The organism is Longispora urticae (assembly GCF_053902585.1).
In genome coordinates, this window is the sequence record NZ_JAQZSH010000021.1 from 1 (window position 1) to 230,686 (window position 230,686).

At 72.1% G+C, this 230,686-nt stretch carries 207 protein-coding genes, 1 tRNA gene, 2 pseudogenes and 1 riboswitch (1 of these 211 cut by a window edge); of the genes and pseudogenes, 87 read left to right on the forward strand and 123 right to left on the reverse strand.

Features of this window, described 5'->3' with window-relative positions:
* Positions 1-234: 234 nt before the first annotated feature.
* Both PT931_RS11180 and PT931_RS11185 read left to right on the forward strand, forming a co-directional pair.
* A complete protein-coding gene (locus PT931_RS11180) occupies positions 235-903 on the forward strand; it encodes a hypothetical protein (RefSeq protein WP_456245666.1) in 669 nt (222 codons plus the stop codon).
* Positions 904-1,246: 343 nt separating this feature from the next.
* Positions 1,247-2,650, forward strand: a pseudogene (locus tag PT931_RS11185) (DEAD/DEAH box helicase); the annotation flags it as partial.
* Between the two features lie 421 nt (positions 2,651-3,071).
* Here the strand turns inward: PT931_RS11185 and PT931_RS11190 are convergent.
* The gene (locus tag PT931_RS11190) at positions 3,072-3,473 is read right to left on the reverse strand and encodes a hypothetical protein (protein ID WP_456245667.1); all 402 of its coding nucleotides are present in this window, start codon (positions 3,471-3,473) and stop codon (positions 3,072-3,074) included.
* Complete coding sequence (locus PT931_RS11195; protein ID WP_456245668.1) at positions 3,473-4,204, reverse strand: SDR family oxidoreductase; 732 nt, start codon at positions 4,202-4,204, stop codon at positions 3,473-3,475. Before PT931_RS11195 ends, PT931_RS11190 begins: the two co-directional genes overlap by 1 nt.
* 90 nt (positions 4,205-4,294) lie before the next feature.
* Here PT931_RS11195 and PT931_RS11200 point away from each other — a divergent pair, with 90 nt between their 5' ends.
* From PT931_RS11200 to PT931_RS11225, 6 genes are all read left to right on the forward strand, one after another.
* Entirely contained in the window at positions 4,295-4,786 is a 492-nt protein-coding gene (locus tag PT931_RS11200; RefSeq protein ID WP_456245669.1) for an ACT domain-containing protein, read from the forward strand.
* Positions 4,787-4,964: 178 nt separating this feature from the next.
* A complete protein-coding gene (locus PT931_RS11205; protein WP_456245670.1) occupies positions 4,965-5,852 on the forward strand; it encodes a phosphotransferase enzyme family protein in 888 nt (295 codons plus the stop codon).
* Between the two features lie 11 nt (positions 5,853-5,863).
* A complete protein-coding gene (locus tag PT931_RS11210; RefSeq protein WP_363726267.1) occupies positions 5,864-6,595 on the forward strand; it encodes a DUF7873 family protein in 732 nt (243 codons plus the stop codon).
* Positions 6,596-6,713: 118 nt separating this feature from the next.
* Positions 6,714-6,857: transfer RNA gene (locus PT931_RS11215), tRNA-OTHER, on the forward strand.
* A gap of 151 nt (positions 6,858-7,008) precedes the next feature.
* Complete coding sequence (locus tag PT931_RS11220; RefSeq protein ID WP_456245671.1) at positions 7,009-7,953, forward strand: hypothetical protein; 945 nt, start codon at positions 7,009-7,011, stop codon at positions 7,951-7,953.
* Positions 7,954-7,957: 4 nt separating this feature from the next.
* Positions 7,958-9,622: a M16 family metallopeptidase gene (locus PT931_RS11225; RefSeq protein WP_456245672.1), complete on the forward strand. Its 1,665-nt coding sequence runs from the start codon at positions 7,958-7,960 to the stop codon at positions 9,620-9,622.
* Between the two features lie 49 nt (positions 9,623-9,671).
* On the opposite strand, the gene PT931_RS11230 is transcribed toward PT931_RS11225, so the two are convergent.
* Positions 9,672-10,748 carry a right-handed parallel beta-helix repeat-containing protein gene (locus PT931_RS11230; RefSeq protein WP_456245673.1) on the reverse strand — a complete coding sequence of 359 codons (1,077 nt, stop codon included), beginning with the start codon at positions 10,746-10,748 and terminating at the stop codon, positions 9,672-9,674.
* 76 nt (positions 10,749-10,824) lie between these two features.
* A complete protein-coding gene (gene cobN, locus PT931_RS11235) occupies positions 10,825-14,427 on the reverse strand; it encodes a cobaltochelatase subunit CobN (RefSeq protein ID WP_456245674.1) in 3,603 nt (1,200 codons plus the stop codon).
* A gap of 50 nt (positions 14,428-14,477) precedes the next feature.
* Positions 14,478-14,570: riboswitch (cobalamin riboswitch) on the reverse strand.
* A gap of 81 nt (positions 14,571-14,651) precedes the next feature.
* On the opposite strand from cobN, the gene cobG reads away from it, so the two are divergent.
* Genes cobG through PT931_RS11250 form a run of 3 tightly spaced genes read left to right on the forward strand, consistent with a single transcriptional unit; the run spans position 14,652 to position 18,114 of the window.
* A complete protein-coding gene (cobG, locus tag PT931_RS11240) occupies positions 14,652-15,881 on the forward strand; it encodes a precorrin-3B synthase (RefSeq protein ID WP_456245675.1) in 1,230 nt (409 codons plus the stop codon).
* Positions 15,878-16,510: a precorrin-8X methylmutase gene (locus PT931_RS11245; RefSeq protein ID WP_456245676.1), complete on the forward strand. Its 633-nt coding sequence runs from the start codon at positions 15,878-15,880 to the stop codon at positions 16,508-16,510. Before cobG ends, PT931_RS11245 begins: the two co-directional genes overlap by 4 nt.
* Complete coding sequence (locus tag PT931_RS11250) at positions 16,507-18,114, forward strand: precorrin-2 C(20)-methyltransferase (RefSeq protein WP_456245677.1); 1,608 nt, start codon at positions 16,507-16,509, stop codon at positions 18,112-18,114. Before PT931_RS11245 ends, PT931_RS11250 begins: the two co-directional genes overlap by 4 nt.
* Before the next feature lie 4 nt (positions 18,115-18,118).
* On the opposite strand, the gene PT931_RS11255 is transcribed toward PT931_RS11250, so the two are convergent.
* The 7 genes from PT931_RS11255 to PT931_RS11285 form a co-directional block, all read right to left on the reverse strand.
* Positions 18,119-18,520: a hypothetical protein gene (locus PT931_RS11255; RefSeq protein WP_456245678.1), complete on the reverse strand. Its 402-nt coding sequence runs from the start codon at positions 18,518-18,520 to the stop codon at positions 18,119-18,121.
* A 13-nt stretch (positions 18,521-18,533) separates the two neighbouring features.
* Positions 18,534-19,049, reverse strand: a complete 516-nt coding sequence (locus tag PT931_RS11260; protein WP_456245679.1) for an EndoU domain-containing protein — start codon at positions 19,047-19,049, stop codon at positions 18,534-18,536.
* A 3-nt stretch (positions 19,050-19,052) separates the two neighbouring features.
* Positions 19,053-19,547 carry a WXG100-like domain-containing protein gene (locus PT931_RS11265; RefSeq protein WP_456245680.1) on the reverse strand — a complete coding sequence of 165 codons (495 nt, stop codon included), beginning with the start codon at positions 19,545-19,547 and terminating at the stop codon, positions 19,053-19,055.
* A gap of 2 nt (positions 19,548-19,549) precedes the next feature.
* Positions 19,550-19,867, reverse strand: a complete 318-nt coding sequence (locus tag PT931_RS11270) for a hypothetical protein (protein WP_456245681.1) — start codon at positions 19,865-19,867, stop codon at positions 19,550-19,552.
* Entirely contained in the window at positions 19,867-20,289 is a 423-nt protein-coding gene (locus PT931_RS11275) for a YbaB/EbfC family nucleoid-associated protein (protein ID WP_456245682.1), read from the reverse strand. The genes PT931_RS11270 and PT931_RS11275 overlap by 1 nt, the downstream gene beginning before the upstream one ends.
* 74 nt (positions 20,290-20,363) lie before the next feature.
* Complete coding sequence (locus PT931_RS11280) at positions 20,364-20,891, reverse strand: orotate phosphoribosyltransferase (protein ID WP_456245683.1); 528 nt, start codon at positions 20,889-20,891, stop codon at positions 20,364-20,366.
* Between the two features lie 37 nt (positions 20,892-20,928).
* Positions 20,929-21,717 carry a cobalt-precorrin-6A reductase gene (locus PT931_RS11285; protein ID WP_456245684.1) on the reverse strand — a complete coding sequence of 263 codons (789 nt, stop codon included), beginning with the start codon at positions 21,715-21,717 and terminating at the stop codon, positions 20,929-20,931.
* 32 nt (positions 21,718-21,749) lie between these two features.
* On the opposite strand from PT931_RS11285, the gene PT931_RS11290 reads away from it, so the two are divergent.
* Entirely contained in the window at positions 21,750-22,820 is a 1,071-nt protein-coding gene (locus tag PT931_RS11290) for a cobalt-precorrin-5B (C(1))-methyltransferase (RefSeq protein WP_456245685.1), read from the forward strand.
* Between the two features lie 26 nt (positions 22,821-22,846).
* Here PT931_RS11290 and cobM read toward each other — a convergent pair whose 3' ends face one another.
* The 4 genes from cobM to PT931_RS11310 are packed head-to-tail and all read right to left on the reverse strand — an operon-like array spanning position 22,847 to position 26,725.
* Positions 22,847-23,590: a precorrin-4 C(11)-methyltransferase gene (cobM, locus tag PT931_RS11295; RefSeq protein ID WP_456245686.1), complete on the reverse strand. Its 744-nt coding sequence runs from the start codon at positions 23,588-23,590 to the stop codon at positions 22,847-22,849.
* The gene (cbiE, locus tag PT931_RS11300; RefSeq protein WP_456245687.1) at positions 23,587-25,044 is read right to left on the reverse strand and encodes a precorrin-6y C5,15-methyltransferase (decarboxylating) subunit CbiE; all 1,458 of its coding nucleotides are present in this window, start codon (positions 25,042-25,044) and stop codon (positions 23,587-23,589) included. Before cbiE ends, cobM begins: the two co-directional genes overlap by 4 nt.
* Complete coding sequence (locus tag PT931_RS11305; RefSeq protein ID WP_363726303.1) at positions 25,041-25,430, reverse strand: TIGR03618 family F420-dependent PPOX class oxidoreductase; 390 nt, start codon at positions 25,428-25,430, stop codon at positions 25,041-25,043. Before PT931_RS11305 ends, cbiE begins: the two co-directional genes overlap by 4 nt.
* A complete protein-coding gene (locus PT931_RS11310) occupies positions 25,421-26,725 on the reverse strand; it encodes an AMP-binding protein (RefSeq protein ID WP_456245688.1) in 1,305 nt (434 codons plus the stop codon). Before PT931_RS11310 ends, PT931_RS11305 begins: the two co-directional genes overlap by 10 nt.
* A 56-nt stretch (positions 26,726-26,781) precedes the next feature.
* On the opposite strand from PT931_RS11310, the gene PT931_RS11315 reads away from it, so the two are divergent.
* Positions 26,782-27,243 (forward strand): GNAT family N-acetyltransferase, encoded by a 462-nt coding sequence (locus tag PT931_RS11315; RefSeq protein WP_456245689.1) that lies wholly within the window; start codon positions 26,782-26,784, stop codon positions 27,241-27,243.
* 40 nt (positions 27,244-27,283) lie between these two features.
* Here the strand turns inward: PT931_RS11315 and hemQ are convergent, their stop codons facing one another.
* From hemQ to hemG, 3 genes are all read right to left on the reverse strand, one after another.
* Positions 27,284-27,982: a hydrogen peroxide-dependent heme synthase gene (gene hemQ, locus PT931_RS11320; RefSeq protein WP_363726309.1), complete on the reverse strand. Its 699-nt coding sequence runs from the start codon at positions 27,980-27,982 to the stop codon at positions 27,284-27,286.
* A 141-nt stretch (positions 27,983-28,123) separates the two neighbouring features.
* Positions 28,124-29,062 carry a helix-turn-helix domain-containing protein gene (locus PT931_RS11325; protein ID WP_456245690.1) on the reverse strand — a complete coding sequence of 313 codons (939 nt, stop codon included), beginning with the start codon at positions 29,060-29,062 and terminating at the stop codon, positions 28,124-28,126.
* Between the two features lie 23 nt (positions 29,063-29,085).
* The gene (gene hemG / locus PT931_RS11330) at positions 29,086-30,468 is read right to left on the reverse strand and encodes a protoporphyrinogen oxidase (protein WP_456245691.1); all 1,383 of its coding nucleotides are present in this window, start codon (positions 30,466-30,468) and stop codon (positions 29,086-29,088) included.
* 64 nt (positions 30,469-30,532) lie between these two features.
* On the opposite strand from hemG, the gene PT931_RS11335 reads away from it, so the two are divergent.
* Complete coding sequence (locus PT931_RS11335) at positions 30,533-31,333, forward strand: HEAT repeat domain-containing protein (RefSeq protein ID WP_456245692.1); 801 nt, start codon at positions 30,533-30,535, stop codon at positions 31,331-31,333.
* 379 nt (positions 31,334-31,712) lie between these two features.
* Here PT931_RS11335 and hemE read toward each other — a convergent pair whose 3' ends face one another.
* Positions 31,713-32,723 carry a uroporphyrinogen decarboxylase gene (gene hemE, locus PT931_RS11340; RefSeq protein WP_456245693.1) on the reverse strand — a complete coding sequence of 337 codons (1,011 nt, stop codon included), beginning with the start codon at positions 32,721-32,723 and terminating at the stop codon, positions 31,713-31,715.
* A gap of 59 nt (positions 32,724-32,782) precedes the next feature.
* On the opposite strand from hemE, the gene PT931_RS11345 reads away from it, so the two are divergent.
* Positions 32,783-33,343: a DUF3000 domain-containing protein gene (locus PT931_RS11345; RefSeq protein ID WP_456245694.1), complete on the forward strand. Its 561-nt coding sequence runs from the start codon at positions 32,783-32,785 to the stop codon at positions 33,341-33,343.
* A 282-nt stretch (positions 33,344-33,625) separates the two neighbouring features.
* Here the strand turns inward: PT931_RS11345 and PT931_RS11350 are convergent, their stop codons facing one another.
* From PT931_RS11350 to PT931_RS11360, 3 genes are all read right to left on the reverse strand, one after another.
* The gene (locus PT931_RS11350) at positions 33,626-34,417 is read right to left on the reverse strand and encodes a hypothetical protein (RefSeq protein ID WP_456245695.1); all 792 of its coding nucleotides are present in this window, start codon (positions 34,415-34,417) and stop codon (positions 33,626-33,628) included.
* Positions 34,418-34,446: 29 nt separating this feature from the next.
* Complete coding sequence (locus tag PT931_RS11355; protein ID WP_456245696.1) at positions 34,447-35,244, reverse strand: S1C family serine protease; 798 nt, start codon at positions 35,242-35,244, stop codon at positions 34,447-34,449.
* A gap of 80 nt (positions 35,245-35,324) precedes the next feature.
* Complete coding sequence (locus PT931_RS11360) at positions 35,325-36,134, reverse strand: hypothetical protein (protein ID WP_456245697.1); 810 nt, start codon at positions 36,132-36,134, stop codon at positions 35,325-35,327.
* A gap of 119 nt (positions 36,135-36,253) precedes the next feature.
* Here PT931_RS11360 and PT931_RS11365 point away from each other — a divergent pair, with 119 nt between their 5' ends.
* The 3 genes from PT931_RS11365 to PT931_RS11375 all read left to right on the forward strand — a co-directional run bounded on the left by PT931_RS11365 (position 36,254) and on the right by PT931_RS11375 (position 40,971).
* Entirely contained in the window at positions 36,254-37,522 is a 1,269-nt protein-coding gene (locus PT931_RS11365) for an HRDC domain-containing protein (RefSeq protein ID WP_456245698.1), read from the forward strand.
* A gap of 252 nt (positions 37,523-37,774) precedes the next feature.
* Entirely contained in the window at positions 37,775-38,968 is a 1,194-nt protein-coding gene (locus PT931_RS11370) for a thiolase family protein (protein WP_456245699.1), read from the forward strand.
* Positions 38,965-40,971, forward strand: a complete 2,007-nt coding sequence (locus PT931_RS11375; protein ID WP_456245700.1) for a 3-hydroxyacyl-CoA dehydrogenase NAD-binding domain-containing protein — start codon at positions 38,965-38,967, stop codon at positions 40,969-40,971. The genes PT931_RS11370 and PT931_RS11375 overlap by 4 nt, the downstream gene beginning before the upstream one ends.
* Positions 40,972-41,065: 94 nt before the next feature.
* Here the strand turns inward: PT931_RS11375 and PT931_RS11380 are convergent, their stop codons facing one another.
* The 10 genes from PT931_RS11380 to dxs all read right to left on the reverse strand — a co-directional run bounded on the left by PT931_RS11380 (position 41,066) and on the right by dxs (position 55,048).
* Positions 41,066-41,374 carry a hypothetical protein gene (locus tag PT931_RS11380; protein WP_363726332.1) on the reverse strand — a complete coding sequence of 103 codons (309 nt, stop codon included), beginning with the start codon at positions 41,372-41,374 and terminating at the stop codon, positions 41,066-41,068.
* Positions 41,375-41,439: 65 nt separating this feature from the next.
* A complete protein-coding gene (locus PT931_RS11385) occupies positions 41,440-41,811 on the reverse strand; it encodes a VOC family protein (RefSeq protein ID WP_456245701.1) in 372 nt (123 codons plus the stop codon).
* 191 nt (positions 41,812-42,002) lie between these two features.
* A complete protein-coding gene (locus PT931_RS11390; protein ID WP_456245702.1) occupies positions 42,003-43,088 on the reverse strand; it encodes a sensor histidine kinase in 1,086 nt (361 codons plus the stop codon).
* Positions 43,089-43,164: 76 nt separating this feature from the next.
* The gene (locus tag PT931_RS11395; protein ID WP_456245703.1) at positions 43,165-43,824 is read right to left on the reverse strand and encodes a response regulator transcription factor; all 660 of its coding nucleotides are present in this window, start codon (positions 43,822-43,824) and stop codon (positions 43,165-43,167) included.
* Between the two features lie 29 nt (positions 43,825-43,853).
* A complete protein-coding gene (locus PT931_RS11400; RefSeq protein WP_456245704.1) occupies positions 43,854-45,635 on the reverse strand; it encodes a hypothetical protein in 1,782 nt (593 codons plus the stop codon).
* Entirely contained in the window at positions 45,632-47,443 is a 1,812-nt protein-coding gene (locus PT931_RS11405) for a hypothetical protein (protein WP_456245705.1), read from the reverse strand. The genes PT931_RS11400 and PT931_RS11405 overlap by 4 nt, the downstream gene beginning before the upstream one ends.
* 1 nt (position 47,444) lies before the next feature.
* On the reverse strand, positions 47,445-49,235 hold the full coding sequence (locus PT931_RS11410; RefSeq protein WP_456245706.1) for a hypothetical protein: 1,791 nt from the start codon (positions 49,233-49,235) through the stop codon (positions 47,445-47,447).
* Positions 49,236-49,239: 4 nt separating this feature from the next.
* Positions 49,240-51,048 (reverse strand): hypothetical protein, encoded by a 1,809-nt coding sequence (locus PT931_RS11415; RefSeq protein WP_456245707.1) that lies wholly within the window; start codon positions 51,046-51,048, stop codon positions 49,240-49,242.
* Positions 51,049-51,056: 8 nt separating this feature from the next.
* Positions 51,057-52,856: a DUF6541 family protein gene (locus PT931_RS11420; protein ID WP_456245708.1), complete on the reverse strand. Its 1,800-nt coding sequence runs from the start codon at positions 52,854-52,856 to the stop codon at positions 51,057-51,059.
* Between the two features lie 260 nt (positions 52,857-53,116).
* Positions 53,117-55,048: a 1-deoxy-D-xylulose-5-phosphate synthase gene (dxs, locus tag PT931_RS11425; protein ID WP_456245709.1), complete on the reverse strand. Its 1,932-nt coding sequence runs from the start codon at positions 55,046-55,048 to the stop codon at positions 53,117-53,119.
* Positions 55,049-55,129: 81 nt separating this feature from the next.
* On the opposite strand from dxs, the gene PT931_RS11430 reads away from it, so the two are divergent.
* Positions 55,130-55,786 carry a class I SAM-dependent methyltransferase gene (locus PT931_RS11430; RefSeq protein ID WP_456245710.1) on the forward strand — a complete coding sequence of 219 codons (657 nt, stop codon included), beginning with the start codon at positions 55,130-55,132 and terminating at the stop codon, positions 55,784-55,786.
* Between the two features lie 61 nt (positions 55,787-55,847).
* Here the strand turns inward: PT931_RS11430 and PT931_RS11435 are convergent, their stop codons facing one another.
* On the reverse strand, positions 55,848-57,026 hold the full coding sequence (locus PT931_RS11435; RefSeq protein WP_456245711.1) for a class I SAM-dependent RNA methyltransferase: 1,179 nt from the start codon (positions 57,024-57,026) through the stop codon (positions 55,848-55,850).
* Positions 57,023-59,029, reverse strand: a complete 2,007-nt coding sequence (locus PT931_RS11440; protein ID WP_363726354.1) for an APC family permease — start codon at positions 59,027-59,029, stop codon at positions 57,023-57,025. The genes PT931_RS11435 and PT931_RS11440 overlap by 4 nt, the downstream gene beginning before the upstream one ends.
* 109 nt (positions 59,030-59,138) lie before the next feature.
* Between PT931_RS11440 and PT931_RS11445 the strand changes: the two genes are divergently transcribed.
* Positions 59,139-59,804, forward strand: a complete 666-nt coding sequence (locus PT931_RS11445; protein WP_456245712.1) for a potassium channel family protein — start codon at positions 59,139-59,141, stop codon at positions 59,802-59,804.
* On the forward strand, positions 59,804-60,466 hold the full coding sequence (locus PT931_RS11450; RefSeq protein ID WP_363726358.1) for a potassium channel family protein: 663 nt from the start codon (positions 59,804-59,806) through the stop codon (positions 60,464-60,466). Before PT931_RS11445 ends, PT931_RS11450 begins: the two co-directional genes overlap by 1 nt.
* 100 nt (positions 60,467-60,566) lie before the next feature.
* On the opposite strand, the gene PT931_RS11455 is transcribed toward PT931_RS11450, so the two are convergent.
* Genes PT931_RS11455 through dut form a run of 4 tightly spaced genes read right to left on the reverse strand, consistent with a single transcriptional unit; the run spans position 60,567 to position 62,831 of the window.
* Positions 60,567-61,259 (reverse strand): DUF3159 domain-containing protein, encoded by a 693-nt coding sequence (locus tag PT931_RS11455; RefSeq protein ID WP_456245713.1) that lies wholly within the window; start codon positions 61,257-61,259, stop codon positions 60,567-60,569.
* Positions 61,259-61,633 carry an OB-fold nucleic acid binding domain-containing protein gene (locus PT931_RS11460; RefSeq protein ID WP_456245714.1) on the reverse strand — a complete coding sequence of 125 codons (375 nt, stop codon included), beginning with the start codon at positions 61,631-61,633 and terminating at the stop codon, positions 61,259-61,261. Before PT931_RS11460 ends, PT931_RS11455 begins: the two co-directional genes overlap by 1 nt.
* A gap of 41 nt (positions 61,634-61,674) precedes the next feature.
* Complete coding sequence (locus PT931_RS11465) at positions 61,675-62,349, reverse strand: DUF3710 domain-containing protein (protein ID WP_456245715.1); 675 nt, start codon at positions 62,347-62,349, stop codon at positions 61,675-61,677.
* Positions 62,350-62,384: 35 nt separating this feature from the next.
* The gene (dut, locus tag PT931_RS11470) at positions 62,385-62,831 is read right to left on the reverse strand and encodes a dUTP diphosphatase (protein ID WP_456245895.1); all 447 of its coding nucleotides are present in this window, start codon (positions 62,829-62,831) and stop codon (positions 62,385-62,387) included.
* Here dut and PT931_RS11475 point away from each other — a divergent pair.
* The gene (locus tag PT931_RS11475; protein ID WP_456245716.1) at positions 62,830-63,327 is read left to right on the forward strand and encodes a DUF3093 domain-containing protein; all 498 of its coding nucleotides are present in this window, start codon (positions 62,830-62,832) and stop codon (positions 63,325-63,327) included. The genes dut and PT931_RS11475 overlap by 2 nt on opposite strands.
* A gap of 20 nt (positions 63,328-63,347) precedes the next feature.
* Here PT931_RS11475 and PT931_RS11480 read toward each other — a convergent pair whose 3' ends face one another.
* Together PT931_RS11480 and PT931_RS11485 are read right to left on the reverse strand one after the other, a co-directional pair.
* Positions 63,348-64,136, reverse strand: a complete 789-nt coding sequence (locus PT931_RS11480; protein ID WP_456245717.1) for a hypothetical protein — start codon at positions 64,134-64,136, stop codon at positions 63,348-63,350.
* A gap of 1 nt (position 64,137) precedes the next feature.
* A complete protein-coding gene (locus tag PT931_RS11485) occupies positions 64,138-64,440 on the reverse strand; it encodes a DUF4193 domain-containing protein (protein ID WP_197004826.1) in 303 nt (100 codons plus the stop codon).
* A gap of 290 nt (positions 64,441-64,730) precedes the next feature.
* Here PT931_RS11485 and PT931_RS11490 point away from each other — a divergent pair, with 290 nt between their 5' ends.
* On the forward strand, positions 64,731-65,267 hold the full coding sequence (locus PT931_RS11490; RefSeq protein ID WP_456245718.1) for a LytR C-terminal domain-containing protein: 537 nt from the start codon (positions 64,731-64,733) through the stop codon (positions 65,265-65,267).
* Between the two features lie 5 nt (positions 65,268-65,272).
* On the opposite strand, the gene PT931_RS11495 is transcribed toward PT931_RS11490, so the two are convergent.
* Positions 65,273-66,076, reverse strand: coding sequence for an inositol monophosphatase family protein (locus tag PT931_RS11495; RefSeq protein ID WP_456245896.1), 804 nt, complete (start codon positions 66,074-66,076; stop codon positions 65,273-65,275).
* Between the two features lie 196 nt (positions 66,077-66,272).
* On the opposite strand from PT931_RS11495, the gene PT931_RS11500 reads away from it, so the two are divergent.
* Together PT931_RS11500 and PT931_RS11505 are read left to right on the forward strand one after the other, a co-directional pair.
* Positions 66,273-67,799, forward strand: a complete 1,527-nt coding sequence (locus tag PT931_RS11500) for an RNA polymerase sigma factor (RefSeq protein ID WP_456245719.1) — start codon at positions 66,273-66,275, stop codon at positions 67,797-67,799.
* Positions 67,800-67,993: 194 nt separating this feature from the next.
* On the forward strand, positions 67,994-68,224 hold the full coding sequence (locus tag PT931_RS11505; RefSeq protein ID WP_197004828.1) for a DUF7455 domain-containing protein: 231 nt from the start codon (positions 67,994-67,996) through the stop codon (positions 68,222-68,224).
* 468 nt (positions 68,225-68,692) lie between these two features.
* Here the strand turns inward: PT931_RS11505 and PT931_RS11510 are convergent, their stop codons facing one another.
* From PT931_RS11510 to PT931_RS11540, 7 genes are all read right to left on the reverse strand, one after another.
* Positions 68,693-70,411 carry a DEAD/DEAH box helicase gene (locus tag PT931_RS11510; RefSeq protein ID WP_456245897.1) on the reverse strand — a complete coding sequence of 573 codons (1,719 nt, stop codon included), beginning with the start codon at positions 70,409-70,411 and terminating at the stop codon, positions 68,693-68,695.
* A 60-nt stretch (positions 70,412-70,471) separates the two neighbouring features.
* A complete protein-coding gene (locus PT931_RS11515; protein ID WP_456245720.1) occupies positions 70,472-71,143 on the reverse strand; it encodes a trimeric intracellular cation channel family protein in 672 nt (223 codons plus the stop codon).
* Positions 71,144-71,316: 173 nt separating this feature from the next.
* The gene (locus PT931_RS11520) at positions 71,317-71,535 is read right to left on the reverse strand and encodes a DUF3039 domain-containing protein (RefSeq protein WP_456245721.1); all 219 of its coding nucleotides are present in this window, start codon (positions 71,533-71,535) and stop codon (positions 71,317-71,319) included.
* 75 nt (positions 71,536-71,610) lie between these two features.
* Positions 71,611-72,240, reverse strand: a complete 630-nt coding sequence (locus PT931_RS11525) for a hypothetical protein (RefSeq protein ID WP_456245722.1) — start codon at positions 72,238-72,240, stop codon at positions 71,611-71,613.
* A gap of 93 nt (positions 72,241-72,333) precedes the next feature.
* Entirely contained in the window at positions 72,334-72,792 is a 459-nt protein-coding gene (locus tag PT931_RS11530; protein ID WP_456245723.1) for an SRPBCC family protein, read from the reverse strand.
* On the reverse strand, positions 72,785-73,147 hold the full coding sequence (locus tag PT931_RS11535; RefSeq protein ID WP_456245724.1) for an ArsR/SmtB family transcription factor: 363 nt from the start codon (positions 73,145-73,147) through the stop codon (positions 72,785-72,787). The genes PT931_RS11530 and PT931_RS11535 overlap by 8 nt, the downstream gene beginning before the upstream one ends.
* A gap of 80 nt (positions 73,148-73,227) precedes the next feature.
* Complete coding sequence (locus PT931_RS11540; protein WP_456245725.1) at positions 73,228-73,824, reverse strand: hypothetical protein; 597 nt, start codon at positions 73,822-73,824, stop codon at positions 73,228-73,230.
* A gap of 69 nt (positions 73,825-73,893) precedes the next feature.
* Here PT931_RS11540 and PT931_RS11545 point away from each other — a divergent pair, with 69 nt between their 5' ends.
* Both PT931_RS11545 and PT931_RS11550 read left to right on the forward strand, forming a co-directional pair.
* Entirely contained in the window at positions 73,894-74,808 is a 915-nt protein-coding gene (locus PT931_RS11545; protein ID WP_456245726.1) for a pseudouridine-5'-phosphate glycosidase, read from the forward strand.
* Positions 74,805-75,722: a carbohydrate kinase family protein gene (locus PT931_RS11550; protein WP_456245727.1), complete on the forward strand. Its 918-nt coding sequence runs from the start codon at positions 74,805-74,807 to the stop codon at positions 75,720-75,722. Before PT931_RS11545 ends, PT931_RS11550 begins: the two co-directional genes overlap by 4 nt.
* Before the next feature lie 57 nt (positions 75,723-75,779).
* On the opposite strand, the gene PT931_RS11555 is transcribed toward PT931_RS11550, so the two are convergent.
* The 3 genes from PT931_RS11555 to PT931_RS11565 form a co-directional block, all read right to left on the reverse strand.
* The gene (locus tag PT931_RS11555) at positions 75,780-76,166 is read right to left on the reverse strand and encodes a RidA family protein (protein ID WP_456245728.1); all 387 of its coding nucleotides are present in this window, start codon (positions 76,164-76,166) and stop codon (positions 75,780-75,782) included.
* A 129-nt stretch (positions 76,167-76,295) separates the two neighbouring features.
* On the reverse strand, positions 76,296-76,658 hold the full coding sequence (locus PT931_RS11560; protein WP_456245729.1) for a DUF3099 domain-containing protein: 363 nt from the start codon (positions 76,656-76,658) through the stop codon (positions 76,296-76,298).
* 85 nt (positions 76,659-76,743) lie between these two features.
* Positions 76,744-77,652, reverse strand: coding sequence for an alpha/beta fold hydrolase (locus PT931_RS11565; protein ID WP_456245730.1), 909 nt, complete (start codon positions 77,650-77,652; stop codon positions 76,744-76,746).
* Positions 77,653-77,706: 54 nt separating this feature from the next.
* Here PT931_RS11565 and PT931_RS11570 point away from each other — a divergent pair, with 54 nt between their 5' ends.
* Positions 77,707-78,255: a TetR/AcrR family transcriptional regulator gene (locus PT931_RS11570; RefSeq protein ID WP_456245731.1), complete on the forward strand. Its 549-nt coding sequence runs from the start codon at positions 77,707-77,709 to the stop codon at positions 78,253-78,255.
* A 49-nt stretch (positions 78,256-78,304) separates the two neighbouring features.
* Positions 78,305-79,792 (forward strand): DUF7782 domain-containing protein, encoded by a 1,488-nt coding sequence (locus PT931_RS11575; protein ID WP_456245732.1) that lies wholly within the window; start codon positions 78,305-78,307, stop codon positions 79,790-79,792.
* Here the strand turns inward: PT931_RS11575 and PT931_RS11580 are convergent.
* Complete coding sequence (locus PT931_RS11580; protein WP_456245733.1) at positions 79,782-80,669, reverse strand: GNAT family N-acetyltransferase; 888 nt, start codon at positions 80,667-80,669, stop codon at positions 79,782-79,784. The genes PT931_RS11575 and PT931_RS11580 overlap by 11 nt on opposite strands.
* Before the next feature lie 123 nt (positions 80,670-80,792).
* Here PT931_RS11580 and PT931_RS11585 point away from each other — a divergent pair, with 123 nt between their 5' ends.
* Positions 80,793-81,314, forward strand: a complete 522-nt coding sequence (locus PT931_RS11585; RefSeq protein ID WP_456245734.1) for a hypothetical protein — start codon at positions 80,793-80,795, stop codon at positions 81,312-81,314.
* Positions 81,315-81,328: 14 nt separating this feature from the next.
* On the opposite strand, the gene PT931_RS11590 is transcribed toward PT931_RS11585, so the two are convergent.
* Both PT931_RS11590 and PT931_RS11595 read right to left on the reverse strand, forming a co-directional pair.
* A complete protein-coding gene (locus tag PT931_RS11590) occupies positions 81,329-82,219 on the reverse strand; it encodes a M56 family metallopeptidase (RefSeq protein WP_456245735.1) in 891 nt (296 codons plus the stop codon).
* A gap of 58 nt (positions 82,220-82,277) precedes the next feature.
* Positions 82,278-82,649 (reverse strand): BlaI/MecI/CopY family transcriptional regulator, encoded by a 372-nt coding sequence (locus PT931_RS11595; protein WP_363726405.1) that lies wholly within the window; start codon positions 82,647-82,649, stop codon positions 82,278-82,280.
* A 230-nt stretch (positions 82,650-82,879) separates the two neighbouring features.
* Here PT931_RS11595 and PT931_RS11600 point away from each other — a divergent pair, with 230 nt between their 5' ends.
* Positions 82,880-83,797: a sigma-70 family RNA polymerase sigma factor gene (locus PT931_RS11600; RefSeq protein ID WP_456245736.1), complete on the forward strand. Its 918-nt coding sequence runs from the start codon at positions 82,880-82,882 to the stop codon at positions 83,795-83,797.
* A 137-nt stretch (positions 83,798-83,934) separates the two neighbouring features.
* On the opposite strand, the gene PT931_RS11605 is transcribed toward PT931_RS11600, so the two are convergent.
* The 3 genes from PT931_RS11605 to PT931_RS11615 all read right to left on the reverse strand — a co-directional run bounded on the left by PT931_RS11605 (position 83,935) and on the right by PT931_RS11615 (position 88,601).
* Complete coding sequence (locus tag PT931_RS11605; RefSeq protein ID WP_456245737.1) at positions 83,935-86,511, reverse strand: bifunctional acetate--CoA ligase family protein/GNAT family N-acetyltransferase; 2,577 nt, start codon at positions 86,509-86,511, stop codon at positions 83,935-83,937.
* A 166-nt stretch (positions 86,512-86,677) separates the two neighbouring features.
* Entirely contained in the window at positions 86,678-87,844 is a 1,167-nt protein-coding gene (locus PT931_RS11610; protein ID WP_363726409.1) for an acetoin utilization protein AcuC, read from the reverse strand.
* Positions 87,845-87,848: 4 nt separating this feature from the next.
* Positions 87,849-88,601: a sulfurtransferase gene (locus PT931_RS11615; RefSeq protein WP_456245738.1), complete on the reverse strand. Its 753-nt coding sequence runs from the start codon at positions 88,599-88,601 to the stop codon at positions 87,849-87,851.
* 56 nt (positions 88,602-88,657) lie between these two features.
* On the opposite strand from PT931_RS11615, the gene PT931_RS11620 reads away from it, so the two are divergent.
* Positions 88,658-89,323: an iron dependent repressor, metal binding and dimerization domain protein gene (locus PT931_RS11620; RefSeq protein ID WP_456245739.1), complete on the forward strand. Its 666-nt coding sequence runs from the start codon at positions 88,658-88,660 to the stop codon at positions 89,321-89,323.
* Between the two features lie 151 nt (positions 89,324-89,474).
* On the opposite strand, the gene PT931_RS11625 is transcribed toward PT931_RS11620, so the two are convergent.
* Positions 89,475-90,083, reverse strand: coding sequence for a hypothetical protein (locus tag PT931_RS11625; RefSeq protein WP_456245740.1), 609 nt, complete (start codon positions 90,081-90,083; stop codon positions 89,475-89,477).
* Positions 90,084-90,173: 90 nt separating this feature from the next.
* Positions 90,174-91,364 carry an L-2-hydroxyglutarate oxidase gene (gene lhgO / locus PT931_RS11630; RefSeq protein WP_456245741.1) on the reverse strand — a complete coding sequence of 397 codons (1,191 nt, stop codon included), beginning with the start codon at positions 91,362-91,364 and terminating at the stop codon, positions 90,174-90,176.
* 225 nt (positions 91,365-91,589) lie between these two features.
* On the opposite strand from lhgO, the gene PT931_RS11635 reads away from it, so the two are divergent.
* Genes PT931_RS11635 through PT931_RS11650 form a run of 4 tightly spaced genes read left to right on the forward strand, consistent with a single transcriptional unit; the run spans position 91,590 to position 95,374 of the window.
* Positions 91,590-92,732, forward strand: coding sequence for a DegT/DnrJ/EryC1/StrS family aminotransferase (locus PT931_RS11635; RefSeq protein WP_456245742.1), 1,143 nt, complete (start codon positions 91,590-91,592; stop codon positions 92,730-92,732).
* 1 nt (position 92,733) lies between these two features.
* Complete coding sequence (locus PT931_RS11640) at positions 92,734-93,669, forward strand: NAD-dependent epimerase/dehydratase family protein (protein ID WP_456245743.1); 936 nt, start codon at positions 92,734-92,736, stop codon at positions 93,667-93,669.
* Positions 93,666-94,196, forward strand: coding sequence for a DapH/DapD/GlmU-related protein (locus PT931_RS11645; protein WP_456245744.1), 531 nt, complete (start codon positions 93,666-93,668; stop codon positions 94,194-94,196). The genes PT931_RS11640 and PT931_RS11645 overlap by 4 nt, the downstream gene beginning before the upstream one ends.
* Positions 94,196-95,374, forward strand: coding sequence for a glycosyltransferase family 4 protein (locus PT931_RS11650; RefSeq protein WP_456245745.1), 1,179 nt, complete (start codon positions 94,196-94,198; stop codon positions 95,372-95,374). Before PT931_RS11645 ends, PT931_RS11650 begins: the two co-directional genes overlap by 1 nt.
* A 35-nt stretch (positions 95,375-95,409) precedes the next feature.
* Here PT931_RS11650 and PT931_RS11655 read toward each other — a convergent pair whose 3' ends face one another.
* Positions 95,410-96,354 carry a Gfo/Idh/MocA family protein gene (locus tag PT931_RS11655; RefSeq protein WP_456245746.1) on the reverse strand — a complete coding sequence of 315 codons (945 nt, stop codon included), beginning with the start codon at positions 96,352-96,354 and terminating at the stop codon, positions 95,410-95,412.
* Complete coding sequence (locus tag PT931_RS11660; RefSeq protein WP_456245747.1) at positions 96,351-97,451, reverse strand: DegT/DnrJ/EryC1/StrS family aminotransferase; 1,101 nt, start codon at positions 97,449-97,451, stop codon at positions 96,351-96,353. The genes PT931_RS11655 and PT931_RS11660 overlap by 4 nt, the downstream gene beginning before the upstream one ends.
* A 69-nt stretch (positions 97,452-97,520) precedes the next feature.
* On the opposite strand from PT931_RS11660, the gene PT931_RS11665 reads away from it, so the two are divergent.
* Positions 97,521-98,528, forward strand: a complete 1,008-nt coding sequence (locus PT931_RS11665) for a lysylphosphatidylglycerol synthase transmembrane domain-containing protein (RefSeq protein WP_456245748.1) — start codon at positions 97,521-97,523, stop codon at positions 98,526-98,528.
* A 77-nt stretch (positions 98,529-98,605) separates the two neighbouring features.
* On the opposite strand, the gene PT931_RS11670 is transcribed toward PT931_RS11665, so the two are convergent.
* The 9 genes from PT931_RS11670 to PT931_RS11710 all read right to left on the reverse strand — a co-directional run bounded on the left by PT931_RS11670 (position 98,606) and on the right by PT931_RS11710 (position 105,961).
* Positions 98,606-99,748 carry an acyl-CoA reductase gene (locus tag PT931_RS11670; protein ID WP_456245898.1) on the reverse strand — a complete coding sequence of 381 codons (1,143 nt, stop codon included), beginning with the start codon at positions 99,746-99,748 and terminating at the stop codon, positions 98,606-98,608.
* A gap of 62 nt (positions 99,749-99,810) precedes the next feature.
* The gene (locus tag PT931_RS11675; protein WP_456245749.1) at positions 99,811-100,845 is read right to left on the reverse strand and encodes a LuxE/PaaK family acyltransferase; all 1,035 of its coding nucleotides are present in this window, start codon (positions 100,843-100,845) and stop codon (positions 99,811-99,813) included.
* Positions 100,842-102,152 carry an AMP-binding protein gene (locus tag PT931_RS11680; RefSeq protein ID WP_456245750.1) on the reverse strand — a complete coding sequence of 437 codons (1,311 nt, stop codon included), beginning with the start codon at positions 102,150-102,152 and terminating at the stop codon, positions 100,842-100,844. The genes PT931_RS11675 and PT931_RS11680 overlap by 4 nt, the downstream gene beginning before the upstream one ends.
* Positions 102,149-102,883, reverse strand: coding sequence for an SDR family NAD(P)-dependent oxidoreductase (locus PT931_RS11685; RefSeq protein WP_456245899.1), 735 nt, complete (start codon positions 102,881-102,883; stop codon positions 102,149-102,151). Before PT931_RS11685 ends, PT931_RS11680 begins: the two co-directional genes overlap by 4 nt.
* 1 nt (position 102,884) lies before the next feature.
* Positions 102,885-103,121, reverse strand: a complete 237-nt coding sequence (locus PT931_RS11690) for an acyl carrier protein (protein WP_363726440.1) — start codon at positions 103,119-103,121, stop codon at positions 102,885-102,887.
* Entirely contained in the window at positions 103,108-103,809 is a 702-nt protein-coding gene (locus PT931_RS11695; protein ID WP_456245751.1) for a UDP-N-acetylglucosamine acyltransferase, read from the reverse strand. Before PT931_RS11695 ends, PT931_RS11690 begins: the two co-directional genes overlap by 14 nt.
* A 294-nt stretch (positions 103,810-104,103) precedes the next feature.
* Positions 104,104-104,304, reverse strand: a complete 201-nt coding sequence (locus PT931_RS11700; RefSeq protein WP_456245752.1) for a hypothetical protein — start codon at positions 104,302-104,304, stop codon at positions 104,104-104,106.
* Positions 104,305-104,551: 247 nt separating this feature from the next.
* Entirely contained in the window at positions 104,552-105,574 is a 1,023-nt protein-coding gene (locus tag PT931_RS11705; protein WP_363726446.1) for an aspartate-semialdehyde dehydrogenase, read from the reverse strand.
* Between the two features lie 249 nt (positions 105,575-105,823).
* Entirely contained in the window at positions 105,824-105,961 is a 138-nt protein-coding gene (locus PT931_RS11710) for a hypothetical protein (RefSeq protein WP_456245753.1), read from the reverse strand.
* A gap of 15 nt (positions 105,962-105,976) precedes the next feature.
* Between PT931_RS11710 and PT931_RS11715 the strand changes: the two genes are divergently transcribed.
* Both PT931_RS11715 and PT931_RS11720 read left to right on the forward strand, forming a co-directional pair.
* Positions 105,977-106,513: a CGNR zinc finger domain-containing protein gene (locus tag PT931_RS11715; RefSeq protein ID WP_456245754.1), complete on the forward strand. Its 537-nt coding sequence runs from the start codon at positions 105,977-105,979 to the stop codon at positions 106,511-106,513.
* 47 nt (positions 106,514-106,560) lie between these two features.
* The gene (locus tag PT931_RS11720) at positions 106,561-107,139 is read left to right on the forward strand and encodes a pyridoxamine 5'-phosphate oxidase family protein (protein WP_456245755.1); all 579 of its coding nucleotides are present in this window, start codon (positions 106,561-106,563) and stop codon (positions 107,137-107,139) included.
* A 174-nt stretch (positions 107,140-107,313) separates the two neighbouring features.
* Here the strand turns inward: PT931_RS11720 and PT931_RS11725 are convergent, their stop codons facing one another.
* The 3 genes from PT931_RS11725 to PT931_RS11735 all read right to left on the reverse strand — a co-directional run bounded on the left by PT931_RS11725 (position 107,314) and on the right by PT931_RS11735 (position 111,293).
* Entirely contained in the window at positions 107,314-110,142 is a 2,829-nt protein-coding gene (locus PT931_RS11725) for a vitamin B12-dependent ribonucleotide reductase (RefSeq protein WP_456245756.1), read from the reverse strand.
* Positions 110,139-110,696 (reverse strand): transcriptional regulator NrdR, encoded by a 558-nt coding sequence (gene nrdR, locus PT931_RS11730; protein ID WP_456245757.1) that lies wholly within the window; start codon positions 110,694-110,696, stop codon positions 110,139-110,141. The genes PT931_RS11725 and nrdR overlap by 4 nt, the downstream gene beginning before the upstream one ends.
* Positions 110,697-110,990: 294 nt before the next feature.
* Positions 110,991-111,293, reverse strand: a complete 303-nt coding sequence (locus PT931_RS11735) for a LysM peptidoglycan-binding domain-containing protein (RefSeq protein ID WP_456245758.1) — start codon at positions 111,291-111,293, stop codon at positions 110,991-110,993.
* 134 nt (positions 111,294-111,427) lie between these two features.
* On the opposite strand from PT931_RS11735, the gene lexA reads away from it, so the two are divergent.
* A complete protein-coding gene (lexA, locus tag PT931_RS11740; RefSeq protein ID WP_197004864.1) occupies positions 111,428-112,171 on the forward strand; it encodes a transcriptional repressor LexA in 744 nt (247 codons plus the stop codon).
* A gap of 351 nt (positions 112,172-112,522) precedes the next feature.
* Here lexA and PT931_RS11745 read toward each other — a convergent pair whose 3' ends face one another.
* Entirely contained in the window at positions 112,523-114,937 is a 2,415-nt protein-coding gene (locus PT931_RS11745) for a hypothetical protein (RefSeq protein WP_456245759.1), read from the reverse strand.
* 90 nt (positions 114,938-115,027) lie between these two features.
* Positions 115,028-116,422 carry a GTPase HflX gene (gene hflX, locus PT931_RS11750; RefSeq protein WP_456245760.1) on the reverse strand — a complete coding sequence of 465 codons (1,395 nt, stop codon included), beginning with the start codon at positions 116,420-116,422 and terminating at the stop codon, positions 115,028-115,030.
* 166 nt (positions 116,423-116,588) lie between these two features.
* Here hflX and PT931_RS11755 point away from each other — a divergent pair, with 166 nt between their 5' ends.
* Positions 116,589-118,016, forward strand: coding sequence for a malic enzyme-like NAD(P)-binding protein (locus tag PT931_RS11755; RefSeq protein ID WP_456245761.1), 1,428 nt, complete (start codon positions 116,589-116,591; stop codon positions 118,014-118,016).
* 408 nt (positions 118,017-118,424) lie between these two features.
* Positions 118,425-119,207 (forward strand): diaminopimelate epimerase, encoded by a 783-nt coding sequence (gene dapF, locus PT931_RS11760; RefSeq protein ID WP_456245762.1) that lies wholly within the window; start codon positions 118,425-118,427, stop codon positions 119,205-119,207.
* 339 nt (positions 119,208-119,546) lie between these two features.
* Here the strand turns inward: dapF and miaA are convergent, their stop codons facing one another.
* Complete coding sequence (miaA, locus tag PT931_RS11765; RefSeq protein ID WP_456245900.1) at positions 119,547-120,422, reverse strand: tRNA (adenosine(37)-N6)-dimethylallyltransferase MiaA; 876 nt, start codon at positions 120,420-120,422, stop codon at positions 119,547-119,549.
* A 186-nt stretch (positions 120,423-120,608) separates the two neighbouring features.
* Between miaA and PT931_RS11770 the strand changes: the two genes are divergently transcribed.
* Complete coding sequence (locus PT931_RS11770; RefSeq protein WP_456245763.1) at positions 120,609-121,820, forward strand: DUF349 domain-containing protein; 1,212 nt, start codon at positions 120,609-120,611, stop codon at positions 121,818-121,820.
* Positions 121,821-122,091: 271 nt separating this feature from the next.
* Here PT931_RS11770 and miaB read toward each other — a convergent pair whose 3' ends face one another.
* A complete protein-coding gene (gene miaB, locus PT931_RS11775) occupies positions 122,092-123,558 on the reverse strand; it encodes a tRNA (N6-isopentenyl adenosine(37)-C2)-methylthiotransferase MiaB (protein WP_456245764.1) in 1,467 nt (488 codons plus the stop codon).
* 79 nt (positions 123,559-123,637) lie between these two features.
* On the opposite strand from miaB, the gene PT931_RS11780 reads away from it, so the two are divergent.
* Genes PT931_RS11780 through PT931_RS11795 form a run of 4 tightly spaced genes read left to right on the forward strand, consistent with a single transcriptional unit; the run spans position 123,638 to position 126,843 of the window.
* Positions 123,638-124,378 carry an amino acid ABC transporter ATP-binding protein gene (locus PT931_RS11780; protein ID WP_456245765.1) on the forward strand — a complete coding sequence of 247 codons (741 nt, stop codon included), beginning with the start codon at positions 123,638-123,640 and terminating at the stop codon, positions 124,376-124,378.
* Positions 124,379-124,393: 15 nt separating this feature from the next.
* A complete protein-coding gene (locus PT931_RS11785; RefSeq protein WP_456245766.1) occupies positions 124,394-125,320 on the forward strand; it encodes a glutamate ABC transporter substrate-binding protein in 927 nt (308 codons plus the stop codon).
* Between the two features lie 54 nt (positions 125,321-125,374).
* Positions 125,375-126,031: an amino acid ABC transporter permease gene (locus tag PT931_RS11790; RefSeq protein ID WP_456245767.1), complete on the forward strand. Its 657-nt coding sequence runs from the start codon at positions 125,375-125,377 to the stop codon at positions 126,029-126,031.
* Positions 126,028-126,843, forward strand: coding sequence for an amino acid ABC transporter permease (locus PT931_RS11795; RefSeq protein WP_456245768.1), 816 nt, complete (start codon positions 126,028-126,030; stop codon positions 126,841-126,843). The genes PT931_RS11790 and PT931_RS11795 overlap by 4 nt, the downstream gene beginning before the upstream one ends.
* A 46-nt stretch (positions 126,844-126,889) precedes the next feature.
* On the opposite strand, the gene PT931_RS11800 is transcribed toward PT931_RS11795, so the two are convergent.
* Positions 126,890-127,885, reverse strand: coding sequence for a TAXI family TRAP transporter solute-binding subunit (locus tag PT931_RS11800; protein ID WP_456245769.1), 996 nt, complete (start codon positions 127,883-127,885; stop codon positions 126,890-126,892).
* On the reverse strand, positions 127,882-129,798 hold the full coding sequence (locus tag PT931_RS11805) for a TRAP transporter permease (RefSeq protein ID WP_456245770.1): 1,917 nt from the start codon (positions 129,796-129,798) through the stop codon (positions 127,882-127,884). Before PT931_RS11805 ends, PT931_RS11800 begins: the two co-directional genes overlap by 4 nt.
* Before the next feature lie 181 nt (positions 129,799-129,979).
* On the opposite strand from PT931_RS11805, the gene PT931_RS11810 reads away from it, so the two are divergent.
* From PT931_RS11810 to PT931_RS11820, 3 genes are read left to right on the forward strand one after another with little or no spacing between them, the layout of a single operon-like run.
* Complete coding sequence (locus tag PT931_RS11810; protein WP_456245771.1) at positions 129,980-132,088, forward strand: sensor histidine kinase; 2,109 nt, start codon at positions 129,980-129,982, stop codon at positions 132,086-132,088.
* Complete coding sequence (locus tag PT931_RS11815) at positions 132,081-132,467, forward strand: roadblock/LC7 domain-containing protein (RefSeq protein ID WP_363726484.1); 387 nt, start codon at positions 132,081-132,083, stop codon at positions 132,465-132,467. The genes PT931_RS11810 and PT931_RS11815 overlap by 8 nt, the downstream gene beginning before the upstream one ends.
* A complete protein-coding gene (locus PT931_RS11820) occupies positions 132,464-133,480 on the forward strand; it encodes a TAXI family TRAP transporter solute-binding subunit (protein ID WP_456245772.1) in 1,017 nt (338 codons plus the stop codon). Before PT931_RS11815 ends, PT931_RS11820 begins: the two co-directional genes overlap by 4 nt.
* Before the next feature lie 182 nt (positions 133,481-133,662).
* Here PT931_RS11820 and rny read toward each other — a convergent pair whose 3' ends face one another.
* From rny to PT931_RS11850, 6 genes and pseudogenes are all read right to left on the reverse strand, one after another.
* The gene (gene rny / locus PT931_RS11825) at positions 133,663-135,561 is read right to left on the reverse strand and encodes a ribonuclease Y (protein ID WP_456245773.1); all 1,899 of its coding nucleotides are present in this window, start codon (positions 135,559-135,561) and stop codon (positions 133,663-133,665) included.
* A gap of 898 nt (positions 135,562-136,459) precedes the next feature.
* Positions 136,460-137,092 (reverse strand): annotated as a pseudogene (locus PT931_RS11830) (regulatory protein RecX); the annotation flags it as partial.
* Positions 137,093-139,029: 1,937 nt separating this feature from the next.
* Positions 139,030-140,070 (reverse strand): recombinase RecA, encoded by a 1,041-nt coding sequence (gene recA, locus PT931_RS11835; protein WP_456245901.1) that lies wholly within the window; start codon positions 140,068-140,070, stop codon positions 139,030-139,032.
* A gap of 208 nt (positions 140,071-140,278) precedes the next feature.
* A complete protein-coding gene (locus PT931_RS11840) occupies positions 140,279-140,479 on the reverse strand; it encodes a DUF3046 domain-containing protein (protein WP_456245774.1) in 201 nt (66 codons plus the stop codon).
* Positions 140,476-141,897, reverse strand: coding sequence for an MFS transporter (locus tag PT931_RS11845; protein WP_456245902.1), 1,422 nt, complete (start codon positions 141,895-141,897; stop codon positions 140,476-140,478). The genes PT931_RS11840 and PT931_RS11845 overlap by 4 nt, the downstream gene beginning before the upstream one ends.
* Before the next feature lie 67 nt (positions 141,898-141,964).
* The gene (locus PT931_RS11850) at positions 141,965-143,290 is read right to left on the reverse strand and encodes an aminotransferase class I/II-fold pyridoxal phosphate-dependent enzyme (RefSeq protein WP_456245775.1); all 1,326 of its coding nucleotides are present in this window, start codon (positions 143,288-143,290) and stop codon (positions 141,965-141,967) included.
* A gap of 34 nt (positions 143,291-143,324) precedes the next feature.
* Between PT931_RS11850 and PT931_RS11855 the strand changes: the two genes are divergently transcribed.
* The 4 genes from PT931_RS11855 (at position 143,325) to PT931_RS11870 (ending at position 149,677) form a co-directional block, all read left to right on the forward strand.
* Entirely contained in the window at positions 143,325-144,506 is a 1,182-nt protein-coding gene (locus PT931_RS11855) for a bifunctional pyridoxamine 5'-phosphate oxidase family protein/GNAT family N-acetyltransferase (protein WP_456245776.1), read from the forward strand.
* Positions 144,507-145,238 carry a leucine efflux protein LeuE gene (gene leuE, locus PT931_RS11860; protein WP_456245777.1) on the forward strand — a complete coding sequence of 244 codons (732 nt, stop codon included), beginning with the start codon at positions 144,507-144,509 and terminating at the stop codon, positions 145,236-145,238.
* Between the two features lie 71 nt (positions 145,239-145,309).
* Complete coding sequence (locus PT931_RS11865; RefSeq protein ID WP_456245778.1) at positions 145,310-149,245, forward strand: Lhr family ATP-dependent helicase; 3,936 nt, start codon at positions 145,310-145,312, stop codon at positions 149,243-149,245.
* A gap of 81 nt (positions 149,246-149,326) precedes the next feature.
* Positions 149,327-149,677: a VOC family protein gene (locus PT931_RS11870; RefSeq protein WP_363726498.1), complete on the forward strand. Its 351-nt coding sequence runs from the start codon at positions 149,327-149,329 to the stop codon at positions 149,675-149,677.
* 67 nt (positions 149,678-149,744) lie between these two features.
* Here PT931_RS11870 and PT931_RS11875 read toward each other — a convergent pair whose 3' ends face one another.
* Positions 149,745-150,869 carry an acyltransferase family protein gene (locus PT931_RS11875; protein WP_456245779.1) on the reverse strand — a complete coding sequence of 375 codons (1,125 nt, stop codon included), beginning with the start codon at positions 150,867-150,869 and terminating at the stop codon, positions 149,745-149,747.
* A gap of 47 nt (positions 150,870-150,916) precedes the next feature.
* Between PT931_RS11875 and PT931_RS11880 the strand changes: the two genes are divergently transcribed.
* From PT931_RS11880 to PT931_RS11910, 7 genes are all read left to right on the forward strand, one after another.
* Positions 150,917-151,657 carry a CPBP family glutamic-type intramembrane protease gene (locus PT931_RS11880; RefSeq protein ID WP_456245780.1) on the forward strand — a complete coding sequence of 247 codons (741 nt, stop codon included), beginning with the start codon at positions 150,917-150,919 and terminating at the stop codon, positions 151,655-151,657.
* Positions 151,658-151,718: 61 nt separating this feature from the next.
* Positions 151,719-152,351 (forward strand): DUF4178 domain-containing protein, encoded by a 633-nt coding sequence (locus tag PT931_RS11885; RefSeq protein WP_456245781.1) that lies wholly within the window; start codon positions 151,719-151,721, stop codon positions 152,349-152,351.
* Positions 152,348-152,830: a DUF2617 family protein gene (locus PT931_RS11890; protein WP_456245782.1), complete on the forward strand. Its 483-nt coding sequence runs from the start codon at positions 152,348-152,350 to the stop codon at positions 152,828-152,830. The genes PT931_RS11885 and PT931_RS11890 overlap by 4 nt, the downstream gene beginning before the upstream one ends.
* Positions 152,827-153,249, forward strand: a complete 423-nt coding sequence (locus PT931_RS11895) for a DUF4247 domain-containing protein (protein WP_456245783.1) — start codon at positions 152,827-152,829, stop codon at positions 153,247-153,249. Before PT931_RS11890 ends, PT931_RS11895 begins: the two co-directional genes overlap by 4 nt.
* A 12-nt stretch (positions 153,250-153,261) precedes the next feature.
* Positions 153,262-153,675 (forward strand): DUF350 domain-containing protein, encoded by a 414-nt coding sequence (locus tag PT931_RS11900; protein WP_456245784.1) that lies wholly within the window; start codon positions 153,262-153,264, stop codon positions 153,673-153,675.
* A 2-nt stretch (positions 153,676-153,677) separates the two neighbouring features.
* On the forward strand, positions 153,678-154,691 hold the full coding sequence (locus tag PT931_RS11905; protein WP_456245785.1) for a hypothetical protein: 1,014 nt from the start codon (positions 153,678-153,680) through the stop codon (positions 154,689-154,691).
* A complete protein-coding gene (locus tag PT931_RS11910; RefSeq protein ID WP_456245786.1) occupies positions 154,688-156,262 on the forward strand; it encodes a polyamine aminopropyltransferase in 1,575 nt (524 codons plus the stop codon). The genes PT931_RS11905 and PT931_RS11910 overlap by 4 nt, the downstream gene beginning before the upstream one ends.
* 145 nt (positions 156,263-156,407) lie before the next feature.
* Here PT931_RS11910 and pspM read toward each other — a convergent pair whose 3' ends face one another.
* The 11 genes from pspM to thyX all read right to left on the reverse strand — a co-directional run bounded on the left by pspM (position 156,408) and on the right by thyX (position 170,192).
* The gene (gene pspM, locus PT931_RS11915; RefSeq protein WP_456245787.1) at positions 156,408-157,169 is read right to left on the reverse strand and encodes a phage shock envelope stress response protein PspM; all 762 of its coding nucleotides are present in this window, start codon (positions 157,167-157,169) and stop codon (positions 156,408-156,410) included.
* Between the two features lie 145 nt (positions 157,170-157,314).
* Positions 157,315-158,157, reverse strand: coding sequence for a PspA/IM30 family protein (locus PT931_RS11920; protein WP_456245788.1), 843 nt, complete (start codon positions 158,155-158,157; stop codon positions 157,315-157,317).
* 106 nt (positions 158,158-158,263) lie between these two features.
* A complete protein-coding gene (locus tag PT931_RS11925; RefSeq protein ID WP_456245789.1) occupies positions 158,264-159,082 on the reverse strand; it encodes a hypothetical protein in 819 nt (272 codons plus the stop codon).
* Positions 159,082-160,893, reverse strand: a complete 1,812-nt coding sequence (locus PT931_RS11930; protein WP_456245790.1) for a substrate-binding domain-containing protein — start codon at positions 160,891-160,893, stop codon at positions 159,082-159,084. Before PT931_RS11930 ends, PT931_RS11925 begins: the two co-directional genes overlap by 1 nt.
* Before the next feature lie 195 nt (positions 160,894-161,088).
* Positions 161,089-161,439 (reverse strand): helix-turn-helix domain-containing protein, encoded by a 351-nt coding sequence (locus PT931_RS11935; protein ID WP_363726523.1) that lies wholly within the window; start codon positions 161,437-161,439, stop codon positions 161,089-161,091.
* A gap of 121 nt (positions 161,440-161,560) precedes the next feature.
* The gene (gene pgsA, locus PT931_RS11940) at positions 161,561-162,133 is read right to left on the reverse strand and encodes a CDP-diacylglycerol--glycerol-3-phosphate 3-phosphatidyltransferase (protein ID WP_456245791.1); all 573 of its coding nucleotides are present in this window, start codon (positions 162,131-162,133) and stop codon (positions 161,561-161,563) included.
* Between the two features lie 16 nt (positions 162,134-162,149).
* Entirely contained in the window at positions 162,150-163,586 is a 1,437-nt protein-coding gene (gene rimO / locus PT931_RS11945; protein ID WP_456245903.1) for a 30S ribosomal protein S12 methylthiotransferase RimO, read from the reverse strand.
* Positions 163,587-163,888: 302 nt separating this feature from the next.
* On the reverse strand, positions 163,889-166,324 hold the full coding sequence (locus tag PT931_RS11950; protein WP_456245792.1) for a DNA translocase FtsK: 2,436 nt from the start codon (positions 166,322-166,324) through the stop codon (positions 163,889-163,891).
* Positions 166,325-166,555: 231 nt separating this feature from the next.
* Positions 166,556-168,244, reverse strand: coding sequence for a ribonuclease J (locus PT931_RS11955; protein WP_456245793.1), 1,689 nt, complete (start codon positions 168,242-168,244; stop codon positions 166,556-166,558).
* Positions 168,245-168,266: 22 nt separating this feature from the next.
* The gene (gene dapA / locus PT931_RS11960) at positions 168,267-169,163 is read right to left on the reverse strand and encodes a 4-hydroxy-tetrahydrodipicolinate synthase (protein ID WP_456245794.1); all 897 of its coding nucleotides are present in this window, start codon (positions 169,161-169,163) and stop codon (positions 168,267-168,269) included.
* A gap of 279 nt (positions 169,164-169,442) precedes the next feature.
* A complete protein-coding gene (gene thyX, locus PT931_RS11965; RefSeq protein WP_456245795.1) occupies positions 169,443-170,192 on the reverse strand; it encodes an FAD-dependent thymidylate synthase in 750 nt (249 codons plus the stop codon).
* A gap of 150 nt (positions 170,193-170,342) precedes the next feature.
* On the opposite strand from thyX, the gene PT931_RS11970 reads away from it, so the two are divergent.
* From PT931_RS11970 to PT931_RS11980, 3 genes are all read left to right on the forward strand, one after another.
* The gene (locus PT931_RS11970) at positions 170,343-170,855 is read left to right on the forward strand and encodes a toxin-antitoxin system HicB family antitoxin (RefSeq protein WP_456245796.1); all 513 of its coding nucleotides are present in this window, start codon (positions 170,343-170,345) and stop codon (positions 170,853-170,855) included.
* A gap of 22 nt (positions 170,856-170,877) precedes the next feature.
* Entirely contained in the window at positions 170,878-171,735 is an 858-nt protein-coding gene (locus PT931_RS11975) for a DUF4097 family beta strand repeat-containing protein (protein WP_456245797.1), read from the forward strand.
* Between the two features lie 154 nt (positions 171,736-171,889).
* On the forward strand, positions 171,890-174,934 hold the full coding sequence (locus PT931_RS11980; RefSeq protein ID WP_456245798.1) for a PQQ-dependent sugar dehydrogenase: 3,045 nt from the start codon (positions 171,890-171,892) through the stop codon (positions 174,932-174,934).
* Between the two features lie 49 nt (positions 174,935-174,983).
* Here PT931_RS11980 and PT931_RS11985 read toward each other — a convergent pair whose 3' ends face one another.
* A complete protein-coding gene (locus PT931_RS11985; protein ID WP_456245799.1) occupies positions 174,984-175,478 on the reverse strand; it encodes a DUF2752 domain-containing protein in 495 nt (164 codons plus the stop codon).
* 140 nt (positions 175,479-175,618) lie between these two features.
* On the opposite strand from PT931_RS11985, the gene PT931_RS11990 reads away from it, so the two are divergent.
* Together PT931_RS11990 and PT931_RS11995 are read left to right on the forward strand one after the other, a co-directional pair.
* On the forward strand, positions 175,619-178,645 hold the full coding sequence (locus tag PT931_RS11990) for a PQQ-dependent sugar dehydrogenase (protein WP_456245800.1): 3,027 nt from the start codon (positions 175,619-175,621) through the stop codon (positions 178,643-178,645).
* Between the two features lie 53 nt (positions 178,646-178,698).
* A complete protein-coding gene (locus PT931_RS11995) occupies positions 178,699-181,725 on the forward strand; it encodes a PQQ-dependent sugar dehydrogenase (RefSeq protein ID WP_456245801.1) in 3,027 nt (1,008 codons plus the stop codon).
* A gap of 253 nt (positions 181,726-181,978) precedes the next feature.
* Here the strand turns inward: PT931_RS11995 and PT931_RS12000 are convergent, their stop codons facing one another.
* Positions 181,979-183,190 (reverse strand): winged helix-turn-helix domain-containing protein, encoded by a 1,212-nt coding sequence (locus PT931_RS12000; RefSeq protein ID WP_456245802.1) that lies wholly within the window; start codon positions 183,188-183,190, stop codon positions 181,979-181,981.
* Positions 183,191-183,230: 40 nt separating this feature from the next.
* Between PT931_RS12000 and PT931_RS12005 the strand changes: the two genes are divergently transcribed.
* Positions 183,231-183,830 carry an N-acetyltransferase family protein gene (locus PT931_RS12005; RefSeq protein WP_456245803.1) on the forward strand — a complete coding sequence of 200 codons (600 nt, stop codon included), beginning with the start codon at positions 183,231-183,233 and terminating at the stop codon, positions 183,828-183,830.
* Between the two features lie 122 nt (positions 183,831-183,952).
* On the opposite strand, the gene PT931_RS12010 is transcribed toward PT931_RS12005, so the two are convergent.
* Positions 183,953-185,245 (reverse strand): glycosyltransferase family 87 protein, encoded by a 1,293-nt coding sequence (locus PT931_RS12010; protein ID WP_456245804.1) that lies wholly within the window; start codon positions 185,243-185,245, stop codon positions 183,953-183,955.
* Positions 185,246-185,314: 69 nt separating this feature from the next.
* Here PT931_RS12010 and PT931_RS12015 point away from each other — a divergent pair, with 69 nt between their 5' ends.
* Positions 185,315-185,875, forward strand: coding sequence for an N-acetyltransferase family protein (locus tag PT931_RS12015; protein ID WP_456245805.1), 561 nt, complete (start codon positions 185,315-185,317; stop codon positions 185,873-185,875).
* 15 nt (positions 185,876-185,890) lie between these two features.
* Here the strand turns inward: PT931_RS12015 and dapB are convergent, their stop codons facing one another.
* The 5 genes from dapB to PT931_RS12040 all read right to left on the reverse strand — a co-directional run bounded on the left by dapB (position 185,891) and on the right by PT931_RS12040 (position 191,885).
* Positions 185,891-186,649: a 4-hydroxy-tetrahydrodipicolinate reductase gene (gene dapB, locus PT931_RS12020; RefSeq protein ID WP_456245806.1), complete on the reverse strand. Its 759-nt coding sequence runs from the start codon at positions 186,647-186,649 to the stop codon at positions 185,891-185,893.
* Positions 186,646-187,989, reverse strand: a complete 1,344-nt coding sequence (locus PT931_RS12025; RefSeq protein WP_363726558.1) for a M16 family metallopeptidase — start codon at positions 187,987-187,989, stop codon at positions 186,646-186,648. The genes dapB and PT931_RS12025 overlap by 4 nt, the downstream gene beginning before the upstream one ends.
* A gap of 88 nt (positions 187,990-188,077) precedes the next feature.
* Complete coding sequence (locus PT931_RS12030) at positions 188,078-190,396, reverse strand: polyribonucleotide nucleotidyltransferase (RefSeq protein ID WP_456245807.1); 2,319 nt, start codon at positions 190,394-190,396, stop codon at positions 188,078-188,080.
* 169 nt (positions 190,397-190,565) lie between these two features.
* Positions 190,566-190,835 (reverse strand): 30S ribosomal protein S15, encoded by a 270-nt coding sequence (rpsO, locus tag PT931_RS12035; RefSeq protein WP_197004916.1) that lies wholly within the window; start codon positions 190,833-190,835, stop codon positions 190,566-190,568.
* 120 nt (positions 190,836-190,955) lie between these two features.
* Positions 190,956-191,885 carry a bifunctional riboflavin kinase/FAD synthetase gene (locus PT931_RS12040; RefSeq protein ID WP_456245808.1) on the reverse strand — a complete coding sequence of 310 codons (930 nt, stop codon included), beginning with the start codon at positions 191,883-191,885 and terminating at the stop codon, positions 190,956-190,958.
* A gap of 144 nt (positions 191,886-192,029) precedes the next feature.
* On the opposite strand from PT931_RS12040, the gene PT931_RS12045 reads away from it, so the two are divergent.
* On the forward strand, positions 192,030-195,308 hold the full coding sequence (locus PT931_RS12045) for an NACHT domain-containing protein (RefSeq protein ID WP_456245809.1): 3,279 nt from the start codon (positions 192,030-192,032) through the stop codon (positions 195,306-195,308).
* A gap of 36 nt (positions 195,309-195,344) precedes the next feature.
* Here the strand turns inward: PT931_RS12045 and truB are convergent, their stop codons facing one another.
* Complete coding sequence (gene truB, locus PT931_RS12050) at positions 195,345-196,181, reverse strand: tRNA pseudouridine(55) synthase TruB (RefSeq protein WP_456245904.1); 837 nt, start codon at positions 196,179-196,181, stop codon at positions 195,345-195,347.
* Between the two features lie 105 nt (positions 196,182-196,286).
* Positions 196,287-197,585, reverse strand: a complete 1,299-nt coding sequence (locus tag PT931_RS12055; protein WP_456245810.1) for an MATE family efflux transporter — start codon at positions 197,583-197,585, stop codon at positions 196,287-196,289.
* A 251-nt stretch (positions 197,586-197,836) separates the two neighbouring features.
* On the opposite strand from PT931_RS12055, the gene PT931_RS12060 reads away from it, so the two are divergent.
* Positions 197,837-199,798: a hypothetical protein gene (locus PT931_RS12060; RefSeq protein ID WP_456245811.1), complete on the forward strand. Its 1,962-nt coding sequence runs from the start codon at positions 197,837-197,839 to the stop codon at positions 199,796-199,798.
* Positions 199,799-199,969: 171 nt separating this feature from the next.
* Here PT931_RS12060 and PT931_RS12065 read toward each other — a convergent pair whose 3' ends face one another.
* Positions 199,970-200,572, reverse strand: a complete 603-nt coding sequence (locus tag PT931_RS12065; RefSeq protein ID WP_456245812.1) for a dTDP-4-dehydrorhamnose 3,5-epimerase family protein — start codon at positions 200,570-200,572, stop codon at positions 199,970-199,972.
* 33 nt (positions 200,573-200,605) lie between these two features.
* Complete coding sequence (gene rfbA, locus PT931_RS12070) at positions 200,606-201,463, reverse strand: glucose-1-phosphate thymidylyltransferase RfbA (RefSeq protein WP_456245813.1); 858 nt, start codon at positions 201,461-201,463, stop codon at positions 200,606-200,608.
* A gap of 50 nt (positions 201,464-201,513) precedes the next feature.
* Here rfbA and rfbB point away from each other — a divergent pair, with 50 nt between their 5' ends.
* The 6 genes from rfbB to PT931_RS12100 are packed head-to-tail and all read left to right on the forward strand — an operon-like array spanning position 201,514 to position 206,699.
* Positions 201,514-202,503 carry a dTDP-glucose 4,6-dehydratase gene (gene rfbB, locus PT931_RS12075; RefSeq protein WP_456245814.1) on the forward strand — a complete coding sequence of 330 codons (990 nt, stop codon included), beginning with the start codon at positions 201,514-201,516 and terminating at the stop codon, positions 202,501-202,503.
* Positions 202,500-203,357, forward strand: a complete 858-nt coding sequence (gene rfbD / locus PT931_RS12080) for a dTDP-4-dehydrorhamnose reductase (RefSeq protein ID WP_456245815.1) — start codon at positions 202,500-202,502, stop codon at positions 203,355-203,357. Before rfbB ends, rfbD begins: the two co-directional genes overlap by 4 nt.
* On the forward strand, positions 203,354-203,701 hold the full coding sequence (locus PT931_RS12085; RefSeq protein WP_363726578.1) for a DUF2304 domain-containing protein: 348 nt from the start codon (positions 203,354-203,356) through the stop codon (positions 203,699-203,701). The genes rfbD and PT931_RS12085 overlap by 4 nt, the downstream gene beginning before the upstream one ends.
* Complete coding sequence (locus tag PT931_RS12090; protein ID WP_456245816.1) at positions 203,685-204,392, forward strand: glycosyltransferase family 2 protein; 708 nt, start codon at positions 203,685-203,687, stop codon at positions 204,390-204,392. Before PT931_RS12085 ends, PT931_RS12090 begins: the two co-directional genes overlap by 17 nt.
* A 1-nt stretch (position 204,393) precedes the next feature.
* Positions 204,394-205,677 (forward strand): polysaccharide biosynthesis protein, encoded by a 1,284-nt coding sequence (locus PT931_RS12095; protein WP_456245817.1) that lies wholly within the window; start codon positions 204,394-204,396, stop codon positions 205,675-205,677.
* On the forward strand, positions 205,674-206,699 hold the full coding sequence (locus PT931_RS12100; RefSeq protein ID WP_456245818.1) for a glycosyltransferase family 2 protein: 1,026 nt from the start codon (positions 205,674-205,676) through the stop codon (positions 206,697-206,699). Before PT931_RS12095 ends, PT931_RS12100 begins: the two co-directional genes overlap by 4 nt.
* A 35-nt stretch (positions 206,700-206,734) precedes the next feature.
* Here the strand turns inward: PT931_RS12100 and PT931_RS12105 are convergent, their stop codons facing one another.
* Positions 206,735-207,655 carry a hypothetical protein gene (locus PT931_RS12105; protein WP_456245819.1) on the reverse strand — a complete coding sequence of 307 codons (921 nt, stop codon included), beginning with the start codon at positions 207,653-207,655 and terminating at the stop codon, positions 206,735-206,737.
* Between the two features lie 112 nt (positions 207,656-207,767).
* Positions 207,768-209,417 carry a DUF2142 domain-containing protein gene (locus PT931_RS12110; RefSeq protein WP_456245820.1) on the reverse strand — a complete coding sequence of 550 codons (1,650 nt, stop codon included), beginning with the start codon at positions 209,415-209,417 and terminating at the stop codon, positions 207,768-207,770.
* Between the two features lie 407 nt (positions 209,418-209,824).
* Here PT931_RS12110 and PT931_RS12115 point away from each other — a divergent pair, with 407 nt between their 5' ends.
* On the forward strand, positions 209,825-211,462 hold the full coding sequence (locus tag PT931_RS12115; protein ID WP_456245821.1) for a hypothetical protein: 1,638 nt from the start codon (positions 209,825-209,827) through the stop codon (positions 211,460-211,462).
* A gap of 399 nt (positions 211,463-211,861) precedes the next feature.
* Here PT931_RS12115 and PT931_RS12120 read toward each other — a convergent pair whose 3' ends face one another.
* The 8 genes from PT931_RS12120 to rimP all read right to left on the reverse strand — a co-directional run bounded on the left by PT931_RS12120 (position 211,862) and on the right by rimP (position 219,750).
* Positions 211,862-212,887 (reverse strand): DHH family phosphoesterase, encoded by a 1,026-nt coding sequence (locus PT931_RS12120; RefSeq protein ID WP_456245822.1) that lies wholly within the window; start codon positions 212,885-212,887, stop codon positions 211,862-211,864.
* Positions 212,884-213,309: a 30S ribosome-binding factor RbfA gene (rbfA, locus tag PT931_RS12125; RefSeq protein WP_363726590.1), complete on the reverse strand. Its 426-nt coding sequence runs from the start codon at positions 213,307-213,309 to the stop codon at positions 212,884-212,886. The genes PT931_RS12120 and rbfA overlap by 4 nt, the downstream gene beginning before the upstream one ends.
* Positions 213,310-213,414: 105 nt before the next feature.
* Positions 213,415-213,708, reverse strand: coding sequence for a DUF503 domain-containing protein (locus tag PT931_RS12130; RefSeq protein ID WP_363726592.1), 294 nt, complete (start codon positions 213,706-213,708; stop codon positions 213,415-213,417).
* Positions 213,709-213,718: 10 nt separating this feature from the next.
* A complete protein-coding gene (locus PT931_RS12135; RefSeq protein WP_456245823.1) occupies positions 213,719-214,702 on the reverse strand; it encodes a TRM11 family SAM-dependent methyltransferase in 984 nt (327 codons plus the stop codon).
* 60 nt (positions 214,703-214,762) lie between these two features.
* Positions 214,763-217,741, reverse strand: coding sequence for a translation initiation factor IF-2 (infB, locus tag PT931_RS12140; RefSeq protein ID WP_456245824.1), 2,979 nt, complete (start codon positions 217,739-217,741; stop codon positions 214,763-214,765).
* A gap of 97 nt (positions 217,742-217,838) precedes the next feature.
* A complete protein-coding gene (locus tag PT931_RS12145) occupies positions 217,839-218,267 on the reverse strand; it encodes a YlxR family protein (protein WP_456245825.1) in 429 nt (142 codons plus the stop codon).
* The gene (nusA, locus tag PT931_RS12150) at positions 218,180-219,208 is read right to left on the reverse strand and encodes a transcription termination factor NusA (RefSeq protein ID WP_456245826.1); all 1,029 of its coding nucleotides are present in this window, start codon (positions 219,206-219,208) and stop codon (positions 218,180-218,182) included. The genes PT931_RS12145 and nusA overlap by 88 nt, the downstream gene beginning before the upstream one ends.
* On the reverse strand, positions 219,205-219,750 hold the full coding sequence (rimP, locus tag PT931_RS12155; protein ID WP_456245827.1) for a ribosome maturation factor RimP: 546 nt from the start codon (positions 219,748-219,750) through the stop codon (positions 219,205-219,207). The genes nusA and rimP overlap by 4 nt, the downstream gene beginning before the upstream one ends.
* A gap of 144 nt (positions 219,751-219,894) precedes the next feature.
* On the opposite strand from rimP, the gene PT931_RS12160 reads away from it, so the two are divergent.
* Positions 219,895-220,350, forward strand: a complete 456-nt coding sequence (locus PT931_RS12160) for a hypothetical protein (RefSeq protein ID WP_456245828.1) — start codon at positions 219,895-219,897, stop codon at positions 220,348-220,350.
* The gene (locus PT931_RS12165; RefSeq protein ID WP_456245829.1) at positions 220,347-220,775 is read left to right on the forward strand and encodes a ferritin-like domain-containing protein; all 429 of its coding nucleotides are present in this window, start codon (positions 220,347-220,349) and stop codon (positions 220,773-220,775) included. The genes PT931_RS12160 and PT931_RS12165 overlap by 4 nt, the downstream gene beginning before the upstream one ends.
* Positions 220,776-220,814: 39 nt before the next feature.
* On the opposite strand, the gene PT931_RS12170 is transcribed toward PT931_RS12165, so the two are convergent.
* A complete protein-coding gene (locus PT931_RS12170; protein ID WP_456245830.1) occupies positions 220,815-221,087 on the reverse strand; it encodes a hypothetical protein in 273 nt (90 codons plus the stop codon).
* A 125-nt stretch (positions 221,088-221,212) separates the two neighbouring features.
* On the opposite strand from PT931_RS12170, the gene PT931_RS12175 reads away from it, so the two are divergent.
* Genes PT931_RS12175 through PT931_RS12195 form a run of 5 tightly spaced genes read left to right on the forward strand, consistent with a single transcriptional unit; the run spans position 221,213 to position 226,084 of the window.
* Positions 221,213-221,803 (forward strand): PadR family transcriptional regulator, encoded by a 591-nt coding sequence (locus tag PT931_RS12175; protein ID WP_456245831.1) that lies wholly within the window; start codon positions 221,213-221,215, stop codon positions 221,801-221,803.
* A complete protein-coding gene (locus PT931_RS12180; protein WP_363726611.1) occupies positions 221,800-222,525 on the forward strand; it encodes an ABC transporter ATP-binding protein in 726 nt (241 codons plus the stop codon). The genes PT931_RS12175 and PT931_RS12180 overlap by 4 nt, the downstream gene beginning before the upstream one ends.
* Entirely contained in the window at positions 222,522-225,305 is a 2,784-nt protein-coding gene (locus PT931_RS12185) for an FtsX-like permease family protein (protein WP_456245832.1), read from the forward strand. Before PT931_RS12180 ends, PT931_RS12185 begins: the two co-directional genes overlap by 4 nt.
* Positions 225,306-225,356: 51 nt before the next feature.
* A complete protein-coding gene (locus PT931_RS12190) occupies positions 225,357-225,827 on the forward strand; it encodes a nitroreductase family deazaflavin-dependent oxidoreductase (protein WP_363726615.1) in 471 nt (156 codons plus the stop codon).
* A 47-nt stretch (positions 225,828-225,874) separates the two neighbouring features.
* On the forward strand, positions 225,875-226,084 hold the full coding sequence (locus PT931_RS12195) for a dodecin family protein (protein WP_363726617.1): 210 nt from the start codon (positions 225,875-225,877) through the stop codon (positions 226,082-226,084).
* A 24-nt stretch (positions 226,085-226,108) separates the two neighbouring features.
* On the opposite strand, the gene PT931_RS12200 is transcribed toward PT931_RS12195, so the two are convergent.
* On the reverse strand, positions 226,109-226,855 hold the full coding sequence (locus PT931_RS12200; protein ID WP_363726619.1) for a GntR family transcriptional regulator: 747 nt from the start codon (positions 226,853-226,855) through the stop codon (positions 226,109-226,111).
* 199 nt (positions 226,856-227,054) lie between these two features.
* On the opposite strand from PT931_RS12200, the gene PT931_RS12205 reads away from it, so the two are divergent.
* Both PT931_RS12205 and PT931_RS12210 read left to right on the forward strand, forming a co-directional pair.
* On the forward strand, positions 227,055-227,303 hold the full coding sequence (locus tag PT931_RS12205) for a hypothetical protein (RefSeq protein WP_456245833.1): 249 nt from the start codon (positions 227,055-227,057) through the stop codon (positions 227,301-227,303).
* Between the two features lie 79 nt (positions 227,304-227,382).
* Positions 227,383-228,090, forward strand: a complete 708-nt coding sequence (locus tag PT931_RS12210; RefSeq protein ID WP_456245834.1) for a nucleotidyltransferase domain-containing protein — start codon at positions 227,383-227,385, stop codon at positions 228,088-228,090.
* Positions 228,091-228,301: 211 nt separating this feature from the next.
* Here the strand turns inward: PT931_RS12210 and PT931_RS12215 are convergent, their stop codons facing one another.
* Together PT931_RS12215 and map are read right to left on the reverse strand one after the other, a co-directional pair.
* The gene (locus PT931_RS12215; RefSeq protein WP_456245835.1) at positions 228,302-228,997 is read right to left on the reverse strand and encodes a VIT1/CCC1 transporter family protein; all 696 of its coding nucleotides are present in this window, start codon (positions 228,995-228,997) and stop codon (positions 228,302-228,304) included.
* Positions 228,998-229,052: 55 nt separating this feature from the next.
* Positions 229,053-229,907 carry a type I methionyl aminopeptidase gene (gene map, locus PT931_RS12220; protein WP_456245836.1) on the reverse strand — a complete coding sequence of 285 codons (855 nt, stop codon included), beginning with the start codon at positions 229,905-229,907 and terminating at the stop codon, positions 229,053-229,055.
* 224 nt (positions 229,908-230,131) lie between these two features.
* On the opposite strand from map, the gene purU reads away from it, so the two are divergent.
* A protein-coding gene (purU, locus tag PT931_RS12225; protein WP_456245837.1) for a formyltetrahydrofolate deformylase crosses the window boundary here: on the forward strand, positions 230,132-230,686 show its 5' portion. The gene runs 291 nt beyond the window's last position; 555 of the gene's 846 nt are visible here — the first part of the coding sequence; the start codon lies at positions 230,132-230,134; its stop codon lies off the right edge, out of view.

The following is a 230,686-nucleotide window of genomic DNA, read 5'->3' on the forward strand; positions in this document are numbered from 1 at the left end:
CCGTCAGCCACGACCTGCGTACCCGGGCGGCCTCGACCGCCTCGGTCGTGGTGGTGGCGATCGCGCGGGCCCGAGGGGGCAGGTGCTGCCAGGGCTTGTCCATCCGCCCAGGATCGCACGCGGCACCGACACGGCGCGTGATCGGCAGGGCCGCGCCCGGATGCGGGGACGGTGAACCCCGCGCGACCGCCCGGGACTGAGGCGACGGTGGCGGGGCCGCACTACCGTGGCGTCATGAAGCCGATAGTGGTCCTGGCGTGCTGCGGTGTCGGCGTGCTCGTCCTCGTCGGGGTCATCGTGGCGGTCGTGTTCCTGGCGCAGGCGTCGGCGAAGGCCGAGCGGGCCCGGCGGGAGAGCCTGCGGCAGTGGGCCGTCGGCAACGGGTGGACGTTCGCGCTGGCCCCGGCCACGGACTGGACCCCGAGGCTGCCGGGGCGCAACCGGCGCGGGGTGTCGCTGGCGCTGTTCGGCCGGTTCGGGGCGCGGCCGACCGCCGTCGGGGAGTACTCGTACACGGAGACCACCGGCAGCGGGGACAACACCTCGACGACCACGCACCGGTACGTCGTGGTGACCCTGATGCTGGACCAGGAGTTCCCGGCGGTGTCCGTGCAGCGGCGCGGGGTCGTCTCGCAGCTGGGGCGGCAGTTGTTCGGGGACCGGGGCGCGGCCACCGGGCACAAGCAGTTCGACGCGTTGTTCCAGGTGGTGGCGGAGGATCCGGGGTCCGCGCTCCGGCTCGTGGGGCCGGCCCTCATCCACGCGCACCTCGCCGGGGCGGTGCCGGTGTGGAGCCTGCGGGGGCGGGAGCTGCTGATGTGGGAGCAGGGGCGGATCGACCTGGCCCGGGTGCCGGGGATGGCGGCGCCGCTGGCCCAGGTGGCGGACCTGCTCGGGCGGTAGGCCCCGCGGACCTGGCCGGTAGCCCGCGTCCGCCGGGCGGGCAGGCCAACCGGTCGCACCCCTGCCCGCGTCAGCCGGGCCGGCCGGTCACCGGCCACCGGAGCCGCAGCCCACGGCCGGAACCGGCCTCCCCGGGTCATTCGCCCCAACGCCTACCGAACACCCATCTTCCCCGACACGTCCACCGTGACCAGGAACCCATCCCTCTGACCTGGGCGCATAGCGTAGACTGGATCGTGGTCCGCCCGGTTCTGCCGCGGACCGATTCTCATGTCGCCCACCACGCGCCGCGACCTACGAGGTCTGCGCCGGGCAGGACGACCCTTCGACGTTCGGAGTTCTCATGGCGGCTAGCCGCCCCATCACCACCTCTACCGACGCCACCTTCAGCGAGCTCGGCGTGCCCGCGCCGCTGGTCAAGGTGCTCGAGGACAACGGCATCCTGTCGCCGTTCCCCATCCAGGTCGCGACGCTGCCCGACTCCCTCGCCGGGCGCGACGTGCTCGGCCGGGGCCGGACCGGCTCCGGGAAGACGTACGCGTTCGCGCTGCCCCTGATGGCCCGCCTGGCCGCCAGTGGCACCCCGCGCCGCGCCGGCCGCCCGCGCGCGATGATCCTGGCCCCGACCCGCGAGCTCGCCACCCAGATCGAGGCCACGCTGGCCCCGCTGGCGAAGGCGATGGGCCTGCGGACCCTCACCGTCTTCGGCGGCGTCGGCGCGGGCCCGCAGATCAAGGCCCTCAAGGCCGGGGTGGACATCCTCGTCGCCTGCCCGGGCCGGCTCGCCGACCACCTGCAGACCGGCAACGTGTACCTCGACGCGGTCGAGATCACCGTGCTGGACGAGGCCGACCACATGGCCGAGCTGGGCTTCCTGCCGGTCGTCCGCCGGCTGATGGACCACACCCCCCGGGTGGGTCAGCGGCTGCTGTTCTCCGCGACCCTCGACGGCGGGATCGACGTCCTCGTCAAGCGGTTCCTCAGCAACCCGATCACGCACAGTGTCGACTCGGCGCAGTCGCCGGTCGTCGACATGGCGCACCACGTGCTGCACATCCGCAAGGAGGAGCGGCTGCCGATCCTCGCGGACCTGACCGCCGCCCCGGGCCGCACGATGGTGTTCACCCGGACGAAGCGCGGGGCGAAAACGCTGACCCGCCAGCTCAACGCGGCGGGCGTGCCGGCCGTGGAGCTGCACGGCAACCTGGGCCAGAACGCCCGGACCCGCAGCCTCGCGGCGTTCTCGGACGGTTCGGCGAAGACCCTGGTGGCCACGGACATCGCGGCGCGTGGCATCCACGTGGACGACGTGACCCTGGTGATCCACGCGGACCCGCCGGTCGAGCACAAGGCGTACCTGCACCGCTCCGGGCGCACCGCCCGGGCCGGCAACTCCGGCACCGTGATCACCCTGATGACGAACGAGCAGGTCAGCGACGTCCGTGACCTGACCCGCAAGGCCGGCATCTCGCCGACCACCACCAAGCTGAGTCCCGGGCACCCGTTGCTGCAGGAGCTGGCCCCGGGCGAGCGGGTGTTCGTCGCGCCGTCCCAGGCCACGATCGCGGCGGCGGCCACGGCCGAGGCCGCGGTGCGCGGTGGCGGCGGCGGTTCCGGTCGCGGGGGTCGCTCCGGCGGCTCCGGCCGGCCGGCCGCGGGTTCCGGGCGCGGTGACGGTCGGTCCGGTGCGGCTTCCGGTCGGGGCGAAGGTTCCGGTCGGGCGGCCACCGGCGGCGGGCGCGGGCGCGGTGGCTCCGGCCAGGGCGGTTCCGGCCAGGCCTCCGGCGCGGGTCGCGCGGCGGGTTCCGGTCGCGGTGACGGCGCGGGTCGGGCCGAGGGCGCCGGGCGCGCCGCCGGTTCCGGTCGGGGCCGGGCCTCGGGCGGGGCGGGCGGCAGTGTGCCGTCGCCGCGTCGGGGCGGTTCCACGGGGGCGTCCCCGGCCCGCAACGGCGGGATCGTGGCGTTCTCGACGCAGTCCCGCACGGGCGGTCGCCGCAGCGGCAGCTGATGTTCCACTGAGCCCCCGGCGAGGTCACCGACCTGTCGGGGGCTCTTTCACACCCGGGACCCTCGGATGGGTACGGTGCGCCCCGACCCGGTTCCCGCCGGTCGTCCGGGGTGCCCGTGCGGGGTCGGCCGGAGAAGCGGCACGCCGGCTCGCCGCCCGGTCAGGCCGGGTGCGGGACCCCGGTCGGGAAGCGCGTGCCGTCGGGCTGGACCCGTTCGATCCGGTCGAGATCGCCGCGCAACAGGTCGTCGTACCCGATGGTGAAGTCGCCGTTGGCCAGGTCGTCCGCCCCGAACTCCCGGCCGATCACCGTCCCCGGTAGGAACTCCCGCAGCTTGTGCCGCAGGTCCGCCGGGTAGTCCACGGGGCAGCCGACGTGCAGGAACTGTTCGCGGGTCACCCTGCCGGGGACGTGCGGGAGCATCGCGTTCGGGCCGCCCGCCAGGTTCACGGCCGTGTTCTGGTAGCCGAGCACCTCGATCGGGCCGTGCTCGGGGTGGTGGCGCCGGCCGGCGTACAGGATGGTGCCCGTGAACTCGGCCGGCCCGGCGGAGACGCACATCAGCGGCCGCCTGCGACGCGGAGGACCGTGCCCGTGGCGTACGACGCGTCCGGGCCCAGCAGCCACGCGATGGCCGCCGCGATCTCCTCCGGCTGGCCGGACCTGCCCAGCGGGGTGGTCGCGCCGATCCGGTCGGGCCGGCCCGGGTCGCCCATCGTCGCGTGCATGTCCGTGTAGATCGTGCCGGGGGCCACGGCGTTGACCCGGAGGCCGGCGGGGCCCAGTTCCTTGGCGAGCCCGACGGTCATCGCGTCGACGGCGGCCTTGGTGGCGGCGTAGTGCACGTACTCCCCCGGGCTGCCCAGGGTCGCCGCCGCCGAGGACACGTTCACGATCGCGCCGCCGGCCGCCATGGTCCGGGCCGCGTACCGGCAGCACAGCAGGTAGCCGACGACGTTGACGTCCACGACCCGGCGCAGGTTCTCCGTGGTCTGGTCGGCGAGCGGGCCGAGCGGGCCGGTGACGCCCGCGTTGTTGACCAGCCCGGTGACCGGCCCGAACTCCGCGGCGGCCCCGAACAGCCGGGCCACGTCGGCCTCGTCCACGGTGTCCCCCGCGACCGCGACGCACCGGCCGCCGGCGGCCCGGACCTCCGCCACCAGCGCGGACGCCGCCCCCTCGTCGGAGTGGTAGCCGATCACCACGGCGTGTCCCTCGGCCGCGAGCCGGCGGACGGTGGCCGCCCCGATCCCCCGGCTGCCACCGGTCACCACAGTCACAAGTTCCGTCATGTCCCGACCGTACCGGGAAGTAGGAATCGGCTACACGAACGTCACAGCGGAACAGCACAGCCGTAACGGATGGTGACCAGGCTGTGGCGTATGAAGACTCTGTCGAAGGACCTGATCGAGCTCGCTGCCCTGTTCACGGCCGTCGCCGTGGCCGAGTTGTTCGCCGGGGCCCTCGGACACGGCCAGGGCGGCCCGTGGATCCTGGTCGGCCTGGCCGCCGCGCTCGTCGGGTGCTCCGGCGCGCACCGCTGGTGGGCGCACCGGCACGTCCGCGCGCCCCGGACCCCGGCCGCGACCGGGGACACCCTGTGGCGGATCCGGACCACGGTCGCCGACTCCCCGGGGCGGCTCGCCGCGCTGTGCACGGGACTGGCCGAGTTGGACGTCAACATCCTGACCATCCAGGTGCATCCGTTGGGGGACAAGGTGATCGACGAGTTCCTGGTCGTGGCGCCGGGGGCGGTGACCGGGCCGGCGCTGGTCGGGATGGTGACGGCGCGCGGCGGGATGGGGACGCACGTGGAGCCGGCGTTGGCGGGGTTGTTCGAGGCGCCGGGGGTTCGGGAGTCACCGGCCGGGTAGGGGCTTGGCGGGCCGCTTGCGGCCCGCGTCTGGGCGGGGCCGAACGGAATGGATGCGCCGGGGGCGGGGTCGGCATCGGGGGTGCTGGCAGCTCGCGTCGGGAATGCCCGGGCTCGGGGTAGATGGACCGGGGCGGAATCGGGGTGCGGGGCCGGGGGCGGCCGCCTAGCCTGGCGGGATGGATCCGGTGGGGCTCGCGCGGGGCTGGGGCGTGCGCGCCCGGTCGGTCCGGCGCCCCGGGCAGGGCACCAACAACTCCGTGTGGACCCTGGACGACACGTACGTGCTGCGGGTCTACCGCAATCTCGGCCTCGACCGGGTGCTCGCCGAACACCGGCTGCTCGCGGCGCTGGGCTCGGCGGGGCTGTCCTTCCGGGTGCCCACCCCGGTCGGGCCGGTCCGGGAGACGGCGGACGGGCCTGCGGCGCTGTTCGAGTACCTGCCGGGGACGGCCGGGAGGCGCGGCGCGGACGGGGAGGCGCTCGGGGCCGCGCTCGGGGAGCTGGACGTCGCCCTGGGCACGCTGGACCCCGGGCTGGCCCCGACCGACTGGCGGGTGTCCCTGGACGAGGTGCACCCGGCCGTGCCCGAACTCGACGCGCTCCTCGGGGACCTGCGGGCCGCCTGCGGGCCGCACCCCGGGCTGGACAGGATGGACCGATGCGCGCGGGAGACTGACGCGGCGTACCGGAAAATGCTCGTTGATCTTCCGGTGTCGATCTGCCATCTGGACTTCGCGCCCGGCAACGCGCTGCTCGACGGGGGCCGGGTCACGGCCGTGCTGGACTTCGAGATCGCGGGCCTGGACCTGCGGGTCAACGACCTGGTCGCCGGCCTGGTGCAGAGCACGGACCCGGCCGGCGAGGCGGCTTTCCTGCGCGGCTACCGGTCCCGGGTCGACCTCACCGACGCCGAGCTCGCGGCGGTCCCGCTGCTGGCCGACCTGCGGGCCATGGGCAGCCTGGTCTGGCGGGCCGGCCGCTGGCGCACCGGTTTGTCCACCCTGGACGAGGTGGTCGAACGGTTGGACGAAATCGCTTTGCGGCGGGAGTTCGCGGTCGCCTAGGCTCTGCGACCATGGCAAAGCTGAACCAGATCATCGCCGTCGAGAAGGGCGTCAAGAGCAAGTCCTTCCACGAACTCACCGAGGCGCACCACGCGGTGCAGAAGCCGGCCCTGCTGTCCGGCATCTCCCGCAGCTACCAGCCGAAGGATGAGGAGGGCGAGCAGCTGCCGCCGGAGTCCACGAAGGTCCAGACCCGGGCCGAGGACGTGCTCCGCCAGGTCGGCGTCGGGCTCACCAAGCTGTTCGACGTGACCGCCTCGAAGGACGCCACGAACTGCGTGGCCCGCGCCGACGTCGTCGTCGACGAGCGGGTGCTGCTCTCCGACGTGCCGGTGACCTACCTGCTGTTCCTCGAGAAGCAGCTGACCGACCTGCACACCTTCGTCAAGAAGCTGCCGGTGCTCGACGCCGCCGAGTCCTGGGTGTTCAACGACTCGGCCGACTGCTGGTCCACCGAGCCGGTCCGCACCATCCGGACGAAGAAGGTGCCCCGCAACCACGTGAAGGCCGAGGCCACCGAGAAGCACCCGGCGCAGGTCGAGGTCTACTACGAGGACATCGCCATCGGGTACTGGACCACGGTCAAGTTCTCCGGCGCCCTGCCCGCCAAGCGGGTCGCCGAACTCCTCGAGCGGGTCGAGAAGCTCCAGCAGGCGGTCAAGTTCGCCCGCGAGGAGGCCAACAACACCGAGGTGACCGACCGCGCCACGGGCGACAAGGTTTTCGGCTACCTGTTCCGGTAGCCGAATCAAGACACCTCCGGGGAGCCGGGGGTGCGCGGAAGCGCAAACTGAAACTGAGACGTTCAGACTGACGGGGCAAGGTACAGGTGGAGGTTCGAGTCCTCCCTCCCGCACTCGCGCGGGGGTAGCCCAAACACGGCAGAGGCAGCCGCCCCTCAACTTCAGACTCTCGCTCCAGCTTCAGTATTCGCCGCCGAACACCAGATCAACCGGTCACGGACTGACCGCAGTCGAGATACGAGTTCAACTCTCGTTGCCCGCTCTTCCTGCGGGCGTGGTCTAACGGCATGACGCGACTGCTTCAACGTGATCTGTGACCTTAAACGTGCTGGTGTGAGCAATTGGGCGGCAACGCGAGGCCCGGGGGTTGGATACACCCCCGGGCTTCACCAACTACCCCTATGATCTTGCCGGTGACCGACCTTCCCTCCGTGAGTACGGACCCCGCGGCGACCCGACCCGAACTCGCGGCGCTCCGTGCGGCCGTACAACGTGGGGACTGGGCCGCCGTGTCGGGATTCCTCGCGGGCCTGACAGATCCGGACGACCACAGCTTCGCGGTCAGGTTCGCCGGCGCGGTCCCCGGGGCCGAGACCTTCCTCCGCGAGGTGGTGGCCGGGCACCCGGGTGCGACCCTGCCGATGACGCTGCTCGCCGCCCACCTCAACGAGCTGGGCTGGACGGCCCGGTCCGCGTACTCGTCGAGTCAGGTCAGCGTGGCGCAGTTCCGGGCCTTTCACGGGTACCTCCGGCAGGCCGAACCGCTCCTGGTCGAGGTGACCGCCCGGGAACCGGAGAACGTCAGCGCCTGGACCCTCCGGTTGCACACCGCCCGGGGCCTGGAACTGGGCCAGTCCGAGGCCCGCCGCAGGTTCGACAGGAGTGCGCGGTACGCGCAGCACAGCCTGGGCACCTCCACCCAGCTCCTGCAACAACTGTGCCCCAAATGGGGTGGTTCCTGGGAGGACGCGCACGCCTTCGCGTGGGAACGCACGCTCGCGGCCCCCGAGGGCGCCCCCAGCGGTGCCCTGGTGGCGGCGATGCATGTCGAACGTTGGGTGAACGCCCCTCGGGAGAACCGGCTCCACCAGTACTTCCAACGGCCCGCCGTGCACGCCGAGCTCGTCGAGGCCGCCGGCCGGTCCGTCGACCACCCAGCCTTCCGACGAGCCGGGTACCGGGCCGCCTACGCGCTCAACATGTTCGCGATGACGATGAGTCTCTGCGGGGACCACTCCTCGGCCGCGCGCCACTTCCGCGCGATCGGCGCGGAGGCCACGGAGCAGCCATGGATGTACGCGCCCTACGGCCTCCACTCGTTCAGGAAGTTCCGTTCCACCGCGCTGCGGAAGGGCTGATCCGATGATCCACGAGACCGAAGTGGACGGGGTGCCGACCCTGCTCGCCCCGACGTCCGGCCCGATGCGGGCCGGCCTGCTCTTCCGGGTCGGCACGGCCGACGAGACGCTCGCCCGGTCAGGTGTCACCCACCTGGTGGAACATCTCGCCCTGCACCGGCACGGCCAGACGGATTACCACTTCAACGGCACGACCAGCACGGTCGTCACCCACTTCCACATGCACGGCTCCGAATCCGACATCGTGGCCTACCTGACCGGCGTGTGCGAGTCGCTCACCGACCTGCCGGTGGAACGCCTGGAGACGGAGAAGGCGATCCTGCGCACCGAGGCAGCGGGGCGCACCAGTGCCGCGAACGAGTCGATGGGTCTGTGGCGGTACGGGGCCCGCGACTTCGGCCTGGGCAGCTACCAGGAGCTGGGACTGCACGCGCTCGGGCCGGACGACGTGCGCGAATGGGCGGACACGTGGTTCACCCGGGAGAACGCCGTGCTGTGGATCGCCGGGGACGCCGTGCCCCCGGGCCTGAAGCTCCGGCTCCGCGACGGCACCCGCCGCCCGCCGCCCGCCGCGTCCGAGGTCCTGCCACACACCCCCGCCTACTTCGCGGGTCCGGACAACCTGGTCGTTTTCGACGCGGTCGTGCCCCGCTCTACGGCGGCGTCCGTGTACGCCGGGGTGCTCGAACGCGAGCTGTACCGCAGTCTGCGGCAGGAGGGCGGCTACTCGTACACGGCCAGCGCCTCCTGCGACCCGCGCGGCGACGGTCTCTCGGTCGTCACCGCCGTGGCTGACGCGTTGCCGGCGCAGCAGGACGCCATGCTCGGCGGTTTCCTCGACGTGCTGTGGAAACTCAAGGTGGGCCGGATCGAAGACGAGGACCTGGCCGTGACCCGGACCAGGGCCGAGGAGTTGTTCCAACATCCTGATTCGGTGCGACTCCCCGCCCACGCGTGGAACCTGATCACGGGTCAGTCGAACCACACCACGGAGGAACTCCGCGCGGAACTGCGGGCGGTCACCGTCGCCGATGTGCACGCCGTCGCCGAGCAGGCCATGGGTTCCGGGCTGATCATGGTGCCAGGGGGACGCGGTGCCGACACAGCCGGCTTCACCGAGGCACCTCGGCATTCGACGGCCGCCGTCACCGGCGTCGCCCACCGGTCACGGGGAGCCTCCAAGGCGCGACTCGTCCTCGGGCCGGAGGGCGTGAGCGTGGTCGACCAGGGTGCCACCGCGACCGTGCGGTACGACGAGTGCGCCGCCCTCCTGACCTATCCCGACGGCGCGCGCCGCCTGTTAGGGCACGACGGCGTCGGGGTCGCGATCGAACCCACCCTGTTCAGGGTCCCGCGCGGCGCGGTCGACGCGGTCGATGCCGCTGTGCCCCCGGGCGTGGTGGTCCGGATGCCTGCCCGGACAGCCCAGAACATCCCCCGGGCCCCGAGACGGCGGCCGAAGCCCTTGAGGGCGATGTCGACAGCCGAGGCGCTGTTCTTCCTCGCGCTCGTGTTGGGAAGCGGGTTCTGCGGACTCTTGACCCTGGTGGCGGCCGGAACCCTCATGCAGGACGGCTCCACGTTCGAGAACTGGAGCTTTCTCGTCGTGATGGGCGGACTCACTCTCGGCATGATCCACCGGTGTTTCCTGCTCTACCGGACCGGCTGACGCCCCCGGCACGCGCCGTGCCCGGCCGGCCCGGTAGGGCACGGGCGACCTACAGCACGATCGGCGTCTTCTTCGCGTCGAACCAGTAGTTGTCTTTCCACTCGTTGCCGTTGCCGTGCTCGTAGGAGACCACGGGCCCGAACCGCCCGCACTTGGGGAACTCCCCCGTGCCGGTCCGGGCGAACGCGTTGCGGAAGAACTTGGTGTTCAGGGCGAGCGGGAAGGGTTTGCTCTTCAGGCTGCCGGCGTAGACGCAGTACCCGCCGCCGCTGAAGTAGTTGTCCTCGACGGTGACGTTGGCGACCTGTTCGAAGTTGCCGTACAGCGACAGGGCCGCCGAGCAGCCGCTCACCGAGCACTCGACCCGGTTGTGCCGCAGCACCATGCCCGAGCCGCCGTGGAAGCCGATCCCGGACAGGTGCCGGCCCTCGGAGGAGCCGCCCTCGATCACGGTGTTGATGTAGGAGTCCTCGATCACCGTGTTGGAGCGGGGGTGCGCGCCGCTGAACGCGTTGTGCAGGTAGCAGCGGCGGCAGGTGAAGCCGGTCCAGCCCAGGATGATGACCTTCAGGTCGCCCTGGCCGTCGATCTCCACGTCCTCGATGAGGATGTTCTTGTACGTGCCCTCGAGGTCCGTCTTCACCCCGCAGCCCTTGGCCTTGATCCGGGACTTGCGGATGGTCACGTTGCTGGTCTTGATCACGATGCAGCCGACGACCTCGACGCCCTCGATCACGGTGCCGGACTTGGTGACCGTGATGTCGCCGGACGCCCGGAGCTTGGTGCCCTTGGGCACGCCGGTGTTGGCCTCGGACGGCCAGTAGCCCAGGCCGTCGGGCTTGACGGCCGGGCCGCTGGGCGAGGCCTTGGCGGACGGCGAGGGCGAGGCGGTGGCCATCGCGCCGGTGTCCCCCGGGTCCTCGGTGTCGGGACCCGGGGTCGTCGAGCCCTCGGTGATCGGGAAGCTGACCGGCTTCTCGGTGCCGGTCGCGTACACCACCACCCCGGCCATGACGCCGACCGCGGTGACGACGGCCAGGGCGATCAGGCCGATCCGAACGAGCCGGTTCTTCCGCGCATGGTGCGGGATCTCCGGGGTTTCCGGGTCGATGGGCTGGTCTTCCATGGTGCGTGGCTCCTCAGGTGACCCCGATGTGGACGCGTCTCCGCGGCCGAGCCTACGACAGAACCGCAAGAGACCACTACTCTTCCAGGTCACCCTCCGTGCGCAGGTACAGCTCCTGGAGGGCCGCCAGGGTCGCGGGGTCCGGGTGCTCCCACATCTTCCGGTTCGCGGCCTCCAGCAGCCTTTCGGTGATTCCGTGCAGGGCCCACGGGTTGGACTCGGCGAAGAACTTCTGGTTCTCCTCGTCCAGCGCGTAGGTCGCGGCGAGCTTCTCGTACATCCAGTCGGCGACCACGCCGGCCGTCGCGTCGTACCCGAAGAGGTAGTCCACGGTCGCGGCCAGCTCGAACGCGCCCTTGTAGCCGTGCCGGCGCATCGCGGCCAGCCAGCGCGGGTTGACCACCCGGGCCCGGAAGATCCGCGCGGTCTCCTCCGACAGGGTGCGGGTGCGCACCGCGTCGGGCCGGGTGCTGTCGCCGATGTACGCGGCGGGGGCCTTACCGGTCAGCGCGCGCACCGCGGCGATCATGCCGCCGTGGTACTGGAAGTAGTCGTCGGAGTCCGCGATGTCGTGTTCGCGGGTGTCGATGTTCTTGGCGGCCACCGCGATCCGCCGGTACGAGGTCTCCATGTCGCCGCGCGCCGGTACGCCGTCGAGGTCGCGGCCGTAGGCGTAGCCGCCCCAGACGGCGTACACCTCGGCGAGGTCGGCGTCGTCGCGCCAGTTCCGGCTGTCGATCAGCTGGAGGAGGCCCGCGCCGTACGCGCCGGGCTTGGAGCCGAAGATCCGGGTGGTGGCGCGCCGGTGGTCGCCGTGCGTGCCCAGGTCGGCCCGCACGTGCGCCCGGACGTAGTTGTCCTCCGGGGCCTCGTCCAGGCCGGCGACGAGCTGCACCGCGTCGTCGAGCATGGCCACGACGTGCGGGAACGCGTCCCGGAAGAAGCCGGAGATCCGGACGGTCACGTCGATCCGGGGCCGGCCCAGCTCGGCGAGGTCGACCGGTTCGAGGCCGTTGACCCGCCGCGACGCCTCGTCCCAGGTGGGCCGGACGCCCAGCAGGGCGAGGATCTCGGCGATGTCGTCGCCGGAGGTGCGCATGGCGCTCGTGCCCCACACGGACAGGCCCACCGAGGACGGCCACTCGCCGTGGTCGGCCCGGTACCGGGCCAGCAGGGACTCGGCCATCGCCTGCCCGGTCTCCCAGGCCAGCCGGCTCGGGACGGCCTTCGGGTCGACGGAGTAGAAGTTGCGGCCGGTCGGCAGCACGTTGATCAGGCCGCGGAGCGGCGACCCGCTCGGCCCGGCGGGCACGTAGCCGCCGTCGAGGGCGTGCAGGACCATCGCCATCTCGTCGGTCGTCCGGTCGAGCCGGGGCACGACCTCCTCGGCGGCGAACCGGAGCACGCTGGCCACCAGGTCGTCGGTGACGCCGAGGATCTCCGCGCAGACCTCCTCGGCGGCTTCCACGGACCAGCCCCGGGCCTCCATGGCCGCGACCAGGGCCTTCGCCGTCTCCTCGACGTCGTCGACCTCCAGGCGCCCGGCGGAGCCGTCCTCGGTCAGCCCGAGGGCCTCGCGCAGGCCCGGCAGCGCCGCGACCTGCCCGCCCCACATCTGCTTGGCCCGCAGCATCGCGAGCACCAGGTTGACCCTGGCCTCGCCGGCCGGGGCCTCGCCGAGGATGTGCAGGCCGTCGCGGATCTGGACGTCCTTGATCTCGCACAGCCAGCCGTCGACGTGCAGGATGAACTCGTCGAACTCGGCGTCGTGCGGCCGGTCCTCCATGCCCAGGTCGTGGTCGAGCTTGGCCGCCTGGATCAGGGTCCAGATCTGGGCCCGGATCGCCGGCAGTTTCGCCGGGTCCAGGGTCGCGATGTTGGAGTGCTCGTCGAGGAGCTGCTCCAGGCGGGAGATGTCGCCGTAGGACTCGGCGCGGGCCATCGGCGGGACCAGGTGGTCGACCAGGGTGGCGTGCGCGCGGCGCTTGGCCTGGGTGCCCTCGCCCGGGTCGTTGACCAGGAACGGGTAGATCAGCGGCAGGTCGCCCAGGGCCGCGTCCGGTCCGCAGGAGGCGGACATGCCGACCGTCTTGCCGGGCAGCCACTCGAGGTTGCCGTGCTTGCCGACGTGCACGACCGCGTCGGCGCCGAAGGAGTCGGCCAGCCAGCGGTACGCGGCCAGGTAGTGGTGGCTCGGCGGCAGGTCCGGGTCGTGGTAGATCGCGACCGGGTTCTCGCCGAAGCCGCGCGGGGGCTGCACGATGACGACGACGTTCTCGGAGCGCAGGGCGGCGAGCACGATGTCGCCGTTGTCCACGTAGAGCGTGCCCGGGGCGGGGCCCCACGCGCCCTCGACGCCCTCGCGGAGGTCATCGGGGAGCTTCGCGAAAAACCGCTCATACTGTACGCCGGGGATGCGCACCGGGTTGCCCGCCAGCTGCTCGGCCGTCAGCCAGTCCGGGTCCTGGCCACCGGCCGCGATCAGCGCGTGGATCAGCGCGTCGCCGTCCAGGTTGGCCACGCCGGGCAGGTCCTCGCCGATCCGGTAGCCGCGCTCGCCCAGGGCCTTGAGGAGCCGCACGACACTGGCCGGGGTGTCCAGGCCGACCGCGTTGCCGATCCGGGAGTGCTTCGTCGGGTACGCCGACAGCATGATCGCGATCTTCTTGTCCGCGTTCGGGATGTGCCGCAGCGCCGCGTGCCGCACGGCGGTGCCCGCGACCCGGGCCGCCCGCTCGGGGTCGGCGACGTACACGGTCAGCCCGTCGGGGTCGACCTCCTTGAAGGAGAACGGCACCGTGATGATCCGGCCGTCGAACTCGGGCACCGCGACCTGGGTGGCGGCGTCCAGCGGGGACAGGCCGTCGTCGTTGGCCTCCCAGTCGGCGCGCGAACTGGTCAGGCACAGGCCCTGCAGGATCGGCACGTCGAGGGCGGCGAGCTCGCTCACGTCCCAGGCTCCGTCGTCCTCGCCCGCGCCCGCCGTGGCCGGCTTGGTGCCACCGGCCGCGAGCACGGTCACGACCAGGGCGTCGGCCCGCTTCAGGGTCTCCAGCAGCGCGGGCTCGGCGGCGCGCAGCGAGGCGCAGTACACCGGCAGGGCGGTGCCGCCCGCGTTCTCGATCGCGTCACACAACGTGTGCACGAAGGCGGTGTTCCCGGCGACGTGGTGCGCCCGGTAGTAGAGCACCGCGACGGTCGGCCGGGCGTCCCGCCCAGCACCGGCCTGCTCGGCACCGCTCAGATCGGCACCGACCCGGTCGAGAATCCCCCACGCGGGAGTGGCCACCGGCAGCTCGAACCCGAACCCGGTGAGCAGCACCGTGTCGGACAGGAAGTTGTACAACGCGCCGAGGTTGGCGCCCCCGCCGTGCGCCAGGTACGCGTGCGCCTCGGTCGCGACCCCCACCGGCACCGTCGACCACTTCATCAGCTCCGCGTCGGGCGCCTGCTCCCCGCCGAGCACCACGACCGGCAGCCCGCTGGCGAGCACCGCGTCGAGCCCCTCGTCGAAGTACCGCTTCCCGCCGAGGATCCGCACCACGACCAGCGCGACACCGTCCAGCAGGGCGGGCAGGTCCTCCACGGACGTCCGAGACGGGTTGGCCAGCCGGTACGCGGCGGCGCTCGCACGAGCGCTCAGCAGGTCCGTGTCCGAGGTCGACAACAGCAGGATCATCGGGCGCTCCCCCTCGGGGTCCGCGCCCCGGGTAGTCGTTCGGCGACAGGAGTTCCTGGCTTCCCGGGACCCCTGGGCGGCGCGTCGGCACCACCCACCCGGGTGACAGTGGCGGGACCGCGCCGGACTCGCACCGGCTTCCTCCACACGTCGCCCCATATGGCGTGCCCACTCTCCCGACTCATGCGAGGTCGCGTCAAGTCACCCGCCGTAGGATCGCCGGCATGAACGAGCCCCTCCGGCCCCGGCCCGACCTGTGCCCGGGCGCGATCCAGGTGCACCGGGCGGCCGACGGCGGTCTGGCCCGGGTCCGGGTGCCGGGCGGGCACCTCGACACCGGCCAGTGGACCGCCCTCGCGAGCGCCGCCACCGACCTGGGCAACAACCTCCTGGAGCTGACCTCCCGGGGCAACGTGCAGGTCAGGGGGTTACCAGCCGGAGCGGAGGCCGAGCTGGGTGCCCGCCTGACCGAGGTCGGGCTGCTGCCCTCGACGAGCCACGAGCGGGTCCGCAACATCCTGGCGTCGCCGCTGTCCGGGCGGGACGGCCGGGGGCTGGTCGATGTCCGGCCGCTCGTCGCGGAGCTGGACCGGCGGCTGTGCGGCACCCCGTACCTGTCGGAATTGTCTGGAAGGTTCTTGTTCACGCTCGACGACGGCCGGGGCGACATCGTCGGACTGCGCGGCGACGTGGGCGTGATCCCTGTCACCGCCGACCAGGTGCTGCTGCCCCTCGCCGGCGTCGACCACAGCCTGTGCACGACGCCCGACGCCGCCGTGGACGGCCTGCTCGCGGTCGCGACGGCGTTCCTCGACGAGCGGGCGGCCCAGGGCTCGACGGCCTGGCGGCTGACAGACCTGAAGGACGGACCACGACGGGTACTCGCGCGGCTGCGCCATCCGGCACTGCGGTGGAGCGAACCGGGCGGCGAGCCGTTCCCGCTGCTCACCGACCATCCGATCGGCGTGGTCCCGCAGGCGGAGGGGCTGGCCTCGGTGGCCGTCGCCGCCCCGCTCGGCCGGCTCACCCGGGCCCAGTCCGACGCCCTGGCCGCCGCCTCCCGGGGCACCCTGGTGATCACCCCGTGGCGGGGCGTGATCGTCCCGGACGTTCCCGGGGCCGAGGCACCCGGCGTCCTGGCCACGCTAAGCTCCCACGGCCTGATCGTCGACCCGGCCTCCCCGTGGCTCGGCGTGACGGCGTGCACCGGCCTGCCGGGCTGCGCGAAGTCCCTCGCCGACGTGCGGGCGGACGCGGCGTCGACGCTGGTCGGAGCCACCCTGGGCGGCCTGCCCGTGCACTGGGTCGGCTGCGGGCGGCGGTGCGGGATGCCCGGCGGCGCGCACGTCGAGGTGCTGGCCACCGACGACGGGTACCGGGTGACGGCCGGTGCGCACACCTGGTCCACCGTGGACCCGGGGGATGTGATCGAGAAGGCGCGGAGGACGGCGTGACGGAGTACGAGCGCGACGGTGCGGAGATCTACCGCCAGTCGTTCGCGACGATTCGCGCCGAGGCGGCCCTCGACGGCTTCCCCGAGGACGTGGCCACCACGGCCGTCCGCATGATCCACGCGTGCGGGATGGTCGACCTGGCCGCCGACATCGCGTACTCCCCCGGGGTCGTCGCCGCCGGCCGGGCCGCGCTGGAGGCCGGCGCGCCGATCCTGTGCGACGCGACGATGGTCGCCTCCGGGGTGACCCGCAAGCGGCTGCCCGCCGACAACGACGTGCTGTGCCTGCTGTCCGACCCCCGGGTCCCCGGGCTGGCCGCCGACCTGGGCACCACCCGCAGCGCCGCCGCCGTCGAGCTGTGGGCCGACCGGCTCGCGGGCTCCGTCGTCGCGATCGGCAACGCGCCCACGGCCCTGTTCCACCTGCTCGACCTGCTGGACCGGGGCGCGCCGAAGCCGGCCGCGATCCTGGGCATCCCGGTCGGGTTCATCGGGGCGGCGGAGTCCAAGGAGGCTCTCGCGGCGTACCCGGGAATCGAGTTCCTGATCGTGCGGGGCCGGCGGGGCGGCAGCGCGATCACGGCGGCGGCGATCAACGCCATCGCGCACGAGAGGGAGATCCAGGCATGACCGGCAGGCTGTACGGCGTGGGGCTCGGCCCCGGCGACCCCGAACTGGTGACCGTGAAGGCCGCCCGGCTGATCGGGGCCGCGGACGTCATCGCCTACCACGCCGCCCGGCACGGCCGGAGCATCGCCCGCTCGGTGGCGGCCCCCTACCTGCGCGAGGGCCAGATCGAAGAGCTGCTGGTGTACCCGCTGACCACGGAGACCACCGACCACCCCGGCGGCTACCAGGGCGCGATGGACGAGTTCTACGCCGGTGCGGCCGACCGGCTCGCCGCGCACCTCGACGCCGGCCGCGACGTGGTCGTCCTGGCCGAGGGCGACCCGCTGTTCTACGGCTCCTACATGCACATGCACAAGCGGCTCGCGGGCCGCTACGTCGCCGAGGTCGTGCCCGGGGTGACCTCCGTCAGCGGGGCGTCCGCCGCGCTGGGCCGGCCGCTCGTCGAGCGCGACGAGGTGCTCACGATCCTGCCCGGGACGCTGGACGCCGACACCCTGGCCGCGCAGCTCGCGGGCACCGACGCGGCGGCTGTCATGAAGCTCGGCCGGACGTTCGGCAAGGTGCGCGACGCGTTCGAGCGGGCCGGCAAGCTGGGCGACGCCTGGTACGTGGAGCGGGCCAGCACGGGGCAGCAGCGGATCGCGCCGCTCGCGGACGTGGACCCGACGACGGTGCCGTACTTCTCGTTGGCGCTGCTGCCGTCGCCGGCCACCTCGGAGGCGGAGTGCCGGGTGGCGGACGCGGCCCGGCCACGGACGGGTGCGCCGTCGGTGGTCGCGGGGGCCGGCACGAACGCCGCGCGCACCGTGGGCCTCCCGACGGACGCGGCGACGGCGGTGGTCGACGGGTCGGCTCGGACCGTCCCCCGGCAGCGGGGCGAGGTCGTCGTCGTCGGGCTCGGGCCCGCCGGGCGCGACTGGCTCACCCCCGAGGCGTCCGCCGCGCTCGCCGAGGCCGACGACCTGGTCGGGTACGCGCCGTACGTCGCCAAGGTGCCCGTCAACCCCCGGCAGCGCCGGCACGCCTCGGACAACCGGGTCGAGGCCGAGCGCGCCGAGTTCGCCCTGGACCTGGCGCTGTCCGGCCGCCGGGTGGCCGTGGTGTCCTCCGGCGACCCTGGCGTGTTCGCGATGGCGAGCGCCGTGCTGGAGGTGGCGACCGGGGAGCGCTGGCGGGACGTACCCGTCAGGGTCCTGCCGGGGTTGACCGCCGCCCAGGCCGTCGCCAGCCGGGCCGGGGCGCCCCTGGGGCACGACTTCTGCGTGCTGTCCCTGTCGGACTACCTGAAGCCGTGGGAGGTCATCGAGGGCCGCCTGGAGGCCGCCGCGCGGGCCGACCTGGTGCTCGCGATCTACAACCCGGCGTCGAAGACCCGCACCTGGCAGGTCGAACGGGCCCGCGACCTGCTCCTGGAGCACCGGTCCCCGGACACCCCGGTCGTGATCGGCCGGGACGTGGGCGGGGCGCAGGAGTCCGTCCGGGTGGTCCGGCTGGCGGACCTGGACCCGGCGACGATCGACATGCGCTGCCTGCTGATCATCGGCTCCTCGCAGACCCGGGCCCGGGACGGGGTCGTCTTCACGCCCCGGCACTACCCGGGCTGAACCCCTAGAACAGCCTGCCCCGGTACGGGTGCGCCCGGCCCCACGTCCTCTCCCAGTCCGCGAGGTCCGCGGCGACCTCCGGACGGGTCGACAGGTAACGCCAGTAGTCCTCGGCGGCCCGGCGCACCTCGTCCAGCGGGAACGTGCCCGCCTGGCCGTCCAGGACCGTGTTGCGCACCGACACCCCCGACGGGGCGACGCGCACCTGGAACGCCTCGCCGTCCCAGTCCTCGGCCGCCGAGCGCCCGCTGACCACCTCGTCGACGATGCCCAGCAGGTCCAGCGCCTGGTACGGCGAGTTGCGCAGCTCCATCACGAACCACACGCCCAGCGGGACGTACCTGTCGTCACTCGCCCGGTACCTCGGGAAGCCGTCCCCGTCCGTGTAGAAACTGAGGAAGCTCACAGGTGTCTCCTTGTCACAGGAACGGGAATCCGTGCTTGAGCGCGCCCGTCGCACTATCGTAGTAGCCCATGATCGGGACGCCGTTGTGTGAGCCCGTCCAGGTGCCGTCCGCGTGCTTGACCGCGTTCGTGCCGTTGAACGCGTTCGTGACCGCGTTGTCGCACTGCTGCGGGGTCCAGTCGTCGGGGAAGAACGTGCTCCGGCCCTGACCGACCTTGGGCTGCCATTGGCCCGGGGTGGGCGGCGGGCCGGGGGACGGCGGCTTCCAGAACTCGACCTTCGCCTCGTAGACCCCGGTGGTGGGGTCGCGGCGCAGCACCTGGCCGACCCGGCGGTCGGGGAAGTCCTCGCCGCCGGGGCGGTAGTGGTAGCCCCTGCGGTTCTCGCCCTCGAACGTGTGCCGCAGCCGTTCGGGGGACATCCGGTCGGGCCGGGCGCGCTTGGCGGCGCGGCCGTCCTGCTTCTTGAGGTAGCGCAGCGCGGCCCGGAGCAGCTTGCCGGACTTCTTGCGCTGGCTGTGGGTGGCCACCGGCTACCCCTCGATCAGGGTGAAGAGGACCTCTTGGACGAGGTTGCCGACGATGGTGCGGCACAGCTGCTGGAAGATCGGGATCTCCAGCAGGGTCGCGCCGAACGTCACGAACGCCGTCGCGATGGCCTGGGCGATCTGGATGGCCAGGATCACCAGCTGCACGATCACCATGATCTTCAGGGCGAGCACGATCATGCCGCAGATGATCAGCCCGGTACCGGTCAGGACGGCGGCCGTGGCCCCGTTCGACAGGTTCTTCGCGGGGCTCTCCCCGTCCGCCCACCAGTCGCGGAACGCCTCGATGTCCCCGCCCTCGTGCTCGGCCCAGACCGAGCCCGCGCCCGCGTGCGCGTCGGCGACCACGCCGTGGATGGTGCCGGAGAAGCCGATCCAGGTCTTGCCCATCTCGAACAGCTTGGTCTCGTCGGCCTCGGGCCAGGAGTAGCCGATGACGTTGAGCAGGGAGCGCAGCTCGCCCGGAATCTGGAGGCCCACGATCAGACCATTCCCTTGTGGACGCCGGTGAAGTGGTCGTCGATGCCCTTGTCGGTGGTGCGGTGCTGGCCGGCCATGCCGACCAGGTCCTCGCCCGCCACGCCGATCTCCTCCAGGGCCGCCTGGTAGCACTCGAACGCGAACGAGGACACCTCGTCGTGCGCGGCGCCGATCAGCCCGCCGATGTCGTCGGCGCCCCACGGCTGGCCGTAGGCGGCGATCTCCGTCCGGAACGCGGCGAGCGCGGTGGTGAACCGGGTCGCGACGGCCCCCAGACCCTGACCCGACGCCGAGAGCTTGTCCGGATCGATGTCCACCATCACCGGCCGCCCTGGGCCGCGATCCGGGCCTGCGCGTCGACGAGGGCGTCGGCGAACGAGGTCATCTGCCGGGTCGCGTCCTCCTGGATCGCGCGCAGGTCCTCGGCGAGGGTGCCGAAGTCCGCCGGGCCGGCGGGCTGCGGGCTCCGGGCGCGCAGGTCCGCCAGCGCCGCGTTGACCGCCGCCAGGGTCTCCTCGGCCAGGGTCTGCGAGTCCATCCGCATCACCCGCGGGTTGAGGACCAGCTCCGACAGCTGGCCGGGCGCGACGGCCTTCGCGGTGATCAGCCCGTTGGCCGCCTCGCCGACGCCCTCCGCGGCGTCGTCTCCGGCGGCGGGTCCCATGGCCTGGAACCGGTCGAGCATCGAGGTGGCCTCAGCGAGCATCCGGCCGAGGCCGGCCGGGTCTGCGAGCGGATCCATACACGTCCCCCAGGGAGAAGTCGGACTGCCGGTCGCCATCATAGAAGGGGCCGGCAACCCCGAACCGGGGCGAACTACCCGCGGGACGCCTCCAGTTCGGCGCGGGTCAGCAGGCTGGCCAGGACGATGCCGGCGTCCGCGAGGGCCGCCGCGCCGCCCTCCTGCCGATCGATCACGCACAATGCGTGGTCGACGGTCGCGCCGAGCGCGCGCAGTTGGCCGGTGGACAGCGCGATCTGGCCGCCGGAGGTGACCACGTCCTCGACGACGAGTACCCGGCGGTCGGCCAGCGGTGCGCCCTCGGCGAGCCGGGCGGTGCCGTACGGCTTGGCCTCCTTGCGGACGAACGCGCACGGCAGCCCCGTGTGCCGACCCAGGGCGGTCACCACCGCGATGCCGCCCATCTCCAGGCCGGCGAGGACCTCGGTGCCGGCGGGGACCAGGGGGACCATCGCGGCGGCGAGGGCGTCGAGGAGCACCGGGTCGGCCTCGAACTGGTACTTGTCGAAGTACTCGTCGGCGAGCCGGCCCGACCGGAGGGTGAACTGGCCACGGATCCGGCACGTGGCGTCGACCTGGCGGGCGAGATCAAGAGTTGTCACAAGGCCCGATCCTGTCATGCACCGTTTCCGGGCTGAATCATTCCCCCTCCGAACGTTCCCCATCATTCCCCGCCGAACGTTCCGCGCTGTTCCCCGCCGCACGTTCCACCCAGGCGACCGCCTCGGCGACGGTGCCGACGGCCGCCGTCCCCGGGGCGGCCGGCCGGTCCACCATCAGGACGGGTATCCCCAGCTCCCGGGCCGCCGTGAGCTTGGCGGCCGTCTGGTCCCCGCCGCTGTCCTTGGTGACGAGCAGGTCGACGGCGTACCCACGGAGCAGCGCCAGCTCCCCGGCGACGGTGAACGGCCCCCGGTCCAGGACGACCGTCAGCCGGGCCGGGACCGGGTCCTCGGGCGGGTCGACGGAGCGGAGCAGGAACCGGTGCGGCAGGTCCGCGAAGGCGGCGAGGTCCTTGCGCCCGGTGGTGAGGAACACCCGGACGTCCGGGGTCGCGCGCAGGGCGTCGGCGGCGGCGGCCAGCGACGGCACCCGGCGCCAGTCGTCACCGGGCCCCTCGGTCCAGCCGGGGCGGCGCAGCGCCAGCAGCGGCACGCCCACCTCGGCGGTCGCGGTCGCCGCCGACCGGCTGATCACCGCCGCGAAGGGATGGGTCGCGTCCACCACCGCGTCGATCCGGGCCCCGCGGAGCCAGGCGGCCAGGCCCTCCGGTCCGCCGAACCCGCCGATCCGGACCTCGCCCGGGGGCAGCCGCGGCTCGCTGACCCGGCCGGCGAGGGAGGACACGACGTGTACCCGGCCGACCAGCGCCTCCGCGAGCCGGCGGGCCTCGCCGGTGCCGCCGAGGACGAGTACCCGCGCCGTCATGCCCCTGACCTCCTGCTGGAATGCTGAAAGCGATGAGCACCAGTCTGCGGTACGGCTGGACCACGGGGGCGTGCGCCACCGCCGGGACCACCGCCGCGTACACGGCCCTGTTGACCGGGGAGTTTCCCGACCCGGTCGAGATCACGCTGCCCAAGGGGCAGACCCCGGCGTTCGCGCTGGCCCGCGAGGAGCTCCGGTCGGACCGGGCCACGGTGGGCGTCGTGAAGGACGCGGGGGACGATCCGGACGTCACGCACGGGGCGCTGGTGTCGGCGACGGTCACGCACGGCGCGCCGGGCAGCGGGGTCACGTTCCGGGCCGGCCCCGGCGTCGGCACCGTGACGAAGGCCGGCCTGCCCCTGGCGGTGGGCGAGCCCGCGATCAACCCGGTGCCCCGGAAGATGATGACCGAGCACGTCCTCGCGGTCGCGGCGGCGCACGGCGGCACGGGCGACGTGGTCGTGGAGATCTCCGTCGAGCACGGCGAGGAGCTGGCGAAGAAGACCTGGAACCCCCGGCTGGGTATCCTCGGCGGCCTGTCGATCCTCGGTACCACCGGGATCGTCGTGCCCTACTCGTGCTCCGCGTGGATCGACAGCATCCGCCGGGGCATCGACGTGGCCCGGGCCGCCGGTCGCACGCACGTCGCCGGGTGCACGGGCAGCACCTCGGAGCGGGTGGCCGCCGAGGTGTACGGGCTGCCCGAGGAAGCGCTGCTGGACATGGGGGACTTCGCGGGCGCGGTGCTGAAGTACCTGCGCCGGCACCCGGTGCCCCGGCTGACCGTCTCGGGCGGGATCGGCAAGCTGTGCAAACTCGCCAACGGGCACCTGGACCTGCACTCGGGCCGCTCGCAGGTGGACTTCGCCGTCCTGGCGGAGACGGTGCGCGCCGCGGGCGGCGCTCCGGACCTGGTGGCGGCGGTGCACGGCGCGAACACGGCCCTGGAGGCGCTCCGGCTGTGCCAGGCCGAGGGACTGCCGCTGGGTGACGTGATCGCGGCGCAGGCCCGGGTGGTGGCCCTGGAGACGCTCCGCGGGGCTCCCGTCGAGGTGGACGTGATCGTGATCGACCGGGCGGGCGTGATCGTGGGCAGGGCCTAGGGCGGCGCTCCGCACCGCCCCGCCTCTCAGTCCCGGCAGCGCGCCACCGAGTACAGGTGGCTGTCGGGGAACTCCCCGGCGGTCAGCACCCGCCCCACCACGATCACGGCCGTCCGCACGATCCCGGCCTCCTCGACCCGCCCGGCGATGTCCGCGAGGGTCCCCCGCACGATCAGCTCGTCGGCCCGCGAGGCCCGCGCGACGACCGCCACCGGGCAGTCCGCCCCGTAGTTGGGCACCAGCTCGGCCACGAGTTCCCGCAGCCGCTGCACGGCCAGGTGCAGGACCAGGGTGGACGCCGACCGGCCCAGCGAGGGCAGGTCCTCGCCGGGCGGCATGGGGGTGGCGCGCGCCGAGGTCCGGGTCAGGATGACGGTCTGCCCGACCCCGGGCACCGTGAACTCGCGCCCCAGCGCGGCCGCCGCCGCCGCGAACGCCGGCACCCCGGGGGTCACGTCGTACGGCACGCCGGCGGCGTCGAGCCGGCGGAGCTGTTCGGCCATCGCGGAGAACACCGACGGGTCGCCGGAGTGCAGCCGGGCGACGTCCAGGCCGGCGGCGTGCGCGCCGACCAGTTCCCCGATGATCTGGTCGAGGTTCAGATTGGCCGTGTCGACGAGGCGCGCGCCGGGCGGGCAGTGCGCCAGGAGCTCGACGGGGACCAGGCTGCCGGCGTACAGGCAGACGGGTGAGGCGGCGATCAGGTCCCGGCCCCGGACGGTGATCAGGTCCGCCGCGCCGGGCCCGGCCCCGATGAAGTGCACTGTCATTGCTTGTCCACCGTCCACTGTGTGACGGGCATGGCGGGGCGCCAGCCCGTGAATCCGCCGACCGGGGCGGCCCGCGACACCGCGATCCGGGTCAGGTCCCCGCCGAGCGCGCCGAACCAGTGCGCCACGGCGGCCTCGGTCTCCAGGGTGACCGCGTTGGCGATCAGCCGGCCGCCGGGTCGCAGCGCCGCCCAGCATGCCTCGACCACGCCGGGCACGGTGAGGCCGCCGCCGACGAACACCGCGTCGGGGGCGTCGAGGCCGGCGAGCGCTTCGGGGGCCCGGCCGGCAATGGTCCGCAGGCCGGGCACGCCCAGCCGGGCGGCGTTGGCGCTGATCCGGGTCAGCCGTTCGGGGTGCGACTCGACGGCGAGGGCCCGGCACGACGGGTGGCTGCGCATCCACTCGACGGCGATGCTGCCGTTGCCCGCGCCGACGTCCCAGAGGAGTTCGCCGGGGCGGGGGGCGAGCCGGGCCAGGGTGACGGCCCGGATCTCGCGCTTGGTGAGCTGGCCGTCGTGTTCGTAGGACCCGTCGGGCAGGCCGGGCACCCGGGACGCGGGCGGTCGCTGGCACTCGACGGCGATCACGTTCAGCGGATCGAGATCTTCGAAGGACCAGCTCTCGGCGGTACCGGTGAGCCGCCGTTCCACCGGGCCCCCGAGCTGTTCGAGCACGGTGAGCCGGCTGTCCCCGTACCCGTGAGAGGTCAGGAACTCCGCCACGGCGGCGGGTGAGCGGCCGTCGGCGCTGAGCACCAGGAAGCGTCCGCCGGGCTGGACGGCCTCGACGGGTCGGCCGACGACGGAGTAGACGGGGGTGTCCTGCACGGCCCAGCCCATCCGGGCGCAGGCCAGCGCGGCCGAGGAGGGGTGCGGCAGGACCTGGACCGCGTCGGCCCCGAGCAGCCGGACCAGCGTCGAGCCGATGCCGTAGAACAGCGGGTCGCCGCTGGCCAGGACGCAGACGTTCCGGCCGGCGAGGCGGTCGAGGAGGGCGGGGAGGCCGGGCAGCAGGGGGCTGGGCAGCACGATCCGCTCGGCGACGGGCGCACCCGTGCCGGCGATCACGCCCCGGCACGGGGCCGGGTCACCGTCCGGGGCGGAGCCGGAGCCCCGGGTCGGGACCGCTCCACCGTCCGCGCCGCGCGGGGCCGGACCCACCCCCGGGCACGGGGACGCGCTGTCGTCGGGAGCCCGGTCCGCCGGCCCGTCGCCCCGCACGATCGGCGGCTGGCCTTCGGGGAAAACGTCGTCGCCCGGGGTCCACCCGTTGTCGTCGGACAGCGGCTCGACGCCCGAGACCGAGCCGTCGGGGGCCACCTCGGCGGTCGGGGGCAACAGGTCCAGTTGGCGGGGGCTGCCGACCAGCACGTCCGCCGCCCCGATCGCCGCCCGGGACCCCGGAGCCAGCCCGGCCCAGCCGTCGGCCCCGATCCCCACGACCGTGATCACCGGACGTTCCCGAGGATCCGGGTCACCGCGATCTCCAGGACCACCCGCTCGGGGTTGACCCGGGGCTGCTTGTACCGCGCCGCGTACCGCCGGACCGCGTCGGCGACCGACTCCGGGTCGTCCCGCAGCACCGCGACACCCTCCAGGGTGGACCACCGCGCGCCGTCGACCTGGCACACCGCGACCCGGACCCCCTCGGCCCCGGCCTGCCGGACCCGGCGCGCCTTGAACGACGTGCCCGACGAGATGACCCGCGCGACGCCCGACTCCACGTCGAGGGTCACCCCGACCGGGGCGACGTGCGGGCTGCCGTCGCGGCGGAGCGTGGTCAGCGTGCACAGGTGCCGCTCGGTCCAGAACTCGCGAAAAGCGTCACTCACCTGCATAGCAGCTTCTTCTGTACCTTCCCCATGGCGTTGCGCGGCAGCTCCCCCACGAAGACGACCCGCCGGGGCCGCTTGTGCACCGACAGCTCCTTCGCGACGAACTCGATCAGTTCGCGGGCCTGCACCCCGGAGGCGACCACGAACGCCACCACCTCCTGGCCCAGGTCGTCGTCGGGCAGCCCGACCACGGCGGCCTCGCGGACGGCCGGGTGCGCGAGCAGCGCGTTCTCGACCTCGCCGGCGCCGATCCGGTACCCGCCGGACTTGATCAGGTCGGTGGAGGCCCGCCCGACGATCCGGTACTGCCCGTCGACCAGCTCCGCGATGTCCCCGGTCGGGAACCAGCCGTCGTCGGTGAACGGGGAGGGCCGGTGCAGGTACCCGTCGAACAGGGTCGCGCCCCGGACCTGGAGTTCGCCGTCCTCGCCGGCGAGCCGGGCCACGACCCCCGCGACGGGCGCGCCGACGTGGCCGGGGCGGCGTTCGCCGTCGGCCCGGGCGCTGACCGTGATCAGGGTCTCCGTCATGCCGTACCGCTCGACCGGCCGGTGACCGGTCAGCTCCTCGAGCGCGCCGAACACGGGCACCGGGAGGGCCGCGCTGCCGGACACCAGCAGCCGGGCCTTCCGCAGCTCGCGGGCCGCGTCGGGCTCGGCGACGATCCGGGACCACACGGTGGGTACTCCGAAGTAGAGGGTGCCGCCCGCCGCCGCGTACGCCGCCGGGGTCGGCCGGCCGGTGTGCACGAGCCGGGAGCCGGTGCGCAGCGCGCCGAGGACGCCGAGCACCAGGCCGTGCACGTGGAACAGCGGCAGGCCGTGCACGAGGGTGTCCTCGGGGGTCCAGGCCCAGGCGTCGGCGAGCGCGTCGAGGTCGGCGGCCAGCGCGGCGGCGGAGAGCAGGACGCCCTTGGGGGCGCCGGTGGTGCCGCTGGTGTAGAGGACCAGGGCTGCGTCGGGGCCCGCCGGGTCGCCGGAGGCGGTCCGGGAACCGGAGAGCAGGTCCGCGACCGGCACCGCGCCCGAGTCACCCAGGATGTGGTCGCGCTCCAGCGGGCCGGCGTCGGGGGCGACCGGCACCACCGGTACCCCCGAGAGAAGCCCCGCCACGATGGCCACCACCGTGTCCAGGGACGCCGTCGCGTGCACCGCCAGCGCCGGTGCGCCCTTGGCCGCGTCGGCGAGCCGCTGGGCCCGGTCGCGCAGGTTCTCCCAGCTCGTGGCCTCGCCGTCGATGACGACCGCGTCGGGCCGGTCGCCGAACGCCCCGCTCAGGGCGGGCAGCAGGTCGGTCACGGGTCCTCCTCGCTGGTTCGTGGGTCGTGCTCCCGCCGCCAGACTAGGCTGCGGCCATGATCCTCAGAACGGCCGGCTTCGCCGAGATCTCGAACACCATCCTGTACTCGCTGCTCAAGCTCCGCGCCGAGGTCTTCGTCGTCGAGCAGAACTGCGTGTACCCGGATCTCGACGGCCGCGACCTGGAACCCGGCACGCTGCACGTCTGGCTGGCCGAGGGCGAACAGGTGACGGCGTACCTGCGGGTCCTGACCGAGCCCGACGGCGCCGCCCGGATCGGCCGGGTCGTGGTGGCCCCGGCCTGGCGCGGCACGGGGCTCGCCGACCAGCTGGTGGCCGCCGCGCTGACCGCGATCGGGGACCGGCCGGCGCGCCTGGAGTCGCAGAGCGCCGTGACCGCGCTGTACGCGCGGCACGGCTTCACCGTCTGCGGCCCGGACTACGTCGAGGACGGCATCCCGCACACCCCGATGTCCCGGCCGGCCCCGTCGGGCACGGGACAGGCCGTCCGGGACTAGGCCGGAACCGCCGCGACCCGCCTGGAGCCGCCCACCGGGCCTACGGCAGCGCCGCGAGGATCTCGCTCAGCTCCCGCTTGCGCCCCGTGTAGAACGGGACCTCCTCGCGCACGTGCCGCCGGGCCCCCGACGCGCGCAGGATGCGCATCAGGTCCACGATCCGGTACAGCTCGTCGGCCTCGAACGCGAGCATCCACTCGTAGTCGCCGAGCCCGAAGCTGGCCACGGTGTTGGACCGCACGTCCGGGTACTCCCGGGCCATCTTCCCGTGCTCGGCGAGCATCCCGCGCCGCTCCTCGTCGGGCAGCAGGTACCACTCGTAGGACCGGACGAACGGGTACACGCAGATGTACTTGCGCGCCTCCTCGCCCGACAGGAACGCCGGGATGTGGCTCCGGTTGAACTCGGCCGGCCGGTGCAGCGCGAACTGCGACCACACCGGTTCGAGCACCCGGCCCAGCTTGGTGTGCCGCAGCGCCGCCCAGGCGTCCTGGAGGATGTCACTGTCGGGGGCGTGCCACCAGATCATCAGGTCGGCGTCGGCGCGCAGGCCCGACACCTCGTACGTGCCGCGGACGACCAGGTCCTTCGCCCCGAACTGGGCGAACACGTCCTCGACCTCGGCGGCGATGTCGCCCCGCATCGCGGGCAGCTTCTCGGCCGCGCGGAACACCGACCACGCGGTGTACCGGATGGTGTCGTTGAGTTCGTTGATCCGGGCGGCGTTCGGGTTGCTCATACCCCCATCTTGCCGTCGGGTCGCGGCCGGGCGGGAGCCGCCCCCGGGAGTCGGGGACGGCTCACACCCGCGGCCGGACCTCACCCGCCGGGCCACCCCCGCAGGCCCCGCCGGTCGGGTGGGCCGCGACTCCGGGCCCGGTCAGGCCCGCAGCGCCGCCGCCAGCCACGCGAACCCGTGCATCCGGCTCGGCCAGGCCGGCCAGCCGTTGACCGCGCCGATCAGCTGCCAGTACCGCTCGACCCGGACGTCGGAGCCGACCTCGATCTGCTCGACCAGCCAGGCCCGGAACTCGGGCGTGTCCGGCCCGCCGTGCCCGGCGACGAACAGCCCGACCAGCTCGTCGATGATCGCCCGGCCCTCGGGGGACACCGGGTCGACCCCGGCCTCGGCGGCGGCCACGCCCCGGTTGCTGAACTCCATCCCGGCCTGCTCCCAGCCGGCGTAGGACCGGGCGTGGTCCTGGGAGGCCCGGTCGGCCGCGTGCGCCTCGGCCATCCGGCGGGTCCGGGCCCGGAAGTCCGGGTCCTGGACCAGTTCGGCCAGCTCGATCCAGGCCTCCACCTGCGCGGTGGTCGGGTCGTCGGGCAGTTCGGGCATCGCGCACCGCATCTTGGCGGCGAACTCGGGGTTGATGTCGAGGTCCGCGAACACCTCGTCGTGGAAGTCGGACAGGATCTGCCGGCGTTCGGCGTCGGACAGGCGGGCGAGCTTGTGCATGAGGCTCATCTCCTTCGGGTCAGAGCCCCTCCGGGCCACCGCGCGCAGGACGGCCCGGCGCAGGCGCAGCGTGGCGATCTGCGCGTCCAGGGCGTCGACGTGCATCTCCGCGACCTCGGCGATCCCCAACTCACGGTCGAGGACCCGCCGGATGGTGGCGAGGTCCACGCCCAGGTCGCGCAGGGTGCGCACCAGGTCGAGGCGGGCGAGCGCGTCGAGGTCGTACAGGCGGTAGCCGGTGGGGCTGCGGTCGGTCGGCGGCACGAGCCCGGCGTCGGAGTAGTACCGGATCGTCTTGACCGTCAGTCCGGTCCGTCGGGCCAGGTCTCCGATGCCGTACAGCGGGTGTCCGTCGTCCATGTCCGTAACCCTCGGGTCTCCCGCTACTGGAGAGTCAAGTGTTCCGCCGCGGCCGTCCCGGAGCGCACGCACGCCGGGATGCCGACCCCGTCGTAGCCGGCCCCGGCCAGGGCGATCGTCGGGTCGCCGTCGAGTGCCGCCCGCGCGCGCCGCACCCGGTCGAGATGCCCCGGGGTGTACTGCGGCAGCGCCCCGCCCCACCGCCGCACGTACGCGTCCACGGGTACGGGCAGGTCGTGGCCGAGCAGGGCCGCCAGCTCGCCCCGGACGAGGTCGACCAGCTCGCCGTCGGGGCGCTGCAGGACCCGCTCGTCCCCGTACCGGCCGAGGGAGGCGCGGACCAGGCTCAGGTCCGGCGCGGCCAGGTGCGGCCACTTCCGGTCGATGAAGGTGACGGCCTTGGTGGCGTACCCCTCCGACGCCGGCACCAGGAAACCCGACATCTCGGGCATCCGGATGCCGGGGAACGCCAGGGAGACCAACGCCACGCTCGCGTAGTCCAGGACACCGATCTCGTTCGCCGCCGCCGGGGCGTACTCGTGCAGCAGCCGCGCGGCGGGCCGGGCCGGCAGCGCGAGCACCACCCCGTCGGCCTCGATCACCTCGGGCGAACGGGTCGACCCGATCACCAGCCGCCAGCCGGTCGGCGTCCGGAACAGCTCGCGGACGGGCAGCCCGAGCCTCAGCTCCGCCCCCGAGGCCTTGGCCAGGGCGTTGACCAGCGCGGTCATCCCGCCGACGATGGTGCCGAACACGGGGCGGGGGTCCGCCGGAGCGCCCGCGCCCGCCGCCAGACCGGTCGCCGGCCCGCTCGCCCCGCCCAGGGCCGCGCGGACCGCGCCGACCAGGGTGTCGAACCGGCGGGCGGCGGCGGCCAGGGTGGGCAGGGTGGCGGCGAGGGAGAGCTGGTCGGCGCGCCCGGCGTACACGCCGCCGAGCATCGGATCCACGAGCCGGTCGACGACCTCCGCGCCGAACCGGGCCCTGACCAGCTCGCCGACCGAAATGTCCGCTCCGGGGCCGAGCAGCGGGCCGTGGGTGGCCGGTTCGACGGTGACCGCCGCGAGCCCGGCGAGGGCCGCCAGGTCCCCCGGCACGCCCACCAGGGTGCCTCGCGGAATCGGGTGCAACCGGCCGCCGAGGGCGATCGCGGCGGGCGCCCCCGACGGGTGCACCACCTGAAGTCCCAGCTCAGCGGCCAGTTGGGGCACCGTGGGGTCCCGGGACAGGAACGCCTCGGCCCCCGCCTCCACCGGCAGGTCCGCGAGCGTCGCGGGCCGGAGTTTGCCACCGAGCTCGGGTGCCTGCTCCACGACGGTGAGCCGGATCTCCGGCTGGCGCCGCCGGAGCCGGTACGCCGCGGTCAGCCCGGCCACTCCCCCGCCGACGATCACGATATGTGCCACGCCCACATCCTCCCGTAACGAAAAGCCACTAGCAGAGTGCGCCCCGACAAGTCAGACTCAAAACGTGAACATCGCAGCTCTTGCCCATGATCCATTGACGCCGGCCGCCGAACTGGCCGCCGCCGTCTACTCGTGCGAGGACCCACTCGAGCTGCCCGTGATCCTCGCACTCGCCGACCACGACGACCCTCAGGTCCGCCAGGCGGTGGCCGCACAACTGCCACTGCTGGCCGACCCGAAACCGGAGGCGGTGATCGCCGCGCTGCTGCGCCTCACGTGCGACCCGTTCCCGGACGTGCGCGACTGGGCGTGTTTCGCCCTCGGCACCCAGTGCCCCGACATCGACACCCCCGAGTTACGGGACGCGCTGGCCGCCCGGCTGGCCGACCCGGACAACGAGACCCGGTGCGAGGCGCTGTTCGGACTGGCCCAACGGCGCGACCCCCGGGCCCTGCCCGCCGTCGCCCGCGCCCTGGCCCACGAGAACGTCTGGCTGATGGAGATCGAGGCCGCCGGCGCGCTCGGCGACCCCAGTCTGCACACCCTGGTCAGGGGCCATCTCGACGGTTGGCAGGCCGCCGACGTGCCCCGGGTGTGCGCCGCGCTCCGGCTCACGGACCCCGACGGGCTCGGCGAGGACCTGATCGAGGGCCTCTGCGACTGGTTCCGGCACGGCGGCCCGAGCGCCAAGGACCCCAAGCCCTACTGGTGGGGCGTCGCCCTCACCATGCTGAACCTGGCGGCCCACAGATCCGTCGACCTGGCCTCCGCGGTGCGGGACCGGCTGGTCGGCGACGAGTCCGCGCTGGCGGCGCTGTACGGCTCGGGCCTCGCCCAGGACGCCCGGGAACACGGCTGGACCTAGCACCACCCCCGCGCGGAACCACCCGCGACGGGACCAGGAGGGACGTGCCCCGCGCTGACGGGCCGCCCCCCGATGACGTACTGCCCGCGGACGGTGTGGTTCGCGGAGGACCTTCCCGGCCGTGGACGACCTCCACGCGGCACAGACCATGCCGGGACAGCGGACCCGAGCCGTGACGACAGCCGGCCTCGACGCCCCGCGAAGACCATCATCTGGGTACGCGGTGCCGCGTCGCCGGCAACGTCAGGTGTGACATGTCTCCGGCGACGTGCGGCTCCCGCTGTCCGGGCCCGGGGCGCCAGCTGTGGCAGGTCGCTGGCCGGCAACGTCAGGTCCGGCATGTCCCGGCGCCCGACCGGATCGCCGCCGCCGCCGAGGGTCAGCCCTCGTGGACGAGGTCCACGATGCGCTTGAGGGCGTCCGGGTCGGTCTCCGGCATGACACCGTGCCCGAGGTTGAACACGTGTCCGGGGGCCTTCGCGCCCTCGGCGAGCACCCGGCGCACCTCCCGTTCGATGACCTCGACGGGGGCGAACGGCACGGTCGAGTCCAGGTTGCCCTGCACCGCGTACCCGGCGCCGAGCCGGGCGGAGGCGACGTCCAGCGGGGTACGCCAGTCGACGCCCACCACGTCCGCGCCGGCCTCCGCGATGGCCTCGAGCATGTGGCCGGTACCGACGCCGAAGTGGATCCGGGGCACGGTCAGGCCGGTGAGCACGGCGGTGGAGTGCGGCATCGCGTACCGCCGGTAGTCCGCCTCCGACAGCGCGCCCGCCCACGAGTCGAACAGCTGCACCGTGCGCGCCCCGGCCGCGATCTGCACCTCAAGGAACACCCGGGCGATCCCGGCGAGCTTCGCGCACAGGGCGTGCCAGACGTCCGGCGCGCCGTACATCAGGGCCTTGGTGTTCGTGTAGCTGCGCGACGGCCCGCCCTCGACCAGGTAGCTGGCGAGGGTGAACGGCGCGCCCGCGAACCCGATCAGCGGGGTGTCGCCGAGCTCGCCGACGAGCTGGCGCACGGCCTCCGTGATGTACGGGACGTCGGCGGGCGTCAGGTCCCGGATCGCGGCCACGTCGGCGGCGGTGCGCACCGGCGTGTCCAGCACCGGGCCGACCCCGGCCTTGATGTCGATCGGCACGCCCACGGCCGCGACCGGCACCACGATGTCGCTGAAGAAGATGGCCGCGTCGACCCCGTACCGCCGGACGGGCTGGAGAGTGATCTCGGTCACCAGATCGGGTGTCCGGCACGATTCCAGCATGCCGATCCCGGCACGGATTTTCCGGTACTCCGGGAGCGAACGGCCAGCTTGGCGCATGAACCAGACCGGGGTGTGGGGGGCGGGTTCACGGCGCACGGCGGCGAGGAAAGCACTCATCCCGCCCATCGTCGCATGTCGGCGCGGCGCGCCCGTGCGCGGCCGTCCCCGGTCCTATGCTGCGACTCATGGGGCCAACGAGTGTGCCCCCCGATCCGTTCCGCAGAGCGGTCGAGGGGCTGAGATCGGTCCACCCTCGTGCCGAGATCCTGCTCGAGGAGATCACCGCGCCCAAACGCCTGGCGCCCTACGCGTTCGCGCTCGGGGCCACGGTGCTGCGCCACGACGACGAGGTCGCCACGGGCCGCCTGGTCCTGCTGCACGACCCGGCGGGCCACGACGCCTGGGAGGGCACCCTCCGCCTCGTCACCTACGTCACGGCCGACGTCGAACCGGAGATCGCCGCCGACCAGATGCTCCCCGAGGTGAGCTGGAGCTGGCTGATCGACGCCCTCACCGCGGCCGGCGCGGGCCACTGCGCCGCCGGCGGCACCGTCACCCAGACCCTCTCCACCCGCTTCGGCGGCCTCGCGGGCGAACCCGCCGCCGCCGACGTCGAACTCCGCGCCTCCTGGACCCCCCTGGACCCCGACGAGTTGGCCGCCCACCTGGAAGCCTGGTGCGTCCTCCTGGCCTCCACCGCGGGCCTCCCACCCCCCGGCGTGGCCCTCCTCCCCACCTCGGCCTGAGGCCCCACAGAATTTCCTGGCACACAAAAAACGCCGCCGGCGACCTTCCCGCCGAAGTGCCGATGCGCGCCGCAAAAGAAACGCGGCGTAACCAACAAATGCATGTGATCTGTCTTTTGATCGAGCTTTTGAACTAACGCACTGGGTCCAACGCTCTTGATCTAACGCGAAGTGGCCCGTTGAGGGCGGGGCTGGCAAGCGAATGGCCCGACCGCTAGGGCAGCGCCCTGCGGTCGGGCCATTCGCGCAGTCCAGCGCCGTCCTCAACGGGTCCAAACGGCCTTAGTAGTAGTTGTCGGCTTCGTCGCAGGGCTTGTCCATGTCCTTGGCGATCTGGGTCGCCTTGGCCGAGTCCTTGGCCCCCACCGCGTCGAAGAACTCGTCCACCAGCTTCAGGCAGGTCGCCAGCGCCTGCTGCGCCTTCTCGGCTTCCTTGGTCTTGTTCTGGGAGCCGGTGAGCTGCTGCTTGACGCCGTCGAGCTCGGTCTTCAGCGAGGAGGCCTTGGTGTTGGCCTCGCTGAGCGACTTCTCCTTGGCGGCGACCTCGCGCTGGGACTTGCTGTAGTCGCCGCTCTTGGAGACGAACAGGACGGTCATGACGGCGGCGAGGATGACGACGACGACGAGGAGGCTGGCGAGTACGGGGACCGCCTTGCTCTTCTTCGGGGCGCCGAGGAGGACGTCGGGCGCGCCGTAGGGGGCGGGGAAGCCGGGGGCGCCGGAGGTCGGGAACTGGGAGGTCGGCGCGGCCGGGGCCTCCATGTGGACGGGCGGGTCGACGTGCGCCGGGGGCTCGAAGGCCGCGGGGACGCCGGAGGTCGGGGCCTCGTGGCCGGTCGGGGCGGCGTACGCCGGGGCGGGCTGGCCGTAGCCGGGCTGCGCCGGGGCGTAGCCGTCGTGGGCCTGGGCGGCGGGGTCGAATCCGGCCGGGGCGGGGGCCGTGTGCGCCGGGGTGCCGTCGTGGCCGGGGGCCGCGTAGGGCTGGCCGTAGGGCCCGCCGGCCTGGAGCGCCTCGGTGGGGGCGTCCGCGGGGCGCTGGGGGTCGTGGGGGTACGGGGAATTGGGGTGGGACATGTGCTGCTCCAACGTGTTGTTCAGGGGTTTCAGCAGAGGGAGAAGGCGGTGCACGCCTCCGCGATCGCGACGGCGAATCCAATGCCCTCGGCGTTGGTCACCTTGGCCGTGGCCACCCCGATCACCCGGGCGTCCTTGTCGACGACCGGTCCGCCGGAGTTGCCGGGGTTGATGGGCGCGTCGAACTGGATGATCTTCCGGCTCTCGCCGGGGAACTCCCTGATCGCGCTGACCACGCCCGAGGTGACGCTGTCCATCAGGCCCTTGGGCGCGCCGACCACCACCACCGGGGATCCCGGGGTGACGTCCACGCCGAGGATCTCCAGTTTCGGGAAGACCTGGGTGGCGAGGAGCACCGCCAGGTCGCGTTCCTTGTCCTTGTGGACGATCGTCGCCGGGTACAGCTCGCTCTCGCGTTCGAGCTTGACCTCGGAGCCGCCCTTGTCGACGACGTCGGCCACGACGTGGTAGTTCGTCATCAGGTAGGTGCCGCCGCCGGGCGCGGGCTTGCCGAACGCGAAGGCGGTGCCCTGGGAGCGGCCGGCGACGACGGTGAACACGCTGGGGCGGACCTTCTTGGCGACCGCCGCGGTGTCGATGGTGTTGCCGGCCCGGCGTTCGAGTTCCACCAGCCGCTGGTCGAGCGCTGACGCCCTGTCCCCGGCGGTGGCGACCTTGCGGTTGAGGGTGTGGATCTGGAACGCCTGGAGGCTCAGGAGAACGGTGAGTCCGACGACCAGTACGAGGGCCAGGACGGCCGGCCAGTTGCGCCGGTCCCGGGTCAGCGGAACCTGGACGCGCGCAGACTCGTCGTGTACCACCGACATTGTTGTGACTCCCCCGTAACGCAACTGCGAGTGCTCACCATACAGATCTGGGCGCGATTCGCCCTAGCTGATATCCGTCTCTATTTGATATACGGCTCCGCCTGGTTGCACGGTGTCCGCATCTGTCCCAGGATCTCCTGCGCCTTGGCCTTACTGGCCTCGTCGCCGGCCGACAACGTGTTGAGGAAATCGAACGTGAGTCGCAGGCAGGTGGCGACGACCTTCTTCTGTTCCTCGAGGTCCTTGCCCGTGCTCTGTGAGCCCGCGAGTTGCTGCTTCGTCTTCTCCAACTCGGACTTCTGCGAGGCGACCGTGGCGGTGAGTTCGGAGATCTTCTGGTCCTTGCCGGCGACCGAGTCGGCCTTCTTCCGGACCGCGTCGGACTCGGAGGTGCCGGACACGTACAGCCCGGTCATGACGGCGGCGGCGAGGAAGAGGAGCACCGAGAGGGCCGCGAGGAGCGGGACGGCCTTCGAGCGGCCGGACGGCCGGGGGCGTTCGAGGCCGTAGCCGGTGACGGGGGTGCCGGAGATGGGCGGGCCCGAGTAGACCGGGGCCGGGTCGTGCCGGGGGGTGACCGGGAAGACGCCGGGCGGGTCGGCCGAATAGGGGCCCGGCGGGTCCGGCGGGAACTCGACCTGCGGGAACACCACCCGGGTGGGGGCCGGCGGGGACACGACCGGCCGCGCGGGGACCGCCCGGGGCAGGGTCTGCTGGGTGGCCTGTTCCGAGGAGAGGAACTGCGGCTGGAACAGCGTGGGCTGGTCGACGTTGAGTGTGGGCTGGTCGGAGTCGTCGGGCCGGTAGACCGGCGGCGGCTCCTGGCCGTATTCTCCTGGGCCCTGGGGGTTCGACATCATGCTCTCCAGACACACATCGCGGACCCTCACCGTAGCGACGATGCGCAAGCCGCTGAAACCATCAGGAAACCGTCACGCGGCGAGGAGGCGGGCAACACGCCCGCCGGGGGGCTCGACGGGCAGCGGGTCGCGCCCCGTACGGTGGTCGGATGGCCGATGATCGCCCGTCCCCCACGTACCCGCACGACGCCGAACCCCCGCAGCACACCGCCCTGCTCGTAGAGCCCAGGGACGGCACGCCGGCGCCGATCGTGGACACGGACGGCCTGCGCGCGTACTCCGACCGGCTCGCCTCCGGCACCGGCCCGATCGCGGTGGACGCCGAACGCGCGTCCGGTTACCGCTACGGGCAGCGGGCGTACCTGATCCAGCTGCGCCGGGTGGGCGCGGGGACGGCGCTGGTGGACCCCGTACCCCTCGAGGATTTCTCCTCGCTCGCCGAGGCTCTCACGGGCCCGGAATGGGTGCTGCACGCGGCGAGCCAGGACCTGCCGTGCCTCGCGGAGATCGGGCTGCGGCCGACGCTGCTGTTCGACACGGAGCTGGGCGCCCGGCTCGCCGGCTTCGAGCGGGTGGGCCTGGCGGCGCTGACCGAGAGCCTGCTCGGTTTCACGCTGGAGAAGCACCACTCGGCGGCCGACTGGAGCAGCCGGCCCCTGCCGGAGTCCTGGCTGACCTACGCCGCCCTGGACGTGGAACTGCTGATCGAACTGCGCTACGCCCTCGGCACGGAACTGGAGCGGCAGGGCAAGCTCGGCTGGGCCGAGGAGGAGTTCGCCGCGCTGGTCAACGCCGCGCCGCCGGCTCCCCGGGTCGACCCGTGGCGGCGCACGTCCGGCATGCACAAGGTGCGCGGCTCGCGCGCCCTGGCCCGGGTGCGCGCACTGTGGACGGTGCGCGACGGCCTGGCCTCGAAGCGGGACACCGCCCCGGGCCGGATCCTGCCGGACACCGCGATCGTGGCGGCGGCCCAGGCCGACCCGAAGGACGAGGCGGAGCTGTTCGTGCTGCCGATGTTCGGCGGCCGGTCGACGCGGCGGCTGTCGAAGCTGTGGCTGGACGCCCTCGCCGAGGTCCGGGCGCTGTCGGAGAAGGAGCTGCCGACGTCCTCGGCGCCGAGCGACGCCCCGCCGCCCCCGCACCGGTGGGCGGAGAAGGAGCCGGAGGCGGCGGCGCGGCTGGCCCGGTCCCGGGAGGCGGTGACGGCGCTGGCGACGGAGTTCGGGCTGCCGCAGGAGAACCTGCTGACCCCGGACACCGTGCGGCGGCTGTGCTGGGCGCCGCCGGAGGACGGGGACGTCGCCGGGTTCCTGCGCCGGCACGGTGCCCGGGAGTGGCAGATCTCGATCACCGCGTCGGCGCTGCTGGGGGCCTTGTCGGAGCCGGGCGCGCCGGAGGGTGGACCGGAGCCGGAGTGACACCCGGGGCCCGGGCGAGCACCGCCCGAGGCCCCGGCGAGCACCGCCCGGGGCCCCGGCGAGCACCGCCCGGGGCCCGGGCCGAGCACCGCCCGGGGCCCGGCCCGACCACCCCCGGAACCTGGGCCGATCGCCGCCCGGGGCGCCGGGGGTGCCGCGCGCCGGGGTCCCGGGGAGTGACGAAGACCCCCGGGACAAGTCAGGTTACTGGCGGGTAGCATAGGGCGCGTAGGCCGATCCAAGGAGGCTCGCGTGCCCCGTTCTGTCCGGGATGTCGTCTTCGTCGACGGTGTCCGTACCCCTTTCGGCAAAGCCGGTGGGATGTACGCGGAGACCCGCGCCGATGACCTGGTCATCCGCTGCATCCGCGAACTGTTGCACCGCAATCCCGAGCTGCCCCCGGAGCGGGTCGAGGAGGTCGCCATCGCCGCGACCACCCAGATCGGCGACCAGGGCCTGACCCTCGGCCGGACGGCCGCCCTGCTGTCGGGGCTGCCCAAGACCGTGCCCGGCTTCTCCCTCGACCGGATGTGCGCCGGCGCCATGACCGCCGTGACCTCGGTCGCCGGTGGCATCGCCATGGGCTCGTACGACATCGCCATCGCCGGCGGCGTCGAGCACATGGGCCGGCACCCCATGGGTGAGGGCGTCGACCCGAACCCGCGGATCCTCGCCGAGAAGCTCGTCGACCCGTCCGCCCTGGTGATGGGCGCGACCGCCGAGAACCTGCACGACCGGGTGCCGGGCGTGACCAAGGAGCGCTGCGACGCGTTCGCGCTGGCCAGCCAGGAGAAGGTCGCCAAGGCGTACGCCGACGGCAAGCTCCAGCCCGACCTGGTCAGCATGGCCACCCGCGACGACGAGGGCGGCTGGGGCCTGGCGACCGTGGACGAGGCTCCCCGGAGCACCTCCATGGCGAAGCTGGCGACCCTGCGGACCCCGTTCCGGCCGCACGGCAAGGTGTCCGCCGGCAACGCCGCGGGCATCAACGACGGCGCGACGGCCGCGATCATCGCCGACGAGGAGACCGCCCGCGAGCTGGGCCTGCCCGTCGCGATGCGCCTCGTCGGGTACGCCTACGTCGGCGTCGAGCCGGAGATCATGGGCTACGGCCCGGTGCCGGCCGCCGAGAAGGCGCTGAAGAAGGCCGGCCTGACGATCGCCGACATCGGCCTGTTCGAGCTGAACGAGGCGTTCGCCGTGCAGGTGCTGGCGTTCCTCGACCACTTCGGGATCGCCGACGACGACCCGCGGGTCAACCCGTGGGGCGGCGCGATCGCGATCGGGCACCCGCTGGCGAGTTCCGGGATCCGGCTGATGACCCAGCTGGCCCGGCAGTTCGCCGAGCGCCCCGACGTGCGGTACGGCATGAACGCGATGTGTATCGGGATCGGCATGGGCGCGGCTGTGATCTGGGAGAACCCGCACTGGGAGGGAAACAAGTGAGCGAAGTTGTGACGAAGGCGCTGCTGCGCTTCGTTTCCGTCCCCGGTCAGGCCGGCAAGGCCGCCCTGATCACGCTCGACAACGGCTTGGACTACAAGAAGCCGAACACGTTCGGCCCCGAGGGTCTGGCGTCGCTGTCGGAGGCCTTCGACGCGGCGGTCGCCGAGAACCCGGCGTTCATCGCCGTCACCGGCAAGCCGTACATCTTCTCCGTCGGCGCGGACATCACCGGCATCCCGCAGGTGACGAGCCGCGAGCAGGCGCTGGAGATCGGCCGGCTCGGCCACGCCGTTTTCGCGAAGTTCAAGAACTCGACGGTCCCCACCTTCGCGTTCGTCAACGGCGCGGCCATGGGCGGCGGCCTCGAACTCTCCCTGCACTGCCACTACCGGGCCATCTCGACCGGGGCCGCGGCCCTGGCCCTGCCGGAGTGCTTCCTGGGCCTGGTCCCGGGCTGGGGCGGCACCCAGCTGCTCCCGAACCTGATCGGCCCGGCCAACGCGGCCAAGGTCATCATCGAGAACCCGCTCAGCCAGAACCGGATGCTCAAGCCGGCCGACGCCCTCAAGCTGGGCATCGCCGACACCCTGTTCGAGCCGGCGGACTTCCTGGAGCGGTCCCTGGGCTGGGCGGCGGCCGTGGTCGCCGGCACGACCGAGGTGGAGCGGGCCGAGATCGACCGGGGCCCCGCGTGGTCCGCCGTGATCGGGTACGCGAAGAAGCTGCTCGACGAGAAGCTGCACGGCGCGGCCCCGGCCCCCTACCGGGCGCTGGAGCTGATGGAGCTGGCCCGCACGGCGAGCTTCGAGGACGGCACGGCGGCCGAGGACGAGGCCCTGGCCGACATGATCTTCTCGCCGGAGCTGCGGGCCGGCCTGTACTCGTTCGACCTGGTCCAGCGGCGCGCCAAGCGCCCGGCCGGCGCGCCCGACCCGGACGACGGCCGCGACGTGAACAAGGTCGGCGTCGTGGGCGCCGGTCTGATGGCCAGCCAGCTCGCGCTGCTGTTCGCCAACCGCCTCGAGGTGCCGGTCGTGCTGACCGACCTCGACCAGGAGCGGGTCGACAAGGGCGTGGCGTACGTCAACGCCGAGATCGACAAGCTGGTCGCGAAGAAGAAGATGCTGCCGGGCAAGGCCGCCAAGCTGCGCGGCCTGGTCAGCGGCTCGGTGACCAAGGAGGCGTTCGCGGACGCCGACCTGGTGATCGAGGCCGTGTTCGAGAACCTGGCCGTGAAGAAGCAGGTGTTCGCCGAGGTCGAGGCCGTGGTGAGCGAGTCGTGCGTGCTCGCCACGAACACGTCCTCGCTGTCGATCACGGAGATGGCCGCGGACCTCGCGCACCCGGAGCGGGTCGTCGGCCTGCACTTCTTCAACCCGGTCGCGGCCATGCCGCTGCTGGAGATCGTCCGGGCCGAGAAGACCGACGAGGAGACGCTGGCCACCGCGTTCGGGGTGGGCAAGGCGCTGCGCAAGTCGTGCGTGCTGGTCGCCGACCGGCCGGCGTTCGTGGTCAACCGGCTGCTGACCCGGTTCCTCGGCGAGATCCTCGGCGCGGTCGAGGAGGGTACCGACTTCACGGTCGCCGACCGGGCGGTGGACTCCCTCGGCATGCCGATGCGCCCGCTGACCCTGGTCGGGCTCGTCGGCCCGGCCGTCGCGCTGCACGTGGCGGAGACCCTGCACGAGGCGTTCCCGGACCGGTTCGCCGTCTCGGAGAAGCTCGGCAAGCTCGTGGCGGCCGGCCTGACCAGCTTCCACACGGCCGACGGCGAGCTGGACCCCCGGGTCGTCGAGATCTACGGCCCCCGCGAGGGCGGCCCGACCGGCGAGGAGCTGAAGGAGCGCGCTCTGACGGCCGTCGCCGAGGAGATCCGGCTGATGCTGGAGGAGGGTGTCGTGGCGGACGCCAAGGACATCGACCTGTGCATGATCCTGGGCGCGGGGTGGCCGTTCCACCTGGGCGGGATCACCCCGTACCTGCGGAGCGTCGGCAAGCTGTAGCGAGCGTCGGGGAGGTGCCCGGTCCCGGCAGACCGGCGGCCCTCTGACGCGAAAGGGGCGGCTCCCGGAGGAGCCGCCCCTTTTCATGCCTTCTCTACTCGTCGTCCTCGTCGTCGAACGGCTCGTACTCGTCGTCCTCTTCCGCGGACCAGGTCGCCTCGACGATCTCCAGCCCGGAGACCCCTTCGAGCAGGCCCTCCAGGTTGACGACCAGGGCCACCGCGTCGGCGATGTCCTCGTCGGCGATCCGCTCCAGGGCCTCGGCCCGCTCGTCGGCCGGCATGTCCTCGGCGGCGTCCACCGCAGCCCGGGCGGCGGCCCGAACGGCGGCCTCGTCGGTTACCTCGACCACGATCTCGGCCGGAATACGGACGTATCGGGTTTGCGTCGTTTCAGCAGTCATGGCGAAAGCCTACCGAGCGTTTCCCGCCCACGCCCCGGCAGCCCGGCCGAGTGTGAAATACCTGGTCAGGCCTTCTCGGCCTGGCTGCGCTCGACGCAGAACTCGTTGCCCTCGGGGTCGGCCACGACCACCCAGCCGGAGCCGTCCGGGCGGCGGCAGTCATTGACCTGCGTCGCGCCGAGGCCGAGCAGCCGGACGACCTCCTCGTCCCGGGTCCGGTCGGTGGGCTGGATGTCGAAGTGGATCCGGTTCTTGATCGACTTGGCCTCGGGCACGGTGACGAACAGGATCATCCGGTGCTCGTCGAGCCGGATCACGGCCTCCGGGTCACCGGGCTGGTCGTCGTCGAGGGGCAGGCCGAGGACCTGGCTCCAGAACGTACCCAGCTCATAGGGGTCGGCACTGTCGATCGTGATGTGGGCCAACGCGGAAACCACAGGTGGAACTCCGTTCGCAAAAAGGATGTGTCGCGGCCAGTCTGTGACCAAGGTCGGAACCCCGCAACCGGAATACCCTTTTCCGGGTACGCGTCCGCGCCGCCCGACCTCGCCATCCGCCGCACGACTCGGCCCGCGGCTGCCCCCGGTACGCCCGTCAGATCGGCCCGCGGCTGCCCCCGGTGCGCCCGTCAGAGGCGCTGGGGCACGCTCGCCGCGCCCCGGTTGACCGGCGTGGTCGCCGCCGCCGGGAGGAGCACGGTGACCTCCAGCCCGCCGCCGGCCCGCGCCGCCGCCCGCACGCTCCCGCCGTGCGCGTCGCACACCGCCCGCACGATCGACAGGCCCAGTCCGGCGCCCCGGGACCCGGTCCGTTCCAGTCCGCCGCGCCGGAACGGCTCGAACAGGGCCGGCACCTCCGACGGGTCCAGCTCGGCCCCCGTGTTGGCCACCACCAGCCACGCCTGCTCGGCGGTCATGCCGGTGTTGACCCACAGGTGCCCGTTGGGCTCGTTGTACCGGACGGCGTTCTCCACCAGGTTGCCGGCGAGCCGGTCCAGCAGGCTCGGGTCGCCGACGACGGGCGCGGGCCGCAGGTCGGTGTTCACCACGATGCCCATCCGGGCCACGTCGCGCCCCACCGGCGACAGGGCGGTGCTGCACGCCACGGCGAGGTCCACGGGGGCCTTGCGGGCGAGCCTGCGGCCGGCCTGGGCCTCGGTCCGGGCCAGGAGCAGCAGCGCGTCCACGAGGCTGTTGGCGCGCACGGAGGCGTCCCGCAGCACCCGGGCCATCCGCTGGTACTCGGCGAGGTCCGCCTCCGGGTCGGTCAGCGTCACGTCGACCTCGGTGCGCATCACGGCGAGCGGGGTGCGCAGCTCGTGCGAAGCGTTGGCCACGAACCGCTTCTGGCTGTCGAACGCCCCGGCCAGCCGGTCGAGCATCGCGTCGAACGTGGCGGCCAGCTCGGCGATCTCGTCGTCGGGCCCCGAGTACCGCAGCCGCTGGTCGAGGGTCTCCGTGGACAGCCGGCGGGCCGTGGTGGTGACCTGCTGCAGGGGGCGCAGGGCCCGGGCGGTGATCCAGTACCCGCCGATGACGCCGAGGGTGCTCAGGACGGCCAGGGCGGCCAGCCCGGCGACCAGCGCCTCGGTCGAGGAGGCGCCCGCCTGGACCATCAGCCAGATGACGAGGAGGACGCCGGTGCCGGAGGCGATCAGCAGTACGCCGTTGAGGAGGGTGATCCGGCGGCGCAGGGTCGGCCGGGGCGAGTTCACGCCGGCCCTCCGGCCGCGCGCCCGGGCCGCACGCCCGGGCCGTGCCAGGGCCGCCGGCCCCGGCCGTCCCCCGGCCTCACGCCGCGATCCGGTACCCGGCGCCGACCACCGTCTCGATCAGCGCCGGCTCACCCAGCTTCTTCCGCAACGTCATCATCGTGACCCGCACGGTCGTGGTGAACGGGTCGGCGTTGGCGTCCCAGACCCGCTCCAGCAGCTCCTCGCTGGACACCACCGCACCGCCGGCCTTGATCAGCACGCTGAGCAGCCCGAACTCCTTGCGGGTCAGCTCCAGCGGCCGGCCGGCCCGGTCGGCGTGCATCCGGGCGGGGTCGAGGGTCACGTCCCCGGCGCGCAGGACGGGCGGGGCGGCCGGGGTGGCGCGCCGGCCGAGCGCCCGGATCCGGGCCACCAGCTCGTCGAAGTCGAACGGCTTGCCGAGGTAGTCGTCGGCGCCGAGTTCGAGGCCCTCGATCCGGTCGGCGACGCTGCCGCTGGCGGTCAGCATCAGCACCCGGGTCAGCGCGCCGGACGCGATCAGGTCGGCGCACAGGTCGTCCCCGGACATTCCGGGCAGGTCCCGGTCGAGGACGCACACGTCGTACCGGGTGGTCATGGCCTGGAAGTGGCCGTCCTTGCCGTCGTAGGCGACGTCGACGGCCATGCCCTGCCGGCGCAGACCACGTGCGATGGCGTCGGCGAGGTGCCGTTCGTCCTCGACCACGAGTACCCGCATGGACACGCCCCTTCGTCAGCCCACCGAGACTAGTGCAGGTTCCGCACGTCCCACAGCCACACTCCGCCGGCCTCGTCCCAGGTGGGCGCGCCGAGCAGGGCGGTGACGGTCTGGAGCAGGGGCTGGGCGTTGTGCTCGGTGGCGGCGAGGACCACCACGGCGCCCTTCCAGTACCGCAGGTCCGCGACCGCGTTCGCCCGGTCGGCGTCGGTGACCGTGGGCACCTTCCCGCCGGCCGCGACGTCGCGGAGCATCGAGGACGTGGGCCGCGGCGCCGGGTCCCAGGTGGCCGTGGGGTCGTCCGGGCCGGTCGGGCCGATGAAGTAGCCGCGCGGCACCTTGAAGCCCAGGTTGGTCACCCCGGACCAGCGCATGCCCGTCATCCGGTCGTTGCGCGGCACCGGGACGGACACCAGGGTGTGGTCGTCGTCCACGTAGGCCTTCCAGGCCCCGCTGGTCACGAACGCCGGGATCGGCCGGTCCCGCACGGTCAGCGGGGTCGGCGCGATCGGCAGCAGCACCCCGGCGACGAGCAGGGAGGCCACCGCCCAGCGCCACCTCTCGGTCCCGGCCCACCGGGCCAGCCCGTCGCAGCCGAGCGCGAGCAGCACCCCGACGACCGGAATGACCATCAGGGTGTACCGGGTGGCCGTGGCCAGGTCGAACGGCGGCACGTGCTGGAGCAGCCGGATCGGCCCCGGGATGCCGGTCAGTTCGCCGTTGAAGACGACGGTCTTGCCCAGGGACAGCCCGGCGAAGAACAGGCCGACGACGAGGAGCGAGCGCACCATCGGGCGCCGCCAGTACACGGCGAGCGCGCAGAGGACGAACAGCACCAGCGGCCAGCCGAAGAACGCGTTCTCCTCGTTGGCGCTGAGGGTCAGCTTGTCGGCGGCGGCGTCGCTGCCGGCCAGCGAGCGGCGGGCGAACCCGGTGAAGGAGGCCACGTCGGTGGAGTACTTGTCCAGGCCCTCCGGCAGCCCCCGGTAGTGCGCGGGCCCGAAGAACTGCGTCCACAGCGGGTACGCGAGGAGCACGAACGAGAAGCCGGCCGCGACCGACAGCCCCTGGACGAACGGCTTGACCTGGGCGCGGACCTCCTGGCGGCGCTGGAGCGCGTACACCGCGACGAAGATGCCGCAGCCCATGGCCACCATGAACAGGACCTCCTCGTTGAGGAAGACCTGGTAGACGATGAGCAGGCCGAGGATGATCCCGTTGCGGACCGGCCGGCCCTCGCGGAGCTTGACGACCCGCCAGACGATGAGGGGTACCAGGAACTGGGCGGTCAGGTTCGGGTGGCCGGCGGCCTGGGCGACCATTCCGGGGGCGAAGCCGAGGAACCCGGCGGCGACGTACGCGGCGAGCTTGGACTCCACCACGTGCCGGCTGAACAGCCAGTACCAGGCGGAGGCGGTCCCGGCCAGGGTCAGGGTGAGCGCCACGACGAACGTGGTCTGCACCCCGAAGACCAGGCTGATCGGCGACAGCGGCACGCCCAGGCCCAGCACGCTGGTGTTCGCCATCATGTTGGCCTGGTCCGGCACGTTGAGCCGGTCGGTGACGAACGGGTTCTCCCCGTGGCTGACCACCCGGGCGGCGTGCCCGAGGAACCAGAGGAACTGCTCGTGGTCGGTGGGGTTCACGGCGGACAGCCGCACGTCGCGGTGCACCCACATCCGGGCGGTGACGTAGAGCGCGATCGCCAGGTAGCTCAGGTGCGGCACGGCGCCCCGGGCGAACCGCCAGGCCCGGGTGGGCCCCGACGCGGGGGCCTCCGGCGCGTCGGGTTCGGCCGCCGGCCTGGTCAACGGGTCAGTTCCCGGACGTCCCACAGCCAGACCCCGCCCTTCCACTCCGGTTCCACGCCCAGCAGGTCGACCATCGTCGCCTTGTACTGCGCCGCCTTCTTCTCGTTCGGGCTGAGCACGACGGCCCCGGCCTTCCAGAACTTCAGGTCCACGATCGCGTCGGCCCGTTCCTTGTCGGTGATGACCGTGGTCTTCCCGTCGGTGGCCATCTTGTAGAAGATCTTCGACGTGGGCCGCAGCGGCGGGCCGAACATGCCCTCGTCGTCGGGGGTGTCGGGGTTGGGCACCAGGAAGTAGCCGCCGGTGATGGCGAACTCGGCGCGCGCGGCGGCGTTCCACTGCACGGCCGCGATCCCGACGGAGGCGTACGGCACCGGCAGCAGGACCAGCGAGTGCTCGTCGTCCACGTAGGTCTTCCACTCCCCCGAGGTGATGAAGCTCGGCACCGGCGGCCGGTGCACGGCGCCCAGCGGGGTGGGGATCAGCGGGATCAGCGCGACGGCGACGCCCGCCAGCATGAAGATCCGCATCCGGGACGCCGCGCCGACGGTGTTGTCCGCGCGCAGGATCCGGGCGAGGACCAGGGCGATCAGCATGCCGAACCAGGGGATCATGACCAGGGTCAGCCGGCTGGCGATCACCGAGTCGAGGAGCGGGAGCTTCGCGAACAGGTACCACGGGGCGGGGATCTTGGTCAGCTGGCCGCCGATGTGCAGGTGGCTGCCGAGCGACGCCACGGCGAACGCCGCCGCCGTGATGGTCGCGGCCTTCACGTCGGTACGCCGCCAGAGCATCGCCGCCCACACGACGGACATCACCATGAGCGGCCAGCCGAAGAACGTCGTCTCCTCGACCACGTTGTTGGCGAGCAGGACGCTGTCGGGGCTGCCGCCCAGCGAGTGGGTGGGGAACGCGGTGAACGAGTACACGTCCGCGCCGAACAGGTGCACGAAGTCGCCGAAGCCGTGGTAGTGCTGCGGTCCGAAGAACTGGAACCACATCGGGTACGCCAGCAGCGCGAACGAGACCACGGCGGCCACCGCGAGCCCGCCGATGAAGCGCTTGAGGACCCGCTTCGCCTCGGCCTTGTTGTACAGCGCCCAGATCCCGGTGAAGCCCAGGAGGCCGAGCGCCGTGAACAGCAGGATCTCCTCGTTGATGAAGAACTGGTAGACGATCAGCGCGCTGAGCAGCAGGCCGGTGCGCACGGGGTTCGCGCCCTCGCGGAGCCGGAGCACCTGCCAGATGATGAACGGGACCACGAAGTGCATGGCCAGGTTCGGGTGCACGTTGTCCTGGGCGACGATCCCCGGGGCGAACCCGCAGAACGCGCCGCCGACCGCCGCCGCGAGCCGGGACTCGACGAGCTTGCGGGAGAACAGCAGGTACCAGCCGAAGGCCGTCAGGAACGGCGCGAGCGTCACCATCACCGCGAACGACACGTGCGGCCCGAACGCCAGGGTCACCGGGATCAGCGGGATCGTGATCGCGAACGTGGCCGTGTTGGCCATGACGTTCACGCCGTCCGGGAAGTTCAGCTGGTTCGTGAACAGCGGGTTCTCGAGGTGGGTCACGACCCGGGCGGAGTGCGACAGGAAGAACTCGAACAGGTACTGGTCCGGCGGGAAGCTCGCCAGCACCCGGTTGTCCAGGTCGATCCACAGCCGGGCGGTGAGCCCGAGCGCGCCGAGCAGGTAGACGAACAGCACCCCGAGGTCGTACCGGATCCGGCGCGGGCGCTTGCCCGTCGACGCCGGAGCGGTGTCCTCGGTGGGGTTCTCGGTGGACGGCACGTCTCGAACCTTCACCCTAATTCACCGTCCGTAGATCCCACACCCACACACCGCTGACCCAGACGGGTTCGGTGCCGACCAGTGCCGTGGTCATCCGCCACAGCGTCTCCTCGTTCTTGCCCTCCGGCATGACCCGCTCGGCGTGCATGACCAGCACCGAGGCGCGGCCGTCGGCGAGGGCCTTGAGGGCGGCGGCCTTGTCCGCCTCGGCGACCCGCGCCCCGCGCAGGGTGGCCATCCGCGCCCGGTCCAGGGTGGGCGCGAGGTGCGCGTCCGTGACCTTCAGCTCCAGGTCGGTGGCCAGCGCCCAGCGCAGCTCGGTCGGGTCGGACGAGCCGGTGGTCGGCACGATGGCCAGCCTGCTGCCCGCCGGCACGTACGTGCGCCAGGTGCCCGCCGAGACGAACTCCGGCACGTGGATGTCGGCGACCCGGACCGGGGCGGGCGCGGCGGGCAGCAGCGCGGCGGCCACCAGCCCGTACCAGAGGAACGCCATCCGGGTGCCCGGTCGCTCCGCCCGCAGCAGCGCGACCTCCTCGGCGGCGCGCTGGGCGGCCACCGCGAACAGGACCGCGATCAGCGGGACGACCATGAGCGCGAGGTGCCCGGGGGCGACGCCGCGCAGCACGGGGAGGTCGGCGAGCAGCCGCCACGGTCCCGGTACCCCGGTGGAGGAGGTCTTGATCGTGAACGTCGCGCCGCAGGCCAGCAGGCACAGCACGCCGCTGGTCAGGGCGATCGTCCGCGACAGCGGGGTCTTCAGCCACCACGCCGCTGCGACGAGGAGCGTCAGCAGCGGCCAGCCCCAGAACGTGTTCTGCTCGATGCCGGACTGGGCGTAGTGCACCCGGCCGACCGGGTGGGTGGCCAGCGACGGGGTGGCGAACCGGACGAACGACACCAGGTCCGCGCCCATGGTGCGCAGCGCGCGGGACGGGTGGTCCCGGTGCGGCCCGAAGTACTGCGTCCACAGCGGGTACGCGAGCGCGACCAGCGTGATGACGGCCGCGACGGCCAGCCCGCGCAGGACGGCCGGCGCGTACGCGCGCACCTCGGAGAACCGCTGGGTGGCGTACGCCGCGAAGAAGAGGACGAACCCGACCGAGAGCAGGATGAGCATCTCGGGTTCGATGAAGCCCTGCCAGACGCACAGCAGCCCGAGGATCGCGCCGTCGCGCAGGGCACGCCCCTCGCGGAGCTTCAGCACCCGCCAGATGATGAACGGCACCAGGAACTGGGCCGCGAACCCGAGGTCGCCCTGCGCGTGCGCGACGACGCCCGGGGCGAAGCCGCCCAGCGCGCCGCCGAGAACGGCCGCGAGCCGGCTGGTCACGACGTGCCGGGACAGCACCCAGTACCAGGCGAAGGCGGAGGCCGCCAGGACGAGGACCGCGGTGAGGACGAACGCCCGGTTCGGTCCGAGCAGCAGGGTCAGCGGGGCCAACGGCACCGAGAGCCCGAGGATGCCCTGGTCACTGAAGGTGTTGACGACCTGGGGGAACGCCACCTGCGACTCCGTCCACGGCGACACCCCCTCGGTGAGGATCCGCGCGCCGTGCAGCATCATCCACTCGCCGTAGGCCTGCTCGCGGCCCGCGACGCCCGAGATCCGCTGGGTACCGGTGAACAGGCGCGACATGATCCACACCGCGCCCACCAGGTACGCGACCGCCGCCACGAGCGGGGTCGGCAGCGTACCGAGCCGGTCCACGCACCGCTGGGCGAGGCTCTCCCGGACCGGCGGCGGCACGGGGGCCGGGCCGTCGGGCGTGGTCGGCGCTCCCGCGTCGACGCTGTCCACTGTCACGTCCTCAGCCCACCAGTGTCCGGACGTCCCAGACCCAGGCGCCACCGATCAGCTGGCCCGGGCCGAGGAGCGCGTCGAGGGTGGTCTTCAGCGCCGCCTGGTGCTTGTGCTCACCGAGGACGACGACGGAGCCCTTCCAGTACCGCAGGTCGTTGACCGCTTCCTTCTTGTCCAGGTCGGTCACGACGGCGGAGGTGCCGGTGCTGGCCACGGTGCGGAGCAGGTCGGAGGTGTGCCGGTTCCGGGCGTCGAACACGCCGGAGCGCTTCTCGGTGCCGTCCGGGACGATCGAGAAGCCCCGGGGCACCGCGAAGGCCACGTTCTCGGCGGCGGCCCAGCGCATGCCGTCCATCGCGTCGTTGCGCGGCAGCGGCACGGGCACCAGGGTCCGGCCCTCCGGCACGTACTCACGCCACTGGCCCGAGGTGATGAACTCCGGGACCGGCTTCGGGTCGAACCCGGGCAGCGGGATCGGCGCGATCGGGATCAGCGCCATCGCGAGCGCGGTCCCCCACAGCCAGCGGACCGGCAGCCCGCCGTCCCGCGCCGCGACGAGCTTGTCGCCGGCGATGGCGAGCAGCGCCGCGATCAGCGGGACGACGATCAGCGAGAACCGGGTCGGCAGGGCCATGTCGAGGACCGGCACGTGCTGCAGCACCCGGAAGGGCATCGGGATGCCGGTGCCGTGCGAGCCGATCACGACCTGCTTGCCGAGCGACAGCAGCACGAAGCCGACGGCGGTCACCGCGAGCAGCCGGACGGTCGGGTTCTTCTTCCACAGCCAGATCACGATCGCGAACGTCAGGAACATCAGCGGCCAGCCGAAGAACGAGTTCTGCTCGCCGTAGTTCGAGGCGAGGCGCACGGCCTGGAGCTGGTCGCCCGCGACGGACTGGCCGGGGTAGGTGAAGTAGGCCAGCGCGTTGGAGATGTAGTTGACGGCGTTGAAGGGCAGGCCACGGGAGTACTGCCGGCCGAAGAACTGCAGCCACAGCGGGTACGCGAGGAACGCCAGCGACACCAGCCCGGCCACGGTCAGCCCGCGCAGCATGGGCATGAACGCGGCGCGCGCGTCCTTGCGCTGGAGGACCGAGTACACGGCGGCGAGTCCGGCGCAGCCGATGGCCGTGAGGAGCAGCATCTCCTCGCTGACGAACACCTGGTACGTGATGAGCAGCCCGAGGATCACCCCGTCGCGCACGGTCCGCGCGCCGGGTTTCGCCAGCCGGAGCACGTACAGCACGATGAACGGCAGCACGAACTGGGCGATGATGTGCAGGTGGCCCGGGGAGTGCGAGATCTGGCCGGGCGAGAACCCGCACAGCGCGCCCGCCACGGCCGCCGCGACCTTCGACGACACCAGGTGCCGGGAGAACACGTAGTACCAGGCGGCGGCGGTGCCGGCCAGGGACAGCACGCCGAGCACCCCGAAGCTGACCGTCGCGCCGAACAGCAGCGTGATCGGGGTCATCGGGATGCCGAGGCCGAGCACCGAGGTGTTCGCCATCATGCTGACGCCCTCGGGGGCGTTGAGCCGGGTGCTGAACAGCGGGTTCTCCAGGTGCGTGACCGCACGGGCCGCGTGTCCCAGCATCCAGATGAACAGCTGGTGGTCCTGGCCGTCGCCGACGAGCCGGACCTGCGGGTTCACCCACAGCCGGGCGTAGACCCAGATCCCGCCGAGGGTGTACAGCAGGCTCGCGAGGAGCCCGAACCGGTGCCGGGCCAGCCACCCGCGCAGCCCGCTGATCCCCCGCGCCCGCGACTCCGGCGCCACGGTGTCGTCCGTCGTGGCGACTGCCTTCACTGCCATGACCGCCCTCAGCCCTTGACCATTGACCGTACGTCCCACACCCACACGCCGCCGATGAACTGCGGCTCTCCGAGCAGTTCCCGCACGATGGGCAGCAGGATGTCCTTGTTCTTGACGGGGCCGAGGATGACGGCGCCGGCGTGCCAGTGCTTGAGGTCGGTGACGGCGTCGCGCCGGTTCTGGTCGGTGATCACCGGGGCCTTGCCCGTTATCGACGCGGTGTTCAGGAGGTCCGAGGTGGGCCGGGACGGCTGGCCGTACAGCGCGCGGGCCCGGGGGTCGTCGCTCTGCGCGGGGCCGAGGAAGTAGCCGCCCGCGACGGGCATGTCGAGGTTCACCTGGGCGGACCAGCGCTGGGCCTGGAGGTTGCCGATGTTGCCCAGCGGCACGGTCACGATGCTGTCTCCGGGCCCGACGTACTGCTTCCACAGCCCCTGGGTCACGAACGCCGGGGCGGGCGGGACCTCCCGGGCGGGCAGCGGGGTCGGCATGATCGGCAGCAGCGCGGCGGCGAAGCCCGCGTACCAGAGCAGGCGCGGCGTGCCGGCCAGCCGGGGCGCGGTGATCACCTTGTCCAACGCGATCGCGAGCAGCACCCCGAGCGCCGGGGTCACCATGACCGCGAACCGGACGGGCACCACCGACTCGAGCACCGGGATCTCGTTGATCAGGCTGAACGGGCTGTGCAGGCCCGTGTTGTACCCGTAGATCTTGATCACGGGGCCGAGGGACAACGAGCCGAAGACCACCGCGACGGCGGCGGCGATCCGGACCATCGTGTTGCGCCAGAGCAGCACCAGGGTGGCCAGGCACAGCAGGATCAGCGGCCAGCCGAAGTAGGCGTTCTCCTCGGCCTGGTGCGCGTGCAGGCCCCGGTCCCGGAACGGCGCGCCGGCGAGCGACTCGGACGCGTAGGCGAAGTAGGAGCCCAGGTCGCTGTAGTAGGTCACCGAGAGGGCCGGCACCGCGCCGTAGTGCTGGGGGCCGAAGAACTGGAACCACAGGGGGTACGCGAGCAGCACGAGCGCGAGGCCCGCCGCGACGCCCAGCCCGGTGGCGGCGCGCCTGAACGCGGCACGGAACTCGGCCCGGTGCGAGACCCCGTAGACCAGGGTCATGATCAGGCCGCACATCGCGATGAAGAGGAGCACCTCTTCGTTGATGAACGCCTGGTAGGTGATCAGCAGGCCCAGCACGATCCCGGTGCGCACCGGGCGCTCGGAGGTCCGGAGCTTCGCCACCCAGTACAGGATGATCGGGACCATGAACTGGCCCGCGATGTTCGGGTGCCCGTTGGCCTGGGACACGAAGGCCGGGGCGAACCCGCAGAACAGGGCGGCGATGAAGGCCGCGGCCCGCGAGGTGACGAGGTGCCGGGAGAACAGCCAGTACCAGGCGATCGCGGTTCCCGACAGCGCGATCACGACGAGCAGCGCGTAGGAGACGTTCACCCCGAACAGCAGCGTGACCGGGGCCAGCGGGATGGCCAGGCCCAGGATGGACGTGTTGGCCATCATGTTCACGCCGTCGGGCACGTTGACCTGCGAGCTGAAGAGCGGATTCTCGAGGTGTACGAGGGACCGCGCGGCGTTCGTCAGCACGAACTGGAAGAAGCCGTGGTCCTGCTCGTTGCTCGCCTGGATCCGCTTGTCCAGGTCCAGCCACAGCCGGGACGTCACGTAGAACGCGCCCAGTACGTAGACCAGGACCGCACCGAGGTCGTACAGCCGCCGGCGGCGCGCGCCGCTGTCGACCTGCCCGTCCGTCGACTCCGTCCGGGCATCAACACTCGACGCAAGCGTCGCCATCTGGCGCTTCCCCTCCCGATCGCTGCGCTGTCACGCGCAACAGCGCGGCCGCGCCTCCCGCCCACACACGCGAACCGTGCGGACCCGCAGGGCGTTCCGCCTCGGCAGCCAAGGCCAGGCGCTGGACGGACAACATGATACGACACCTGCTGCTTCGAGCCCGGAGCCACCCTTACGGGGACCGGACACTCGGCTCGTGCGTCCCGCTACCGCCCGGACGCACGGAAAGGGGACGACAGCGCGCTGTCGTCCCCTCCCGGTCAGGCGGTGAAGTTGCTCAGCTCGCCGGGGATGGCGCGCTCGTCGAGTTCCGACAGCCAGCCCGTCACGTCCCGGGCGACGTCCTGGGCGGTGAGGCCCAGGTCCGCGAGGATCTCGTTGCGGGTGCCGTGCGGGTGCCAGTCGGCCGGGACACCCAGCACGTGCACCGGGGCGGTCACCCCGGCCTCGCGCAGGCTGGTGGCCACGGCCTCGCCCACGCCGCCGGTGCGCACCCCGTCCTCGACGGTGACGACGAGCCGGTGCCCGGCGGCCAGCTCGGCCAGGACCTCCGGCACGGGGCGGACCCAGCGCGGGTCGACCACGGTCACGCCGTAGCCGTGCTCGCTGATCCGGGTGGCGGCGTCCATGGCCAGGTGCGCGAAGGAGCCCACCCCGACGAGCAGCACGTCCTTGCGCGAAGCCTCGGCGAGCACGTCGACGCCGCCCACACTGCGCAGCGCGGGCAGGGCCGCCGGGACCGTACCGGTCGGGAAGCGCACGATCGTGGGGCCGTCGGTCACGGCCACCGCCTCGCGGAGCTCCTCGCGGAGGGTCTGCGCGTCGCGCGGCGCGGCCAGGCGCAGGCCCGGCACCACCCCGAAGACGGACATGTCCCAGATGCCGTAGTGGCTCGGGCCGTCGGGGCCGGTGATGCCCGCCCGGTCGAGGACGAACGTCACGCCCAGCTTGTGCATCGCCACGTCGAGCAGGACCTGGTCGAAGGCGCGGTTGAGGAACGTCGCGTAGACGGCGACGACCGGGTGCGCGCCGCCCATCGCCAGGCCGGCGGCCGAGGTCACGGCGTGCTGCTCGGCGATGCCCACGTCGTAGGCGCGGGACGGGTACGCGCGCATCAGCTTCGCGATCCCCGTCGGCTCGGCCATCGCGGCGGTGATGCCGACGATGTCGGGGCGCTCGCCGGCCAGCTCGACCAGCTCGTCGCCGAAGACGGAGGTCCACTTCAGGCTGGGCGCGGCGGTGAGCTTGCCGGTGAGCTTGTCGAAGGCGCCCGGGCCGTGCATCATGTCGGCCTCGTCGTCCTCGGCCGGCCGGTAGCCGTAGCCCTTGCGGGTGACCGCGTGCACGATCACGGGGCCGCCGAAGCGCTTGGCCCGCTCCAGGGCCTTCTCCATCGCGGCGAGGTCGTGGCCGTCGACCGGGCCGAAGTACTTCAGGCCGAGGTCCTCGAACATGGCCTGCGGGGCGATGGCGTCCTTCAGCCCGCGCTTGACGGCGTGCAGGGCCTCGAACAGCGGGGCGCCGACCAGCGGCGTACGGCCCAGGGCGTCCTTGACCAGGTCGAGCACCTTCTCGTACGACGGGTTGAGCCGCAGCGTGGCCAGGTGGTCGGCGAGCCCGCCGATCGTCGGCGCGTAGGACCGGCCGTTGTCGTTGACCACGATCACCACGGACCGGTCCCGGCCGGCGGCGATGTTGTTCAGCGCCTCCCAGCACATGCCGCCGGTGAGCGCGCCGTCCCCGACGACCGCGACGACGTGCCGGTCGTGCTCGCCGCGCAGCTCGAAGGCCTTGGCCAGCCCGTCCGCGTAGGACAGGGCCGTGGAGGCGTGCGAGTTCTCGATGAGGTCGTGCTCGCTCTCCGCCTGCGACGGGTAGCCGGTGAGGCCGCCGCGCTGGCGGAGCTGGTCGAAGCCCGCCTGCCGGCCGGTGAGGATCTTGTGCACGTACGCCTGGTGCCCGGTGTCGAACAGGACCCGGTCCTTCGGCGAGTCGAAGACACGGTGCATGGCGATGGTCATCTCGACCACGCCCAGGTTCGGCCCGAGGTGCCCACCCGTCCTCGACACCTTGTCGACGAGGAAATCGCGGATCTCGGTCGCCAGCACGGCCAGCTGCTCCGTGGTCAGGCCGCGCAGATCGTGCGGGCCGGTGACGGACGCGAGGATGCCGGTGCCTTCACTGGTGCTCATAACGGGCCAGTCTAATGACCGGGCGTCTCCGGACTCCTGTCGAGCTGTGATCCTTCACAGGATCCGCTACATTCCCGGGGCATGACCGCCACATACGACCCACACGCCGCGTGGTACGACGAGTTCGTCACAGACTCCCCCTACACGGCCATGGTCGACCGGGTGCTCGCCGAGCTGCTCGGCCGGGGCCGGGGCACCGTCCTGGAGGTCGGCTGCGGGACGGGCGTGCACGCCGCCGCGCTCCGGGCCACCGGCCGCACGCCGGTCGGGGTGGACATCTCCGCAGGTCAACTGGGGTTCGCCGTCGACCGGTTGCCGGTGGCGCTGGCCGACGCGGGCCGGCTGCCGGTCGCGTCGGGGTCCCTGGACGCGGTGGCCGCGGTCCTGATCCACACCGATGTCCCCGACTACCCGGCGGTGCTGCGCGAGGCGGCCCGGGTACTGCGCCCCGGGGGTGTTCTCGCCCACGTCGGGGTCCACCCGTGCTTCGTCGGCGCCTTCGCCGACCGGTCCGACCCGGAGCGGGTGACCATCACGAGCGCCCTGTACGGCCACCCGGGCGTGAGCTTCCGGGCATGGACCAGCGAGGGGGTCCGGGCCCGGGTCGGCGCGCGGCACCTGCCCGTATCGGACCTGGTCAACGCGTTCCTGGACGCGGGACTCGCCCCGACCCGGCTCACGGAACGAGGGCTGGCGACGCTGCCGGACCTGCTGGGGATCTCGGCACGCAGGGTGTGACCGCCGGGCGCGGCGTACCCGACGAAAGGTGTTGATCTGTCGTGATCCCGACCCGACGGGGTCACGGCACGAACAGGGCCACACACTCCACATGATGGGTCATCGGGAACGCGTCGAACGCCCGCAGCCCGGCCAGCTCCCAGCGGAACGACCGGAACGTCTTCACGTCCCGGGCCAGCGCCGCCGGGTCGCACGCGACATACGCCACCGCCCGGGCACCCGTGGCCACGATCTCCTCGATCACGGCCGCGCCGGCCCCCGCCCGGGGCGGGTCGAGCACCACGATGTCGGCCTCGCCGAGCTCCGTCAGGGCCCGCTCGACCCGGTTGGTCACGACGCTGACCTGCGGCAGGTCGACCAGGGCCTTCGCCGCGCCGGCCGTGCCCGCCGGGTCGGCCTCGACCAGCACCACGGAACCGGTGATGCCGACGGCCTCGGCGAGCGGCGCGGCGAACAGGCCCGCGCCGCCGTAGAGGTCGAAGGCCCGCTCGCCGGGCTGGGGCTCGAGCAGGTCGAGCACCGCCGCGACCAGGGTGTCCGCGGCGGCCGGGTGCACCTGCCAGAACGCCTCGGCGGGCAGCTTCCAGGTCCGGCCGGCGGCCTGCTCCCGGACGGTCGAGGGCCCGGCGACCACCCGGGGCCGGCCCCGGCCGCGCCGGGTGAGGATCGACACGTCCCCGATCGACGGTGCCACGACCTCGACGGCGTCCACCCCGGTCCACCGGCGCTCCGTGACCCCGGACTCCCGGACGGCGGGCGCCGCGATCAGGCACTCCGCGATCGGCAGCACCCGCGAGGACCGCGCGGGGTGGAACCCGAGCCGACCGTCGGGGGCCACCGCGTACTGCACCCGGGTCCGCCAGCCGAGCGGCCCGCCGGGCAGCTCCTCGACCTCGACCGGATGGTCGGGCAGCCCGCCGAGCCGGGTGAGCTGCTCACGGACCACGTCGGCCTTGAGCCTGCGCTGCGCGGCCGGGGTGGCGTGCTGGAAGTCGCAGCCGCCGCACGCGCCCGGGCCGGCATAGAAGCAGGGCGGCTCCACCCGGTCGGGCGAGGCCTCCAGGATCTCGACGGCATCGGCGCGCAGGTAGCCCTTGCGTTCCTCGGTGATCTTCGCCCGGACCCGCTCGCCGGGCAGCGAGTGCCGGACGAAGACCACGAGCTCGTCGAGCCGGGCCACGCAGTGCCCGCCGTGCGCGACGGCCCCGATGTCCAGGACCACCAGGTCGCCGACGCTCACTCTTCGCCCTCGTTCCGCGGACCCCGGACCACGCCGGCACCGAGCCGCTGGTCGAGCTTGTTCAGGTTCTTGGTCTCGCTGGAGTGCAGCTGCCACGGCACGCTGGTGACCATGACGCCCGGCTCGAACAGCAGCCGGCCCTTGAGCCGCAGGGCGCTCTGGTTGTGCAGCAGGTTCTCCCACCACCGGCCGACCACGTACTCCGGGATGAACACGGTCACGATGTCGCGGGGCGCGTCCTGGCGCAGCGACTTCACATAGTCGACGATCGGCTTGGTGATCTCCCGGTACGGCGAGTCGACCACGGTCAGCGGCACCGGGATGTTGTGCGCCTCCCAGTCGGCCTGCAACGCCCGGGTGTCCTTCTCGTCCACGTTGACCGTGACGGCGGTGATGCTGTCGGGCCGCATCGCCCGCGCGTAGGCGACCGCCCGCAGCGCCGGCAGGTGCACCTTGCTGACCAGGACGACCACGTGGTTACGGGCCGGCAGGGTGTAGTGCTCCTCGGTGGGCACCAGCTCGGCGGCGACCCGGTCGTAGTGCCGGCGGATACCCATCATGATCAGGAAGAGCGCGGCCATCGCGGCCAGGGCGATCCAGGCCCCGGCGAGGAACTTGGTGATCAGCACGATGACCAGCACGACGCCGGTCAGCATCAGGCCGATCATGTTGATCGTGCGGGACCGGAACATCCGCCGCCGGCCGACCGGGTCGCGTTCGGTGCGCAGCAGCCGGTTCCAGTGCCGGACCATGCCCGTCTGGGACAGGGTGAAGGACACGAACACGCCCACGATGTACAGCTGGATCAGCCGGGTCGGCTCCGCCTCGAACGCCACGATCAGCACGATCGCGAACACCGACAGGAACACGATGCCGTTGGAGAACGCCAGCCGGTCGCCCCGGGTGTGCAGCTGGCGGGGCAGCCAGCGGTCCTGGGCGAGGATCGAGCCGAGCACCGGGAAGCCGTTGAACGCGGTGTTGGCCGCGAGGAACAGGATCAGGGCGGTCATGGCGGCCACGATGTACAGCCCGATCGAGTCGGTACCGAACACCGCGTCGGCGATCTGGGTGGTGACCGTCTTCTGCTCGTACCCCGCCGGGGCCACGATCTGCTTGTCCGGGTCCTCCACGTACTGCAGCCCGATCTTGCGGGCCAGCACCACGATGCCGAGCAGCATGGCGATCGAGATGCCGCCGAGCAGCGCCAGGGTCGTGGCGGCGTTCTTGCTCTTCGGCGTCTTGAACGCGGGCACGCCGTTGGAGATGGCCTCGACGCCGGTCAGCGCCGTACACCCCGAGGAGAAGGTCCGCAGCAGCAGGAACGCGAACGCGGCCTGCGTCATGGTGTCGTGCTCGGCGAGCACCTTGACGCCGTGCGCCTCGGAGCTCTCCGCCGTGATCGGCTCCCCCAGCACGAAGATCTTGAAGAAGCCCCAGCCGATCATGCCGATGATCACGATCATGAACCCGTAGGTGGGGATCGCGAACGCGCTGCCCGACTCGCGGATGCCCCGCAGGTTCATCGCGGTGAGGATCACCACCGCCGCCACCGCGATCAGCACCTTGTGCTCGGCCACCCACGGCACGGCCGACCCGAAGTTCTTCACGCCCGAGGACACCGACACCGCGACCGTCAGCACGTAGTCGACCAGCAGGGCGCTGGCCACGCCCAGGCCCGCCTTCGGGCCCAGGTTCACCGTCGCGACCTCGTAGTCGCCGCCGCCCGACGGGTACGCGTGCACGTTCTGCCGGTAGCTGGCCACCACGACCACCATCACCAGCGCCACGGCGAGCGCGACCCACGGGGAGTAGATGAACGCCGCCGCGCCCGCGATCGACAGGGTCAGCAGGATCTCGTCGGGCGCGTACGCCACCGACGACAGCGCGTCCGAGGCGAACACGGGGAGCGCGATCCGCTTCGGCAACAGGCTGTGCGCGAGGTGATCGGACTTGACGGGGCGACCGACAAGCAGGCGTTTCAGGAGCGAAGTCGGGCTGGGCACGCCCGACAGCGTACGTGGACACCGCCACCAGTGCGGACCGACCGGCCGATCATCACGACGGGCATCGTGTACCGTCCCGGACAGTAGGCGTGTTCGTGGGAGGACCCGAGTGCACATCGTGATCATGGGTTGCGGACGGGTCGGATCGACTCTCGCGCAGAGCCTGGAAACACGCGGCCACGAGGTGGCCGTCATCGACCAGAATCCCGAGGCCTTCCGCAGGTTGGGCCCCGAGTTCGGCGGGCTGACGGTCACCGGGGTGGGCTTCGACCAGGAGGTCCTGCGCCAGGCCGGCATCGACCGGGCCGACGCGTTCGCCGCCGTCTCCAGCGGTGACAACTCCAACATCATCTCGGCCCGGGTCGCGCGGGAGACGTTCGGCGTCCAGCGGGTCGTCGCCCGGATCTACGACTCCAAGCGCGCCGAGGTGTACGAGCGGCTCGGCATCCCCACCGTCGCGACCGTGCGCTGGACGGCCGACCGGATGCTCCGGCACCTGGTCCCCGAGTCCAGCCCCGAACTGTGGCGCGACCCGACGAGCACCCTCGCGATGGTCGAGGTGCCGCTGCACGCCGGGTGGGTCGGCAAGCCGCTGAAGACGCTGGAGGAGACGACGGGCACCCGGGTCGCGTACATCATGCGGTTCGGGATCGGCACCCTGCCGACCGCCTCGATGACGCTCCAGGACGGCGACCAGGTGTTCATGCTGCTCACCGACACGATGTTCCCCACCATCTCGAAGATCACCGGCACCGCCCCCGAGGGAGCGCACTGATGCGGATCGCCATCGCCGGAGCGGGCAACGTCGGCCGGTCCATCGCCACGGAGCTGATCGACAACGGGCACCAGGTGCTCCTGATCGACAAGCAGCCCAACATGCTGCGCCCCGAGCGGGTCCCCGACGCCGAGTGGGTGCTGGCCGACGCCTGCGAGCTGTCCAGCCTGCAGAACGCCGAGCTGGCCAGCTGCGATGTCGTGGTCGCGGCCACCGGCGACGACAAGACGAACCTGGTCGTGTCGCTGCTGGCGAAGACCGAGTTCGCGGTGCCCCGGGTGGTGGCCCGCGTCAACCGGGCCGAGAACGAGTGGCTGTTCACCGAGCAGTGGGGCGTCGACGTGTCGGTGTCCAAGCCGCGGATGATGGCCGCCCTCGTCGAGGAGGCCGTCACCGTCGGCGAGCTGGTCCGGCTGATGACGTTCCGCCAGGGCCAGGCCAACCTCGTCGAGATCACCCTGCCCCCGGACGCGCCCTACGTCGGCCGGCCGGTCCGCGACATCCCGCTGCCGCACGACAGCGCCCTGGTGGCGATCGTGCGCGGCAGCCGGGTGATCGCGCCGAGCCCCGACGACCCGCTCGAGGCCGGCGACGAGGCGGTCTTCGTGTGCACCGCCGATGTCGAGGACGCGGTCCGGCACGTCATCCTGGGCCTCGACTAGACCCCTTCGACGGGTACCGGGGGCACCCGGCCCCGGACGAAGACCGACCCGGAGTCCATCCGCGACTCCGGGTCGTTTGCGTGCGCGCCGCTCCCCCGGGTCAGGCCGGGTCCGGCACCGGGCCGGGGTCGGGCTGCGCGCGCCGGGTGGTCCGCCGGACCGCCCAGCCGGTGATCGCCAGGCCCAGCAGCCACGGCGGGTAGCCGAGCGCGAGCCGGGCCACGCCGAGGTAGGTGGCGTTGCCGTCGAGGTAGATCAGGTACTGCACGAGGCCCTTGAACAGGAAGATGCCGGCCCAGAAGCAGGTGAGCCAGCGGAAGGTACGCGTCAGCTCGGGGCGGCCGATCCAGTCCTGCCGGCCGCCGTTGGCGACGACCGACCACAGGTACCCGATGATGGGTTTGTTCACCAGCACCGAGCCGAGCAGGGCCGCGGCGTAGACGCCGTTGGTGATGATGCCGGGGAGGTAGAAGTTCTTCGCGTCCCCGGTGCGGTAGGCGAGGAACGCGCCGATCCCGATCCCGACGAGGCCGTTGACGGCGTGCCGGACGGTCTCCTTGCGGTACAACCGGTAGCCGGCGATCAGGAGCGCGCTGGCCACGGCCGAGCCGATCGCCCAGTTCAGCGCGTGCGGGGTCTTGAAGTAGCCGAACAGCACGTTGCCGAGGACGAACACCACGACCGGGATGCCGGACTCGATGAGACCACGGACGCCGCCGAGCTGGCCGGCGAGCTGCTCGGAGAAGGGCGGGAGCTCCTTCTCGGCGGCTTCCTTCTCAGACGTATCGGTCATTACATCTCAATCTCATAGAACGGGTTGTAAATGACTTTACGTCCGTCCCGGACGGCGATCCGCCCCCGGGCCTCCAGCTGCCGGCCCGGCTCGATGCCGACGATGTGCCGCCGCCCCAGCCAGACGAGCGTGACCACGTCGGTGCCGTCGTAGAGGTCGGCCTCCAGGGTCGGCAGGTTCGTCCGGGGGGTGTAGACCACGGTCTTGAGCCGACCGGTGACCGTCACGAGCTGGCCGCGCCGGCAGTCGCCCACGTGGTGGGCGCCCGACTCGGTCGACTCGCGCTGCAACTCCTCGGCGTCGAGCTCTGCCTCGCTCGCCGTCAACCGGCGGAGGAACCGCCGGAATCCAGACTCCTGAGCACTGGTCGCCATGACCTACGTAACACCTCCCGGAGCCCCAAGGGTACCCGGAGTCACGCGTTCCGCGGGTTCGGCGAAGGCCGGCGTTCCGTGCCCCCGGTGGCCGGGGCGGTCTGCTGGGCGGCCTGCTGCTGGGCCGCCTGCTCGGCGAACTCCTTGGGCAGCCGCAGCGGCAGCGGCTCGCGGACCGGCCGGGCCTCGCGGTCGCGGACCACGACCAGGTGCCGCAGCGCCTCGACCAGCGGCTCGGCGGCCGCGTCGTCGGTGACGGCCTTGCCCTGGAACAGACCGCGCAGGAACCACTTGGGCCCGTCCACGCCGATGAACCGCAGCTCCGCCTCCCCCTCGGGGGTGGGCACCCGGGCGATCAGCTCCGTGCCGAACTCGCCGTCGACCTCCTCGGACTTGCCGCCGTCGCCGACGACCGACTCCGCGATGTCCGCGCGGACCTCGTCCCAGATCGACTCGGTCCTCGGGGCCGCGAACACGCCGAGCTGCAGGGCGCTGTCCGGGCTCGCGATGATCACCGCGGCGATGGAGCCGTCGTCGTTGGCCTGCATCCGCAGTTCGAGGTCGGGCAGGGCCGGCAGCAGGAGACTGCCCAGGTCGAGACGCTGGATGCCGTCATCGGTCGGGGCGTGCGCCGCGTCGTACGGGCCGGTGCCGGGGGTCACGGCCTCCACCGCCGCCGACTCCGCCACCGCGTCCTTGTCGCGCCGTCCGAACATGATCGATGCTCCCGTCCTGTGGTCGTTACCGGCCTCTACTCTGCCAGAGCCGCGTGCCCGCCGGTGGACCCGTGCCCACCCGCGCCCCGGGCGGTGTCGTCGAGGTCGGCCACGACCACGAAACTGACCCGCTCGACCCGCTGGACCAGCAGCTGGGCGATCCGGTCGCCCCGCTCGATCTTCGCCGGCTCCTGACCGTGGTTGATCAGGCAGACCTTGATCTCGCCCCGGTACCCGGCGTCGACGGTGCCCGGCGCGTTGGCCACCGTGACCCCCAGCCGCGCGGCGAGCCCGGACCTCGGGTGCACCAGGCCCACGTACCCGTCGGGCAGCGCGATCGCGATCCCGGTGGGGATCACGGCCCGGCCGCCCGGGGGCAGCTCCACCGACTCGGCGGCCAGCAGGTCGGCCCCGGCGTCGCCCGGGTGGGCGTAGGCGGGCACGGGCAGGTCGGCGTCGAGCCGTCTCAACCGGACTTCCATGGTCACGAAAAAACCTCATCTCGGCACGCAGTACTCTCGCAGGGTGGCGTCAAGATCCCCCTACGTTGAACGGCTCTTCCTACCCTGGTGGTTATGGGTCGGGGCCCTCGGGCTCGCGACGATTCTCGCGGCGGAGCTGCACATGGGCGCCCCCGGCCTGCGCGAGTGGCTGCCGTACGCGGTCGTCCTGCCCCTCACCGTCCTCGGCGCGGCCTGGCTGGGCCGGCTGAAGGTGTCGGTGGCCGACGGCGAGCTGCGGGTCGACGACGCCCGGCTGCCGGTGAAGTACATCGGGGACGTCACCGCGCTCGACGCGGCCGCCCGGCGCGACGTCCTCGGCGTGCACGCGCACCCGCTCGCGTTCGTCGTACAGCGGCCCTGGATCGGCGGCGCGGTCATGGTCACCCTGGTCGACCCGGCCGACCCCACGCCGTACTGGGTGGTCAGCACCCGCCGCCCCGAGGCCCTGGCCGCGGCCATCACGGCCGCCCGCTAGCGGGGGTCACGCGGCACGGCCTAGCCCTCGATCGCCCGGCGGCCCAGGTCCTTGCGGATCGCGTCGCCCAACTGGCGGGTGGCCCGGCGGTTGAGGTAGCCGGCGACGGCCGCCCCGGACAGGAACGGGCCCAGCGTCGTCAGGTTGCGGCCGAACCGCTTGGCGATCCGGTCCCGGAGCTCCTTGCGGGCCCCCGTGCCGAGCACCGCCGCCATCCCCCGGACCCCGGCCAGCGGGTTCACGCCGCGCCGGCCGGCCCAGGAGGCGAGCATGGCGGTCGCGCGCTGGGTGCCCGTACCCGGAATGGGCTGGTTGTAGACCTCGTGCAGCTCGCCGATGAGCTTGAGCTCGACGGCGACCACCGCCAGGGTCTCGGCCGTGAGCAGCACCGGCGCCGTGAGCAGGGTCGGCGGGGCCGCCCACTCGACGGTGGCGATGCCGCCGCCGGCAGCGCCGATCCCGGCCGTGGTGCGCGCGGCGTTGCGGATCAACCGCTCGGCCAGCGCGTCCCCGGTCAGGCCGGGGTGGTGGCGACGCAGGGTCGCCAGATCGCGCACCGTGATGTACGGCGCGATGTCGGTCGCCGTGCTGGTCAACCAGGTGACGGCTTCCTTGGGTCGCCAGACGGTCTTCCACGTCCTGGCGGTCTGGCCGGCGAGCCGGCGCAGGAGGCGGCGGCGCTCCTCGGGGGCGAGATCGTCCCCGGTGAGTTCCGCCACGGTGTCCGCGACCGTCCCGGACCGGTCCAGCTCGGGCTGGACCGGATCAGGGGTGTCGCCCGAGGAAACCCCGGGCTCCTCGGGCGTCATGTCAGGCCGCGCACTCCCGGCAGACGAGCTCGCCGTTCTTCTCGTAGGCCAGCTGGCTGCGGTGATGCACCAGGAAGCACTTCGAGCAACGGAACTCGTCGGCCTGCATGGGCAGGACCTTCACCGTGAGCTCTTCGTCGGCGAGGTCTGCCCCCGGCAACTCGAAGCTCTCGGCGACCTCGGCTTCGTCAACATCAACGGCACCCGACTGTGCGTCGGTCCGCCGTGACTTGAGCTCCTCGAGGCTGTCGGCCCCGTCGGCGTCGACCTCGTCCCGACGCGGGGCGTCGTAGTCGGTGGCCATCGGTGTCACACTCCCGTATCTGTTCCGAGCCCGGAGTCCCCACCGGGCGTCGCCGTGTTCAATTCGCGTGCTGCCGTCCGCGGCAGAATGTACCCGGACGGGCGCGGTACCTTACCTCTCCTCGCGGGTAGTTGTACGTCCAATACCCGTCAGATGTTCCCGATGTGATCGAGGCGACATCAAAGTAGGGGTCAAGATGGCCGTTACGGTGTCGGCGCGCCGAGGCGGTCACTTCTTTGGGGCGCGGCACGCGCTAACCTACCCGGCATGTTGAGCACGGGGAGCCGAGCATGAGTCTGTCCCGAGTACGCGCACTCGCCGTCCTTGGTGGGCTGCTCTTGGTCGCCGTCATCGTAGTCACCTGGGCACTGGTCCACGACAGGCAGGCCCGGTCCGGGCTGACCAACACCGCCTGCCCGAAGGGCTACGTCGTGGTGGACCTCAGCCTGCCCGCCCCGGCGGACATCAAAGTCAACGTCTTCAACGGTACCGACCAGGTCGGGCTCGCCCAGGGCGTCTCCGACAGCCTGAAGCAGGCCAAGTTCCAGGTGCTCAGCATGAACAACGACCCGAAGCGCAAGACGGTCAAGGGCGTCGTCGAGCTGCGGTACGGGCCGAAGACGGTCGGCGCCGCCCAGGTGCTGCGCGCCCAGTTCCTGATCGACAACGACACGCCGGACGAGTTCGACCCGAACCGCACCGACGACGTGGTCGACGTGGTGCTCGGCCAGAGCTACAAGCAGCTGGCGAGCCCGACGGAGTACAAGCAGAAGATCGGGGCGCTCGGCAACCCGGAGCTGCCGGACAACACCTGCGCGGCGAACTGAGCGGGTCAGGGGCCGGCGTCGGCGTCCAGGTCCACCAGCAGCGCGTGCAGGGCGTCGTAGACCCCCCTGGGGGCCGCCAGGACCATGTCGGGGCCCGCCGGGGCACCCCGGAGCCCGGAGACCACCAGGCCCGCCTCGGTGCAGATCAGGCCGCCCGCCGCGTGGTCCCAGGGCGAGAGGCCCTTCTCGTAGTACGCGTCGATCCGGCCGTCCGCCGCGAAGCACAGGTCCAGGGACGCGGCCCCGTTGCGGCGCAGGTCGCGGACCCGGGGCAGCACCTCGGCGAGCACCTTGGCCTGGTACGCCCGCCGGTCCGCCGCGTACCCGAACCCGGTCGCGACCAGCGTCTGGCCCAGGTCGGTGACCTGCGAGCACCGGACCGGCTCCCAGTTGCGGAACGCGCCCTCGCCCTTCACGGCGGTCCACTCCTCGCCGGTGACCGGGTTGTGCACCACGCCGGCCACGACCACCCCGTCGACCTCGACGGCCAGCGAGACGGCATAGTGCGCCAACCCGTACAAATAATTGACGGTTCCGTCGATCGGGTCGAGGATCCACCGGGTGCCCGACCCGCCGGCGCTCTCACCGCCCTCCTCGCCCAGGACGGTGTCGTCGGGTCGGATGGCGGACAGTGCGTCGACGACGAGCCGCTCGGCGGCCTTGTCGGCGGCGGTGACGACATCCGTGTCGGTACTCTTGGTCGTCACCCGGCCGATGGCCTCGACGCGAGTGTTCCTCGCGAGTTCACCCGCCTGTCGGGCCAGCGTAACGGCGAGTTCCAACAGCTCAGAGGGCTCGGTGGTGGTCATCTTCGGGTTCACGAAATGAACCTATCTTGCGTCGAGGGCCGAGGTGACGAGCCGTCCGTTCGATCCGGCGTTACAATTCACGCTGCCCGTGCCCACGTCACCACCGCCCGGGCCGACAAGACAACCGCTCCAACCGCCGCAGTCAGCCGTGAGGCTGTGCCTGCCGTGCCCGATCACCGCCACGGGAAGGTCATTCGTGACAGACGCCCGCCACACCGGCGCCGACGTTCAGACACTCACCGACTCGCTGATCGCCCAGGCCAACAACGCCGGCGGTCAACTGGGTGCCACCGAGCTCGCCCGTGAGGTCGAAGCAGCCGGCCTGACGCCGGCCCAGGCCAAGAAGATCCTGCGAGCCCTGGCCGAGGCCGGCGTCACGTTCGCCGTCGACGGCTCCGGGTCCACCCGGCGCAAGGTGGCCGCCGCCCGCAGCGGCAGCCCCGCGTCGAAGGCGACCACCGCCAAGGCCCCGGCCGTCAAGAAGGCCGCGCCGGTCAAGAAGACGGCGGAGCCGGTGGTCAGGAAGGTCGCCGCCAAGGCCGGCGACCCGGTCGAGACCGGGGACGACGGGGCGGCCGCTGTGGTCGCCTCGACCGCCCCGGCCGCCAAGAAGACCGCCGCGAAGAAGGCCGCGGCACCCGCCCGCAAGACGGCCGCCACGAAGGCCACGGCCGCCAAGGCCGGCGCCAAGGAGGGCGAGGCCGCCAAGGACGGTGACGAGGCCACGCCCGGCGACGACTTCGAGTGGGACGACGAGGAGTCCGAGGCGCTGAAGCAGGCCCGCAAGGACGCCGAGATGACCGCCTCGGCGGACTCGGTGCGGGCCTACCTGAAGCAGATCGGCAAGGTCCCCCTGCTGAACGCCGAGCAGGAGGTCGAGCTCGCCAAGCGGATCGAGGCCGGCCTCTACGCGGCGGAGCGCCTCCGCGCCGTCGAGGAGGACGGCGAGAAGATGGTGCCGCAGCTCCTGCGCGACCTCAAGTGGGTCAACCGGGACGGCGAGAAGGCCAAGAACCACCTGCTCGAGGCCAACCTCCGACTGGTCGTGTCGCTCGCCAAGCGGTACACGGGCCGGGGCATGGCGTTCCTGGACCTGATCCAGGAGGGCAACCTGGGTCTGATCCGCGCGGTCGAGAAGTTCGACTACACCAAGGGCTACAAGTTCTCCACGTACGCGACGTGGTGGATCCGCCAGGCGATCACCCGGGCCATGGCCGACCAGGCCCGGACCATCCGGATCCCGGTGCACATGGTCGAGGTGATCAACAAGCTCGGCCGGATCCAGCGCGAGCTGCTCCAGGACCTCGGGCGCGAGCCCACTCCGGAGGAGCTGGCCAAGGAGATGGACATCTCCCCGGAGAAGGTCCTCGAGATCCAGCAGTACGCGCGGGAGCCGATCTCCCTCGACCAGACCATCGGTGACGAGGGCGACAGCCAGCTCGGTGACTTCATCGAGGACTCCGAGGCGGTCGTCGCGGTGGACGCGGTGAGCTTCTCGCTGCTGCAGGACCAGCTCCAGTCGGTCCTCCAGACGCTGTCCGAGCGGGAGGCCGGCGTGGTCCGGCTGCGGTTCGGCCTCACCGACGGCCAGCCGCGCACCCTGGACGAGATCGGCCAGGTGTACGGGGTGACCCGGGAACGAATCCGGCAGATCGAGTCCAAGACGATGTCCAAGTTGCGGCATCCGTCCCGTTCGCAGGTCCTTCGGGACTATCTCGACTAAGTAACGATCGGCCCCTGTCGCAATCCGGCAGGGGCCGTTGTTTCTAAACGTCTTTGTGACAAAGATCGCCACCGGCCGGCTCGGGAAGGCATTCGGGTGGCCGGGTGTTGGACGATGAGTGCGCAACAAAGACTTGCCTCCGCAGCCGCGGGGGTGTTCCCTGGACGCACCGGTGAAGCAGAGGAGGATGAGGCATGACCCCGACCCTCACGCCGCCAACTGAGTTGGCGACAGAGACCGCCGCCAACGAGCGCTGCGATCGTTGCAGCGCCGCGGCGAAGCTCAAGGTCGTGCTTGCGGGTGGCGGTGACCTGATGTTCTGCGGTCACCACGCCAACAAGTACGCCGAGGATCTGGTGAAGATCGCCGTCGACTTCGCGGCAGAGCCCGACTTCACCTGGCGAGGCAGCGTTCTGATGAAGTAAGGCCCCTGTACGTAGCGAGAGGCCCCCGCAGCGGTGTGTGCGGGGGCCTCTTCACGTGTCCGATGTCCGACTGACTGTCAGGACCTGGTCGCGCGGGGTGAACCCCACAGTTCATCAGAGGGTTACGCCGCGCGCCCGACCCGTAGGCATCAGCACCGACCGGGCCCTCTGTCGCACCGCGCCTCCGGCCGCCCCCGGAGACGGCAACGCCCGCGCCCCGTGTGAGTCCGCGCCTCCGGCCGCCCCCGGCAAGGTGCCGACATCATGCTCACCGGCGGGTCCGCGCCTCCGGCCGCCGAAGCGCACTCGCAACCCGGCAGCCACGCACCACCCGCCACCTCCGCGACGGGGCCCACAACCCGCGCTCCCGCACCGAACAGTTCACGCCGCGCCAGTGCGTCCTAGGAGACTGGGCCGACCACTCCCCTGGCGGCCGACCCGGCTCCCCCAGTACCCGGAAAAAGGGGTCTACCAGCTCTGGAGGGTCGCGATCCGTTCCTCGAGCTGCTCGATCGTGGCCTGCGCGCTCGGCGGCCCCCCGCACAACCGGCGCAACTCCGCGTGGATCTTGCCGTGCGGCAGGTTGGTCCGGTGGTGGTGGGCGCCCACGAGGTCGTTGAGCTGCCGGCGGAGCAGGATGCGCCTCTCCGCCGGGGTGCGGGGCGCTGAGGGCGCACGGGCCACCACAGGGGCCTCCGCGGGCGCGCTGCGCTTCGCGGCCTTCACCTGGTCGGACTGCCGCTTGGCCAGCAGGAGCGACACCTGGTCGGAGGTCAGCAGCCCGGGCAGGCCGAGGTACTCCTCCTCCTCCTGCGAGCCGGACTGGGTCGGCGTGCCCCAAGACGCGCCGTCGAAGATCACCTGGTCGAGCTCGGCGGTGGCCGACAGCGCCGTGAACGTGCTCTCCAGCTCGCCGCTGGCCTTGTCCGCGCGCTGGGCCCGCTCCAGCTCCAGGTCCTCCTCCTGCTTCTTCTTCACGTCACCGAGCACGTGGTCGCGCTGGACCTCCATGTCGCTGGCGAGTTCGAGCAGGTTGGGCACGCTGGGCAGGAACACGCTGGCCGTCTCGCCGGGGCGGCGGGCCCGGACGAACCGGCCGATGGCCTGGGCGAAGTAGAGGGGGGTGGAGGCGCTGGTCGCGTACACGCCGACGGCCAGCCGCGGGATGTCCACGCCCTCCGACACCATCCGGACCGCGACCATCCACCGCGACGTGCCCTCGGCGAACTCGCCGATCCGCTTCGACGCGCCGTCCTCGTCGGACAGCACGATCGTGGCCTTCTCGCCGGTGATCTGGTGCAGCAGCTTCGCGTACGAACGGGCCGCGTTCTGGTCGCTCGCGATCACCAGGCCGCCCGCGTCGGGCATCCCCCCGCCGCGCACGATCTGCAGCCGGGCGTCGGCGGCGCGCAGCACCTGGGGCATCCAGTCGCCCTGCGGGTCCAGGGCCGTGCGCCACGCCTGGGCGATCAGGTCCTGGGTGAGCGGCTCGCCGAGGCGGGCGGACAGTTCCTCGCCGGCCGAGGTGCGCCAGCGGGTCTCGCCCGAGTACGCCAGGAAGATGACGGGGCGCACGACGTTGTCGGACAGCGCGTCGGCGTACCCGTAGGTGGTGTCCGAGCGGGACTTGGAGACCCCGCCGCCGAGCTGCTCGTACTGCACGAACGGGATCGGGTTCTCGTCCGAGCGGAACGGCGTCCCCGTGAGCATCAGCCGCCGGGTCGCCGGCTCGAACGCGAGGCGCACCCCGTCGCCCCAGGTCCGCGAGTCGCCCGCGTGGTGGATCTCGTCGAGGATGACCAGGGTCGTCTTCGTCATCGTGCGCCGCCGGTGCACGTCCGGGGCCATGCCCACCTGCGCGTACGTCAGCACGACGCCGTGGAAGTCACTCGTGGAGTGGATGTCGGAGTTGCGGAAACTCGCGTCCAGGGCGATCCCGCACCGGGCGGCGGCCCGCTCCCACTGCACCTTCAGGTGCTCGGTCGGCGTGACGACCGTGACCGCCTGCACCGTGCCGTCGAGCAGCAGCTCGGCCGCGATCCGCAGCGCGAACGTCGTCTTGCCGGCACCGGGCGTGGCGACGGTGAGGAAGTTCTCGCTGCGCCGCCGCAGGTACGTGACGAGCGCCCGGCGCTGCCAGTCCCGCAGCGGGGACAGCGCTTCGATATCGGGGCGCGGCGCGGCCACGTGGTGCCTCCTCACATGACGAGACCTCCGCGGCAGACCCGCGAAGGCTCGGGGCAGAGTTTAGTCGGTACGACCGCCGGGGGCCGAATTCCCGCGACGTTTGCGCAGCGGCCGGTACTCCCGTTCCTGGGCCACCGGCACCTGCCACGACGACTTCACGAACACCAGCCGCAGGCCGGAGACCAGCACCGCCGCCCCGATCGTGATGGCCGCCGAGTCCCAGTCCAGCCGCGACGCCACCGTGATGACGATCGCACCGGCGAGGGAGGCCAGCGCGTACACCTCCTTGCGGAGCACGGTCGGGATCTCGCCCGTGAACACGTCCCGGACGATGCCGCCGCCGATCCCGGTGATCATGCCGATCAGGCACGCGCCGGCCGGCGGCACCCCCGCGCTCAACGCCTTGAGGGTGCCCGTCACCGTGAACAACCCCAGGCCGGCGGCGTCGAGGACGAGCACCGTGCGGCGCAGGCGGTTGAGCTGCGGGTGCAGCCAGAAGACGGCGACGGAGGCGGCGACGGCCACGGCCGCGTACCGCCAGTCGGCGAAGGCCAGCGGGGGCGCGGCGTTGATCACCAGGTCGCGGAAGATCCCGCCGCCGAGCGAGGAGACGAGGCCGAGGAAGCCCACGCCGAACAGGTCGAGGCGCTTGGCGACCCCGGCGGAACCGCCCGAGGCCGCGAAGACGGCGACCCCGACCAGGTCCAGGACGACGAGCAGCAGCGACTCCACTGCCGCAGGATATCGGGACGGCGGGGCCGCAACCGTGTGATCCTCACGGCCCGGGGAGTGGTGTCGGAACCTTCATCGGGGTACGGGGTGCCCGCGTTCGACGAGGTCACCCGAGAACCGGCCGGCCCCGGAGGGCCTCCACGGCACGGGGGCGGACCGGCGCGGTGCCGCCGCTAGTCGGAGAACGAGTCGTAGATCTCCTTGCAGGCCGGGCACACCGGCGCCCCGGGCTTCGGCACCTTCGTGACGGGGAACACCTCGCCACACAGCGCCTGGACGAGGGTGCCGAGGACGGCGCTCTCGGTCATCTTCGTTTTGTCGACGTAGTGGAACATCTCGGGCCCGGTATCGGCGTCCTTGAGTTCCGGCTTCTCGAGTACTTCGGTGCTCACGCTCCCAGTGTGCCATCCCCGCCGGGGACCGCCACCGTCGCTGGGGGCCGCGGAGGCGCGGGGCGCGGGGCTCCGCTACCGGGTGCACCATTCCGTCGGGTTGGTGGGCTCCAGGGTGTCGGGGTCGAAGGTCGCGACGGTCACCGCCGGCTCGCGGCCGTCGCCGAAACGTTCCACGATCAGCAGCGTGCGGTCGTCGGCGAACCGGAACTCGGCCTTCCGGGGCGCGCACGCCAGCGGCGCGGACGACTCCTGGCTCAACAGGCCCCGGCGGCTACGGAGCACCAGGTCGCCGGTCTGGCCCTCGCGGTGGTCGCTCCACAGCACCGCCTCGATCCGGCCGTCCGGGGACACCGCGAGCGTGACCGGGGCCGGGGTCCTGACCGCCACCACGTAGGCGAGGACGCCGACCGCGATGGCCACCGCCGTCCACAGCCCCTTGACGCCCTCCTGGCTGCCGTCCTGGCGCAGGTAGTAGACGAGGCCGAGGCCCGCGCACAGGATGACGAACAGTTCGCAGGGCCGGCTGAGGTACTCGTGGGCGGCCACCAGGCGGAACGGGTTCCACATCCCGAACGCGACGAGGAGCACGGCGACCGCGCAGCCGGCGAGGACGAACTTCGACCAGCGGAGGCGGCGGCGGGCGGTCGGCGACTCGTACGGGTCGACGGGGACCGGTTCGGAGAAGTCGAGGGGCTCGGACATCGGATCAGCATGGGGCCGACTCCCGACTCCCACAAGGCCCGAAAGGGCGGCGGCCCCCGCACCATCGCGCGGCGCGGGGGCGGTCCGGGACGCTCAGGCGGCGAGCAGCGCGTCGAGCTTGGTGAACGAGCTGGTCCAGCCCTCGCGGGCCATGCCCTCGACCTCGGCCGTGTACGGCCCCTGGCGGAGCACGAGCCGCGTCTTGCCGCCCTCGTCGTGGAACTCCACCCGCAGCGAGAACCTCGTGCCCGCCGGCAGGCCGGGGATGTTGTCGGCGGTCTCCTCGCCGACCAGCAGCTCGTTCTCCACGACCTCGGTGAAGGTGCCGCTGACGGGGGAGTTCATCGTGGCGTCGTCGTCGTTGACCATCGTGAACCGCTGGTGGCCGCCGACCTTCACGTTCATGTCGACGGAGTCGCGGGGCACGGACCAGCCCACCGGGCCGAACCAGGCGGCGATCTGGTCGGGGTCGGTGAACGCCCGGTAGACGAGCTCGCGCGGGGCGTCGAAGAGGCGGGTGATCACGAGCTCGTGGGTCGCGGTGTCAGTCATTGTTCCTGTCCTTCTGGTCGGATTCCCGTTGTGCCTGCTGGATGCGGCGGAGGTGCGCGTCGAGGCGGTCGAAGCTGGTGTCCCAGAACTGCCGGTAGTGCTCCATCCAGGCCGTGGCCTCCCGGAGCGGCCCGGCCTCCAGGCTGCTGGAGACCCACTGGGCCGAGCGGCTCCGGGTGATCAGGCCGGCGTGCTCCAGCACCTTGAGGTGCCGGGAGATCGCCGGGAGGCTGATCGAGAACGGCTCGGCCAGCTCCAGGACGGTCGCGTCGCCCTCCGCCAACCGGGCGAGGATCGCCCGGCGGGTCGGGTCCGCCAACGCCGAGAAGATGGTGCTGAGCCGGTCGGTCGCCATCGCATTTAACCTCGCCGTTAATTAACTGATGTGTTAAACGTAGAGCCCAGGCCTTGGATCGTCAAGGGGTTCGCGGAAATCTAGGAGCAGCCCTCGGTCAGGACCGTCAGCCCGGACACCGTCGCGGTGAACGACACGGTCCGGTCGTCCACGTCCTCGAACTCGATGGTGTGCTCGTCGGCGAACCGGACGTTGGGCGGCAGGAACCCGGTGATGCAGTACAGCGGGGTTGCCGCCTGCCGGCTCAACAGACCGTCACGGGTACGGAGGACGAACGCCCGGTGCAGCGAGACGTCGACGGCCACCACCTCGTACTCCCCCGACGGCGACACCGCCTCGACCGTCTCCTCCGGCGCGAACGCCACCAGACTGATCGCCACCAGGGCCAGCGGGATCAGCGAGACCAGGGCGATCCGGCGCGCGATCCACCCGGCCGTGTCCCCGTCCGACCGCAGGTGGAAGACGTAGAGGCCCAGCGGGACCAGGGCCGCGATGAACTCGCACGGGTGGTTCAGCCACCGGTCGACGACGACCAGGTCGCCCGGGTTCCACATCCCGTACCCAACGAGAACCAGGACCAGGGCGCCGACGCCGAGCAGGATCCACGAGGCGCGCAGCCGGCGCGCCTCGGCCGGGTCGGTGGTCGGGTCGACCGGGGTGGGTTCCGTGAAGTCCATGACGTGATCATGCACACCGACCTGAGGGAGTCAGGGCGCGGTGCCAGCCGGCGGGATTAGGCTCACGGCGTGAACGGCTTCGAGATTCGGTACGGACCAGAGGTGGACGCCGCGCGGCGCTCCGGAGCGCCCATCGTGGCCCTGGAGAGCACCATCATCTCCCACGGCCTCCCCCGGCCCGACAACCTGCGGATCGCCCGCGAGATCGAGGCCACGGTGCGCGCCCAGGGCGCCGTGCCGGCCACGATCGGCATGGTCGACGGCGAGCTGATCGTCGGGCTGGACGACGCGCAGCTGACCCGCCTGGCGACCAGCGACGACGTGGTGAAGCTGTCGGTGCGGGACCTGGCGGTGGCCGCCGCGACCGGGGCGGACGGCGCGACGACCGTGGCGAGTACCAGCGCCGTGGCCGCCGCCGCCGGGATCGAGGTGTTCGCGACGGGCGGGCTCGGTGGCGTACACCGGCTGGCCAGCGAGAGCTTCGACGAGTCCGCGGACCTGGTCACGCTCGCGCGTACCCCCATCTGTGTGGTCTCGGCCGGGGTCAAGTCGATCCTGGACGTGGGCGCGACCCTGGAGCGGCTCGAGACCCTCGGGGTGGGGGTCCTGGGCTACCGGACGAAGAAGTTCCCCGGCTTCTACCTGTCCGACTCGGGCTTCCCGCTGGACTGGTCCGTGGACAGCCCCGAGCAGGCGGCCCGCGCGATCCACGCCCGCCGGGGGCACGGGGCCAGCCAGAGCGCGCTCGTGGTGGCCAACCCGCTGCCGGTGTCCGAGCAGCTCGACCCGGCGCTGCACGACCAGGTGCTCACCGAGGCCCTGCACGAGATGCGGCTGCACGGGATCACCGGCAAGGGCGTCACCCCGTTTCTGCTGGCGTACTTCCACGAGCACACCCTCGGCGCCAGCCTCGACGTCAACATCCGGATCATCCTGCGGAACTCCGAACTCGCCGCGCAGATCGCCGTCGCGGCCGGAAGATGACCGTCGTGGTCGTCGGTGACCTGGTCACCGACGTGCTGGCCTCCCTGGGCGGTCCGCTGACCACCGGTTCGGACACCGCCGCCGCGATCCGGGAGACCGGCGGCGGCTCGGCGGCCAACACCGCCTGCTGGCTGGGGGCACTCACCGACACCACCCTGGTGGCGGTGGTCGGCGACGACGCGGCCGGCCGGGCCCGGGTCTCCGAGCTGACCTGCGGGAACGCCGTGCGGTTCGCGTCCGCCGCGCCGACCGGGACCGTCATCGTGCTGTCCACACCGGACGAACGGAGCATGGTCACCGACCGGGGCGCCAACGCGCTGCTCACCGCCGCCGACATCGACGCCGCGCTGCCCGGCGCCCGGCACCTGCACCTGTCCGGCTACGTCCTGTTCGACCCGAGGACCGCCGCCGCCGGCCGGCACGCGCTGGCCCGGGCCCGCGAACTCGGCGCGACGACCAGTGTCGACGCCGGGTCGGCGGGGCCGCTGCGGCTCCTGGGACCCGACAGATTCCTCGACTGGGTACGCGGCACCGACGTGCTCCTGGCCAACCTCGACGAGGCGTACACGCTGGTGGGGACCACGCCCGGGCCGGCGTCCGAGGTGGAGCCCCGGGAGCTGGCGGAGTTCGCCGCGCGCCCCGGACCGGAGGAGCTGGCCCAGCGCCTCGCCGGGTACGCGACGCACGCCGTGGTCAAGCTCGGCGCGGACGGGGCGGTCTGGGCCGGACCCGGTGTGGTGCGGGTACCCGGGGAACCGGTGACGGCGGTGGACCCGACGGGGGCCGGGGACGCGTTCGCGGCCGGGTTGCTGGCGGCGTGGCTGGCCGGGGGGACTCCGGTCGAGGCGTTGGCGGCGGGGGCGGCGCTGGGGGCGCGCGCGGTGACCGTGGTGGGGGCCCGGCCGCGCGCCTGAGGACATCCGGGTCCGGGGTGCGGCCCGGCCGGTGCGGGCCGGCACCGCCGGGGTCGGCTACGGCGCGATCGCGTAGGCCTCGATCTCGAGGAGCAGGTCGGGGCGGGCCAGGGCGACCACCTGGACCAGGGAGCACGCCGGCCGGGGATCGGTCAGGTACTCCTCGCGGACGACGCGCACGGCGGGCAGTACCGCCAGATCGGTCAGGAAGATCGTCAACTTCAGCACGTCGGCGAATCCGACCCCGGCCGCCTCCAGGCACCGGCGGAGGTTCTCGAACACCTGGCGGGTCTGCGCCTCGGGGTCGCTCCCGCCGACGAGCGCGCCGGACCCGTCGAGTGCGATCTGGCCCGAGATCGCGATGAAGCGCCCGGTGCCCCAGACGACGTGGCTGTAGCCGTTGCCGGGGGCGATGCCGTCCGGCGAGACGTGGGTGAGGGTCATGGGGACCATGATCGCCCACCGCGCGCGGAACGCCCACCGGGACCGGTTCCCGGGCCGAAACCGGGCGCGGCGGCACACCGGGCAGCCCGGATCCGGTGCGGGGCGGGGCCTGGCGGGGCGGGGGTCGGGCTACTCGTCGTGGTCGACGATCCGGCCGCCCTCGGGGACGGCGGTGACCTCGGTGGTCGACGTCGGCGCGACCGCCTGGTGCGCGGCGTGCCGGGCCTCCATCTTGCCGCGCAGGGTGTGTTCCTTCTTCGGCGGCCGGTCGTTGGCGATCAGGACGGCCATCCAGGGCAGCAGGACCATGCCCGCGAGGCACAGCGGCAGCCACAGCCACAGCAGCGGGGCCTCGTTCATCACCAGGACGGTGGCCACCACCAGGCAGACGACCCGCAGGCCCATCATCGACGCGTACCGGATCTGCCGGCTGCGCAACTGGTCGGCCTGGCTCCGCTCGGCGTCGGTGATGAGGACCGCTCGGCTTTTCACCCCTTCAGCCTAGTCCTGCCGGACCGCTCCGCCCCCGGGTGGCCACGCGTTCTTCCCAGGTGGCACACCCGCCGCGTCGCGCGGGTCAGGGCTGGGCGAACAGGGTCAGCGCCCGGTCGACCACCGCGTCCGGGCGGTCGTCGGCGACGTAGTGCGAGGCGCCGTCGAGGAACTCGATGGTCAGGTCGTCGGCGTGGTCCTCGTAGCCGCCGAGGAGGTCGCCCATGAGGTCGGGGCCGGCGACCGGGTCCTCCCTGCCGAACAGCATCCGGGTCCGGGTCGTCAGGTGCGCGCCCCGGTAGCCGCCGGTCATGATCCGCATCCCCTCGGCGAGGATGCAGTCCCGGTAGAGGGCGGAGGCGGCGCGGGACCGGGCCGGCTCGCGGAGCGGCGCGACGAAGAGCTCGATGTCCCGCTCCGTGAACGAGTCCGGGCCCGCCGCGAACTTCCGGAGCAGGTGTCGCGGCAGCTTTCCCCCGCGCAGCAGCCAGGGCCCGAGCCCGGGTGTGGCGATCACGGACTGGAACCACAGGTGCGGCATGACCGTGAGCAGCCGGGGGCTGAACCGGATGAACGGGTGCGGGGTCGCCAGGCAGAGGAAGGTCCGGACCCGGTCGGGGTGGTTCAGGGCGAGCTGGAAGCCGACGAGTGCCCCGTAGTCGTGGGCGACCAGGTGCACGCGGTCGAGGTCGAGCGCGTCGAGCAGGGCCACGAGATCGGCGACGTGCTGGTCGGCCCCGTAGCCGGTGCGCGGGGCGTCCGTCCAGCCCGCGCCGCGCAGGTCGGGGCAGAGCACCCGGTGCCGGGCCGCGAGCCCGGGGATGACCTTGCGCCACTCCCACCAGTGCTGGGGGAAGCCGTGCAGCAGGAGGACGGGGTCGCCGCGGCCGGACTCGGCCACGTGCGTCCGCAGACCCGGAAGGTCCACGAACCGGTGCTCGATGCCGTCGAGCTGCGGAAACGCGAGGGTGGTGGGTTGCGAAACGATGTCCATGACCTCAAGCTACTACGTTCGTAGTACCCATGTCACTATGTTTATAGTGTTCTCATGGCGACGACGAGGAACCGGGCGCTCGACGCCGCGATCGAACTGCTCGGCACCGGCGGGCTGCGCGCGCTCACCCACGCCCGGGTCGACGAGCGGGCCGGCCTCCCCAAGGGTTCGACCTCGAACTACTTCCGCACCCGGGCGACCCTGCTCGCCGGAACGGTCGACCGGATCCTCGAACGCGAACTCGCCGAGATCGGCGAACCCTTCTCCCCCACCTCGGCCGCCGAACTCGTGGACGCGCTGTGCGGCTTCGTCGTGTACGGCACCTCCGTCAACCGCATCCTCACCACCGCCCGGATGGTGTTGTTCATGGAGGGCAGCCACAACACCGAGATCCGGGACGCCGTGTCCCGAGGCCGGGCGGTCATGGAGTCGTGGGCCGTCGCCGTCCTGACCGGGCTCGGCGCACCCGATCCGACCACCGCCGCCACCGCCCTGGCGGCCTGCAGCGAGGGCCTGATCCTGCACCGGATCGCCCGGCACGACGAGACGGACCCGCGCCCGGCGATCGAACTCGTGGTCAGGGCCGCGCTCGCCCGGCCCTGAGGCCCGGTCGCTGCCGTCTTGGTGGCATCGGCGGCCCGGGCGTCCGGCCATGCGGGAGGATGAGCACGTGCAGATCACTCCGCTCCTGGACCCCGCCGGCATCGACCGGCTCCGCGAGGCGCTCGTCGCCGCCGACTACACCCGGTCCGGAGTCGAGGCCCGGCTCGGTCCGGCGGCGGAGGACGCGCTCGCCCGCAACGACTTCCGGCCGGCCCTGCGGCTGCTCGGCGACTCGCCCCTGGACACCCTGATCCGGCTGTACGTGTGCGGCCAGACCGTCCCGCACGACGTCGTGGCCCGCGTGCTGCCCGTCGAGGACTGCGTCAACGGCGAGCTGCTCGAACCGGTCCCCGGCGGGCTGCGCGCGGGCGTGGACCTGCACCCGTACGAGGGCTGGTGGCTGGTCGCCGACGCGCCCGAACTGCTCCGGCCCGGCGCCCCCCTGCGGGCCGACCACGTGCTCGGCATCGGCGGCGCGTCCAACACCCTCGCGCTCGCCACGCTGCGGGCACCGGTGGAGACGGCACTGGACCTCGGTACCGGCTGCGGGGTCCAGGCCCTGCACCTCTCCCGGCACGCGAGGAAGGTGACCGGGACCGACCTGTCCGGGCGGGCGCTGCGGTTCGCCGCGACGACGGCCGCGCTCAACGGGCTGGACTGGGAACTGCTGCACGGCGACATGACCAAACCGGTCTCCGGGCGGCGGTTCGACCTGGTGGTGAGCAACCCGCCGTTCGTGATCGGCCCCGGGCAGGGCTCGCATATCTACCGCGACTCCGGCCGGGCCGCCGACGGGATCTGCGCCGAACTCGCCGGCCGCGCCGAGGAGCTGCTCACCGAGGGCGGCCACCTGCAGTTCCTCGCGAACTGGGCGCACGTCGAGGGCGAGCCCTGGCAGGACCGGGTCGGCTCCTGGCTCGCGGGTACCAACGTGGACGGCTGGGTCATCCAGCGCGAGGTCCAGGACCCGGTGGCCTACGTCCAGCTGTGGCTGCGCGACTCCGGGGACCAGTTCGACGCGCAGCGGGCCGCCGCGTGGCTGGACTGGTTCGACGAGCAGCGGATCGAGGCCGTCGGCTTCGGCCTGGTCACCCTGCGCCGGCGCACCTCGGGCGGCTTCCCGAGGGTCCGGATGGAGGACGTGCACCAGCAGATCGAACAGCCGATGGGTACCCGGATCGGCGACTGGTTCACCCGGCAGGACTACCTGCGCGTCTCCGGGCCGGCGGAGCTGCTCGGCGGGCGGTTCGTGGCCGCCGACGGGCTGCGGCTGCACACCGGGTCCGAGCTGGGGCCCGACGGCTGGGAGGGCGTGACCCGGCGGCTCGAACAGACCCGGGGCATGCACTGGACCGAGGAGGTCGACGAGGCCACGGCGGCGCTGATCGCCTCGTGCACGGGCGAGGTGACCCTGAACGACCAGTTGGCGCTACTGGCCGTCGCCTACGGGCTGGACGAGGAGGCGCTCGCCGAGGTCGCGCTGCCGGTCGTCGCGCACCTGGTGGAACGCGGTTTCCTGGACCCCGTCAGGGGTTGACGGTCAGGCCGTAGGAGATCGTGCGGGCGGTCTCCGTGAAGCCCGTGTGCAGGTAGAACCCGACCGCTCCGGTGCCGTTCTCGCTGTCCACGTCCAGGTTGACCTCGCCGACCCCGGCCGCCGCCCCCGCCCGGGTCGCGTTCTCCAGCAGGGCCGCCGCCACGCCCCGGCCGCGCCACGGGGCCCGGGTGCCGAGGATGCCGATGTGCACGGAACTCGGGCCGAACGCGATCGCGTACCCCACGACGGTGTCCCCGTCGAGCGCCAGGAACGACCAGTCGGCCACGAACGCCGGGTGCTCGACCCGCTCCGCGAGCCACTTCCCCATCGGCGACGGCGAGAAGCCGTAGTGCCCCACGAACGCGTCGTGGTGCGCCTCCCACAGCGAGGGCCCGTACTCCGGCCGGAACGTGTCGATCCGCAGCCCCTCGACCGTGGTCGGCCCCAGGGACAGGGACGTGGGTCGTTCCAGCTCCAGGTAGTACCGCTGCGGGGCCAGCCCGAACCGGGACAGCAGCCGGATCGTCCCCGTGTCCGCCGCGGGCACCCGGGTGTCGGCCTTCGTGCCGGCCGGGACGCGCGCGAGCTGCCAGGCGAGCACCTGCCGGCCCAGGCCCTCGCCGCGCCGCGCCGGATGCACCCCGCCGCCGAGATAGTGCCGCTCGCCCCGGGGCCACGCGTACCCCCAGGCCAGGACCTCGTGCCCCTCGACCGCGAGCAGGGTGTCCTCCGGCGTCAGCATCGTCCGCCACTCGTGCCGGACGCCCTCGGCGTCGACGGGCCATCCGGTGCCGGTGCCCTCGTAGATCGCGGTCCGGAGCCGGGCGACAGCCTCGGCGTCGGCGGTGGTGGCGGTGCGCCAGATGAGGTCGGTCATCCGCCGATCCTGACCCCGCGACGGGTGGCGCGTCCACCGGTTTCGGCCGACGGCGGCTCCGGGCCGTTCCAGCCACCGGGGCAGCGGAACCGGCGACCGGTCGATAGGCTGCCGCGACACACCATGAGGAGCACCGTGATGACGGAGCACGACGTCCCCGCCACCGGTTACACCGTGCCAGCCCCACCCGCGCCACCTCGGCCGCGACGGCCCCGCACCGTGACGGCCGCCGCCGTCCTGGCCTTCGCCAGCGCGGCCGCCTACGCCATCGACCAGGCGTTCCGCGCCCTCGGCCTGACCGGTATCCGGTCGGCCAGCCCACCGATGAAGCTGGTCGCCCTCCTCCTGGTCGCCGTGGTCGTGTTCATGGCGGTCCGGCACGGGACGCGCCTCCTCCGCGGCCACGACGTCGCCCGCCGCAGGCTCCGGGCCTTCGCCGTGGTGCTCATCCTGCTCGGCATGTCCGCGCTGTTCACCGTGGCGGTGAGCTCCAGGATGCTGCCGATCGGCGGGCCCCCGGTGGTGCCCGCCCCCGTGCTGCTGACGCTGGGCTTCCTGCGGATCCTGCTCCCCGCCGCGCTCCTCTACCTGGTTCTGCACCGCGCCACGGTCCGTTACTGCGAGGCGGCCCGGGACTCGGCCTGACCGCGCGGCGGTGCTCAGCCCGACCAGCCCGCCAGCAGGGCCAGGGTCGGGACCGCCAGCAGGGCCGCCGCCCCGGCGTAACACCCGAACCGCAGCAGCGGGGACGGGGCGGGCGGGTCGAGCAGGCGCTGGACCCGTTCCAGGGTCGCCCGGCCCGTCGCCGCCAGCGCCCCCTCGGGTGCCGCCGCCGTACCGACCCTGGCCAGGGCCGTGGCGAGCGCCGCCCGGTCGCACACCGCGCACGCCCGGTCGTCGGCGAGCATCTCCACCAGGGTCGCGACGGCCGGGCGGGCGTGCCGGACGCCGGGCAGGCCGGGCAGCGCCGTCCGCCACGCCGCGAACGGGAGCACGACCAGGTCGTGGCGCTCGGCGAGGTGGGCGCGTTCGTGGGCGACGACCGCGTCGAGTTCCTGCGGGTCGAGCAGGTCGAGCGCGCCCGAGCTGAGGACGACGCGGGAACCGGCCCCGGGCAGGCAGTACGCGACGGCGCGCGGGTGGGCCAGCACCCGGCCGCCGGCCTGGCCGGGCCACGGGTCGGCGACGAGGTCGAGGAGTTCGCGGTGCCGGCGGCGGACCCAGAGGGTGGCGAGGAACCGGTACACCAGGACGCCCGCCAGCCAGGTCAGCAGGCCGAGGGCGACGAGGAACAGCACGGTGTGGGCGGTCGGGAGCCGGCCGGTGCCCCGGGCCAGCGCCGCGAGCCCGTCGAACAGGCCACCGCCGAGCGGGGCGAGCGCGACCGCGACCGCCGCGCCGATCAGCGCCAGGCCTGCGGCGAGCCCGATCGCCTGCCAGAGGACGAGGGCGGCACGGGGCTCACGGTAGGTCCACCGGGCCCGGGCCAGGAGGAGCGGCGCGGGCCAGAGCAGGACCAGGGCCAACAGGGCCAGAGCGAGAGCCGTCATCGGGTACCGCCGCCCGCGCGGTCGCCCACCGGGTCACCGGGCGACCGGTGCCGGGGGATCATGCCAGGGCCTGGCGGCGGCGCACCGCCTCGCGCAGCGCCAGCTCCAGCGCCTCGACGTCGGCGTCGTCCACCTGGTCGGCGAACCGGGCCAGGGCGGCGCCCCTGTCGGCGGCCCCGTCGAGGGCCTCGCGCATCAGGGCGGCGATGTGGTCCTCGCGGCCGGCCACGGGCCGGTACCGGTGCGCCCGGCCGTCCCGGTCCCGCCCGACGAGCTGCTTGCGCTCCAGCCGGGACAGCACCGTGAGCACGGTGGTGGCGGCGAGCCCCCGGTCGGGGAGGGCGTCGAGGATGTCCCTGGCGGTGCACGGCGCACCGGCCGACCACAGCACCTCCATGACGGCGTGCTCCAGTTCACCGAGCCGAGCCATGCGGGGCGACCTTTCCGAAGACGTGACGGCGCTTTCCTCCCCGGCGTACCCCGAAATTGGGGTTTGTCAGGGTTGTCCCCGGCGATCCGGGAACCGGGCGTGCGCCGATTCTACAGCCGGTAGAAAAGATCCCCACTTCGTGCCACCTCCCCGTCGCCTTACCTCCGTTTAACGCTCGGCAGTCCACTCTTAGCCGCATACGTTGAAACGGACACGGGGAGACGAGCAAGGTGTTGGAGACGCAGGAGTCCGGTATCACGAGTGATCTGGTTCGGGCCTACCTGAACGGGATCGGCAAGATCCCACTGCTCACCGCCGAGGACGAGGTGACGCTGGCCAAGAGCATCGAGGCCGGGCTGTTCGCCGACGAGAAGCTCAGTCAGGGTTCCGACGACTTCGACCTGGTCGTCATCCGCAACGAGGGCCAGCGGGCGAAGAACCGGATGCTCGAGGCCAACCTGCGGCTCGTGGTGAGCATCGCCAAGCGGTACACCGGAAAGGGTCTGGCCCTGCTGGACCTGATCCAGGAGGGCAACATCGGCCTGATCCGGGCCGTGGAGAAGTTCGACTACGCCAAGGGCTACAAGTTCTCCACCTACGCCACCTGGTGGATCCGGCAGGCACTCAGCCGCGCGCTGTCCGACCAGGGCCGCACGATCCGGATCCCGATGCACATGGTCGAGCAGCTGGCCAAGCTGACCCGCGCCCAGCGCGCGCTCACCATCGAGCTGGGCCGCGAGCCGAGCGTCGCCGAGATCGCCGCGCTGCTGGAGATCGAGACGCACAACGTGCTGGAGCTGCTGTCCTACAACCGGGAGCCGATCAGCCTGGACACCCCGGTCGGCGAGGACGGCGACAGCTGCCTCGGCGACCTGCTCCAGGTCGCGGTGCCGACCACCGAGGTGGGCGAGGCCGCCGCCGCGCTGGAGCTGCGCAGCGAGATGGGCATGGTGCTGTCCACCCTGTCCACCCGGGAGCAGGCCGTGATCCGGCTGCGCTACGGCCTCGACGACGGCCGGCAGCGCACGCTGGAGGAGGTCGGCAAGGAGTTCGGGCTGTCCCGGGAGCGGATCCGGCAGATCGAGCAGGAGACGCTGAAGAAGCTCCGCCAGCCGGAGCGCTCCGACCGCCTCCTCAGCTATGCCTAGGAGGGACCCGCTGACGGGCACCTCGCCCTAGATCGAGAACAACGGCTCACCCGGTGTCCGGGATCCGCCACGAACGCCCGAGAGGGCGCTGTCGCCCACCGGCAGTGCCTTCTCGGGCGTTCGTCGCACATGGCCGGTCACATCCGGCGGGGGCCCGTGTCCGAGCGGGGTTCCGGGGTGCCGAGTTCCACACTCGCGTGCAGGGCCACCACCCCGGAGGCGCCGACGATCACCGGGTTGAGTTCCAGGCGGTGCAGGGCCGGGGTGGCGTCCGCGAGCTGGCCGACCCGGACCAGCAGGTCGGTGAGGGCGTCGATGTCGACGACGGGGCCGCCGCCGTACCCGAACAGCAGGGGTGCCGCCAGGGGTGCGCGCAGGAGTTCCGACGCGTCGACCCTGGTCAGCGGGGCGGCGCGCCAGGCCCGGTCGCCGAGGAGCTCGGTGTGCAGGCCCGCGAGTCCGAAGCCGACGATCGGGCCGAAGGACGGGTCCTCGACGACCTCGACGACGCACGCGATACCGGGCAGCGCCATCGGCTGGACCAGGAGCGGCTCGGCGGGGCCGAAGCGTTCGGCCAGCTCGGCGACCGCGCGGGACACCTCGGCCGGGGTGGCCAGGTTCAGCCGGACCGCACCGAGGTCCAGGCGGTGCCGCAGTTCGGCCGACGCGATCTTGACCGCGACCGGGTAGCCCAGCTCCGCCGCCGCCGCGAGGGTGCCGGCGCCGCCCCGGGCCGTTCTCGCGGGCAGGACCCTGATGTCGTACGCCGACAGCAGCTCGCCCGGCTCGACGGCCACCGCCGCCACCCCGGGCTGTTCGGGCAGCTCAGCCGGGGTGCGCCGCCAGGCCGCGTACCGGGCGACCCGGCCCAGGGCGGCCACCGCGGCCTCCACCGAGTGGTAGTGCGGGACGACCGGGGCCGTGGACTCGTCGCGCGTCTCGTCCGGGGCCGGCCGGTCGACGGGGGCACCGACCCCTTCGGCGACGAACGCGGCCACGACCGGCTTGGGGCCGGCCTCGGCGACGAGCACGTCGGCGTACCCGGCGGCGGTGCCGACCAGCGGCGGGACGAACACGGCGACGATCGCGTCCACGGCCGGGTCGGCGTTCGCGGCGCGTAGGGCGGCGGCCAGTTCCGGGCCGGGGGCGGCGGTGTCGACCTCCAGGGGGTAGCCGCGCGCGACCCGCAGGCCGGCCGACTCCCCCGCCTGCGCGGCGACCAGGCCCAGGGCGGCGGTGTTGCCGACGATCGCGACCCGGTCGCCGGCCGGCAGGGGTTGGCGGGCGAGCAGCAGCCCGGTGTCGAACAGTTCGGCGACGGTGTCGACCCGGATCACCCCGGACTGGGCGAACAGCGCCTCGACGCCGCGCTCGTTCGGGCCGGTGTCGCTGCGCCGGGCGGCCACGGCGACGATGGGCTTGTCCCGGCTGATGCCCCGGGCCAGCCGGGCGAACTTGCGCGGGTTGCCGAACGTCTCCAGGTACAGCAGGACGACGTCGGTGTGCGGGTCGGCCTGCCAGTACTGGAGAAGGTCGTTGCCCGACACGTCCGCCCGGTTGCCGGCGGACACGAAGCTCGACAGCCCGAGCCCCCGGCGGCCCGCCTCGGCCAGCAGGGCCACGCCGAGCGCGCCGGACTGGCAGAAGAAGCCGACCCGGCCCGGTTCGGGCAGCTGGGGCGCGAGGGTGGCGTTGAGCCGGACGTCCGGGTCGGTGTTGGCGATCCCGAGGCAGTTGGGGCCGATGATCCGCATCCCGCGCAGCCGGGCCTCGCGGACGATCTCCAACTGGGCCCCGATCCCCTCGGGCGCGCCGGTCTCGGCGAACCCGCTGGAGACGATGACCAGGCCGTGCACGCCGACGGCCGCGCAGTCCTCGACGATCTGCGGCACCCCGGCGGCGGGCACGGCCACGATGGCCAGGTCGACCGGGCCGGGCACGTCGCGGACCGAGCGGTGGGCGGGCAGGCCCTGCACGGTGCGGGCCCGGGGGTGCACCGGGTAGATCTGGCCGGTGTAGCCGCCGGTGCGCAGGCTCCGCAGCAGGGTGTACCCGATCCCGGGTACCCGGGTGGACGCGCCGAACACGGCCACCCCGCGCGGGGTGAGCAGCCGGGAGATCGACGCGGCCTCGGTGCGCGACTCGCGTTCCCGGGCGATCCGGATCGACGCCTCGGTGGGGGCGTTGTCGAAGACGAGGTGCACGACGCCGTCGGCGTAGGACCGGTCGACCTGGTAGCCGGCGTCGGAGAAGACCCGGAGCATGCCGCCGTTCTCGGGGAGCACCTCCGCGACGAACTGTTCGATGCCCTCCTCCCGGGCGGCGGCGGCCAGGTGTTCCAGCAGGATCGAACCGATCCCCCGGCTCTGGTGCGCGTCCTCCACCACGAACGCCACCTCGGCGCGGGCCTTGACCCCGTCGTCGGCGGCCGTGTCGAGGCGGTCGTAGCGGCCGACGGCGATCAGGTCCTCGCCCAGCTCGGCGACCAGCGCCTCGCGGGCGTGGTGGTCCACAGTGGTGAACCGGGCCAGGTCGCGGTCGGGGATCCGGGGGTAGGCGGAGAAGTACCGGTAGTAGCGGGTGCGCTGCGACAGTCGGGAGTGGAATCTGCGCAGCTCGGGGCCGTCGGAGGGGCGGATGGGGCGCAGGTGGACGGTGCCGCCGTCGGCGAGGAGCACGTCGGCGGCCCGGTGCGCGGGGTAGCGGTCGGGCACCGTGGAGCCGTCCGGGCCGGGGTCCGGGACCGGGCGCCGGTCCGGGCCGCCGGGCGGTGTCGGGCGCCGGTCCGGGCCGCCGGGCGGTGTCGGGCGCCGGTCCGGGCCGCCGGGTGAGGTCGGGGTTCGGGGAGCGGTCGGTTCGGGGTCGCCGGGCCGCGCCGGGTCAGTCCCGGACATCCATCGGATCCAGACCGTGCAGGGGGTACACGGCCCGGCGGGTGGCCATGATCGCCCGGTCCAGCGAGTCGGGTTCGAGCCCCGGCTGCCAGGGGGTGTAGCGCCCCGACCCGTCGTCGGTCATCCGCAGCGGCAGGTCGTCGTGCGGCCGGCGCTGGTGGGCGAGCTTCTTCCAGCGGGCCGGAACCGGGGTCAACGGGTCGAGTTCCTGGCCGGACGCGACGGCGAGCAGGTGGGTCCACGCCCGGGGCACGGCCGAGGACAGCGAGTAGCCCCCGCCGCCGGTCGCGACCCAACGGCCGTCGCACAGCTCGTCGGCGAGCCCGCGCAGGGCCACGTACGCGGCGCGCTGGCCGTCGACCGTGAGCCGCAGGTCCGCGAGGGGGTCGAGCAGGTGGGTGTCGGCCCCGCACTGGGTGATCAGGATCTGCGGCTTGAAGGCGCGCAGCACCCCGGGCACCACGGCGTGGAAGGCGCGCAGCCAGGCGGCGTCGTCCGTACCGGGCGGCAGGGCCACGTTGACCGCCGAGCCCTCCGCGCCCGGCCCGCCGGTCTCGGCGGCGAACCCGGTGCCGGGGAACAGCGCGTACCCCGTCTCGTGCAGGCTCACCGTGAGCACCCGCGGGTCGTCGTAGAAGATGGCCTGCACGCCGTCGCCGTGGTGCACGTCGATGTCCACGTACGCGACGCGCTCCGCGCCCAGGTCCAGCAGCCGGGCGATGGCCACCGCAGGGTCGTTGAACACGCAGAACCCGGCCGCCGCGTCCGAGAACGCGTGGTGCAGGCCGCCCGCGATGCTCACCGCGCGCTTCGTCTCCCCCGACCACACGGCCTCGGCGGCCTGCACGGTGGCGCCGGCGATCAGGGCGCTGGCCGCGTACATGTCGTCGAAGCAGGGGGTGTCGGCCGTGCCCAGGCCGTAGCCGTGGAACACCAGCTCGTCGGGTGCCCGGCGCACCGCCGCCAGGTACTCCGCGCTGTGCACCCGGCGCAGGGTCGCCTCGTCGGCCGGCCGGGGCTCGCGCACGGTGAGCCCGCGCAGCACGCCCAGCTCGTCGGCGAGCGCCACGGTCAGCTCCAGGCGCACCGGGTCCAGCGGGTGCTCACCGAGGTCGTAGCCCCGGAGCCCGTCGCTCCAGATCAATACGGTCACAGGGTCATTCTCCCAAAGCCACCGGCCGGTCGGGGTCACTGATCCACTCGCTCCAGGACCCCACATAGACACTCGGGGTGTACCCGGCGAGCGTGGCCGCCAGAGCGGCCTGCGCGGCGGTGACGCCGCTCCCGCAGTACAACGCGAGAGGCTCGTCCTTCGGCCCGTAGTCGGGGCCGTCGGGAATCGGACGGTTGCGGGCACCCGGGATGTGGCCGGCGACCTTGTCGATCGGCTCGACCTCGCCCCGGAACCGCTCGGCGGCCCGCACGTCGAACAGCCGGCCCTTCCCGGCCAGTGCCAGCGCGCCCGCCGCGTCCACGGTCGGCATCGAACCGGGCGTGACCACCACGTCACCGCGCTCGGGGGTCGGGATCCGCGTGCTGACCTCGCCGGTCCAGGCGGCGAACCCGCCGTCGAGGACGTACACCTCGGTCAGGCCCGCCCAGCGCAGCGTCCACCAGGCGCGGCCGGCGGCGAGGCCGTCCCCCGCGTCGTACACCAGAACCGGACGATCCTGGCGAACCCCGGCGGACCGGAGCGCCTCCTGGAGGTGTGACGGAGTCGGCAGCGGGTGCCGGCCGGCCGCGCCGGGAGCGCCACTAAGATCGGTGTCGAGGTCAACGAAGACAGCACCCGGCAGATGGCCGGCGAGGTAGTCGGACCGCCCAGGCTGCCCCATGAGGCGCCAGCGGACGTCAAGTAAGGTCAACGGGGAATATTCGGCCAGCTCGGCGGCCTTCAGCAGTGGGCTCACCACCACAGTCTGTCGTAGCCGACAGGTAGCATTGTCTCCACGGGAGGGCGCACGCCGTGAATGAGCTGGTTGACACCACAGAGATGTATCTCCGCACCATCCTCGAGCTCGAAGAGGAGGGTGTTCCGGCACTCCGTGCCCGGATCGCCGAACGGCTGCACCAGAGCGGTCCCACCGTGAGCCAGACCGTGGCCCGGATGGAACGCGACGGCCTGGTGCACGTCCAGGACGACCGGCACCTCGAGCTGACCGCCGCGGGCCGCGAGCACGCGGTCGCCGTCATGCGCAAGCACCGCCTCGCCGAGCTGCTGCTCGTCGACGTGATCGGCCTGCCGTACGAGGAGGCCCACGAAGAGGCCTGCCGGTGGGAGCACGTGATGAGCGACGCGGTCGAGCGCAAGGTCTACGACCTGCTCAAACGCCCGACCCGCTCGCCGTACGGGAACCCGATCCCCGGCCTGGAGATCTTCGGTGGCGACGCCGAGCAGCCGTCCACCGAGCGCAACCTGGCCTCCACCGGCCTGGTCGGCCCGGTGACCGTCGTGCGGATCTGCGAGAGCGTGCAGGTCGACGGCGAGGCGCTCCGCGAGCTGCACAACGCGGGGATCAACCCGGGCGCGTCGGTGACCGTCTCCGGTGACCGGTCGGGGGTGACCGTGGTGTCGCAGGACGCGACGGTGAAGCTGACCCGGGACATCGCGAGCCGGGTCTTCGTCTCCTAGGTACAGACAGACGACGTCGAAGGTCCCCGCACCGGCTGGTGCGGGGACCTTTCGCGTCCGACGGGTGCCGCGCGGCAGGGTCCACCCGCCGCGCGGACCGACGCGGACACCCCGACCGGGGCGTTCCCGGGCCCACCGACGGGTCCGTCGGTTACTTTTTGGCGTCGATCTGCTTGGCCAGGTCCGTCAGCTTCGGGGCCAGCGCGCCCGCCGCCGCCGCGTCCCCACCCGCCGGCAGCGTGTAACGGACCGTGAGCAGCCGGTTGTTCGCCGACAGCCAGCCGACCTCGACGGTGTGCCCGCCCGCGCCGTCCGGGGGCAGGGTGCGGCTGTAGGCGGCCTTGCCGAGGCCGGTGACCGCCGCGGAGCCCTTCGGGGTGACGGTGCTCGTGAACACCTTCGCGTCGGCCTTCGTCGGGGCGACCGCGAGGGTCAGGTCCGGGAAGCGGCTGTCGACCTGCTTGAGGACGCACGTCGAGGCCGGGGCCGTGCCGCCGGCCACCGCGACCTGGAACCGCTCGCCGAGGGCGGTGGCGACCACGTCGTAGTCGAGCAGCCCGCACGCGCCGCCGGCCGCCGCAGCGGGCTGGGCGGCCGAGGCCGGGGCCTTGCTCGGCGGGGTCACGGGCGGCTGGGCGGCGGACTCGACCTTCGTGGGGTCGACCGGGGGCGGCGGGGCCTGCTTCGGGGCGTCGGAGCACCCGGAGACGGCCAGCACACCCAGTACGCCGAACGCCGCGATCGTTGCCTTGAGACTCACGTTGAGTCACCTCCAGCCGACCAGGTTACCCGGCGGAGGCGGACGGACCGGGGCCGCGCCGGCGGCGTACCCAGAAACGGTGGTTGATCTTTAGCGGGCCCCCGGCAGGGTGGACACGATGTGGCGGGCGATCTCCAGGGAGGCGGTGGCGGCCGGGGACGGGGCGTTGAGGACGTGCACCTGGCAGCCCTTCGCGACGATCAGGAAGTCGTCGACCAGCTCGCCGTCGGGCTTCACGGCCTGGGCGCGCACCCCGGCCGAGGACTTCACCAGGTCGGCCTCCGTGATGGCGGGCACCAGCCGGGCGAGGCTCTCGGCGAACCGGGCCTTCGACAGCGAGCGGCGGACCTCGGTCATGCCGTAGCGCAGGTGCCGGCGGGCGATCTGCCACAGGCCCGGGTAGGCCAGGGTGCCGGCGAGGTCGCGGACGTTGATCCGGCCCCAGGAGTAGCCCTCGCGGGCCAGGGCCAGGACCGCGTTGGGGCCGGCGTGCACGCTGCCGTCGATCATCTTGGTGAGGTGGACGCCGAGGAACGGGAACTGCGGGTCGGGCACGGGGTAGATCAGGCCCTTGACCAGGTCACGGCGTTCCGGGGTCAGTTCATAGTATTCGCCACGGAACGGGATGATCCGGGCCGGCGGGTCGATACCCCCGAGCCGGGCGATCCGGTCCGCGTGCAGGCCGGCGCAGTTGACCAGCACGTCCGCGGGGAACTCCCCCGCCGACGTCTCCACGATCACGCCGCCCCGGTCGGGCCGCAGCCCGGTGACCCTGGTGCCGGTGCGCAGGGACGCGCCCGCCTTCTCCAGCAGCTCGGCGAGCTTCGCGCACACCTGGCCGTAGTCGACGATGCCGGTGGAGGCGAGGTGCAGGGCGCCGACGGTGGCGACGTTCGGCTCGTACTCCCGGGCCTCGGCCGCGTCGATCCGGCGGACCGGCAGCCCGTTGGCCAGGGAGCGTTCGTGCAGCGCCTCCAGGCGGGGCAGCTCGTCGGCGGAAGTGGCCACGATCAGCTTGCCGCACACGTCGTGCGCGATGCCGTGCTCCTCGCAGAACCGGACCATCGAGACGCTGCCGGCCTTGGCGAAGCGGGCCTTGAGGCTGCCGGGCTTGTAGTACACCCCGGCGTGGATGACGCCGCTGTTGTGGCCGGTCTGGTGCGCGCCCCAGCCGGCTTCCTTCTCCAGGACCGTGACCTGGGCGTCGGGGCGGTCCTGGGTGATCCGGTGCGCCGTGGCCAGACCGACGATCCCGCCACCGATCACTACATACCTGGTCATATCTCTTCCTCCGCCCGCCGGGATCGGCTGTGGCCGATCGTATTCTCCCGACCGCGCGGTGTCGTTACCGCCATGTGCCAGCCCGGTGAAGACCCTTTTCGGGTACGACGCCACCCGGGTCACCCTCGGTGCCCGAATAGTGACGCTTCTGGCCGCCCCGCCTGGGCGAAGCCCGGCCCGCACCGGGCCATAGACTCACGGGGACCCCGAGAGCTCAGGAGTGCCATGTCGTCCGAAGTCGTCGCGCTCGGCCAGCCCACGGTCGGAGAGGCCGAACTCAAGGCCATCGCCGAGGTGTTCGCCTCCGGCTGGCTCGCCGGCGCGGGCCCGACCTGCCAGCGGTTCGAGGAGCGGTTCGCGGCCGTGGCCGGTACGGCGCACGCGCTGGCCACCAACAACTGCGGCTCGGCCCTGCACCTGGCCATGCTGACCCTCGGCGTCCAGCCGGGCGACGAGCTGATCGTCGGGGACTACACGTTCCCAGCCACCGGGCACGCCGTGATGTACGCGGGCGCCAAGCCGGTCTTCGCCGACATCCGCCCGGACATCTGGACCATCGACCCCGCCGCCGTCGAGGCGCTGATCACGCCGCGCACCCGGGGCATCGTGGCCGTGGACGTCGCCGGCCAGCCCGCCGACTACGCCGAGCTGCGCGCCATCGCCGACAGGCACGGGCTGTTCATCATCGAGGACGCGGCCTGCGCCGCCGGGGCCTCCTACCAGGGCCGGCCCGCCGGCTCGCTCGGCGACGTGGCCACGTTCAGCTTCCACGGCCGGAAGAACATCACGGCCGGCGAGGGCGGGGCGTTCACCACCGACCGGGCCGACCTGGCCGCGCACGCCCGCAAGCTGCACACCTACGGGATCGCGCCGGCCGTGGACCGGGCCGCGTCCACCGCGCTGCCGATCCCGTCGTTCGACGAACTCGGGTACAACTACCGGCTGTCCGACGTCGCCGCCGCCATCATGCTGGCCCAGCTCGACCGGCTGCCGCTGCTGCTCCGGGCGCGCCAGCACATCGCGGGGCGCTACGCCTCGCTCCTGGCCGATTTCGAGTTGATCGAGCTGCCCGTCGCGTTGGACGACCGGACGCACCCGTGGCAGGCGTACATCATCACGATCAACAAGGGGATCGACCGGGGCGAGGTGGCCCAGCGGCTGCGCGCCCGCGGGGTGCAGTGCAACTTCGGCACCTACGCCTCGCACGTCCAGCCCCTGTACGGCAAGACGAACGAGTGCCCGGTGTCCGCCGACCTGTTCGGCCGGCACCTGGCCATCCCGATGCACGCGAACCTGACCGAAGCTGAGATCGAGACCGTCGCCGCCGCCGTCCGTACGGTGGTCACCGACGTCGCCCAGGGAGTCTGAAGTGTCGAAGAAAACCGTCTTCATCACCGGCGGGGCCGGGTTCATCGGGCTGCACGTCATCCCGCTGCTCCTGGAGAAGGACTACCGGATCCGGATCTTCGACAACATGGGCCGGGGCGACCGGGCCCGGGTCAACGAGCTGATCGCCACCGGCGAGGTGGAGCTGATCGAGCAGGACGTGCGGTACGGCGGCGGCGTGCACCAGGCCATGAAGGGCGCCACGCACGTCATCCACTTCGCCACGGTCTCGATCAACAAGTCCATCGCGGACCCGTACGAGTCGATCGACATCAACATGGTCGGCAACAACAACGTGTTCGCGGCGGCGGCCGACCACGGCGTCGAGCGGCTCGTGTTCGCCTCGTCCGCGAGCGTCTACGGCGACCCGAAGCGGCTGCCGATGCACGAGGACGACGAGCTGGCCCCCCTCACCCCGTACTGCATCTCCAAGCGGGCCGGCGAGGACCTGCTGGGCTTCTACCAGCGCACCAAGGGCCTGAGCTGGAACGCCCTGCGCTTCTTCAACGTGTACGGCCCCGGCCAGAAGATCGAGGCGTACTACACGAGCGTCATCAACACGTTCATCCAGCGGATCCGGGCCGGCCAGGCGCCCACGATCGACGGCAAGGGTGAGCAGTCGATGGACTTCATCCACGTGCACGACCTGGCCCGCAGCGTCGTCGCCGCCCTGGAGTCGGAGGGCGACAACCTGCCGATCAACATCGGTACCGGCATCGACACGTCCATCGCGACGCTCGCCCGGATCCTGATCGAGGCCCTCGGCTCCGACGTCGAGCCGATCTTCGTGCCCCGCGACGTGCTGGTCAGCCGGCGGGCCGCCGACATCACCCGGGCGCGCGAGGTGCTCGGCTGGGAACCGACGATCACCGTCGAAGAGGGCATGACCGCGCTGGTGAAGGCGGCACTGGAGCAGTGAGCACGGAGTCGCAGCCGGCCGCCACGGCCGCGGGCACCCGGCCCGTCGCGGCCGGGGACGCCCGGCGGGTAGTCGCGGCCGGGGACGCCCGGCGGGTACCGGCGGCCCTGCCGCCGAACGACTACCACGAGCAGGCCTGGATCAGCGGGGACCCGGTGATCGGCGCGGGCACCTGGATCGGGGCCTTCACCGTGCTCGACGGCTCCGGTGGGCTGACCATCGGGGCCGGCTGCGACATCAGCTGCGGGGTACAGATCTACACCCACTCCACCGCCCGCCGCTGCGTGTCCGGCCGGGCGTACCCGCACGTGGACCGCGCGCCGGTGACCATCGGCGACCGGGTGTTCCTCGGGGCCAACGCGGTCGTCCAGATGGGCGTCACCATCGGCGACGGGGCCGTGGTGGCCGCCGGGGCCGTGGTGACCGGGGACGTCGCCGCCGGCACCGTGGTGTCGGGGGTGCCCGCCCGGGTCACGGGCACGGTCGTGGTCGACGGGGAGAACACGCGCTTCGAGGGAGTCAGCTAGTGCGGATCGCCGTCGTCAACAACTTCTACCCGCCCCGCGTCGGCGGCTCGGCGCACCTGTCGGAGTCGCTCGCCCACGGGTACGCGGCGGCCGGGCACGAGGTGCTGGTGCTCACCGCGACGTACAAGGACGCGCCGCTGGACGAGGTGCGCGGCGGGTGCCGGGTGCTCCGGCTGCCGTCCTGGCAGCTGCCCAGCTCCGTGGCCGGCTTCGACATCGGGTTCACGGTCCGGCCGTCCCTGCTGCGCACCGTCACCCGGATCCTCGACGAGTTCCGGCCCGACGTGATCCACCAGCACGGCCAGTTCTTCGACCTCACCTGGGCCAGCGGGCTGTACGCGCGCAAGCGGAACGTGCCGAGCCTGCTCAGCGTGCACACCCGGCTGGAGAGCCCGCGCGCGGCGTACCAGGCGGTGTTCACGGCAGGGGACTCGATGCTGGTCGCGCCGATCCTGCGGCGGTACAAGCCCCGGTTCGTGGTGATGGACGTGCAGATGGAGGAGTACATCCAGAAGCGGTACCGCTCGGCGGTCCGCGGGTTGGAGTACATCCCGGTCGGGGTCGATCCACAGTGGCTGCTCGACGGGGACGGCGCCGGCATCCGGGAGCGGCACGGCCTGGGTGACCGCCCGATCGCGCTGTCCCTCGGCCACGTCATCCCGCTCCGCGACCGGGTGCAGCTCGTGAGGGCCCTGCCCCGGGTCCTGGAGAAGGTGCCCGACCTCGCCGTCCTCGTCGTCGGCACCGTCTACTACGACAAGTTCCTCAAGCTCGCCGAGGAGCTGGGCGTCCGGCACGCGATCATCACGACCGGCGCGGTCCCCAAGTCGGAGATCCCCGCCTACGTCGCGGCGGCCGACCTGGAGACCCACGACCTCGACGGGTTCGGGCTGGGCACGGCCGCGCTGGAGGCCATGGGCGCCGGCTGCCCCGTCGTGGCGGCGGTGCGGCCGGACAACTTCCCCGGCATCGACCTGCGCGACCGCGAGCACCTCTACCTGACCCCGGTCGGGGACACCGCGGCGCTCGCCGACACCCTGGTCGAGGTGCTCACGGACTCCGACCGGGCGCGCGCGGTCGGGCTCGGCGGCCAGCGCCTGATCCACGAGCGGTTCACCCTGGACTCGGTGCTCAAGTCGCACCTGGAGACGCTGGAGTCGATGGTCCGCGAGGGCTGAAACCCTGTGAGGGGTACGGGTGACCCGTACCCCTCCTAAGCGGTGGCGAGGACGCTGCCCACGGCCCGGTGCGCCGGCAGGATGCCCGCCCGCTCCTCCGCCGCGTCGGCCTTGCCGGCCAGGATGTCCAGGAACCGGTCCAGCTGCGCCGCCAGGGGCTCGCGCACCGTGATCAGTTCCGGGATCTCGATGATGCTCTGCTGCCGGTAGCCGCGCCCGTCGGGCGTCGCCGCGTCCAGGGACACGTGCCGGTAGATCGTCACGTCCTTGCGGAGCAGGTCGACCTCGATGCAGCGGTCCACCTCGTTGACGGTCAGCGACCGCACCTTGCGCTGCCCGATCCGGCTCGCCGACACCGTCGCCACCCCGCCCTCGGGGAACGTCAGCAGCGCCTCGGCGACGTCCTCGGCCCCGGCGACGGACTCCGGGTGGAAGTGTCCGAGCATGCCGCGCACCCCGGACGGCTCCGCGCCGCCGAACATCCCGATCGCCAGGTCCACGTCGTGCACGAGCAGGTCCCAGGCGACCCCGGTCCGGATCCGCGGCGCGTACGGCGAGTGCCGGGTGGCCGTCACGTGCACCGGCCGGTCCACGAGCTGGCGGGCGGTGAGGATCGCCGGGTTGAAGCGTTCGAGCAGCCCGCACATCAGGGGCACGTCCCGGGCCGCCGACAGGGCGACGATCTCCTCGGTCTCGGCGAGGCTCGCGCAGACCGGCTTCTCCACCAGCAGCGGCAGGCCCTCGGAGAGCACCCGGTACGCGACGTCGCGGTGCGTCTCGGTGGCCGACGCGACGATCACGGCGTCCACGTCGGAGAAGTCCAGCTCGGGCACCCACTGCGCGTCGTACCGCTCGGCGACCGCCCGGCCGGTGTCCTCCCGGGGCTCGATCACCCGGACCAGCTCGGCCCGCTCGGACTGGGCGACGACCCGGGCGTGCAGGGAACCCATCACCCCGGCACCCACCAGCGCGAACCTCATGCGCCCATCACCTCGCGCACGGCGGCGACGATGGTGTCGAGGTCGGACTCCGACAGGTACGGGTGCACCGGCAGCGACAGGCAGGCCGCGGCGACCCGCTCGGCGACCGGCGTCGGGTCGACGACGACGCGCGGGTGGTCGCGGTAGCAGTCGTAGTCGTGCACGAGGCGCGGGTAGTACACGCCGGAGCCGACGCCGCGCTCCAGGAGCTTCGCGGACAGCTCGTCGCGGGAGACGGCGGCGTCCGGGGAGACCAGCACCGTGTACTGGTGCCACACGTGCGACCGGCCCGGCAGCTCGGCCGGCGTGGTCAGCCCGGGCACGCCCGCCAGGCCCTCGCTGAGCCGGGCCGCGTTGTCCTTGCGCCGCTTGACCTGCTCCGGGTAGCCGGCGAGCTGCGGGAGCCCGATGGCGGCCTGCACGTCGGTGAGCCGGTAGTTGTGCCCGGCCATCTCGTACTGGTACCGCTGGACCATGCCCTGGTTGCGCAGCACGCGCAGCTTCGCGGCGAGCGCGGCGTCGTTCGTCGTGATCATGCCGCCCTCCCCGGTGGTGAGGTTCTTCGTACCGTAGAACGAGAAGGTGCCCAGCCCGAACGTGCCGGCCGCGCGGCCGTCGACCGTCGCGCCGTGCGCCTGGGCGGTGTCCTCGACGAGGCCGAGCCCGTGGGCGGCGGCGAGCGGGGCGAGGCTGGTCATGTCGGCGGCCTGCCCGTACAGGTGCACCGGCATCAGGACCTTGGTCCGCGGGCCGACCGCGGCCGCCACGGCCCCGGGGTCCAGGCAGAAGTCGTCGGTGCGGATGTCGGCGAACCGGGCCGTCGCGCCGGCCTCCAGGATCGCGTTCAGCGTCGCCACGAAGGTGAACGGGCTGGTCAGTACCTCGTCGCCGGGCTGGAGGTCGAGGACCTCGAGGGCTGCGACCAGGGCGGTGGTGCCGTTGTTGACGGCCACGGCGTGCTCGACGTCGATCATCGCGGCGAACTCCCGCTCGAACCGCTCGACCATCGGACCGCTGGCCAGCATCCCCGACTCGATGACCTCGACGACCAGTCGCGCGGCGTCGGCGGGCAGTTGCACCCTCGAAATCGGGATCAAGATCGCTCTCCTGTCAGGTGCGGAACGGCCCTGCGACAGTACCAACCTGACTCTCCGTAGACTCTGCCGGTGACCTTCACCCCCCGTATCCCCCGTCCGGTCCTGCTTGCCGGGCGGATAGCGATAATTGTCGCTATTGCCGGCTTCGTGGTGTGGAACGTGGTCACCAACTGGGCCCAGGTCCGCGACACCTGGCTCGGGCTCGCCTGGCAGTCCCTCGCGCTGTCCCTGGTCGCCGCGATCGCCGCGATGGGCGCCAACGTGCTCGCCTGGCGGGCCGCGCTCGCCGACGTCGAACACGAGGTGGACGTCCCCACCGCCGCGCAGATCTGCCTGGTGGGCGGGCTCGCCAAGTACCTCCCGGGCAGCGTCTGGTCCTACGTCCTCCAGATGGAACTCGGCCGCCGCGCCGGACTCCCCCGCCCGCGCGCCTTCCTCGCCTCCCTGATCGCCACCGGCCTCGGCCTGGTCACCGCCCTGCTCGTCGGCCTCGCCGGCCTGCCCACCCTGCTCCGGGAGGCCTCCGGCGGCACGGCCGACCACGCCGGCGCGGTGCGCACCGCCCTGTGGGTGATGCTGATCCTGCTGCCGATCGCCCTGCTCTGCGCCGTCCCGGCCGTGCTGACCCGGCTCGTGCAGCTGTTCCTGCGCCTCGTGCGCCGCCCCGGGCTGGAGAACCCGCTGACCTGGGCCGGCGTCCTGCGGGTGATGGGCTTCAGCGCCCTGGGCTGGGTGCTGTTCGGGCTGCACTTCTGGCTGCTGGCCAACGCCCAGGCCGCCCCCGGACTCGGCGGGCTCCTGGTGTGCGTGGGGGCGTTCGCGATCGCGATGAACGTCGGGATGTTCGTGGTGATCTCGCCGTCGGGGCTCGGGGTGCGCGAGAGCGTGCTCGTGGCGGCGCTGGTGCCGTTCCTGAGCAGCGGGGACGTCGTGGGGACCGCGCTGGGGATCGCGCTGGCCTCGCGGCTGATCCTGACCGTGGCGGACCTGATCGCGGCGGGGCTGGCGGCGCTCACCGCGATGCGGGCCCTGCGCCGGACCCCGGCGGACCATCCTGAGGACGTCAGCGCGTCCTAGCCGGGAGCGGCGGGCCGGGCTCCCCGGCCCCCGCGGCGCGGCCACGGACCCGGCGGGCGCGCGGGGACCCGTACCCGTCAACGGGTCCTGATCGTCACCTGGCGGGTGAACTCGTGCGGCAGGTGGTACCCGTCCCACGTCGCCGCGAAGCTCAACGCCTCCCCCATCGGCACGAACCGGTCGACCCCGCGCCCCGCGAGCAGCCGCGCGAAGTCCAGCAGCTCCGACTCGGTGAAGCCGAAGTGCGTGACGGTCTGGTCGCGGCGCTCCACGAGCGGGGCCAGGTCGGCGAGGGTGGCGACCTCGGACTCGGGGAAGACGCCGGTGCCGAGCCAGCGGCGGGGCAGGTCGGCGGGGTCGCGCAGGTCGACGGTCGCGACGGTGTTGCCGGTGTAGTGCAGGCCGGTGGCGTGGCCGTCCAGGGCGAGGCCGTAGGTGGCGACCCGCTTCTCGACGGCCATCGCGGCGTCGATGTCGGGGTGTTTGGCGGCGACGACCTCGCGGAGGAGCTGCCAGAACTCGGCCCGGGCCCGGCCGGCGGGGGAACCCGCGCCACCCGCCGCACCCGGCACGGAGCCCGCGCCGCCCACCCAGAACACGGTCCGCGGCGAGGCGCACGCGGCCTGGTCGAACCAGTAGGAGTCGTTGTAGAGCCCCTCGGCGGCGGCGCGTTTCTCCTGCTCGGTGGCCCGCGTCCAGCCCTGCACCGAGATCACCGTGAACGACGACCGGTCGGGGAACGTCAGGTCCCGGGCGTGCGGGGCGAGCGGGAACTGCCGGATCGCGGCCACCGACGCGTCCCCGCCCCAGATGACCCGCAGGTCGCAGGCCGCGCTGAGCCGGGCGGTGACGGCGTCGTCGCGGCCGTAGCTGAGCATCGACTGGGTGCGCCCGACGACGGGGTCGGCGTCGGCGAGGGTCTCGTTGAGGGCGTCGAGGACGACGGTGGCGGCCCCGGCGGCGCGTTCGGAGATCCGGACGATGTTGGCGTTGCCGCACAGGGCGGACAGGGCCCAGGAGTACACGAAGATGGTGTCGACGTTGGCCGGCGGGATGTGGAAGACCAGCCCCCGGGGGAAGCGCAGGCCGTCGAGCGGGGCGAGGGCGTCGGCGAGCGGGCCCCGGCGGAGGAAGAAGCCGAGCGAGGCGAGTTCCGGGTGCCGGCGGGCGACGGCCGGCTTGAGCAGGCGTCGGGCGAACGCGACCAGGAAGTCGACCATCCGGGGGTCGCCGACGGTCAGCGTGTGGTCCCGGACCGGTTCCGGCGCGCCGAACAGGTGCTTCACCGTGCCCCCTGGAAGGTGTCGCTGCAGCCCCGGGCCTCGGCGCGCGGCAGCCGGCCGAGGATGGAGAACCTCTTGCCCGGCCAGGCCCCGTCATCGACGCCGTGCACGACCCCGAGATCCTCGGTCAGGAGCACGTGTCCGGGGTACGAACGGGGCAGGGTGGACAGCACCTCCACCACGCCGGGTACGCCCACCGGCTGCTCCCGCCACGTCTCCGGATCCCGGATGATCACGTCCGCGTGGTCGGGGCAGTAGAGCGCGTCGCCGTCGGGGCCCTCGAGGTACACGACGCCGATCTGTTCGACCATGCCGTAGAAGTTGTGGATCCGGGTCAGCCCGGTCTCGGCGAACGCCCGCCGGAACGTCGCGTTGTCCACGGCCCGGTCGGCGAGCTTCTTCCAGCCGCCCGAGTGGATCAGGATGCCGTGGGACAGGTCGAGCCGCTCGGCCCTCGCCGCCTCGTACAGGTACTGCCAGGCCATGAACGTGAACCCGAAGATCAGGAAGGGCTGGTCGCCGTGCTTCGCCAGGAAGTCCCGGACCGCCTGGAGGTCGGGCCGGTCCTCCTCGTCGAGGACGAACGTGTGGTCCCGGCCGAAGTTCATCATGCCGAGCACGCCCGCCCCGCGCGCCGAGAACGACCGCCGGTTCGTGAACAGCGCCTTGGAGTCCACGAGCAGCATCGGCAGCCGCTTCGGGCCGAGGACCTCGCGCAGCGTGGCCGCGAGCATCTTCTGCTGGGTGCCGGCGGCCTCCTTGTCCAGGTAGATCCGGCTGACGTCGCCGGTGGTGCCGGACGAGGTGAGGACCTTGAACACGTCCTCGTCGGGGATGCTCTTGAGGACGTGCCGCTTGAAGAGCCGGACGGGCAGCCAGGGCAGGTCGGCCACGGAGGCGGCGGGGGGCGCGTCGAGGGCGTCGAGGAGGCGGGCGTACTCCGCCGAGGCGGCCCGGTGGTGGTCGGTGAGATCCCGCAGCGCGGGCAGGAGAGCGGCCTCGCGGTCGGCCTGGGCCAGGGTGAACACGCTCATCCCGCCAACCTCCGGTAGTCGACCTTCCCGTTCGGCAGCAGGGGCAGCCGTTCCACCCGGTGCGCCTCGAACCCGGTCCGGTGCAGCTTCAACCGCGCGGCCAGGCGGGGCACGACGTCCTCGGTCGGCCCCTCCACGTACACGAGGACCTTGTCGGGTCCGGACACCGCCGCGACCGGCCCGAGGTCGGCGAGCATGCCCTCGATGTCGTCCAGGTTGAGCCGGACGCCGAACACCTTGCCGAACCGCTTCGTCCGGCCCTTCAGCCACAGGTAGCCGTCGGCGTCGAGTTCGCCCAGGTCACCGGTGTGCAGGACGCCGCCCAGGTCGTCGCCGCGCGCGAGGTCGGCGGCCGTCTCGGCGTACCCCATCATGACGTTGGGTCCGGTGTAGACCACCTCGCCGTCCACGATGGACAGCGCCCCGCCGGGCAGCGGTGGTCCGACGGAGCCGAGCTTGTCGGTGACCCGGTCTGCCGGGAGCGTGGTCATCCGGGGCCCGGCCTCGGTCTGGCCCCACATCACGTGGAACCGTTCGACCTGACCGGCGAACCGCTCGATCAGCTCGTCGCGGAGCTTGCCGCCGGCCTGGGTGAGGGACCGCAGGGTCGGGTGCCTGGCCGGGGTCCATCTGATCCTGGCGAGCATCTCGTAGCTGTAGGGCACCCCGGCCAGTGAGGTGGCGCCGTGCCGGTCGACGGCGTCCCAGAACGGCCGGGCCAGCACGCCGCCGTCGACGACGAGCACGGTCGCCCCGGCGATCAGGTGGCTGTGCAGCACGGACAGGCCGAAGCTGTAGAACAGCGGCAGGCTGGTGGGTGCCACCTCGTGCCGGTCGAGGCCGAGCACCTCGGCGATGGCGGCGGCGTTGTGCAGCACCCCGGCGCGGGACAGCCGGACGAGTTTCGGGTCGCCGGTGGAGCCGGAGGTGGCCAGCAGCACGGCCAGGTCGGGGTGCGGCGCGTGTTCCGGGGCCGTGTCACGCACCCAGGCGGGGCCGTGCAGGTCGGCGTCGGTGTAGCCGGCGGGACGGTCGCCCGCGCCGCCGAGGTCGACGCCGAGCACGGCGGCGGGTTCGAAGCGGCGGACCAGGTCGGCCAGGGTCTCCGGGGCCAGCGCGGGGTCGAGGACGGCGACGGGTCGGCGGGCGTCCCAGGCGGCGAGGTAGCGCTGGACCGAGGCGACGTCGAGCCCGGTCCGCGCGAAGATCAACCCCTCGGGCAGATCAAGATCCACCGTGAGGGGTACGTCCTCCCCGCCCGCCCCGTCGATCAGCCGCGCACCGGGCGCGACCAGGTCCGGACTCACAGCACCAGGCCGCCGTCCACGCCGAGCACCTGTCCCGTGATGAAGGCCGCCTCGTCGCTGACCAGGAACCGGATCGCCCGCGCGACGTCCTGCGGCGTACCGAGCCGGCGCAGCGACGTGTCCTCGACCCGCCGGGCGACCAGGTCGGCCGGCAGGTGCGCGATCATCGCGGTGTCGATCAGCCCGGGGGCGACGGCGTTCACCCGGATGCCGCGCGGCCCGAGTTCCTTGGCCGTGGAGCGGGCGATGGCGGCGACGGCGGCCTTGGAGGCGGCGTACACCGTCTGGCCCGCGCTGCCCTCCTCGCCGACGATGGAGGCGAGCAGCACGATCGCGCCCGACTTCTTGCGCATCATCACCCGGGCCGCGGCCTGCACGGTCGCGATGGTGCCGGCGACGTTGACGCCGAGGGTCCGCTCGACCAGCTCGGGACGGATCATGCCGACCAGCGCGTCCTCCAGGATGCCGGCGTTGGCGACCAGGATGTCGATCCGGCCGTGCTCGGCGGCGATGGCCTTGAACCCGGCGGCGACCGCGTCGAAGTCGCCGACGTCGAAGGTCGCGGCGGACGCCCCGATCTCGGCCGCCACCTTCTCCACGTCCACCCGGCCGGTGATCACCACGGTCGCGCCGGCCTCGACCAGCGCCTCGGCGGTCGCCCGGCCGATGCCGCGGGTGCCGCCGGTGACGACGGCGACCCGGCCGGCGAGCGCCCGCCCGGCGGCCGGCACGCTACTCAACGCCCAGGCCCCGGAGCATCTCGACGGCCACGGCGAAGCTGCTCATGTCGATGACCTGCTCGGTCTCGAACTGCACGTCGAACTCGTCCTCGATGGCCGCGACCAGCGTCATGTGGCCGAGGGAGTCCCAGTTGTCGATGTCGCGGTACTTCAGCGTGTCCACGCCGTCCGCGCTCTTCAGCTCCAGCGCCTCGACGAAGACACCCGTCAACCGGTCATGCAGGGACATTCTCACTCCTCTTCAGCCACGCGGCGAACTGCTCGATGATCTCCGTGGGGAGCCCGACGGGCAAGTCGCCCTTGTTCTTCAGGTACGCCTCCACCGCGTCCACCTGCTCCTCGTCGCACCCGCGCCGCGACAGCCCGACCCGGTTGACGCTCACCTCGCGCGCCGGGTTGCCCACGGCCGTCATGAAGGGGGCGATGTCCTTGCGGACCGCCGAGCCCATCCCGACCATGGCCCCGGGCCCGACGTGCCCGTACTGGTGCACGACGGTACCCATCCCGATGTTCGCCCAGGAGAAGACGTGGGTGTGCCCGCCGAGCTGCACGTTGTCGGACAGGGTGACCAGGTCGTCGAGGACGCAGTCGTGCCCGACGTGGCTGCGGGCCAGCAGGTAGCAGTTGTCGCCGACCGTGGTGGTGACGTGCACGCCCTGGTTGACGGTGACGAAGTCGCGGATGATGTTGCCGTCGCCGATCGCGACGCCCGCGCCGTCCAGCTCGCCCTCCCAGCCGACGGGGTGGTTCCCGGCCCGGTACTCCGCCGGGGTGCCGATCGAGGCCATCGGGCCGATCCAGTTGCCGTCGCCGATCCGGGTCGGGCCCACGATCACGGTGTACGGGCCGATGACGTTGCCGTCGCCCAGCTCTACTCCGGCGCCGATGATCGCGGAGGGGTGAATACGATTTGCCACCTCGGGAGTCTATCCAGCGCCCCCGTGCCGACCGCCGGGGTCTCGTGGGTTGTGGCCAGGTCACGGACAATAAAGAGCCCGAGTGGGTCGTGGTCCCACTCGGGCTCTTTCCCCCCAACAGTGATCAGCGGCCTGATCACCATCAGTGAACACCCGATCACGCAGTTCCGCCAGGGTGCGCCGACGAGTTTGACGGCCCTCAGACAGAGCTCTTCCGGGCGGATGCCGGCTATTTCCGACACCCCGGGGCACGACAAAGGGGCAGGTCAGAGGACCTGCCCCTTCGCGGTGGGACTAGCCGCTGCGCCGGTTCGAATACTGCCGGCGGGGCGAGAGCGTCGCGCCCTTGCCCTGGGTCGGGGCCTGGCCGTGCACCTGCTGCGGGTGCTTGCCGAGGGCGCGGCGTTCCTTGCGGGTCAGCTGGGCCTCGGGAACGGCCTCGGCGTCGGTCGCGGGCTCGTCGGCGACCTGCTCGGGTTCTTGGCTGGTGGTCATGAAGAACTCCTCTGGGCTATTGAGGGTGGAAAAGGGGCCGCGTCAGAGGCGGCGTCGCGCTACGAGGCGCAGGGAAGCCCGAAATATCACATGCCAGCACCCTAGCAGTACGGAAAAACCGCCGCACCCCTTTATCGGGGTACGGCGGCGGCCGCGCACGTCCACGGCGGTCCGGTGCACTTTAGAGCGTGCGCGCGAGCTGGGCGCCCCACCCGGCGTCGGCGTGCGGTCGGCGCCCGCCCCGGAACTAGAGCGTGCGCGCGACGAGCTCGGCGATCTGGACGGCGTTGAGGGCCGCGCCCTTGCGCAGGTTGTCGCTGGACGCGAACAGCGCCAGGCCGTGCTCCACGGTCTCGTCCACCCGGATCCGGCCCACGAACGTCGGGTCCGCCCCGGCCGCCTGCAACGGGGTGGGGATGTCGCTCAGCTCCACGCCGGGTGCGGCGGCGAGCAGTTCCCGGGCCCGCGCGGGGCTGATCGCCGAGGAGAACCGGGCGTTGACCTGCAACGAGTGTCCGGTGAAGACCGGGACCCGCACGCAGGTGCCGGACACCTTCAGCCCCGGGATCTCCAGGATCTTGCGGCTCTCGTTGCGGAGCTTCTGCTCCTCGTCGGTCTCGTCGGACCCGTCGTCCACGATCGAACCGGCCAGGGGCAGCACGTTGAAGGCGATCGGGCGCGCGTACACGTTCGGGGTGCCGAAGTCGACCGCCGACCCGTCGTGCACCAGCTCGGTGGCCCGGTCGATCACCTTGCGGGCCTGCTCGTCGAGCTCGGCCACGCCGGACAGCCCGCTGCCGGACACCGCCTGGTAGGTGGTCGCGACCAGGCCGACGAGGCCCGCCTCGTCGTGCAGGGGGCGCAGGACCGGCATGACGGCCATGGTCGTGCAGTTCGGGTTGGCGATGATGCCCTTCGGGCGGTTCGCCGCCGCGTGCGGGTTGACCTCGGCGACGACCAGCGGCACATCCGGGTCCATCCGCCAGCCGGACGAGTTGTCGATCACCACGGCCCCGGCGGCGGCGACGGTGGGCGCGAGCGCGAGGGCCGTCGTCTTGCCGGCCGAGAACAGCACGATGTCCAGGCCCGAGTAGTCGGCCGTCGCCGCGTCCTCGACCACGATCTCGCCGTCACCCCAGGGCAGGCCCCGGCCCGCGGACCGGGCGGACGCGAACAGCCGCAGCTGCCCGACGGGGAACTGCCGCTCCGCCAACATCCGGCGCATCACGCCACCGACCTGGCCGGTGGCTCCCACAATCCCGATTCTCATAGCCCCGAATCTACCGGGCCGCAAGATTTCCGGCGTCCCGCGTAGACGTGAGCGCGGGCACGTTAGGGCTGCCCCCCGGCTTTCCGGAGAACTTTCACCACGGCCGTTCCGGGGCGCACCGAGGCCTACCCGGGGAGCGGTGCCGGGCACAACCGGAGCCGGGGCCGGGCGCGATCCGGGGCGGGCCCGGCACATTCCGGGGTCGGCCCGCGCGGGAGCCGTACCCGGAAAATGGTTTCGGTCCTCGGGTCAGGCCAGCGCCCCGACGACCGCGGTCATCACCGACCGCCAGTGTTCGCGCTGCCGGGCGCGCTCCTCCGGGCCGGTCAGCCACTCCTGGTGGAACCGGACGACCGTGCCGCCGGAGCCGCCCGGGCTGACGGTCACCTGGAGGGTGGTGTCGTGCGCCCAGCCCCGGGGCCGACCGGCGGCCCCGGGCTTCACCGCCGCTGGGAGATCCTGCACTCCCCCGCCGACCTGGCCGCCTGGCTGCCCCACTCCCGCCTCGCACTCACCGCCCCGCTGACCAGCGACGACTTCCTGGTGGACGAGGCCGGGCTGGCAGCGGTCCGCGCGTTCCGGGACCTGTGGCTGCCGATCGCCCAGGCACTCGCCCCCGACGAGCCCGACCCTCTCGCCCCCCGCGACCTCGAACGCCTCAACGCGGCCGTCTCCCCACCGCCCCGCCCCCGGGTCGACCCGGCCACCCGCGCCCTCGGCTGGGTCACGCCCGTCACCGCCGCCGAGGTGCTCGGGGCGGTCGCCCGGGAGGCCGTCGCGCTCGTCGCCGACCCGACCCGGCTCCGCGAGTGCGGCGCCCCCGACTGCCGCCTCTTGTTCCTCGACACGTCCCGCTCGGCCAACCGCCGCTGGTGCTCGATGGAACGCTGCGGCAACCGCAACAAGGTACGCAACTACCGGACACGCGCCTTGTCTTGATCTCTCTGTAGGCACATGCTTACAAGTTGTGCCCATGGGAGGTCATTGTGGACAGCGGCGAGCGGGTTCTGCAGCACCGGTACGACACCGTGGAGCGCGCCGACCGCTTCTACGACCAACAGGTGCTCGACCGGCTCAACCCGAGGATGTGCGCCTTCCTCGCCCGCCAGGAGATGATGTTCGTCGCCACGGCCGACCGGGCCGGCGCCTGCGACTCCACCTTCCGGGCCGGCCCCGCCGGGTTCGTGCACGTCCTCGACGAGCACACGGTCGCCTGGCCCGAGTACCGGGGCAACGGCGTCTACGCCAGCCTCGGCAACATCAGCGAGAACCCGCACGTCGGCCTGCTGTTCGTCGACTTCGTCCGCGACGTGATCGGGCTGCACGTCAACGGGGTGGCCGAGATCGTGCCCGCCGAGGTGATGGGGGTCGCGGACCCGGCCGGGGTGCCCGGGCGGCGACCCGAGAGGTGGGTACAGGTCACGGTGGACGAGGCGTACATCCACTGCGGGAAGCACATTCCGCGGCTCGTGCCCTGGGACCGGGAACGGGATTGGGGGACCGATGACGTGCGGCGCAAGGGTGGGGACTTCTTCGATGTGGCGGGGAGCCGCTGCGAGGCGTAGACACCGCGGGGCTGAGGCTCCGCGGGGCCTGGGACGACACGGGTCCGGGGCGCCGTCGGGGTGAGAGGGCGCGCGGCCCGGGGCTGCCGCCAGACCGTACCCGTCGAAAGGGTTTGCCATGCGAAAGGGCGGGGCGCCGACGTCGCCGTCGACTCCCCGCCCGATCCCTGACGGCTAGCTGCAGCCCGACGTAGAGCCGCAGCCCTCGCACACGTAGCAGCTACCCGCCGGCCGCATCTTCGTCCCGCAGGTGAAGCACAGCGGCGCGTCGGCCGCCTTGCCCTGCACCAGCTCCAGCAGCTCCGTGGAGGAACCGAACGCCCGCTGCTCCGCCGGCACCTCCACCGGCGCGACCGCCTGGGTCGTCTCGGCGGAACCGGCCAGGCCGACCAGGTCGACCTCGACGGTCTCGCCGTTGACCTGGGCGGTGCGCTCCGCGCTGGTGAAGATGCCCAGCTCGGCGCGCTTCTCGTAGGGCAGGAAGTCCAGGGCCAGGCGGCGGAAGATGTAGTCCACCATCGAGTTGGCCATCCGGATGTCCGGGTCGTCGGTCATACCGGCCGGCTCGAAGCGCATGTTCATGAACTTCTCGACGTAGGTCTCCAGCGGCACGCCGTACTGGATCGCCACGGACACCGCCACCGAGAACGCGTCCATCACACCGGCCAGGGTCGAACCCTGCTTGCCCAGCTTGAGGAAGACCTCGCCCAGGCCGTCGTCCGGGTAGGACGAGGCGGTCAGGTAACCCTCGGCGCCGCCGACCGAGAAGGACACGGTCTGCGAGGCGCGCTTCTTGGGCAGGCGCTTGCGGACCGGCCGGAACTCGACGACCGGGGCCGGGGCGGCGGCGGCCTTGTCCGCGGCGGCCTTCTCCTCGGCCTTGACCTTGCCCGACTTGCCGACGGACAGCGGCTGGCCGACCTTGCAGTTGTCCCGGTAGATCGCCAGGGCCTTGAGGCCGAGCTTCCAGCCCTGGTAGTAGATCTCCTCGACGTCCGCGACGGTCGCCGTCTCCGACATGTTGACCGTCTTGGAGATCGCACCCGAGATGAACGGCTGGATCGCGGCCATCATCCGGACGTGCCCCATCGGCGCGATGGTGCGCTCGCCCATGGCGCAGTCGAAGACCGGGTAGTGCTCCTTCTTCAGGCCCGGGGCGTCCACGACGTGGCCGTGGTGGGAGATGTGGTCGATGATCGCCTCGACCTGCTCGTCCTGGTAGCCCAGGTTGCGCAGGGCGCGCGGCACCGTCTGGTTGACGATCTGCATCGAGCCGCCGCCGACGAGCTTCTTGAACTTGACCAGGGCCAGGTCCGGCTCGACGCCCGTGGTGTCGCAGTCCATCATCAGGCCGATGGTGCCGGTGGGGGCGAGGACGGAGGCCTGGGAGTTGCGCCAGCCGTTCTTCGCGCCGAGCTTGTTGCCCTCGGCCCATTCCTTCGTCGCCTGCTTGATCAGGGCGGCGTCGTTGATGCCGAAGTGCTTGAGCGCGTCGTTGGCCGCCGCGTGCTTGCGCATGACCCGCTGGTGCGGCTCGGCGTTGCGGGCGTAGCCGTCGTACGCGCCGACGATGCCGGCCAGCTCCGCGGAGCGGCGGTAGGCGACACCGGTCATCACGGAGGTGATCGCGGCGGCGTAGGCGTGGCCGGCGTCCGAGTCGTACGGCAGGCCGGAGGCCATCAGCAGCGCGCCGAGGTTGGCATAGCCGATGCCGAGCTGCCGGTACGCCCGCGTGGTCTCGCCGATCTTCTCCGTCGGGAAGTCCGCGAAGCAGATCGAGATGTCCATGGCCGTGATGACGAACTCGACGGACTTGACGAACCGCTGCACGTTGAACGTGCCCTGGTCGTTGACGAACTTCATCAGGTTCAGCGACGCCAGGTTGCAGGACGAGTTGTCCAGGTGCATGTACTCGGAGCACGGGTTCGACGCCGTGATCCGGCCGGTCTCCGGGCAGGTGTGCCAGTCGTTGATCTGCCCGTCGTACTGGATGCCCGGGTCCGCGCACTCCCACGCCGCCTGCGCCAGCTTGTTGAACAGCTTCTTCGCGTCGACGTGCTCGATGATCTCCCCGTCGAGCCGGCCGCGCAGCCCGAACTCGCCGCCGGCGTCCACGGCGCGCATGAACTCGTCGTTGACCCGCACCGAGTTGTTCGCGTTCTGGTACTGCACGGACACGATGTCCTTGCCGCCCAGGTCCATGTCGAAGCCGGCGTCCCGCAGCGCGCGGATCTTGTCCTCCTCGCGCGCCTTGGTGTCGATGAACTCCTCGATGTCCGGGTGGTCCACGTCGAGGATGACCATCTTGGCCGCGCGCCGGGTGGCGCCGCCCGACTTGATCGTGCCTGCGGAGGCGTCCGCGCCGCGCATGAAGCTGACCGGGCCGGAGGCGGTGCCGCCGGAGGACAGCAGCTCCTTGGACGAGCGGATCCGCGACAGGTTGACGCCGGAACCGGAGCCGCCCTTGAAGATCAGCCCCTCTTCCTTGTACCAGTCGAGGATCGAGTCCATCGAGTCGTCGGTGGCGAGGATGAAACAGGCGCTGACCTGCTGCGGGGACTTCGTGCCCACGTTGAACCAGACCGGCGAGTTGAAGCTGAACACCTGGTGCAGCAGCATCCAGGTCAGCTCGTGCTCGAACACCTCGGCGTCGGCACCGGTCGCGAAGTAGCCGTTCTTCTCGCCGGCCGCGCGGTAGGTGTGCACGACCCGGTCGATGAGCTGCTTCAGGCCGGTCTCGCGCTCGGCGGAGCCGACGGCGCCGCGGAAGTACTTGGTGGTGACGATGTTCGCCGCGTTCACCGACCAGAAGTCCGGGAACTCGACCCCGCGCTGCTCGAAGTTGATCGAGCCGTCGCGCCAGTTCGTCATGACGACGTCGCGACGCTCCCAGGTCACCTCGTCGTACGGGTGCGTGCCCTCGGTCGTCCAGACCCGCTCGACCTTGAGGCCCTTGCGCGCCCCACGGCCCGCGGTCCCCCGCTGACCCACCGCCTCAGTCATCCTGCTCCCCCTCGGTTGGCGGCGTCGTCGGCCGCGTGGCTGGCGGCGTTCGCCGCGCTGAAGATGCGTATTTCCGTGGTCGTGCCCTCGTGCTGCGGCTCGAGCTCGCTCCGCGCCCCCCGGAGCGTCGCGATCTCGGCCTCGAAGTCCTCCAGGGACTCGAAAGATCTGTAGACACTGGCGAAGCGCATGTACGCCACCTCGTCCAGTTCGCGCAACGGACCGAGGATCGCCAGCCCCACCTCGTGGCTGGGCATCTCGGCGAACCCCTTGGCGCGCACCGCCTCCTCGACCCGCTGGGCGAGTTGGGCGATCGCGTCGTCCGTGACCGGCCGGCCCTGGCACGCCTTGCGCACCCCGCCGATGATCTTCGTCCGACTGAACGGCTCGGTGACCCCACTGCGCTTGACCACCGCGAGGATGGCCTCCTCGACCGTGGTGAACCGTTTGCCGCATTCCGGGCAGTGACGCCGACGCCGGATCAGTTGACCGTCGTCCGCCTCCCGGGAGTCCACGACGCGCGAGTCCGGGTGCCGACAATACGGACATCTCACGCAGATCGCCTCCTGTCCTGTACCCGGGCAGCAGTCTTGAGGCCCCTGGTTAGGGACCCTTCAAGTATGCGCCTATCTCAGTACCACTGTGAGTAGTCAAACCCCAACTTGTGGGTGGACTAGCTCGACTGGGCCACTAGATGTAGGGGTTACAGTAGGCCGCTCGCGGCCCGCGTGCAAACGGAACGGCGGAACACGCGGAGACAATTTTTCACAGCTTTCCGCAGGCCGCACGGAGCGGTCCCCGCCGAGCCGGCGATTCGTTGTGATGTGCCCAACATGGCACCGGTGGGGTCAGCCGCGCACCGGGAGCACTAGATGTTGTCCCGGGTGCACGACGCCGTCGCTCAGGTCGTTGAGCTCGCGGAGCCGGCGGACCGCCCGGTAGGTGTCCATCTGGGGCAGCTCGCGGACGGCCACCGTCCAGAGGCTGTCGCCCTGCCGCACGACGGCGACCTTCGACTCCGCGGGCACCCCCGACGCCACACTCGTGGGGGCGGCCAGCGCCAGCCCACCGAGGAACACCGCCGTCAACACCGTGGTCAGCACCAGGCGCCCCCGCCGGGTCAGCCGCACGGGCCGCATCTCAGTCGCCATCCCACACCCCCATCGAACACGGGTTCGATCGAACGTCCGTACGATGTTTAGCAGACCGGGAACCCGAAAGCGAGGCACTCCCGGCGTGTCGCTAGAACAGACGTTTGAATCATTGCCCAAAAGCGGCTAACGTCATGGCAGGACATCGGGCGGGATCATCCCGTCGCACCACACCCGACCGACCTGGGAGGATCGACGTGGCTCCCCACGACGGCACTGACTCGCGGCCCTCGGCCTCGAAGAAGAACAACCGTCCGCTGACGATGCGCCAACAGCGCATCCTCGAGGTCATCTCGGAGTCCGTGGAGCGCCTGGGCTACCCGCCGAGCGTCCGCGAGATCGGTGAGGCCGTCGGGCTCGCCTCCGCCTCCTCCGTCGCCTACCAGCTGGGCGTCCTGGAGCAGAAGGGCTTCCTGCGCCGCGACGCCAACCGGCCGCGCGCGGTCGACATCCGCCAGACCGGCGGCGGCTCCAACGTCACGCAGCTCCCCGACCGCCCCACGCCGGTCATGGTCCCCATGCTGGGCGCCATCGCGGCCGGTGGCCCGATCCTCGCGGAGCAGACCCTGGACGAGACCTTCCCGCTGCCCCGCGAGCTCGTCGGCGAGGGCACGCTGTTCATGCTCAAGGTCCAGGGTGACTCGATGATCGAGGCCGCCATCTGCGACGGCGACTGGGTCGTGGTCCGCCAGCAGCCCACCGCCGAGACCGGTGACATCGTCGCGGCCATGCTCGACGGCGAGGCGACCGTGAAGACCTACCGCCGGCGCGACGACGGCCACCTGTGGCTCATGCCCCGCAACCCGTCCTACGACCCGATCCCGGGCGACGAGGCCACCATCCTGGGCAAGGTCGTGTCGGTCCTCCGCCGCCTCTAGACCCCTTTTTTGGGGTACTGGCGGGCACCAGCCCCATTGATCCATGGCACGCGGTCACATCCGGGGTGGGCTTCCCTTCAGAGGGCTGCACGCCCCGGTTTCCTGGACGGGTCGGTGCTGGGCCGACACCCCGCGTGGCGGCGGGCCCTCCCTGCTCACGGCGTGCTTGACCACGGGTTCGGGCCTCTCCGCCGGCGTCCTGCCAAACCGTTCCCGCATGACACCCTGCGGCGCCGGTTGAGCGAGCTCCGTGCCGGGGCGGCCCCGTCACCGCGAACGCCACGCTCGCCTCGACGGCACAGCGTGGCGTTCCTGTGGACCCGGTGACCCGGGTACTCCCGTCCGGCGTGGTCAGCGCTTCTTCGGGCTGCGCAGGCCGAGATCCGGCTCGTCGTCGCCACCCTTGAGGTCGGCGAACCCGAAGCTCAGGTCGTCGTCGTCCATCTTGGGCTTGCGGCCCTTGGCCCCGCGTGCGGTACGCGGGGGCGGGGTGGCGTCGGCCCGGCCGGCACGGCCACCCGCCGGCTCGGGGCGGACCGGGACGCCACCGATCCGTTCGGGACGGGCGGACGGTTCGGCCCGGGCGGGCTCGGGGCGGACCCGGCCCGCGGCCGGCTCGGGGCGGACCCGGACGGCGGGAGGTTCGGGGCTGATCCGGCCCGCGCCGTCGGGGGCGGCCCGGCCTGTGACCGGTTCGACCGGGGCGACGCGGTCGGGGGCCGGCCCGACGGCCCGGCCCGGGCGTTCGGGGGCCGGGGGCTCGGGCGGCGCGGCCCGGCGGCCCGACTCGGCCCGCGCGGGCCGGACGGGTGCCACGGGCGGTACGGACTCCCCGGGCTGTGCCGGCAGGGCCAGGCCACCGGAGCGGTCGGCCCGGGCGGCGCGGCCGGCGGTGGGCTCGGGGCGGATCGGCACCCCGCCCCGGGTCTCGGGTTCGCGGCGGGCGGCCGGGTCGGTGTCCGGGCGGGCGCGGCCCGAGGTCGGGGCGGTGCGGGCGACGCCGGGGCCGGTGGGGCGGGCGGCGCGGCTGCGGAGTCCGCGTTCGGTCCTGGGCGGTGCGTCGAGGAAGGCCAGGGGATCGGGTTCGGGGGCCTCGGGCCGGGCGGCGCCGTAGACACCGGACGCCGGGGCGGGGCCGGGGCGCGCGGGACCGGGCACGCCGGGCACCGGATCGGCCGGGCGCGCGGTGCCGTAGCCGGACGCCGGGGCGGGGCGGGGCACGCCGTAGCCGTCGGAGGCGGGCTCGGCGGGCGCGCCGTAGACGCCCGGGGCGTCCGGGCGGGGCGCGCCGTACACGCCGGGCGGGGGTTCGGCGGCCGAGGCGGCCGGGCGGGTGCCGGAGCCGTAGACGCCGGGGGCGGGTTCCGGGGCGGGGCGGGGTGCGCCGTACACGCCGGACGCGGCCTCGGGCTTGCCCGGGACGGGCACGGGAGGTTCGGGGCGGGCCGGGCCGCCGTACACGGAGCCGGAGCGGCCCGGCGGGGCCTCGTCCGGGTCGGTCGGGCGGAACAGGCCGTCGTCGACGGGGCCCTGGCGGTTGGCCCCGTACACTCCGGAGCGGCTGCGGGCGCCCTCGCCGGGGCCGCGTTTCGGGTCGCCGGGGACGGCCGCCGCGCCGACCGGGCGCGCGCCGCCGGGGGTCGCCTTGGCCTTCCTGGCCTCGGCGGCGTGCTTGACCCGGGACTTCTTGATGCCGATGACGCCCGCGATGACCAGGATCAGGCCGAGCAGGCCGACCGCGCCGATCATCAGGGCGATGTCGGTGACGCTGAGTGAACTGGGCGCGTCGTCGTTCTTCTTGGCGGCCGCGCCGTCCTTCTTGGCGACGGGGGCGGCGGGCACCGCGGGCACGTACTTCTGGATGACCGGCTTCACCTCGTCCGGCTGCAGGCTGGTCTCCGAGACGGTGAGGAACGCCGTCCCGTCCCGGGTGTAGGTGATCGACTCGCCCTGGGGCTCGTCGGGCAGCGGGGTGATCCGGGGCTTGGTGGTGGTGATGGCCGCGACGACGTCCCCGTTGGGCACATCCCACTCGTACGCGTCGGTGTACGTGCGCAGCGCGACCTTCTTGCGGTCCGGCGAGTTCGCGCCGCCGGTGACCCAGCTCTGGCTGATGATCGGCACGGGTCCGCCGGGGGTGCCGGTCCGGGTCGCGGTGAAGTCGCCGGCCTTCTTCAGGGCCGTGCCCTCGTTGCCGGCGACGAGCGGCCCGGTGGGCACGTAGATCCCGGAGACGGTGTCCTTGGTGACGATGATCGGGTTGTCGTTGGCGTCGAGCAGCAGGGACTCGGCGTCGTGCGCGCCGTCGGGGTACTTGAGCCGGAACAGTTGCGCCTTGCCCTGCCGGGACGCCGGCACCTTCCACAGCGCGATCGTGGCGCGCTTCTCGGGCTCGGCGGAGTGGTTGTCGCCGATGTCGGCGATCCACAGGGTGCCGTCCTTGGCGAGGGCGAGGTCCTCGGGGTCCCGGGCCTGCTGGGCGTTGTCCGACCACGTGGTCGTGCGCTTGCAGTTGTTGTCGAGGAAGTAGATGCGCGGCGGGTTGGCCTCGCCGGCGTCGGGTGCGTCGTTCATCACGGCGTAGCCGTTGTCCAGCGCGACCATGCCGCTGATCTCCGAGAGGCTCGCATCGGTGATCTTGCAGACCGCCACGCCCTTGGCCGGCGGCGCGGCGCTCGGGGTCGGGGTGGGGTCCGCGACGGCGGCAGAGGGTAGTAACCACACCCCTGCGACCGTCACCGCTAGTAGGGAAGCAAGCCGACGCATCGGCCTAGTGTGCCAGCAGTTCATTGATCATGGCGACAACCCGGTTGATCCGACCGGATTGTCCCCATGACAACTTCGCCGCGAGAAAAGCTACAGAGCGTAAGGTTTGAGCTCGGCCGCCAGGCCCCGGGGGACCCGGACGTGCACGAGCGTGCCGCCCTCGCCGTGCTCCGTGCTGAGCACCTCGCCGAGCCGGTGCACCCGGTCGACCAGGTCACCCCGGTCGTACGGCACGCGGGCCCGCAGCTCGACCGCCGGGCGGGGCAGCCGCTCCTCGATCGCCGCGCGCAGCTCCTCGATGCCCTCGCCGGTGTGCGCGGACACGAACATCACGCCCGGCCAGTCCCGCTTGATCATGAGCAGGGTCTCGGGGTCCGCCATGTCGATCTTGTTCACGACGAGCAGCTCCGGCACCCGGTCCGCGTCGACGTCGGCGAGGACCTCGCGGACCGCCCGGACCTGCTCGGCCGGGGCGGGGTGCGCCCCGTCGACCACGTGCAGGACCAGGTCCGCGCCGGCCACCTCCTCCAGGGTCGAGCGGAACGCCTCGACGATCTGGTGCGGCAGGTGCCGGACGAAGCCGACCGTGTCCGAGAGGGTGTACTCCCGGCCGTCGGCCGCCCGGGCCCGCCGGGTGGTCGGGTCCAGCGTGGCGAACAGCGCGTTCTCCACCAGGACGCCGGCGCCGGTCAGCCGGTTGAGCAGGCTGGACTTGCCCGCGTTCGTGTACCCCGCGATGGCGACCCCGGGCACCTCGTTGCGGGCCCGGGACGCGCGCTTGGTGTCCCGGATGATCCGCATGGCCTTGATCTCCCGGCGCAGCTTCGCGATCCGGGTGTTGATCCGCCGCCGGTCGATCTCGAGCTTGGTCTCACCGGGGCCCCGCAGGCCCACGCCGCCGCCGGCACCGCTGCCGGAACCACCGGCCTGCCGGGACAGGGTCATACCCCAACCCCGGAGCCTCGGCACCAGGTACTGCAGCTGGGCCAGCTCGACCTGCGCCTTACCCTCCTTGCTCTTCGCGTGCTGGGCGAAGATGTCGAGGATCAGCGCGGTGCGGTCGACGACCTTGACGTTGAGCCGCTCCTCCAGGTTGCGCAGCTGGCTCGGGGACAGCTCACCGTCGCAGATGACGGTGTCGGCCCCCGTGTTGACCACGGCGTCCTTGAGCTCGTCGACCTTGCCCCGGCCGATGAAGGTGGCCGGGTCGATCGCGCGCCGCCGCTGGACGAGCCCTTCGAGGACCTCGGAACCGGCGGTCTCGGCGAGCGCCGCCAGCTCGATCATCGAGTTGTCGGCATCGGCGACGGTGCCGTCCGTCCAGACCCCGACGAGGACCACGCGTTCGAGTCGCAGCTGCCGGTACTCGACCTCGGTGACGTCCGTGAGCTCCGTCGAGAGACCCGCCACCCGCCGGAGCGAGTGTCGCTCCTCGAGCTCGTAGTCACCCGTGGTGATCGCGTCATCCGTGACGAACTGTTTCATGTCAGACAAGTGCACTCCCATCGCCTGCATCCAGGGTTGCACGCCGGGAGCAGGATTGCATCCGCATAACCCAGTACCTACCTGCGGGTAACCATGGCCCCGGCAGCGGAGATCACCGATCGGACACAATAAAACCCTCCAGTGCCGCCTGAGAAGAGGAAATTTCGTGTCCAGCCGCCTGCCGAGCGCCGGATTCTCGATCACCATCCGGGTCGCCCTGCCCGCAGACTCCAACGCCATCGGGCGACTGACCACCGCCGTCGGGTCCGCCGAGGCGGTCGTCACCGCGCTCGACGTCGTCGACTCCGACCACGTCCGGGTCCTGGTCGACCTGACCTGCGACACCTCCGACGCCACCCACGCCGACCAGGTCGTCGACAGCCTCCGCGCCCTCGACGGGGTCGACGTCCGCAAGGTGTCCGACCGCACGTTCCTCCTGCACCTCGGCGGCAAGATCGAGGTCCAGTCGAAGGTGTCGCTGCGGACCCGTGACGAGCTGTCCCGGGCGTACACGCCGGGGGTGGCCCGGGTGTGCCTCGCCATCGCCGAGAACCCCGAGGACGCCCGCCGCCTGACCATCAAGCGGAACACGGTGGCCGTGGTCACCGACGGTTCGGCGGTGCTCGGCCTGGGCAACATCGGGCCGTACGCGGCCATGCCCGTGATGGAGGGCAAGGCGGCGCTGTTCAAGAAGTTCGGCGGCGTCGACGCCTGGCCGGTGGCGCTGGACACCCAGGACACCGAGGAGATCATCAGGATCGTCAAGGCGCTCGCGCCCGCGTACGGGGGCATCAACCTGGAGGACATCTCCGCGCCCCGGTGCTTCGAGATCGAGGCCCGGCTGCGCGAGATGCTCGACATCCCCGTGTTCCACGACGACCAGCACGGCACCGCGATCTGCGTGCTCGCCGCGCTCACCAACGCGCTGCGGGTGGTCGGGAAGAAGATCGAGGACGTCCGGATCGTGGTGTCCGGGGCGGGCGCCGCCGGTACCGCGATCATGAAGTTGCTGTTGAAGCAGGGCGCCGGGGACATCGTCGCCTGCGACCGGCTCGGCGCGCTGCACCGCGGCATGCCCGACCTCACCCCCAACTGGGAGTGGCTGGCCACCAACACCAACAAGGCCAACTTCGTCGGGAGCACCAAGGAGGCCCTGCGCGGCGCCGACGTCTTCATCGGGGTGAGCGCGCCGAACATCCTCACCGGCGACGACATCGCGACCATGGCCGATGGTTCCATCGTGTTCGCGCTGGCCAACCCGGACCCCGAGGTCGACCCGCGCGAGGCCCGCCAGCACGCCGCGATCGTGGCCACCGGGCGCTCCGACCAGCCCAACCAGATCAACAACGTGCTCGCGTTCCCGGGCGTGTTCCGGGGGATGCTGGACGCGCAGGCCCGGGAGTACACCGAGGAGATGGGTCTGGCCGCCGCCCGGGCCATCGCGGACGTCGTCGGCGAGGACAAGATCAACGCGAACGTGATCGTGCCGAGCGTGTTCGACGCCCGGGTCGCGCCGGCCGTCGCGGCGGCGGTGCGGGCCGTGGTCAAGGGCGAGAAGTCCGAGCCCGAGGTCGTCGTCGCCATCCCTTCGTAGGTGTTGCGCCGCCCCTGCCCGTCGCCGTCGTGCGGCCGGCAGGGGCGGTTCGCTGTGCGCCCGAGCGTCCCCGTGCACGGCGGGCCGGGCCGCCGCGCGCCGGACCGGGGCCGGACCACCTGGAGCAGACTCGGGCCGGTGCTGGTCCCCCGCCCGGGCCGCCGGGAGTCCGAGCCCGGGTCGGCCGGACAACCGAAGAGCCAGATCAAACGCGGGAGATGGTTACGCCGCGTTTCTGTGCCTGGACCCTCCGGCGCACACCTCGCGAGCCAGAACTCCCGCCCCGCCGTGGAACCGCGCGCCGGTCGTGGTTCGCGGGTGGCGTGTCGCGCGGGGGCGGCGGAGCCGGAGATCCTGCGGAGGGTGATGTCGGACGGCGCAGGATCGACGGAGAGTTACGCTGGTGCCATGCGTTTCGCCAAGGGACACGGCACCGGCAACGACTTCGTGATCGTGCCGGATGTCGACGGAGCCCTCGACCTGACCCCGGAGCGGGTCGCCCGACTGTGTGACCGGCGCCAGGGCGTCGGCGGAGACGGCCTGCTGCGGGTCGTGCGCACCGCCAAGCACCCCGACGCCGCCGACCAGGCCGGCGAGGCCGAGTGGTTCATGGACTACTTCAACGCCGACGGGTCCTACGCGCAGATGTGCGGGAACGGCGTGCGCGTCTTCGTGCGGTACCTGCTGGAGACCGGCCTCGCCGAGGGCCCCGAGATCACGGTCGCGACCCGGGCCGGGGTGCGGCGCGCGCTCGTCGACGGGCCCGACCTGCGGGTCGACATGGGCGCGCCCCGGCTGCTCGGGCCGTCGGTGGCGACCCTGGGCGGGGTGGCGTACCCGGGGGTCGGCGTCGACATGGGCAACCCGCACCTGGTGTGCGCGGTGGACTCCCTCGACGCGCTGGACCTGACCGAGGCCCCCGGCTTCGACCGGACCCTCTACCCGGCCGGCGTGAACGTCGAGTTCACCGAGGGCACCCGGATGCGGGTGCACGAGCGCGGGGTCGGGGAGACGGACTCGTGCGGCACTGGGGCGTGCGCGGTGGCGGTGGTGGCGCTGCAGGGCGCCGTGGGGAGTACGCCGGTGCTGGTCCGGGGCGGGACGTTGACCGTGACGCTGGACGGGGAGACGTGCTGGCTGGCTGGGCCCGCGGTGATCGTGGCGCACGGGGAGTTGAGTTCGGGGTTCTGAGTCGGTTCGTGGGTGGGCCCGGGGCGCCCCGGAGGGGCGCCCCGGGCCCGAGCTGACGCGCGACGTCCGACCCCGGACCGGCACCCCGGGCGCGAGCAGACGTGCCGATTCCGAGCCCGGACCGACGCCCTGGGCGGGAGCGGGCGCGCGACGGCCGGCCCCGGAACCGCGGCCTCGGGTGCGAGCCGGCACGTGGCGTCCGGGCCCGGTGGGACCGCCCAGGTGTGGGCCCCCGCTGGGCGGGGCGCGGGGGCGGGTCTTCCAGCCGGGCCGGGCGGTGCCGATGCGCGCCGGGTCGGGAACGCGGCGTAACCCTCTGATCGTTGTTGATCCGGGTTTTCAGCGGGCGAGGAGCGCCAGGGCCTCGGCGAGCGGGTCGGGGCCGGTCAGCCAGTGCACGCGCGGGTCGCGGCGGAACCAGGAGCGCTGCCGGCGGACGAACTTGCGGGTCGCGCTGACGGTGTCCGCCCGGGCGGTCGCCTCGTCGCACTCCCCGTCGATCAGGCGCAGCGCCTGGGCGTAGCCGAGCGCCCTGCCGGCCGTGCGGCCCTCGCGCAGGCCCAGGGCATCGAGCCGGCGGACCTCGTCGACCAGGCCGGCGTCGAACATCCGGTCCACCCGGGCGACGATCCGGGCGTCGAGTTCGGCCGGCGGCAGGTCGACCCCGAGCTGGACGGCCGGGTAGTGCTCCACCGGCTCCGTCGGCAGCTCCGCCGTGAACCCCCCGGTGAGCTCGATCACCTCGAGGGCCCGGACGATCCGCCGGCCGTTGCTGGCCAGGATCTTCGCCCCGACCTCGGCGGGCAGGCGCCCGTGCAGGGCGGCGGGGCCGACGGCGGCGAGTTCGGCTTCGAGCCGCTCGCGGATCTCCGGGTCGGTGCCCGGGAACGCGAAATCGTCCAGTACCGCGCGGACATAGAGCCCCGAACCGCCGACGAGGATCGCCGGACGGCCCGCCTTCAATAACGAATCAATTGCAAACCTGGCGAGCGACTGGTACTCCGCGACGCTCGCCGGCTCCGTTACATCCCAAATGTCGAGTACGTGATGGGGAACGTCGCCCGCTTCGTCCGGCGTGACCTTGGCTGTACCGATGTCCATGCCCCGGTACAGCTGCATCGAGTCGGCGTTGACCACCTCCCCGCCGAGTTGCCTGGCCAGGGCTATGCTGAGAGCCGTCTTTCCGGCCGCGGTCGGCCCCACCACCGCGATCACATTCGTCACCGAATTACCGTAACGAATCACTCAGGTCTCCATCTGGTCACGGTTGAGTCGTGGGTGCTCGACGCGCACCAGGGCCGACCTGTGAGAATGCCAGAAGATAATTCGACACTGCGCACTGGCGGCGCCGAAGCCCCCGAAAAGGTGGCGCGTGGCACCGGTGAGAACGAGGATGGGCTGATGAGCAGCGACTGGGCGACCTTCGGGCGGGTAGACGCGGACGGCACTGTCTACGTCAAGACGGCGGCCGGCGAGCGGGCCGTCGGCTCGTGGCAGGCCGGCACCCCCGAAGAGGGGCTGGCGCACTTCGTGCGGCGGTTCGAAGACCTACAGACCGAAGTTGTACTGCTGGAGAAGCGGCTCGCCAGTGGCGCTGCCGACCCCCAGCAGTCCCTGGCCAGCATCAAGCGGCTCAAGGAGTCCGTCGACGGCGCGCACGCCGTGGGCGACCTCGACAGCCTCGCCGCGCGCCTGGAGAAGCTGACCGGGGCCGCCGAGGAGCGGGCCGGGGCGGCCCGCCAGGCCAAGGAGGCCGCCAAGGCCGAGGCGCTGACCCGGAAGCAGACGCTCGTCGGCGAAGCCGAGCTGATCGCCACCGAGTCGACCCAGTGGAAGGTCGCCGGGGACCGCCTCAAGGAGATCCTCGACGAGTGGAAGACCATCAAGGGCGTCGACCGCAAGGCCGACACCGAGCTGTGGAAGCGGTACGCGGCGGCCCGTGACGGGTTCACCCGCCGCCGGGGCGCGCACTTCGCGACCCTCGACCAGCAGCGCAAGTCCGTCCAGGCCCAGAAGGAGGAGCTGGTCGTCGAGGCCGAGTCGCTCTCCTCCTCCGAGGACTGGAACTCCACCGCCAACCGGCTCAAGGAGCTGATGGCGGCGTGGAAGGAGACCGGCCGGGCGTCGAAGGACACCGAGCAGAAGCTGTGGGACCGGTTCCGGGCCGCGCAGGACGCGTTCTTCTCCCGCCGGAGCGAGGTGTTCTCGGCCCGCGACGCGGAGTTCAAGGACAACCTGGGCGCCAAGCAGGCCCTGCTCGCCGAGGCCGAGGCCATCGACGTCGAGGCCGACCCGAAGTCCGCGCAGGGGATCCTCAACGACCTGCAGAGCCGCTGGCACGACGTCGGCCGGGTGCCGCGCGAGAACATGGCGAGCCTGGACCGGCGCTGGCGCGGGGTCGAGGAGAAGATCAAGCTCGCGATGGACACCGCCTGGCGGCGGACGGCTCCGGAGGACAACCCGCTGCTCGTCCAGATGCGGCAGCAGGTGGCCGAGGCCGAGGAGCGGTTGGCTAAGGCCCAGGCCTCGGGCGACGCCAAGCGGATCAAGCAGGCTGAGCAGGCCCTGGCGGGCAAGCAGCAGTTCCTCAAGCTGGCCGAAGGCACGAAGTAGTCCAGTCCCAAGCGTTCCGCCGCCGACCCACAGCCGGGTCGGCGGCGGTTCGTCGTTCCCGGCCCAGGGCGGTCCACGGCCACTGACGGCCACGTCGCTGTCCTGCGGAGGACGACGACCACCACCGCGATCCGCCGGCCGGCGGCCAGTCAGGGTCAGCACCACGGTTGTCCGCAGCGCCGACCAGCTCCGCCAGACACACGAAAGAGGGGCCCTCGAGGGGCCCCTCTTCTCGTTCGTCGCGGCCTGTGCGCAGCCGGCCCGTCGCGGCCTAGGCGCAGCCGTTGACCACCGGCAGCGGTGCCGGCACCCCCACCGACGGCAGCCCCAGCATCGTCCCCGCCGTCTTCACCGCACGCCCCGCCTCCCACGCGTCCCCGGCCTTCGTGCGCCGGTGCGACAGCAGCTCGCCGTCGGCGTTGAGGTGGTGCGGCGCGGCGTAGGTCACGACCGTCTCGACGATGTCACCCGGCCGCACTCCCTCGGCGGACCGGAAGTGCACGAGCCGCCCGTCGCGGGCCCGGCCGGACTGCCGACCGGTCTCGCCGTCCTTGCGGCCCTCGCCCACGGCCACCAGCACCTCGACGGTCCGGCCGACCTGGAGCTTGTTCTCGTCCCACATGATCTGGTCGAGCTCGGCGATCAGCCGGTTGTACCGGTCCTGCACGACGGCCTTGGGCACCTGGTCGGCCATGGTGGCGGCCGGGGTGCCGGGGCGGATCGAGTACTGGAACGTGAAGGCCGCCGAGAACCGGGCCGCGCGGACCACCCGGAGCGTCTCCTGGAAGTCCTCCTCGGTCTCCCCGGGGAAGCCGACGATGATGTCCGTGGTGATCGCCGCGTGGGGCATCGCCGCCCGGACCTTCTCGATGATCCCCAGGTACTTCTCGGACCGGTAGGACCGCTTCATGGCCTTGAGCAGGGAGTCCGACCCGGACTGCAGCGGCATGTGCAGCTGGGGGCAGACGTTGGGCGTCTCGGCCATCGCCTCGATCACGTCGTCGGTGAAGTCCTTCGGGTGCGGGCTGGTGAACCGGACCCGCTCCAGGCCCTCGATGTTCCCGCAGGCCCGCAGCAGCTTGCCGAACGCCAGCTTGTCGCCGAACTCGACGCCGTAGGAGTTGACGTTCTGGCCGAGCAGGGTGACCTCCAGGACACCCTCGGCGACCAGGGCCTCGACCTCGGCGAGCACCTCGCCCGGGCGGCGGTCCTTCTCCTTGCCGCGCAGCGCGGGCACGATGCAGAAGGTGCACGTGTTGTTGCAGCCGACGGAGATCGACACCCAGCCTGCGTAGGTGGAGTCGCGCTTGGTGGGCAGGGTCGAGGGGAAGACCTCGAGGGACTCCAGGAGCTCGATCTCGGCGCTCTGGTTGTGCCGGGACCGCTCCAGCAGCGCCGGCAGCGAGCCGATGTTGTGGGTACCGAACACGACGTCGACCCAGGGGGCCTTCTTGACGATCTCGTGTTGATCCTTCTGGGCCAGGCAGCCGCCCACGGCGATCTGCATCCCCGGGTGGCCCTTTTTCACCGGCCGGAGGTGGCCCAGGTTGCCATAGAGCTTGTTGTCCGCATTTTCCCGGACGGCACAGGTATTGAACACCACGACATCCGGGGACCCCTCCGAGGAAACCGGCACATAGCCGGCACCCTCCAGGAGTCCGGCGATCCGCTCGGAGTCGTGGACGTTCATCTGGCAGCCATAGGTACGGACCTCGTAGGTCCTCAATTCAGCGTTCATCTCGCAGCTAGGTTACGCCAACCTGTTTGCGGTGACCGCTACAGTGACGTGCACCGGCGGGCGATGATGGAGTGACCAGATGACCGATACCCCTCTCGTGCAGATCGAGGGCGTGAACAAGTGGTACGGCCCCCTGCACGTGTTGCAGGACATCAACCTCGACATCGCCCGTGGTGAGGTCGTGGTCGTGATCGGCCCGTCCGGCTCGGGCAAGTCGACGCTCTGCCGGGTGATCAACCGGCTGGAGCCGATCAACGACGGCGTGATCCGGTTCGACGGCCGGGTGCTCCCGGCCGAGGGCAAGGCGCTGGCCAAGCTGCGCAGCGAGGTCGGGATGGTGTTCCAGTCCTTCAACCTGTTCGCGCACAAGTCGATCATCGACAACGTTGTGCTCGGCCCGGTGAAGGTGCTCGGCGACTCCAGGGAGGCCGCCCGTAAGCGGGGCATGGAGCTGCTGGAGCGGGTCGGCATCGCGAGCCAGGCCGAGAAGCTGCCGGCCCAGCTGTCCGGCGGGCAGCAGCAGCGCGCCGCGATCGCCCGCGCGCTGGCGATGCGCCCCAAAGCCCTGCTGTTCGACGAGCCGACCAGCGCCCTGGACCCGGAGATGGTCAACGAGGTCCTCGAGGTCATGATCGCGCTGGCCGCCGAGGGCATGACGATGGTCGTCGTCACGCACGAGATGGGCTTCGCCCGCCGCGCCGCCAACCGGGTGATCTTCATGGCCGACGGCCGGATCGTGGAGCAGGCGCCCCCGGAGCAGTTCTTCGACCACCCCCAGTCCGACCGCGCCAAAGACTTCCTGTCCAAGATCCTGCACTAACACGGAGGAGTACCCATGCGTTTCCAGCGCCTCGCGGCCACGGCCGCGATCGCAACGCTCGCCCTTTCCGTCGCGGCCTGCGGCAAGGACGGCACCCCGTCCCCGGGGACCGACGAGGCCGTCGGCACGGGCGACAAGTGTGCGAGCTCCGGGGTGAAGTTCACGCCGGCGACGGACGTGAAGATCACCGGTAGCCCGGCGTACGACAAGATCAAGACGGCCGGCAAGGTCGTCGTGGGCGTCAAGGCCGACCAGCCGAACCTCGGCTACAAGGACGCCTCGGGTGTCCGGTGCGGCTTCGACATCGAGATCGCGCAGCTCATCGCGTCGAAGCTCGGCGTGGACCCGGCGAAGATCGAGTACAAGGAGATCCCGTCCGCCAACCGGGAGACCGCGATCAAGGGCGGCGAGATCGACTACTACGTCGGGACGTACTCGATCACCGACAAGCGCAAGAACGACGTGAGCTTCGCGGGCCCGTACTTCATCGCCGGCCAGGACCTGCTCGTCCGCAAGGACGACACGTCGATCACCGGCAAGGAGTCGCTCAAGGGCAAGAAGGTCTGCTCGGCGACCGGCTCGACCCCGCTCCAGCGGGTCCGGGACGAGAAGCTGACCGAGGACGCGAACATCAGCGAGTTCAAGACCTACTCCGAGTGCGTCTCGCAGCTCCTCGACAAGAAGGTCGACGCCGTCACCACCGACGACGCGATCCTCAAGGGCTTCGCGGCCCAGGCGCCGGGCAAGCTGAAGGTCGTCGGCAAGCCGTTCAGCACCGAGAAGTACGGCATCGGCCTGTCGAAGGACGACAAGGCCGTCCGTGACTTCGTGAACGACCTCCTCGAGGCCGCGCGCGGCGACGGTACCTGGCAGAAGATCTACGACGGCACGCTCGGGATCTCCAAGTCCCCCGCGACCCAGCCCGCCCTCGAGCGGTACTAGTCCCAGCGGGGCCCGTGGCTCGTCCACGGGCCCCCACCTCCTCACGAGGGTGCGATGAACGCCTTTCTGCATACGCTGACCGACAACTGGGACATCTTCTCCCGGGGCTTCGTCAACACGATCAAGCTGTTCGTGGTGAGCGGGGTCCTCGCCCTGATCCTCGGGACCCTGCTCGGTGCCGCGCGCGTCTCGCCGGTCCCGGCCCTCCGCGGCATCGGCACCGGCTACGTCAGCATCATCCGGAACACCCCCCTGACCCTCGTGTTCGCGTTCCTGGTGTTCGCCGCGCCCAAGGTCGGCCTGGAGGCGGACTTCCAGACGGCCGCGTACATCGCGCTCACCGTCTACACGGCGGCGTTCGTGTGCGAGACCCTGCGCTCGGGCATCAACACCGTGCCCGTCGGACAGGCCGAGGCGGCCCGCGCGATCGGGATGACGTTCGCGCAGGTCCTCACCGTGATCGTGCTGCCCCAGGCGTTCCGCACGGTCGTGCCGCCGATGATCAGCGTGCTCAACGCGATGCTGAAGAACACCACGGTCGCCGCCGGGTTCTCGGTGGTCGAGGCCGGGGCGATCCAGCAGTACCTGTCGGAGCGCAGCGAGAACCAGATGTACGGCCTGATCTGGGTCACCATCGGCTTCCTGATCCTGGTCGGCCCGATGATCGTCACCCAGCGCTGGCTCGAGCGGAAATGGAAGGTCGCCCGGTGAGCTCCGTCCTCTACGACGTCCCCGGCCCACGCGCCCGGCGCCGCAACCTCATCCTGAGCGTCCTCGCCGTCGCGGCCGTCGTCGCCGCCATCGCCTGGGTGATCTACCGCTTCTGGCAGACCGGGCAGTTCGAGTCGCTGAAGTGGCAGCAGTTCCAGTACAAGGCGATCCAGGAGCAGCTGGCCGACGGGTTGCTCAACACGGTCAAGGCCGCCGCGACCGGCGCGGTGCTGGCCCTGCTGTTCGGCGGCTTCCTGGCGGGGCTGCGGATGACCGGGATCCGGGCGATCGAGGCGCCGGCCACGTTCGTCGTGGAGCTGTTCCGCGCCATCCCGCTGCTGATCCTGATCTTCTTCTTCTACTACGGCCCCCTGACGTACGGGCTGCACATCCCGAACTTCTGGGCCCTCGTGATCGGCCTGACCCTCTACAACGGGGCGGTCATCTCCGAGATCCTCCGGTCCGGGATCGCGTCCCTGCCGCGCGGCCAGTCCGAGGCGGGCCTCGCGATCGGCCTCGACCGGGGCCAGCTGTTCTGGCACATCCTGCTCCCCCAGGCCGTCCGCGCGATGCTGCCGTCGATCATCAGCCAGCTCGTGGTGCTGTTGAAGGACACGGCGCTCGGCTTCATCATCACGTACCCCGAGCTGCTGTACGTGGCCAAGCAGATGGGCAGCCGGCTGTCGTTCGACCTGCCGTACGTGCCGTCGTACCTGGTGGTCGCGGCCGTGTACATCGGGATGTGCTCGTTGCTCTCGTGGTTCGCGAACTGGCTCAGCAAGCGCGGCGCGCGCCGCCGGGCCCGCAACTAACACCGGAACGGCCCGGCTCCCCGCGGAGCCGGGCCGTCTTCCCCGGCTACTTCGGGGCGTTGAGTTTGTCCAGGGCCGCCGCCGAGCCGCGGTGCAGGGGCACCGGATCCGTCTTTCGGGCCTTGTCCAGGGTGATGTCCCTGGCCGACGCGTTCACGAGCGCCAGCTTGTCCTTCGTGTCGAACAGCGTCTTCGTCAGGACGCAGGCCAGTTCGGCGTCCACGTCGTTCTTCACGAGCAGCACGTTGGGTACGACCACGGCCGGGGTGTCGCCCTCGGTGCCGTAGGCGGCCGCGGGGATCGGCGCGACGTCGTACACCGCGTTGACCTCCTTGAGCTTCGGGAGCAACGGGGTCACGTCCAGCAGCTTGTACTTGCCCTTGGCGCTGGCGAACAGGTCCTTGAGCCCGGCCGCGCCCAGACCGCTGGAGTAGATCAGGCCGTCGATGCTGCCGTCCTTCATGCCCTCGACGGTCTTGCCGAGCTCCAGGCGCTGGGCCTTCACGTCACCGGCGGCCAGTCCGGCGGCCGTGAACAGCCGGTTGGCGATGACCTCGGTCCCGGAGTTCGGCGAGCCCGTCGAGATGGCCCGGCCCTTCATGTCGGCGATCGAGGAGATGCCGGCGTCGGCGCGCACCACGACCTGGGTGAAGTTGGGGTAGATCCGGGCCACGGCCGCGACGGGCTGCTTCGCCTTGAAGGAGCCGGTGCCGTTGACCGCGTCGGCGGCGGTGTCGGCGAGGGCGAACGCGAGCTGGTACTTGCCCTCGACCAGCTGGGTGATGTTCTGCACGGACGCGCCGGTCTCGGCCGCGCTGGCCTTCACCGTGCCGCCGGTGGCCTCCGTGATCTGGGTGGCGTAGGCGTTGCCGAGGGCGTAGTACACCCCGGTGGTGTTGCCCGTGGCGATGCCGATCCGGGTCTCCTGGCCCACCTTGCAGGCCACGTCCGCGCCGGTGTCCTTCTTCTCGGTGTGCCGCTGCCCCCCGCAACCGCTCACGACCAGGGTGAGCGCGATCAGGAGGGTGAGTTGGCGTTTCATGCGTGGGCCTTCCGTCGTCGGATCAGGTGCAGGAGCAGCGCGAGGACCGCGCAGCCCAGGCCGGCGCCGATGCTGGCCGGCTCGAGGTAGAGCAGGAACAGGGCCGCCGCGCCCGCGAGGACCCGTTCGACGGGGTGCGCGGGGCCGAGCAGCCAGCCGCCGGTGCACACCGCCAGCGCCGCGACGGCCAGGCAGGCCACCGCCGTGGCCCACAGGACGCCGAGGACCGGCCCCCGGGCGAGCAGGTACGAGCCGTGGTCGGTGAGCACGAACGCCAGCGGGGCGAGGAACGCCGGCAGCGCGTACTTGGCGGCCTGCCACATCGTCGGGATCACCCGCCCGCCGGTGATCGCGGAGGCGGCCACGGCGGCCAGCGCGGTCGGCGGGGTGACCTCGGACAGCACCGAGTAGTAGAAGACGAACATGGCCGCCTCGGGCTGGCTGACGCCCAGGGCGAGCAGCGCCGGCCCGATGATCACCCAGCCGATGATGAAGCTGGCGGTCACCGGCACGGCCAGGCCCAGCATCATCAGGGCGAGCGCGGCGAACACGGCGGTCAGGGCGAGGACGCCCGTCGGGTTGTCGGTGAGCGAGGCGGCACCCTGGACCAGCAGTTCCGCGAGTTGCGGGCCGAGCCCGGTCTTCGTGGTCACCGCCGTGATCACCCCGGCGGCGGCGCACACGGCGGCCACGGGGAGCACGCCCCGGGTACCCGTCGCGAGGGTCTCCCCCAGTCGCCGGGGGCCGATCCGGCGGGCCGGGTCGAGGAAGCTCAGGGCGAGGGCGAGCAGGGTGGCGTACACGACGGCACGGGGCGCGGAGACGTCCAGGGCCAGGAAGGCGACGATCGCGAACAGCGAGGCGAAGTGGTACCCCGAGCGGGCCAGCAGCCGGAGCGCGCTCTGGCCGTCGAACGCGACCGGGCGGACCCCGAACCTGCGCGCGTCGATCTCGACGGCCAGCAGGATGCCGAGGTAGTACAGGATGGTGGGGATCGTGGCCCAGAGCAGGACCTCGAGATAGGACACCCGCAGGTACTCGGCGATGATGAACGCCGCCGCGCCCAGGGTCGGCGGGGACAGGATCGCGCCCACCCCGGCCGCCGCGAGCATGCCGCCCGCGCTCTCCGCCGGGTAGCCGGCCCGGCGCAGGATGGGCCAGGTGACCGCGCCGACGCTGACCGCGGTGGCCGCGCCCGAGCCGGAGACCGTGCCGAGCAGGAAACCGCTCGCGACGGCGGTCCGGCCGGGGGCCGTGCGGGACCGGCGGAACGCGGCCACGGACAGGTCGACGAAGAACTTCCCGGCGCCGGAGGAGTTGAGCACCGCGCCGTACAGGGTGAACAGGACGATGTAGCTGGCGCAGACGTCCAGCGGGGTGCCGTAGAAGCCGCTGGACGTGTTGTAGAGGGCGTCGACGATCTGGTCGAAGTCCATGCCCGCGTGCGCGATGGCCCAGCCCTGGGGCAGGAAGCCGCCGTAGTAGGCGTAGCCGAGGAACGCCAGGCACACGGCCGGCAGCACCCAGCCGGTGGTCCGCCGGCAGCCCTCCAGGATCAGGACGAGCAGCAGGCCGCCCATCACCGTGTCGAGCACCGACAGCGAGCCCTGCCGGTCCAGGAAGGCGTCGAAGCCGGTCGCGACCGGGTACAGGCAGACCACGAACGCGGCCGCCGCCAGGACGCCGTCCAGGAGGCGCGGGCCGAAGCCCCGGTAGCAGACGAAGACCAGCGGGAGGACGCCCGCGAGGAAGAGCATCAGGAAGTACTGGTTGCCCTGCGGCACCGGCAGGAACACCTGGGCCAGGACGAACACGGAGACCAGACCGGCCACTGTGGATACGGCGACCCGGGTCGGCCCGGTCAGGTCCTCGGCCGGCTTCTCGTCCTCGAACCGCGCGGCGAGCCCGTCCACGTCCGCTCCGCCGGCGGGAAGCTTCCCTTGATCGTCTAAGGTCGATACGCTGTCTTCCGCGTCACCAGACGGACTCGGACTGTTATCGACGGACATAGCCGGGAACAGTACTACAAGGAATCCATGGAGTGGCATCCATCGTTTACTGTGCTCGGTGGCGGGTATGAGGGGAGCTTCTTCGGTGCGCAGAGCGGCAGGGCCTCCCAGGCTGCGCTCGATCCGGCTCCAGCTCCTGCTGCCGATCCTGATCTCCACCCTCGGCCTCGGCGCGCTCGGCACCCAGCAGACCAGCACCGCGCTCGCGGCCGAGAACGACGCGGTCCGCGCCCGGGTGCTCGCCGGCACCGCCACCGCGACCGTCGGCCTGATCCACGAGCTCGAACGCGAGGTCGCCGAGACCGGCGCGCTCCGGCTGCGCAACGGCAAGGTCGCCGACCAGATCCTGCTCGCCCAGCGCCGGCGCACCGACGCCGCCCTCGTGCGGTACCGGGGGGCCACCCAGCTCGACGTCCCCGAGCTGTTCAGCCCCCTGACCACCGCCGGCAGCGCGCTGGCCGGGCTGCCCACCGCCCGGGGCCAGGCCCTCGGCATGTCCGGAGAACAGCGGGTCGCCGACCAGTCCTACCGGTCCGTGGTCACCCTGCTCCTCGCCGTCGCCGAGGCCCTGCCCGCCCGGATCGACGACGCCGCGCTGGCCGGCCGCACGAGGGCGATCGCCGCGCTGGCCGCCGCCGGACACCTGGCGGCCGAGGAGCGCGACCTGCTGCGCGGCGTGTTCACCCGGGGGGCGTACGCGCCGGGTGAGCTGTCCGCGCTCGCCTCCCTGATCGGGTCCGCCGAGGCGCGGCAGGCCGAGTTCTACCGGGTCGCCGACGACGGCGGCCGGGCCGCGTACGACCACACGGTCACCGGGTCCGATGTCGACATCGCCCGGGGGCTGCGGGACGACGCGCTCACGGGGGACCAGGACCCGGGCAGGCTCAGGATCGACCCCGACGCCTGGTACGTGGCGCAGACCCAGCTGCTCCGCCGGCTGTACACCGTGCAGTTGGCGCTGGCCACGGAGCTCGACGACGCCGCGTACGCCCGCCAGGAGGCCGCCCGGCGGAGCACCGTCCTCGCGCTCGCCCTCACCGGGGCGGTCGCCGTGCTGTCCGTCCTCACCGCGCTCGTCCTGTCCGCCCGGACCGCCCGCCGGTTGCGCCGGCTGCGCCGCGCCGCGCTCAACGTCGCCAACCAGTCGCTGCCGGCCGCCATCGCCGCCGTGTCCGTCGCCACCGAGCCGGGCGTCGTCCGGGACACCCACCTGGCGGTCGCGGCGGCCACCGACACGTCCCTGACCGCCGGGTTCGACGACGAGATCGGGCAGGTCGGCACCGCGTTCGGCACCCTGCACCGGCAGGCCCTGCGGCTCGCCGCCGACCAGGCCCTGCTCCGGATCGACGTCGCCGCGACCCTGGTCTCGCTGTCCCGGCGCGGCCAGGCCCTGATCAACCGGCAGCTCCAGCTCCTCGACGACCTCGAACGCACCGAGTCCGACCCGGACACCCTCGGCCAGCTGTTCGCCCTCGACCACCTGGCGGCCCGGATGCGCCGCAACGAGGAGAACCTGCTGCTCCTCGCCGGCGGCGAACCGGGCCGGCGGTTCTCGCACGTCGAACTGCTCGAGGACGTGGTCCGCGCGGCGGCGGCCGAGATCGAGGAGTACCCGAGGGTGGACACCGCCGACCTGGCCGGCCTCGCCATCGTCGGCGCGGCCGTCGGCGACCTCGTACACCTCCTCGCCGAGCTCCTGGAGAACGCGGCCACCTTCTCCCCGCCCGACAGCCGGGTCTCCGTCACCGCCCGGCACTCCATCGACGGCCTGGACATCACCATCTACGACCAGGGCATCGGCATCCCCGACGCGTCCCTGGACGAGGTCAACGCCCGGCTCGCCCAGCCCGCGGCCCTCACGGCGGCGCTCGCCGGCACCATGGGCCTGCTCGTGGTGGCCCGGCTCGCCGCCCGGCAGGGCATCGAGGTCACGTTGCGCAGCCACACCGGCAACGGCACCGCCGCCCTCGTCCGGCTGCCCAACACCCTGCTCGCGCCGGTCACCGGCCTGCGGCCCCGGACCGCGCCCTCCGGGGCCGTCGCCCGCGCCTTCCTCCGACCCCCCGAACCCGAACCCGACCCCACCGCCATCGACCCCGAGGAGATAAGGTCGCGGCTCTCCAGCCTGGCCATCGGCATCACCGCGGCGGCGGGCCACCTGTCACCCCACCCAGGAAGAGCGGACCTTGACTGATCGCCAGAATCTCGACTGGCTGCTGACCATCTTCGCCGAGCGGGTGCCCGACATCGCCCACGTGCTGGTGGTGTCCGTCGACGGGCTCGCCCTGGCGACGTCCGCCGGCCTGCCCACCGACCAGACCGACCAGTTGGCCGCCGTCACCAGCGGCCTGACCAGCCTCACCCTCGGCGCGGCCCGGTTCCTGTCCGCCGGGCGGGTCCGGCAGTTCGTCGTCGACATGGACGGCGGGGTGCTGCTGCTGATGGCCATCGGGGACCGGGCGCACATCGCCGTCCTCGCCGCCCCCGGCTGCGACCTCGGCCAGATCGGCTACGAGACCGCGATGCTCGTCCAGCGGGTGGCCACGGCGCTCGCCCCGGAGGTCCGTTCGTGACCGGTCGGCGCGCCCCGCTCCCCGGGGGCCGCCGGTCCTCGGCCGGCACGGCGCTGACCGCCGTCTGCGGCCGTCGGACCCTCATCCTCGGCGCCCTGGCCCTCGCCGGGTGCGCCGGACCCGGCTCCGCGCCCACCCGGCGCAGCCGCCAGCTCTTCGTCGCCACCGGCAACACCACCGGGGTGTACTACCAGCTCGGCGGCGGCCTGGCGGACCTGATCAGCCAGCACCTCCCCGGGTACGAGGCGACCGCCGAACCGACCGGCGCGTCCGTGGAGAACATCCAGCGCGTGGTCAGGGGCGACGCCGACCTGGCCTTCACGCTCGCCGACACCGCCGGGGACGCGGCCACCGGCAAGGGACCCTTCGAGGGCAGGCCGCAGCCGATCCGGGCCCTCGCCAAGCTGTACCTCAACTACACCCAGGTCATCGCCCGGACCGGCAGCGGGGTACGGAGTCTCGCCGACATGCGCGGCAAGCGGATCTCCACCGGCAGCCCCCGGTCCGGTACCGAGGTGATCGCCCTGCGCCTGCTCGCCGCCACCGGGATCGGCCCCGACGACATCACCGGGCAGCCGCTGTCCCTGCCGCAGACCGTCAAGGGCATGCTCAACGGCAGCACCGACGCCATGGTGTACTCCAGCGGCCTGCCCGCCAGCGGCATCACCGAACTCCTCGCGTCCGCCCCGGGGAAGGTCGAGTTCCTGTCCCCCAACGCGGCGCTGCCCCGGCTCAGCCAGCAGTACGGGGACGCGTACACGGGGGCGACGATTCCGCGCGGCGCGTACAACCTGCCGGCGGACGTGGCCACCATCGGGGTGCCGAACCTTCTCGTCGTCCGGGACACGATGTCCGAGTCGCTCGCCCACGACCTGGTGAAGCTGCTGTTCGACCGGCAGAAGGACCTGACCAAGGTGCACCCGGAGGCCGGGAACATCGACCGGGCCACGGCCGGGTCGACCGCGCCGGTGCCGCTGCACGCGGGGGCGGCGCGGTTCCACGCCGGACGGTGAGGCCCGGGCGGCGGTGGGTCGGCCGGGGACCCGGGGGCCGCGCGGTAGGTGGGTGCGCGGCGGCGGCCCCGCGGCAGAACGGTCGGGCCGGTGTCACCGGGCCCCGTGCTCGGACCGCGGTCGGCCGAGCTGATGCGCGTCGGGCCGGTGACCGACTCGTAACCAGATAGCGGTTGAGGCTCTTATCTCGCTATCTCGCTGACCCGGGACTCGCGCACCACGGTCACCCGGATCTGGCCCGGGTAGGTCAGCTCGTCCTCGATCTGCTTCGCCACGTCGCGGGCCAGCACGGCCGCGCCGATGTCGTCCACGTCGTCGGGCCGGACCATCACCCGGATCTCGCGGCCCGCCTGCATCGCGAACACCCGCTCGACGCCGAGCTGGCCGCTGGCGATCTCCTCGATCCGCTCGAGGCGCTTCACGTAGACCTCGAGGCTCTCGCGGCGGGCACCCGGCCGGCCGCCCGAACACGAGTCCGACGCCTGGGTCAGCACCGCCTCGATCGTCTGCGGCTGCACCTCGTTGTGGTGCGCCTCGATCGCGTGCACGACCTCCTCGGACTCCCCGAACCGCCGGGCCAGGTCCGCCCCGATCAGCGCGTGGCTGCCCTCGACCTCGTGGGTGAGCGCCTTGCCGATGTCGTGCAGGAACGCGCCCCGCTTGATCAACTCGGGGCGCAGGCCCAGCTCGGCGGCCATCAGACCCGCGATGTGCGCCGTCTCGACCAGATGCTTGAGGACGTTCTGGCCGTAGGAGGTGCGGTAGCGCAGCCGGCCGAGCAGCTCCACCAGCTCCGGGTGGATATTGGTGATCCCGACCTCGACCAGGGCGTCCTCGGCGGCGCGCTGGCAGAGCTTCTCCACCTCGTACCGCGCCAGGTCGTGCACCTCCTCGATCCGGTGCGGGTGGATCCGGCCGTCCAGGACCAGCTTCTCCAGGGTGACCCGGCCGATCTCGCGGCGCACCGGGTCGAAGCACGACAGCAGCACCGCCTCCGGCGTGTCGTCGATGATCAGGTTGACCCCGGTCACCGACTCGAACGCCCGGATGTTGCGGCCCTCGCGGCCGATGATCCGGCCCTTCATCTCGTCACTCGGCAGGTGCAGCACGCTCACGACGCTCTCCGCCGTCTGCTCGCTGGCCACCCGCTGGATCGCCTCGACCACGATGTGCCGGGCCCGCTGCTCCGCCGTGTTGCGCGCGTCCGCCTCGATGTCGCGGATCAGCACGGCCGCCTCGCGCTTGGCCTGCACCTCGATCACGCCGACGAGCTCCGTCTTCGCCGCCTCGGCCGTCAGCCCCGCGATCCGGGACAGCTCCCGGCGACGCTCCTCGTCGGCCTCGGCCAGCGCGACCTCCTGCTCGCCGACCTCGGTCTCCCGGACCTCCAGATCGGCCTCCGCGACCGCGATCCGCCGGTCCCGGGCCGCGAGCCGCTCGGCCTCCTCGCTGAGGCGGCGCTCCCGCTCGTCCAACCGGTTGAGCCGCTGCTCCACGTCCGCCAGCCGCTCGGTGAGCTGCGCCGACCGCAACTCCACCACCTGCTCGGCCTCCCGGCGCGCCCGGGCCGCGACATCCCCCGCCGCCTGCTCCGCGAGCGCCTGGGCCTGGGCCACCGTCCGCTCCGCCTCCCGGCGGGCCTTCTCCAGGACACCCTCGGACTCCTGGCGGGCCTTCTCCACGGCGGCCTCGGACTCCCGGCGGGCCTTCTCGACCGCCGCCTCGGACTCCTGCCGCGCCCGCTCCGTGACCCGCTCCGCCTCGACCCGGGCCCGCTCGGCGGCCCGCTCGGCCTCCGCGGCGATCCGGGCGGCGTCCTCCTCGGCGCGGGTCCGCAACCGGGTCGCGACCTCGTCCGCCTCCACCCGGGCCGACTCGACCAGCCGGCGCGCGGCGGCCCTGGCCTCCGTCGTCTCCGCCTCCACCACGGCGCGGGCCTGCTCGGCCTCGGCGTCCGTACGGGCCGTCCCCGGAGCCCCGGCCGACAGTCTGCCCACCATCCGGGCGAGGAGCACCAGGCCGACCACGACGATCAGGGCCAGGGCGGCGACCGCCCCCACCACTACCCCGACGGTCGTCATGGCCTCATCCTTCCGTGCACACCGGATCCGGCGCAGTCGCTGTGTCGAGAAGGTCCGGGCACGCCATGTGACCCGCCGGACCGGACTGCGCAGGGCAGCACGAATGACGGGCGCCGCACGCTGATCGTGCCACGCCAAGGCTCGAGGTTCGCGGTGGGGCGGACCCTGGTCTTGAAGTTGGGTGGGGCGTTCTCTATGGCGCGGATAACCCGCAGTACTCGGACGTTCTTCTCGTTGTTACTGCCGAGGCTAGGTCGAAATGGCTACTCCGGTCAAGAAACCATGATCAGGGCTGTTTCGATCATCAGATGGGTACGGTCGCCGGGCGGTGGGTGTTGGTTGGTCCGGGGTTGGTCGGGTCGGGATATCCAGCTGGGTCTTCGTGTGGGGGGCGCATATTGGGGTGGGGTGGGGTGGGGTGGGCTTGGGGCTGGGGCCTGGGCCTGGCTGGGCCTGGGCTGGGGCCGGCCTGGGCTGGGTCGGGCTGGGGCTGGCCTGGTCTGGGCTGGGCCGAGGACCGGAGCTCGGGCTTGGGCCGGAGTTCGGGCTTGGGGATGGGGCCCGGGCTTGGGGATGGGCTGGACCCCGGCCTGGACCCCGGGCTGGGGCCTGGCCGGGGCTGGGGCTGGCACCTGGCCGGGGCACGCAGCTCGAGCCCGGGCCGGGGCTCCGGGCTGGCCGGGGCTGGGGTCTGGGCCGGGGGCCTGAGCCGGGGGCTGGGCCGGGGCCGGCCTGGGGCCGGGGCGCTCCCGGGCTCAGGGCTGGGGCACGCCTCGTGCCGGTCGACGGCCGGACTCAGACGGGAAACGTGGCAGCGTGCCCGGAGCTCGTCCTGAGCGGGTAGCGCGGCGGCCCCGGCCTGTGGTCTGGACACCGCGGCTTCTCGGTCCCCGGGGATTCAGAGGTCCCCGAGGTGGCTGTCCTCCAGGGCGTCCGGATCGAAGTCCGCTTCCTGTCCCGCCTGCTCCATCGCCTCCTTCACCACCCGGAACGCCAACCCCGGCGGGTACCCCTTCCGGGCCAGCGCGCCCACCACCTTGCGGAGCACCGCTTCGGGCGGCCCGCTCACCGACCGCATCCGCCGAGCCACGAACGCCCGCGCCGTGGCCTCCTCCGTCTCCGGGTCGAGCTCCTCCAGCGCCTCGCCGATGGTGTCCGAGTCGACCCCTTTGCGCCGCAGCTCCTGACCGAGCGCCCGACGAGCCAGACCCCGACCCTGATGACGGGTACTCACCCACGCCCGCGCGAACGCCGCGTCGTCGATGAGCCCGACCTCGTCGTACCGGTCCAGGACGGCGGCGGCGGCCTCCTCGGGTACCCCGCGCTTGGCCAGGGCGGCCGCCAGCTCCGAGCGGGTCCGCGGCCGGTCGTTGAGCAGGCGCAGGCAGATGGCCCGGGCGGCCTGCTCCGGATTCTTGGCGATCTCGGCTCGGGCGGCCTCGGCACGCTCCAGGGCGGCCTGGGCGCGTTCCTCCGGGGTCCTGCGGGGGCGGGGTTCCTTGGGTTTGCGCGGCTTGGGATCGCGGGCCCGGGGCTCCTTGGCCCGGGGCTCCTTGGCTCGTAGCGCTTCAGGCCGGGGCTCCCAGGCTTGGGGCTCCCGTGGCGGGGTTTCCCGGGCATCCACGTCGCGGTCGCCGCCGCCACGAGCACCGCCGCCACGAGCACCGGCATCGCGGGCGTTGAGATCGTGGGCGTTGAGATCGTGGGCGTTGAGATCGCCGGTGGAGTAGGTGGCCCGCGGCAGGACCGGGGCGGTGGCCGGGTCGTAGTCCGGGGACTCCTCGTGGCCGTGGGCGGCGGGGTGCCAGTCCGGGACCGGGGCGTCGGACTCCGCTCCGACCTTCGCCCCCGAGAACTGAGACTCGTCACGCTTGACCCGCGCCGCCCGGGCCGGTGGCTCGACGTGCCGAGGCCCCGCCTCCGGCAGCGTCGCGTCGTCGTGCGCCCACCGCGCCTCCGTGTCCGGGGACTCGTCGCGCCAGGAATCCGCCTGATCCGGACGCACCGTCTGGCCGCCCCGACGGTTCCGGGCCTCGCGCCCCGACCGGGTACGGGAATCCTCGTGGGAGTCCGGGGCGTCGGTGTGATCGGAGTCGTCGGCGCGGCTGCCGAAGGTCTGCCATGGGCCGGAGGAGGTGGTCCGCAGCTCGTCGCCGGCTCCCCTGGCCTTCTTCTTCGAGCCCAGTCCCCCACCACGGGACAGGCCACCCCGGCGGTCACCGAAAGAGGACCTGGTGCCGTTACCGAAGCCGGAACGGTCGCCACCTTCCCCGAAGCTGGAGCGGTCGCCGCCCCCGGAGCCGGAACGGTCACCTCCCCCAGAGCGGTCGCCACCCCCGAAGCCGGAACGGCCGCCGCCCCCGAAAGTGGAGCGGGTGCTCTCCCCGAAGGTGGACCGGGTTCCGTCCCCGAACGGCCGCCGGGTCCGGGCGGTCGGACCGTCGGCGTCTTCGGCGGGTCCGGCCTGCGGGTCCTCATGGTCCGGCGGTGTCGCCCTGGCGGCACGGGACGAGCGGCGTCGGGAGCCCCGACCGTCGGCCTCCAACGGCTGATCGGACCAGGGCAGCACGCGGCCGGTGCCCCGGCGGACGCCATCCGGCCCGGCGGGCGCGTCGGCGGCCGGGGACGGGAGGTCAGCGGCCCGCATGAGCCGAACCCCGTCGAGTGCCTGCCCGACCTCCGGAACCAGCTCCGGTAAGCCACCGGACCTCAGGCCCCGGTCGTGGGCGTAAGCGTCGATCAGGCCAGCGTCGCGAGCCGGATCAGCGGCTGCCCGGCCCGAAACGACCTCGGAACCGGCCCTGCCGGGAACAGCCTGTTGAGAACCGGACCCGTCGGAAACGTCCCGGTCGGGAGCCCCACCGGAACCAGCCGAAGAAGAAACAGCCGGGTCGGGAACCCCACCAGGAACAGCCCGGGAAGAAACAGCCCGGTCGGGAGCCTCATCGGGAACAGCCGGGTGAGAAACAGCCCGGTCGGCAACGGTCAGGCCCGCACCGGAACCATCTCCCGGAGAACGCCCCAACCCCGCGAGAAACCCCGGCCACGGATCGGGAGCGTCGACCACGTCACGCTCCCACCACCCCGCCCCCACCGGAGGCGCCCCGACACGGCCGGAAGCCACCGGTCCGGAAGGCACCGGCCCGGCTGCCGACGGTCCGGAAGCCGACGGCCCGGCCGCAGAAGGATCCGCCCGTAACGGGTCGAGCGCCCATGGATCGGGCCCGACCGACGTGGGCGGCACCGGGCCGGAGGACGAGGCGGGCCGAACCGGGTCCGCCGTCGGCGCGGGCCGCAGCGGACCGGACACCGGCGAGACCACCGGCGACGGATCGGATACCGGCGATGCATCGGATGCCGGTGGGGTGGACGGCGCGGGCGCGCCCTCGTCGAGGGCGCGCCCGTCACCGTGCTCCTCTGAGGACGACACGGGATGGGACGGAACAGCGTCGTCAGGCCGGGTCACGGTCAGAAGTCGACCGGCGGGGCCGGAACGGCGTCGGCGTCGAGGACCGCCCCGACACCCAGCTTCTCCTTGATCTTCTTCTCGATCTCGGCGGCCACGTCCGGGTTCTCGCGGAGGAAGTTCCGCGCGTTCTCCTTGCCCTGGCCGAGCTGGTCGCCGTCGTACGTGTACCACGCGCCGGACTTGCGGATGATGCTCTGCTCGACACCGACGTCGATGAGGGAGCCCTCGCGGCTGATGCCCTTGCCGTACATGATGTCGAACTCGGCCTGCTTGAACGGCGAGGCGACCTTGTTCTTGACGACCTTGACCCGCGTGCGGTTACCGACGACGTCGGTGCCGTCCTTGAGGCTCTCGATCCGGCGGATGTCGAGCCGGACGGAGGCGTAGAACTTGAGCGCCTTACCACCGGTCGTGGTCTCCGGGGAGCCGAACATGACGCCGATCTTCTCGCGGAGCTGGTTGATGAAGATCGCGGTGGTGCCGGAGTTGCTCAGGGCACCGGTGATCTTCCGGAGCGCCTGGCTCATCAGGCGGGCCTGGAGGCCGACGTGGCTGTCGCCCATCTCGCCCTCGATCTCGGCGCGCGGCACGAGGGCGGCGACGGAGTCGATGACGATCAGGTCGATCGCGCCGGAGCGGATCAGCATGTCGGTGATCTCGAGGGCCTGCTCGCCCGTGTCGGGCTGCGAGACCAGGAGGGCGTCGGTGTCGACGCCGAGCGCCTTCGCGTACTCCGGGTCGAGGGCGTGCTCCGCGTCGATGAACGCCGCGATGCCGCCGTTGGCCTGCGCGTTGGCGATCAGGTGGAGGGTGAGGGTGGTCTTACCGGAGGACTCCGGCCCGTAGATCTCGACGACCCGGCCGCGCGGGATGCCGCCGATCCCGAGGGCGATGTCCAGCGCGATGGAGCCGGTCTGGATCACCGCGATGGGCTGTGCCGTCCTGTCACCCAGTCGCATGACCGAGCCCTTGCCGAACTGCTTGTCGATCTGCGCGAGGGCCAGATCGAGCGCCTTCTCACGGTCCGGACCTGCTGCCATCGCCGTCACCCCTGTAGTCGCCGTCTTCGCGGTCGCTCGCTTGTTCACGCTGACACCGTAGGCGGCGGGTCTGACATTTCTTCCCCCGACCCGCCTGCCACGAGTAAGCACATTAGCCGAACACGTGTTCTATTCAAGTCGCGACACGGGTATTGCTCCGGTGAGCCATACGAAAAGGTAACAAAAGCCCCGGAAAAGTGGCACAAGATCAGCGAAGCTTGGCGGGTACCCGCTCGGGATAGGCCGCGCACACGGCCCGCCAGACGGTGACCGTGGCCACGCCGCCGGCCAGCGCCTCGCGGATCGTCAGGCCACCGAGCTGGGAGAGGTTCTGGTCGGAGGCGACGCTGCCCGCGTACGTCGCGCCGAACACCTGCTCCAGCCGGTACCAGAAATCGGTCTGTCTCACCCGCCGACCCTAACAGCGGAACGCACCCGGAGCGCGAGGGCGAGGACCGGCACGGCGCACGCGGCGGCCAGGACGGCCAGGACCGGGTAGCCGGCGATCTGCACGACCACGCCGCCGAGCGCGCCGGCCCCCGCGCCGGACAGGCCCATCACGAGGTCGGACAGGCCCTGGGCGGCGGGGCGGCGGGTGACGGGTACGGACTCCACGAGCAGGGTCGAGCCGCCGATCATGGTGCAGGACCAGCCCAGGCCCAGGGTGAACAGGCCGGCGGAGAGTTGCGGGGTGCCGTGGTCGGCGGTGCCGGCGATGGCGCACGCGGCCAGGAGCAGGCCCAGGCCGGTGAGGATGACGGGGCGGCGGCCGAACCGGTCGGTGGCGAGGCCGACGAGAGGGCTCAGGGCGTACATGCCGGCGATGTGCAGGCTGAGGACGAGGCCGACGATGCTGAGGACGTCGCCGTGGTCGATGCCCGGGGTCTGGCCGATGTAGATGGGGGTCATGGACATCACGCCGACCATGACGAGGTGGCCGACGGCGGTGGCGGCGAGGCCGAGCCGGGCGGCGGGAATCTCCATGACCAGGCGGAACGCGGACCGCATCCCGAACCGGCGCTCGGTGGCGACCACCCCGCCCCGGCCGCCCTGCGCCGCACCCGGGGCGGAGCCGGGGGCACCCGGTGCGGATCCGGTGCCGGGAGTCGCCTCCCCGACCGGGTCCGGGGCCAGGGCGGAGCCGGTGCCGCGCGGGGCCGGAGCGGAGGCCGTCGAAACGGGGGCGCCCGAGGCGGGACGGGGCGGCGCGCCACCGGACCCGGCCGGCGCCACCCCGGACTCCTGAGCCGAGGCCAGTCCCCGCGCCACCACCAGCGGATCCGGCCGCAACAACGCCCAGATCAACAACCCCGCCACCGCGAACGCGAGCGCGCTGAACACGAACGGCCCGGCCAGTTCGGGCAGGTCGGCCCACGCCCGCCGCAGCAGCGCGTCCGCCGGCCGGGACAGGTTCGGCCCCGCGACGGAGCCGATCGTCGTGGCCCAGACGACGATGGACAGCTGCCAGCCGCGCCGGGTGGGTTCGGCGAGGTCGACGGCCGCGTACCGGGCCTGCAGGTTCGCGGCCGTGCTCCCGCCGAAGCAGAACATGCCGAGGAAGGCGAGCGGCCCGGACTCGGTCACGGCCGCCGCGACGACGAGGAGGGCGCCGAGCGCGCCGACGGCGTACCCCAGAAGAAGTCCCGGCCTTCGTCCTGATCTGTTCATCAGTCGGGTCATGGGGATGGCCATCAGGGCGCCGCCGACGACGGCCCCGCTCTGGGCGAGGCCGGACAGGCCGGGGCCGCCGGTGAGCCGGGCGGTCAGCAGGGCGCCCACCGCGATGCCGATCGCGACGCCCACCCCTCCGATCACGTTCGTGATCATGAGGAGGCGGAGGGTGCGGCGCTGGACCCGAGCGGTGTTCACGTCCCCGATCCTCGCACGCCCAAGATCAGACACTCCGGCTCCCTGACGTCGGCGTGACGGCCGTCAGGACCGCGTCAGCCAGGGGCTCGACCTGGTCGTCGGGGAGCCCGCTGATCGTGATCCGGACCGCCGCGGGGCTCACCTGCCGGTAGGCCGCCCCGGCCGCCACGGCCCAGCCCGCGTCCCGGAGCCGGGCGACGGCCGTGGTCTCGTCGGGGACCGGAAGCCAGACGTTGATGCCGCTGCGCCCGTATCCCCGGAGACCCCGGTCGGAGAGCGCCCCCAGGAGCCGGGCGCGGCGCGCGCGGTAGACGGCGCTGGTGGCGCGGACCTGGGCGGCGACGTCGGCGGAGGCCCACAGTTCGAGCACGGCGCGTTGCAGCAGCGTGGACACCCAGCCCGCGCCGAGCCGGAGCCGGCCGGACAACCGGCCGAGGGTCGCGGCGTCCCCGGCGACGACGGCGAGCCGCAGGTCGGGGCCGTAGGCCTTGGACACCGAGCGGACGTAGGCCCAGGCGGGGGTGACCCCGGCGAGCGGGTGCAGCGGCACGTCGTCCAGGTCGCCGCAGTGGTCGTCCTCGATGACCAGGACGTCGGCGTGCGCGGCGAGCAGCACCCGGAGCGCGGCGGACCGTTCGGGGGTCAGGGCCGCGCCGGTCGGGTTGTGCGCGCGGGACGTGACCACGAGCGCGCGGATACCGGCCGCGAGCGCCGCGGCCAGCCCGTCGAGGGTCGGCCCGGCCTCGTCCACCGGCACCGGCACGATCCGCAGGCCCATCGCGGCGGCCAGGTCGAGCAGGTTGGCCCAGCCCGGGTCCTCGACGCCGATCGCGTCGCCGGGGCCCAGCGCCGCCCCGAGCAGGCGTTCGATCGCGTCGAGCGCGCCGCTGGTCACCAGGATCTCCTCGCCCGTGACCCCGTCGAGGGCGAGCCGGTCGCGGGCCGCCGCCGCCAGTTCGGACAGCACGCCCGCGTCCCGGTAGCTGACCGGTCGCGGGTCGATCCGGGCCAGGACGGGGCCGAGGCGGGGCACGAGCGCCAGGTTGGGCGAGCCGGAGGACAGATCGACGACATTGGCGGGTACGGGGAGCACGTGACCCGCCCTGCCGCCCACCGCCGGCCGCTCCCGGACCCGGGTGCCGTTGCGCCCGGCGGTCTCGACGACCCCGCGCTGCCGGAGCGTCGCGTACGCCGAGGACACCGTCGCCGGGCTCACCCCCAGCTCGGCCGCGAGCCCCCGGATCGGCGGCAGCGGCGCGCCCACGGGCAGGGCCCCGGTGCGGATGCCGGCCTCGACGCTGGCCGCGATGGAGACGGCGCTGTCCCCGCTGAACTGATAATGTACTGGCACAGTTAGCAGATTGTACTAGAACAAAGGTGCCGCCATGACCCGGACCCTCCCCCTGCGCAAGTCGATCAGGTTCACCGAGGACCGCGAGCTCCTGCACCGGACCCTCGACGAGGCGCACGTCGCCCACCTCGGCCTCGTCGTGGACGGCGAGCCCCGCATCCTGCCCATGTTCCACGTCCGGGTCGGCGAGCGGGTCTACGTGCACGGCTCGACCGGTGGCCGGTTCGCCCTGCACGGCCGCGACGCGGAGCTGCGGCTCTGCCTGTCCGTGACGATGGTCGACGGCCTCGTCCTGTCGAAGTCCCAGTTCAACCACTCCGCCAACTACCGGTCCGTCATCGCGCACGGGATCGCCCAGGTCGTCACCGACCCGGTGGAGCGCGACCTGGCGTTCGCCGCGTTCATGGACAAGGTCGCCGCCGGCCGGTCCGCGGACTCCCGGCCGCCCAGCCCCAAGGAACTCGCGCAGACCGTCCTCCTCGCCCTCGACCTGGACGAGGTCACGGTCAAGGCCCGCGCCGGCGGCCCGGTGAACGAACCCGAGGACGCCGACCTGCCGTACTGGTCCGGGGTCGTCCCGCTCGTCACCACCCGGCTCGCCGCCGTGTCGGAGACCGGCGAGGAGCCGCCCGCGTACCTGGCGGCCACCCCCTGGCACCACCCCGCGACGATGACCGGCACCCGGCTCCGGCTGGAGGCCCTGCACCCCGGGCACGCGGCGGACCTCTTCGAGGCTGGCGCGGACCCCGAGGTGTGGCCGTGGCTGTCCACCCCTCAGCCGAACACCGTCGAGGAGATGGCCGCCATCATCGACGGCGCCATCGCCGACCAGGAGCGGGTCGCGTGGGCCCAGATCGACCTGGCCACCGGGAAGGCGGTCGGGACCACCTCGTACTACCAGGTCGACCCGCGCAACCGGGCCGTCGCGATCGGGTACACCTGGCTCGGCAAGCCCTGGTGGCGGCGCGGCTTCAACGCCGAGTCCAAGCGGCTCATGCTCAGCCGGGCCTTCGACGAGCTGGGCGCGCTCAAGGTCACCTGGCACACGGACAATCGGAACACCCGCTCCCAGCAGGCCATCGAACGCCTCGGCGCGAAGCTGGAGGGTGTCATCCGTCACCATCGGGTCCGGCCGGACGGCACGCTCCGCGACACATACTGGTACGGCATGACGGCCGACGAGTGGCCCGAGGCGCGTACCCGGCTGGAGGGCTGAATGTTCGGCGTGACCGACCTGTGGACGTACGTCCTCGGCGCCTTCCTGATCATCCTGCTGCCGGGGCCGAACTCGCTCTACGTGCTGGCCACGGCCGCGCGGCACGGGATCCGGGCCGGGTATCGCGGCGCGGCCGGGGTGTTCGTCGGCGACACCGTGCTCATGGTGCTGTCGGCGGCCGGGGTCGCCTCGCTGTTGCAGGCGTATCCGGCGGCGTTCATGGCCGTGAAGTACGCCGGGGCCGCCTATCTGGCCTATATGGGGCTGCGGATGGTGGTGGGGGCGGTGCGGTCGTGGCGTGCGCCGGCCGATGCCGCCGGGTCCGCCGCTGTCGGATCCGATGCCGTCGCACGGTCCGATGCCGGGACCGGGGCTGTCGCCGCCAGCGGGTCCGATGCCGCCGGCGGGGTCGGCGAGCCGGTCGGGGGCGCGCACCGGCCGTTCCGGCGGGCGCTCACCGTGAGCCTGCTGAACCCGAAGGCGATCCTGTTCTTCGTCTCCTTCTTCATCCAGTTCGTGGACCCGACCTACGCGCACCCGGCGCTGTCCTTCGTGGTGCTCGGCGCGATCGTGCAGGTGTTCAGCCTGGCGTACCTGAGCACCCTGATCTTCGGGGGTGTCCTGCTCGCGGCCCAGTTCCGCCGCCGGCGCCGGCTGTCCGCGCTGCTCGCGACGGGCGCGGGCGCACTGTTCCTGGGCTTCAGCGCCAAACTCGCCACAGCCTCGCTCTAACCCCCTTTCCGGGTACGCGGCCCGCCGTGTCGGCACCCGGGACCGGGCGGACCGCCCCGGAGAATGGGGCGGTGACCACAGCAGCCCGGACCGGTGCCGCGCACGTCCCCGCGCACGGAACGGGGCCGGACACCGGGCGGCGGCACGTGGTGGTCGTCGGGGCGGGTGCCGTCGCCGAGGTGGGTGCCGCGCTCGGCCGGCCGGGCGGGGGCTGCCGGGTGCTGTACGTCAGCCCGCTGCCCACGCTGGCCGCCGATGTCGGGCGCGACCTGCCCGTGCCGTTGGTTCGGTTCGGCACCGGAGGCCGGGCAGGCCCGGGTGCGGGCGGCGCGGGGTACACGGTCGGGGTGCGGACCGGGGACACGCCCACCGCCGAGCGCCGGGCCTTCGAACGCACCCAGCCCGACATCCTGGCCACCACCCCCGAGTCGCTGTACCTGCTGCTCACCTCCCGGGCCCGCGCCGGACTGCGCGGGGTGCGGACCGTGGTCGTGGCCGGACTCGACCTGCTGCACGGCACCCGGCGCGGCGCGCACCTCGCCCTGTCCCTGGAGCGGCTCGATGCCCTGCTGGAGGTACCGGCGCGGCGGGTGGGCCTGGCCGCGTACCCGCCGCATGGTCTGTCGGGTTTTCCCGGCGGCGCCGGGTCCACCGCCTGCGAGGTCGTCCCGGTGACGCGGACCGGGTCGCGTCCAGCCGACCAGACGCGCGCCGCTGCCGACGCCACGGTGGGAAACGCCCCCGCCGGCACGGATGTGGTGGTCGAGGTGCCGCCCGTGGACGGTGCGCGGCGGGTCCGGGAGCTGGTCGGGCGGCACGGGACGGCCGTGGTGTTCGTGTCGTCCCGGCAGGAGGCCGAGCAGCTCGCGTCGCGGCTGGACTCCGCCCGGGCGCACCACGGTGGAATGGCTTCCGGGCTGCGCGCGCGGGCGGTCGCGGACCTGCTCGGCGGGCGGGTCACGGCCCTCGTCGCCACCTCCGCCAACGACCTCGGCCTCGGCCCTGGGACCGTCGAACTCGTGGTCCAGTGCGGCACTCCCCCGGCTGCGGAGACGGCCCGACGGTTCGGGCTCGCGCCCCGGGTCGCCGTCCTGCCCCGGGATCCGGGCGACCTGCACGCGGCGGCGCGCCTCACCGGGCACCACGTTCCGGAGTTCCCGGAACAGCCGGGCACCGACCCGCTCGACGCGTCCACACTGGCCAGCAACCCGCTCGGCGCGGCGCTGAGCGGGAATCCCGACGGATCAGCACCGGCCTGCCGCCAACCCGGTGCGGCGGCGGGCAGTGGTCCGCTCGATGTGTTGGCGCAGCAGCTCACCGCGATGGTCGCCATGGACGACTGGACCGTGCCCGACCTCGCCGCGCTGGTCCGCCGCGCCGCCCCGTTCGCCGGCCTGCCCACGTCGGCCCTGCACGCGACGCTCGACATGCTCGCCGGCCGGTTTCCGTCCGTGCCGCCCCGCCTCGACTGGGACCGGGTGACCGGCGTCGTCACGGGCCGGCCCGGCGCGCAGCGACTCGCGGTGCGGGCCGGGCGCGACCGGGGACTGGTCCCGGTGTTCGCCGGCACCGCACGGATCGGGGACCTCGGCGAGGCGGAGGCGGCCGGCTACCGCGCGGGCGACGTCCTCCTCCTCGGGTCAACCCGTTGGCAGATCACAGAACCGACCACTGACCGGGTACTCGTCACGCCCGCCCCCGACAACACCTCTGCCCCGGTGGAGGTGGCGGTCCGGTCCCCGGAAACTCCTGCCCAGACCGGCGTCGTCGACCCCGTCGGTCATGGATCCGTCCGGGCTGCCCGGCCTGTAGGGGGCCCGGACGAAGACCTGGAGCCCAACGGGCACGTCCTCCCTGGTACCGGCTCCGCGGCAGGCGAGGCCGGCGGAGCGACCGGACCTGGGAACAGCGCGGCCGGCCCCGAGGACTGTCGGGTCCGACCCCGGGGCGACGGCGCCCGGCCGGCTGTCCTCGAGGCGGGGGCGGCCGCCGTTCTCGACGCGTACCTGGCCGGGCGGAGGGCCGCGGGCCTCTTGCCGGATGGTGGGACCGTCGTTGTGGAGCGGTGCCGGGACGAGAACGGCGACTGGCTGGTGACCGTCCACAGTGTGCACGGCCGGCGGGTCCACGCGGCGTGGGCCGAGGCGTTGGGGGTGCGGCTTCGCGGACGGCACGGGCTGGACACGCCGGTCGCGTACTCGGACACGACCCTCACGTTCCGGATGCCGGACATGGTCGACGCGGTGCCGTGCGGCGAGCTGGTGGTGTTCGACGGCGGGGAGGTGGGTTCCCTGGTGGTGGGCGCGATCGGCGGGTCGGAGCAGTTCGCGGAGGCGTTCCGTGCGGGGGCGGCGCGGGCGTTGCTGCTGCCCCGTACCGATCCGGGGCGGCGCGAAACCCGGCGGCGGCAGCGGGAGCGGTCGGACGAGTTGCTGGCCGCCGTCGGGGGCTGTGGGGACTTCCCGATCGCGCTGGAGGCGGCCCGGGGGTTGCTCGCGGAGGTGCTCGACGTCCGTGGGCTCGCCGCGCTGATGGGCGGGATCGCGGCCGGGCGGGTGGTCGTGCGGGAGGTGGAGACCGTCGCGGCGGCCGGGTCGGAGGGGGCCGACGGCACGGCTACGGCTACGGCTACGGCTACGGCTACGGCTACGGCTACGGCTACGGCTACGGCTGGGAGTGTGCGCCAGGCGGTGGCGCTGGACCACCACCTGCTGGCGGGGCTGTCGGGTTGGCCGGTGCCGGGGCCCGCGCCGTTCCGGGAGACGTTCGGGGCGGTGTCGGCGCGGGCGTTCGCGGCGTTCCTGCCCGGTTGGCAGGGAGTCGGTTCCGGTGGCGTCGGGGTCGCGGGGCTGCTGGAGGCGGTGGAGCGGCTCCAGGGGTGCGCCGTACCCGTCGGAGACCTGGAGGGGCTGGTTCTGCCCGCCCGGGTCGCCGACTTCACCCCCGGACTCCTCGACGAGGCGTGCCGCTCCGGGGAGCTGTTGTGGGCGGGCCGCGGCCCCGGACACGTGGCCCTGTACCTGGCACGGGATGCCGGCTTGCTCCTCCCCCCACCAGCCACTGTGGAGCTGTCTCCGACGCATGCGGCGGTCCTGGCGGCGCTGGAGGAGCGGGCGCTGTTCTTTCCCGCCCTGGTGGCCGCGGTCGGGCGAGGGACCGGGCACCCGTCGCCAGGTCGCTCGCCCGCAGGTCCGCCGCCGCGCGGGGCCGCCGCCGGACCGGCGGGCGGGTTCACCGACGGCTCGCTGGCGCCCGGGCCCGACGTCGCCGACGAGGTGCTCCGCGCCCTCTGGGAACTCGTCTGGGCCGGGTACGTCAGCAACGACACCCTCGCCCCGGTACGGGCGGCGACCCCGGGGACCCGGAAGGCACGTCCCGCCAGGGGTACGCCGCCGACCGCCACCGGTCGGTGGTTCAGGCTGCCCGCCCCCGACCCCGACCCCGGGCGGCGGGCCACGGCACGCGCCGACCAGCTGCTCAGGCGGTACGGGGTCGTCGCGGCGGGCGGCTGTGACAACGGGCGCCCCGGCGACCGGGACCGGGGCTGCGACCGGGTGGCGCATCGGGATGCGCTCGTCCCGCTGCGGTCGGCGCCAGCGGGGCGGGCGGTGCTGCTCGCCGCAACCGATCCGGCCAACCCGTTCGGCGCAGCCCTCCCCTGGCCCGACCACCCGGCCGGCCGGAACGGCCCGGACCACACTCCCCGGACCCCCGGGGCGCACCCGGGCCACCCGGAGAACCCGGGCCGCCCAGATCACCCGGCGGGCCCGAACCTCCAGGATCACCCGGTGGGCCCGACCCGCCCAGGTCACCCCGGGCGGCACAGCGGGGCCGTGGTCGTGCTGGTCGGGGGCCGACTGGTGGTGTACGCCGGGGCGGAGGTCCTGTGGTTCACGGACGACCCGGGTACCCGGGGGCGTGCCGCGCGGCTGGTGCCGGGCACCTCGTCCCTGGCGGGGCTGGTCGGACCGTCGGATTTCGGGTCGGGCGCCTCCGTAACCGGATAAAGGTCTTCCGGGTTCCGGGATCGGGTCCCGTCGACTACGGTGTAACCGGTAATCGCTGAACACTGGTGTCGGAGGAATACGATGATCAAGCTCGGATCGGTCGCACTGGACTGTCCCGACCCGGCGGCGCTGGCCGGGTTCTACGCGGAGCTGCTGGACAGGAAGGTCACCTACACCAGCGACGACTGGGTGACCGTCGGCGGCGACGGGGTGGACCTGAGCTTCCAGCGGGTCGCCGACTACCGGGCCCCGCGCTGGCCGGACCCGGAGGCGCCGCAGCAGTCGCACCTCGACCTCACGGTCGCCGACCTGGACGCGGGCGAGGCGAAGGCGCTGGCCCTGGGCGCGCGGCCGCTGGACACCCGGAAGGACCGGGGCTGGCGGGTCTACGCCGACCCGGTGGGGCACCCGTTCTGCCTGTGCAAGGAGTAGGCCGCGCGGCCGACCGGGCGGGACACGGCCCGGGCCGCACGGACACCGGCCGGCGCCCCGGAACGCGCTAGGAGGACTCCACCCGGACCGGCTCCGCCGCGGGAGCCGGCCGGCGCACCCAGCGCCGCCCGAACACCAGGATCACCGGCAACGTGCACACCAGCGGCCCGAGGATCGCGAGCGGCCGGGCCAGCCACCACAGCGCGTCCGGTGGCACCCGGTCGTCGAGCTGCTGGCCGAAGATCCAGCCAATGAACCGGGAGATGGCCATCCCGGTGGTGTGGAACAGGAACAGCGGCAGGGCGAACCGGCTCATCACCTCGGTGAACCACCGCCAGCGCCGCCGTTCGAGGAGGACCTCCATCCGCGGCCGGGCGACCTCGACGACGCCCATCTGGAAGAGCAGCAGCGCGACGATCACGAAGGTGGGCGGCGCCATGTTCGACCATTTGTCACCGGGTACGCCGACCATGGAGCCCGGGTACAGCCCGGAGAACACCATGCCCACCAGGCCGAACAGCCCGATCCACAGCAGCGACCAGTCGACCTTGCGCGGGGCGTCGACGACCTTGCGGTAGAAGAAGCCGGCCTGGTGGGCGAGCCCCCACACGATGACCAGGTTGGCCCAGCCGGCCCACTCGAAGTGGTACCGGAACCGCAGGATGTCCATGCACATCGCCAGCCCGCCGAGCCAGACGAGGACCAGCACCCCGAACCGGCGGTGCAGCCAGAGCGCGACGGGCAGCAGCGCGATCAGCATCAGGTAGACGGCCAGGAACCACAGCGGGCTGACCACCAGCTTGACGGCCTGCATGATCCATTTCAGGCCGTACGCGCCCTCCAGCGCCACACCGAGCGCCACCCAGGTGAGCAGCAGGGCGAGGGCCGGGATGGCGAGCTGCTTGACGCGCTTCCACACGAAACCGCCCAGACCGTCGCCGCGCGCCTTGGCCCGGAGCCAGGATTTCAGGTGGACATAACCCCCGATGTAAAAGAAGAGGGGCATGACCTGGAGCAGCCAGGTGAAGATCCACAGGCCGGTGGTGAAGCGCAGCGGGCTCGTGGCGTGCGGGCCGTCGACCCGCCAGCGGATGATCGTGAACGCCCAGTGCCAGACAACGACGACGATCAGGCTGAAGCCGCGGAGGAAATCGACGTAACGGTTACGTTCCGCTGGGGTGTCCGTCGCCACTGATACCTCTCTTTCGCCTGGCCACCCGGGTAGGGTTGCCCCTCAGTATGGACCTTTTGGTACGCGTAGAGGCGCCCCTCACATCCCCGCCCCGCCCCCGGCTGCACGCCGCGCTGGCGGGGAGCGTCCTGCTGCTCGCCGGCACGGCCGTCATGGTCAGTCTCACCCTCCCCGCGTGGGCGTACCCGCTGTGGAACACCGGCATGGCCCTGGTCCTGCTGGCGGGCGCCCTGGCCGTGGGCCTGACCCCGACCCGGCTGGGCATCACCGTCTCCCGGCGGACCCTGCTGGTCGCCGGGATCGGCGTCCTCCTCGTCGCGACGGTCTACGCGGTCGGCCTCGCCCTCCCGCAGACCCGGGCCGCGTTCCACGACAACCGGGCGGCCGGCCTGGGCCTCGGCGGGCTCGCCTGGGCCATGCTGGTCCGGGTCCCGTTCGGCACGGTGCTGATCGAGGAGCTGGCGTTCCGGGGCGTCCTGCCGGCCCTGATGGGCGCGGACGGCCAGACCTGGCGCTGGCAGCCGGTGCTGGGCGCGAGCGCCCTGTTCGGGTTGTGGCATTTCTTCCCGGCGCTGCACCTGGCCCAGCACAACCAGGCCGTGCACGACCTGCTGGGCTCGTCCGGCGCGATCGTCGCCCCGGTGGCGGCGATGCTGGCCGCGATGGGCGCCGGCGTGTTCCTGTCCGCCTGGCGACACATGGGCCGGGGCCTGCTCGCCCCGTTCCTGTTCCATACCGCGACAAATGCCGGCGGGTACCTGCTGGCCTGGATTCTGCTGCCTTCATAGAGGTGGCGTCGTCCTGGTAGGTTGTCGTGCCACAACACTCACAGATTCGGCTGGAGACCCGGTGAACTCCCAGGTCATCGCAGTACTGCTCGCTGTCGTCGCGCTGCTACTGATCGTCGTGGTCGTGGTGGTGCTGGCAGCCCGTCGGGCCGCGCGCAGGCACCAGGCGGCCGACGCCGCGACGCTCGCCCGCGCGGCGACCGTGGACCCGCTGGCGGACCTCGGGGTGGACGCCGAGCTCGGCGACCCGCGCCGGCTGGGCCCGGGCGACACGATCGAGATCCGTGGCCACGCGTACGCGGTGCGCGGCTCCCTGCACATCACCGAGGGTTCCTGGTCGTGGAAGGAACACCTGCTCGGCGACGCCGAGACCAGTGACCTGTGGCTGTCCGTCGAGGAGGACCCCGACCTGGTCGTGGTGCTGTGGACCGACGTGAAGGGCGCGACCGTCACCCCCGGTCCGGCCACGGTGGACCTGGACGGCCGGCGCTACGCCTCCGACGAGTCGGGCACCGCGCGGTACACGGCGACGGGCACCACCGGGCTGGACCCGGTCGGCACGCTCGCCTACCACGACTACGAGGCCGGCGACGCCCGGCTGTCCTTCGAGCGGTACGGCGACTCGGGCACCTGGGAGGTCGCCCGGGGCGAGAAGCTGCACCGGCACGAGCTGCGGGTGTTCCCCCGGTCATGATCACGACGATTCCGGTGCCCTACGTGGACACCAACGCCGCCGCGCTGTCCTTCACCCTCGGCGGTCCCCTGCTGCCCGCGCTCGACACCCTGTTCGTCGAGACCGTCGACGCCCGGCTGGAGCTGCGCCTGCTCGGCGCGTCCCACCAGGCGATCCTCGACACCCCGTCCGGCCGGCTGATCGAGACCGTGGCCTGCCTGCCCGACCGGTCCGAGCCCCTGCCGGACGAGTGGGACGAGGCCGGCTACACCTTCCGGTCCGAGATCCGGGTCCTGGACCCGTGGCGGCTGCGGCACCTGCGCACCAAGCTCGGCTCGACCCGCAGCGCCCTGGTGGGCATGTTCCCCGGCTCGCCGGACGCGCTGACCGCCCTGTTCGCCACCGCCACCCCCGACGGCATCACGTGGCGTACCTGGCACTCCTACCCCCAGACCGGCGAGCTCGCCGTGACGTCGACGACCGTGAAGGTGCCCCGATGAGGAAGTGGTACGTGTTCGGCGGCATCGCCGCTGTCCTCGCCCTCGTGCTCGGCGGGATCGCCGTGTTCGGCAGTGCCACCTCCCCCCGGGGGTACGTGTCCCGGTCGTTCACCCGCTCGGCGGTCGACGACGTGGACGGCTCCCAGGCGTACCGGTCGACGAAGGCCCCCGCCGCCGTGGCCGCGATGATCCGGGGCGGCTGGAAGCCCGCCGAGGAGTTCGCCGACGCGAGCGGCTACTACCTGCGCTACTCCGATGACGTGGTCGCCGTGTTCCCCCGCGGCTCGGGCAGCCTGATCCGGGTCGAGGACTCCGACCGGGCCTACCGCCGCTACCACTCCCACGTCGGCGGTTACTGGGGTTTCACCACCGGTCAGGGCGAGGCCGGCCGCGGTGGCGGACCGGGCAGCGGCAAATGAAGGGACTTCCCCATGCTCACTGACATCCTGGCGACGCTCGCGTACAGCGGCGTCGGCATCGCTCTGATGGCCGTCGGCTACGTGCTGGTGGACATCGCGACCCCCGGCAAGCTCCGGGACCTGATCTGGGTCGACCGGAACCGCAACGCGGCCCTGCTGCTGGCCTCGGGCCTGGTCGGCGTCGGCATGATCGTCGTCGTGGCCATCGTGAACAGCAACGACGACTTCGCCAAGGGCATCGTCGACACGGGCCTGTACGGCCTGCTCGGCCTCGTCGTGATGGCCGTGTCCTTCGTCCTGCTGGACCTGGCCACCCCGGGCAAGCTCGGCGACCTGCTGTGCGACCCGGAACCGCACCCCGCCGTGTGGGTCTCCGTCGCGGCGCACCTCACTTCGGGGGCGATCATCGCCGCCGCGATCTCCTAGCCATGGCGGCGAATCCCACGGACGCGGCGAAGGCCGCGAACTCACGGAACTTCAAGACGTTTCTCTCGGGCGGCGCCGGGGCGCTGGTGCTCGGGTTCGTGGCCTTCCTCGTGCTGGTGCCCGGCTCGGGCCCCGAGGGGACCACGTACGTCGAGCAGGGCGCCCAGTTCGACACGGCGGGCGCCGAGGCCCTGGTCACCGAACTGGCGAAGGCCCACCAGGCCCAGGGCGTCTGCTACGGCTACGAGCTGTCGTTCAACACCATGAAGAAGCAGGTCGGCTCCAACCTGGGCGTCGACAAGCCGGTCCGGGACCCGAAGGCGTGCCCGAAGTGGGTGCTGCTGTCCGTGGACGTCGACTGGACCTCGGAGTCCAGCGAGTCCGAGGACTCCGGCTACTACTCGATCACCGGCAGCTCCGGGCTGTCCCTGCCGACCCGCACGGAGCTGGAGCAGGCCGGCCTGACCAACGCCGCCATCATCGACGCGCCGGCCGAGGCGACGGCCGCCGCCGTGCTCGGGCTGCCGCTGCTGATGACGACGCACGGCCAGGCGGCGGTGCCCGAGGGTCCGGCCTCCACCGAGAGCCCCGAGCCGCTCACCAGGGCCGGTTCGGACTTCCTCCGGGAGAACGCGGGCCTGCTGGTCGCGGCGATCGCCCTGCTCGGCGCGGCGATCGGCATCGGGTTGTACGGCCTGTTCGGGTACACGCTGCCGGAGCGCCGCCGACGGGCCGCCGAATCCGCCCGGATGGCCGACAAGCTCGCCCGGGCGCTCGCGAAGCGCACCGCGGACGACGCCCGGGCCGCCGGGCGGCAACCCCGGAAGGGCGGCAAGCCCTCCGGACCCGGCGTCGGCACTGCGGCCGGCAACGGCGGCCCACGGCCCGGCGTCCACCCCGCACCGGGCCAGGCAACGGCACCCGACGGCACCGCCCCCGCCCCGGCCCCCGGCTCGGGCGACACCCCACCCGGCCCCACCCCGACCGGCCCCGCAGGGGACCAGCCCACCCCGTGAAACGCCTCTCCCGGGCCTTCGTGCTCTCCACGGTCTTCGTCGTGGCCGCCTGCGGGCTGGTCTACGAGCTGGCCCTGGTCGCGCTCGGCTCGTACCTGATCGGGGACACCGTCGGGCAGACGTCCGTCGTGCTCGCCGTGATGGTGTTCGCGATGGGCGTCGGCGCGTTCGCGGTGAAGCCGCTGCTGGGCCGGCCCGCCGCCACCTTCGCGGCCGTGGAGCTGATCCTCGCGCTGTGCGGCGGTCTGAGCGTCCTCGGGCTGTACGCGGCGTTCGCCTGGCTGGACCTGTACACCCCGGCGCTGATCGTGGTGGCGTTCCTGCTCGGGCTCCTGATCGGCGCGGAGATCCCGCTGCTCATGGTGCTGTTGCAGCGGATCCGCAAACAGGACGCGGGCGAGGCGGTGTCCGACCTGTTCGCCGCCGACTACGTGGGCGCGCTGCTCGGCGGGCTGGCGTTCCCGTTCCTGCTGCTGCCGTTCTTCGGCCTGATCCAGGGCGCGCTGGTCGTGGGCGCGCTCAACGCGGTGTGCGGCCTGACCCTGGTCCTCGGCCTGTTCCGCGAGGAGCTGGGTGCCCGGTCCCGCGCCGCGCTCGCCGCCGGGTGCATCGTCGTCTTCACGATCCTCGCCTTCGGGTACGTGGTGAGCGACGACTTCGAGACCACGGCCCGCCAGCAGCTGTACAAGGATCCGATCGTGCACGCCGAGCGCACCCGGTACCAGGACATCGTCGTCACCCGGTCGGTCGCGTTGACCGGGGCGGCGGACGTCCGGCTCTACCTCAACGGTGACCTGCAGTTCGCGTCCGTCGACGAGTACCGCTACCACGAGGCCCTCGTGCACCCCGTCCTCGCGGGCCCGCGCGGCCGGGTGCTGATCCTCGGCGGCGGCGACGGGCTGGCCCTGCGCGAGGTGCTCCGCTACCCGGACGTGCGGTCGGCGACCCTGGTCGAGCTGGACCCGGCGATGATCACGCTGGCCCGGACGAACCCGCTGCTCAAGGACCTCAACCACGACGCGTTCGCCGACCCCCGGGTCACGGTCGTCAACGCCGACGCGTTCACCTGGCTGCGCGACGGCGCCCCCGCCCCTGGCGGCTCCGAGCCCGGCGGCTCCGAGCCCGGCGGCTCCTTCGACGCGGTGATCGTGGACCTGCCCGACCCGGACAGCCCCGCCACCGCGAAGCTCTACTCGGTCGAGTTCTACGGCCTGATCCGGCACGCGCTGGCCCCGGGCGGCCGGGCGGTCGTCCAGGCCGGCTCGCCGTACTTCGCGCCGCGCGGCTTCTGGACCATCGACGCCTCGGTCCGCGAGGCCGGGCTGTCCACCACCCCGTACCACGCCGACGTGCCCTCCTTCGGCGACTGGGGCTACCTGCTGTCCGCCGCCGGCCCGGCCCCGGTGCCGGCGCTCGCGCCCGACGCGCCTACGCGCCGTTACCTGGACGCGGCCACCCTGGCGGCGGCGACGACGTTCCCGGCGGACCGGCGGCGGCTCGACATGCCCCCGTCCACCCTGACCCACCCACGAATCGTCGACGTGGTCAGCGGCGAATGGAAGAACTACTAGGGCCGTTTGGACCCGTTGAGGACGGCGCTGGACTGCGCGAATGGCCCAGACGCAGGGCGCTGCCCTAGCGTCTGGGCCATTCGCTTGCCAGCACCGCCCTCAACGGGCCACTTCGTGTTAGATCAAGAGCCTCAGGTCCAGAGCTCTAGACGCGGCCCAGGTCCCGAGCCTCGGCCAGGCCCTGGGCGTGGCCCCGCAGCATGTCCACGGCCTCGCTGAGCCGCAGATTCGTCGTCGGGCTGTGCGGGCCGGTCCGGCTGTCCTCCGCCACGTACTCGGCGGCGGCCGCGACCAGCCGCTCGTAGGCCGTGACGCCCTCGTCCAGCTGGGCCACCAGGGAGGCACGGGCCGCGTCGAGCGAGCCGTGCGTGTCCACCGGCGCGAACTGCCGGGCCTTGTCCACCCCGGCCGTGCGGCCCGCCACGTCCCACAGCAGCGCCTCGGCGGACGCGGCCTCGGCGGCGATCGACTCCACCGGGCCCCGGAGCCGGCCGGTCAGGCCCGTCATCGTCGCCGACGCGCGGTCCAGGCGGGCCGCGGCGGTGGCGGCGGCGGTGCCCCGGAGCTGGGCCTTGCTGCGCTGGCGGCGGAGCTGGTCGATGGCGGCCTTGCCGGTGGGGTGCCGCGACAGCATGGCGACGACCTTGCTCAGCGGGTCGCCGCCCGGCAGGGCGGCCGGCGGTTCCTGGGCGGCGAGCGCCTTCAGGTCCGACCAGCGCCACACGGCCAGGGCGATCGAACCGCCGGCTGAGGCGGCCCAGAACACGTCGGGGAGGCCTATCCCGTCGTACGGCAGCAGGACGGCCGTCGCGGCCCCCAGCGTGGCTCCGATGACGCTCCACCGGCGCGCGGCGCGGCGCAACCGGCGGAGCCGACGGAAATACTTGGCACGCGGGTCGCCGGTCATGCCAGCAAGCGTACCGCCGCCCGGGGAGCGCCGTGTGTGCCCGCGTGCCCGATCCGGCCGCGTACCCGGAAAGTGGGGGTGAAAGCTTTCGGGGCGCCCACGATGTGCGGGCGCCCCGAAGGTGCGACGTGTCGTGCGGGCCGGACTAACCCGCGGACGAGTCCTTGTCCTTGGCCATCGACGCGCGGATCTCGTCCAGCCGCGTGACGCCCGCGGTGTTGCCGGTGCCGGACACCGCCGGGGTCTCCGGGGCGGCCGCGAGCTTGTCGCCCGACATCGAGGCGCGGATCTGGTCGAGGCGGGACTGGCCGGCCATGTCCAGCGTGGACTTCTGCACCTCGAGCATCCGGCCCTCGACCGAGGTGGAGGCGAGCTCCGCGCGGCCGTGGGCGTTGGCGTAGCGCCGCTCGATCTTCTCGCGCACCTCGTCCAGCGACGGGGTGTTGCCGGGGGCCGCGAGGGAGCTCATCGACTCCAGCGAGGCCGCGATGGTCTCCTGCATCTTGGCCTGCTCGAGCTGGCTGAGCAGCTTGGTGCGCTCGGCGAGCTTCTGCTGGAGCATCATCGCGTTGTTCTCGACGGCCTTGCGGGCCTGCGCGGCGGCGGCGATCGCGCCGTCGTGCATCCCCTTGAGGTCCTCCATCGACTGTTCCTGCGAGACGAGCTGGGTCGCGAAAGCCGACGCCGCGTTCTCGTACTCCGTCGCCTTGGCCTCGTCGCCGGCGGCCCGGGACTTGTCCGCCAGGACGATCGCCTGCCGCGCCGACGCCTGGAGCTTCTCGACCTCGGACATCGTGCGGGACAGCTTCATCTCCAGCTGACGCTGGTTGCCGATCACCGCCGCGGCCTGCTGGACGAGCCCCTGGTGCTGGCGCTGCGCGTCTTCGATCGCCTGCTGGATCTGGACCTTCGGATCGGCGTACTCGTCGATCTTGGCGCCGAACAGCGCCATGAGGTATCTCCAACCCTTGACGAAGGGGTTAGCCATCGCTGCGGTCCTCTCTCCGGCATGCGCCGTGCGGTTGTCTGTCTATCGTCGCAGGCCCGGGTGCGGTGCACCCACCCACCTCGGGGTGAATTCAGTCGCCCGTCCATCATCCTCCGGGAGGAGGCTCCCCGGCGAGCACCTGTCGGGACAGCGCCTCAGCGTCCGCCAGACCCGACCGCAACCCGTCAAGATCCTCGGTCAGCAAGCGTACCCGGCTCGTCGTGTCCCCCACCACATCCGACGCGGCGTGCATGGTCGACAACTCGGCCAGGCGCACCACGAGACCCTCCAGGCCCAGTACGGCCGCCTGCATGCGCACCAGGAGGGTCTCCTGGGCCTCGGTGAGCCGCTGGTGCGAGTCCAGCTGGTCCCGGACCGCCTGGATGCCCCGCTGGCGCTCGTCGCGCAGGTTCGCCGGGCCGGTCTGCAACGCGAACGTCAGCGCCTCGTACTCGTCGCGCAGGGCCGGTGCGTCGATCCACGCCGCCGTGTCGGCCAGCAACGTGACCTGACCGGCGAATCTACGCAGATCGCCCAGCACGCTGACCGCACCCTCGTCGACCTGGTCGATCTGGGACCGCAGGATCGGGTCCTCCTCCGAGGCGACCTGCTGGCGCAGCGCGCCCGCCGCCCCCTCGGCCCGGCGCAGCCACAGCTCGGCCGGGCTGCCCGTGGGCGGCTCCGGCAGCCGGCGGGTCGGCGTGGCCAGCAGCTCCGGGCCGTCGGGGGCACCAGGGGCCTGCTGACGGTCGAAGGCCACGCCCAGGCCGACCCGGACCCCGTACACGGCGGCGGCGACGCCCATGCCCAGCGCGATGCCCACGCCGGCGGACACGGTCGCGGCGGTCACCGCCCCGCCGAGGCCGCCGATCAGCCCCGCGGCGAGGACGCCCCAGGGTTCGGTGAGATGGTCGCGGAGTGCCATCAGAAGTTACTGATCACGTTGACCATGACCTTGTCGATCGTCGCGGGGTCGCGCGCGTCGTAGGCCGCGGCCCGGGAGGCCCGGGAGATGCTCTGCAGCGCGTTGAGGTCCGCCTGCTCGCCGAACGCGATCGTGAACACCCGGACCGACTCCTCCATCTTCGAGGCGTCGAGGTCCTTGACCAGCTGGGCGAGGTTGTCGTCCTTCGGGTACTCGTTCTTGCCGTCCGTCAGGAGCACCACCGCGTTGATCCGGTTCGGGTCGGCCACGGCCAGCAGTTTGCGCTGGGCGGCGCGCGCCGTCGCGTACAGCGCCGTGCCGCCCTCCGGGCTCAGCCCCTTGATCTGGGCGACGAGCTGTGCCTTCACGTCGGAGACCTTGCCGATCGGCACCCGTTCCGTGTACGGCGTCGACGCCCCGCCCCGCTCCGTACTGAACGTCCACAGCCCGACCTGGTCGTCCGGCGCGAACAGTTCCAGCGACTTGAGCGCCGAGTCCTTGGCCAGCTCCAGCCGCGACCGGCCGCCCGTCGCCACCTCCGCCATCGAGCCCGACACGTCGAGGACGAGCAGCACCTGGGCCCGCTTGCGCAGCGCGTCCCAGCCGGACACCATCCTGGCCAGCACCGCCGGCGACGGCGGGGTCAGCAGGCCCACCTTGGCCTGGGGCAGCAGCCCGTTCTCCTGCTTGAGCACCGGCCCGGTCTTGCCCTCGAACGACCGGAACGCCTGGTCGGTGAACCGCTTCTGCTGGGCCGGCTCCCGCACGAACTTCAGGAAGTCCGCCGCGCCCGCCTTCTGCTCCTCGCTGGCCGTCGTCAGGGTCACGAACGGGCTGTCGGAGAGCAGGGTGCCCTCCTTCGGGTAGATCGCGACCAGCGGGACCCGGGGCTTGGTGCCCTTGCCCGTCAGCTTCGGGTCACCGGTCGGGTTGCCCTCGTTGTAGTCGTAGACCGACTTCTCCTCGATCGCGACCGCCGAGATGTACGCCAGGCCCCGGCCCTGCTTGTCCGCCTCGGCCATGTTCGCCAGGAACGTCAGCGAGGTGTCGCCGTAGTGCACGACCCCGGACTCGATCTTGCTCACGTAGTCGAGGACCTTCGGGTCGGTCACCTGCTGCTCGTTCAGGTCGCTGGACAGGCCGGTCGCGGCGAAGTACACCCCGACGGTGGACTGCAGGCCCGTGGTCGAGAAGTGCGGGTTGGTCTTGCCCAGCTTGAACGTGCCCCACTCCGGGTGCCCCACGCTGCCCCAGCCGGCCGTGGTCAGGCCCAGCACGTCCGACCAGCCGAGCTGCTTGTCCGGCCAGCCCAGCGCCTCCGCCATCGGCTTGGGCATCGCGATCACCAGCGGGGACTGCGCGATCGACGGCTGCGGGCCCGTGGGCACCACGACCCCCTTGTCGCCCGTACCGCTCTGGTGCCGGGACAGCGCCAGCCACGAGGACGAGGCCGGGCTCCACACCTGCGGGACCGGCGCGCCCTCCCGGGCCGGGTCCCAGCCCTTGGCCAGCGCCTCGGCCGCCGCCCCGGACGCGGTCGAACTGATCGTCACGTCCACGCACTTGCCGCCGACGGTCCGGCCGGCGTCGTTGTACGCGTCGGCGACCTGGCTGAACAGCCCGGCCTTCTCGACAGAGGAGTTCACGTCGAGGGCCACGCAGCCCTCGCGGTGCTTGCGCGCGGTCGGCTCGTCGTCGGAGCCGGACTTCAGAACGACGTAGGTGATGACGATCGCCACGACGCCGATGACGGCCGCGATGATGATCGGCAGCGGGTTGCGTCGCGACGTAGGGGGCGTCGAGTAGGACACAGGGGCCTCCGCGGAAGGGTGGGGCCCAAGTGTCGCACCTCTCGTCCAGCGCCCGCGTCCCCCGCCCTCCCGGCGGAAAGCCCAACCTCCGACGGCTACCGGAGCGGGAGCGGTCCGCGCAGGTCCGGCGCCGACCGGGACAGCGAAACGGCGACCGCCCCACAGGACGGTCGCCGCATCGGAAAACTGAGGTGCTCAGGCCGCCCGGAGGTGCGCCACACTGCGCTCGATCGGGTTGGAGGCCTTCGCGGTCGACTGCTTGACCGGCTTGCCCGACGGGGCACCCACGGCCTGCAGCACGGCGGGACGGTCCTCGGTCACGGCCAGGGTGTCACTGACCTCACGGAGGACCTGGGACAACGGCACGTCGAGGGCGTCACAGATGGAGGCCAGCAGCTCGCTGGACGCCTCCTTCTGGCCGCGCTCGATCTCCGAGAGGTAGCCGAGGCTCACGTTGGCCCCGGTGGACACCTCACGCAGCGTGCGGTGCTGGGAAAGCCGCCGCGAACGCAGCGTGTCGCCGATCACACGACGCAGCAGGATCATCGCCACACTCCTTCCCCATACCAGTCGGTACCCGTAGGGCTACGTTCACCAACCGCTGTCACCGTACATGCTCGCACTGCGAACCGGGTACATACCAGACCGTTGTCGACTTCAACGTTCCTCAGGCCTGGGTATTCCGCCGCAGCGCGAACGCCCGGAACGCGTAGTCCAACCCGGTCACGAGGGTCACGACGACGGCCGCGCCCATCAGCCACGGGCCGACCGTGGCGAGACCGGACGGGAAGGGCCACAGATACCACGCGATGGCCGCTATCTGCAGTAACGTCTTCAGTTTGCCGCCCCGGCTGGCCGCGATCACACCGTGCCGGAGGACCCAGAAGCGCATCAGGGTGACGCCGAGCTCACGGGCGAGGATCAGGCCCGTGACCCACCAGGGCACCACGTCGTACGCCGAGAGCAGAACCAGGGCCGTCCCCGTCAGCGCCTTGTCGGCCAGCGGGTCGGCCACCTTGCCGAACGCGGTGATCAGGCCCCAGGTGCGGGCGATCCAGCCGTCGGCCAGGTCGGTCACCGAGGCGATGCCGAACACGACGCACGCGGCCATGCGCCACCAGGAGTCCGTCATCTCCGAGACGATCACGAAGGCGGCGAACACCGGGACGAGAATCAGCCGTAGGACCGTCAGCGCGTTGGCCGGGTTACGGATCGGGACCCGTTTCACAGGAGTGATCATGACATCCCGGCGGAGGTCATGGTCGGGTGGCCGGGTCGATGACCTCGACCGGCTCCGCCACCAGATCCACTCCGCCGCATGCCGTCACCGTAGCCCGGACGAGGTCGCCGGGGCGCAGCTGATCCGCGATTCCGCCGACGAGGGCCGTGGAGCCGTCGACCTCGGGCGCCTGGTGGGCGGCCCGGGACTCGACCTCGCGCACCGGATGACCCGCACTGTCGCGCTCGGCTCCGTCGGATATCCGATCGACGAGAACCTCGATCGTGGTGCCGATCCGGTCCTCGGCGCGCTGGGCGGTGAGCTCCTCGACCAGTTCGCTGATCTTCGCGTACCGCCGGTTGATGGTGTCCTTGCGGACCTTGCCCGTCATGGTGGCGGCCTCGGTGCCGTCCTCGTCCGAGTACGAGAAGACGCCGACCGCGTCGAGCCGGGCGCCGGTCAGGAAGCGCTCCAGCTCGGCGACGTCCGCCCTGGTCTCGCCCGGGAAGCCCACGATCACGTTGGTGCGGGCGCCGGCCTCCGGGGACAGCTCCCGGATGCTCGCCATCAGCTCCAGGAACCGGTCGGTGGAGCCGAAACGGCGCATCCGGCGCAGGACCGGCTCGGCCGAGTGCTGGAAGGACAGGTCGAAGTAGGGCGCGACGCCCGGGGTGGTGGCGATGGCCTCGGTGAGCGAGGGCCGCATCTCGGCGGGCTGCAGGTAGCTGGCCCGGACCCGGACGATGCCGGCGATCCCGGCGAGCTGCGGGAGGAGCTTCTCCAGCAGGCGCGGGTCGCCGAGGTCCTTGCCGTACGACGACGAGTTCTCGCTGACCAGGACCAGCTCGCGCACGCCCTGGGTGGCCAGCCACTCGGCCTCGGCCAGCAGCTCGTCGGGGGTGCGGGAGACGAAGGCGCCCCGGAAGGACGGGATCGCGCAGAACGAGCAGCGCCGGTCGCAGCCGGAGGCCAGCTTCAGGGAGGCAACGGGGCCGCCCTCGAGGCGGCGGCGCAGGGTCTGGCGCAGGTGGGCCGGGGTGGCCTCGTCGACCACGGCGTGGCCCGGGATGACGACGCCGCTGTTCTGCCGCTTCACCGGGGTCAGGGGCAGCAGGGAGCGCCGGTCGCGCGGGGTGTGCGCCTCGTGCTCCTCGCCGCGCAGCAGCGACTCGAGCTTGTCCGAGATGTCCGGGTAGTCATCGAAGCTGAGCACCGACGCCTCCGGGAGCGCGTCGCCGAGCTGGTTGCCGTAGCGCTCGGCCATGCAGCCGGCGGCGACGACCTTCGCGCCGGTGTCGCTGGCCGCGAGCAGGGTGTCGATCGACTCCTGCTTGGCGGAGGCCACGAAACCGCAGGTGTTGACCATCACCACGTCGGCCTTCTCGCCGTCCGTGGTGACCTCCCAGCCACCGGCGGCGAGCCGGCCGGCCAGCTCCTCGGAGTCGACCTCGTTGCGGGCGCAGCCGAGGGTCACGAGGGCGACGCGCCTCGACGGGGCGAGGCCGCCCTTGCCGAGTGCCGGAGCGGCCGGGGAAGCATCGCGGGGAGTGGTGGGTGCAGACACCCCGCGAGTCTAGCGGGCAGGCCCGACACTTCCCGGACCGCTGTGCGCCACCCCACCAAAACCATCATTTTGGTACGAGTGGGAAGCCCCGACCACCCGCCGGCCGCCCGTGGCCGCTCCCGTGCGTCAGGTCACCCGGTCGCGCGCCGCCCGGTCAGCCCCCCGACGCCAGGGGCACCCGCCGCGCGCGGCCGGATTTCCGGAGCGCCCGGTCAGGCCTCGGCGCGGATGGCGTCCAGGGTCGTGTCCAGTTCATCCGGTTTGATCAGGACGTCGCGGGCCTTCGAGCCCTCCGAGGCGCCCACGATGCCGCGCTGCTCCATGAGGTCCATCAGCCGACCCGCCTTGGCGAACCCGACCCGCAGCTTGCGCTGGAGCATCGACGTCGAACCGAACTGGCTCGTCACCACCAGCTCGGCGGCCGAGATCAGCAGCTCCAGGTCGTCGCCGACGTCCTCCTCCGGCTTCTTCTTGGCGGCCGGGGCGGCGACGACCTCCTCGCGGTACTCCGGATCGCGCTGGTCCTTGCAGAACTTCACCACGGCCGCGATCTCGGCCTCGTCCACCCACGCGCCCTGCAACCGGATCGGCTTGCTCGCGCCCATGGGCATGAACAGCGCGTCACCGCGCCCGATCAGCTTCTCCGCGCCGGGCTGGTCGAGGATGACCCGCGAGTCCGCGAGGCTGGACGTCGCGAAGGCCAGCCGGGACGGCACGTTGGCCTTGATCAGGCCGGTGACGACGTCCACGGACGGCCGCTGGGTCGCGAGCACCAGGTGGATGCCGGCCGCCCGGGCGAGCTGGGTGATCCGGACGATCGCGTCCTCGACGTCCCGCGGCGCGACCATCATCAGGTCGGCGAGCTCGTCGACGATCACCAGCAGATACGGGTACGGGCGCATCACGCGCTCGCTGCCCGGCGGCGCCTTGATCTTCCCGTTGCGCACGTTGCGGTTGAAGTCGTCGATGTGCCGGACCCCGTTGGCGGCGAGGTCGTCGTAGCGCATGTCCATCTCGTTGACGACCCACTGCAGGGCGTCGGACGCCTTCTTCGGGTTCGTCACGATCGGCGTGACCAGGTGCGGGATGCCCTCGTAGTGGGTCAGCTCGACCCGCTTGGGGTCGATCAGGAGCAGCCGGACCTCGTCCGGGGTGGCCCGGGACAGGATCGACACCAGCAGCGTGTTGATGCAGCTCGACTTGCCCGCGCCGGTCGCGCCCGCGACGAGCAGGTGCGGCATCTTCGCCAGGTTCGCGACGACGAAGCCGCCCTCGATGTCCTTGCCCAGGGCCGCCACCATCGGGTGGTGGTCCGACGTCGCCGCCCGGGCCCGGAGCACGTCGCCCAGGGACACGTTCTCCCGGTCCAGGTTCGGGATCTCGATGCCGACCGCGCTCTTGCCCGGGATCGGGCTGATGATCCGCACGTCGGGACTCTTCACCGCGTACGCGATGTTGCGCGACAGCTGGGTGATCCGCTCGACCTTCACGCCCGGGCCGAGCTCGACCTCGTACCGGGTCACCGTCGGCCCCCGGGTGAACCCCGTGACCATCGCGTCCACGTTGAACTGGTCGAACACCCCGGTCAGCGAGGCGATCACGTCGTCGTTGACCTTGGAGCGGGTCTTGGCCGGCTCGCCCTTGCCCAGCAGGTCCGGCGGCGGCAGCTTGTAGTCGCCCTCGACGCCGGTCAGCGCCAACTGCTCGGCGCGGGTCGGCGGCGGGGTGTGCTCCGGGGCCTTGCGGGTCGACGGCACCCGGCGGGTCACCGGCTCGGGCTCCGGGACCTCCTCCGTCTCGTACTCCGACACGGGCTCCACCAGCGCGGCCTGCCGGCGGCGCGCGGGCCGGCGGCGGGTCGTCGGGGCCTCCTCGGCGTCCTCGGCGTCCTCGTCGAACGTCTCGACCGCCGGGGCCTGGCCCAGCGCGATGGCCCACAGCCGGGCGATCCGCTCCGGGATCCGGTTCAGCGGGGTGGCCGTGATGACCAGCAGCCCGAACAGCAGGAACAGCAGCAGCAGCGGGATCGCCACCCAGCCGGTGACCGCCGCCTCCAGGAGACCGCCGAAGCCCCGGCCGAGCATGCCGCCCGCGTACGCCTGCTTCGCCGTCGTCTCCGGCGAACCGATCACGTGCAGCAGGCCCGCGACGGAGGAGATCAGCGCGCCCCAGCCGACCAGGCCCCGCCCACGGTGCTCCGGGTCGGGCTCGTTGCGCATCACCCGGATCGCGCCCCAGGCCAGCAGGACGGGCAGGGCGGCCGACACGGCGCCCACGCACCAGCGCACGGTGTCCGACAGCCACTTGCCGAACGGGCCGGCGGCGTCGAACCACACCGCGACGGCCAGCACGAGGGCGAGACCCAGCAGGAGCAGGCCACCGCCGTCGCGACGGTGCTCGGGGTCGAGATCCTTGGCCGTCGCCGCCTTGCGGCCCAGCCCACGGGCCATCCAGCCCACCGCGTTCGCACCACCCATCCACGCGCTGCCCAGCGCCCGGCCGACCGGGGCCAGGGCGCTCGACTTCGCCGGGGCCGCCGCCTTGCGCGGGGCCGCCTTCGCGGCTGTCTTACGGGGTGTGGACGAGCGCCCGGTCGCAGCCCGCGTGGAGGACGTGCGGCCACCGCTCGGAGTTGCGCGACCAGCCATAGGTGACACGGTAACGGTAGATCATCAATGAGCCCCGCTTTTGTCCCCGGCCTTGGCGCTGTGTCTCCCACCATTCCCGACATTCAGGACCGTGCACCCCGTCAGGTCCCCGACACCGGCCGGCACCGCGACCCGCCCCACGGGCCACGCGGGACCCCCTGTGGACTCCGGAAACGTCGAGGCCCCGCGCACCGGGTGGGTGCGCGGGGCCTCGTGACGTTCGAGCCGGGGTCAGACCTCGACCACGGTCGGCACGATCATCGGGCGCCGACGGTACTTGTCGTTCACCCACCGCCCGACCGTCCGCCGCATGATCTGCTGCAGCTGGTGCGGGTCGCCGATCCCCTCGGCGGCGGCCCGGTCGAGCGCCTCCGTGATCAGCGGCAGCACCGGGTTGAACGCGGCCGGGTCGTCGGAGAAGCCCTTCGCCGAGACCATGGGGCCGCCGACGACCTTGCCGGTCACCGAGTCGACCACGACGGTGGCGGAGATGAAGCCGCCGTCGCCGAGCATCTTGCGCTCCGTGAGCAGGCTCTCGCCGACGTCGCCGATGGCCAGGCCGTCCACGTACACGTAGCGGGCCTTGACGTGGCCGACGATCTTCGCCCGGCCGTTGACCAGGTCGACGACGTCGCCGTCCTCGGCGAGCACGACCCGGTCGGCAGGGATGCCGCTGTCGATGGCGAGCCGGGCGTGGGCGCGCAGGTGCCGCCACTCGCCGTGCACCGGCATCATGTTGGTCGGCTTGACCGTGTTGAGCAGGTAGAGCAGCTCGCCGGCCGGGGCGTGCCCGGACACGTGCACCTTGGCGACGTCCTTGTGGACGACGATCGCGCCCGCCCGGGACAGCTGGTTGATCACCCGGAACACGGCGGTCTCGTTGCCCGGCACCAGCGAGGACGCCAGGACGACGGTGTCGCCGGGCTCCATCGTGACGTGCCGGTGGTCGCCGGTGGCCATCCGGCCGAGCGCGCTCATCGGCTCGCCCTGCGACCCGGTGGACATCAGCACGATCTGGTCGGGCCGCAGTTCCTTGATCTCGTCCATGGTGACGAGCAGGCCCTGGGGGATCTTGAGGAAGCCCAGGTCGCGCGCGATGCCCATGTTGCGGACCATGGAGCGGCCGATCAGGGCCACCTTCCGGCCGTGCGAGTGGGCGGAGTCGAGCACCTGCTGCACGCGGTGCACGTGCGAGGCGAACGACGCGACGATGATCCGGCCCTTGGCGTCCCGGAAGATGTTGTCCAGCACCGGGCCGATCTGCCGCTCGGGGGTGACGAAGCCCGGGACCTCCGCGTTGGTCGAGTCCGACAGCAGCAGGTCGATGCCCTCGGCACCGAGCCGGGCCATGCCGGCCAGGTCGGTGATCCGGCCGTCGAGCGGCAGCTGGTCCATCTTGAAGTCGCCGGTGTGCAGCACGACCCCGGCGTCCGTCTTGATCGCGACCGCGAGCGCGTCCGGGATCGAGTGGTTCACGGCGAAGAACTCGCACGTGAACGGACCGAGCCGCTCCTGGTCACCTTCCGTGACGGTCAGCGTGTACGGCGTGATCCGCCGTTCCGCGAGCTTCGCCTCGACCAGGGCCAGGGTGAACTTGGAACCGACCAGCGGGATGTCGTGCTTGTGGGCCAGCAGGTACGGCACGGCCCCGATGTGGTCCTCGTGACCGTGGGTGAGCACGATGGCCTGGATGTCGGCGAGCCGGTCGAGCAGCGTCGAGAAGTCCGGCAGGATCAGGTCCACGCCCGGCTGGTCGACGTCGGGGAACAGGACGCCGCAGTCGACGATGAGCAGTTTGCCGTCGAACTCGAAGACGGTCATGTTCCGCCCGATCGCGCCGAGCCCACCCAGCGGGGTGACCCGCAGCCCTCCCTTGGGGAGCGGGGGCGGCGGGCCCAGCTCCGCGTGCGCTTCGGTCACAGTTTCTCTCCTGATTCAGATGTCATAGGGCGAGGCCCGCTGCGGCGCAGTCCGCGCGCAGCGTGGCCAGCTCCTCCTTCGTGGCGTCGACGAGCGGGGAACGGACGGGGCCGCCGGGGAGGCCGAGCTCGTTCATGGCCGCCTTGACCAGGATGGTGCCCTGGGTACGGAAAATTCCGGTGTAGATCGGCAACAACTGCTGGTGCAGGCGGAGCGCCTCGGCGTGGTCGCCGCGCTCGAACGCCTCGATCATGCGCAGGGTCTCGGCCCCGCTGAGGTGGGTGGACGTGCCCACGACGCCCACGGCTCCGATCGCCAGGAACGGCAGGGTCAGCGCGTCCTCGCCGCAATAGTAGGCCAGGTCGGTGCGGCGCAGGACGTCGGAGGAGGCCATCAGGTCGCCCTTGGCGTCCTTGATCCCGACGATGCGCTCGTGCTCGGCCAGCCGGACGAGGGTCTCGGTCTGAATGGCCACGCCGGCCCGGTGCGGGATGTCGTAGAGCAGGACCGGCAGGCCGGTGGAGTCCGCGACGGCGGTGAAGTGCTTCAGCACGCCGGCCTGCGGGGGCTTGGAGTAGTACGGGGTGACGACGAGCAGGCCGTGCGCGCCGGCCTTCTCCGCCGACTGGGCCAGCTCGACGGTGTGCGCGGTGCTGAACGTGCCGACGCCGGCGATGATCCGGGCCCGGTCCCCGACGGCCTCGACCACGGCCTCGAGCAGGCGGGTCTTCTCCACGTCGGTGGTGGTGGGGCTCTCGCCGGTCGTCCCGCTGATCACCAGGGCGTCGTTGCGCTGCACGTCGACCAGGTGGCCAGCCAGCCGCTGGGCGCCGGCCAGGTCCAGGGAGCCGTCAGCCTGGAACGGCGTGACCATCGCCGTGATCAGGCGACCGAACGGATGGGTGGCTACCTTCGTCATTCCACAAACCTAGCTGATCGACCGGCGCCGTTAACCCTGAGCGCCGATCAAGCCGACCTGCGACACACCGGCGGCCTCCGCGGCGTCGCCCGGGAGGACCCGCCGGGCCGGCCGAACCGGGCCCGGCGCGGGACGCGGCCTCCGCCTGCGGGACCCGACCTCCGCCCTGCGGGACCCGGCCTCCGCCCGGGGGAGGACGGTGAGAGCCCCGTGCCGCGCCGGTCGGGGGTCCGGCACGCCACGGGGCTCCTCACCTCATCGCGGGGCGTGGTCGCCTCGTTACACGGCCTCGTGGGGGCTGAACGCGACCTCGGTGCCGTCCGGCAGCGCGGAGATCGTGAAGTCGGCGAACACGTTCGGCGCCCGCCCCTGGAGCTGGCGGAGCACCTCGACGGCCAGTTCGCGGATCTCGACGTCGGCGTGCTCGGTGGCCCGCATGGCGACGAAGTGCCGCCAGGCCCGGTAGTTGCCGGTGACGACGATCCGGGTCTCGGTGGCGTTGGGCAGCACCGCCCGGGCGGCCTGGCGGGCCTGCTTGCGGCGCAGGGTGGCGTTGCCGACGTCGGCGAGCTTGCGCTCCAGCCCGTCGAGCAGTTCGCGGTACTCGGCGACGCTCGCCTCGGCCGCCGCGACGAACCGGGCATGCAGTTCGGGGTCCTCGGCGATCACGGCCGGCTCGACCATGGCGGCGTCGCCCTCGGGCACGTACCGCTGGGAGAGCTGGCTGTAGGAGAAGTGCCGGTGCCGGATCAGCTCGTGGGTGCACGACCGGGACACGCCGCTGAAGTAGAAGGAGACGGTCCCGTGTTCCAGGACGGAGAGGTGGCCCACGTCGAGGATGTGGCTCAGGTACCCCTCGTTGGTGGCGGTCGCGGGGTTGGGTTTGGACCAGGACTGGTAGCAGGCCCGCCCGGCGAACTCGGCCAGCGCCTGGCCGCCCTCCGCGTCGGTCTCCCACGGCACGTCGGCCGGCGGTTCGAAGTGTGTCCACGCGATGAGCTGGACCTTCGGCGGGACGATCACGGGCATAGCGCGGGGCCTCCTGGGCGTCGACTCGCCGAGAACACTAGCCCGGGAGCCGCGCCCGGAGGCCGTGAGGCTGGCGTACCCTGCGAGGACGCAGAGGCGCGATGTCAGGCTGACATTGCACGACAGCACTTTTGATGTCATGATGACGTCATGGAACTGACCCCGTACCTGGACTCCCTTCGCCGCGATCTCGCCGCGGCCGCCGCCCCCGGTGGTCCGGAGATGACCCGGGCGGCCGAACTCCTGACCGGTTCGCTCGAGGCCTCCGCCCGGCTGGCCCTGCTCGAGGCCCTGTCGGACGCCGCCGCCGAGATCACCACCCGCCTCGCCGACACGAGCGTCGAGATCCGGCTGCGCGGCCGCGACGCCGACATCGTCGTGTCCGAGTCGATGCCGATGCCGCCGGTCCCGCCGCCCCCGCCGCCGCCGATGCCGCCGCTCCCCCCGGGCGAGCCCGACGGCGGGGACATCTCCCGGATCACCCTCCGGCTGCCCGAGCCGCTCAAGCAGGCCGTCGAGCGCGCCGCCCAGGCCGAGGGCATCTCGGTGAACTCCTGGCTCGTCCGCGCCATCGGCTCCGCCGTGCAGAACCCGGGCGAGCCGCCCTTCCCTTCCTCGCACGTCCGCTACGGCCGCCGGGTCACCGGCTTCGCCCAGGCCTAGACCACCCCCACGGAGGACTGACATGTACGAATTCGCCGCCCCCGGCCCCGTCAACGCCCACATCCGGGTCCACGCCGGCAGCCTGGTGGTGACCGCCGAGGCCCGCGACACCGTCGAGGTGGTCGTCGAGCCCGGTGACTCCAGCGACAGCTCCCGCGAGGCCGCCGCCAACACCCGGGTGGCCCTCGAGGGCGACGACCTCGTGGTCGAGGCGCCCGAGAACAAGGGCCTCAAGGGGCTGTGGAAGAGCGGCAAGCTGCGGGTGACCGTGCTGCTGCCCGAGCACAGCACCGTGGCCGTGAAGGTCGCCTCCGCCGACGCCCGGCTCAAGGGGCGGTACGCGGAGGCCCGGATCAGCTCCGCGTCCGGCGAGGTGCACCTCGACGAGGCGGCGGGCGACACCGTGCTCGACTCGGCCAGCGGCGCGCTGCGGGTCGGCCAGGTCGGCGGCTCCCTGAAGGCCAAGACCGCGTCGGGGGACCTGTTCATCGGGGACGTCGGGGGCAGCGCGGAGGCACGGTCGGCGTCCGGGGACATCCGGATCGGCGAGGTGCGCGGCGAGGCGTCCACGCACTCGGCCAGCGGCGACATCACCGTCGGCCCCGTCGGCGGGTCGGTGAAGGCGGACACCGCGTCGGGGGACATCCAGATCGCGTCCACCCGGTCCGGCACCGTCAAGGTGACCTCGGCCTCCGGGGACGTGCGGGTCGGGGTGCTCGCGGGGACCGCCGTCTGGCTGGACCTGTCCACCGCCAGCGGGCGGACGTCGAGCGACCTCAACATGGGCAGCGGCGCGGCGCCCACCGGTTCGCAGCTGACCCTCCAGGTCCGCACCGCGAGCGGGGACATAGAGGTGCACCGCGTGCTGAACCCCGCCTGATCGTTCAGCGTCACAAGAGCCGTTCGGACAGTCCTGTCGTCATCTAGGCGACAGGGCTGTCAGCGGTACAAGTGATGGGCTTACATTCTTTGCCATGTCGATGCCGCGTCGTGCCCTTTTCGCAGCTCTAGCTGTGGTGGGTTCGCTACTTACTGTGATCGGACTGCCGTTCGAGGCGGAACCCGGCCAGGCCGCCACATTGCCGACCGGTTTTCAGGAACAAGTGGTCCTCAGTGGACTGACAAAGCCCACCAACCTGGTGTTCTCCCCCGACGGCCGGATCTTCGTGGCGGAGAAGGGTGGCGCGATCAAGGTCTTCGACTCCCTCGCCGACACCACTCCCGACGTGTTCGCGGACCTGTCGACCAACGTCCAGGACTACACGGACCGTGGCCTTCTCGGCCTGGCACTGCCGCCGAACTTCCCAACCAACCCATATGTGTACGTTCTCTACTCGTTCGACGCCCCGATCGGCGGCACCGCCCCTACCTGGGGCGACGGCTGCGCCAACCCGCCCGGCACCAAGGACGGCTGCGTCATCAGCGGCCGGCTGTCCCGGCTCCAGGCCAGCGGCAACCACATGGTCGGCAACGAGCAGGTGCTGCTCAACGACTGGTGCCAGCAGTTCTTCACCCACTCGGTGGGCAGCGTCGAGTTCGGCCCGGACGGCGCGCTGTACGTCTCCGGCGGCGACGGCGCCAGCCCCACCTTCGCGGACTGGGGCCAGGCCGGCTACCCCGCGGTGAACCCGTGCGACGACGCCCCGGGCGGCGTGGGCGGCGCCATGACGGCCCCGACGGCGGAGGGCGGCGCGCTGCGCAGCCAGTCCGTGCGCGCGGTGGACCGGACGCACACCCCGCTGGGCGGCACCATCATCCGGATCGACCCGAACACGGCCGCTCCCCTCAACGACAACCCGTGGTTCGCCAACGGGCAGGACGCCAACACCAAGCGGGTCGTGGCGTACGGGCTGCGCAACCCGTACCGGCTGACGTTTAGGCCCGGTACCTCCGAGATCTGGGTCGGCGACGTGGGCTGGCGCAAGTGGGAGGAGATCAACCGGGTCGTCAACCCCAAGGCCGCCACCCCGCAGAACTTCGGCTGGCCCTGCTACGAGGGCGACAACGGCGGGCTCCAGAAGACCAGCGGCTACGGCAGCGCCGGGCTCAACCTGTGCACCTCGCTGTACAACACGCCGAACTCCACGACGAAGCCGTACTTCGCGTACAACCACGCGGACGCCGTGGTGCCCGGGGACAACTGCGCCATCGACGGCTCGTCCCCGACCGGGCTGGCCTTCTACCAGTCGAGCAAGGGCAACTACCCCGGCCGGTACAACGGGGCGCTGTTCTTCGCCGACTACGCCCGCAGCTGCATCTGGGCGATGATGCCGGGGGCCAACGGCCTGCCCGACCCGACGAAGGTCGAGCTGTTCGACGGCGGCGCGGCCACCCCCACCGACCTGTCGATCGGCCCCGGCGGCGACCTGTACTACGCCGACATGTCCGGCGGCACGATCCGCCGGGTCCGGTACTTCGCCGGCAACCAGCCGCCGACCGCCGTGGCCACCGCGAACCCGACCTCGGGCCCCGCCCCGCTGACCGTGCAGTTCAACGGGACCGGCTCGTCGGACCCCGACCCCGGCGACGCGCTGAGCTACGCCTGGGACTTCACCAACGACGGCACGGTCGACGCGACCACGCCGCAGCCCAGCTTCACCTACACCGGCACCGGCTCGTTCACGGCGAAACTGACCGTGACCGACCCCGGCGGGGCCAGCAGCAGCACGACCGTGCCCGTCGCCGTGGGCGTGGGCGCGCCGGTCCCCGTGATCGACACCCCGACGGACGGGCTGACCTGGAAGGTCGACGACCACATCACGTTCTCCGGGCACGCCACGAGCGCGCAGGACGGCGCCCTGCCGCCGAGCGCGCTGAAGTGGGAGCTGCGCCTGGAGCACTGCGTGGAGGACACCAGCTGCCACACCCACGTGCTGCAGAACTTCAACGGCGTGGCCTCCGGCGCGTTCGACGCCCCGGACCACGACTTCCCGTCGCACCTGGAGCTGGTGCTCACGGCCACGGACTCCGGCGGGCGGACCGCGACCACGTCCCGGCCGCTGCAGCCGAAGACCACGAAGCTGAACTTCGCGACCAACCCGCCCGGGCTGACCCTGTCCACGGCGTACGGCACGGAGCCCGCGCCCAGCGCCCAGGTCGTCATCTCCGGCTCGCACAACTCGATCAGCGCGCCGAGCCCGCAGACCCTCAACGGGGTGACCTACACGTTCACCGGCTGGTCGGACGGCGGGGCGCAGACCCACGTGGTCGACGCGCCGGCGGCGGAGACGACGTACACGGCGAACTTCACGGCCGGGGCCCCGCAGCAGCAGGGCCTGGCCGGGACGGTCACCATCAACGGCACGGCGCGCCCGCTGCCCGGGGCGACCGTGACGCTGAACCCGGGCGGGCAGACCACGACCACGTCGGCGACCGGCGGGTACTCCTTCGCAGGGGTCACCTCCGGCAACTACGGGGTCACGGTCACGCTGGGCCTGGGCCGGTGCGTCACCCCGCACACCGCGTCGGTGACCGTGGCCGGGCCGACCACGGCGAACGTGGCCGTGATCGCGCTGCACGACAACTCCGGGTACAGCTGCGTGGACTCCACGGCCGGGCCGTACGTGCCCGGGACGGCCGTCCAGCCGCTGACCGGGGACGACGCGGTGCAGCAGCTCAGTCTGCCGTTCGCGTTCCCGTTCTACGGCGGGAACTACTCCACCGCCTGGGTCGACACCAACGGCATGCTGTCGTTCACGTCGATGCCGTCCGCGGTGATCAACCGGGGGGCGATCCCGACGGCGTCGGCCCCGAACAACGCGGTCTACCCGTTCTGGGCGGACCTGAAGATGGACGCCAGCTCGCAGCTGCGCACCGCGACGGTCAACGGCGAGTTCGTCATCGACTGGAACAACGTGCACATCTACGGGTACAAGTCCTACCGGCTGAACTTCGAGGTGATCCTGTCGCCGAACGGGAACATCCGGTTCAACTACCAGTACCTGGACGCGCGGGCCAGCGAGCAGGGCGGCGCGTCGACCGTGGGGATCGAGAGCCCGGACGGGTCGACGGCCCTGCAGTACTCCTTCGCGGATCCGGTGCTCAGGGACACCCTGACGGTCCTGTTCCGACGGACGTGAGGTAACGGAAAAGCCCGGGCCGAGGCCCGGGCTTTTCCGTGTGAACAGGTCAAACGTAGAACATGGTGAACGGTGCCCACGGTAGGTTCCGCAGCACCGAGAACACGCCCCAGGCGACGAGGAAGACCGCGATCGTCTGGGGTGGCAACCGGAGCGCGGGGATCTTCGACGCCGCCATCCGGTTCCACGCCCACGAGACGAACGTGTAGACGAGGAACGGCAGCGCGAACAGCACCAGGATGTGGTGCCGGGCCGCCTCGGGCAGGTTGCCGTGCAGCACGTACCAGAACGCGCGGGTGCCGCCGCAGCCCGGGCAGTCGAACCCGGTCAGGAGCTTCATCGCGCAGGTCGGCACCGCGCCGGCCTGGGCCACCGTCGGGTCCATCAGCAGGGTGTACGCGACGGCGCCGCCGAAGCAGCCCACCGCCACGGCCGGGGCCAGCCACGCGGGCTTCTCCACGATCCGGGTCATGAACCGGGTGAACCTGCCCGGTTCGGGCAGCGGATAGGGATACGGGACGTGTCCGCCCACGGGCTCCGCCATGACACCAGCACCTCTTCATCTCGGTCGACATTCACACGGTACAACCTGCGTTCTTTTCGTGTCAGGGGCTCCCAGATCACCTCCGGAGAGTCACGCATCCGACACTCTCTATATTGAGCTTCCTTCATATGCTGCTTCGCATGAAGCTCCGTCGCCTGCTCACGGCCGCCGGCCTCCTCGCGGCCACCCTCGTTCCGGGTCCGTCCGCGACGGCCGCCGGCCTGCCGAGCGGCTTCGTCGAGCAGACCGTGTTCACCGGCCTGAACCAACCGACGAACATCGAGTTCGCACCGGACGGGCGGATCTTCGTCGCCCAGAAGAACGGCGTGATCAAGGTGTACGACTCGCTGGACGACCCCACCCCGGACACCTTCGCAGACCTGTCCGCCAAGGTGCACAACTTCTGGGACCGGGGCATGCTCGGCCTGGCCCTGGCCCCCAACTTCCCGACCAGCCCGTACGTCTACGTGCTCTACACCTACGACGCCAAGCCCGGCGGCACGGCGCCCACCTGGGGTGACGCCTGCCCGAACCCGCCCGGGGACACCGCCGACGGTTGCGTGGTCACCGGCCGGCTGTCCCGGCTCAAGGCCGTGGGCAACCAGATGAGCGGGCCCGAGGAGGTGCTGGTGACCGACTGGTGCCAGCAGTACCCGAGCCACTCCGTGGGGGACCTGGTGTTCGGGGCGGACGGCGCGCTGTACGCCTCCGCCGGCGACGGGGCCAGCTTCAACTGGACCGACTACGGCCAGGACGGCAGCCCGGTGAACCCGTGCGGCGACCCCGGCGGCGCGAACCCGGCCCCGCCCGGCGCGGAGGGCGGGGCGCTGCGCTCCCAGGACGTGCGGACCACCGCCGACCCGACCGGGCTGGACGGGACCGTGATCCGGATCGACCCGGCGACCGGGGCCGGGCTGCCCGGCAACCCGTACGCGTCCTCGGCGGACGCCAACGCGCGCCGGATCTCCTCGTTCGGGCTGCGCAACCCGTTCCGGCTGGCCGTGCGGCCCGGGACGTCCGAGGTGTGGGCCGCCGACGTCGGCTGGACCACCTGGGAGGAGATCGACCGGCTCGCCGCGCCCGGGGGGAACTTCGGTTGGCCGTGCTACGAGGGAACCGGCAGGCAGGATCTGTACGACAACGTGAATGTGAGCCTGTGCGAGAGCCTGTACACCGCCGGCGGCGTCACCGCGCCCCACTACACGTACAACCACGCCAGCAAGGTCGTCACCGGGGAGGCCTGCCCGACCGGGGGCTCGGCCATCTCGGGGCTCGCGTTCTACCCGGGCAGCGGCGGGACGTACCCGGCGCAGTACCAGAACAGCCTGTTCTTCTCCGACTACAGCCGCAACTGCATCTGGTCGATGGGCGTCGGGGCCAACGGCCTGCCCGACCCGACGAAGATCCAGACGTTCGCGTCCGGCGCGGCCGGGCCCGCCGACCTGGAGATCGGCCCCGGCGGGGACGTCTACTACGCCGACCTCAACGGCGGCACGATCCGCCGCCTGCGGTACTACCCGGCCAACCGCCCGCCCGTGCCCGCGTTCACCGCCACCCCGTCGACCGGCCCGGCGCCCCTGACCGTCGCGTTCGACGGCGGCGGGAGCACCGACCCCGACCCGGGCGACATCCTCAGCTACCGGTGGGACTTCGACAACAACGGCACCGAGGACGCCGTCGGCCGGACCGCGTCGTACACCTATGCCACGGCCGGGCCGCGCACCGCCAAGCTGACCGTCACCGACTCCACCGGGGCCGCGGCGAGCACCACCCGGCAGATCAGCCCGGGGGACTCGCCCCCGACCGCCGTGATCGACTCCCCCGCCGGTTCGCTGCTGTGGAAGGTCGGCGACACGGTCACCTTCGCCGGGCACGCCACCGACACCCAGGACGGCACCCTGCCCGCGAACCGGCTGCACTGGCAGCTGGTGCTCCAGCACTGCTCGTCGGCCACCGACTGCCACAGCCACCCGGTGCGGGAGTTCGACGGGGCGGGCGGGACGTTCACGGCCCCGGACCACGAGTACCCGTCGCACCTGGACCTGATCCTCACCGCCACCGACTCGGCCGGCCTGACCGGAACGAGCACCGTGCGGCTGGACCCGCGCACCGTCGACCTGACGTTCGCGACCGCCCCGGCGGGCCTCCAGGTCTCCGTGGGGTCGGCGACCGGGACCGGGCCGTTCACCCGCACCGTGATCGTCGGCTCGTCCCAGTCGGTCAGCGCGCCGACGCCGCAGGTGGTGGGCGGGCAGGCGTACGCCTTCGGCAGCTGGTCGGACGGCGGCGCGCAGACCCACGTCCTCGTCGCGCCGGCCACCCCGGCCACCCTGACCGCCAGCTACACCCCGATCTCGTCCGCGCTGTCGATCACCGGCACCGCGACCGTCGCGGGCACCGGGCGTCCCCTGAGCGGTGCGACCGTGACCCTGACGCCCGGCGGGCAGACCACCACGACCTCCGCCACCGGGGGGTACGCGTTCACCAACCTGACCCCCGGCACGTACGGCGTGACCGCGAGCCTCGGCCTCGGCCGGTGCGTCACCCCCGCCACGGCCTCGGTGATCGTCGACGGGCCCAAGGTCGCCGACCTGGCGGTCACGGCCCGCACCGACGGGTACGGCCACACGTGCGTCGACGCGGCCCGCCCGTTCCGGACCGGCGCGACGCCGCTGGCGCTGACCGGCGACGACAAGGTGGCCCCGGTGACGCTGCCGTTCGCCTTCCCGTACTACGGGCAGACGTACACGGCCGCGACCGTGGACAGCAACGGGGTGCTCGCGTTCGGCACGGCCACCTCGGCGGCGGCGAACGTCGACCTGCCCGCCGCCAGCGCCCCGAACGCGGCCGTCTACCCGTTCTGGCGCGACCTCGGGCTCGACGCCAGCTCGCAGGTCCTGACCAGCGCAGGACCGGGCACGTTCACGGTCGAGTGGCGCAACGCCTACATCTACGGCTACCGGTCGCACCGGATCACCTTCTCCGTCACGCTGACCGCCGCCGGGGACATCGAGGTGGGCTACCGCGACCTCGACGCCCGGGCCGACGAGCAGGGCGGGACCGCCACCGTGGGGATCGAGAACGAGACCGGCACCGTGGGGCTGCGCTACTCGCACGGGGAGCCGGTCCTCCGCGACGGGATCTCGGTGCTGTTCCGCCGTCCATAGCATTCATTACCATTTATCATCCAGTACCCGAAAAGGTTTCTTATGATCGCTCCATGACGATTCGTGGTGTGCTACTCAGAAGCGTCCTCACCCTCGCCGTCATGTCCCCGGTGTGCCTCGGGCTCACCGGGGACCCGGCCCGCGCCGCTACCGCCCTGCCGCCGGGTTTCGTCCAGGAGACCGTCCTGACCGGGCTGGCCGCCCCCACGAACATCGAGTTCGCGGCCGACGGCCGGGTGTTCGTCGCCCAGAAGGGCGGCGTGATCAAGGTGTACGACTCCCTCACCGACCCCACCCCCGACGTCTTCGCCGACCTGTCCGCCAAGGTGCACAACTTCTGGGACCGGGGCCTGCTCGGCCTGGCCCTCGCGCCGAACTTCCCGGCCGACCCCTGGGTCTACGTGCTCTACACCTACGACGCCAAGCCCGGCGGCACCTCCCCCGCCTGGGGCGACGTCTGCCCCGACCCGCCCGGCGCCACCGTCAACGGCTGCGTCGTCACCGGCCGGCTGTCCCGGCTCCAGGCCGCCGGCAACCACATGACCGGCCCCGAACAGGTGCTGATCACCGACTGGTGCCAGCAGTTCCCCAGCCACTCCGTCGGCGACCTGAAGTTCGGGGCCGACGGCGCGCTGTACGCCTCCGCCGGGGAGGGCGCCAGCTTCACGTACGCCGACCACGGGCAGAAGGGCAACCCGTGCGGCGACCCCGGCGGCTCCGCCCCCACCCCGCCCACCTCCGAGGCCGGCGCGCTGCGGGCCCAGGACGTCCGGACCACCGGCGACCCGACCGGGCTGTCCGGCGCCGTGATCAGGATCGACCCGGCCACCGGGGAGGGTCTGCCCGGCAACCCGTACCACTCCTCCATGAACGCCAACGCCCGGCGGATCTCCGCGTACGGCATGCGCAACCCGTTCCGGCTCGCCGTCCGCCCCGGCACCTCCGAGGTGTGGGTCGGCGACACCGGCTGGAACACCTGGGACGAGATCAACCGGGTCACGCCCGGCGCGAACCTCGGCTGGCCGTGCTTCGAGGGCCCCGCCCGCCAGCCCGGCTACGACGCGGCCAACCTCGACCTGTGCGAGAGCCTGTACACCGCCGGCGGGCAGACCGCGCCGTACTTCACCTACAAGCACAGCTCACCCGTCGTACCCGGCGAGAACTGCCCCAACGGGGGCGGCGCGCTGTCCGGGCTCGCGTTCTACCCGGACACCGGGAGCTACCCCGCCGAGTACCGGAAAGCGCTGTTCTTCGCCGACTACAGCCGCAAGTGCGTCTGGGCGATGCGCGCCGGGCCCGACGGGCTACCCGACCCCACCCGGATCACCACCTTCGTCACCGAGGCCGCCAACCCCGTCGACCTGGCCGTCGGCCCCGGCGGCCACGTGTACTACGTCGACCTCAACGGCGGCACGGTCCGCCGGATCCGGTACTTCGCCGCCAACCGGCCGCCCGTGGCCGCCTTCACCGCCACCCCCGACCACGGACCGGCCCCGCTGACCGTCGCCTTCGACGCCAGCGGCAGCACCGACCCCGACGGCGACCCGCTCACCTACAAGTGGGACTTCCAGAACGACGGCACCGTCGACGCGACCGGGGTGACGGCCAGCTTCACCTACCCCACCCCCGGCGACCGGACCGCGAAACTCACCGTCACCGACCCCGCCGGGGCCAGCGCCACCACCAGCACCGTCGTGCACCCCGGCAACGCCCCGCCCACCGCCGTCATCGACTCCCCCGGCGGCCAGCTGCGGTGGAAGGTCGGCGAGACCATCGCCTTCACCGGGCACGGCACCGACCCGCAGGACGGCACGATCCCCGGCAACCGGCTGCGCTGGGAGCTGATCCTGCACCACTGCGACACCGCCGGCGAGTGCCACGCCCACCCACTGCAGGACTTCACGGGTACCGGCGGGAGCTTCGTCGCCCCCGGCCACGGCTACCCCTCCCACCTCGAACTGCGGCTCACCGCCACCGACTCCACCGGGCTGACCGGCAGCACCAGCGTCCGGCTCGACCCGCTGACCACCGACATCCGGTTCGAGTCCAGCCCGCCCGGGCTCCAGGTCACCGTCGGCTCCGCCACCGAGGCCACGCCGTTCACCCGCACCATGATCGTGGGCACCGTCGAGTCGGTCAGCGCGCCCACCCCGCAGCTGCTCGGCGACCAGTCCTACGCCTTCGCCAGCTGGTCGGACGGCGGGGCCCAGACGCACAGCGTGACCGCCTCGGGTCCCGCCACCCACACCGCGACGTACACGGCCATCTCCGGGGAGCTCGGGATCAGCGGGCGGGCCCTCGTCGACAGCACCGGGAAACCGCTGGTCGGGGCCACCGTCACCCTCAACCCCGGCGGGCGGAGCACCACCACGACGGCCACCGGCGGGTACGCCTTCACCGGCCTGACCCCCGACACGTACGGCGTGACCGTCACCCTCGGCCGCGGCCGGTGCGTCACCCCCGCCACCGCCTCCGTGGTCCTCGACGGGCCGAAGACGGTCGACATCCGGGTCACGGCGCGCACCGACTCCTACGGCCACACCTGCGTCGACGGGGCGCTGCCGTTCGTGCCCGGGACGCAGCGGATCACCCTGACCGGGGACAACGCCCTCGCGACGGTGAACCTGCCGTTCGCCTTCCCCTACTACGCCCAGAGCTACACCCAGGCCACCGTGGACACCAACGGCATCCTGTCCTTCGGCGGCACCGTCTCCTACCCCGACCACGGGTCGATCCCCGGCACGGCCGCGCCCAACGGGGCCATCTACCCGTTCTGGCGCGACTTCGTCCTCGACGCGTCCTCGGCCGTGCTCACCTCCTCGGCCCCGGGGGCGTTCACCGTGGAATGGCGCGACGTGTACGTGAAGGGGCAGCCCACCCGCCGGGTCACGTTCTCGGTGACACTGTCGCCGAACGGCGAGATCCGGCTCGGCTACCAGGGGATCGACGCGCAGGTCGACGAACGCGGCGGCACGGCGACCGTCGGCATCGAGAACCAGACGGGTACCGCCGGGGTCCGCTACCTCTACCACGACCCGGTACTACGGAACGACGTCTCGGTGGTGTTCCGGCGGCCGTAGCCGGCGGGCGGCGGCAGCCCCGGGCTGTGTGCGCCGGGCCGGCGGCACTCGGAGGCCGGAGGGCATTCGGAGGCGGCCGGTCCGAGGCCGGGACAGGTTCCGGGTGCCGAGGGGACAACTTCGCGGAGGTTGTCCCCTCGACCGTGCTCAGCGCGGAGCACCCCGTCGCGGACGGCCCGGGGCCTCGCCCCCGGGTGACGAGCGGCGTCAGCACAAGGCGGGCGTCGGCCCGGGGCGCGCAGGACGGGCGGCCTCAGCGCAACGCGCGGGACAGCTCCGGGGCCAGGTCGCCCCGGTCCGGCAGCGCCACCTCGGTCAACCCGAGCCAGCCCGCCATCCGCCGCAGCTCCGCCGCCAACGCCACCGCCGTCTCCCCCGGGTCGGCCCCCGGCTCCAGCCACGCGGCCGGCACCCGGAGCACCCCCGCCGCCCGGTCCGCCTTGAGGTCGACCCGGGCGGTCAGCCGGTCGCCGTGCAGGAACGGCAGGACGTAGTAGCCGTGCACGCGCTTGGGGGCCGGGGTGTAGATCTCCAGCCGGTACCGGAAGTCGAAGAGGCGCTCCGTGCGGCCCCGCTCCCAGATCAGCGGGTCGAACGGGCTGACCAGCGTGCTCGCCCGCACCCAGCGGGGCAGCCGCGCGTCGGCGTGCAGCCACGCCGGCTTCTTCCAGCCCTCGACCGTGACCGGGGTGAGCACCCCCTCGGCGACCAGCGCCGCGATCGCCGGTTTCGTCGCCTCGACGGGCAGTCGGAAGTAGTCGCGCAGCTCGGGCTCCGCCGCCACGCCCAGCGCGCGGGCGGCGACCTCGACCAGCGCCCGGTACGACTCCGCGAGCGGGGGGTCGGCCGTCTCGGTCACGAAGGGGGGCAGGGCACGGGTGGGCAGGTCGTACACCCGCTCGAACTGGCTGTTGCGGTGGCTGGCGGTCACCCTGCCGGCCCAGAACAGATACTCCAAGGCCTGCTTGGCGACGCTCCAGTTCCACCCCCAGTGGTTCTTCTCCACCGGGACGTCGTGCTCGATCTGGCGGGCGGTCAGCGGGCCCTTGTCCCGGACCTCCTCCAGGATCCACGCGACGAGCTCGGGCTGCTCGCGGACGACCTTGCGCATGTTGCCCCAGGCCTTGTCGTCGGCCTGGGCCATCCGCCAGCGCAGGTGCTGGTGGAGCCGGACGTCGACCAGGGCGGCCTCATGCCCCCAGTACTCGAAGAGGTCGCGGTTCTGGCCTGTCGACACCCTGGTCAGGAGGTCGTGCGGATAGGGGCCGAGGCGCGAGTACATCGGGAGGTAGTGCGCGCGGGCCAGGATGTTGACCGAGTCGATCTGCAGCTGACCGAGGCGGCCGATGACCTTGCGGGCGTGCCGGGCGTCGGGCACGCCGGCCGGGCGGGGGTCGGCGAAACCCTGGGCGGCGAGGGTGATCCGCCGGGCCTGGGCGACGGTCAGCGTGTCCGGAATGCTCATAGTGCTCGACAGCGTAGCCAACGGGTCCGACAATTTCCGGATGCTGATCATCAGGGACGCGACGGGGACCGACCTGCCGGCGACCGTCGACGTGCACGTCCGCACCTGGAAGGACGCCTACCGGGGCCTCGTGCCCGACGCCTACCTCGACGCGATCGACGCCGGCGCGTGGCTGGAGCAGCAGCGGGCCGTGCTCGGCACGCCGGGCCGGCACCGGATCGTCGCGGTGCTCGACGGGGTGATCGTGGGGTTCGCCAGCTTCGGGGCGGACCGCGAAGACCCGGAACTCTCCGAGGTGTACGCGATCTACGTCGACCCCGGGCGGCAGGGGCACGGGATCGGGCGGGCGCTGATGGACGCGGCGGTGGGCCGGCTGGGCGGCCGGGTGCCGCCGGGCGACACGGTGGCCGGGTCGGTCGCGGGGACCGGGATGGTCACGGGGACCGGGGCGGTCACGGACACCGGCTTGGTCGCGGCCACCGGGTCGGGCCTGCGGGCCGTCCGGTTGTGGTGCGCCGAGGGCAACGCGACCACCCGCCGGTTCTACGAGCGGTACGGCTTCGTCGCCGACGGCGCGACCAAGGTCTACGACCGCGAAGGCCTGAGCCTGCCGACCCTGCTCTACACCCTGCCGGGCTGACCCGGCAGCCCCGTTGTTCCGGCCCGGGAAGCCCGCTGAGGTGGCCCGGGTAGCCCGCTGAAGTGGCCCGGGAGGCCCACGCCGCCCCGGCCCGGGGCTGACCCGGGCCCCTCCTCCCGCGCCTAGACCGGAACCGGCTGCGCCTCGGGCTCCTCGACCCGCGCCCACGACCCGGCCCGCCCGTCGATCCCCGGCCGGAACGGCGTGAAGATCAGCAGCGCCACGATCAGGATCGCGAACGCGTTCTCCCCCACCGCGCTCGGCAGGTTGTTGTTCCGGTGGTGACCGGGCGTGCGACGGAAGAACCAGACCAGGGACATCGTGAACGACCAGTACACGAGGTTGATCAGGCCGATCCGCCACCAGGCCTTCTTCTCGCCCGGGGCGTCCAGCACGACGTCGACGAGGATGACCAGGGCGGGGACGATCCAGTACAGGTGGTGGGTCCAGCTGACCGGGCTGACCGCCACGCCCGCGAGCCCCGTGATCGTGATCGCCGCCAGCTCGTCCTTGGCCCGGTGCGCCTGGGCCGCCCGCCACAGTCCGTAGCCGCCGACGGCGAGGGCGAGCACCAGCCAGACGAGCTTGCCGCCGGAGCTGACCGGCACCATGTCGTCGATCCGGGCGACCATGCCGTTGATGGCCTGATTGCCCGGGTTGTCCGGGAACCCGACGCGTTCGGTGTCCCACAGCACGCTGGTGTAGAACCGCCACGAGCTGTGCCAGTCCAGCGCCGCCGCCAGCAGGGTGGCCGCGCCGGCCGCCGCGACGGAGACCCCGGCCGCGCGCCACCGGCGGGTGACCAGCAGGTACAGGATGAAGAAGCCCGGGGTCAGCTTGATGGCCGTGGCGACGCCGATCCCGACGCCCGTCCACTTCGAGCCCCGGCCGCCGAGGATCAGCAGGTCACCGAGGACCAGCGCGACCAGGTACAGGTTGATCTGGCCGAAGCTCATCGTCTCCCGGATCGGCTCCAGGGCGAAGATCAGCGCCGTGGTGACCGACGTGGCGAACCAGACCGGCCAGCCCCGGCGCATCGCCACGGGCTTCATGATCCAGTACGTGGTGAGGATGGCGACCAGCAGCGTCGTGCCGATCGTGAACCACTTCACGAACCCGTACGGCAGCACGCCCATCGGGCTCATCAGCACGGCGGCGAACGGCGGGTACGTGTACCCGAGAGTGCCGTTGATCACGTCGGGCTGCGAGTAGTCGTAGATGTCGTTACCGGCCAACCAGAAGGTCACTGCCTTCCGGTAGATCCGCAGGTCGAACAGGTGGTGCTGGCCACCGAACCGGTCGGCGAGCAACCACACGACGCCCGACAGCACCGCCACGAACGCGAGCTGCGCGTAGAAGCGCCCACCCTGCGACGCCACGTACGCGGACAGTCGCTGCTTACGACTCTCGATCAAGACTCCACCCAACCATCGGTGACACTGCCGGTGTCCAGAGTACGAAACGACCCACGTAGGCTTTTCGGCATGGCGCTCGGATTCGTTCGACCAGCGCGTCCAGGGGACGCCACCGACCTCGCACGGATCCAGTTGGAGACGTGGCGGGTCGCGTACCGCAAGCTCGTGCCCCGGGAGATCCTCGCCGCGCTCGACGCCGACACCCTCGCCGCGCACTGGCGCACCGCGGTCCTCGAACCGCCCGGCCCGCGCTTCCGGGTGCTGGTCGCCGTCGAGCAGGGCGCCGAGGAGCACACCGTCGGGTTCGCCGCGATCGGCCCGGCCGACGCCGACGACAAGGTCCCCGACGCGGGGGCGTTCACGGAGCTGCTCGTGGAGCCCCGGTGGGGCCGTCGGGGCCACGGCAGCCGGCTGCTGTCCGCCGCCACCGCGCACTGGCGCGACGACGGGTTCAGCACCGCCCTGGCCTGGGCCTTCGACCAGGCCCCGGCGACCATCAATTTCCTCACCTCAGCGGGATGGGAGCCCGACGGCGCTCGCCGGGCTCTCGACATGGCCGACGTCCTGGTTCCCCAGGTGCGGCTGCACGTCTCATTGAACGAGGACGTCAGCGGTCCCACGGACAGCTGACGTCCTCGAGTACGACTACAGGCCGAGCAGCGGGCCGAGGCCCACGGTCAGGCCGGGCCGGTTGAGCACCTCGCGCACCGCGAGCAGCACCCCGGGCATGAACGACACCCGGTCCAGGGAGTCGTGCCGGATCGTGAGGGTCTCCCCACCGGTCCCCAGCAGCACCTCCTGGTGCGCGACCAGGCCGGCGGAGCGGACCGAGTGCACCCGGACCCCGGCCACCTCGGCCCCGCGCGCGCCGTCGAGCGCGGTCTTCGTCGCGTCCGGGGACGGGCCGACGCCGGCCGCCGCCCGGGACGCGCCGATCATCTCGGCGGTGTGCAGCGCCGTACCACTCGGGGCGTCGATCTTGCCCGGGTGGTGCAGCTCCACGATCTCGACCGACGGGAAGTAGGGGGCGGCCTTCGCGGCGAACTCCATCATCAGCACCGCGCCGATCGCGAAGTTCGGGGCGACGATGACGCCCACGTCGGGCTTGTGCTTCAGCCAGTGCTCGACCCGGTGCAGCCGCTCCGGGGTGAACCCGCTGGTGCCCACGACCACGCTGACGCCCTGCTCGACGCACCAGTGGATGTTGTCCATCACCGTCTCCGGGCTGGTGAAGTCCACCACGACCCTCGCGCCGGCGTCGGTGACGCTGAACAGGCCCTCGCCCGCGTCGACCATCGCGACCAGTTCGAGGTCGTCGGCGTCGTTGACCGCGCGACACACCTCGATGCCCATCCGGCCCCGTGCGCCCAGCACACCGACCGGCAGCGGCTCCTGCTCCGTCATGACGACCTCACTACTCCTGAGAAATCGTGCCCGTCGAATGGTCCGATCGCCGCCAGCGACATCGGGCGGGTCAACAGCTCGCTGGCGATCGCGTTCGCCTCGTCCAGGGTGACGGCGTCGACCCTGTTGAGGAGTTGGTCCACGGAGAGCAGCTCCCCGTACAGCAGCTCGCCCTTACCCAGCCGGCTCATCCGCGAACCGGTGTCCTCGAGCCCCAGGACGAAACCGCCCTTGAGCATGCCCTTGCCCCGGGCCAGCTCGGCCGCCGTGATGCCGTTCGCGGCGACGTTGGCCAGCTCGTCCCGGATGATGCCGAGCACCTCGTCGGCCTTGGCCGGGGTGCAGCCCGCGTACACGCCCCAGGTGCCGGCGTCGGCGTACTGCGAGGTGTAGGAGTACACCGAGTACGCCAGGCCGCGCTGCTCGCGGACCAGCTGGAACAGCCGGCTGGACATCCCGCCGCCGAGCACGTTGTTGAGCACCCCGAGCGCGAACCGGCGCTCGTCGTGCCGGGTCATGGACGTGCACCCGAGTACCAGATGAGCCTGTTCCGTGTCCTTGTCCACGACGCTGAGCTGCCCCGACCGGGTGCGCACCAGACTGCCCTGCGGCCTCGCGGGCACGGGCGCGCCCTCGCCGCCGAGCAGCGCGGTGTCCTTCAGCGCGGCCCGGACCAGCTTCACGACGGCGGAGTGCTCCAGGCTGCCGGCGGCCGCGATCACGATCTCGGGCGCGGTGTAGCGGCGGTGGTAGAAGCCCGCGATCTGCTTGCGGGTCAGGGCGGTGATCGTCTCCTCGGTACCGGAGATGAGCCGGCCCAGCGCGTGCTCGCCGAAGATCGCCTTCGTGAACAGGTCGTGCACCTCGTCGCCGGGCTCGTCGTCGTGCATGGCGATCTCTTCGAGGATCACGTCCCGCTCGGTCTCCACATCGTCCTCGTTGAGGACGGAGGAGGAGATCACGTCGCAGAGCACGTCGATGGCCAGCGGCAGGTCGTTGTCGAGCACCCGCGCGTAGTAGCAGGTGTACTCCTTGGAGGTGAACGCGTTCGTCTCACCGCCGACGGCCTCGATCGCGGACGAGATGTCCAACGCGGACCGCCGCTTCGTGCCCTTGAAGAGCAGGTGTTCCAGGAAGTGCGAGGCCCCCGACAACGTGGGGGTCTCGTCGCGGGAGCCGATCCCGACCCAGAACCCGATCGACACGCTGCGCATCGCGGGGACGGACTCGGTGATCACCCGGAGGCCACCGGGGAGGACCGTACTGCGCACGGTGCCACCGAGGGGGTCGGCCTCCAGTGTGCGGGTTCGGGCCCGGGCTGTGTTCGTAGCCTCCGCCACGTGTGCTCCTGTCAGGGGGGTAGCTGTGGAACCTGTGAAACTGGGGCCGGGCACAGTTGCGTGCCCGACCCCAGTCTGTCATCAGCTACTAGTCGCGCCGCTGCCGGCGCTCGCGACGCTCGCCGCCCTCGCGGTCACCGCGCGGGGCGCGGTCACCCTCGGAGCGCGGCGGACGGTCGCCGCCACCGGCGCTGGCTCCGGCCACCACGATGACCTCGCCGTCGGCGCCGACCTTGTCCAGGTAGACCTTGCCGCGGTTGTCGATGTCCGCGATCTGGACCTCGACCTTGTCGCCCACGTTGAGGAAGTCCTCGACGCGGTCGACGCGCTTGCCGTCGCCCACCTTGGAGATGTGCAGCAGGCCGTCGCGGCCCGGGGTCAGCGAGATGAAGGCGCCGAACGCGGCGGTCTTCACGACGGTGCCCAGGAAGCGGTCGCCGACCTTCGGCATGGTCGGGTTCGCGATGGCGTTGATCTTCGCGATCGCGGCCTCGGCCGACGGGCCGTTGGTCGCGCCGACGTAGATCGTGCCGTCGTCCTCGATCGTGATCTCGGCGCCGGTCTCCTCGGTGATCGAGTTGATCATCTGACCCTTCGGGCCGATGACCGCGCCGATCTTGTCGGTCGGGATCTTGACGCTGACGACCCGCGGAGCGAACTCCGACAGCTCACCGGTGGTCTCGATCGCGTCCTGCATGACGTCGAGGATCGCGTGCCGCGCGTCGTGCGCCTGCGACAGCGCGCCCGCCAGCACGTCCGACGGGATGCCCGTCAGCTTGGTGTCGAGCTGCAGCGCGGTGACGAAGTCCCGGGTACCGGCGACCTTGAAGTCCATGTCACCGAACGCGTCCTCGGCGCCGAGGATGTCGGTCAGCGTGACGTAGCGCGTCTTGCCGTCGACCTCGTCGGAGATGAGGCCCATCGCGATACCGCCGACGGGGGCCTTCAGCGGCACACCCGAGAACAGCAGCGACAGGGACGAGGCGCAGACCGAGCCCATCGAGGTGGAGCCGTTGGAGCCGAGGGCCTCGGAGACCTGACGGATCGCGTACGGGAACTCCTCGCGGGTCGGCAGCACGGGCAGCAGCGCCCGCTCGGCCAGCGCGCCGTGACCGATCTCGCGGCGCTTCGGCGAGCCGACCCGGCCGGTCTCACCGGTCGAGTACGGCGGGAAGTTGTAGTTGTGCATGTACCGCTTCGACTTCTCCGGGGAGAGGGTGTCGAGCGACTGCTCCAGGCGGAGCATGTTCAGCGTGGTGACACCCAGGATCTGGGTCTCGCCCCGCTCGAACAGCGCCGAGCCGTGCACGCGCGGCAGCACGCCGACCTCGGCCGACAGCGGCCGGATGTCGCGCGGGCCACGGCCGTCGATCCGGATCTCGTCGCGGAGGACGCGCTGGCGGACCAGCTTCTTGGTCAGCGAGCGGACAGCCGCGCTGAGCTCCTTCTCGCGGCCCTCGAACTGACCGTCGAGCTTCTCGTGCGCGACGGCCTTGAGGCGGTCGAGCTCGGTCTCGCGCTCCTGCTTGTCGGCGATCGTCAGCGCGGTCGTCATGTCGGCGGCGATGGCGGACTCGACAGCGGCGAACGCGTCGTCCTGGTAGTCCAGGAACTGCGGGAACTCCACCGACGGGCGCGAGGCCACGGCGGCCAGCTCGGCCTGGGCGCGGCACAGCTCGCGGATGGCCGGCTTGGCGGCCTCGAGGCCGCTGGCGACCACGGTCTCGTCCGGCTTCGGGGAGCCCTCGGCGATCAGCTTGATCACGTTGGTGGTGGCCTCGGCCTCGACCATCATGATGGCGACGTCGCCGTCCTCGGTGACCCGACCGGCGACGATCATGTCGAAGGTCGCCCGCGAGGTCTCCTCGTGGGTCGGGAACGCCACCCACTGGCCCTCGATGTGCGCGACCCGCACCGAGCCGACCGGGCCGGAGAACGGCAGGCCGGCGAGCTTGGTGGACAGGGAGGCGGCGTTCATCGCGACCACGTCGTACGGGTGCTCGGGGTCGAGCGCCAGCACGGTCTCGACGACCTGGACCTCGTTGCGCAGGCCCTTGACGAAGCTCGGGCGCAGCGGCCGGTCGATCAGGCGGCAGGTGAGGATCGCGTCCTCGCTCGGCCGGCCCTCGCGACGGAAGAAGGAACCGGGGATCCGGCCCGCCGCGTACATCCGCTCCTCGACGTCGACCGTCAGCGGGAAGAAGTCGAAGTGCTCCTTCGGCGACTTGCTGGCCGTGGTGGCCGACAGCACGACGGTGTCGCCGAGCTGGGCCAGGCACGACCCGGCCTGGCGGGCGAGCCGGCCGGTCGAGAAGGTGATCGAGCGCGTGCCGAACGAACCGTTGTCGATCGTGGCGGTCGCGCTGTGGGTGCCGAGGTGTACGACCTCGGGGGTCTTGTCAGTCAAAACTGCTCCTTGATTGGGTTGGTGTGCCCAGGGGAGCTTCTTCTCGCTGGCCGGTCTTCGATCGAAGCCGCCGGAGTCTGGTGTCCGGCAACCACTACCGAGGACCGGTGCGTCGTCCCCTCGAGCGGAGTGAGGGGGAGCGGCCCGCTGGCCACTCCCCCCAGGAAAACTATCGGCGCAGGCCGAGCTTCTCGATGAGCGCGCGGTAGCGCGTGATCTCGGACTTCGCCAGGTACTTCAGCAGCCGGCGGCGACGGCCGACCAGCAGCAGCAGGCCACGACGCGAGTGGTGGTCGTGCTTGTGCATCTTGAGGTGCTCGGTCAGGTCCGAGATCCGCTTGGTCAGCATCGCGATCTGCACCTCGGGCGAACCGGTGTCGCCCTCGACGATCGCGTGCTCCTGCATGATCTGGGTCTTGACCGCTGATTCGAGCGCCATACTCTCCCTCTAACTGAACTGGGGTTTACTGGTCCCACGCCCGCGGCGTCGTGCAGGCACGCGGGACCACGCCGAGAACCGGCGTACCCGTCAAGGTTACCAGTCGCCCCCGACCGGTTATCAGACAGTCAGGATCCGACGTGTTTCGTCCACATCTGCCTGAATTTGGGCGATGAGCGGGTCCAGGGAGTCGTATTTGATCATCCCGCGGAGCCGGTGCGCGAACTCCAGCGTGATCCGCTCCCCGTACAGGTCGCCCGAGTAGTCCAGCACGAACGCCTCGATCCGGCGGTCCACCCCCGCGAACGTCGGGTTCGTCCCCACGCTGATCGCCGCCGCCCGACGGTTGCCGTGCTCCGTCAGCCAGCCCGCGTAGATCCCGTCGGCGGGTACCGCGGCGTACGGGGTGCTCACCGCCAGGTTCGCCGTGGGAAAGCCCAGCTCACGGCCCCTCTGGTCGCCGCGAACCACGATGCCGTCCAGCCGGTGCGGCCGACCCAGCGCGGTGGCGGCGGCCCCGACCTCACCCGCGTCGATCTGACTCCGGATGTACGTCGAACTGAACACCGTGCCCTCGTCGTTCACCAGCGGCGCCGGCTCCACGCCGAAGCCGAACGTCCGGCCGAGCGCCTGGAGCAGGCTCACGTCCCCGGAGGCCCGGTGCCCGAACCGGAAGTTCTCCCCCACCACGACCAGCGCCGCGTGCAGGTGCTCCACGAGCACGTCGTGCACGAACGTCTCCGGCGACAGCCGGCTGAACTCGCTCGTGAACGGGATCACACACAGCACGTCCACCCCGAGCGCCTCGATCAGCTCGGCCTTGCGCTCCGGACCGGTCAGCACCGCCGGGTGGCTACCGGGGCGCACCACCTCGCTCGGATGCGGGTCGAAGGTGACGACGACGGACTGGACACCCAGCTCAGCGGCCCTCTTGACCGTGTGCCCGATGGTGGCCTGGTGGCCGCGGTGCACGCCGTCGAAGACCCCGATGGTGACCACGGACCGGCCCCAGCCACCCGGTGCCGAACCCACTCCCCGCCAGCGCTGCATCTCCACTCCCCTTCGTCACCCCCGAGCCTATCCGCCCACCCGCCCCACCCGCGCCGTTCCCCCGCCGCAACCGATCATCGGGGTACTGCGGACGGAGAGTCCGAAGTGGGCGTTCATGGCCCCGGACTGGCAAGGTGTAACGCCATGAGCGGTTTGGAGACAGCCACCCTGGTCCTCGGCACGGCGGTGGCGAAAGCTGCGTTCAGCATCTGGTTCCGTGACGCGAAGCTCGTAGAGGCCCTGTCCCACGAGCTCGTGGACGAGCAGGCCGGAGTTCTGCGTGGCCTCCGGGACCGCCGCAAGTTCCGGCGGTTCCGGGACCAGGCCGCCGAACGGGTGGACGACCGGATCCGCCGATTCGTCGAGCACGAGTTCGGCCGGCTCGAGGAGAACGACCGCCTGGCAGCCGTCGTCGCAGTCACCGAGACCTTCGACGAGGCCGAGCTCACAGACGCCGATCTGTTCCGGGCCGACCTGGACGCGAGTTCGGTCTACCGCCGGCTGCTCCCCGTCCCCGAGCCGGCCCGCTGGGGACTCGGAGCGGACGGGACGGCCTTCTACCGGCTGTTGCTGCGCGAGTGCTGCGGATACCTGATCGAGGTCGCCCGGACCCTGCCCGGTGGTGGGATGACCGCTCTGGAGGAGGTGCTACGCAGGGAGACGCAGATCCTGGAAGACGTTCGGACCGCGTTGGAGCGACTGCCGGCACGGCGGGGCGTCGAGGACTTCGAGGCCGACCACCGCCAACAGGTCGCGCACAGGCTGGACCGGATCGAGTTCTTCGGCGCGACCCTGACCGACGAGAGCCGGCGGTATCCCCTGTCGGTCGCCTACCTGAGCCTGACGGTGTCCGGTCAGCTCCTGAAACACGGACATGTCTTCCCCGACTTGTTCAACTCCAAGGGGTGGACGCTGCACGACCAGTCGGTCGGCCCGGAGTCCACGGCCCCGGCCACCGCCCGGGTGGAGGCCGCCCTCGCGGCGTCCAACCGCCTGTTCATCCGGGGCCAGGCCGGGATCGGCAAGACCACTCTGCTGCACTGGATCGCGGTGCAGAGCGCCCGCAACTCTTTCCCCGAGTCCATGGCCGGCTGGCGGGACACGGTGCCGTTCTTCGTACCGCTCCGCCGCTACGCCGGCCGGGACCTGCCCGCTCCCGACCAGTTCCTGGCCGAGACCGGCACCCACATCGCCGCCGAGATGCCCCCCGGCTGGGTGCAGCAGCAGTTGCGGTCCGGTCGTGCCATCGTCCTCATCGACGGCGTGGACGAGGTCGCCGAGAACCGGCGGGCCGCCGCCCGTGACTGGTTGAGCCAGCTCGTCGCCGCTTTTCCTCTGGCCCGCTATGTCGTTACCTCTCGCCCAGCCGCAGTGAGTGAGAACTGGCTGGCCCGCGATGACTTCGACACCGCCGAACTCGAACCCATGACCCCGGAGGACGTGAAGGTCTTCGTGCACCGCTGGCACGAGGCCATGCGGGACGGCTGCGGCTCCGAGGACGACCGAAAGACCCTCACCGGGTACGAGTCGGAGCTGTTCACCGCCCTCGCCGGTCGCGCCCACCTGCGCCGGCTGAGCGGGTACCCGCTGCTATGCGCCCTGCTCTGCGCCCTGCACCGGGACCGCCGCGCCCAACTGCCGGCGAGCCGGATGGAGCTCTACGACGTCGCCCTGCAGATGCTCCTCGAACGGCGTGACACAGAGCGGCACATCACCGGCGACATCACGTTGGCCCGCACGCAGAAGACGCTGCTCCTCCAGGAGCTGGCCTACTGGCTGATCCGCAACGGCTGGTCCGACGCCGGGTTCGAGGAGGCGGCCGACCGGATCGCCCGCCGGTTGGACGGCATGCCCCAGGTCGGCGCGACCGCGCCCGAGGTGCTCCGGCACCTGCTGGAGCGCAGCGGCCTCCTCCAGGAGCCGGTCGACGGCCGCGTGGACTTTGTGCACCGGACCTTCCAGGAGTATCTGGCCGCCCAGGGTGCGGTGGCAGCCGACGACATCGGGGTCCTGATCAGCCACGCGCACCTCGACCAGTGGCGCGAGGTCGTGGTGATGGCCGCCGGCCACGCGTCCGCCACCCAGCGCGAACGCCTGGTCACGGGCCTGCTCGACCGGGCCGGCACCTCCCGGTCCACGGCGCACGACACGCTGCTCCTGGTGACGGTCGCCTGCCTGGAGACGTCGCCGGAACTGCCGGGTGCCCTGCGCGCGAGGGTCGGGGCCAGCGCGGCGGAACTACTGCCGCCGAGGACCATGACCACGGCGCAGACCCTGGCCAAGCTGGGCGACACGGCCCTGGACCTGCTGGGCTCGGCGCGACCGATCACGGCGAAGGAGGTCGCAGCGACGATCCGCGCGGCGGGGCTGACCGGGGATCCGGCAGCCTTGGACCTGATCGCCCGCTACCGGGACCGACCGGAGAAGGTGGTGGTCAGCGAGCTGATCCGGGCCTGGAACTCCTTCGACCCTCAGACGTACGCACGCGATGTGCTGTCGGGGTGCCGGCCGGACGGAAACCCTCAGGTCCGCCTCGACCTGTCGAATCGGAGTCTGGTCCCCGGCCTGCAGCACCTGCCCGCGCTGCGCCACCTCAAGCTCCAACTGTTCGACACTCCCTGCGGAGACTTCGGCTTCGTGCGCGATCTTGCTGGGCTGGAGTCCCTCACCGTATTCGGGGTCGACACAAACGATCTCCACGCCCTGGAGTCAGCGAGTCTCCGCACTCTCGATCTTCTCTGGTTTGGCGGAACCCGGAACGACATCGTCGACGGCGAGACTCTCGTGCGTCTTCCCCGGCTGGAAACGCTGTACCTTCGAGGTCGGCGGGTCACCAATCTCGGTCCACTGGCCGTCCGCGACACCCTCAGAGGACTGGCGCTCACGTGGGCAACCGGTGGAGACCTCGAGAAGCTGTCAACCGCCAGCTCGTTGCGGTTTCTGTTCCTGGATACCCCTCAGGATCTGACCAGCCTCGAACCGCTCCGTTTCCTCAACCGACCAGGGCTGATCTCACTACGCGGCTGCCCGGGCATCGATGACATCGCCGATCTGCGGCTGTGGGCAGACAGCCTGACTTTCATAGCGTTGGACGTGAAGCCGGGCACAAGTCTCGCGCCGCTTTCCGAACTCCGCCGGCTCTCCACTCTGGAGATTCCCGATACCATGAGTTACGACCTGGCTCCGCTGGAACAAATTCCCAAGATGCACCAGCTTAGATTCAGCCGCACCCAGATACCCGTCGATCTGCGTCGCCTTCCACGCCTTCCGGCGCTTCGGAACCTCGCATTGCGGTATCCCGGCGACATCGATCTGACGCCACTCGCCGGCTGGCCGGATCTCGTTGTCGAGGTTCCGCGCCGGGCAGAGGTACACGGGGAGGAGGGCCTTGGTCCGGGCAGCCGGATCAAGCGGGACCGCTGATCTTCGCGGCCCGACCCCGACAGATCCTTGCTGGAATCAGGCCGGGGCCAGGACCAGTTCGGGCTTCGCGCGGCCGGCCTTCTCCACCATGATGGCCAGGACGTCGCCCGACGGGCCGTAGACCGCGTACGGGACCTCGATGCCGACCGGGGACAGCGGGCCGCCGTGGGAGATCACCTTGGCCTCCAGTTCGTCCAGGTCGCGGCGCGGGAACAGGCGGGCGGCGGACGTGTTCAGGTCCAGGTTCACCGGATCGTCCAGCTCCGCCAGCTCGTCCAGGGTCCGGGCCTCCGCGAGGGTGAAGCCCCCGACGGCCGTGCGGCGCAGGGCCGTCAGGTGGCCGCCGACACCCGTCAACACACCGAGGTCGCGGGCGATCGCCCGGATGTAGGTGCCCGAGGAGCACTCGACCGACACGTCGACGTCCACGAGTCCGGGGGAACGGCGGATCGACCCCACGTCGAGGCGGTGGATCGTGATGGGGCGGGAGGGGAGTTCGACGTCCTCGCCGGCGCGTACCCGGGAGTAGGATCTGACGCCCTTGATCTTGATCGCGCTGACGGAGCTGGGGACCTGCTGGATCAGGCCGACCATGGTCGCCAGGCCCGCGCGGATCGCCTCGTCGGTGACGTCGTCGGCCGGAACCTCGGTGACGAACTCGCCCTCGGCGTCGTCGGTGATCGTCGACTGGCCGAGCCGGATCGTGCCGGTGTAGCCCTTGCGGCTGCCGATGACGTAGGTGAGGAGCTTCGTGCCGCGTTCGACGCCGAGGACGAGGACCCCGGTGGCCATCGGGTCCAGGGTGCCGCCGTGGCCCACCCGTCGGGTCCTCGCGAGGCGGCGCACCCGCGCCACCACGTCGTGGGAGGTCATCCCCGCCGGCTTGTCCACGATCACTAGCCCTGTCGTCGCCACCCGGAAAGCCTTCCAGACGCCGCCGGGCCGGTCCGCCGGGGGCCACCCACCAGCCGGCGCGGCCTAGCGCACCGCCCCCACCACCGCCCACCGCCCGGACACCAGCCTCCCCACCAGCGTCACCAGCCGGATCAGCATGAACAGGGTCAGCCCGGCCCAGATCCCGCCCAGCCCCAGGTCGAACACCGACGTCAGCCAGATCGCCGGCAGGAACCCGCCCAGGGCCGCCGCGATGGTCAGGTTGCGCATGTAGGCGACGTCGCCGGCGCCGATCAGCACCCCGTCGAGGGCGAAGACGACGCCCGCGATCAGTTCCATCGCGACGAACCACGGCCAGGCGACCATGGTCTGGTCGAGGACGGCCCGGTCGGTGGTGAACACCTGCGGCAGCCACCACGCGCCGACGCCGATGAACCCGGCCAGCGCCACCCCGCAGCCGGCCCCGATCCGGGTGATCCGGGCGGCGGTCCGGCGGGCCTCGGCGGCGCGGCCGGCGCCCAGGTCGGCCCCGACCAGGGACTGGGCGGCGATGGCGAGCGCGTCGAGGGCGAAGGCGCAGAACATCCAGAGTTGCAGGGCGATCTGGTGCGCGGCGAGGGCGGCGGCCCCGAACCGGGCGGTCACGGCGGCGGCGGACAGGAAGCAGATCTGGAAGGCCAGGCCGCGGATGATCAGGTCGCGGCTGAGGGTGAGCTGCTGGAGCAGCCGGGCCGGGTGCGGGGCCAGGGAGACGCCCTCGGCGAGGAGCGCCCGGACGAACAGCGCGCCGGAGAGGGTCTGGGCGATCACGTTGGCGACGGCGGAGCCCTGCAGGCCCATGCCGAGCGGGTACACCAGGACCGGGCAGAGCACGGCGGACAGCAGGTTGGCGCCGAGCACGAACAGCACGGGGCGGCGGGTGTCCTGCACGCCGCGCATCCAGCCGTTGCCGGCGAGGGCGAGCAGGATGCCGGGCGCGCCGAGACTGGCGATCCGCAGCCAGGTGGCCGCGCCGTCGGCGACCTCGCCCGGACCGGCGAGCGCGCGGGCCAGGTCACCCGCGCCGAACTGGGCGGCGACGACCAGGATCAGGCCGGCGGCCAGGGCCAGCCAGGAGGCCTGGACGCCCTCGGCGACGGCTTCGGCGCGCCGGTCGGCCCCGAACAGCCGGGCGGTGCGGCTCGTGGTGCCGAAGGCGAGCACGTTGCCGAGCCACGCGGCCACGGCCAGCACCCCGCCGCCGATCGCCAGGGACGCCAGGGCGGTGCGGCCGAGGTGGCCGACCACGGCGGTGTCCACCAGCAGGTACACCGGCTCGGCGGCGAGGACGACCAGGGCGGGCAGGGCCAGCCCGGCGATCCGGCGGAGCGAAACGTCAGTCACACGCCGACCCTAGTCACCGGGTCCGACACGTCCGGGGCGGTGCCCGATGAGTTCCGCGTCACGTTGGGTGGGAGGAAATACGGCCAATCGGCAAGCATGGGTAAACATGAGCCGCTATCGCTGACGGCGCGATCCGCTGTGATAGCGTGCTGCATCCTTGTGGTCGGTGCCTCGGACGACAGCTCGTAGTGTGGAGCAGCCGCTCACCGGCTGCCGCAGAATACAAGGCCCCCACCAGGAGGATCTCTACCATGAAGGGCGCCTGGCTGGTGTCGCCGGACCCGACCCGGGACCCACGGTCGACGCAGAGCTGGCCGGTCCGGTTACGGACGGCCCTCGTCGGTGTCGCCGCCTCCTGGCTCGTGGCCGTGGTCGCGCACCTGGTGGGTCTCGACTGGGTGCTCCCGCTGGTGCTGCTCGGCGGCACGGCCCTCCTGGTGCGCAGTAGCCGGTTCGCGCTCGACCGGGTGGTCGTGGCGGGGGCGCTGCTGTTCGGAGCCACCTGCGCGGCGGGGCTGCTGATCTCCGTCTGGCCGTGGGGGCTCGGGCCGGTGCCGATCGCCGGGACTGCCCTGTCGGTCCTCGCCGTGCTCGCCGCGGTCCGGGGCCACCGGCTCTTCCTGGTCCCCCGGTTCCGGCTGATCGACGCCGTGGTGCCGCTCGGGATCCTGATCGGCTTCGTGACGGTCTGGTGGCCGATGCGCGCCGGCCGGTTCACGGACCGGTTCGCGCAGGTCGCGTCCGGGGGCGACATGGCGGCGCACTTCATGATCTTCGACGCGATCGGCGGCGTCGGCGGGTACACGTTCCTCCGGCAGGACGCGGCCTCGGCCACGGTGCCGCCGGCGTTCATCGACTACCCGCAGGGCGGCCACTTCGTCGCGGCGGTGCTCGACGCCTTCGCCCGGGGCGGCGGTGCCCGTCCGGACGGCCTCACGTCCCTCAACAACTTCATGTGGTACGACTTCGGGTCGCTCCTCCTCCTGTGCGGCGTCCTGGCCTGGGCGATCAACTGGGTGGCCGGCCCCGGCTTCCGCCTGATGCTCGCCCTGCCCCTCGGCGTGCTGGCCGCCTCGATGGCCGCCCTCGGTGACCTCCAGACGGTGATGCGCTGCGGGTTCTGGGCCGAACTGGTCTGCCTCAGCCTGCTGGTCGTCCTGTGCGCCCTGCTGATCCGGCCGCTGACGTCCACGGGCGAACAGGTGGCCGTGGTGGGCGCGTTGTTCGTGGCGATCGCCTTCACCTACTACTTCGTGCTGCCGGTCGCCGCCGCGGCCGTGCTGGCGAGTCTGGTCCGGTACCGGGTCCGGCTGCGCCGCCGCTGGGTGCTCAGCGCCCTGGCCGCCGCGGTCGTCGCCGCGCTGTCCGCCGTACCGGTGCTGATCAACGTGAGCACGGTGCAGAACGACGTGGGCACCGGCGCCGCCCTGACCGCCACGGGTGCGATCGACCCGATCAACGGCACGCTGCTGCTGGCCCTCGGCGGGCTCACGGTCGCCGGGCTGTACGGCAGCCGGATCAAGCTCGGGCCGACCGGTCAGATGGTGCTGGCGGTGCTGGCGGCGGCGTGCGCGTACGCGGGGGCGATCGCGCTGTTCCAGTACCGGACGGCGGGTTTCGTCTCCTACTACTACGAGAAGGCGCTGCACCTGGTCGCGGTGGTGCTCCTCGTCGGCCTGGGCCTGGCGATGCGCCGCCTCCTCCAGGGGCTGCTGGTCCCCGGCCGGGTCCGCGGGCTGAAGGCGGCCCTGGTGTGCGTGGCGCTCACGGTCACCTCGGCGCAGGTGTTCAACCCGCTGCACTCGCCGCTGCCCACCGCGTACGACCGGGGGTCCAACCTCGGCCGGCTCCGGCTCAAGGGCAAGCTGGCCCAGCCGCACGCGGGCGCGATGATCGACACGGTGCTGCGGGTGCCCGACCCCGACGGGCGGACGACGATCGTGCTGCCCTCGTGGGGCGACGAGGTCTTCGTGTCCGTGTGGATCGCGGTCATCCAGCGCGACTACCCGGGGCTCGCGGACTGGCGGGACTGGTCGTCGACGAAGCGCCGGCACACGCCGGACGAGTTCGTGGCGTTCCTGCGGGCGCATCCGGGCCGGTACCAGGTGGTGACGGTGGATCCCGCGCAGCGGGCGGCGCTGAGCCAGGCGGACGGGTTGGACGTGGAGCTGGTGGCGTTCGAGCCGGATCTGAAGTTCACGTCGTCCTGGTAGCGGTCCCGGCGGGGGCGTCCCGGTAGCGGCGACAGCGGGGGCATCCTCGTAGCCGCGACGGCGGGGCCGTCCTGGTAGCGGCCACGGAGGCGGGCGGGCCGCCCTCGCGTCTGGGTGGACACCAAAAGGCCGACCGCCCACTATGGACGGCCGGCCTCGTACCGCGACGTGTCAGCTCTTCAGATCGACGTACAACTGCTTGCAGGCCGCGTAGTCCGGCAGCAGCCCCCGCTCGGCGGCCTCCGCCAACGTCGGCGCCGCGACATCCTTGTCGGACAGGATGAGCTCGTCCCGGGCGAACGGGAACTCCAGCCCCAGCGCCGGATCCAGCGGCGAGACCTCGCGCTCCCGCTGGGGGGCGTACGTCTCCGAGCACAGGTAGAGCAGCGTCGCGTCGTCGGTCAGCGCGCAGATCGCGTGGCCGAGACCCTCCGCCAGGTACACCTCGCGGCGGTCGACGTCGTCGAGCCGGACGACCTCGTGCCGACCGAAGGTGGGCGAGCCGACCCGGATGTCGATGACGAAGTCGAGCACCGCGCCCCGGACGCACGTCACGTACTTGGCCTGGCCCGGCGCCACGTCCGCGTAGTGCACGCCGCGCACGGTGCCCCGGCTGGACACCGACAGGTTGGCCTGGGCGAGCCGGAGCGGGTGGCCGTTGGCCTCGGCGAACAGGTCGTGGCGGTACCACTCGAGGAACAGGCCCCGGCTGTCGCCGCGCTGGACGGGCACGATCTCGAACGCGCCCTCGATGCCGAGCGGGTTGATCTTCACTGCGAAGTCACTTTCTGAGGGTGGCCGGGGGGTTTAGAGCAGGCCGAGCAGATACTCTCCGTAACCACTCTTGCGCAGCGGCTCCGCCAGGGCGCGCAGTTCCGCCTCGTCCACGAAACCCTTGCGCCAGGCGATCTCCTCGAGACAGCCGATCTTGTACCCCTGACGCTCCTCCACGACCCGGACGAACTCCGACGCCTGCACCAGGGAGCCGAAGGTGCCCGTGTCGAGCCACGCGGTCCCGCGCTCCAGAACGCTGACGTGCAGCTGCCCGCGGCGCAGGTACTCCTCGTTGACGGCCGTGATCTCCAGTTCGCCCCGGGCGCTGGGCTTGATGCCCTTGACGATGTCGACGACCTGGTTGTCGTAGAAGTAGAGGCCGGGGATCGCGAACTTCGACTTCGGCTGCTCCGGCTTCTCCTCGATCGAGAGCACCCGGCCGTCGGGGTCGAACTCCACCACGCCGTATTCCTGCGGGTTGGCGACCTGGTAGGCGAAGACGCGCCCACCGTCCGGATCGGAGTTCTCGGCGAGGCGGGTGCCGAGGCCCACGCCGTAGAAGATGTTGTCGCCCAGGATCAGGGCCACGGACTCGTCGCCGATGAACTCCTCGCCGAGGAGGAAGGCCTGCGCGATGCCGTCCGGGCTGGGCTGGGTGGTGTACGAGAGGTTGATCCCGAACCGCGATCCGTCGCCGAGCAGCCGCTGGAACTGCGACTGGTCCTCGGGGGTGGTGATGACCAGGATGTCACGGACACCGGCCAACATCAGGGTCGACAAGGGGTAATAGATCATGGGCTTGTCGAAGATGGGCATCAGCTGCTTCGAGACGGCCTGCGTCAACGGCCACAACCTCGAACCAGTACCGCCCGCGAGCACGATTCCACGCATCGGGGTAGCTTAGCGGAGGGTGACGGGGCTTCGACTAGACTCCCTGCCTTGTGAAGGTCCTCATCACCGGCGGTGCCGGTTTCATCGGCTCGCACTACGTGCGCAGCTTGTTGTCCGGCAGCTATGACGCCTACTCCGGCGCTCAGGTCACCGTTTTGGACAAACTAACCTATTCCGGCAATCTTGCCAATCTCGCGCCGGTACATGACAATCCGAAGTTCCGGTTCGTGCAGGGCGACATCTGCGACAAGGACCTGGTCAACGAGCTGGTCCCCGGGCACGACGTGATCGTGCACTTCGCGGCCGAGTCGCACGTCGACCGGTCCATCGACGGCGGCGCCCAGTTCGTGCTGACCAACGTGCTCGGCACCCAGGTCCTGCTCGACGCCGCGCACCGGCACGAGGTCGGCCGGTTCGTGCACGTGTCCACCGACGAGGTGTACGGCTCGATCGACGAGGGCTCCTGGCCCGAGACCGACCCGCTGCAGCCCAACTCGCCGTACTCGGCGGCCAAGGCCGGATCCGACCTGCTCGTCCGCGCGTACCACCGCACCCACGGGCTCGACACGGTCATCACGCGCTGCTCCAACAACTACGGGCACTACCAGTTCCCGGAGAAGGTCATCCCGCTGTTCGTCACGAACCTGCTCGACGGCGGCCGGGTGCCGCTGTACGGCGACGGCGCGAACGTCCGCGACTGGCTGCACGTCGACGACCACTGCCAGGGCATCCAGCTCGTCGCCGAGGGCGGCCGGGCGGGCGAGGTCTACAACATCGGCGGCGGGGTGGAGCTCACCAACAAGGAGCTGACCGGGCTGCTGCTCGACGCGTGCGGCGCGGACTGGTCCAGCGTCGACCACGTCACCGACCGGCTCGGCCACGACCGCCGGTACTCGGTCGACATCTCCAAGATCGCCACCGAGCTGGGGTACGCGCCCCGGGTCGACTTCGCCGAGGGCCTCGCCGCCACGGTCGCCTGGTACCGGGACAACCGCGACTGGTGGACGCCCCTCAAGGAGCGGGCGGCCCTCGCGCGATGACCCGCTGGCTCGTCACCGGCGCGGCCGGGATGCTCGGCCAGGACCTCCTCGCGGCGCTCGGCGGCGAGGACGTCACCGCCGTCACCCGCGCGGAGCTGGACATCACCGACCCGCTGGCGGTGGCGTCGGCGGTGGCCGGCCATGACGTGGTGGTCAACGCCGCCGCGTGGACGAACGTGGACGCGGCGGAGGCCGCCGAGGAGGCGGCCACCGCCGTCAACGGGCACGCGGTGGCCACCCTCGCGGAGGCCTGCGCCACCAGCGGGGCCCGGCTGCTCCAGGTCTCCACCGACTACGTGCTGGCCGGTCAGGGTTCCCTGCCGCACGCGGAGGACGCGCCCACCGCGCCGGTCAACGCGTACGGCCGGAGCAAGCTCGTCGGCGAGCGGGCGGTCCTCCGCCACCTCCCCGACACCGGCTACGTCGTGCGGACCGCGTGGCTGTACGGCGCGCACGGCCCCAACTTCGTCCGCACGATGCTCCGGCTGTCCGGCGAACGGGACACCGTCGAGGTCGTCAACGACCAGTACGGCCAGCCCACGTGGTCCGCCGCGCTCGCCGTCCAGCTGCGCGACCTGGGCCGCGCGGCCCTCGACGGCACCGCCCCCGCGGGCGTGTACCACGGGACGTCGGCGGGACGGGCGAGCTGGTATGGTTTGGCCCGCGCGATCTTCGAAGAAGCCGGCCTCGACCCCGCTCGGGTCCTGCCGACGACCAGTGACCGGTTCGTTCGACCGGCTGCCCGGCCGGCGAACAGCGTGCTCGGTCACCTGGCCTGGGGCCGTACTCCGGTCGCACCCCTGGGCCCGTGGCGGGAGATGCTCGCCAAAGCGTTCATCGAGGGACTGTCATGAATCTCACCATCGTCACGGCGCTCACGGGCCTGACCGTGCTCGTCGTGATCATCGAACTGCTGCGCCGCCGGCAGCTCCGCGAGAAGTACGGCATCCTGTGGATCTTCGTCGGCCTGGTGATGCTGCCGCTGTCGATGTTCCCCCAGGCGCTCAACAGTCTCAGCGCCCTGATCGGCATCCAGTCCGGCGTGAGCATGGCACTCTTCTTCGCCGTCGTCTTCCTGCTCCTGACCTGCATCCATCTGTCGTGGGAGGTCAGCCGGCTCGAGGAGGAGACCCGCATTCTCGCCGAGGACGTCGCCCTCATCCACGCGAAGCTGGAGAGCAATGAGAACGCCCAGTAGCAGCCGGGTCCTGATCATCATGCCGGCCTGGAACGAGGCCGAGGCCATCAGTTCGGTGATCAAGGAGATCCACACCGAACTGCCCGACGTCGACGTGCTCGTGGTCGACGACGGTTCCGGGGACAACACGGCGGCCGTGGCCAGCGCCGCGGGCGCCTCGGTGCTCCGCCTCCCGTACAACCTCGGGGTCGGCGGGGCCATGCGGCTCGGCTACCGCTACGCCCGCGACAACGACTACGACGTCACGATCCAGGTCGACGCGGACGGGCAGCACGACCCGCGGTACGTGCCGCTCCTGATCGCCGGCCTCGAGCAGGCGGACCTCGTCATCGGGGCCCGGTTCGCGGGCGTCGGCTCGTACCAGGCCCGGGGGCCGCGCCGCTGGGCGATGGGCATGCTCGGGATGGTGATCTCCCGACTGGCGCGCACGAAGCTGACGGACACCACCTCGGGCCTGCGGTGCTCCAACCGCAAGATGATCGAGTACTTCGCGGACTGGTACCCGGTGGAGTACCTCGGCGACACCATCGAGACCCTGGTCCGCGCGATCCGGGACGGGCACACCGTCCGCCAGGTCGCCGTGGAGATGCGCCCCCGGCAGGGTGGCGTGCCCAGTCACTCCCCCCTCAAGGCGACCGTCTACCTCGGCCGGGCGTTCATCATCCTGCTCCTCGCTCTGATCCGACGGTGACATGCTGCACCGCCTGATCAGGGCGCTGCCGGCCGGCACCATCGCGGTCGGCGGCGGACTCGCCATCCTCGGCGTCGCGTCCTACGTGCACATCGCGGCCGCCGGGCACCGGCTGACGACCGTCGACATGTCGAAGGTGTCGGTCGTGTGGTCGATCGTCATCTCGCTCGGCTTCGGGCTGTTCCTGCCCGTCGAGCAGGAGACCGGCCGGATCGTCGCGGCCCGGGCGGCCCGGGGCGACGGGGCGACCCCGGTGGCCCGCCGCGCGGTCGCCGTGTCCGGCTCGGTGCTCGCCGTGCTCCTGTTCTGCCTCGCGATCGGCGCCCGCCCGCTGGCCGACGCGCTGTTCGACGGCGACCTCGGCATGGTCGCGGCGCTCGCGGGCGCCCTGGTCGGCGCGGCCGTCTCCTACGCGACCCGGGGCATCCTCGCCGGCCGTGGCCGGTTCGGCGCCTACGGGATCCAGCTGGGCATCGACGGCGGCCTGCGGATCGGCCTCAGCCTCGCGCTGGTGTTCGCCGACGTGCGCTCCCCCCTCGCCTACGCGCTGGTCCTGACGGTCGCCCCCGTCGTGGCGGTCCTGGCCACGCTCCCGCCGACCCTGGGCGCGCTCGGCCCGGGCAGCCCGCAGAGCCTCGGCGGTTACGCCCGCGGCCTCGGCCTGCTCACCATCTCCGCGCTCGCGGCGCAGACCGTCGTCAACATCGGGGTCGTCAGCGCCAAGCTGCTCGCGCCCGGTGAGGCGGCGCTCGTCGCGGCCCTGCTGTCGGCGCTGATCCTGGCGCGGATCCCCATCTTCGTGTTCGCGGCCCTCCAGGCGTCGCTGCTGCCCGGCCTGTCCGGCCTGCTCGCCCGGGGCGACACCGCCGGGTACCACCGGCTGCTGCTCCGCGCGACCGGCGTCGTCGCGCTGCTCGGCATCGGCGGCGGCGTACCCGCGATCCTGCTCGGCCCCTGGGCCATCCGGGTGTTCTTCAACGCCCCGGACGTGCTGGGCACCGCCGACTTCGCGATCCTGGCGACCGGCACCCTGGCCTACATGCTCGCGCTCGTGCTGGCCCAGGGCGCCATCAGCCTGCACCGCCACCGCGAACAGGCCCTCGTGTGGCTGCTCGCGCTCGCGGTCCTCGCCGCGGTGACGTTCGGGCCCGGGGACGTCCGGCTGCGGGTCGAGTTCGCCTATGTCGCCAGCTCGGCGGTCGCCGCCGTCGTCCTCGCCGTCCTGCTCTGGCGGGTCCGCCCGGCCGTGGAACTGGTCAGCCCAGCCAAGGAGACCGTGTCATGATGCCCGCTGTCGCCGCCGTCGTGCTCGCGTACGGCCCGGAGCCGTACCTCGAGCAGGTCGTCCGGGCGGTCCTCGACTCCACGGGCGTCGACGTGTCGGTCCTCGTCGTGGACAACGGCTGCACGTCCGACCAGATGGATCTGGTGAAGGCGCTGCCCGGGGTCCGCGTGATCACCCCGGACACCAACACCGGGTTCGCGGGCGGCTGCGACGCGGGCGCGGCGGAGGCGGACACGGAGTTCCTCGCCTTCGTCAACTCCGACGCGGTCATCGCGCCGGAGGCCCTGGCCCGCCTGGTCGCCGTCGCGGCCGAGCCGACGGTGGGGCTCGCGATGGGCTCGATCCGCCTCGCCGACCAGCCGGAGCTGATGAACACCGTCGGCAACCCCATGCACTACACGGGCATGGTGTGGGCCGGCGGCTTCTCCGAGCCGGCCACCGACCACGCCGTGCGCCGGGCGGTCCCGATCGTCAGCGGCTGCGTCTTCGCGATCCGCACGGAACTGTGGCGGGAGCTGGGCGGCTTCGCCCCCGAGTACTTCATGTACCACGAGGACACCGAGCTCTCGATCCGCGTGCACCACCGGGGCCTGAGCATCGAGTTCGTGCCCGACGCGGTCGTGTGGCACCACTACGAGTTCTCCCGCAACGAGCGCAAGATGTACTACGTGGAGCGCAACCGGCTCCTCACCCTCTTCACCACGTACGAGACCCGCACCCTGTTCGTCCTGGCCCCGATGCTCGCCGTGACCGAAATGGCGATGGTCGCGTCCGCGCTGGCCGGCGGCTGGCACCGGAAGAAGTTCTCCGGCTGGTCCTGGCTGTGGCACAACCGCGCGTTCGTGGCGGCCCGGCGGCGCCAGCTCCAGTCCGAGCGGCGGGTCCCCGACGGCGTCTTCGCCCGCGAACTGACGGCCCGGATCGACGCGGCCAACATCAGCGCGCCGCCCGGCGTCGGCGTGTTCAACGCCCTCTCCGCCGGGTACTGGGCCGTCGCGCGCCGCCTGCTGCGTACCCGCTGAGGAAGGGGGCCGACGCCCCCTCCCCCCACGATGTCCTAGTGCCGGACGTCGAACTGCCGGCCCTCGGGGGTCGGCTCGATCGCGACGCCGGACGGGCGGCGCACGTTCATCTGGCCGGGGACCACGGCGCCCGAGCTGGTGATGCGCCACGGCTGGTCCACGATGAAGCCGACCACGTCGATGATGATCGCCGTGTTGGTGTGCGCGTACACCTTGATGGTGTCCGTCCACAGCGGAACCTGGTTGGAGTCCACGACGCTGATCAGCTGGCTCTGCACGAAGTTCGACAGGACGTCGCCGCCGGAGAAGTTCACGGACGACGCGTTCGGCCGGTCGCCCTTGCTCCCCCAGACCGACACGAAGCCGCCGACGCCGCCCGCGACGACGGTGACGTTCATCTGGACGCCGATGCCCCACTTCACGAGGTTGCTCAGGTTGATCCGGATGACCTTGCCGCCGGCGACCTGGCCCGTCTGCGGGTTGACGTACGCCTGGCCCTCGACGATCGAGCCGCGCAGGCCGGCCTCGCGGGTGTCCAGGATCCGGGTGGGGGCGGTGGGGACGACCATCGACGCGAAGTACGAGGAGTAGACGACCTCGCCGTAGGTGCCGCCGTCCCGGTTGGCCACCGCGTGCAGCAGGTACCCGTTCTCGGTCGCGCCGACGGCCCCGACCGGCGAGCCGTCGGGTACCGGAACGCCGCTGGGCGCCAGCACCAGCGGGGCACCCGCCGCGTTGGCGACCTTGAGCGTGCCGGCGGTGGTGGACGTGCTGAGGGTGGTGGTCGCGGTGGCGGTGTTCTCCACTCCGGCGACGATCGGCTGACCCTGGTCGGCCTGGGCCGGTGACGCCGCGGCCACGGCGACCCCGGCTCCGGCCACGCCCGCGAGGGCGGCTGCGCCTCCGCGAAGCAGCCGGCGACGTCCCACGGTGGTGGCCTCGGTGTTCTCCTGCACGATGGATCCTCTCACTGAAGGGTGCCACCGGCGGACCGGTGGACAGGCGCAGTGATTGTGACCCAGGAGTACGGTCGCCCGCTGTCCCGATCGGGTGGCCGTTCAGCGGAGGTTACGAGGAACGAACGGCCTGCAACTCGCTGCGGGGCGGCGTGGATTCGGCGGCCGGCGGGGTCGAGGGCCCGGCGTCGAGGTCGGAAGGTCCCACCTCGGCCGGCGTGGTGGCCGCAGGCGGCGCGGCCACGGAGGTTCCCCCGGACTCCACGTCCTCCAGCGCCCCGTCCCCGACCGGCCCGGCCGCGATCCGGGCCGAGTTGCGCAACACCAGCACCCCGAGAAGCAGGAGCCCGGCGGACATCGCCAGCAGCGGCGTCAACGACCCCAGCACCGGGTGCCACGGACCCCAGAACGGATCCAGGTTGTGCAGGGTCGGCACCGTCGGCAGACCCCGCTGCCAGCGCACCATCGCGAACCACAGCAGCACCATGTGGATCGGCAGCAGCGCCCACACGCACAACTTCGTGAACGAGTGCGACCGCCGCGGGGTCAGCAGCCGCTGCTGGAGGATGAACGCGCTCAGCAGCGGCAGGAAGACCAGCGCGGGCAGCATGTAGCGCCCCTGGGTGATGTACCCCACAGTGTTGATGTTGATCAGCTGGAGGACGGACGGCACCAGCGCGCCGCCGAGCAGGACCACGCCGATCCGCCACCGGTCGACCCGGGTGCCGACCACGAACGCGAACAGGGTCATGCTCCCGGCGATCCCGATCCACAGCCAGTAGAGGGGCAGCGGCATCAGGACGTCCAGCCAGCCGGCGATGCCGACGAGCTGCTGGAGCAGCGGGGCCCACTGGTTGAACACCGTGATCACCGCCTGCCCGACCGTGAGGTGCGCCTTCGGCGGCGGGGACGTGAGGTCGCCCGTCTTCATCAGGAGGATCCACACCCCGGCGAGCACCACCGAGGCGACGACCACGACGGCGACGACCCGCAACGGCCGCCCGAACCTGGCGAGAAGTTCACGGAAGTGCCGTCTGCTGGCCGGCAGCAGCATCGCGAGGAGGCCGACGAACAGGAACAGCGGACCCATCGACCGCAGGGTCGCCAGGAGGGCCGCACTGATGCCCAGCAGCCAGAACGCGGGGCGGGCGGCCGCCCGTTGCGCGCCCATCAGCAGCGGGATGCCCGCCGACGCGAGCGCGATGCCGGCGGAGATCTCCAGCCCGTTCGGGTTCACCGCCCCGGCCATCTGGCCCAGGATCGGGGTACTCGCGGCGACGAGCCCGCCGAGCATCAGCCCGTACCGCGAGCGCACCAGCAGCACGAACGCCGAGGCGAGCAGGGCGGCGGAGAGCGCGGCGCTCACGAGCCGGGCGAGCAGGACACCCGTCCAGCCGTCCCAGATCCGCAGCGGCCAGCCGACGGCGGCGTAGTACAGCGGGTGGTAGCGGCCGGCCAGCGTGGGCGTGTCGACCAGCGGGCCGCCGGTGGGCTCGTCGGCGCACGCGGCGGAGACGTTCGCCTTGGCGATCCAGCACGCGGCGGGGGCGTCGAGGCCGGCGGACACGTTCTGGATCGTGCCGCTCTGCCCCTTCACCCGGACCGGTTCGGGCATGATCTGCCCGCCGGCGACCCCCGAGGCCCGGATCATGTGCTGCATCTCGTCCGGCGTGCCGTCGTAGGGTGCGGCCACGGACCAGGCGCCGAAGATGAGGAAGAAGGCGATGAACGCCAACGACCAGAGTGCGCGGGGTCGAGCCATACGGTTCAACGAACTGGTACTCACGGAACGTTCGGCCTCATCAAGTCGACGATCTGGAACTCCGCCCGGTGGATCTTCGGCGGATTCTCAGGAGGATCTCGTGGATTGTATCTACCCTCAGTCACCGCACTGGCCCCGAATGCCCCAGTGCCTGCGCGAAGTGCCGGATGTCACGATAGTGCGGTCGGACACCGGCGGAGGATCGCGGGTCGCACCTCGATGATCGCGGGTGGCACCCTGGCAGAAGTCGGAACATGCCGGGCGAGCTGCCGCAGGGTACCATTCCGGGGCCTCTTTCCGCCGGTCTGCGCACGACCCGCCGGCCCGCGCACGACCCGCGGCTCGGCTGCCGCACACCCGCGCACGACCGGGCAGCACTGCTGCCGCACAAAGAAGGAATCACCGCCGTGGCACCGGACTCCGCACCACCCGTCACCGAAACGGCCGTCGACGCCCCGGAGACGGAGCCGACCCCCGAGCCGCAGCCGAAGGGGTTCCGCCGCCTGCTCGGCGGCCGCCCCGTGCACTGGTGGGTCCTGGAGGCCGTGGTCGCCTTCGGGGCCGCGCTGGTGCTGCCGCTGTCCGTGCGGCACCTCAACGTCAACCCGCTCGACCGGATCGGCCAGGTCAGCGCGCTGGCCACGCTGCAGTTCCGGTTCGCCCTGGTGGCGTTGGTGATGGTGGCCGCGCTGCTCCTGACGCTGAAGCTGCGCGGGTCGCGGTTCTTCGCCCCGGCGTTGCGGCTGTGCTGTGCCGGCGTCGCGGGCCTGGCCAGCGGGTTCGTCGCCGGTGGCGCCGTGGTGGCGCTGCTGGGCACGCCCTGGCCGATGTTCGGGCTGAACGGGGACAGCGGGCGGATCGTGGAGTGGGCCGCCGTCGTCGCGAAGGGGCTGCCGTCGCCGTCGCCGGTCTACCCGCCGCTGCCGCTGTACATCCTCGGCTACTACGCGGAGTGGTTCCACGGCGGCAACACTGCGTACGCGTTCAAGGACCTCCAGATCCTGGGCGCGGCGGTCACCGGCCCGCTCGCGTACCTGGCGTGGCGGTTGCTGCTCCGCCCGCTGCCGGCGCTCGCGTTCGGGGTGCTGCCGGCGTTCTCGCTGATCGACGCGTACAAGCCGTACAGCCAGATCGTGCTGATCCTGCTGGCCCCGGTGCTGGCCGCGATGGTGCGGGCCCTGAGCCGCAGCCACCTGGCCGGTTGGCGGGTGCTGCTGGCCCAGGGCGCGGCGTTCGGGGTCGGGCTCGGGGTGCTGTTCCTGACGTACTCCGGCTGGTTCATCTGGAGCGCGGCGGGGGTGCTCGCGGCGTGCGCGATGTTCTTCCCGTGGAGGAAGGCCCCGTGGAAGGGGCTGGCGTTCCTCGGCACGACGGGCCTGGCGTTCGCGCTGGTCGCGGGCCGGTACGTGCTGACGATGCTGCACGAGTCCGCCACCACCGCGGACCGCAACTTCGCGTTCGACACCAAGACCGACCCGACGTACTTCCTGATGTGGCGCACCGACATGCCCGGCAAGGTCGGCCAGTGGCCGCTGCCCGGCGAGCTCGGCGGGGTGGGGCTGTTCAGCATCCTGCTGTTCGTCTGCCTGGGCGTGTGCCTGTGGCTGGGGCTGCGCAAGCCGCTGGTGGTGACGATCGTCTGCATGTTCGCGAGCGCCTGGGTGGCCCGGATGTGGTTCGCGTCCCGGATGTTCGAGACCGGCACCGTGCAGCTGTGGCTGCGGACCAACAACCAGCTGTTGTACTGCGGGCTGATCCTCTGCGGCCTGGCCGTCTACCTGGTGGCCCGGCGGTTCCGGGACCGGGGCACGTTCCCCGATCCGACGAAGGCCGCGATCGGCGGGTTCGTGGGCCTGCTGCTGTTGTTCGGCTCGGTGTCGTCCTCGATGTCGGACCGGTACATGCCGACGAAGGAGAACACCTACCGGATCCTGCCGTGGGTGTCGCACACGGTGCGCGAGTACAACGGGAACTGTCCCCGGTACGCGCCGAACCACCAGTGCAGCAAGGACGGCGACCAGACCTGGCAGAAGATGATCGAATGACGCGGGAAGGGCCACCCCGTCAGGGGTGGCCCTTGTCCACATCACATCGTTACTGCCGGACGTCCATGGAGGTCTGCAGGGCCTGACGGGCGGCTTCGCGGGCTTCGGTGTCCTGCGGCCGGGGCGTGTGCTTGCGTGCCATTGTTCTCATCCTCAGCTTGATCGAAAGATCGGGCCAGCGCAGAAACCCCGGGCGGGGGGCCGGCCCTCTAGATCAGGCCCCGCCTCGGCGGCTAAGAATGAGTACTACTCGGCGCATGTTGACCAAACTATCGTTCAGTCCCAAGGTTTGCACGGCTTTCCCACAAGACGGGAAACCCATTCGACGGGTACGCCGGACCGCCGGCCCTGTTCCGGCCGGTCAGAGGGTACGGAAGGCCACCCGGGGGCGGTAGTGCCCTAGAGCTGCGCGCGGACCTGCGCGAACACGGACTCGGCCGTGCCGGTGCCGGTGAAGCCCGCCGCGTACCGGTGCCCGCCGCCGCCGAGGGCCACCGCGACCCGGGCCACGTCCACGTCGCCCTTGCTGCGCATGGACACCGCCCACTCGCCGGTGTCGAGCTCCTTGAGCACGCACGCCACGTCGGCCTCGCCGGCGGTGCGCACGATGTCGATCAGGCTCTCCAGCGCGTCGTAGGTCTGGCCGTGCCGGGCGAGGTCGTCCTGGGTCGCGTACGTCCAGACGAGGCCGCCGGGGGCCGTCGGGTCCAGCCGGGCCCGCTCCAGGGCCGCGCCGAACAGGCCGAGCGCGCCGAAGGGCCGGGTGTCGAACAGTCGACGGGAGATCACGTCGGGCTGGATGCCCGTGTCGAGCAGCCGGGCGGCGAGGCCGTGCACGGCGGGCGTCGTCGCCTTGTACTTGAAGGAGCCCGTGTCGGTGGCCACCCCCACGTACAGGCACTCGGCGATCTCGGCGTCCAGGGGCACCCCGAGCCGGCGGAGCAGCTCGTCGGCGAGCACGGCGGTGGCGGCGGCACCCGCGTCGACCAGGTGCACCGTACCGAAGAAGGTGTTGGAGGCGTGGTGGTCGAGGACGACGACGTCGTCGGCGACGGGGAAGAACCGGGCGGCCAGCTCACCGAGGCGCTCGGCGTTGCCCGCGTCGAACGTGACGACCAGGTCGGGCGTGGGGTCGACCTCGGGGGCCGGCGTGAGCAGCTCCCGGCCGGGCATGCCGTCGAACAGCGGCGGCAGCGTGAACGGCCCGGGAAACGAGGCCTGGCAGGGCCGGCCGAGCCGGGACAGGCCGAGTGCGACGGCGAGCATGCTGCCCAGCGCGTCGCCGTCGGGGTTGACGTGGCAGATCAGGAGCGGACGCTCGGCCCGGGCCAGCGCGTCGAGGGCCCTGGCCCACTCGGACTCCGAGGGGCCGGTGTCCGCCGGGCCGACGGGCCCGGCGGGTCGACGCACCGTGGGGGTCGTCACGACTCTTCTTCGGCCTTGTACGGGTTGGCCTCGCCCGCGTACTGCGCACCGGCGGCGAGCCGGTTCACCTCCGCGTCGGCGGCGTTGGCGGCGGCGAGCAGGTCGTCGATGTTCGCCACGTGCTCCTGCACCTGGTCGGCGACGAAGGTCAGGCTGGGCGAGTGCCGCAGCCCGAGCCGCTTGCCGACCGTGCTGCGCAGGACGCCCTTGGCGCTCTCCAGCGCGGCGGCGGACGCCGACTGCTCGACCGCGTCGCCGAACACCGTGTAGTAGACGGTGGCCTCGCGGAGGTCGTTCGTGATCCGGGCGTCGGTCACGGTGATCATGCCGAGTCGAGGGTCCTTGATCTGCGTCTTCAGACTGGACGCGACCAGCTCGCGCACCCGACCGGCCAGCCGTCGTACCCGGGCCGAGTCAGACATCTTTCTACCTCCGGCTTGTGCCACACCAACTGACGACAGTACTCGGTTTCGGCGGAGGTGCACACATCGTGACCTCCGCCGCACAGCTAAACGGACAAACTTCTACTAATCCTCGTCGCCATGTAGTCGACGACGTACGGAAAGTAGCTGCACCTCGGGCATCATGCCGAACTGCCGCTCGCAGCGGTCCAGCACCTCGGTGACATGGGCGATCTCGGCGGCCACCACGGCGACCCCGATCTCCGCCCGGCCGGTCAGGTCCAACGCCCCGACCTCGGCCACGGCGACCTCGAACTTCCTCAGAGCGGCGATCAGCGGGCGGACGTAGCCCCGCTTCTCCTTCAGGCTGCGGGAATCCCCCGGCAGCAGCAGATCGAACAACGCGGTACCAGTGAACACCCGGACGAGGCTACTTGCAGGCCACGAGAATGTCGCGCGTGATTGCCTGGTCGACCCGGTGAGTGAATCCGGGGGTCTCCAGCACCATCAGACCCGCGTCCTCCAGGACCTGCGCGATGTCGTCCTTGTCCGCGGTGAACGTGTTGAACGCGATCCCGAACGCGCCACCGGGCCGCAGGATCTCCACCCAGCCGGGTACGGCCTCCTCGAGCAGCTCGATCGGCTTGCGCGACAGTCCCTTGTGGTGCGCGCCGTGCGTCACGCCGTACGGGGCGTCGGTGACGACCAGGTCGGCGGTCCGCACCTTGATGACCTCGCGGGCCTTCAGCGCGTCGATGTTGTACATCAACAGGTTCTGCTGACCGGCGATCGTCACCTCGAGCTTGCGGGCGAGCAGCTTCTTCTCCCGGCGGACCGGGTTCACCTCGGCGCGGTGCTTGAGCCGCTTACGCTTCAGCCAGGTCTTCAGGAACGCGGCGTACGCCTCGAAGTCCTTCTGGTCCAGGTCGCAGCCGAGGGCGTCGTAGCCGTACATCAGGGCCTGGTTCAGGGTCGTGCCGCGCCCGGCCATGGGGTCGAAGACCACCGGCCGGTCGTCGAGCAGGTCCTTGCCCGAGGCGAGCATCGTCACGTTCAGCAGCAGCTTGGTGAACTGCTCGTTCGTCTTGCCCGCGTACTTCTGGATCGTGATCAGGTCGTCGTCGAACTTGTCCAGGCGGTTCAGCCCGACCGGGCGCAACAGGTCGCCCTCGACCTGGAACAGCGCGAACATCGCCGACAGGTTCGACAGGTACGCCACGTCCCGGTCGGTCAGCTCCTCGGCCTCGAACGTCACGTACGGCACACCGCCGAACGTCGCCTCCTCCAACTCGCCGAGCCTGCCCTTCAGGGCGGTCCGGCCGAAGACGGCGAGTTCGGCCAGGGCCAGGCGGGGGGCCGTGTCGGCGTACACCCGGTTGGACGACGGGGCGATCAACAGCGCGTAACGGGACATGCTTCTCTTTCTACAAAAAGGGCGGAGGCCCGGAGAAAACTCCGGGCCTCCATCGTGAACTTACGCGCGCGGCTTCTCGCGCATCTCCCACGTCTCGATGACGTCCTCGGCCTTGATGTCGTTGAAGGATCCGAGCGTGATACCACACTCGAAGCCCTCGCGGACCTCGGTCGCGTCGTCCTTGAAACGCCGGAGCGAGGTGATCGACAGGTTGTCGGCCACGACCGCGCCGTCCCGGATGAGCCGGGCCTTCGTGTTCCGCCGGATGATGCCGGAGCGCACGATGCAACCCGCGATCGTACCGATCTTCGAGGACTTGAAGACCTCGCGGACCTCGGCGGTACCGAGGTCGGCCTGCTCGTAGACCGGCTTGAGCATGCCCTTGAGCGCGGCCTCGATCTCCTCGAGAACCTGGTAGATCACCGTGTAGTACCGGATCTCGACGCCCTCGCGGTCCGCCAGCTCCTTCGACTGCGACGTCGCGCGGACGTTGAAGCCGATGATCGTGGCGTTCTCGCCGGACGAGGCACTCGCCAGGTTGACGTCGTTCTCGGTGATCGCACCGACACCGCGGTGGATGACCTTGAGCTGGACCTCCTCGGGGATGTCCAACTTGAACAGCGCGTCTTCCAGGGCCTCGACCGAACCGGACACGTCACCCTTGAGGATGAGGGACAGGGTCGTCTTCTCACCCTCCTTGAGCTGCTCCATGAGCGACTCGAGAGTGGCGCGGCCACGGTTGTTCGCCATCTGGGCGGCGCGACGGCGTGCGGCGCGCTGCTCGGCGATCTGCCGGACCGTACGGTCCTCGTCGGCCGCCAGGAACGTGTCCCCGGCGCCCGGCACGGCGGTCAGACCCAGGACCTGGACCGGCGTCGCCGGACCCGCCTCGGTGAGCGGCGTACCGGTGTCGTCGAGCATGGCCCGGACGCGACCGTAGGCGTTACCCGCCACGATCGAGTCACCGACGCGCAGCGTGCCCTTCTGGACCAGGACGGTGGCCACAGGGCCCCGGCCCTTGTCCAGGTGGGCCTCGATGGACACACCCTGGGCGTGGCCGTCGATCGGCGCGGTCAGCTCCAGCGAGGCGTCCGCGGTGAGCAGGATCGCCTCGAGCAGCTTGTCGATGCCGATGCCCGGCTTCGCCGCCACGTCCACGAACATCGTGTCGCCGCCGTACTCCTCAGCGACCAGACCGTATTCCGTGAGCTGCTGGCGCACCTTGTCCGGGTTGGCGCCTTCCTTGTCGATCTTGTTGACCGCGACCACGACGGGGGCCTCGGCGGCCTTCGCGTGGTTGAGGGCCTCGATCGTCTGGGGCATGACGCCGTCGTCGGCAGCGACCACCAGCACCACGATGTCCGTGACGTTGGCGCCACGGGCACGCATGGCCGTGAAGGCCTCGTGACCCGGGGTGTCGATGAAGGTGACCGCGCGGTCCACGCCCTCGTGCTCGACCCGCACCTGGTACGCGCCGATGTGCTGGGTGATGCCACCCGACTCGCCGGCCACGACGTTGGACTTGCGGATCGCGTCGAGCAGCTTCGTCTTACCGTGGTCGACGTGACCCATGACCGTGACGATCGGGGCACGCACGACCAGCCGGTCGGCGTCCACCTCCGCGTCGAGGTCGATGTTGAACTGCGCGAGCAGCTCGCGGTCCTCGTCCTCCGGGCTGACGATCGAGATCGTGTAGCCCAGGTGCTCCCCGAGCAGCATGATCGTGTCGTCGGAGCAGGACTGCGTCGCCGTGACCATCTCACCCAGGTTGAACATCTCCTGGACGAGCGAGCCCGGGTTCGCGTTGATCCGGTCGGCGAAGTCGGAGAGCGACGCGCCACGCGGCAGACGAATCTCTTCGCCACGACCGCGGGGAGCGCCCGAGCTCATCGTCGGGGCCGACAGGTTGTCGAACTCCTGACGCCTCTGCTTCTTCGACTTCCGTCCGCGCGCGGGCTTGCCACCGGGACGACCGAACGCACCCGCCGTACCGCCACCGCGACCACGGCCGCCGCCACCCGGACGACCACCGCCGCCGCTGGGGGCACCGCCGGGGGCACCACCGGGACGGAAACCGCCACCGGGAGCACCGCCACCGCCGCCGGGGCGGAAGCCGCCACCGCCGCCGCCACCACCGGGACCGCCGCGGAAGCCACCGCCGGCGCCGCCGGGACCGCCACCGGGACGACCCGCACCGGCACCCGGACCACCGGGACGACCGGCACCGGCACCCGGGCCACCGGGACGACCCGGGGCACCACCGGGTCGGGGACCCGGACGGTTCGGCATGGACGCCGGGCTGGGCCGCGGCGGCATGCTGGCCGGGCTCGGCCGGGGGATGCCACCCGCCGGCGAGGCCGGACGGGGAGCGCCACCGGCGGCCGGAGCCGGACGGGGCGCGGGCTGGTTACCGCCGGGGGTGATCCCGAACGGGTTGTTGCTGGCGCTGCCGGACCGCGGGCCGGGACGCGGCCCCGGACGCGGGGCACCGCCTGCCGGACCACCGGCGGGACCGGCCGGACGCGCCGGGGCGGCGGGCGCACCACCGGGCTTCGGCTGCGGGGCAGCCTTGGCCTCGGCACGCTGCTTGGCCGCGGCGGCCTGAGCGGCCTCCTGGTCCTTCTTCAGCTGGGTCGCGCGGGCCTCGGCCGCGGCGACCTCGATGTCGTGCGCGCTGGCCAACTTCGGCGACGGCGCGACCGGGGCCTGCGGCTTCGGGCCGGGAACGGCCTTCCGCGGCGGGCCGGGCACACCGGGCCGGGGGGCCATCGGCTTGGCGTCCGTCGGCTTCGGGCCAACGGAGGTCGGGCTGCTCACCGGGGCCGCCGGAGCGGACGGGGTGGCAGCCGGCGCGGCCGGAGCCGCTGACGGGGCACCGGACGCCGCCATGGCGTCACGGAGTCGCCGGGCGACCGGCGCCTCAACGGTGCTGGATGCTGACTTGACGAACTCGCCCATGTCCTTCAACTTGGCGAGCACGGTCTTGCTCTCGACCCCGAGCTCTTTGGCGAGCTCGTGTACGCGGGCCTTTCCTGCCACTGCACTCCTCTAGGTTCCGAGGTCGTGCGGGCAAAGACCCGCAGCAACCTCACTCGTGCATCGGAAGCTGGCTCATTGCAGCTGCTTCATCGGATGCTCATGCTGGTCGACCTGCCTTGTTACGGGATCCGTGCGGCGTCGGGGTGACACCGCCATCGGCAACTCCAAGAAACTCCAGCAGCGGACCGGTGTCCAGGACACCCGTCTCCCGCAGCGCCCGGCCGAAGGCCCTGCGCCGCTCTGCCAGCGTGAGACAGGCCGGAACGGGATGCAGACTCGCACCTCGGCCCGGCAGCCTGCGGCGGGGATCAGGGGTGACAGCGCACCCCACAACGACCACTCGCAGTAACTCGGAGGCTGGCGCGCGCGTCCGACAACCGACACACAGCCTGATCGGCTGGGTTCGAGACGGATTTGCGCGACGTACCACGAGGAAGTCTACCCCGTCGCTCCCCGACGCGCCCCGCCAGCCTCGTTTCCGTGATCGCCCTGACCCTCGGCGTCGGAACGGATGTCGATCCGCCATCCGGTCAGGCGCGCCGCAAGTCGGGCATTCTGCCCTTCCTTGCCGATGGCGAGCGAGAGCTGGAAGTCGGGTACGACGACCCGGGCCGCGCGGGCCACCGGGTCGACCACCTCGACGGACAGCGCGCGGGCCGGCGAGAGGGCGTTGCCGACATACTGCGCCGGGTCCTCCGCCCAGTCGATGATGTCGATCTTCTCGCCGTGCAGCTCGCTCATGACGGCGCGGACCCGGGTACCCATCGGGCCGATGCACGAGCCCTTGGCGTTGACGCCCTGCACCGCCGAGTGCACCGCGATCTTGGTGCGGTGGCCGGCCTCGCGCGCCACGGACATGATCTCCACGGTCCGGTCGGCGATCTCGGGCACCTCGAGGGAGAACAGCTTCTTCACCAGGTTCGGGTGCGAGCGCGACACGGTGATCTGCGGGCCGCGGAAACCCTTGGCGACGTGGACGACCAGGCACTTGATCCGCATGCCGTGCTCGTACAGCTCGCCGGGGACCTGCTCGGACTGCGGCAGCACGGCCTCGACCTTGCCCAGGTCGATGGCGACGATGCCCTTCTCGGCCCGCGCGCCGTCGGCCTGCACGACACCGGTGACGATGTCGCCCTCCTTGCCCACGTACTCGCCGAAGTTGACGTCGTCGGTGGCCTCGCGCAGCCGCTGGAGGATGACCTGCTTGGCGGTCATGGCCGCGATCCGGCCGAAGTCGTGCGGGGTGTCGTCCCACTCGCGGACGATCGTGCCGTCCGGGCCGCGCTCGGTGGCCATCACGGAGGCGACGCCGGTGCGCCGGTCGATGTCCACCCGGGCGTGCGGAACCGCGCCCTCGGTGTGCCGGTAGGCGGTGAGCAGGGCCGACTCGATCGCGTGCAGGATCGTCTCGAACGGGATCTCCCGCTCACGCTCCAGTTCGCGGAGGGCGGCGAGGTCGATGTTCATTTCTGATCCTCTTCCACGTCTACGTCGTCGTCTTCAAAATCGTCGTCTTCGTCGTCGTCGATGTCGTCCTCGTCGGGGAACGCCTCGTTCACCCGGGTGAACTCCACCTGGATCCGACCGGGGCCCAGATCGGCGACCGTGAGCTGCTTCTCGGTGCCGTCGACGTCGAGGGTGACCAGTTCGTCGGCCACGGACACCACCCGACCGGTACCGGCGGCGGAGGTCTTCACGAGCCGGCCCACGGCGCGCTTCCAGTGCCGGGCCGTCGTCAACGCCCGGTCGACCCCGGGCGAGGACACCTCCAGGGTGTACGGCTCGGAGCCCAGTTCCGCCTCGTGCGCGTCGAGCCCGTCCGAGATGAGCCTGGACAGCTCCGCGACGGTGTCGAGGTTCACGCCGTTGTCGCCGTCCACGGTGATCCGGACCAGCAGCCGCCGGCCCACCCGGGACACGGCGAGGTCCTCCAGGTCGTAGCCGGCGCCGGTCACGGCGGGGGCGACGATCTCGGTCATCCGGGTTTTCAGCGCGGTCAGACTCGCCATCGCCCGAACACCTCCAGTTATAAGTCAGCACCACCGGTGGGCCACGAGGCTCCGACCGGGGGTATGAGCGTAACCCGCCGCCCCCCGGGTCCTCGCGGCGCGCTCGCCCGGCGCGCCGCCGTCCGGCCGGCTACCCTCGTGCGGGTGCGCATGGAACCCATCTCCCGCCGTCAGGCGCTCGGCACGCTCGTCGGGCTCGCCGCCGCCGTGGGGCTCGCCGGCTGCGGCCTGTTCGACAAGCAGGCCGGTCCGCCCCCGCCGAACCCGCTGGCAGAGCACCTGGACGCGACGGTCCGGCTCGCCGGGTTGTACGAGGAGGCGTTCGCCGCGACGCCCGAGCTCGCCGACCGGCTCGGCGCGATCCGGGACGACCACTGGGCGCACGCCGAGGCCGTCGCCGCCGCGATCCGCAAGCCGAAGCCGAGCCGTTCCCTGGCGCCGTCCGGGTCCGCGCCGCTGGGCCGGGCCGGGTTGCTGGAGGAGGAGAAGCAGGCCGCGAAGGCCGCGTACGACGCGGTGCTGACCATCCCGGGCGCGTACGCGGCGCTGCTCGGCTCCATCGCCGCCTGCCGCGCGACCCACGTGGAGGTGATGTCGTGAACGCCGCGACCCAGTTGACCGCCGCGCTGGCCGCCGAGCACGCGGCCGTGTACGGCTACGGCGTGCTCGGCAGCCGGTTGGAGGGCACCGCGCTGGAGGCCGCCCGGTCCGCCGAGACCGCGCACCGCGAGCGCCGCGACGCCCTCGTCACCCGCCTGACCGCCGCCGGGGCCACTCCCCCGCCCGCCGAGCCGGTGTACGCGCCGCCGTCCCCGGTCACCGACCGGGCCAGCGCGCTCGCGTTGGCCGTCGGGATCGAGGAGCGCGCCGCGCAGGCGTGGCGGGCGGCGCTGCCGGTGACCGAGGGCGAGGAGCGCCGGCTGGCCCTGGACGCGCTGGTGGACACGGCGCAGCGGGCGGCCCGGTGGCGGCGGATCGGCGGGGTGTCCCCGTCGGTGGTCGCGTTCCCGGGCCGACCGGCCTGAGCCGCCCTCGCGGCACGGTCACCGCCCCCGGGTAGCCGGTCAGTCGAACCAGTAGCGCCGGATCTGCTCGGACTGGTTCTGCCAGCAGAACACGTCCGCGTTGCCCCGGGCCGGGGTGAGCGCGCTGCGCACGATCGTGCCGTCCGGACACTCGGCGTTGAGCCGGAACGCGAAGTTCGTGCAGGTGCCGTGGGCGTGCCAGCCGATCACGACCCCGCTGCAGCCGGGGTAGGCCGCCTGGGCGGGGGTGGCGACGCTGAGGGCCGCGCCGGCGAGCGCGAGGCCGACGGCGACGGAGAGAGCTCTGCGCACTGGGTTCCTCCTGAAGGTGGTGGTCCACCCATCCAAGGGCCTTTGATTGAGTACTGTCAATTAGTTCTCAAACTTAACAGTAGATCGTTTGCCATCGCCATACCGGGTATGCATACTCGGTAGCTATGAGCGTGAAGCACGGGATTCTGGCAGCCCTGGAACACGGGCCGCGATACGGGTACCAGCTGCGGGTGGCCTTCGAAGAGTCCACCGGCGCGACCTGGCCCCTCAACATCGGGCAGGTCTACACCACCCTGAACCGGCTCGAGCGCGACGGCCTGGTCCGCCCGCTGCCCGAGTCCGAGGGCGGCCAGCGGCCCTTCGAGATCACCGACGCGGGGCACGCGGAGCTGGCGACGTGGTTCGCGACCCCGGTGGCCCGGGCCGACCGGCCGCGCGACGAGCTGGCCATCAAGCTGTCCCTGGCGCTGACCACGCCGGGCGTGGACGTCACCTCCGTGGTGCAGACCCAGCGGACGGCGACGATGCGCGCGCTCCAGGAGTACACCCGGCTGAAGTCCCGGGCCGCCCCGCCGCGCGACCTGCCCTGGCTCCTGGTGCTCGACGCCCTGATCTTCCAGGCCGAGGCGGAGGCCCGCTGGCTCGACCACTGCGAGGCGAGCCTGCTGCGCTACCCGGTGCCGGCCCCGACCGCCCCCGGGCAGCCGACGCCCGAGGACGTGGCCGCCCACGACGACGAGCGGAGCCTGGCATGACCGGCGCGGCGGTACTGGAGCTGCGGGACACCCACCGCACCCACGGCACGGGCGAGGCCGCCGTGCACGCCCTGCGCGGGGTCAGCCTGACCGTGCGGGCCGGCGAGCTCGTGGCCGTGATGGGCCCGTCCGGCTCGGGCAAGTCCACCCTGCTGCACCTGGCCGGCGGCCTGGACCGGCCCAGCCGGGGCGAGGTGCTCGTCGAGGGCCAGTCGCTCGGCTCCCAGACCAAGAAGGGGCTCGCGAAACTCCGGCGGCAGAGCATCGGCTACGTGTTCCAGGACCTCAACCTGCTGCCCAGCCTGACCGCCGTGGAGAACGTGGCCCTGCCCCTGGAGCTCGACGGGATCGGCGTGCGCGCCGCCCGGCGGACCGCGCTGGCGGCCCTGGCCGAGCTGGACCTGGTCGACCTGGCCCCGCGCTTCCCCGACGACATGTCCGGCGGCCAGCAGCAGCGGGTCGCCATCGCCCGCGCGCTTGTCGGCCCCCGCCGGCTGGTGCTGGCCGACGAGCCGACCGGCGCGCTGGACTCCCAGACCGGCGAGGCCGTCCTCCGGGTCCTGCGCGGCCGGTGCGACGCCGGTGCCGCCGGGGTGCTCGTCACCCACGAGGCCCGGCACGCCGCCTGGGCCGACCGGGTGGTCTTCCTCCGCGACGGCCTGATGGTCGACGCGTCCGGCCCGCTGCCCGAGGTCGACTCGCTGCTGGAGGCCGGAGCGTGAGCGCACTGCGTACGACGCTGCGGATGTCCTGGCGACAGATCCGGCGCGCGAAGGGCCGGTCCGCGCTCATCGTGGTGATGCTGATGCTGCCGGTCCTGGCCGTGTCCTTCACCGCCGCGACCTACGACATGTTCCGGCTCACCCCACAGGAGCGGGCCACCCGGGTCCTGGGCGCGGCCGACGCCGCCGTGATCAAGCCGCAGTCGGCGGCCCTGTTTCAGGACCCCGAACGGTCGGCCTGGTCCCCGCCCGACCTGTCGAAGTCGCCCCCGCCCTCTCAGCCAGCCGGTCGGGACCAGGTCGCGGCGGCCCTGCCCGCCGGCAGCCGGCTCCTGCTCGACCGGTCGGGCACCTCTGCCGTGTTCGCCACGCGCGACGCCGGGATCGCCAAACTCGAGACCCGCTCGCTCGACTACGCCGACCCGCTGGCAGCGGGAATTCTCCGTCAGCTCTCCGGATCAGCGCCCAAGCGCGCCGGGCAGGTGGCGCTGAGCAGGAAGGCCGCCGACCGGCTCGGCGCCGCCGTGGGGGACGTGGTGCGGCTGGGTGACGGCTCCGCCTCGTACACCGTGGTGGGGCTCGTGGAGTTCCCCGACGGGATCAACGACCAGTTCGTCGTGGCCCTGCCGGGGACGTTGCCGGACAGCGATCCGGCGGTGCCCTCCATGGCGGACCGGTACCTGGCCGACCTGCCGGCCGCGCTGCCGTGGGCCCAGGTCCGCGAGCTGAACAAGTCCGGCGTCGTCGCGATGTCCCGGGACGTGCTGCTGCACCCGCCGGCCCGCTCCGAGGTGCCCTACTACACGACGTACGGCATGAGCTCCGGCGGCGTCTCGCTGGGCCAGCAGGACGTCGCGTACGTGACGCTCGTCGTCGTCCTGTCCCTGCTGGAGGTCGTGCTGCTCGCCGGGCCGGCGTTCGCGGTCGGCGCCCGGCGTCGGCAGCGCGAACTCGCCCTGGTCGGCGCGGCCGGCGGCACCCCGGCGCAGATCCGCCGGATCGTGCTCGCCGACGGGGTCGTGCTCGGCCTCGTCGCGGCCGGCGCCGGGGTCGCGGTGGGCATCGCGGTGGCCGTGTTCGGCCGGCCGGTGCTCGAGGAGCTGCTGGTCGGCGAGCGCGGCGGCGGGGTCCGGGTCCTGCCGCTCGGGCAGCTCGCGGCGGTCGGCCTCGCGGTCGGTACCGGGCTGGTCGGCGCGCTCGTCCCCGCGTTCTCCGCCGCCCGGGTCAACCTGGTCCAGGCGTTGTCGGGCCGCCGGGGCGTGACCCGGTCCAAGCGCCGGTGGGTGGCGGTGGGCCTGACCCTGGTGGTCACCGGGATCGCGGCCGTCAGCTTCGCGGCCCTGGAACGGGTGATCCCGATCCTGATCGTGGGCCTGGTCGCGTTCGAACTCGGCGCGGTGCTGTGCACGCCCGCCCTGGTCGGGGCCGTGTCCAGGCTCGGCCGGTTCCTGCCGCTGGCGCCGCGGATCGCCCTGCGGGACGCGGCGCGCAACCGGGCCTCGGCGGCACCGGCGATCGCGGCCGTGATGGCGGCGGTGGCCGGGTGCGTGGCGCTCGGCGGTTACCTCGCCGGGGACCAGGCCCGCCAGGCCGCCGAGTACCGGCCGTCGTACCCGGTCGGCACGGTCGCGGTGTCCGTGGACCGGGACACCAAGGATCCCGGGGAGCGCGGCCGGGTCGCGAACACACTGCGCCGGGCCCTGCCGGTCGGCACCACCCACGAGGTGTCCAGCCCGACCTGCGGCACGGGCGCGCGCGGCGGCGCCCCCGCGGTCCCGGACGGCACCGGGTGCGATGTCGACATCGAGCTGCCCGTCCAGGAGCAGTGCCCCTACGGCTGGGAGCGCCTCGAACGGGAGCCCACCGCCGCCGAGCGCAAGGCCGCGCTGGCCGACCGCCGGTGCGAGGAGTCCGACCGGTCGGGCGGGAACATCGTCTCGTACCTGGTCGACGACGGCACCGCGCTGGGGGCCGTGACCGGGGTGTCCGGCGCGGAGCTCGACCGGGCGACCGCCGCGCTGCGGGCCGGGAAGGTGCTGGTCAGGAACCCGCGCATGATCACGGACGGCACGGTCGAGGTCCTCAGGATCACGGTCTCGGCCAAGGACGGCGTCAGCGAACCCACCACCACCAGGAAGGCCGTGCGGGTGCCCGCCGCCGTACTGACGGGGGCGGTCGGCGGCACCCGGGCGGTCCTGCCGCCGGAGGTCGTCGCCGATCTCGGGATGGCTCCCCGGGTCGTGGGGCTGGTGGCCACCATGGACAAGCTGCCGGACACCGGTACCGAGGACCGGGCCCGCGCGGCGCTCAACGCCGTGTCGACCGGGGCGTACATGGAGCTGGAGCGGGGCACGCCGGCGTACAACGCGGAGAAGACCCAGATGCTCCTGGTCCTGATGCTCGCGGCGTGCCTGGTCACGCTGGGCGCGGCGTGGATCGCGACCGGGCTGGCGGCGGCGGACGGGCGCGCGGATCTGTCCACTCTGGCCGCCGTGGGCGCGACCCCGGGCTTCCGGCGTCGGTTGTCGCTGTCCCAGGCGGGGGTGATCGCGATCCTCGGCGGTCTGATGGGTTCGCTGGTCGGCCTCGGCATGATGTACGCCGTGCTGTTCTCGGTGAACCTGTCGCACAAGGACGCGTGGCCGGTGGCGGTTCCGCTGCCGTTGGACGCGCCGTGGCTGCTGCTCGGGCTGGTGGTGCTGGCGGTGCCGGTGCTGGCCATGACCGGTGCGGGGCTGCTCACCCGGTCCCGGCTGCCGATCGAACGCCGGATCACATGAGAATGATTCACCTCTAGCGGAGCGGCGTGCCACGCTGACACACTGTCGGGCGTGGCACGCTACTCCGCGCTCGTGAAGCGCCTCGGGCACCAGCGCTGGTTCGCCTGGCTGGGCCGGCAGCTCGTCCCCGTCGACAAGGTGATCACCCGGTGGAGCAAGGGCCGGCTGATGATCCTCGGCAAGCCCGACCTGCCCTCGCTGCTGATCACCACCACGGGCCGCAAGTCTGGACAACCCAGGACCAATCCTCTGTTGTACGCGCCGGACGGCGACGGTTATGTCGTGGTCGGCTCCAACTGGGGCCAGGAGAAGCACCCCGCCTGGAGCGGCAACCTGCTGGCCGACCCCGAGGCGACGGTGGAGATCCGGGGCGCGCGGTCCACGGTGACGGCGACGATGGCGACCGGCGCGGAGTACGAGCGGCTGTGGGGACTGGTCACGCGGGTGTGGCCCGCCTACGACAGCTATGCCGAGCGGGCCGGCCGCAAAATCCGAATCTTCCGGTTAGTACCCAAAAAGTAGGTTAGCTTTGCTGGTATTCCATACTTCGCTGTAGTTGGAGGACCGGCATGCCTGGAACCGTCGCCCGCGTCACCGAGGTCAGCGCGACCTCGCCGACCAGTTTCGAGGACGCGATCAAGACCGGCATCGGCCGGGCCAACGACACGCTCCGCAACGTGACGAGCGCGTGGGTCAAGGAGATGAAGGTCGGGTTGGACGGCAAGGGGAACGTGACCAACTACCAGGTACACCTGTTGATCACGTTCGTGCTGGACTAGCGGGACCCGGGGCCGTTCGTGACGCTACGTCGCGAAGCTCTCGTAGGCGATCGTCACCTTGTCGCCGGGCAGGATGGACAGCAGAAGACGCACCGGGCGGTTGCTCGGCGTGAAGCTGACCCTCAGATGCTCGGCGATCGGTGTACCCGGGCCCAGTTTGAGCCGGTTGGACTCCTCGCGGTTCGGCATCCGGGTGATGATCTCGTCCCGGTTGCGGGTGAAGCCGGCGCCGCGGCTGGCCAGGATCGCGTACACCCCCGGCTGCACGTCGTAGGGCAGCATGATCGGACTGTCCCGGACCAGGGACTCCGGATAGTAGGAGTCGGCGAGGGTGCTCAGCACCCCGTCCACATAGCGCTCCCGGAGCCGGCCGACCACCTCCTCCCCCGGCTTCAGCTGCAGGGCCGCCGCGATCCGCGCGTTGGGCACGCCTACCACGATCCGGATCTTCTCCTCCGGGGTACGACCCTGCTCGCGGACACAGTGGCTCCACGCGTCGGCCGGCAGCACACTCGTCTGCACGTTGCGCTCGGGGCGCGAGGCGTGCCAGATCACGGGCTGGTGCTCGCGGACGAAGTACCCGCTGCCCTGCCGGCTGATCACCAGTCCATCGTGGACCAGCTGGCCCAGGGCCTTGCGGACCGTGTTCCTGCTGACTCCGTGACGCTGCACCAGCTCGTGCTCGCTGGGTAACTGGGTGCCCGGGGGCAGGGCACCAGCCACTATCTCGGCGCGGAGAGTGTCCGCGAGTGTGGCGTACAGCGACGGCATCAGCGCCTCCGAAAACGATCACTACTTGTACCGACAAAATTACGCTCTGTCTTGACGTACAGGAACGGTCACCGTACGCTCAGGCTCGAACTTATACCAACAAGCCATCCACGTCGTTCAGGTTTCACACTGTGCGAATTTTGACCTGACGGTGCAATACCAGACAATTGTGCTCAACCGAACGCGAAGGTCCGAGCCGATGATGCCCACACCCGGCGACGTCGTACGCCTCACCAAGTCCGCCAGCCCCCAGTTCGGCAAGCCCCTGCTCCTGCGGGTCACCAAGACCGAGGGCCGCCGGTCCAGCGTGTACGGCTGGGCCTGGATCGAGGGCTACGTGCTGGACAACAGCGGCAACGCCGTCACCAAGCGGTCGGTGTTCGTCAACCTCAACGGCATCGCGCCGCAGGGGCCGGGCCGGCAGCAGTTGCGGCACGCCCGGATCTGAGGCCCCGCCCGGACCTGAGGCCGAACAGGGCTTCGGAGTTCGCGCCCGCGCCGGCACCCTCCGGGCGCAGAATGGCCGTATGTCCAGTGAGGATGTCGCGCCCAACCCCAGGTGGGAACTCGCCGAGGAACTCTCCGACGCCGTCCGCCGCCGGTGGGCCGCCGACGTGCGGGCGGTCGGGGTGCACGGCTCCCTCGCGCACGGCGACGACACCGTGGGCAGCGACATCGACCTCGTGGTGGTCACCTACGGCGACGGGCGCGGACCCCGCCCCGGCAGCCGGCGGATCGACGGGATCATCGTCGACCTGGGCGTGATCAGCGCCGACGCGTACCTGCGGCACGCGCGCACCCTGTCGACGACCTGGCCGCTGGCGGCGGACCAGTACCTGACCACCACGCCGTTGCACGACCCCGGCGGTTGGCTCGACATCCTGCGGGACACGCACCTCGCCCGGCTCGCGGAGGCCAGCGGGCGGGAATTCTCGGCACTCGCCCGGGCCGCCTGGTACGAGGGCATGTCCCTACACGCGCGGTCCTCGCGGCTCGCCCAGCGGTACGACACCGACGGGGCGGTCCTGCTCCTCGCCCAGGCCCGGATCGCGTCCGCCACCGTCGAGGGGCTGCTGACCAGGACATACTTCCGGGGCGCGGCCGACGCGGTCACCCGGACCGGGCTCGGGGAGATGACGGGCACCGAGGTCGGCCTGAAGTTGGTGGCACAAGCTGAGGCGTTGGCGGAGCGCGGCCGGCCGGTGGATGGGGACATATCGGACCTGTTGAGTTGACCCGTGACGTGTACCGGGCTGACTCGTTAGTTGTTCCCCACAACGTGCGGGCCGCGGGGACAGGCACGCGCAGATGATGAGACGCGGGTCCGACGCGGCTCAGCGGCGGGCCGGCAGTCCGTGCAGATGACGCGACGCCGGTGGGCAGTGCCTTCCCACGGGAGCGCGTCCCCACCGTAACCAGAAGATGGTGTTGATCTGTGGGTCGCGCTCAGGCGAACAGGCTGCCGATCAGGTAGGTCGCACCCGCCGCCAGCGCGCCCATCGTCAACTGGCGCAGGCCGCTCGCCCACCACACCCGGCGCGTCCACCGCGACACGATCGCGCCCGCCACGAACAGACCCGCGCCGCCCGCCGCCAGGGCCGGCCACAGCTGGTCGACACCCAGCAGATACGGCAGCAACGGGATCAGCGCGCCGATCGAGAAACACACGAAGGACGACCCGGCCGCGATCCACGGGCTCGGCACCTCCCCCGGATCCACGCCCAACTCCTCCTGGGCGTGCACCCGCAGCGCCTCCGCCGGGTTCTTCGCCAGCTCCGACGCCACCTCGTGCGCCAGATCCGGACGGAGGCCCCGGGCGATCCACGCCTGGGCCAGCTCCTCGGCCTCGCCCTCCGGGTTGACCGCCAGCTCGCGGCGCTCCTTGTCCACCTCGAAGGCAACCTGCTCGTTCTGGGTCCGGACGCTCGTGTACTCCCCCAGCGCCATCGAGATCGCCCCCGCCACCAGACCCGCCAGGCCCGTGAGCACGATCGTCTTCGGGTCCAGCCGGCCGCCGCCCACGCCCGCGATCAGGCCGATGTTGGTGACCAGGCCGTCCATCGCGCCGAACGTGGCCGGACGGAGCCAGCCGCCGGAGACGTCGGCGTGCGAGTGGTCGACCGTCGGCGGGGCCTTGGTCACGCGAAGTCCCCGATCCGGGCGGAGACGGCGGATCGCACGCGACCGGGGGCGTGGCTCACGCGACCGTCAGGATCTCGGCGCCGGCCTCGGTCACCACGAGCGTGTGCTCGAACTGGGCCGTCCACTTCCGGTCCTTCGTCACGACCGTCCACTCGTCGGCCCAGATGTCGTAGTCGTGCGTGCCCAACGTGATCATCGGCTCGATGGTGAACGTCATGCCCACCTCGATCACCGTGTCCAGGCGCGGGTTGTCGTAGTGCGGAACATACAGCCCCGTATGGAAGGTCTGGCCGATGCCGTGGCCGGTGAAGTCGCGGACCACGCCGTAGCCGAACCGCTTCGCGTAGGACTCGATCACCCGGCCCACCACGTTCAGCGAACGGCCCGGCTTCACGGCCTTGATGCCGCGCATCGTCGCCTCGCGGGTCCGCTCCACCAGCAGCCGGACCTCCTCGGCCGGCTCACCCGCGAAGAACGTCGCGTTCGTGTCGCCGTGCACCCCGTTGATGTACGCCGTCACGTCGATGTTGACGATGTCGCCGTCCTCGACCACCGTCGAGTCGGGGATGCCGTGGCAGATCACCTCGTTCAGCGAGGTGCAGCACGACTTGGGGAAACCCTTGTAACCCAACGTCGACGGGTACGCCCCGTGGTCGCAGAGGAACTCGTGCACGATCCGGTCGATCTCGTCCGTCGTCACCCCCGACTTGACGGCCTGGCCGCCCACCTCGAGGGCCTGCGCCGCGAGCCTGCCGGCGATCCGCATCCGCTCGATGATCTCGGGGGTCTGGACGTCCTCGCCGATCCTGGTCGGCTTCTTCTTGCCGACGTACTCGGGACGGACGATGTTCGACGGGACGGCCCGCCAGGGCGACTGGACACCGGGGACAAGGGGAGCGCGGACGGTCATGCGTCGAGCCTATCCGGTGCCGGGGGCCCGCTGGAGGGGGAACCTGTGGGCGGGTGCCGCGCGCCACGCCCGAGGGGGTGGGGCGATGCCCCGGGCGCGGCGGGTGGGCGGGGCTTCCCGGTGGGCGGGTTCCCCGGCGGGTCGGCCGAGCGGGCGGTTCTCCCAGTCCCCGGGACGGCGCGGTGCACGGCGGCGCGGCGGAGGCCGACCACTAACCTGGTGCGATGGGTGACTTCGTCCTTCGGCTCGACTGCCCCGACCGACCGGGGATCGTGCACGCCGTCTCCGCCTACCTGCACGAGGTCGGCGGCAACATCGTCGACAGCCGCCAGTTCGCCGAGCCGACCACCGGACGGTTCCTGATGCGGGTGCGGACCACCGCCCCCGGCGTCACCGTCGAAGCGCTCCGGGCCGGGTTCGAGCCGCTCGCCGCGACCTACGACATGACCTGGCGGTTCGACGACCTCGCCGTCCGGCCCCGGATCCTGGTCATGGTGTCCCGCTACGCGCACTGCCTCAGCGACCTGTTCTACCGGGTCGAGAACGGCGACCTGCGCGCCGACATCGTGGGCGTCGTCAGCAACCACCCCGACCTCGAACAGCTCTCCGCCTTCCACGGCGCCAAGTTCCACCACATCCCGATCAACGCCGCGACCCGTGCCGAGGCCGAGGCCCGACTCCTCGCGCTGGTCGAGTCCGAGCGGGTGGACCTGGTGGTGCTCGCCCGGTACATGCAGATCCTGTCCGACGGGTTGTGCACGGCGCTGTCCGGCCGGGCG

Coding starts and splice junctions, on each gene's coding strand:
- PT931_RS11180 (WP_456245666.1), top strand. CDS start 235: ATGAAGCCGATAGTGGTCCTGGCGTGCTGCGGTGTCGGCGTGCTCGTC.
- PT931_RS11190 (WP_456245667.1), bottom strand. CDS start 3,473: ATGTGCGTCTCCGCCGGGCCGGCCGAGTTCACGGGCACCATCCTGTAC.
- PT931_RS11195 (WP_456245668.1), bottom strand. CDS start 4,204: ATGACGGAACTTGTGACTGTGGTGACCGGTGGCAGCCGGGGGATCGGG.
- PT931_RS11200 (WP_456245669.1), top strand. CDS start 4,295: ATGAAGACTCTGTCGAAGGACCTGATCGAGCTCGCTGCCCTGTTCACG.
- PT931_RS11205 (WP_456245670.1), top strand. CDS start 4,965: ATGGATCCGGTGGGGCTCGCGCGGGGCTGGGGCGTGCGCGCCCGGTCG.
- PT931_RS11210 (WP_363726267.1), top strand. CDS start 5,864: ATGGCAAAGCTGAACCAGATCATCGCCGTCGAGAAGGGCGTCAAGAGC.
- PT931_RS11225 (WP_456245672.1), top strand. CDS start 7,958: ATGATCCACGAGACCGAAGTGGACGGGGTGCCGACCCTGCTCGCCCCG.
- PT931_RS11230 (WP_456245673.1), bottom strand. CDS start 10,748: ATGGAAGACCAGCCCATCGACCCGGAAACCCCGGAGATCCCGCACCAT.
- cobN (WP_456245674.1), bottom strand. CDS start 14,427: ATGATCCTGCTGTTGTCGACCTCGGACACGGACCTGCTGAGCGCTCGT.
- cobG (WP_456245675.1), top strand. CDS start 14,652: ATGAACGAGCCCCTCCGGCCCCGGCCCGACCTGTGCCCGGGCGCGATC.
- PT931_RS11250 (WP_456245677.1), top strand. CDS start 16,507: ATGACCGGCAGGCTGTACGGCGTGGGGCTCGGCCCCGGCGACCCCGAA.
- PT931_RS11270 (WP_456245681.1), bottom strand. CDS start 19,867: ATGGTGGACATCGATCCGGACAAGCTCTCGGCGTCGGGTCAGGGTCTG.
- PT931_RS11275 (WP_456245682.1), bottom strand. CDS start 20,289: ATGGATCCGCTCGCAGACCCGGCCGGCCTCGGCCGGATGCTCGCTGAG.
- PT931_RS11285 (WP_456245684.1), bottom strand. CDS start 21,717: ATGACGGCGCGGGTACTCGTCCTCGGCGGCACCGGCGAGGCCCGCCGG.
- PT931_RS11290 (WP_456245685.1), top strand. CDS start 21,750: ATGAGCACCAGTCTGCGGTACGGCTGGACCACGGGGGCGTGCGCCACC.
- cobM (WP_456245686.1), bottom strand. CDS start 23,590: ATGACAGTGCACTTCATCGGGGCCGGGCCCGGCGCGGCGGACCTGATC.
- PT931_RS11305 (WP_363726303.1), bottom strand. CDS start 25,430: ATGCAGGTGAGTGACGCTTTTCGCGAGTTCTGGACCGAGCGGCACCTG.
- PT931_RS11315 (WP_456245689.1), top strand. CDS start 26,782: ATGATCCTCAGAACGGCCGGCTTCGCCGAGATCTCGAACACCATCCTG.
- hemQ (WP_363726309.1), bottom strand. CDS start 27,982: ATGAGCAACCCGAACGCCGCCCGGATCAACGAACTCAACGACACCATC.
- PT931_RS11325 (WP_456245690.1), bottom strand. CDS start 29,062: ATGGACGACGGACACCCGCTGTACGGCATCGGAGACCTGGCCCGACGG.
- hemE (WP_456245693.1), bottom strand. CDS start 32,723: ATGGGCGGGATGAGTGCTTTCCTCGCCGCCGTGCGCCGTGAACCCGCC.
- PT931_RS11345 (WP_456245694.1), top strand. CDS start 32,783: ATGGGGCCAACGAGTGTGCCCCCCGATCCGTTCCGCAGAGCGGTCGAG.
- PT931_RS11350 (WP_456245695.1), bottom strand. CDS start 34,417: ATGTCCCACCCCAATTCCCCGTACCCCCACGACCCCCAGCGCCCCGCG.
- PT931_RS11355 (WP_456245696.1), bottom strand. CDS start 35,244: ATGTCGGTGGTACACGACGAGTCTGCGCGCGTCCAGGTTCCGCTGACC.
- PT931_RS11365 (WP_456245698.1), top strand. CDS start 36,254: ATGGCCGATGATCGCCCGTCCCCCACGTACCCGCACGACGCCGAACCC.
- PT931_RS11380 (WP_363726332.1), bottom strand. CDS start 41,374: ATGACTGCTGAAACGACGCAAACCCGATACGTCCGTATTCCGGCCGAG.
- PT931_RS11395 (WP_456245703.1), bottom strand. CDS start 43,824: ATGCGGGTACTCGTGGTCGAGGACGAACGGCACCTCGCCGACGCCATC.
- PT931_RS11415 (WP_456245707.1), bottom strand. CDS start 51,048: ATGGCAGTGAAGGCAGTCGCCACGACGGACGACACCGTGGCGCCGGAG.
- PT931_RS11420 (WP_456245708.1), bottom strand. CDS start 52,856: ATGGCGACGCTTGCGTCGAGTGTTGATGCCCGGACGGAGTCGACGGAC.
- dxs (WP_456245709.1), bottom strand. CDS start 55,048: ATGAGCACCAGTGAAGGCACCGGCATCCTCGCGTCCGTCACCGGCCCG.
- PT931_RS11430 (WP_456245710.1), top strand. CDS start 55,130: ATGACCGCCACATACGACCCACACGCCGCGTGGTACGACGAGTTCGTC.
- PT931_RS11450 (WP_363726358.1), top strand. CDS start 59,804: ATGCGGATCGCCATCGCCGGAGCGGGCAACGTCGGCCGGTCCATCGCC.
- PT931_RS11455 (WP_456245713.1), bottom strand. CDS start 61,259: ATGACCGATACGTCTGAGAAGGAAGCCGCCGAGAAGGAGCTCCCGCCC.
- PT931_RS11460 (WP_456245714.1), bottom strand. CDS start 61,633: ATGGCGACCAGTGCTCAGGAGTCTGGATTCCGGCGGTTCCTCCGCCGG.
- PT931_RS11465 (WP_456245715.1), bottom strand. CDS start 62,349: ATGTTCGGACGGCGCGACAAGGACGCGGTGGCGGAGTCGGCGGCGGTG.
- PT931_RS11475 (WP_456245716.1), top strand. CDS start 62,830: ATGGTCACGAAAAAACCTCATCTCGGCACGCAGTACTCTCGCAGGGTG.
- dut (WP_456245895.1), bottom strand. CDS start 62,831: ATGGAAGTCCGGTTGAGACGGCTCGACGCCGACCTGCCCGTGCCCGCC.
- PT931_RS11480 (WP_456245717.1), bottom strand. CDS start 64,136: ATGACGCCCGAGGAGCCCGGGGTTTCCTCGGGCGACACCCCTGATCCG.
- PT931_RS11485 (WP_197004826.1), bottom strand. CDS start 64,440: ATGGCCACCGACTACGACGCCCCGCGTCGGGACGAGGTCGACGCCGAC.
- PT931_RS11490 (WP_456245718.1), top strand. CDS start 64,731: ATGAGTCTGTCCCGAGTACGCGCACTCGCCGTCCTTGGTGGGCTGCTC.
- PT931_RS11495 (WP_456245896.1), bottom strand. CDS start 66,076: ATGACCACCACCGAGCCCTCTGAGCTGTTGGAACTCGCCGTTACGCTG.
- PT931_RS11505 (WP_197004828.1), top strand. CDS start 67,994: ATGACCCCGACCCTCACGCCGCCAACTGAGTTGGCGACAGAGACCGCC.
- PT931_RS11525 (WP_456245722.1), bottom strand. CDS start 72,240: ATGTCCGAGCCCCTCGACTTCTCCGAACCGGTCCCCGTCGACCCGTAC.
- PT931_RS11530 (WP_456245723.1), bottom strand. CDS start 72,792: ATGACTGACACCGCGACCCACGAGCTCGTGATCACCCGCCTCTTCGAC.
- PT931_RS11535 (WP_456245724.1), bottom strand. CDS start 73,147: ATGGCGACCGACCGGCTCAGCACCATCTTCTCGGCGTTGGCGGACCCG.
- PT931_RS11540 (WP_456245725.1), bottom strand. CDS start 73,824: ATGGACTTCACGGAACCCACCCCGGTCGACCCGACCACCGACCCGGCC.
- PT931_RS11550 (WP_456245727.1), top strand. CDS start 74,805: ATGACCGTCGTGGTCGTCGGTGACCTGGTCACCGACGTGCTGGCCTCC.
- PT931_RS11555 (WP_456245728.1), bottom strand. CDS start 76,166: ATGACCCTCACCCACGTCTCGCCGGACGGCATCGCCCCCGGCAACGGC.
- PT931_RS11565 (WP_456245730.1), bottom strand. CDS start 77,652: ATGGACATCGTTTCGCAACCCACCACCCTCGCGTTTCCGCAGCTCGAC.
- PT931_RS11570 (WP_456245731.1), top strand. CDS start 77,707: ATGGCGACGACGAGGAACCGGGCGCTCGACGCCGCGATCGAACTGCTC.
- PT931_RS11575 (WP_456245732.1), top strand. CDS start 78,305: ATGCGGGAGGATGAGCACGTGCAGATCACTCCGCTCCTGGACCCCGCC.
- PT931_RS11580 (WP_456245733.1), bottom strand. CDS start 80,669: ATGACCGACCTCATCTGGCGCACCGCCACCACCGCCGACGCCGAGGCT.
- PT931_RS11585 (WP_456245734.1), top strand. CDS start 80,793: ATGAGGAGCACCGTGATGACGGAGCACGACGTCCCCGCCACCGGTTAC.
- PT931_RS11590 (WP_456245735.1), bottom strand. CDS start 82,219: ATGACGGCTCTCGCTCTGGCCCTGTTGGCCCTGGTCCTGCTCTGGCCC.
- PT931_RS11595 (WP_363726405.1), bottom strand. CDS start 82,649: ATGGCTCGGCTCGGTGAACTGGAGCACGCCGTCATGGAGGTGCTGTGG.
- lhgO (WP_456245741.1), bottom strand. CDS start 91,364: ATGACCAGGTATGTAGTGATCGGTGGCGGGATCGTCGGTCTGGCCACG.
- PT931_RS11635 (WP_456245742.1), top strand. CDS start 91,590: ATGTCGTCCGAAGTCGTCGCGCTCGGCCAGCCCACGGTCGGAGAGGCC.
- PT931_RS11655 (WP_456245746.1), bottom strand. CDS start 96,354: ATGAGGTTCGCGCTGGTGGGTGCCGGGGTGATGGGTTCCCTGCACGCC.
- PT931_RS11670 (WP_456245898.1), bottom strand. CDS start 99,748: ATGGTCGACTTCCTGGTCGCGTTCGCCCGACGCCTGCTCAAGCCGGCC.
- PT931_RS11675 (WP_456245749.1), bottom strand. CDS start 100,845: ATGAGCGTGTTCACCCTGGCCCAGGCCGACCGCGAGGCCGCTCTCCTG.
- PT931_RS11690 (WP_363726440.1), bottom strand. CDS start 103,121: ATGTCCCTGCATGACCGGTTGACGGGTGTCTTCGTCGAGGCGCTGGAG.
- PT931_RS11700 (WP_456245752.1), bottom strand. CDS start 104,304: ATGACCACCAGCCAAGAACCCGAGCAGGTCGCCGACGAGCCCGCGACC.
- PT931_RS11705 (WP_363726446.1), bottom strand. CDS start 105,574: ATGAGAATCGGGATTGTGGGAGCCACCGGCCAGGTCGGTGGCGTGATG.
- PT931_RS11725 (WP_456245756.1), bottom strand. CDS start 110,142: ATGACTGAGGCGGTGGGTCAGCGGGGGACCGCGGGCCGTGGGGCGCGC.
- PT931_RS11735 (WP_456245758.1), bottom strand. CDS start 111,293: ATGGCGACTGAGATGCGGCCCGTGCGGCTGACCCGGCGGGGGCGCCTG.
- lexA (WP_197004864.1), top strand. CDS start 111,428: ATGGCAGGACATCGGGCGGGATCATCCCGTCGCACCACACCCGACCGA.
- PT931_RS11745 (WP_456245759.1), bottom strand. CDS start 114,937: ATGCGTCGGCTTGCTTCCCTACTAGCGGTGACGGTCGCAGGGGTGTGG.
- hflX (WP_456245760.1), bottom strand. CDS start 116,422: ATGAAACAGTTCGTCACGGATGACGCGATCACCACGGGTGACTACGAG.
- dapF (WP_456245762.1), top strand. CDS start 118,425: ATGCGTTTCGCCAAGGGACACGGCACCGGCAACGACTTCGTGATCGTG.
- PT931_RS11770 (WP_456245763.1), top strand. CDS start 120,609: ATGAGCAGCGACTGGGCGACCTTCGGGCGGGTAGACGCGGACGGCACT.
- miaB (WP_456245764.1), bottom strand. CDS start 123,558: ATGAACGCTGAATTGAGGACCTACGAGGTCCGTACCTATGGCTGCCAG.
- PT931_RS11780 (WP_456245765.1), top strand. CDS start 123,638: ATGACCGATACCCCTCTCGTGCAGATCGAGGGCGTGAACAAGTGGTAC.
- PT931_RS11785 (WP_456245766.1), top strand. CDS start 124,394: ATGCGTTTCCAGCGCCTCGCGGCCACGGCCGCGATCGCAACGCTCGCC.
- PT931_RS11790 (WP_456245767.1), top strand. CDS start 125,375: ATGAACGCCTTTCTGCATACGCTGACCGACAACTGGGACATCTTCTCC.
- PT931_RS11800 (WP_456245769.1), bottom strand. CDS start 127,885: ATGAAACGCCAACTCACCCTCCTGATCGCGCTCACCCTGGTCGTGAGC.
- rny (WP_456245773.1), bottom strand. CDS start 135,561: ATGACGACCGTCGGGGTAGTGGTGGGGGCGGTCGCCGCCCTGGCCCTG.
- recA (WP_456245901.1), bottom strand. CDS start 140,070: ATGGCAGCAGGTCCGGACCGTGAGAAGGCGCTCGATCTGGCCCTCGCG.
- PT931_RS11845 (WP_456245902.1), bottom strand. CDS start 141,897: ATGATCACGAACGTGATCGGAGGGGTGGGCGTCGCGATCGGCATCGCG.
- PT931_RS11855 (WP_456245776.1), top strand. CDS start 143,325: ATGACCCGGACCCTCCCCCTGCGCAAGTCGATCAGGTTCACCGAGGAC.
- leuE (WP_456245777.1), top strand. CDS start 144,507: ATGTTCGGCGTGACCGACCTGTGGACGTACGTCCTCGGCGCCTTCCTG.
- PT931_RS11870 (WP_363726498.1), top strand. CDS start 149,327: ATGATCAAGCTCGGATCGGTCGCACTGGACTGTCCCGACCCGGCGGCG.
- PT931_RS11880 (WP_456245780.1), top strand. CDS start 150,917: ATGGACCTTTTGGTACGCGTAGAGGCGCCCCTCACATCCCCGCCCCGC.
- PT931_RS11890 (WP_456245782.1), top strand. CDS start 152,348: ATGATCACGACGATTCCGGTGCCCTACGTGGACACCAACGCCGCCGCG.
- PT931_RS11895 (WP_456245783.1), top strand. CDS start 152,827: ATGAGGAAGTGGTACGTGTTCGGCGGCATCGCCGCTGTCCTCGCCCTC.
- PT931_RS11900 (WP_456245784.1), top strand. CDS start 153,262: ATGCTCACTGACATCCTGGCGACGCTCGCGTACAGCGGCGTCGGCATC.
- PT931_RS11905 (WP_456245785.1), top strand. CDS start 153,678: ATGGCGGCGAATCCCACGGACGCGGCGAAGGCCGCGAACTCACGGAAC.
- pspM (WP_456245787.1), bottom strand. CDS start 157,169: ATGACCGGCGACCCGCGTGCCAAGTATTTCCGTCGGCTCCGCCGGTTG.
- PT931_RS11920 (WP_456245788.1), bottom strand. CDS start 158,157: ATGGCTAACCCCTTCGTCAAGGGTTGGAGATACCTCATGGCGCTGTTC.
- PT931_RS11925 (WP_456245789.1), bottom strand. CDS start 159,082: ATGGCACTCCGCGACCATCTCACCGAACCCTGGGGCGTCCTCGCCGCG.
- PT931_RS11935 (WP_363726523.1), bottom strand. CDS start 161,439: ATGATCCTGCTGCGTCGTGTGATCGGCGACACGCTGCGTTCGCGGCGG.
- pgsA (WP_456245791.1), bottom strand. CDS start 162,133: ATGATCACTCCTGTGAAACGGGTCCCGATCCGTAACCCGGCCAACGCG.
- PT931_RS11950 (WP_456245792.1), bottom strand. CDS start 166,324: ATGGCTGGTCGCGCAACTCCGAGCGGTGGCCGCACGTCCTCCACGCGG.
- dapA (WP_456245794.1), bottom strand. CDS start 169,163: ATGACGAAGGTAGCCACCCATCCGTTCGGTCGCCTGATCACGGCGATG.
- thyX (WP_456245795.1), bottom strand. CDS start 170,192: ATGCCCGTGATCGTCCCGCCGAAGGTCCAGCTCATCGCGTGGACACAC.
- PT931_RS11970 (WP_456245796.1), top strand. CDS start 170,343: ATGGAACTGACCCCGTACCTGGACTCCCTTCGCCGCGATCTCGCCGCG.
- PT931_RS11975 (WP_456245797.1), top strand. CDS start 170,878: ATGTACGAATTCGCCGCCCCCGGCCCCGTCAACGCCCACATCCGGGTC.
- PT931_RS11985 (WP_456245799.1), bottom strand. CDS start 175,478: ATGGCGGAGCCCGTGGGCGGACACGTCCCGTATCCCTATCCGCTGCCC.
- PT931_RS11990 (WP_456245800.1), top strand. CDS start 175,619: ATGAAGCTCCGTCGCCTGCTCACGGCCGCCGGCCTCCTCGCGGCCACC.
- PT931_RS11995 (WP_456245801.1), top strand. CDS start 178,699: ATGACGATTCGTGGTGTGCTACTCAGAAGCGTCCTCACCCTCGCCGTC.
- PT931_RS12000 (WP_456245802.1), bottom strand. CDS start 183,190: ATGAGCATTCCGGACACGCTGACCGTCGCCCAGGCCCGGCGGATCACC.
- PT931_RS12005 (WP_456245803.1), top strand. CDS start 183,231: ATGCTGATCATCAGGGACGCGACGGGGACCGACCTGCCGGCGACCGTC.
- PT931_RS12015 (WP_456245805.1), top strand. CDS start 185,315: ATGGCGCTCGGATTCGTTCGACCAGCGCGTCCAGGGGACGCCACCGAC.
- dapB (WP_456245806.1), bottom strand. CDS start 186,649: ATGACGGAGCAGGAGCCGCTGCCGGTCGGTGTGCTGGGCGCACGGGGC.
- rpsO (WP_197004916.1), bottom strand. CDS start 190,835: ATGGCGCTCGAATCAGCGGTCAAGACCCAGATCATGCAGGAGCACGCG.
- PT931_RS12040 (WP_456245808.1), bottom strand. CDS start 191,885: ATGCAGCGCTGGCGGGGAGTGGGTTCGGCACCGGGTGGCTGGGGCCGG.
- PT931_RS12045 (WP_456245809.1), top strand. CDS start 192,030: ATGAGCGGTTTGGAGACAGCCACCCTGGTCCTCGGCACGGCGGTGGCG.
- truB (WP_456245904.1), bottom strand. CDS start 196,181: ATGACCTCCCACGACGTGGTGGCGCGGGTGCGCCGCCTCGCGAGGACC.
- PT931_RS12060 (WP_456245811.1), top strand. CDS start 197,837: ATGAAGGGCGCCTGGCTGGTGTCGCCGGACCCGACCCGGGACCCACGG.
- rfbA (WP_456245813.1), bottom strand. CDS start 201,463: ATGCGTGGAATCGTGCTCGCGGGCGGTACTGGTTCGAGGTTGTGGCCG.
- rfbD (WP_456245815.1), top strand. CDS start 202,500: ATGACCCGCTGGCTCGTCACCGGCGCGGCCGGGATGCTCGGCCAGGAC.
- PT931_RS12085 (WP_363726578.1), top strand. CDS start 203,354: ATGAATCTCACCATCGTCACGGCGCTCACGGGCCTGACCGTGCTCGTC.
- PT931_RS12090 (WP_456245816.1), top strand. CDS start 203,685: ATGAGAACGCCCAGTAGCAGCCGGGTCCTGATCATCATGCCGGCCTGG.
- PT931_RS12095 (WP_456245817.1), top strand. CDS start 204,394: ATGCTGCACCGCCTGATCAGGGCGCTGCCGGCCGGCACCATCGCGGTC.
- PT931_RS12100 (WP_456245818.1), top strand. CDS start 205,674: ATGATGCCCGCTGTCGCCGCCGTCGTGCTCGCGTACGGCCCGGAGCCG.
- PT931_RS12110 (WP_456245820.1), bottom strand. CDS start 209,417: ATGGCTCGACCCCGCGCACTCTGGTCGTTGGCGTTCATCGCCTTCTTC.
- rbfA (WP_363726590.1), bottom strand. CDS start 213,309: ATGTCTGACTCGGCCCGGGTACGACGGCTGGCCGGTCGGGTGCGCGAG.
- PT931_RS12135 (WP_456245823.1), bottom strand. CDS start 214,702: ATGTCCCGTTACGCGCTGTTGATCGCCCCGTCGTCCAACCGGGTGTAC.
- PT931_RS12145 (WP_456245825.1), bottom strand. CDS start 218,267: ATGGCGGATCGACATCCGTTCCGACGCCGAGGGTCAGGGCGATCACGG.
- nusA (WP_456245826.1), bottom strand. CDS start 219,208: ATGAACATCGACCTCGCCGCCCTCCGCGAACTGGAGCGTGAGCGGGAG.
- rimP (WP_456245827.1), bottom strand. CDS start 219,750: ATGGCGAGTCTGACCGCGCTGAAAACCCGGATGACCGAGATCGTCGCC.
- PT931_RS12175 (WP_456245831.1), top strand. CDS start 221,213: ATGAGCGTGAAGCACGGGATTCTGGCAGCCCTGGAACACGGGCCGCGA.
- PT931_RS12180 (WP_363726611.1), top strand. CDS start 221,800: ATGACCGGCGCGGCGGTACTGGAGCTGCGGGACACCCACCGCACCCAC.
- PT931_RS12195 (WP_363726617.1), top strand. CDS start 225,875: ATGCCTGGAACCGTCGCCCGCGTCACCGAGGTCAGCGCGACCTCGCCG.
- PT931_RS12200 (WP_363726619.1), bottom strand. CDS start 226,855: ATGCCGTCGCTGTACGCCACACTCGCGGACACTCTCCGCGCCGAGATA.
- PT931_RS12205 (WP_456245833.1), top strand. CDS start 227,055: ATGATGCCCACACCCGGCGACGTCGTACGCCTCACCAAGTCCGCCAGC.
- PT931_RS12210 (WP_456245834.1), top strand. CDS start 227,383: ATGTCCAGTGAGGATGTCGCGCCCAACCCCAGGTGGGAACTCGCCGAG.
- map (WP_456245836.1), bottom strand. CDS start 229,907: ATGACCGTCCGCGCTCCCCTTGTCCCCGGTGTCCAGTCGCCCTGGCGG.